Source organism: Enterococcus sp. DIV0561 (genome assembly GCF_050539875.1).
Lineage (GTDB): Bacteria > Bacillota > Bacilli > Lactobacillales > Enterococcaceae > Enterococcus > Enterococcus faecalis.
Genome location: NZ_CP172927.1, coordinates 2,461,959 through 2,692,644 on the forward strand (window position 1 = coordinate 2,461,959; position 230,686 = coordinate 2,692,644).

Consider the following 230,686-nt stretch of genomic DNA (forward strand, 5'->3'; position numbering starts at 1 on the left):
CATTTATTATTACAATCATCACCGAATCAAAGAAAAACTTAACTGGAAAAGCCCAGTAGAATTTCGACAATTCAATCAAAAAACTGCATAAAAAATAGAGTGGAAAAATCCACTCTATAAAAAGTCTAACTTTTTGGGGTCGCTACAACCAACGTTTGGTTTTGTTGTCTTTTCTTTTTTAGATTGAACGTAATTGGGCAATCCGTTCTTTGACAGCCTCTTGTTTTTCAAGGTAGTCTTTTTCTTTTGCACGTTCTGCTTCCACGACCTCATCTGGTGCATTTGACACAAAACGTTCATTTGAAAGCTTGCCTTGCACACGTTTGACTTCTTTTGTCCATTTGTCTAATTCTTTTTCTAAGCGAGCAATTTCTTCCTCGATATTAATCAACCCAGCTAATGGTAGGAATAGTTCTGCGCCTGTTAATACAGCGGACATGGCTAATTCTGGCGCTTCTATTTCACGACTGATGACTAATTCCTCTGGGTTACAGAAGCGTTCTAAGTAGCTAGTATTAGCTGTTAAAAATTCTTCTACTTCTGTATCGTTTGTTTTAATTAACAAGGTAATTGGTTTAGAAAGTGGTGTATTCACTTCTGCTCGAATATTCCGAACCGAACGAATAACTTCTTTCAGAACTTCCATTCCTCGAGCTGCTGCTTCATCGTTAAATTCTTCATGAACAACTGGGTACTCTGCCACAACCAATGACTCACCTTGATGCGGAATTTTTTCCCAAATTTCTTCTGTTACAAACGGCATAATTGGATGCAATAAACGTAAGATTTGATCCAATGTGTACACCAAGATGCTCCGTGTTGTTTGTTTAGCTACTTCATTGTCTCCGTAAAGAATCTCTTTACTCATTTCAATATACCAATCACAGAAATCATCCCAGATGAAGTTGTATAATTGGCGACCTGCTTCACCGAATTCAAAACGATCAAATAATTCTGTCACACGGGCGACTGTTTCGTTTAAGCGCGTTAAAATCCAACGATCAGCGACAGTCTTTTCACCACTAAAGTCAATATCTGCAGCAGTCATACCTTCTACATTCATGATAACGAAGCGACTTGCATTCCAGATCTTATTGATAAAGTTCCAAGAAGCATCCATTTTTTCATAACTAAAACGAACATCTTGGCCTGGAGCTGAACCATTTGATAAGAACCAACGTAACGCATCTGCACCATATTTTTCGATGACATCCATTGGATCAATCCCATTCCCCAATGATTTACTCATTTTGCGTCCTTGCTCATCACGAATTAAGCCGTGAATTAAGACATTTTGGAAGGGACGTTCACCTGTAAACTCTAAACTTTGGAAAATCATACGACTCACCCAGAAGAAGATGATGTCATAGCCAGTAACTAATGTGCTTGTTGGGAAGTAACGTTGATAATCTTCGCTTGCTTCGTCCGGCCAGCCCATCGTTGAAAATGGCCATAATGCAGAACTAAACCATGTATCTAAGACATCACTATCTTGAACCCAGTTTTCACTGTCGGCTGGTGCTTCCATTCCAACATACATCTCGCCCGTTTCTTTGTGATACCAAGCAGGAATTTGATGGCCCCACCATAATTGTCGCGAAATAACCCAATCATGTACATTTTCCATCCAACGTAAAAATGTTTGATTGAAGCGTGGTGGATAAAATTCAACAGCGTCTTCTGTTTCTTGATTTTTCATTGCTTTTTCAGCTAGTGGTCCCATTTTTACAAACCATTGGGTCGATAAACGTGGTTCCACGACAACGCCTGTTCGTTCTGAATGGCCCACGCTGTGATTCATTGTTTCGATCTTAATTAAGCGACCTAGTTCTTTCAAGTCAGAGACAATCGCTTTACGTGCAGCAAAACGATCCATTCCTTCATATTTTCCAGCCAGTTCATTCATCGTGCCGTCTTCGTTCATAACATTTACTCGAGGTAAGTCATGACGATTACCGACTTCAAAGTCATTTGGATCATGGGCAGGTGTGATTTTTACAACCCCTGTTCCAAATTCCATATCTACATAGTCATCTGCAATAATTGGAATTTCTTTATCGACTAATGGCAAGACAACTGTCTTACCAATAAGTTCCTGATACCGTTCATCTTCTGGATGGACCGCAATCGCCGTATCTCCCAACATTGTTTCAGGACGCGTTGTCGCAATTTCAACAACACCAGAACCATCTGATAATGGGTAGCTCATGTGGTAAAAAGCTCCTTCAATATCTTTATGGATTACTTCAATATCAGACAATGCTGTTTTCGCTTTCGGATCCCAGTTAATGATATACTCACCACGGTAAATCAAATCTTTCTCGTAAAGAGAGACAAACACTTTACGAACAGCCTCAGATAGCCCTTCATCTAAAGTGAAACGTTCACGGCTGTAATCTAAAGAAAGACCCATTTTTGCCCACTGTTCACGAATGTGAGAAGCATATTCTTCTTTCCATTCCCACACTTGATCAACAAATTTTTCACGACCTAAGTCGTAACGTGAAACTCCTTGTTGTGCTAGTTTCTCTTCTACTTTTGCTTGCGTGGCAATTCCGGCATGGTCCATTCCTGGTAGCCATAACGTATCAAAGCCTTGCATTCTTTTTTGGCGAATAATCATATCTTGTAATGTTGTATCCCAAGCATGCCCTAAGTGTAGCTTCCCTGTTACATTAGGTGGTGGAATAACAATTGAATAGGGCTTCGCTTTTTTGTCGCCACTTGGTTTAAATAAATCTTGATCTAGCCATTTTTGATAACGGCCAGCTTCGATTTCTGTCGGTTGATATTTCGTTGGTAAGTTTTTTTCTTCTGACATTTTTTCCCCTTCTTTCTTAAAATACGCGATTTGGAGCGGTAATTATTTTACAAATGAGTTTTTTGAGCTAAACACTAAAATACGCCCTAAAATACTTTCGTATTTTAGGGCGTAGATTCATCTTATTTACGCGGTACCACCTAAATTGCATTTGAATTGAATTCATTCAAATGCCACTCATTCGTGAGATAACGTTCACGAAACGAATCGTTCTACTAACGTACTGTGTTCAAACCATTGACTCACAAGCTACCTTCTCACTGGTTGTGTAAAAGTCTTGCACCTGAACGACTTTTTCTCTAAAACGACGCCAATGATACTCCTCTTGTTCGCTGTCTTTGCTTCATTCTACAATGAAGCGCAAGCAAAGTCAATTTGTAATCTAGAGGGATTACACTTTTTTTGCAGCTTCTAACGCTTGTTGATAATCGGGTTCCGACGAAACTTCTGAGACGATTTCTTCATAAACTAACGTTCCTTCTGGGTCAATCACAAAAATAGCACGTGCTAAACGGCCCATTTCTGGAATATACAAACCATAAGCTGCACCAAATGAGTCTTCAGTATCATGAAGCATTTCCATTTCGACACCCTCAGCGGCACACCAATTTGCTTGTTCTTCAACTGTGTTATTGGAAATCGTGATAATCTGAACACCGTCTAATTTCGCCGCTTCTTGATTGAAACGTTTCGTTTGCAGTGAACAAACACGTGTGTCGATATCAGGAACCACACTAATTAAAACCGTTTTACCTTTATAATCTGCCAAGTTGATTTCTTGGTTGTTTAAATTTTTCAAAGAAAAGACGGGGGCTTTTGTGCCAACTTCGGGCTGTTCACCTGTCAATTCTAATACGTGCCCTTTTCTTGTAACATTCATTCTGAAATCCTCCTTTTCCACTTTCAATAATAAGTATAGTAGAGGATTTTTATGAAGACAATTTTATTGCTTTGGGCTATTTGCTAGTGAAAAAGTTTCATTAAAATAAATCAGTGTTTGCAGTTCCGTTGTTAAATCAATATACTGCACACTAACGTTGGCTGGCACACTGACACGGTCTGGCGCAAAATTTAAAATCGCAGTCACACCCGCTTGAACAATTTTGTCGATGGCTTTTTGGGCATGGTGACTTGGCACTGTAGAAATGGCTACCGTGACCCCTTCTTGTCGAACGAATGCTTCTAACTCAGACATATCATGAACTAATAATCCATTAATCGTGGTGCCAACTAAAGCTGAATCATTATCAAAAGCACAAACAATATTCAAATTCTCGTTGCGTCTAAAATTATTTTTTAATAATGCCTTGCCTAAATTGCCACAACCAATCAGAGCAATTCTTTTTTCTTCTTGCGTATTTAAAATATTACTAAATACCTCAATTAAATACGGCACATCGTAACCATAACCGCTTCGGCCCAGTTCACCAACATGGGAAAAATCACGCCGAATCGTTGCAGAAGGAATCTGGATCATTTCACTAAACTCTCGTGATTTAATACGTTTAACACCAGAATCCCCTAACATTTTTAAATAACGTAAATAAACCGGCAAACGTTTTGCCGTTGCTTTAGGCATTTTTTTCTCCATCCTCTGTCCTCCTTGTTACCTACTTCACATATTCAGTTTATCACGGTTCCCCTCTCCGAGCAACTTGTTTGTGAAATAAGTACAAAATAAATACAGTGACGTCTAAGCGACCGTCACTGTATTTATTTCTTATAGGAAATCTGCAAATTCGTCTTCTTGTTTATCTTTCGCTGTTTCTGCTGAAATCTCTGTAATTTTGAGCCCTTCTAAGGCCCGAGCCATTAAACCTTCCAAGTCTAAGCGCGCTTCATAATCTTGCGCTTTATCTAAGCGAGGTCGTGTTTTCGGTTGCGGTGGCGCAAAAATTGTACAACAATCTTCGAAGGGTTGGATGGCTAATTCAAACGTGTCAATTTTTTCGGCAATTTCGATAATTTCTGTCTTATCCATTGAAACAACGGGGCGAATTATCGGTGTTGAGGTAACCTCATTAATTGCTACCATACTTTGAAGTGTTTGCGAAGCCACTTGTCCTAACGATTCACCATTAATAATGACTAAACCTTTCCGCATTTCACGAATTGCATCTGTTAAGCGTAACATTAAACGTCGTGTAATGGTCATTAAGTAGCCTTGGGGAACAACTCGTTTTATTTCTTCTTGAATTTCTGTAAAGGGCACTTCAATAAATTGAATAGTTCCTACATAAGGGACTAATTTTTCAGCTAAATCTTTGGCCTTTTGTAACGCTTGTTCACTTGTATAAGGTGGACTAGCAAAATGGACAGCTTCCACTTCCACGCCACGTTTCATAGCTAAATAACCTGCAACTGGTGAATCAATGCCTCCTGACAACATCAACATACCACGACCACTGGTGCCCACTGGCAATCCACCCGCACCACGAATCGTTTCATAAGATAAATACGCCGCATCTTTACGAATTTCAATTCTTAAGTTGATATCAGGCTTTTTCATTTGTACTTGAATTTCCGGGATGGCTTCAATAACAGCCCCACCTAATTCTTGATTCAAGCCATTTGAATCAAGTTCAAATGAATGGTCCGAACGTTTAGCAGTAATTTTAAACGTCTTACCTGGCGTATAAACTTCCCGAACAACCTCTTGAACCATTGCACGAATCGCTGGCATTTCTTTTTCAATACGAATACTTGGCGAAAAATTTTGAATCCCAAACACTTTACTTAGTTTCGGAATCACTTCTTCACTATCTTCCCCATTTAATAAAATATGCATTCTGTCTCGATCTGCATGGATTTTCAATGCTGGAAAATCAGCTAACGCACGTTTCACATTTTGTGCTAACTGCATGATAAACGTTTTACGATTTTTTCCTTTAGTTGATAATTCGCCATAGCGAACCATAATTTCTGTATATTTCACTCAATTAATTCCTCTCTGTTCCTGTATCTTCACAGGTCAATGTCTTTGCAAATTATACATCAAATAAGGGGCGTTTTTCTAGTGCTTAGTCGAAAAAAAATAGTTGATTCATAAGTTCATTGTCTTATGAATCAACTATTTGATAACTTTCTCTCTTACTTATTGCGCATTCAGGATCCACATGAATCCGACAAAAACAAAGAACAAGCCATACATAATTGGCGAAACTTCTTTCCCGCGTTTTGCCGCAATCATTGTAATTGGATAGAAGATAAAGCCTAAGGCAATCCCATCTGAAATGCTATATGTCAATGGCATTCCTAACAAGATTAAGAAGGAAGGGATTGCAATTTCCATCTCGTTCCATTTAATTTTGCTTAAGGATTGTGCCATCAAAACGCCAACAATAATCAACGCTGGTGCTGTAACTTGCGAAGTGACAACTGCTAACAAAGGAGAAAATAGCAAGCTGAAAATAAATAAAATCCCCGTTGTAATAGCTGTGATTCCTGAACGACCACCCACAGCAATCCCCGCAGATGATTCGACATATGCGCCAACTGGCGATGTCCCTAGTAGAGAACCAGCTAACATCGCTGTTGAATCAGCGGCTAAAGCTTTCCCCACACGCGGCATTTTATTGTCCTTCATAAAACCTGCTTGATTGGCTAAGCCCACCAACGTACCAGCCGTATCAAAGAATGTTACTAATAGGAACGTTAAAACCACGACCCACATTTGAATCGTATTGATATCTTTCACATGTCCTAACGCCACTAAAAATGTTGGCTCTAAACTTGGCGCGCTTGAAATAATCTTATCAGGCATTGGAATAACGCCTGTCGCTAAACCAACAATCGTTGAAATCGCCATCCCAATAAAAATACCACCAGGCACTCGACGAACTAACAGAATTGCAGTTACGACCAAACCGACAATGGTGACCCACGTTGAGCCAACGTTCAAAGGTCCTAAGCCAACGAGTGTCGCATCATTAGCCACAATTAAGCCACCTTGGCTTAAACCAAGAAAAGCAATAAACAACCCGATCCCACCTGAAATGGCAAATTTCAAGTCTGCAGGAATTGCATCAATAATTAGCTCGCGTAATTTAAAAATTGTAATTAAAATAAATATCAATGAAGCCACAAAAACGCCTGCTAATGTCGTTTGCCAAGGAATCCCCATACCAACAGAGACTGAATAAGCAAAGAATGCATTAATTCCTAAAGCTGGTGCTGTCGCAATCGGATATTTCGCCAACACACCCATTAAAATACAACCTAAGGCACTCGCTAAAGCGGTGGCAGTAAAAACAGCGCCTTCGTCCATGCCAGAAGCACCAAGTACGGTTGGATTAACGAACAAAATATACGCCATTGAGATAAATGTGGTGAAACCAGCTAACATTTCTCGTTTCATATTCGTATTCAATTGTTCAAGTTCAAAATATGAACTTATTTTTTCTTTCATGTTCCGTCCTCCTAAAATCTAAATATTTTACAATGTTCGTAAAATATTCAATTTATTAATGAAACAACGTGTTTAATCATATAATAAACCAACAAATAAGTAAATATCAAATTCTAAATTCTGTAAAAAACGAACAATCACGATTAAAAAAAAGTATTCCTTTCTAGGAATACTTTTTAAATTAAATCGTTTGTGTTGTCGGGCGAACAACCATTTCACTGATTGACATACGATCTGGCGTGTTTATGGCAAAGACCACCGCTTGCGCAATGTCTTCCGCCTTTAAGCCCCAACTTAACTGTTCTAGATGTACCGTTTCAGCTACTACTCGATTAGAAATTGTTTGATAAAGTTCTGTTTGTACAGCACCTGGTGAAATAATCGTTGATTTAATGTTATTCTCTCTTTGTTCTTGTCGCAATCCTTCCATAATTGCTCGAACAGCAAACTTTGTTCCACAGTAGACAGCCGAATCTGGATAAACGACATGTCCTGCCACAGAATCAGTAGCAATAATCTGCCCTGATTTTTGTTCAACCATAATTGGAAGAACTGCCGCAATGCCATTTAAAACACCCATAATATTAATATCTAGCATTTGACGCCATTCTCCTTTTGGTGCTTCAATAAGAGGCGCCGTTGGCATAACTCCTGCATTGTTAAAAAGAACATCAATTCGTCCATATTTTTCCATTGTAAGCTTGATTACACGCTGAACTTCCTCTTCTTTCGTTACATCTGCTTGTTGCACGAGAATCGTTGCTTCAGGAAGTTCTTTTTTTATAGCAATTAAACGTTCTTGTCGACGTGCTGCAATGACTAACTTCGCTCCTTTTCTGGCAAGTAAACGGGCTGTTGCCTCACCGATGCCACTGGAAGCGCCCATGATAACAATAACTTTTTCTGATAATGATTTCATTATATTTCCTCCTTATCTTCCTGAATCCAACGAATAATTTTAGCTGGTGTTCCTGCAACAATAGCGTTAGCTGGCACATCTTTAGTTACAGTCGCATTAGCTGCTACGATAGCATTTTCACCAATCGTAATACCTGGTAAAACAGTTACGCCCGCGCCTAACCACGCAAATTTTTTAATGGTAATTGGTGCTAGCAATACACCTCGCCGTTTCATTGGCAGTTCCGGATGATTGACACTTAAGAGATTAACGCGCGGCCCAATTAAAACATTGTCTTCAATTATAATGCCCCCTAAATCAACAAACATAGCTGCCCGATTAATAAAAATATTTTTACCAAAATGTATATTGCGTCCAAAATCTGTATAAAAAGGCAATAAAATCGTAACGGTTTCGTCAATTTTGTCTTGGATAATCGTGGCAAGAAGATTCCTTACTTCATTATGTGTGTAGGCTTGTTGATTTAATTCTATTAAATAGCGACTATTTTCCTCTTGAATCTGATGAATAAGTTGAAATAGTGGTTCATCTTTATCAATGCTACCTGTTGCAATTAGTTCTTGGAGATTTTTTGTAAGCATTCCTAATCGCCTCCTTTTGCTAAATTTATCGTAATACGTGACAACTCCTCTGTCTAATACTTATAATAAATAGATAAGTATGCGTTTTAGTTATAGGAGGGAAAGTAATGGAATTACGAGTGATTCACTATTTCTTAGCAGTGGTCCAAGAAAAAACGATTAGTGGCGCAGCCAAACAATTGCATGTATCACAACCAACATTATCTAAGCAATTAAAAGAATTAGAGGAAGAATTAGGCGTGACATTATTTATACGAGGAAATCGACAAATACAACTAACACCTGAAGGAGAATATTTAGCTAAACAAGGGCAAGATATTTTAAGCTTAGCGAATAAAACAGTCACCAACTTGTCGCAAAATGAATTCATTAATGGCGAAATCACGATTGGTGGCGGCGAAACAAAAGCTATGTCTTTTTTAGCGAATGCACTACAACAAATAACAAGCCAGCACTCAGCTGATATTCACCTTCATTTATACAGTGGGAATGCAGATGATGTAATAGAACGGCTAGACAAAGGATTATTAGATTTTGGTTTAATTATTGAGCCTGCACCTAAACAAAAATATAGCTATTTAACATTACCAATTGTAGATACATGGGGCTTAATTACTGTAAAGGACCATCCCTTAGCCACTAAAAATGTTATTACTGCAGCCGATTTAAAAGAAGAACCTTTATTTATTTCTCGACAAGCACAAGTTCCGAGCCAACTCTCTGATTGGCTCGAAGCAAGTCTAGATCAGTTCCGAATCGTTGGGACCTACAACTTACTTTACAACGCTTCACTGATGGTAGAAGCTGGGCTAGGTAGCGCCCTAAGCATTGATGGTATTCTAGAAACAAAGCAAACAAATTTACGTTTTATCCCGCTATATCCTGCTTTAACAGCCAAAATTAGTTTAATTTGGCGCAAAAATACGGTTCTTTCCACAGCTGCTGCATTATTTTTAGAACAAATAAAAAAAAGTATTCAACGCCCTGAATAATAGGTCGTTGAATACTTTTTTAAATCATCACTGTGATCGTAGCTGCTGCCAAAATCAAAACTAAGCCGATAATCGTTACGGTCATTTCCTTGGCTGTTTTCTTTTGACCTAAGAACCAAATACCTGTCAACGTTGCAAGCACAACTGATGTTTGGGATAGAATAAAGCCCGTTGCCAAGCCGTTCATATCTGGCTGCGCTGAAATTAAATAAGTTAACGCTGCAAAGGCGAAGAAAAAGCCTGAAAAAATTTGTTTGTAAGAAACAGCTTCTATAAATGGAGATGTTTCCCCACCCTTAATAGTGACAACTACTGAATAAATAACTGCGACAATTACCATGCCTATTGCTTGTGGTAAAAAGGCATGCATGCCATCAATTGCCGTCGCTTGGGGTGCTGCAGAGTACGCCCAATAGCCGATTTCACCAACGGCTAATAGAAGAACTGCTTTTTTCATAATCCCAGCACTCTCAGCGGACTCCGTTTCCGACCAGACCGTCATTTTGGCACCAATCATGATTAACACTAAGGCAAATGCGCCTAACAATTTGGCTGTCGCACCTGGCCAGTTTCCTAAGAAAAAGACACCCCAGAGAGAAGCACCTAAAAGTTGGAACGCGGTCGTTACTGGCATAGCACGTGATGACCCAATCATCGTGAAGCATTTAAACGTAATGATTTGCGCACAGGCCCAACCGACACCAGATAAAATTGAAAAGAATAAATCCATGCCCGTTGGAAAAGCTAAACCATTAATCATTGAAAAAATAGCGGCAAAAATTAATGTTCCTAAACTGGTACCAAGAATTTGATTCACTGGACGACCACCAATTTTGGAAGCGATTGTTGGGAAAAGCCCCCAACCTAGAAGCGGTCCTAAACCGATTAATAATGCAGTCGCATTCATCTCTATTTCCCCTCTCTCGTTTAAAAGACAACGTTACTTTCTAATAAAATATTTGCGTAAGGGGTCATTTCCCCTGTCCGAATAAATGCATGGCAGTTGTTTAATTCTTGTTTCATTTCTGTATGAGGAATAAAACTGATGGGAGTTTCTGGTAAACGAGTTTTAATTGCTGTCAACATGTCAGGATTTTCTGTTTTAATTTCTTCTGCTAAATAAATTCGTTGAACTGCCAATTCCTCAAGAACATTGTTTAAAACTTCCATAAAACTAGGGACACCATTAGTAACAGCTAAATCAATTTTTTCTGTAGTCCGAGGCACAGGCATGCCTGCATCACCAATACTTAATTTATCAAAATGACCCATTTGTGCGATGACGCGGGAAATATCTGAATTAATAACTTTTGTTTTTTTCATGTCGCTCGCTCCTTTTTATTTGTCTGCCAATTCGTGTTGATAAGGAATCGAAGGTTGGGCTCCAAAACGTTGAACAGTCAACGAGGACGCCTTGTTTCCATAACGAATAGCTTCTTCCAAATTGCTAAAGTCTTTCTCTAATATACTACTTAATGCGCCAATAAAAGTATCGCCAGCAGCCGTTGTATCAACCGCTTTCACTTTAAAAGCAGGCACAATACCACTTCGTCCATTGACGTCATAAAAGGCGCCTTTACTACCTACTGTAATAATTACTGCTTCAATCCCTAATTGATGAAGTGCTTCTGCGGCTTTACGCATACTCGCTTCATCTGTGATTTTAATGCCTGTTAAAATTTCGGTTTCTGTTTCATTTGGTACAATCATATCTGTCACGTTTAGTAATTCTTCAGGAACTTGTTCTAACGCAGGTGCGGGATTTAAAATCGTTTTGACGCCTGCTTTTTTAGCAATTTTAAACGCTGCAATCGTACTATCAATCGCACTTTCAAATTGGGCAATCACAAAATCACTTTTTTCAATAATTTCTTGATGTTCCTGTACTTGTTTTGGCGTAAAGGCGTTATTGGCTCCTGCGTAAATCATAATGCTATTTTCACCAGCGTTATCTACCATAATAAAGGCTTGGCCAGTAGCTGTTTTCTCTAAAGTGGTGACCCCAGTTAAATTAATTTCATCTTGACTCATTAAATCAGTCATCATAGCTCCAGCGCCATCATTTCCCACAGCACCAATAAAATATGTTTCTGCGCCTGAACGTTTCGCTGCGACTGCTTGGTTTGCTCCTTTACCACCACCTGCTGTAAAATGTTCAATGGCGTGAATTGTTTCGCCTGGTTTTGGCATTTCTTTGACTCTTAATGTTGTGTCTAAATTGATACTTCCGATAATTGTAACCGCGTTCATTTTCATCCACCTCAATAAAATTTATTTTTTCATTCTAATTAAAACGTTTTAGTAAAACGTTTTAATTCCACAACAAAAATATAGCACACCTTGAAAGCTATTTCAAGGGTGCTGTCGAAAATCGTTCAATCAGTTGGACAGGCAAGGTTTGCTCCTCCCAATCTTTTGCAGGCTGATGGATTCTTTCCAATAATAAAGTCGCCGTAGTTTGCCCCAATTGAAAAACAGGTTGAGCAATTGTTGTTAGCGGCGGCGAAACATACTCGCACATATCAACATTGTCATAACCAATAATGCTATAATCCTCAGGAATTTTTTTGCCCGCTTCTGCTAATCCTCGATATAAACCAAAAGCAATTTCATCATTGATAGCAAAAATTCCGGTGCTCTCTGTTTTTAAAATTTCGGGGACAGCTTGGTAGCCGCCGGTTTTTGATAATTCTGTTTCGATTAACTGGACCTTTTCCGTATAAACAGAACAAAAACCTTTTAACCGTTGCTGAATATTGACTGGCGCATGTGGTGGCATTACCACGACGACCTGTTCATGTCGTTGCTCTTGTAAATGCTTTGCTGCTAGTTGCCCACCTCTATAATCGTCTGTCAAAACAGCGTCGCTAAAGCCTTCTGCTTTTTTTTGGTCAAGTACAATAAACGGAATCTTTTTCGCACGTAGCGTTTCATTAATCGTTTGATTGGAAATTTCAGAACTTGCAATCACAAAGCCATCGACACTACGACGAATCAACTCTGTTAAATATTCATGTTCTCTTGTAACATCTTGGTCCGCATTGCATAACATCAGTATAAAATTTTCTTTGTATAAAACACTTTCAATTCCTCGAATCAATTGCGCGAAAAATGGGTTGGTAATATCAGGTACGATTACGCCAATCGTCTTACTTTTTTTCATCACCATACGTTGCGCAAAATAGTCGGGCTGATAGTTTAATCGCTCTTTTGCAGCCAATACTTTTTCGACCGTTTTCCCACTAAACCGTGCCCCATTCCCGTTTAAAATTTGTGAAACGGTAGTAATAGAGACACCTGAGTCATTGGCAACATCTTTAATTGTAACCTTTTTATTTGTCATCCTACTTCTCTCCTTGCCGTGAACGCGCCCATTCACCGGACCTCTTAATCTCATTTAATTTACTACAATCATTTACTTTACGCAACCACAAATAAATACGTACATTCGTTTAAACCGTCCTTTCATCCCTTCAACAAATTTCGTTGTTCTACTTTTAAAATGTTATACTGTAGAAAAAATGATTTACTTTTTGCTGAATGGAGGGCCTTAATTGAAAAAGAAATCAATTGGTTTGTTGTTAGCTAGCGCATATTTGTTCCACGCACGTTCTCGTCAAAAATCCTTAAAAGCCTGTCTTTTTGAAGATTCTTTACGTCTTTCCCAAATTGCTCGACTTGAACGAAATCCGAAAGTCACCAAGGCTTTTTATCATTGGCAACGATCATTAAATGAACAAGTAACTTTGCCAAAACATTTACGTCATCTTTTTCCTCTTCAAGAAATGACTCAATTTCCTACGATGTATCGCATGTCAAACTCCGTTATTGCACCTACCAAGAAAGCTGTACTGTACCTGCATGGTGGGGGCTTTACATTGAATCTCGCCTATAGCCAATTAGACTTTAGTTATAAACTAATTGAAGATCTCTCTTTTGCAACAGATTATTTTATCCCTGTATATCCATTAGCACCAAATAAGTCTTTTGCTGATATTTATAATCATTGCTATGCTGCTTATCAAGAAATTTTACAGCATTATGATCCCGAAGATGTTATTTTATTAGGTGATTCTGCTGGTGGCACATTGGTTTTAAACGTATTGCAGAATTTAGCCATCGATTTCCCTGAACGATTACCAAAAGCTGCTGTTTTAATTTCTCCTTGGTTAGATGGACATTTAGACATTCCTGTTGCCAAAAGTTATCAAAAAAAGGACAAAATGATTGGCATGAACTATTTACAATTAATTGCCCAAGAGATTGATGACACGGCTAATCACTCCACGCTTTCTTTAAATTGCTTGTCCTTTGATTATCAAAAATTTCCGCCACTTTTTTTCGTGGGCGGCACACATGAAGTTTTTTGTCCTTCCTATCACCAATTTTTAAAACAATTAGGGCCACGACCACAAGATACTTGCCGATTGGTGCCTGGCATGCAACACGTTTTCGCAATGAAACAATACTTGCCCGAAGGACGACAAGCGCGGAAACAAATTGCACAGTTTATCCAAGAACAATGGTAAAAGGCAAATGGGACAGAAGTCAAAACGACTTCTGTCCCACTTGCCTTTTTTTAGAACAAAACACTTAGTTTTCTTCGGCGACTTTTTTCTCCCGCATAGTCAAAACAGCGCTAGCCAAAAGAACAACCACTACAAAAGCAATGATTCCTCCTACTAAAAGACTCGGACCTGCCTCACCTAATTTACCTAAAAATAGGCCTGGGATTAAATAATCTGTATCCGCAAACGTTGAGGATGCTAACTGTAGATCACCCAAGACTGGTAAAATAAATAACGGTAACCAACTAATTAATAAGCCATTAAACGCAGCCCCTAAAATCGCTCCCCGACGTCCCCCTGTGGAATTTCCAAAAACGCCTGCCGCGGCACCACAGAAAAAGTGCCCAACAACGCCTGGTATAATCACGGTGGTATTCAGACCAACCATCGCTAACATTGAAATAGTTCCCACAATAAAGCTCACAAAGAACCCAATCAAGACAGCATTTGGCGCATAAGGAAAGATAATTGGAACATCAAGTGCTGGTTTAGAATTAGGCACTAATTTTTTAGCAATTCCTTGGAAAGCTGGTACAATTTCTCCTAAAACCATCCGCACACCTTGTAAAACCACTACGAAACCAGCCGTAAAGGTTCCTGCTTGAATTAATGAAAAGATAATCGCATTTTCGCCATTGCTTAACTCATGCTCGACATAGCCTGTCCCAGCCAGCAAAGCCAAAATCACATAGACAATCGACATCAAAATCATAATTGAGATGGTTGAGTCTCTTAAAAAACCAAAACTTTTAGGAATTTTAATATCTTCCGTTGACTTTTCTTTATTCCCAAAGACTTTTCCAATAAAGCCACTTGCCGCATAACCAATATTCCCTGTATGCCCCATTGCTACTTTATCATTTCCAGTAATTTGTTTCATAAAGGGCTGACAAAGAGCAGGTGTCACTGTTAATAAAGTTCCTTCAAATAAACCACCTAAAAGAATCATTGGCAAACTAACGCTAAAACCGGCCCCAACTAAAATAACGGCTGTCAAACACGAAACGTACATCATCGCTTGACCTGTCAAAAAGATATATTTAAAACGTGTAAAACGCGCCAACAGAATATTAACAACCATGCCCACCAACATAATCAGAGCAGTTGGTGTCCCATATTGTTGCAAGGCAATCGCTACAACCGCTTCATTACTAGGCACCACGCCTTGTGTATTTAATGCGGTTTGGAACATCTCCGCAAAGGGCGTTAATGAGTTCGCCAATAGCCCTGCGCCACCAATTAAAACTAAGAAGCCGACGAATGTTTTCAACGTTCCTTGAACAACATCAGAAAATTTCTTTTTCTGTAAAACTAATCCCAACAAAGCAATTAATGAAACCAGAATCGCTGGCTGACTAACAATTGAAACAAATAAATTCAATAAAGTTTCCATGTTTTTCCTCCTTCTTATTGATGTGCAATGCCATTGTCATCTAAAACTTTCAAGACTTTCTCCTTCGTTTCATCGTAATCAATAATCGCATTTAAAGGAATGATTTTTTCATCAGGAATTGACCCTAAAGCATCTTGCAATGTTTTTTCGACAAAGAAGTAATCAGCCATATCACCACTGGCACTCCCGACATCTGTGTGATCAATTTGAAAATTATCTGTATCAACACCGACTTCCTCTAAAATTTGTTGGATATTCATTTGCACCATAAAACTTGTTCCTAAACCACTTTGACAAACTGTAAAAATCTTCATCTTATTTCTCTCCTTCTTGGATAATTGATAATATTTCTGGGACGGTTTCAGCCGCCACTAAGCGATGTAATGATTCTTTTTTTGATAGAATTTTTGTCAGACTAGATAAGGCCCGTAAATGTGTTTCGTTATCTGAAGCAGCTAAACAAATAAAAAGGTGAATTTCATGCTTAGGATCTTCCAATAAATCGACACTTTTTTGGATTTTTAGTAATGACATGCCTAACTGATTAACGCCATCTTCTGGTCGCGCATGAGGCAATGCTACGTCTGGACAGATATGGATAAATGGCCCAAACGATTCGACTTTTTGAATCATTGCATCAATGTACTTTTCCGTAATACTGCCATTTTTTAATAACGGCTTGGCAGCTTCTGTAATTCCCGCTCGCCAGTCTGCAACTTCAGGCAGGACTTGGACTGTTTCTGTTGTTAATAATTCCGATAACATTGGACGCAGATCCTCCTCTTTTTCTAAAATTTTGTTCATTTTACGATGCAAGACACGATATAACTGCGCTTCTGTGACTCCTTTTTTTAAGGAAATGTAAGGTTTTAACGCATCTAAAATATCTTTAACATCTGGCATGGAAATACCTGGCAATAGCCAATCTGATTGAACTTGGTGCATCAATTGATTTTTCTCCAAAGAGCTCATAATGGGCTTGGTAAGATAAACCTTTTTGGCTGTTTCAATAGGGACCGTTGAGAAAATGATGTCATAGCTTTTTTCAGACACATTCTCTATTTCCCTCACCGCATTTGTTTCTTTAAATTCAATCATTGGAAATAGCCGACGCAATTCCGATTGCAAAATCAACGAAGAACTGATACCACTGGGACAAACAATTAGCGCTTTTAGCTTTTCTTGCCGCTGTTCATTTTTTTGGCCGAAAATTTCTCCACCAAATAATATGGTAAAAAAACCAATTTCCTCTGACGGGATTGAACGTTTCGTTAATTTTTCTAAAGGAGCTAACGCTTGTTCACAAAGATGATAAAGCGACCGATACGATTGTCGAATATCCTTGATTAAAACATTCGGTAAGTAAAAGCCATAGTTAATCCGAAAATAAGCAGGAACCAGATGATAATACACATTCATGAGCAATTCACGAGGCTGTTCAAATTGAACGACGGCCAATAATTCCATTTTCCGAATAATTTCACCAGAAATATCTAATAAAAACTCTAACTTCGTATCTCGCAATTCTCCTTGCAAGGCTGTCATTAAACAAATCGTTAAAAAAAGACTCTCAGTTTCTACATTCGCCACTGGCCCAACTAAATCACTTAAAATACGACGACTGACGGGATAAGCGCGTAAGGACTGAATTAACTGGTTCTCAGGCCAGACGACTGTTTTATATTTGCCTAATCTTTTTTGAGAGAAAGCAAGAAAGTAACTAATTTCATCCAATCTGCTGGGTACCAGTTGAAGCTGTGCTTCCTGGACGGCTAATTGAATGCCGTCACGCATTTTTGCGTATTGGCTCATTTGATGCTGGCTGAGCCAGCAAAATAAAGCGAAGGTGCCCGACTTTTGTTGTAAGAGGCGGGCAAGCCAATTTTTCCCGAAACGACGAATCCGAAATTCATCTCCTTCTAGGTAAAACCCTCGTTTTCGTTCGTAGAATAAAGCAATGTTTTCAGTCGCTAGTTGGTGTCGTACTTTTTTGATGTCCGCTAAAATAGTACCTTTCGAAACATCTAAAAAATTTTGGTAATGATACACCGATAGTTCTTCGATTTCTGAATAAGTGAGTAAAAAAATGAGTGCTTGTCTTTCTGTTTCGCTATAAATCACTTGACGTTGTTGAAAAAGTTGTTTTCCCCATTCATTTGCGGAAAGGTTTGGAATGCTGACGGTATTCTTTTGAACTTCTCCGCCTATTGTCGAAAGTTGTGTCACTAATTCTCGTTGCGAAAGATCGGTTATTTGTTGAGCCAAAGAGAGCGCAATTTTTTGCCCTGCATACTCGTCAAGGAGATAACTTATTTTATAATTCACAGCTGTGTCCTCCTCCTGTAATCATCATATAATGATAGCGCTTTATTTTCTATCTAAGTTGGGTACAAATGTCTACTGTACTTTTTTGATAAATTGTACCGTTCTTTATTTTAAAGTTAACAAAAACCCGTTGCAAGTTTCTCAAAAACTTACAACGGGTTGTCTTTATGTTAATTGTGTTTGTAATGCGATATTCAGCAAGATAGCTATTGCTACCCAGCCACCACACATCACCAGAAGCAGCCAACTAAACATTGATTGTTTTACTAAAGACTGCTTAGGCTTTGCTTGATGAACAAAATTCATGCTACTTACTAAGAACAGTAAAAATAAAGCAAAACAAAGGACGGCCAAGCCAGCACAAATCCAAATCCACATCGTAATCTCCATCTATATTCCTCCTTCTACAATTGACTCTGTTTATAAAAACAGCACATTATTTTTCCTTTTTCCTTTTTTTATTCAAATAATAGAAACTTATTAGTGCTACAAGTAAACAGGCAATACCAAGGCTGTAAAGCCATGTGCTATTTCGTTCACCTGTCCTTGGTAAGGACGTCTGTGCAATAGTCGGATTCGTCTTAGCAGTGTTTTTTCTGATCACTTTGTCTTGTTGTTGTGACGTTTTTTTATCTTTATTAGTGACTGGTTGTTCTGTTGACTTAGTATCACCTTCCGTTTTTAGGGGTGCCTTCCCTCTATAAAGCGTCACACCGATATTCGTTTGTCCCGCTTCTTCTGCAAAGCTCTCAGAAGAAGCGGTCAGACTCGCGTTGGCGATGATTAAAAGCATTCCTAATGTCACCAGAAGTGACCCTTTACTTTTCGCTGTCATCATCGCGCACTCCTTGTCTATTTTTCAAGGCTGCCTGTTTTTCTTGTTGTAAATAGGCTTGTTGTTTTAGTATTGCTTTCTGTTGTGTAAAACGCCAAATAGCTAGAATTAGACTCACAATTGTTGCAGCTAACAATCCATAAAAAGCTTGATTCCACCAAGTCGGTAGGACCAATTTCACTACTGCTTCTTTGTTTAATTTCTTGGCTTCTTGACTACTGATGGTAAATTCTTGCTTAAACGGCCACACTTGTTGTTCATCTTCTTTCAAGACCGCTTTTCCTTCAAAAATATAGGTTCCTGGACGAAGATCTTCTTTCCCGAAATCTAAATGGAAGTTCATCGTCGAATTCGGTGCGAAACGAACACTTGGTAAAATCCGTTTGGCATATTCTTTCGTTTCGCCTTTTTTCGTTACTTTTCCTTCTAAACGTACTTCAGGAAAAATAGCGGATGTCGGATTCTGAATAACCGCTTGGACCGATTTATTTCCTAAAGCAATGGTCGGAACTAATTTAACTAATTGAAGAGTCTCTGCTAGATACATTGGTGTATCTTCTGACGTTCGTAAAGCAATCGCTACGTTAAACCCATATCGACTGGTTAACCCCGTTGATTTTCCTTTTTCTTCCTTTTCATCTTCTGCAAGCGAAGCATAGACACCACCTAAGACTAATCCCTGAAAACCATTTTCTGGAATTTCGACAGTCATTTTGGCTGCTACGGTTTTCTTAGCGGGAACTTTCACATGTTCCTCAGGCAATTTGATCAATGTTGTCAAGGGCACTTTCAAACTTGCATCTGGTTTTTTCTCGAAATCATTGTACACAATTAAACCATTGTCATTCGTCGTAGCATTTGCCAAATTTAAATCAATCGTTAATTCTTCATTTGTTTTATTAATTAATGACAGTTCTACTTCTTGTTTCTGTCCTGGTTTCACAATGAGATCGTAGTAGGATTGCGTATTTTTCGCTTGATTCTCTGGGATATTGGGTTTAACTGTAAATTTTGTATTCATGTTGTCATCCGCTTCTTCTGCTTGTACAGCAGAAGGGATACTTAATGCCATCACACAAATAAAAACTGTGACGATTAGCCAGCGCATTGTCTTCATTATTTGTTCCTCCTATGTATCGAAAAGGAGCCGTGCACCACTGCGCAGCTCCTTTTCTAGTAATGCAGTATTCTCGTTAGTAACTGTTTATGGCGCAGCCACTAATGTCCAAGTTACGTTACCTGTATACGCACCATTTGTAATTTGTGAACTAGGTGTTGTAATGTTTAATTTTACATTTGATAATTCAGAATCCCATGTACCTTGACCTTTACCAACTGCTGCTGTAGCAATTGATACAGCTGCTCCACCTACTGGAATAGTTGTTCCAGCAAATTCAGGGCTTCCTGGGTCTGCTGCAAAGGCAGCCACATCACGTGAGTATGTTTTTGCTGTTTCATTGTATTTAGCTACAGCCCCTGTTTGTGTAAAGGTAATTGAACCTTCTAAAGTAGCAGTACCATTTTTCATTTCAGCAACGCCTGCAGTAACCGACCAACCAGCTTGTGTTCCACGAACATCCCCAACGGCATAACGTTTTGTTTGGGTTCCTTTTGCATCTAATGAAATCGCTGATAAATCAGAACTAACTTCTGTCGCAGCAAATTTGAATTCTGTTGGAACATATAACAAATCAAAGTTAGTATTCGGATTTGCAGGATCTGGATCTTGTGTATCTCCGTCACCATCTCCAGTCCCATCAGGTGGTAATGAACCACTCGTCATTTCTACGTTTGCTGGTGTTGTACCAGTCGTTGTTGCATGTGCTGCTGCAGGAGCGATGCTTGCTCCTAAAATAGCTGTTCCTGCAAATAAAGTTACCAATGTTTTTTTCTTCATTTTACTCTCTCCTTTATTATCTTGGTTGATTAATGAATAAAAAAGTTAAAAACTTTTCTATCTCGGTAGAACGTAAATTAAGTATAGCGAAAAAAAGCCTGCTTGTGATTTCAAATTTTAAACACCTCATGCAAAAAAAATGAATTTACTATAACAGCAAGGTTCCAACGACTTTTCGCGTCTTTGAAAACGTAATTTTCAAAAAAGATATTGTTTTTTTCCATATATAAAGTGGTGATTTTATAAAAAAACAGCGAAAAAACGTCAAAACATTAGTAACAAACACTAACATTTTGACGTTTTCTCGCATTTATTAAATCAAAATTCCCTCGATATTTTTAAAAAAATTAGTGAAAACTAAAATTATATCGTTTTCATAGACAAAACGTACATTTTTTCTTACGAAAATTGATAATCACTCGCTGACTATTCTCTAATCAAAGCTTGCGTTGTACAACGGAAAGAACCACCTAACATTCTAGAAACATGGTAATCAATTGCCTCAACTTTGATACCTTTTTCCTCTATTTGAGGAATTAAGGTTGTAAACGATTGGTCCGTTATATACGTTTCTTCATTAAGTGGTAGACCATTTGTCACTAAATACGCTGCTTCTTGCAAAGTAACATGAATTTTTTCCCAGTTTGCTAATTGCGCAGGAAGACCATCCAAAAAGGCTTCTTCACAAACAATCATCAAGCCATCTCTCAACAAGCTTAACGCACAATCTAAGTGGAGAACATGTGGATGTAACCGAACTGGCACCACCTCATAACCAAAATGACCAATCATATTGGTCAACCACTGAATCCCCGCTAGGTTACTTGCCAAACCGGAGTAGCCCACAAAAATTGTTTTTCCTAAAACTAAAACATCGCCGCCTTCAATAAAGGGACCTGCTTCACTTAAAGCCCCTTCAGAAATGTCAGGTTGTGGCGCAGCAAAATAATAACCTTCTGCTTCTTGTGTCCACTGCTGAATAATCGGACGAATTGGTAAAATTTCTTGTCGACGGTGTTGGAATCTTAAGTTTCCTTCTATTAAGAGATTGCCAATTGTAAAAAAAGGGTCTCGTGAAAAGAAGTTACTATATCCTACACCCAATTCCTTGCCATGTTCTTTTTCATAGGTTGTCAATAAACGCGGACGAAATACTTCTACGCCATAAGATTCTAATACTCCTTGCATGACTTCTTTTTCTTTTTCCCAACGAACTTGTTGTTCTGGTGCAAAGTCTGCTAAATCACGCCCTTCATTATTCTGTGTTAAACGGGCATTTTCCTCTGTTAAAAAAGTCGTATCCGCTTCATCAAATTTATCTGGTAAACAAAATTGCGATTGTGCTAAAACAACTGAACGCAACTGTGCAAATTCACTTTCAACATGCATTTTTTTCATTATTTGACCTCACTTTTATCTGGTTACCTTCATTATAACAGAGATAAAATTTTTATGCCTTTAATGAAGAAAAAGCAGAACGTATAGAAGTTCTGCTTTTTCTTTATTTTGTTATTTGCCAATACCTTTGTCTTTAATCTCAGCTTTTTGCCCGGTGCCATCTACTAAGCCAAAAATAATCTTTGCTTGGTCTGTATTATCAATTTGTCCTGAAAAAGCTTCTACTTGTGGGCCATAAGCATAGACATTTACATCTTCTCCCGTGTGTCCGCCAGTAGTCCAACCAGTATTCGAACGTTCATCAAAAATCTTTCTTAATGCCTGAGCGATTTTTTCAACATCTTTTGACTCCGCCGCTGTTTTCACTGCTTTCAATTCAGCCTCACTTAATTGAAAATCAATATACTCAGTCACTGTTTTTTCCACATTACCATTTTTAATAATTTCTTCTGCCATGAAATCAGGCGTGCGTTTTGCCGCATGTAAAGGCTCCGTCAACCAATTGTATTGATCGCCTTTACCTAAAGACAAACCACCAGTAGAATGATCTGCAGTTGTAACCACCAATGTTTCACCATCTTTTTTGGCAAAATCGATGGCCTTTTCAAACGCCGCTTCGAAGTCTTGCATTTCGCTCATCGCGCCAACAATATCATTGCTATGCCCGGCCCAATCAATTTGGCTACCTTCAACCATTAAAAAGAAGCCTTTTTCATTTTTATCTAACCGTTGAAGAGCCGCTTCTGTCATATCAGCTAATGAAGGAACTTCTTCCGTTCGGTCAATCATTTTAGGTAGCCCGCCTGGTGCAAACAAGCCTAAAATTTTGTCGTCTTGGTTCTCATTTAACGACTTTTTATCTGTGACATGACCATAACCCGCTTGGGAAAATTCTTTGACTAAATCACGATCTTTCCGCGCAAATAATTCGGAGCCGCCGCCAAGTAACACATCGACTTTGTGTTGTCCGTCGATTTGATCATCAAAATAGTCATCGGCGATTTCTGCCATATTTTTGCGTGAAACATTATGTGCGCCATATGCAGCAGGGGTTGCATGTGTTATTTCAGATGTTGCTACAAGCCCCGTTGATTTCCCCACTTTTTTCGCACGTTCCAGCACTGTTTCTGTTTTGGACTTGTCATTATCGAGTGCTATAGCATTATTATAGGTTTTTACTCCGGCAGCCATCGCTGTCGCTGCGGATGCTGAATCGGTGACATTCTCTTCTTCATCTTCTGGATAAGTGGCTTGCTGCCCAACTAAATAGGTATCAAAAGCTGTTTGGGGAACACGCTTGTCTGAGTGATTGGCTTTGAAATAGCGATAGCCCGTTGTATACGGATTCCCCATGCCATCTCCAATCATAAAAATAACATTTTTTACTGGTGCTTTTTCGGATTCACTTGCCTTCGCTTCAGCAACCTCTGTTTGTTTTTCGCCGCTTTTCTGTTCAGATAAATTTGTACAACCCGCTAATGTTGTGAATGTTAATAAGGTAACCCCTAGCAAAGCTCTTTTCTTCATTTCCTTGTTTCCTCCTTCATATCTACCCATACATTGACTATAACAAGTCTTAGTTGATTTCTGATAAATAACAAGTAAACAAAGTGTTAAGTTGTTGTGTTGCTTCTGTTAAGTTCCTTATTTGTCGCGTCTTGCTGCTCTTTTTTCGGCCTCTTTGCGTAATTGTTTCTGCGCTTTTTTTGAGCCGCGTTCAATATCTTTGAGTTTCTTTCGTTCATGGAAATCTGTAAATAAACTTTCTAAATCATAGTCTTGCGGATATAGATCTTGTGCTTTCGCTTGTAATTTCAACCGTCTTCGTGGTACATTTTCAATTTTATCATTCACAAATACTTGGATTTCTTGTTCACCCTCATCTGTAAAAACCAACCCAATTTGTTGTGTTTCTGTCAATAGGACACGATCACCTTTTTGATAACGGTCTGTTTCTTCTACAAACGTAGCAAAGGTCGTTTCTTTTGCTTTCAGGGGTTTAAATAGACTTCGATTAGTAGGGTATTCTTTCCGCTGAATATAATGAGCCGCCTTTTCAATGAGCTGTGGCTCCATCTTCATTTTACGTGCAATCCAAAGCGCCTGACTATCGCCAACTTCACCAATTTTCAATTGATATTTGGGCGTTAATGTTTCACGATCGAAGGCCATTGCGGCGGGCACAAAATCATCATGTTCTTGGGCAAAACGTTTAATTTCACCATAATGGGTCGTCGCAACTACCAAGGCACCCTTTTGATACATCGTTTCCATGATCGCAATCGCTAAGCCAGCTCCTTCGTTTGGCTCGGTGCCACTGCCAATTTCATCTAATAAAACAAGTGTGTGTCGCTTAACGTTACGCAACATTTCCGCAATATTTTTCATGTGCCCAGAAAAAGTGCTTAACGCATTTTCCAGATTTTGCTGATCACCAATATCGACAAAAATTTCATCTAATACTGGAATCTCTGTGCCCGCTTGTGCTGGAATTTGCAACCCAATTGTGTCATGACAGTCAATAAGCCCACCGTTTTTAAGACAACCGTTTTACCACCAGCATTAGCGCCTGTAATGACAAGTCCTCGATACTCTGCTCCTAAAGAAAACGTCAATGGTACTGCGTGTTCTAATAAAAGTGGATGTTTTCCTTGAACAATGCGCAAGCGTTCTTCTTTGTTTACTTTTGGCGTGATCCCACCAATTTCGCGACTATACTTTCCTCGTGCAAAAATAATATCTAAGGTGGTCATTGTATCGACGGCTTGATCGACAAGTCGTTCTTGCTCATTAATTAACCCAGTTAGTTCCGCCAAAATTTGATATTCTTCCGCTGTTTCTTCCGCTTTTAAGAGTGTCAATTGTTCATTTAATTTACTAATTGCTACAGGTTCAATAAAGACCGTTTGTCCTTTATTGGATTGCTCAATGATTGTGCCTGAAACCTTATTTTTATAGCTAGCTTTGATTGGTACCGTGTAATGTTCCCCTTTTTTCACCATCATATTTTCTTGAATATACAGTTGATTATTTTTATTACGTAAAAATTTGGTGACTTTTGTTTCAATGTCTTGTTGGCATTCATTGATTTGACGCCGAATTTTCCGAAGTTGACGGGAAGCATCGGTGGCGACTTTTTGGTTATGGATTTTCGTATAAATTTGTTCTTCGATTGCTCTGAAGTCAGCTAAGTGCTGACTGTAACTAAATAGGCGTGGTGTTTGGTATTGATTTTTTTCAAAAAACTTCTGGATTCGCTGACTACTTCTTAAAAAGTCAGCCACCTCAATCAATTCGTTTGGTGTAAGGATTAAGCCTTTTTTCACTTGTTGAAGCAAGCGGGTAATTTGACTCAAGCCCATGAAAGGGACGTGTTGTCCGCTATCAATAATTAAGCGGGCCTCAGTTGTTTCCGTTAAGCGGGACTGCACTGTTTCTAAACGTGTTGCAGGGACCATTTTCGCCAACCGTTCTTTACTATACTCGCCAATCGCACGTGTTTGAACTTCTTTAAGAATTGTTGTAAATTGTAATTTTTGAATGGTTTCATGATTCATTTGTTTTTTTCTTCCTTTCTATCGCGAAAAGAATACCTGGCGCCTTTAAATAAAAACCAGTTTCTACAGAAAAAGAGGACAGCGTTCTACCGCTGTCCTCTTTATCGTTGGATAAAGGTTACTAAAGAAACCTCTTTTAAATGAGGTATTTAGTAATTGAGATGACTGACAGGTATCACTTTCTAAGCACACCAAATAAACCTTGCTTGGTTCACTGGTTATTCAACTTATCAATTAGATACCTACGACACTCACCAAAATACCCCACATTCGTTTGTTGGTTTTTATTTATTCTCCACTTGAGAGTAGCAAATCTGGTGGAGAAAGTCAACTAAAGATTGGCCCTTTACTTATTCAATGTGTTTTTCATCATGGTTAGTAACGTTTTCACGTCTTCTGTTCTAGTGTCCCCTGTTTCTTGATCGATAATTGAGCTGTAAACATGAGGAATGATTTTTTTAACGCCAGCATCCACCGCAATTTGAACAATTTCTTCAAAGTTTTCTAAATCAATGCCCCCTGTTGGTTCTAAATAAAAGTCATACTTGGCACAAGCTGCTGCTACTGCTTGGTATTCTTCTTTGTGAGCCAAGCCTTTCATTGGGAAATATTTAATAGAACTGCCTCCCATGTCTTTCAACAATTTGATGGCAGTTTCGATAGGTACTTCTGCCGCTGGCGCACCCGAGCTTAACGGACCTGTCGCAATATTAACATAGCCAACTTTGCCTGTGGGTGACACCAAGCCATTAATCACTGTTTCGTCTTGACGAAGTAAGGCCCGCGAAGCGCCGACACCTGTGAAGACTTGGTTCACGTGTTGCGGTTGTAGAACTTCTGATAAGCGAGCCACCATTTGACTTTGATTAGGATCGCCAGCCCCTAAGCCGACAGATAAAGCGTTGTTGGTTGCTGCTTGGTATTTTTTCATATCGTCAATGGCTGCTTCATCGGTTTCATAGTTTTTTGAAAGGACGCCTAGCACAACATGCCCTTCTGCTGCTTCATAACAGGCTTGGGCATTTTCTACTGAATTGGCTAAGACGTTTAAACAAATGCGTTCTTCTAAATAATTAGGTTTTAATGACATGGCTTATTTCTCCTTTGTGTCCATAATTTCTTGTAATCGTTGCACGATTTTGTTCATTTCTTCTTGATTGACAGAACGAATGTCAAATTCAATGATGCCATTGTTGGCTTGATATTCACGCGTATAAATGGCCGGACTTTCTGCTTTTAACGCTTGGATGACTTCCTTGGCGGTTTTTCTGCCGTCCACTTTGACACTGGCGCGATAAATGTCTCGTCCGGCGCCATCTTGGACGATTTTGGCGGTTAAATCTGACAAGTTGTTGATAGCTTCAACAAACGGTTTTAAGCGTTCTTGCATCGAAGCCCCTGATTCACTGCCATGCGCCAAGTATTCTTCCACTGCTTGCGTAAAGCCCAGGATATTGTCTTTGCCAATTTTCATTGCTCGACCAATGCCTTTGCCTTGTAGGCGCACCCAGTCAATGTATTCTTTTTTCCCGACCACTAAACCGGCACTTGGCCCTTCAATGGCTTTGGCGCCGCTGTAAATCACCAAATCAGCGCCTGCTTCAGTGTATTTGAAAAGATCTTCTTCTGCTGCCGCGTCAACAATTAGCGGCACCTTGTGGCGTTGCGCCACTTTGGCCGCTTCGGCCACCGTCAGCATACTTTTTTGCACGGTATGATGGCTTTTGATGTATAGAATGGCCGCTGTTTTTTCGGAAATCATCATTTCCACGTGTTCTGGACTGCACATGTTGGCGTAGCCAGCTTCCACTACTTGGCCTCCGCCTTGCGCTACCATGACTTCTACAGGCGTGCAGTAGTCCACGTTGTGCCCTTTAGGTAAAATAATCTCTCGCTGTTCAATTTTTTCTGTATAGGGATGATACGAGTGGTACAAGCTGCCTTTTCCAATCAGGGCAGCCACCGCTTGGGCAATCCCCGCTGAAGCCGAGGAAACGATTTGGGTATCTTCTACCTTCAACAAGTTGGCTAAAAAGGCCCCTGTTTGCACACTAAGTTCACTCATTTCAAAGAAATGTTCGCCGCCGAATCGTTGAGCTGCTAGGACTGCCTCCGAAACTTTGGAGACACCTAGAATGGTCATTTTCCCAGAAGCATTAATGACTTCTTTTAAGTGGAATTTTTCGTAACTATTCATTATTTTCTCCTTTATAACAAACCAAAGAATGAAGTGACCAAACTAACTAAGACAATCGTGCCGATAATGATACCGTAACGTGGGCCTTTCTTTACCATGAAGAAATAAATAGCCATGACTGCTGCTAAAGGAAGTAACCCTTTCATAATTTGATCTAGAATATCTTGTAAAACAATCGTGGCACCGCCAGTAACTTTAAACGTCATCGGGCTAGCAATTTTAACATAACTCGCACTTAAAGCGCCCATCATCATCATTCCTAAAACATTTGCTGAATAAATGACTTGCTTAATTTTGCCGTCTTTTAACAAACTTAAGATTGAATTACGCCCTAATGTATAGGACTTATTCACTAATGTCCAACTGATGTATAACGTAATGGCTGTGTACAGAACCAACGGACCGATACTTCCAATCACGTTACCTCCTTTAGCCATTGGAATAAAAATGGAAATGATTAACGGCATTAATGCTGCCCAAATAATCGAATCGCCAATCCCAGCCAGCGGACCCATCAACCCAGTTTTAATCGATGTGATCGCCGTATCAGAGATCGCTGCACCATTGGATTTTTCTTCCTCCATAGCAATTGCAATCCCTTGAATTGAAGCCCCTACTGTTCCTTCAGTATTAAAAAAATTCAAATGACGTTTCAGAGCTTCTCTTTGTTGTTCTTCATCGTCTGCGTAAAGTTTTTTAATTGCAGGAATCATCGATGCACAAAAAACTAAACTTTGGAGACGTTCATAAGAATTGGATAACTCACAGCCTAGTTGATAAATCCAAAAGGCTTTGGATAATTCTTTTTTAGTAATTTTTTTCTGTTCCAATTGTTGTTCATTTGCTTGTGTCATTTGTTCCATTATGCTGCCTCCTCACTCAATGCCTTATTTCTAACTAAAAAGGCAATACAGATTCCTAAAATAGCGACGGCCATAACTTCTGCGCCAAAATATACTACTGCAACAAAACCAATTAAAAAATAAGGAATCAAATTTTTCTTGCCAATTACCATAATTGTTAAGGCGAATCCTAACGCTGGTAAAATACCACCCATTACTTCAAAGCCGTGCATCAACCATGCTGGGATAACTTCTAAGACTTTATTCACCACAGATTGACCAAAAAAGTTCGCCGCAAAAACCAACGGAAAGCGAATTAAAAATCCCGCTAAAGCTGGATAAACAAACGCAGCTCGGTAAATCCCCCCATAATTTAACTCTTCTGCATATTTATCAGCCATATGCACCCACGTCGCATTGATGGTCCGCCGTAATTGATCCATAAAGACGCCTAACACACCAAAAGGAACAGCTAGTGCAACAGCCGCCTCGGCATTCATTCCCACACCTAAAGCAATTGGAATCGCAATTGCTGAAGCTAAAGCCGGATCACTAGGCACATTGCCGCCCGGTGTAGAGGTGACTCCGAGATAAACAAGTTGAATCCCCGCCCCCACAACCATTGCTTCACTAAGTTTTCCTGTTGCTAAACCAGCCACCAATGCTGCACCTAATGGCTGAGACAGCATGCCTGAAAATGTGTACCCAAAACGCAAACGTGCAAACCAATAATAAAGTCCCATAATAATTGAAACACCTAAAACGCCCATATGATTCTCTCCTTTTTCTCTGATTATAGTGATTGATATTTTTCAATTAATTTTTGAATTGGTAGGGGATTTTCTTCGGGAATCGCTTGGAAGAAAACATGGATGCCCTTCGTTAAAAGTTCAGTCAAAATTGCAACATCTTCTTCAGATAAATTGATATTTTTTAAAACATTTTTCCGATTTGGTCCGCCACCTAAGCCACCAACTTGAATCTCCTCTTTAATAATTTCTTGGTCCACCATCGCTTTTAAGGTCGTTAAATCTGGCACTAAAAATAACACCTTTTTCTCTTCCTTTTCTTGCGATTCCCAATATTCTTTGGCATTTTCAATCCCTTTAATTACTACAGAAACCCCTGGAGGCGCTGCCATTAAATAAATACTTTGTAAAAATTCATCTTGCTCTAGTTCATCACTCACTACCAAAATTTCATTTGCACCTGATTGTTGTAACCATTTAGTCACTACTTGTCCATGGATTAAACGACTATCGACTCTTGTTAATACGATTTTTGACATTCTGTTCACCTGTACTTTCTTATTTTGGAATTTCTAAAATTTGACAACTGTCTACTGCTGCTTGTTGAATCATTTCTGCGTCTTGTAAACGAAACCCAGGACCACTTTGTTTCATGACGGATTCTAATAATAACGATGTGCATAGTCCGGACACAATCAGGAGGTCATAATCTTTTGATAAACGCAATGCAACGTTACTAGGTGTGCCGCCTTTAACATCTGTTAAAATTAGCAGCTGGTTGTGCCACGTTAATTGTTCAATTTTTTCTGTGACTCGTTCTAAATAATCCCCCAGTGAATCCTCTGCTTGTAATGCAACTTCATGTACATTTGTAACTTCTCCAACAATCATCTGGACGCTTTTGACTAATTCCAAGCCCCAACCATTGTGTGTTAAAAGTAAAATTGGTTCATTTTCCATAAACAAACTCCTTTGCTAATTAATCATTTTATTAAAAGCAATAAGTGTGCCAACTTTCATTTCCGTTTGAATTAAGCCTTTTCAAAGAGCAATTCATAAATATAACGCACTTCCAAAGGTGGAATCAACAAATTATAGGACACTTCAATCGGTCGAAACGCCATTTTTATGACAGATACTGCTTCTGGCAACTCTCGGTATGACACTTCATAAGCTGTCGGGTCATATTCTGGATTTAGCAATTGCCGTTCTAACATACAAGCACAATGAATGATAAAACGAAGTAAAATCTTTTCGTCACTTTTTATTTTGGTTTGCAAGCAAATGTCTGAATAAATCTTAGCTAATTCGATTGAAATGGTTGTCGGATTCAAAACTGTTAGTAAGTCTGTAATAGCTTCGATTGATAATCCTTGAATATATTTAGCTGAAACTTTCTTTAGTAACTCTTGGTTTTGTTTTTCTTCTAAATGATGGCCTAATAATTCGAAAACTAGCTGAATGCCCCGCTTCGATAGTAAATCTTGCAAAGAAATAAACGGAATATCTGGCACTTCTGTCTTTACGGTGCCAATGATGCCAACGATTTTCTCTTCTTTCCGAACAAAAGAATGCAAGCGATCAATGTCTTCCACTTCTCTTTTCTCTAAAGTAATGATGCGTACATTCGTTAGTAATTCATTAGGAAAAGTTTTTAGTAACAACTGTTCAATTTTAATAGCAGTCCCCATACCAGTTAGACAGGAAATAATGAGAACTTTTGCCTCGTTGAAGCGACCTTTACTGCAAATCAAGGCGCGATGATTTTTTTCTTTTAAGACTGGTAATAGATACTCAAACGCCGTCGATTCATAAATGACTTCTCGGGCCACTTCTAGCAATGTTAAGAGATTGATATTGCTAATTAGCAGCACTTCCATTTGAAACGTTTGACTGATAGCATTACCAAAGTAAACCAAGGAACCGATGTCCACCATTAAAATAATTTTTTTATACTGATTTTGCTTTACAATTGTACGGACTTTTTCTAATGTTTCTTCCACTGATTGATTAATCGGCATATCAACTGCACGCATGACAGTTGTTGAGAACAGAAGGTTGGTGTACTCAACCATACTGCTGGCCGTCGCGGTACCATGAGCAACGACGATAACGCCACAGTTTTCTTCGACTGAGTGCGCTCTTTTTTTAGCTGTGACTTTACGAATAAATAGATCGAAAAAGAGGATTTCCGTATCAGCAAAAGAAATCCCAAACAGCGTTTGTAAAAAGTCCACCATGGTCTTAGCAGCTTGATACTGGGTTACTTTGCCAGAATAGATATTTTTGGTATCTGAATAAAATGTTTCATTCATTTGTGCAGAATAAAAAACAGCAGAATAAAGGTGGACAATTAAAATATTCTGGAAATCCTCTGTCAATTTTTCTTGGATTAGTTGTTCAAAAAAGACAATGGCTTCTTGAATTTTTGGCTGCAATGTTTCGTCAATGGCCTCTAAGGCTAGCGGTTCTTGAGCAAAAATGTCCATATCATAAAGTTGCTCGACTTTGTTTTGCATGATTGCTAGCGCATCCTCTGTCGAAAGTGTTAATTTTTTCAAATCCGCATATTCTTTCAATAGAAAATTATAAAAACGATCATTTTTCAGACTTTCCGATTTGAGTAACTCTTGACTGCTTAAATAAAAATGGTTGTATTGAATCGTGAGGCCATCGTTAGGTATCCACTCATTAAAAGCCAGCAGACTTTCTACATCAGGTTGCTCTTTGACTGTCCCCTCGTTTGCTTCAATGCAAATAGTTTCCGTTAATTGATCGAACACCTCTAAATAGGCTTGTGCGCTCATAAATTGAATCGCCGCTTTCAATTCGCCAACGTTGGCTTCAAAATGAGTAAACGTTAATTGTTCCAACGCCTCATAACGAATATGGATATTCTTTTGAATCCGTTGACTTTCTTCTAAGAAAAAGGACAAAATCAATTGAATTTTTTCTTTCATAGAGCGCTCGGCTAAAGCTGGAATAGCTAATGTCACAGGGATCCTTCTTAAAAACGTTTTCAAAAAATGTTGATTGACTGCTTCGGTTGTTGCAAAAATAAATTTTATCGATACATTTCTTTGTTTTTCGGCTTCACCCATCCGTGTAAAATACCCTTTATCCAAAACTGTAAACAATTTTTCTTGACCTTCGCTCGTTAATCGATGGACTTCATCTAAAAATAAAAAACCACCATCTGCCAACTCCACTAAGCCTTTTTGGTCATTGACGGCACCAGTAAAACTGCCTTTTTTATAGCCAAACAGATGAGAAGTTAATAATTCTGGATTGTTGAAATATTCTGCACAATTAAAATAAATGAATGGAACTTCTTGGTTCATTTTAACTTGATAAAATTGGTGTAATTGTTCTGCAATTAAGGTTTTCCCAACTCCAGATTCTCCAGTAAGTAAAATATTCAAGCCATTAGGCGGATATAAAATAGCGGCTTTCAACTTCTTGATGGCGTCTGCTAAGCTCCCATCAAAACCAATTACGTTCGCAAATGGATTCATTTTCAGTAGCTGCTTTTTCTTATGTATCTGTTCTGTCTGTTGATAAATGTCCTCTTGCAGCGAAGCGAGGGAATCGTAACACGTGCTACTTTTAAAAAAAGGAAACTGTTCCTCTAAGTAGTCTTTATCAAAAAATAACACTGGTCTTGATTTAACTTTAACGACTTGGTCTTTTCTCACTAATTCTGAAAGCTCTTCACTAACAGCGGTTCGGGTATAGCCAGAGGCCTGACTTAATTGCGAAGCCGTTGCGGGCAACAAGGTTGCTTTGCTACTTGGATTTTGTACGTGAAACTTTTTTAACGCTTGATGAATATTATCAATTCTCATAGTCTTTTCCCCATTTCTTTTTTGATCCAAAAGTTAATTTATTATACATTAAAACGGAAGCGGTTTCTTATTTACCATAAAAAAATCAAGTCTTTAACCAAAAGATTAAAGACTTGATTTTTATTCTCCGTATTGTACAAGTTGTGTATTTTCACAATGAAAGTCCAAGAAATCTTGGATTTTTTTACCATTGAAGTAGTTATCAATGACTCGCATAACCGCATTGTGGCAAACAAATAGGTAAGTTTCCTCTGAAGCCAAGGCTTCCTCAATCAAGGGATAAATTCGGCCCGCGACATCTAAGACTGATTCCCCTTCTGGAAATGGCAAGGAAATCTCAGAACGATTTTCCTGGAAAGCCGTTGTTTCAATCGGTTCACCATCATAAATGCCAAAATTCATCTCAATTAAACGTGGTTCTGTTTCAATCGTCAATTGATTTCGTTCCGCAATTTTACGTGCTGTTTCTTGCGCCCGTTTTAAAGGCGACGCCAGTAAACGGTCGATTTGAATTCCTTGTTTGGCAATTTTTTCAGCTACCAATTCCGCTTGTTGATAGCCTTTTTCGGTCAATTGCGCTTCCGCATGACCACAAATTCTACGGGCCACATTATAATCTGTTTCACCATGTCTCACTACGTACAGCATTTTTCCACCTCAGTTTTTTGTCTTGTGTCTATTTTATCTGAAATTTGGTCACAATAACACCCTATTTAGCGATAACTTTCTGGTAATTTAAATTTGCCTTCTTGCTCAAACTGTTCGCCTACTTGGAATAAGAGATCTTCACGTCCACGAGCAGCCAGCAATTGAATGCCTAAGGGTAACCCCGTTGCCGTCACATGTGTGGGCAAGCTGATGGCTGGTTGTCCTGTCAAGTTCGCTAGTTGAGTATACGGTGTTAGCTGTAAACTTTTATCAAAATAATCATAGATTAATTCAGCTAATTCTGCTTCTGTTAATTCTGCTGCTTGCGCCATTCGTTGACGAATGTGCTCACTTTGCAAATCTTCGTTAATTTTTGGTGCTGAAAAAGCCGTTGTTGGTGATAAAAACAGATCAAATTTTTGGAAAAGTTCTTCCATCGTTACTGCTGCTTGATCCCACAACTGTAATGAATGAACATAGGTGGCTGCTGGAATCTTTTGGCCAAATTGATGCATGGTCCATGAAAAAGGTTCGATTTCTTCTTTACGAATTGGGCGCCCGAGCCCCTGTTGAATGCTATTCATCATCGCTGTAGTTTCTGCGCCGTTCATTTGATAATAGGAGCGAATCAGCGCTGCACCATCGACTGGATAAGGAATCTCAATGATTTCATGGCCAGCGGCTGCCAGAAAATCAGCCGCTTGTTTCGCCGCTTGTGTTGCTTCTGGCGAAATCAGTGAGCCGATAGGCGAAGCGGTGCACAGAGCAATTTTTAGCCGTTGTTTTTTAGGGTGTGTTTGCCATTCTGCCAAGGGCGCTTGGTAGGGGGCGCCACTGTGGCTACCACGTAGGCCATAAAATAATGCTTTGGTGTCTCTCATAGAAATAGTCAACGCAAAGTCAATCGAGGCACCTTGCCAGCCTCGCCAGCCTTCTGGGCCGACAGGCATGGAGCCACGGCTAGGTTTTAAGCCAATTAAGCCACTAAAAGAGGCGGGAATTCGGATGGAGCCACCGCCATCACTAGCGCCGGCGATAGGAACAATCCCGCTAGCGACAACTGCGGCAGCGCCGCCACTGGAACCGCCTGGCGAATGTTCCAGGTTCCAAGGATTGCGGGCTGGCCCGTAAAGCGCAGGATCCGTAATATTTTTAAAGCCAAACTCTGGGGCGTTGGTTTGTCCTAAGGGCATCAAACCAATCGTTTCTGCTTGTTTGACAAAGTTAGAGGTCGTTGTTGCAGTACTATTTTTAAAAAGTTGCGAGCCGGCCGTTGCTGACCACCCCGCTTTTTCTTGGCCTAACATTTTCAATGGAAATGGCAAACCAGCAAATAGTGTGTCCTGCTGTTTATTTTTTTGATAAGTTGCTTCTGCTTCTTGGCTATCAAAAGTTACAAAGCCATTGATCTTTGGATTTAACTTTTGGACTTTTTTCTCAATATCCTTTAAGAGTTCTGTGCGACTTACTTTCTGTTCTTTTAATTGTTGTACCCAATATAGTCCGTCTTTCATACAGACCCACCTCCTATACTATTCCGTATTAGTATAGCATGGTTTTTAGAGGTCATCCTGTGATGGTGATTTTCATTCGTCAAGTGCTTCTCTATTTTAAGTAAATAATTCGCCAATGTAAGGAAGCAACTGCGGATGCAGTTTGTAGCCTTTATACCGTGTATTTTGGATACCTTGTTTTTTAAAGCCCCCTACTTGAATTTTTTTATTTAATTTTGTCAGCTGTTTGGTCATTTTTTTTCGATTGTTGGCTGTTTCTTCTGTGTCATAAATTAATTTACACAGGCGCTCCATTGGTAAGTGTTCTTTTGGCGTACTGTACAAGACAGCCAGTAGTGCCCGTTCTGTAGCGGTTAGCTTTATCCCTTCTACGTTTAACTTTTCATCTTCTCGTTGGATGGGTTTATTTAATTCTGCCAAGAGGAGATTTTCTCTTAATGTATCCAAAGTCGCATCCAATCGTAGCCAATTGAGAATGCCATATTGATAGCTGATGCTCAATTCTTCCGAGGTAGGAATGTCTTCGGAGCGAAGAAACAACGGCGTTTTAACTCTGGCTAATTCCTTTAGATATAAATATTGTTCTTTGCGAGGAATCGTTTCGCTGAGAATGATGGCATCAAATTTTCGATAAAACAAATGACTTTCCTTAATTTCACCAATCAGACACGTCGTACAAAAAACTTGGTGATCTAAATGCTGTAAGCGGTTTTGAAAAGCAGTTTCTGATAAAATATTTTTTGTGATGACCATTATTTTCATTCTTGATTCCTCCTTAATTCTTTTTTAGTTCAAAATTTTCTCAATTTTCGTGTTTCGATTTGATATATTTAGTATACTGGAAATTTTTCGAATTAAAATTTAGAAATTTACAAGCAAATCAGTCATTAACAGTCATTCCTATAATCCCTGATTTATAAAGGCTTTCTAATAGTCTTATTTAAAAAAATATTTGTTATTTAATCCTCAATATGCTATTTTTTTAATTTTTTCTTTTTTTATTTAGCTAACAAACGTCAAAAGGTTGGTAGCTAATATCAACCTTTTGACGTTTGTTAGCTATTTTCTCTTGAAATCTTTGGATTTTTTTCTACTTTCACTAAAAAAAACAGCCAAAAGTGGCTGTTTTTTTGCTGCTTATATTTATTTCATAATATCGATCAAGTCTTTTTTCGAAGCTGCCGAGGCAGGGAAATAGCTAAATACAACCCCGATAAAGACAGAAATCCCGATGGCTAATGAAACGGTCATTAAATCTGGTCGAACAGAAAACGGTAGTGCCATTGAGGCCAAGTAGGCAATAATCATTCCTAAAAGATAACCAGTAATTCCGCCGATTAAGGTCAAGGCAATTCCTTCTGTTAAGAATTGCTTTTTAATATCACTGGCTGTCCCGCCCAATGCACGTCGGATACCAATTTCCTTAATCCGTTCTGAGACCGAAATGTACATCATATTCATAACGCCGACCCCAGCAATTACCAGTGAAATGGCTGCAATTGCGGAAATAAACAAGGTTAAATTATTTAATAAAGAGCCCATTTCTTTGATGGTATCTTTAACATTATATTCTTGATATGTCCCGCTGTTTTTCATGGTTCCTTGTTGAGAGAGAGCTTTTATTGTTTCTTTCAATACTTGATCTGGTTGGTAGCCAGGTGCCACTGTTAGCTTCAACGTAGATGTATCTTTTAGCTTGCCGAAATAATGTTCATAGGTCTTTTTGGGAAAATAAAGTAATGAGTCATCATTACCTGGACCAATGGCACCGCTGGTATTGGTTGTCACGCCAACAATGGTAAAAAGTTGCTCTTTATATGGAAAAGTTCGATTAACTGCTGCAGTTGGGTCTTGGTAGAGTTCTTTGGCAACCAGTTCATCCACCACCACTGTTTTATCCAGTTTTGCATTGTCTCCATCATTCAGTTGGCGTCCCGCCAACAATTCTTTGGTGGTTTTGTTGGCAAGTTCATAGGTTACGGAAAGATTTTTCGGTCCTGCTTGAAAATTCAGTGTACCTTTTTGGGCGCCATCAACTTCTCTTTGATCAAAATCAATTTTTTCTACGCCAGGAACCATGCGCACGACCCCTAAATCATTGTCGGTAAACATCGCTTGGTCACTAAACATATCCGAAGTGTTGTAGGCCGAAAAAGAAATCTTCTTCACATTTTCTTTTTGTTTTTCAGCGGATAATTTATCGACCATGTCTTCTTTAAAGCCGTTACCGATAGCCACGATGGTAATCACCGAAGCGATCCCGATGACAATCCCTAGCATCGTTAACAAGCTGCGTCGCTTATTTTTCAAAATGGAACGGAAGGCGGTTTTCCAAATAATTGAACGTTTCATGTCAGCACCTCCTCTAAAATCTTTCCATCACGAACTTTAATCAAACGATTGCAGTATTCAATTGTCTCTTCATCATGTGTCACTAAAATAATGGTGACACCTTCATTGTTTAATTGCTGAAAGAGCGTTAAAATTTCTTCCGATGTTTTACTATCTAAAGCCCCAGTTGGTTCATCTGCAATAATAAAACTTGGCCGATTGACAATCGCACGTGCAATGGCCACACGTTGTTGTTGTCCACCCGAAAGTTGTTTTGGATGCTTCTTGCCTTTATCTGGCAAGCCGACTTTTGTCAGAACTTCGTGGACACGATCTTTGGCTTCTTTTGGGGTTAACCCACTATATAAAAGAGGCAATTCAATGTTTTCTTCAACTGTTAGTGTTTCAATTAAACTAAAATTCTGAAAGACAAAGCCGACTGCTTCATTTCTAATTCGGGATAGTTCCTTATCAGAAAAGTCGCCAATTTCACGGTCTTCAAATAAATACGTTCCTTCAAACTTTTTATCAATAAAGCCTAGCAAATTAATCAAAGTCGATTTCCCAGAACCAGAAGGACCCATAATCGCTAAAAATTCTCCAGCGTCTACTTGGAGGTTAATATCATCTAACACATGCAGTGTTTCTTCTTCGGAATAATAATATTTATGAATATGGGCTAGCTTAATCATTGGCAGCTACCTGAACATCTTGATTATCTTTTAATTCTTTATTGGGATTGGCAATCACTTGGTCTTTCCAGTTCAAGCCACTTTTGACAACTTTACGACCTAAATTTGTTTCTGTTTCAATCGGTGTTTTTTTCGCTTTGCCCGCTTTGTAAACATAGACAAATTCTTTTTGGCCTTCTTTTTGGATTGCTGCTGTCGGTATAATCATTTGTTTTTGCGGCACAGCGATGCTAGTAGACAAGCCTTCTGCCCAAGGAAAATCACCTTCTACTGTAAATTGATAACTCACTACTGGATTGCCTTCATTTTTAGCTATTGGGGTTTGCGCAATGGAAACAATTTTGCCTGGCGCTGATTTGCCTGAACCAACGGTCGTCACTGTTACTTCTTCCCCTGTCTGTAATTTATCGTAATCATATTCGGTTACTTTTCCTTGAATATTTTTCTTTTGTGTTGCAATTTTAATGACTGGTTTGTCGGTACTACTCATGGCACTAGCATCGACAGTGACTTGGCCATCAATTGGTGCTGTAACGACTGTGTTGACTTTGCCACGTGTTTGTTCAAGCGTGTTTGCTGCTCCGACAGCATCACTGTTGGCTAATTGAAGGGCTTGGTTAGCTTGGGCGACTTCACTATTCGCAGCACTAACGGCTTCATTCAATTGCTGAATTTCCGCATTTAGTGTTTCTTTCTCTTCAGCCTCTTTTGCGGTGTTTAATTTTTGCTTGGCTGCAGCAACTTTGTTTAACGCTTCATTGTATTTTTGAGTGGCTAAGTTAACGTTCTCTTGTGCTTGTTGAACTTGAAGATTATTCCGATTAACGGCATTCGCTTGTTCTGTTTCTGTGGCTTGGATGTCTGAGTTATTGTACGTTAACAATGGACTATCTTTCTTGACTTCTTTACCATTTTCAACATTTATTTCGGCAATTTTTCCTAAAGAAGGATCAAAGAAAATATCCCGAGTATCTAGAAAACTCACTTGACCATCTAATTTTAATGAGGCCATTTCTGTAATGGTATACGTTGTGTATTCAGGTTCAACTTCTTTTGAAGAAAAAACTGTTTTTGCTCCGATAAATCCGACGACGACCACTGCGGCACCAATACCGAACCACACTTTTTTATTTCGCTTCTTCTGGCCTGACTTTTTCATTTATTTGTTCCTCCTTGATTTCTGTTGACGAGTTTGTCATTTTATTTAGTATATAATGAATAAAAAAACTGGTCCCTTCATCTTCCTATCATTCCTCTTACAGTTTTGACACATCTTTATCTAACAAAAAAACGTTTATCCTGTGTAAAAGGATAAACGTTTTTTGTTATTTTATTGTTCTAATTGACCCAACCAGCCAGATGTACCACCTAGAACATTGGTTACTTGATACCCTTGTTGACTGAGAAACGCACACGCTTGTGCGGAGCGCGATCCCATTTGACAAATCAGATAATAGGGTTGGTTTTTATCTAATTGCTGATAATTTTCGGTTAAAGTACTTAAAGGTAAGTTGATGGCCTGAGGGACATGCCCCAGTTGGTATTCCATTTCTTCTCGTACATCAATAATTGGTAATTTTTTTCGTTTTGCTTCCTGATAAAATTCAGGCATGCCAATCGTGTTATACATTTTCTAGTTCCTCCGGTTTTACCATTCGATATAGCGCAAAAGCACCATCTAAATTTTTGGCTGAGATGCCTGCTTGTTTTAGCATCCGTTCTGCAATATAACTACGCAAACCGCTGTGACAACTAACAATGTACTCCGTTGACTTGTCTAATTCCTCCAAACGTTCTCTTAACTCATTTAAAGGAATAGAGACAGCATTTTTAAATTGACCATTGGCTCGTTCGGCGGGATTACGGACATCTAATAAAACAGCCCCATTAGCTAATTCGTTGGATAACTCATACCATTGAACGTTTTCACTCAATCCTTCTGCAAGGTTCATCGCTGCATAGCCTAACATGTTCACAGGATCTTTCGCTGAACCAAACGGCGGCGCATAGGTAAACTCTAATTCAGGCAAATCAAAAATAGTTAACTGTCCTTTAATAGCGGTCGCAAGAATATCAATCCGCTTATCTACGCCCTTTGCCCCAATTCCTTGTGCGCCATAAATTTCCCCTGTCGTAGGATGGAAAACTAATTTTAACTGAAGATCTGTTGCGCCAGGATAATACCCCGCATGGTCTTTTCCACTGATATGCACAACAGCTGTTGTTAGTCCAGCAGCTTTAGCAGTCCGTTCGCTTAAACCAGTTGAAGCGGCGGTTAAATCAAAGACTCGCACAATAGCGGTCCCAATGCTCCCTTGATTTTTTCTCTCTAACCCAGCAATCACATCCGCTACTTGACGTCCTTGGCGATTGGCGGGGGAAGCTAAAGAAATCAGCGCATCTTCTTGAGTGATTTGTTGTTTCACTACAATAGCATCCCCAACCGCATAAATATCGGGTTGATTCGTTTGATAGTGTTCATCAACAACAATACCGCCACGTAAACCAGTTGCTACACCTGCTTCAACTGCTAAGGTATTTTCTGGTTGGACACCCACCGACAAAATGGTTAAATCAGAAGCTAATGTTTGACCGTCTTCTAAGCGAATCACTTGCCCTTCTTCTTCAAAAGCAACCGCAGATTGTCCCGTAATTACTTGAACATTGTTTTTGCTTAATTCAACTTTGACAAAAGCGGCCATTTCTTCGTCTAATGGCGGTAAAACATGGGGTGCCTTTTCCACGAGAGTGACTTCTAATCCGCGTTTTTGTAAGTTTTCTGCCATTTCCAAGCCAATGAAGCCTGCGCCAATCACGACGGCTCGTTTTGTTTCTGGTGTCAAGGCTGTCATAATTTGATCTAAATCAGGAACATTTCTTAATGAAAAAACATTTTTGGCTTCTGCCAATCCTGTAATTGGTGGCACAAAAGGTTTCGCCCCTGGTGATAAAATTAATTTGTCATAGTGTTCTGTTAAAATTTCTGTTTCATGTTTCACTGTGATCACTTTTTCTATTGGATCAATCGCCACGACTTCATGGTGAGGACGAACATCTAAATTAAACCGTGCCTTTAACGCTTCGGGTGTTTGAACAAGCAGTTGCTCTCTTTCTGCGATTTCGCCAGAAACGTAGTAAGGCAAACCACAGTTTGCAAATGAAACAAAAGGGCCTTTTTCCATGACAACAATTTCAGCATCTTCCATTAAACGACGTAAACGTGTCGCTGCTGACATGCCACCAGCCACGCCTCCAATAATTACAATTTTCATTTATTTTCCTCCTTTAATTTGACCAGACCATTGGGACATCCCGCCACGAACGTTAATCACGTGATAGTTTTTTCTCGCTAAAATTTTGGCCGCATTTTTGCTGCGCATGCCGGACTGGCAAATCACATAGACCTCGTTAGCGGATTTGTTGTAGGCGGGAATTTTGTTAAGTGGGACATTAATCGCTTGTGGAATATGCCCTGCGCGGTATTCGCTAGGTGTCCGGACATCTAATAACGTTATCTCTTTAGATAAACGTGACTGCAATTCTTTTGTTGAAATACTTGGCGTTTTTTTAAACAATTGAAATAACATCTTTTTCTCCTTCTCTTATATACCTTACGGGGTATATTTAACATGAAAAAGTTAGACTTGTCAACTGAAGAGATTTCTGCCATTTTTAGATTCAAAGAAAAGATAGTTGACAAAAATACCTCGTGTAGGTATATTTTAAACCAATCACTACTCTTAAGGAGGGGCAAAATGACTGAAGAAAAAAAGAAAGTTCTGAATCGTTTACGCCGCACAGAAGGTCAAATTCGCGGGATTCAAAAAATGATTGATGAAGAAAAAGAGTGTATCGATGTTATCACTCAGTTGAGTGCGGTCCGTTCTAGTATTGATCGCGTAATGGGGATGATTGTTGCGGAGAATTTAAAGCATTGCTTTGAAAATCCTGAAAAAGATCCTAAAGAACAAGAAGAGCGATTAGCACAAGCGATTAATATGATTGTCAAAAAGTAAAACAACGCAAACTTATTCAACGAAAGATAAGTTTGCGTTGTTTTTTTATTTATTAGACGAATCTGCCCCGCGTTTTTTTAAATTGACAAGCATAAAAAGAATCGTGCCAATTAGTAAAATCACGACGGCGATATAAAAGCCCATGACTTTCGAACCCGTTGTGTCAGAAATTTTCCCAGTTAAAGCTGGGGCGATTACAGATGACATCATGCCGAAAAAGTTAAACACACCCAAAGTAGTGCCAATTCCAATTTTTGGTGCATTTTCACCTAGCCAAGAAATAATAATCGGTTCTACAGCTAATTTCCCTAAGAACCCATACATAATTAAAGCAATTAATAACAACGTTGCATTACTTACTTGTACAGTTAACAAAAGCATGGCTGTTGCTAAAAATTCTAAAACAACGATGAATTGAACTTTTTTATGCATGTACTTATCCGCCAACCGACTAAAAAATAACGCTCCTGGAATAGAGGCAAATGCGACCAGCGAAGAGGACAATCCAATTGCCGCTCCTTGGAAACCACGTTCGGTACTTAAAAAATTAGGTAACCAAGTCACAATCATATAATATGCATAACAAGTGCCAAAATATAAAATATACGCAAATAGCATATGTGGCGCAAACAGTTTTTTAAAGGGCACCTTTTCTTTTACCGCTTCGTTATCTTTTTCATCAACAACGGTTGGCTGAATCAAGGCCATATCTTCTTTATGATTGCGAATAATTACTTGAAAAGCCACTAACATACAAATAATCATAAAGGCGGAAATGTACATCATCACCTGCCAAGGTAATCCTTTTTGGGCAACTAAATAACTAGATAAAATCATTCCTAAACCTGAACCAACTGCTGAACCACTGTTAACAATAGCTGTTGCAAAACTTTTTTTGGCTTGAGGAATGTTTTGCGACGTCAACGAGTAAGCCGAGCCATAGAAAGAACCACATCCTAAGCCTGCCAATAAGCTACCTAAGTAAATTGTTCCAATCGTTTGGGCTTGGGCAATCAGTAATGCTGCCAGCGCAAACAAGATAAAGCCTGGAATTAATACACGTTTTTTCCCAATTTTGTCTACCAAGAAGCCTGCAGGAATCTGCATGACTACGTAACCGAGAAAATAAAAGCTAGAAATGGACCCTAGGGCCGTATCGGAAGCGTTACCATTTAAAGACGCACGAATTTGCGGATAAACAGGAGAAAGCGCGGAACGATAAATCCAGATTGTTACCCAGCCCATACATAGTAAAATAACGATTTTTTTCCAATAAGCCAACGAACTTTTTGTCTTGTCTGTCATTTTCTTTTCCTCCACCAATCATTTTTTTGGTTAACGTTTCATAAGGAACAAAAGCACTACGCTTTTTTACGTAGTGACCTTTGTCCTACCTTCTTTTTTAGTTTAAATACTCAGCCAATGCATGAGTACTACCGCTACCGCCTTCAAATTGATAACCTTGGTGTTTCAATACAGTCTCAAAGGCACTCAAGAAATGCAACACATTGTCTTCGCGACTGCTGTACCCCATATTACCGACCCGCCAAATTTTTCCTTTTAAATCACCGAAGGAAGAGGCAATTTCAACTTTAAAATGATCCAGTAATAAGCTCCGCACCTTTTCACCATCAATTCCTTCTGGAATGACCACAGGAATGACTGTTGGTGTTTTTGTGTCTAACTTCCCGAAAATTTCTAAGCCCATTTTTTGCAGACTTTCAACTAAAATACGATCGTTTTTCCGATGACGTGCGTAGACATTTTCCATGCCTTCTTGAAGTAACAAGCGCAGCCCTTCATGTAGCCCATAAATCATTGTAGTCGCTTCTGTATGGTGATTTAAGCGCTCTGGTCCCCAATATTTTTCTAATTGCGATAAATCCAAGTAGTTACTTTGAATGAACCGTTCATTCCGCGCATCCGCGCCAAGCCCTAACTCTTTTTGGTAACGGCCCGCCAGATAATCGGCTACACGTTGGTTGTAGGTAATCAAAGAAAGGCCTGAAGGTACGCTGACACATTTTTGAGTGCCTGCTACCGCAATATCAATCTTCCAATCATCGACCTTTGTTTCGACACCGCCGTAAGTCGCCACCATATCTACTACGAAGAAAATTTCATTTTCCCGACAAAAGGCGCCAATTTGATCCAGTGGTTGCATTTGTGCATTCGCCGTTTCGCCGTGGACCATCGCAACAATTTTTGGTTGATGTTCTTTAATCGCTTTAATCACCGTTGTTTGTTCAAACGGTGCGAGCCAGTCCTTTTCTAAATAAATGACTTCGGCCCGGGCGCGTTCGCAAATTTCACCTAATAAATAAGCAAACCGGCCATACGCAGGCACAAGCACTTTGTCGCCTGGCTCAATCAATGCAAATAACCCCGCTTCCAAGCCTGAACGTGACGTGCCATCAATGGCAAAGGCTTGTTGATTCTTTGTGGCAAAAGGTACTTTAATCATTTCCCGAACTTCATCCATAATTTGTAGAAATTCTGGATCGAATTGCCCTAAAATTGGTTGACCCATTTGACGAAGTACCGATGGATGGGCTTCGACTGGTCCCGGCGTCATGATTGTTCGCCGTACAAAATTTGGTTGTTGATACATAGTAATCCCTCACTTCATTTTTAATTCTTCTCTTTTATTATCTTTGGAAAAACTCAGAAATTCATTGTTCAATTTGCACTATTTTGACTTTGTTTTTTAGACATATTCAATAACTATCTTTTGTACTCCTTTTTATTCTTCGCTATACTATAAAAAAAGGAGGTTGTTGTGATGAAAATATTAGCTGAGGTCTTGGCTTTACCAAGATTTTCTGATTTACAATTATTATCGTCTCACTCAAACTTAACACAGCCCTTGGAAAGTGTAGAAATCACGGAAACACCTGATGTGGCTGATTTTATCCCTAAAAATGTCATGATTTTAACAACGGCAATGATTTATAAAGATGATCAAGAAAAATTGAAACCTTTTATTGACTCGCTAAAACAAGCAGAGTGTACGGCTTTAGGAATCAAAGTTGGGCGGTTCCTTGACGAAATTTCACCAGAAATTGTTGCCTATGCCAGTGCCGTTGATTTGCCCCTGATTAAAATTCCTAGCACACAGCCACTAGGCGGGTTGTTGCATGAAATTGTAGGCTATCTTCGTGATAGCAAAACCGAACAGATGTCTGCGGCATTTGACATCCAAAAGCGTTTTTCAACATTATTAATGCAAGATGTTGATGCTACGCGTTTCATCGCTGAATTTGCGAAAATTTTAAATGCGCCAATTATTTTATTAAGTCCTTGGCAACAGGTGATTGCTCACTCGAATTATTTTTATGGCAATCAAAAATCAGCGGAGTTTTTTATCGAACAATTATCAAAAGACCACTTTCAACAATTGGCACAAGAAAAGAAAATCTTTCGTTTACAGGATGAGCAACAAGAAAACATTCAAGTAGCTGGCTTTCCAATTCGTGTGAACGATTATTTTCCCTATTATTTATTGGTCTTATCTCCTGAACAGATTCCTTATCCTATTTCTGAATTTGCCATTGATCAGGCCATTTTAGTTTTGACTTTTATGTTATTTAAAAACCAGAAAATTGCTGAATCTTTTGAGCATCTCAAAACAGACTTTTTGGACCGCTTGCTTGATACACATCAAGAAGCGCTGAGTAAACATCAAAATTGGTTGGAACTTTGGAAAAATTATCGTTTAATCAACAGTGATTATTATCAATTAGCGATTGTCTACGGCGTGACTAAACCAGAAAATGAAACCCATATTCGTTATCAGCAAGCGGAAGGGCAACTAATTTTCCAATGGCTCAAAGAACAATTGCCGGAAATCCTGCCAGATGTCGCCTTGTTTAAATTAAAAAATCAAAATAAAAGTATCTTGATTTTTCAATCTAAGAAAAATGACCATTTGATGATTTTGCAAAACCTCGCTGAACGTTTGCAACAGGCTTTGCCTATTACCATTCGCTTTGCTTTAGGCAATGCTTATGAAAACCTAGAAGATTTGCCTAATTCTTATATTGAAGCTTCCTCGACATTAGAGGCTTCTTTACACGCTCAAAAACCAGCGACTGTGCAATTGTTCCATCCCAAAGGCCTAGCTGGACTTTTTGAAAAGATTGGCACTGAAGATGTTGAATACTTTTGCCAGCAACAATTGAAAGAGTTGGCCTATCCGACGGAACCGACGTTACAAGAATTACGAAAAACCTTGAAAGTTTTTTTAGATTTCAATTGCGAAATTACTAAAACGGCCAACGCTCTTTACCTTCACAGAAACACCATTAAATATCGCATGAATCAATGTGAAAAATTATTAGGTACCTCTATTCAAGAGCCTGAGACGAGTTTACTCTTACGGGTAGCGCTGGAACTTTCAGAAAAATAATTAACAGGAAAATAGCCGAATAAAAGTAACGTCTACCAAGAAAAAGGACTCTACCGTTCACCACTGCGTGTTCAAATCCTATTGTTCCGAGGTCATTACTTTACATTCGGCTTTTCGTTATAATTCTGGTTCACGATTGGCATCTTTGGAATAAACGTACATTAACGGTTCTTCACGGCCAACCGCATAGGCTGCTTGTGGCACATAGGCACTCATGAAAATATAGTCCCCTTTTTCCACTGGATACCATTCATTGTCCAAATTGTACATCCCTTGGCCACTAATTAAATACGCGCCATGCTCTTGGACATGCGTTTCAATGTAGGCATGACTAGCACCTGGTTCAAAAGATAAGATATGCATATTCATATCAAAGTCAAACTCTTTCGGCAATAAACTCCAAAGCAAGACGTCTGTCATTCCTTCATATTCTTCGGGTTGTTGGTCATGAATTGACCCAACCACTTTATAAGGTTGATGGTCTGCCAACGGCTGATAGCGTTTTTTATATAAGAAAACTTCTGTGTCTGCTTCCTGTGCATTCGCTAAATACATTTTCATTTCAGGCGTAAAGTAGGCATAGCCCCCGGCTTCAAGCTCATGGGTTTCTTGACCATCTGAAACGCGCAAACGACCGTCAATGACATAAACCAATGTTTGAATCCCGTCGCCACCAAAACCAGTTGTTTGTTGACCATTTTTATGAAACGTAGCAATGTAATCCACAAATGTCGCACCTAATTTAGGCGATCCCAAAATGGAAATATCGACATTTTCAAAACCAGGTACTGCATTTTGCACCAAACCATCATGGGGAATAATGGCGTAATTGTCTTTTTTTATCACAGCTCTTGATGTTAACAATTCTTTTTGGTAACCAACTCGATTATTTTTATAACCCATCACAATTCTTCCTTTTCTATCTTATTTATACGCTAATTCATATAAGGTATCTGCTAAAAGCTTGACGCCTTCAACCAAATCTGGAAATGCCGTTGCTTCTGCTGGATTATGACTAATCCCACCAATACTTGGCACAAATATCATCGCCGTCGGGTAATGGGGCGCAATAATTTGCGAATCATGCCCAGCGCCACTATGCATCATACGATACTGATACTTGCCTTCTTTGGCTTTTTGTTCAATAACTTCTACAATTGCTTGATTCATCGGTACAGGGGCTTCATCCATCCAGCGGTCAATTGCAATCGTTAAGCCTAATTCTTGAGCAATTGTCTTCATCCGTTCTTCTAATTCACCGGTAAAATGTCGTAAAAAAGCAGCGTCGGTATGACGGCAGTCAATTGTAAATTCCACTTCTCCAGGCACCACGTTGACTGTATTGGGTTTCGGAATGACTTTACCGAATGTTAAAACTAACGGATCACCAATTTCATTCGCACGATCAATGGCTTCTGCACAAATTTTAGCAAAACCGTACACCGCATCATGACGATAACTCATTGGCGTAGTGCCTGCATGATTGGCTTGCCCTTTTAAGTTAACCGTGTAGCGACGTTGCCCTACAATACTATGAACAACACCGACTTGGAGTTTTTCATTCTCTAAAATATTGCCTTGTTCAATATGAATTTCGACAAATGCTTCAATGTCCTCACGTCTAGTTTGCTCCTGCCGAAAATCAAAGCCTTGGCGATGCATCTCATCAACAAACTTTTTACCTTCGTTGTCAGAGATATCGACTACTTCTTCACGTTTGGCTTCACCAACAACATTTTTGCTTCCCCAGAAAACCGTTGGAAAACGACTCCCTTCTTCTTCAGCCATGGAAAGCACTTCTAGAGAACGCCGTGGTTTCCCATATTTGTCTAATAAATATTGAACAGCCGTCATGGAAGCAATAACACCATATTGACCATCTAAGGTCCCACCATTAACTACTGTGTCGATATGTGACCCAGTTAAAATCGTTTCCTGAGGAAATTCCGTTCCTGCCACTCGACAAAACAGATTCCCGACTTCGTCAAATTGCGTTTCCAGTCCAAACGCCTCAGTTTGGCTTTGCACATACTTTTGTGCTGCCAACCACGAATCTGTATAAAGTAAGCGTGTCATCCCTCCTGCAGGATCACTCCCAATTGCTGACAACTCTTCGATTCTTTGTTTTAAAACTTTTTCCAAGTCCATCACAAAACCTCCTGACTGATTACACTCTGATTGTAAACGTTTCCCTAGTTATCTTCATTGTACTTATCAAACAAAATTAAGCCTTTTTTTGTGCAAAATAACCAATGAACATCCTCTAACTCGTGGACAGAGGCGCTAATTCAATCACGCTTCTGTCCCTTTTCATTTCTAAAATAGGTGTTTAATTTTTGATAAATACGCCGTTAAACGCCTCGGTTACCCCATTTTCTTGTGCGTAAATTGTTTCGCCTCTTAAAATTGTTTGAATCACTTGGGCCCCAATTTCACGACCAATGTAAGGACTAATTTTATTTCGGTATTCTAAATCTTCTGCTTTTAAGATATACGGCGCATTAGGTTTAATTAGTACAAAATCGGCATCCTTACCAATGCTGATGCGGCCCTTTTGTGCTAAATGATAACGGTCAGCTGGGTTTGCTGCAATCATATCCGCGAATTGTTTCAAGGATAAACCACGTTTTTGGACGGCTTCATCGAATAACACGTCGACGTTATTTTGAACACCAGAAATGCCGCCCCAAGCTTCAAAAGCATTGGTTGTATCTTTTAAGTCTGGCGTACAAGGAGAATGGTCAGAGGTTACAAACGCGATGCCGCCTGTTTGCACGTGGTTCCATAAGGCGGCTTGTTGGTCCGCGTCACGAATCGGCGGCGAACATTTGACAACTGGACCAATGGCATCAAGTTCATCCGTGGTAAAATATAAATAATGCGTACATGTTTCACAAGTCACATCTACCCCTTCTGCTTGGGCTTTTAAAACTTCTTCCACGCCTTCTTGACAAGCCACATGACAAATATGAATCCGACAACCTGTTTCTTTGGCAAATAAAATGGCTTTTTGAATCGCTTCAACTTCGGTAAACACAGGACGTGTAGCTACATATGCCGCTAAAGTCGTTTCGCCATTTTGATAAGCTAACGCGCCTAATTTATCCGTAATTGGCGCATTTTCTGCATGGATTGCTAGCACTTTGCCAGTCTTGGCAACTTGTTTCATTCCTTCATATAGTGAATAATCGTCGACATTTTGAAAATCTCCTTCAATTGAACGATCGCCGCACGTTCCTAAAAAGCATTTATAGCCGGAAACGCCTCCTTCATCAAGTTCCTGAATCCCACCAGCCAAGTTGGTCGGAACCACACCCCCAAATGACCCTACATCTACTTTTAGTTTATTTTCTCCTGCCTTGTATTTGATCTCAAGAGAGGTCTTATCCACGGTTGCTGGAATCTGATTTAAAGGCATTTCCATAAAGGTCGTCACGCCCCCTTTGGCACAAGCGGCCGTTCCTGTGACATACCCTTCCCATTCATCGCGGTAACCACCACCAGGATCGGTAATATGAACATGAGCATCCACCATCCCAGGACTAACGACCAAACCCGTCGCATCAATCACACGTTCTCCCGACAAGTCTTGCCCGATCGCTACGATTTTTCCTCCTTGAACGGCGACATCCGTAATGACTTCTCCAGTTTCTAAAATAACTAACCCGTTTTTAATCACTAACTCTGCTTGCATTTATTTTCCCTCCTGATAAGCTGTTTCTTTCACTTTTTTTGAATCCCAAGTCCATTTTTTTAACACTAAGTACAGCACAAAACCTGTGGCAAAGCCCACAAACCACGAAATATCAGCAATGATTTTAACCTGTGGAATAAATTGACCACTTAAGGAAAGAACCAACGCCAGAATAGTAGCAACATACGCCGGCTTGTTTAATCCGTAAAAAGGATTGGCTTCCTCTTTTTTGTGTTTATCTACGTATAAAGCATTTAAATCAATTTGTTGCTTTTGAACAAAATAATAATTCGCAATCATCACGCCAGCGACTGGTCCTAAAACAGCCCCAATTGCGTTCAGAAAAATAAAAATACTATCGGCGTTTTCCATCAGTTTCCAAGGCATAATGAGAAAGCTGATAACACTGGCAATCATGACGCCTTTTTTATACGTCATTTTTTTAGGAAACAGTGCTGCCAATTGATAACCTGCCGGAATGATGTTCCCTGTTGCATTCGTTGAAATAGTCGTTAATAAGAAAACCGACATGGCTAAGACCACCACTGCCACATTATCTAAACGATCAATAATGTTTAAAATATTCCATTCCTGAATCCCAAAATACAGCGAACCACCTAACAGAATAACCACACTGGAAAAAGCGAAAATCCCATAACCAACAACTAAACCTGCTGTTTGCCCCACAACCTGAGCACGTGTCGAGCGCGCATTCTTAGTAAAATCCGCCACACTCGCACCAGGCGCTGACCAAACGGCCACAACCGAGTTAAAAATAATCAGATACGCCACCAGTGGATTGACTGAACGAATCGCACCAGAAACTTGATAGGACAAAATTGGTGTTAAACCGCCCCCAGCTCGAATGGCCCAAATCGTTAATCCAATAATAACGACATAAATCAACGGACTTAAAATGGCGGTAAACCGGTTCAAAATTTTGCTACCACCGAAACCTATTGCCACATTTAAGAGCCAGAAAAGAGTAAACGCCATTAATTCAGGTAGCCTGAGACCAAAAAACTGGAATGACCCACCAATTTGTAAAAAGTTCGGCCAAAATTTCCCGAGAATAATTAATAAAGCGAGCGATCCTGTAAATGTTTGCAGACCAAACCAAGCAATCGCGGCCACACAACCTCTTAAGAACCCTGGCAGTTTTGCTCCGAGACTTCCGTAAGTAGACTGTAAGTGCATCGCAAAAGGAATCCCATATTTAGAGCCAGCCACGCCATTCAAATTCATGAAGGCTGCTACAATGAATGAGCTTAACACAACTGCCAGCATAACTTGCAGCGGCGATAAGCCTAAGAAAATAAAGCCGCCAACTGCTGCATAATTCGGGATATTATGAATCGAACCCATCCATAATGTAAAAAAATTGCGCGCGCCCATCGTCCGTTGTTTCGGGCTACTTGGCAACAAATCCTCATTGTAGCCACGTGCTTTCATCGCTGTTTCTTCTTGAGCTGTTACTTGAGACACATTTTTCTCCATGACAAACTCTCCTTTTTATTAAAAATTTTTTCTATTAAAACACCCTGCCTTCTCTTTTTTGTCACTTTTGCACAAACATGCGTACTACTCTCATCACACGAATTGTAAGCGCTTTTTATAACAAGAATCATTAGTTACCCCAACTAAATAACAAACGATTCTTTGTTCACTTTGAACGAAAAAATAGCAACCTTTTTTATATCGCCCTCTCACTCTAGAAAATAAGAAACAAATCTTTTTATTCACATATTATGTACAACTTCTCTTTTCAAATGCTAAAATACGCTTATTATTAAAAATTACATAAATAAATTATACATTTAAATGAAATCCAACACAACATTTTTTAATCAAACACACACAAATTAGATAAAATGAAGTGGATTTTCAGGAAGAGACCCATCCTGAAAAAAGACACTGACAAAAGAGTTTTCTCACAAGATTGACAACTTTTCACAGATTTAAAATCTTCTTTTTCAATTTTTACATTTTAAAAAATAACATTTTGAAAATAAAAAAATGCTTAATTTTAATCAAAAAAATAAACAAAGATTTCTGATTTTATCAGAAATCTTTGTTTCTAAATTTTCTTGCTATAATTCCTTTAACAAAATAAAATCCGTCTGTTCATCGTCTCCCATAAAAAATGAATGTTGACTATAATAGCGGTAGCCAATCGTTTTATAAAATGCCCGCGCCGCATCATTGTGTTCCCAGACACCTAACCACAGTGCGTTTTTACCAAATTCACAAGCTTTCTCTTCCGCCAGTTCTAACAATTGTGTTCCCAGCTTCTTTCCTTTAAATGCAGGTAAAATATATAATCGCTCAACCTCGAGCTTTTCTGGCCCCATCGGTTCCGTTTGTGCCGTCTCACGATTTAATTTCATGTAGCCAGCTAATTGATTATCGACAAAGATAAAATAAAAGTCAGAGTGGGGATTAGCCAATTCCTTTTGTAATTTTTCTAAATTGTAAGCTTCTACTAAATAGGCTTGCATATTTTCTGGGGTATTATATGGTCCGAAAGTATCTGTATAAGTTTCAATGCTGATTTCTTGTAACGCTGGTGCATCTTCTATTGTTAATTGTTTTATTTCTCCCATCAATCAGTCGTCCTTTCCTTAATAATTTCGAGTGTTCCCTTTTTTGACAAATTCCCAATCTTCGCTGACATTTTTACGCATCCGGACTAAGTACTCTGCCAATTGTGAAATTTCCACTTCTGACAAGCCTTGCAAAGCAACTTGATTCGAGTGTTGATTTTCGCGCACAATGATTGGATAAACGTTTTTCCCTTTTTCTGTGGCATAAATCCGCTTAATTTTTTTGTTGCTTGCATCTTCTTGACGATAAATAAAGCCTTGTTCTTCCAAACGCTTAATCGCCCGCGCCGCTGTGGTTCGATCAACTTTAATCAGTTCGGCGATCTTTTCTTGGATAATCCCAGGATTTTCACAGACCCTGACCAAATAAAGATATTGTCCTCGTGTTAAAGATAATTCCTTAAATTCAATATTACTGATTGAATCTAAGGCCCGCGCAATCATACCAATTTCTCTTAAAATATCTGTCACTAGGACACTTCCTTTCGCTAATATTTTATGATTGTCATTACTTTAACTTATTTTTGTTGCAAATGCAACAAAAATAAGTATAAAAACTACAGATTTAAACAATTTGAGCATTCGTGAAAATAAAATAATTATTCCTTTTGTTATATTAACAAGTAAGATAAAATTAGTTATAGCGTCTATAGGAGGAATAGTATGAAAAAATTAGTTTGTGTTATTTTAGTTATTTTTTTAACAGGTTGTAGTTCTCAGAAAGCGAATGAGCCTAAAAAACAAGAAAATTCTACCAATCATACAACATCAATGAAAAGCAGTACTAATCATTACAGTTCTAGCATAGAAACAAGCTCTAATAATAAACTAAAAGAAACTTCAGAAAGTGCCAGTACCACTCAGGATTCGGCAAAGTCTAAAAATGAAGTATCCACAAATGTCGAAGAAGCAAATTCTTTAGAAGCAACACCTTATGCTGTCGATCTTAGTAGTTTAAACAACCCACTCGTATTTAATTTTAAAGGAATGAATGTGCCAACTTCAATTACGTTAGAAAACTTAAATTCAACACCAACTGCTACCTTCCAAACTAAATTGTTTGGGGCTGAAAATGGTCAAGTGAAAGAAGCCATTAATAAATATGAGCTATCTATAAATACAATTCCTACAAAAGAGATTAGAATATTTTCGGCGGACGATAACAGTATTCGAACCGTTAAAGTAAATACAGAATTAATTTTAGGAACTAATATTTCTTCAAACGATGAACAAAATAGATCGGGTACTTTATACTTATTCAACAATAAAAATGGTTCGATATCTTTAATCACTCCTAACTACGCAGGCAATGTTACGGATGATCAAAAAGACGTTATGCTAGAAGTACTTCAATAACTAACCTAAAAAAAATAATAAAGAGAAAACTTCTAAGTATGAAGTTTTCTCTTTATTATTTTTTAGGAACTCCTCTAGAAACTCGTTTTAGTCCCCACTTATTTTTCTTATTTCTTCACCCATTAAGCACGCAATAGAAAATAGAACATTTCATTTGAAAATGACTTATTGTTCTGCAACATGCACCGTTTGTAAAAATTCTGCGACTGAGAAATGGTATTCCTTCTCTTGATTTCCTTGAATGGTTCGAATCATTTTTTCAACTTCTGGTTGCAGAGCGGCAAATTGAACTCGTTGTCCACGACCTTCTGCTGCAAGACAAAATTCTTCTAAAATATCTAACGCCGTACTATCAATGCTAGGAACTCCTCGCATTGAAAATACTACACCACTTTTTGTTTCCAATTGTAGTAACGTTTGTTTCAATCGTTCAGAAGACATGAAAAATAACGGGCCACTCAAATAAACCACCACCCAATTTTCCGTACAATCGGTCGGTACTAGCCCCATTCTTGACCAATCAACTTCCTCGACATTAATCGTAATCACGGCACTTTTCGCAATGAAAAACAGGCAACCCGCTAAGACCCCTAAAACAATCGCTAAACTCAAGTCAAAAATAACGGTCGCTACCATCGTTAAGAAGAATAAACACAAGGCTGTGTGGAAACGTTTCTGGAAGAATTCTTTAATCACCGACCATTCATTCATTCGCCACGCTGTCACCACTAAAACACCAGCTAACGCAGGCATGGGAATTTTAGACATGACTGGCGATAAAAGCAACATCGATAACAATAAAAAGACCGCATGAAAAATACCCGCTAAACGTGTTTGCGCACCAGATTTAATCACTACGCTCGTGCGGGCAATCGCTGCCGTTGCAGGTACGCCACCGAAAAATGGCAAAATTAAGTTGCCAATTCCTTGTGCCACTAGTTCCTGATTACTGTCTAATGGTTTCCCTGTCATGCGACCAGCCGAAGCGCCACAAAGCAAACTTTCAATCATACCTAACATAGCAATGCTAATCGAAGGCACCAAAATATCCTGAAACGCACTTAATTGAAGCGAACCAAGTTCCAAACGTGTATCACTAAAAATACTTGTCGGAATTTTCCCTACAGTGGCCACTGGCAGTTGAAAAACCACTGTTGCTAACGTAGCTAAAATAATCATCACCAATGAAGCTGGTATCATCGCATTCCACTTTTTCGGAAAGAACACTAATCCAAGCACCACTAAAATCGACATAACCGTCGTTGGTATACTTAAATCAAAGCCCAATGAACGATAACTGCTGATTTTCTCAATTAAATTGTGGCCTTCTGAACGAACCCCAAAGAAATTATCAAGCTGCCCCAACGCAATAATAATAGCAATTCCTGAAGTAAACCCGGTAATGACCGGTGACGGAATAAAAGAAGTCAAGCTCCCTAAACGCAAAATCCCTGCCAAAAGCAAGAAAATTCCCGCCAAAAAGGTGGCCAACAAAATCCCTTGCATGCCATGCACTGCCGCAATTGACATTAAAATAGCTGCCATCGCACCTGTTGGTCCTGAAATTTGATAAAACCCACCCGAAAGGCTTCCAATCACAATTCCAGCGATAATCGCCGTGATCATGCCAGCTGCTGCAGTGGCGCCGCTGGAGACCCCGAACGCTAACGCTAACGGCAACGCGACGGCTGCGACAGTCAAACCTGCCAAGAAATCTTTTTTCAATTTTTTTTGATTATACCCTTTAAATTCATCCCTTATCATTTGTGTGTACTTTTTAAACATTCGCATCCTCTTTTCATGAAATTTCCATTCTAAAGATATCATATTTTCGGAAAGATAATAAGGTGTTTTGTGAAGGAAATCGCTAAAAAATTTTTTTCACCTCATTTAGACAAAATTGTCTAATATTTTAGGAATTTAGCCACCGCTGTTTCCTAGAGTATGATATGCTTAACTAGTAAACAGGCTTCACAAACTTACATTAATTGGGAGAAACTATTATGTGTACAGGCATCAAGATTATTTCCAAAACAAATGATATTTTTTATGGACGTACGATGGATTTTACGTTTGACTTTTTTGGCAACGAAGATCCAATTGCACCAAAAATCCCTACTCTAATTGCTCAATTTCCAAAAGGTACAGTTCTAAACAGCCAACTAAATCCTTGGACAGCAAAATATGCCTTTATGGGACTAGCAATGTCAGGCACAGATCAACCAGCAAACGATGGTAAAACCGTCAGCCTTGCTATCACAGATGGTATCAACGAAGCCGGCTTATCTGGTGATATTCAATATTTAATGGAATCTTCAACAGCACCTGCTGAAAGTTTAGCAGATCGTGGTTTAACACCTCATATTGCAGAAGAAGTTCTCGCTTATATTTTGAGTAATTTTGAAAGCGTTGACGAAGTAAAAGTAGCTTTTGAAAAAATCGGCCTGTTAGATCAAAAATTCCAACTTGATTCATTGGGGGAAGTTCATTTCACCTTACACTGGACCATTAATGATAAAAATAATAATAGTATCGTTTTGCAACCAACAGATAACGGAGCGTTCGTCATTTATGATTCGATTGGCGTAGTCACAAACAGCCCAGAATACAATTATCATTTAACCAATGCACGAAACTATATCGGGATGCGCAACTATGCTATTAAGGAACCTTACACTTTAAAATCAGGCGCAACACTTGACCCAATTGAAGGTGGGACTTCTTACGGACTATTAGGAATCCCAGGAGACTTCACTTCGCCGTCACGCTTCATTCGTGCGTTATACTATTCTGACAATCTCCAAGAATTTGATAGCTCTGAAGGGATTATGCAACTCTATCGCGCCTTCCAAACAGTGATGATTCCTCGGGGAATTGGCCATTTAGGTCAAAGTAATTCTCTGTCTGATTTCACACATTATTGGTCAGGATATGATGTGACTAATCTAACCATGTATGTCCAACCAGAAAGTACTACCTCATTTACAAAATACACTTTGGATCCAGCTTTAACAGAAGTTACTACTTTTGCTGTTTCTAACGAGCTACTACTAACAGATTTAAATCAATAAAAACACAAACAACGTCTCTGACCAGGTAATTGGTCAGAGACGTTGTTTCGTTCATTTTTCAGATAATGCGTTATACAATGGCGCTAATTCTTGAAGCGCCTGACAACTTTTTTCTTCAATCGTTTCAAGCTTTTCCGTCGCAAACCACAACTTACCGATCTGAAATGAGCGATTGCCTATCCGCTCTTCTATAATTTTCCGTTGTTTTTCATCTGCTAAATAATCTTTTAAAGGCAAATGGTCCACTAGTTCATGCTCCTCCTGCGGCCAAATATAATAGCCTTCACAGTCGATGGTTTGGCTCCAAGCTTCTAAACGATTAAGCAATTGATTGTAAGCGACTACTGAGCCTGCCCGCTCCTCACTTTTGTAATGTTGAAACATCAAATATACTTGAAATTGCTTTTTATTTAATAACAACGCCAGACAAGCATTTTCCGCTTGGCGTTGCTCACTGCGATATGCAGCCCAGAAATGACTGCGTAAATTCCAGCCGTTGGTCCAGCTTTCAATTTTCGGCTTAGTGATGCCGAGTTCAGCTGGTAAACCTTGGGCGATTGCGAGGTTTAAGGCTTTCCACTTTTCCCAATGTTGCTTGTAGGTTTGCTTTAAGGCATCGATTTCTGCTGATGTTTGTTGCTCTTTGAGTTGTTTAAATGTGAAGATTTCTCGGTTGAACAGATTGAAGTCTTGATGGGTTAGGTTCATTTTATTCCCTCTTTTTAGTATCTTCTAGTTACTCTTAATAATTTTATTTTTCAATAGCCATTGTAAAAATAACACAAGGACTACAACTGGCCAAAGCGTGATTGGGAAAAAGAGCCCCACAAAAATGCCTGGTACAAGAATCGTTCCTAAGATTTGGGTTGTTAAACTCGTAGCAAAAATTGCGACAACAAAAAGCGAGTCAATTGTTGGGAAAAATTGTGCGACCGCAAACCCGATTAAAATAGCTGAAAAAACGACGGGAAAAATATCGCCACCTATCCAACCTGTCTGTAAACAAACTTGTAAAAATACTAGTTTCATTATCGCAGCGACCACCAAGATATACCAGGCTTGTTGACTACCAAAACTAGGAACTAAATGCATAAAAGATTGTCCTGAAAATAGTAATCTTGGCATTAAAATAACAAAAAGAAAAATACAGGCTGCACCAAAGCTTACCAGTATGCTTTGCTTTTCTTCAAAAGGTTGGCATAGTTTAGCCAGAGCAGCTTTCAACCATTGATAGGCGTTACCAATCACAAAAGCAGTTAATAAAGCGGGTAAAATCAGCCATAACGAAGCCATTTCAATTTTTCCAGTTCCTAACTTCGTAATAAACGATGGGTGTCCCACCAATTTCATTAAAAAGGTAAACACCACCAACCCGTTCACAATAAATAACCCGTTCATCACTTGTTTCAGTTTCTTTTTATCTACAGGAGCGAGCCTCGTGTCGTAGCGCTGAACAAACTGTTGCGGATGTAGCAAGCGCTGAATTTTTGTCCTAAATGCTTGCTGTTCTTGCTCGTCATAATGAAAATAAAGGTACCGTAACTTATCAGATTGCCAGACTGACAACGAAATAATTGCTCCCAACAATGCGGCTTCAGGACCGACACCAGCCCCGAAAATTAAAATTACCAAGGCGGCCAATAAATTTCTAAACACACCTGAATAATCGACCGATTGTTTCGCCTTCAATTCTGTCAGAGCCTCATGCGCCGTTTGTGGTACTTGTCCGAAGCGTTTCTTCAGATAACTCAATACCAACGCTCCTAGCACACACAAGACAAAATAATAGAGGATTGGCCACTTCATTTGCGCTGGCAATACCTCCCAGAGCAGAGTCGTTAGCTCTCCTTCAATGATTAAAAACGCTCCTGAAATTCCCGCGATGATACTACTTAAAAATAACCCACTGACGATAATTGTCCACATTTTTCTGTTACGCATACTTCCTCCAAATGATAGTTGTTTCTTTTATAGTAGCAGATAGTTAGTGGTTTGTGTTTGAAGATTTTGGGAAGGATTAGTTTTTTTTGAAAAATTGAGGTTATGAAAAGTTATCGTTTTACATTATTATTATTTGAATTTGTTGATTGTATTTACGCTGATAGGTGTTTGGGAACTGTGTAAGTTGGGGGATTGTTCAGAAATTTTGACTGGCGGAACTCCAAAGACCTCAATATCTGAATATTGGGAGCCAAAGAAAATTCCTTGGATGTCTTCTGGTGAAGTAAATAAAAGACGTCTCGATAAAACAGACAATATGATTTCTGAAGAAGGTCTAGATAATTCTAGTGCTCGTTGGATTAAAAAACATTCAGTGTTAATTGCATTAGCTGGTCAAGGGAAAACTCGTGGAACTGTTGCAGTTAATAATATTAACCTTACTACGAACCAATCAATTGCGGCAATAGTTCCAAATGACAACCTTCATTATGAATTTATTTATCAAAATTTAACAAAACGTTATGATGAGCTTCGAATGATTTCCTCAGGTGATGGAACACGGGGAGGATTAAACAAACAAATTGTTTCTGATGTAATTATCCTATCTCCAAGCAAGGAGGAACAGATTAGAATCGGTGCCTTCTTCAAACGTCTCGACTATGCCATCACTCTTCATCAGCGTAAGTCGGATCAGTTGAAAGAGTTGAAGAAAGCGTATCTGCAAGTAATGTTTCCAAAGAAAGATGAGACTGTTCCTCGGGTGAGATTTACTGATTTTGAGGGAGAATGGGAACAGTGTAAGTTAGGGAAGATTGGTAAGACTCAATCTGGGATTGGTTTTCCGGATGTTGAACAAGGGGGGACGGAAGGAATTCCTTTTTACAAAGTGTCAGATATGAATAATCCTGGCAATGAACATGAAATGATAAATGCCAATAATTTTGTAAATAAAGAGCAACTTAAACGAAAAAAATGGAAACCAATTGAAACCGTTCCAGCTATTATGTTTGCAAAAGTTGGGGCGGCTATCATGCTTAACCGCAAGCGTCTTGTTACAAGTTCATTCTTAATTGACAATAATACTATGGCTTATATTTTTGATAATTCTTGGGATACGAATTTTGGTAAGACACTATTTGAAACGATAAATTTACCACGATATGCACAGGTTGGAGCTTTACCAAGTTATAATGGTTTGGATATTGAATCAATTGAAGTAATTTTGCCAAATAAAGATGAACAAGCTAAGATTGGTGAACATTTCTCAAATCTAGAAAACCTCATCACACTTCATCAAAATAAGTTAGAGCAATTAAATGAGTTAAAAAAATCCTACCTCCAAAACATGTTCATCTAAAAAAATAACTCCCCGCAATCCGCGAGGAGTTATTTTGCTTACATCAACATCGCCAAATGGCGCATAATTTTATCATTATCCTGATTCTCTAATTCCTGAATAATATGCAAATAAGTTTCTTGCGTAGTTGTCATACTAGAATGGCCTAATCGAGTCGCCACGCTAGCAATTGAAACACCAGCAAATAATAACAGCGAGGCATGTGTATGACGCAAACTATGGACAGTAATCACTGGAATCTGCGCACGTTTACATAAGACTTTTAAGCGACTATTAATCGTAGAATTAAAGACACGTCCTTTCACAAAAATTGGTTCCATTGGTGGCATATTTCTTATCAATTGAGAAAATTGCATTGCTGTTTGCCAGTCAATTTGTACTTTGCGTTTAGAAGATTCATTTTTTGTTGATTGGAAAAAACCAGTGGGGTTCTTATAATTCCATGTTTTTTCAATAGTTATTTTTTGTTTAGAAAAATCAAAATCTTTTGGCGTTAGTGCCAATGCTTCGGAAAAGCGTAGGCCCGTTTTAACTACCAATAAAATAAACCAATCCCAGTTTAGTTGCTCGCCTAGCTCTAATTCTTTCAAAAGAGCTTGAACTTCAAATTGGTTTAAAAATTTTGATTTTTTAGGACGTGGTGCTTTTCCTTTAATGACAATTTTTCGTGTTGGATTTTTTGAAATAAGTCCTTCATCGACTGCATCTAAAATTGCTCCTTTTAATTGATGATGAAAATCCATGGTTGTCTGCCGTTCGTGGGTTAACGCGTAGTCATTTAATAACTGCTGATACCGTTGCCGATCCAAATGTTTTACTTTTAGACCAGGGGCCAACTCAGCAAGCCGTTGTTCCGCAATATAATATTTTTGCAACGAAATATCCCGAATCGCCCCGACTTTATAAAGCTCCACCCACTCACTGAAATATTCATGAAATAATTGCTCAGTTCTCTTTCTCTTAACCAAAATAAAACCTCCTTGATAATTGTTGATGAACGAATCATCTTTTTTATTATCTCGGAGGTAGGAAAGTGTGTAAATATTCAGTTTTATATGAACATATTTTGTAGATAGGATTTTTTTAGGGATTTTAGTTGGTTCAGTTTATTTTGGTGGAGAGTTATGGTATTGTCAAGTTGTTTTATGAAGTTTCCAATTTTTCTTTGTTCCTCAAACCGTGGCATATTTATATCGAACACGCTATACTTAGAAATCCAATGTCGTTCGTGACCTTGTGGACTATATTTAATATTCTTCAATATTCTATAAACAAAATAAAAGTCATTTCTTTCATGCACTACAGTTAATAATTTTATTGCAGAACTTTTTACTTTAAACGGGAAATCTACATAATGTGAACCTGTTGTAAAATCATCAAAAATAATTACTGGATTTTCTTTACTTACATCTTTCACACCATCTAATTCATTAGTATATCCCAAAATAAAACTTTGTCCAGCTGTCAAAACAGGAATATTAAATTTATCGTCATAGTTTGTTGTTTTCACAATATATTTTGTTGGTTGCTCATAATTAAGAATGTTACCCAACTTACACTGTTCCCATTCTCCCTTAAAGTTAGCAAATCTTAACTTAGGAACTTTATTATTTTTAGTATTCATTGAAACGAACATTACTTGCAGATACGCTTTCTTCAACTCTTTCAACTGATCCGACTTACGCTGATGAAGAGTGATGGTCTTGTTGATTTGTTTAAAAAAATATCCAATTTTCTCTTGTTCTGCTAATAACTTGGGAAGTTTAAATTCTCTTTGTTCCATATTACTTTTTGTAACATGTACCATAGTTGTTCCATTAGTATTCTGCTTAATTCGTTCTTTATCAGTTTCTAGCCATATATTTAGATATTGTTTATCTATATTTGGATCAATAATATCTAATTTCCAAATATGGTAGTGATATATTACTCGTTCGTTATCCCAGATTTCTGGACCAAAACTTGTTGCCCAAAGATACAATAAATCTCCCTTGTTTGCATATTTTTCTTCTGGAAGTTCTAGGTCTGAATAATACCATCTATCATTTGTATTGAAGTTTCCTACTCTAAGGACTCTATATTTTCCAGTATCCAAAAGCTCTTTCTGTTTGTATGCTCTTCCATTTATAAACCTAACTGAATCCCCCAACTTACACAGTTCCCAATCTTCACTAAACCCACGAAACCGGAGCCGAGGGACCTTTTTCATCTCGTCCCTCATCCTCCAAACACCTCTTTCGTGGCATCTATCAGTGCTTGGGTTTCTTCCGTTACCACTAGGTCATCAAGCATAGCTAATAACTCAGCTTCTACTTTTTTTATTTCCTCGTTAGTATTTTTAATGTCGTTGTTTAGCGCCACTAAATCAACAGGTGGCTCTTCTTCGTATGTGTCAACATATCTAGGGATATTCAAATTATAGTCATTTTCTTTAATTTCATCTAACGTTGCGAGATGTGAATATTTCTCTATTTCTTTGCGCTGAACCACAGTATCGACAATTTTATCGACATCTTCTGGGCGCAAATGATTTTGTTTTTTTAATTTTTCAAATTCTCTACTTGCATCAACAAATAAAATATCAGAAGCCGTACGATTTTTTCTTAAAATCAAGACACAAACTGGAATAGATGTATTCAAGAATAATTTATCTGGGAATCCAATCACTGTTTCAATTTGGTGTTTGTCAATTAACGCTTTTCGAATACGACCTTCTGCGGCTCCTCTAAATAATACGCCGTGAGGTAAAATAATCGCCATGCGGCCATTGTCTTCTAAATGGTATAAACAATGGAGTAAAAACGCATAATCCGCTTTGGTTTTCGGCGCAATACCATATTCACGCCAACGAGGATCATCTTCACGATCTTTATTGTTCCAATGAGCTGAGTAGGGCGGATTTGCCATAACCGCATCAAACATTCTTGGATTATCTTTCCCATCTACTACGCCATCTGGCCAGTCACTTTCAAGTGTATCCGCATGATTAATACTAATATCATTGTACTCTACACCATGCATCATTAAGTTCATTCGCGATAAGCGATACGGTGTGGCATCTTTTTCTTGCCCAAAATATTTAATCATACCTCGCTTATGTGAATTTTTCATATAGCTAGCTGTTGTTAGCAACAACGACCCCGAACCAACCGTTGGATCATAAATAGAAAAACTTTCCTCTTCTTCACGACCAGATGTTAAAATTCGTGCCATTACGTTAGAGATTTCTTTCGGTGTATAGTATTGACCCATATCAGAAGCCAAGACTGTTGCAAATTGAGCAACTAAATATTCATAGATATCTGATACTGTATCATCACTACCTGACAAATCAAATTCTGGTGAAGAAAGCAACTCAATCATTGAAATCATGACACTAGCACGAGCTTGTGCATTCGCGCCTAAATCGGCACTATCAAAGCGCATACCATCAAAAATCCCTTCAAAATCGCCTTTTGCTTCAAAGGCAATTTGCTGATTGAAATGACCAAATGTATCAGTCATCATCCCAATATTAAAACGATCTTCATCGATTGCTTTTTTCCAATCATCAAAAAAATCATTTGGTTGAATTGCGTAACCTAAGTTTTTTTGCATATATTCTAATGCTTTTGAGGGATTCTGTGCATAAATGTTTTCCCAAGTTTCTCCACGTGTGACATCATCTAGCCAACGTGTGGCTTTTTCTGATAGGTATTTATAAAATAAAATACCAAAAATATAATCTTTATATGCTGTCAAACCAATTTGTCCACGTGTTTGATTCAACATCGCCCACATCTTCGTTTGTTGTTCTTGTGATAAAGTCATCGTATTCTGTCCTTCTTTCTAATTATAATGAATTGAAAAATTTCATTAGGGCTTCTTCAAACTCGGCGGCACCAAAAAAGTCAATATTTTCTTCTTTTTCGATTTCACGAACTAAATCTGCCAAATTAGGATTATCAATGAGTGTGTGACCAGGTAAAAATAAATCAAATGCCTCAACTACTCGATTTCCATTTACATCTTGGTCAGCCGCCCATCGCCGAATTTTCAATTCTCGAAGATTTGTCCGTCTTTTCTTACGCTCTTGTTGAAGCGTTTCAGTAGTGAAGTGTTCCGTAATTTCACCAGATTCAATATCATCGACAATTTCATTAATTTCTTGACGACTTTCATCATCCATTGGAGTAATATGTTTATCAATCGCTTCTCGATTATGCTCTGTTTTTTCATCCATAAAGTTATTTAACAATTCAACTAACATATCATAGTCAATAATTTCATGGTCAAAAAATTCAATTCCTATTTTAATTTCAGTTAAATCGGGTCGTTCTGATTCAGGTAGTTTTTCTTTAGTATCATATAATCTCGCTTGTAACGCGCCAAATTCGTCAGTATTGGCAATATCTAAGCGAATCATTTCACCAGTTGGTTCATTGTTATCATCTAAAACATCAATCTCGGTTCCTAACTCATATCCTTGCTGAATCAATTGTTGAATCTTACTCTGCGCTGGAAAAGCCAAGTTGACAAATTCTCTGATATCATTAGTTCCACGAGGCACTTGGCTAAAATCATCCCCTGCTAGTTCTTTTAAACGAGCAATTGTTCCTTCTAATTCTTGGATTTGATGACTTTGTGGTTTAGCTAAAATATCATCATCTATTATATTTTCATTTGAATTATTTGTTTCGTCTTCCGCTTCTTGTAATGTGTCGTTTCCGCCTCGTGTATAGATACGCAATGCATTTTCTACATATTCTTTCATGGCATCGCCTTGGCGATAGAAGCGAACTTTTCCATGTGGTTTACTGTCACGGTTCAGCGTTCGATTGGTACGCGACATCGCTTGAATCAGCATACCTTCTTTAAGCATTTTATCCATATAAATCATGTTAATAAATTTTGAATCAAAACCTGTGAGCAGTTGATCTGAAACAATCACTAAATCTAAACGATCTTCTTCTTTTCCTTGATTGTATGGTTTCTTACGAGCTAGTCGTTTAGTAATATCAATCATATACGCACGTGCTGGGTCTTTCGCAGAAAGAATACTTGGTACATTGAATTTTTCGGTGTAAGCTTTAATTGCTTTTTTTAAAGCTTCATTTTGCTCTTTTGTACCATTTTTATTTGATTCATCCGTTGAAAAAGTCATGGTTACATTTAAGTGCGGTGCTTTTTCTTTAAAAATATTGTAATAATGTACTACTGCTTGTTTACCAGAGACTGCTAACATTGCTTGAAAAGTATTTTCTTTTCGGGCCCCACCTATTAACGGTCCGCTAGAGGTTTTTTTCCAATTGTCCAAAATGTCTTGAACGACTTGACGACGGTAAACATCACTTTGATAGACTTCTTTTTCATATTCTTGTTCAGAAAAATCACTTTCTGCATTTTCAACGACCCAATGAGGCTTGAAATAAGTGACGTCAAAGCCTAGAACATTGCCATCACCAATTGCATCTTTAATGGTATAGGTATGCAATCTTTTCCCAAAAATATCATGTGTTGAAATGTCTCTTGTTGTTGTCACATCGTTAATTTCATCACTATAAAAATTGGGCGTTCCAGTAAAGCCAAACCATGTTGTTTTCTTAAATGCTTTTTTTATTAACTGAACAGATTCACCGCTGGCACTTCGATGCGCTTCATCCATGATAATGACATTCCACTCATCATTTGTTAGACCATTTTTCACCGCTTTTGTTAAACCTTGAACAGAAATTAGTAAAATTTGTGAAGCACCTTTATGTTTTAGTTCTCGTTTAAGTTCACGGCCATTAACTTTTTTGATTCGTTTTTTAAAGTGCATATACGCAAAGTCTTTAAAGTTTTCTAATGTCTGGTCAATTAAATCGACACGATCAACAATAAACAAAACGTTGCGAACTCTTGGCGCAGAAGCTAATAATTGAGCAACTTTAAAAGAGGTCACCGTTTTACCTGAACCCGTCGTATGCCAAATATAACCGCCTTCTTTTTCAATTAGGCCACTGGATTCCATTTCTTTCATACGTTGTAAAATGCCTCGTGTTGCTTGAATTTGATAGCTACGCATAACCATCAAATTATCATTTGATGCATCTGGAATCATATTGACAGTGACTAACCGATGTAATGCAGGAATCCCCATGACTTGGTGAGCAAATTCAAAAGCATCTGTAATATCTTTATTTCTTTCATCACGCCAGCCAAAAACAAATGTTTTATTATAATGTTCAAAGGCATTAGGTCGTGCAAAATAATGCGCTGAGTGTTGACTTAAAATAAATTGGACTTGTACAAAAGCAAATAAGCCCTCATATAATCCATCGCCATGATAGCCTTTCAATTGTTCAAATGCATGCCATTGATTTTGTAAATGTTCATCTTTTTCTTCGATATGCGCAACAGGAATTCCATTAATCAATAACGCTAAATCAATAATTCTCTTGGATGTTAAACCTTTAGGTAAATTATTAAACATTACTTGGCTAACAACCTCATAACGTGAACGACCACCAGCCACATCATCTGAATAAAAAATTTCAATTTCTAAACTTGATCCATCATCCCGAACAAGCGGAATTGAGCCAACACCACCTGCTCCAACCAATAATAATTGAGCATCGTAAGGTGTTCGAATACGTTGTAATTCTTGGAGAATCATTTTGAATTCATTATCAGATAACGGTGTACCATTTAATTTATGTGCATTTGTTTCATTTAATACATCGTGCCAATGCTGCTCTAACTTTTTAATACTTACATTCGATAAGTCTTTACGATAAGTCCAACCCTCAGACTCAAGCTTTTTTATTAACGCTTCTTCAAATTTTGCTTCTGCCAATTAAATACTTCCTCTCGCTTTTAATGAGAACAAATTCCGTAAATAAAGCCTTTTCTCTCGCTCTAACAACAAGAACTTACGCTGTCATACAGTGTAAGTGTAATGAATTACCCCAACTTTTTCAATAAAAAATGGAATCTTTATTGAAAAGATTCCATTTTTTATTGATTAAATTATCCTTCTTGTATAATCGTTTCTTTTAGCTTTATATATTCGGCTTCTGTCAAAATCTTTTTCTCAAATAAGGCATGTGCTCGCTCTAGTTTACTAAAAATATCGTCCGCATGTTTGGTGGTCTCTGTTTCAGGTTGTTCTGAAATAACTTCAAAATCGGCTTCTAAAATTTCTAAATCTTTTTCTGCATCTTCTTGAGTATAGCCTATGTTTTTACTTAATTCATCCTTTAACCTCATAGCCATTGGTTTCATAGAGGCATAATTAATGCCGCCGGAAACAACGCCGCCTAAAACGGGAATTGCTTTAGAAACACCTTTCGCAAAAGTTGCTTTTGTTAATTTCGTCCCAAAAACAGCTAATATTTTTTTCAATATTGGGAAGAGAAACGTTTTTGTCAAAGCTTTTTGTGGTAGACGTTTTAGTGCTTGAATAGACAACCTATTAGACAAAATCCGAACGACCGAACCAGCTGACGTTACCCCTAACATGATTCCCAAGTATAAAATCAGTGTATTTTTGGCTTCTTCTGTCAATTCATCTTGATTGTTCCATAAATCATGGTAGCCATAAATATAAGAAATTTCTTGCGCTAATTTTAAAGAATAGCCATAGAATTGCGCAATATCTGCAGGAATGGTAGCTGCCATAGCCAGACCACCTGGAATTCCTGTCGCAAATGAAATTGTGCTCGACTGCATAACTGCTTGGTTAATACATTTTTGGGCGGCTCGGTCTAGTTCTTTTTTTGATAAGACTTTTTCTGGTCCGTCATCAAATAATTCTTGTACATTGTCCACTTTATCTTGAAACATTTTTGTCAAAAAAGCATTTCGATTCACTTTGACACCAGGTAATTTTAACGACTCATTCACTACTTTCAACGCTAATACTTCTTCTTCCAACTGTAGGCCTCCTATTTTTACGCATAAATTCTCTTACAGTGTACTCCTTTTATCTTTCAAAAACAACGCCACTTCCAGCGCCAACAAATCCACTTCCTTATCAAAATCCAACAGAACTAGCTGTTCAATTTTCTCCAATCGTTGTAACAAAGTATTACGATGAATAAAGAGCTTTTTGGCTGTTTGAGACAAGTTTCGTTTTGATTGAAAATAGACATTCAGTGTATGGACAAAGTCGGTATGTTGCTGTTGATCACTTTTCTGCAATGGTTGAAGATATTTTTTTCTGAGGGTTGCTTGTCCTTCTTCTAAAAAATAACGTTGTAGTGTCTGTCTAAAATGAAAATTCGCGTAGGAAGCAATCCTCATTTCAGGTTCTTCTGCAACGAATTGACGTTGAAAGGCTAAAATGTCAATCGCTTGTTGATAAGATTCATGAATCTGGGTCAGACCTTGAATCTTAGGTCCTATTGTTAGGAAAAGTTCCACATCTTCTTGTACTTTCATTAACTGATTTATGCTGCTTTTTGCTAGGCGTTGCATCATTTTCAGATAATCGCCTTCTTTTTCAGGTGGATCTTCAACTAATAAAATAAAGGAACTATCAATTTCAATACAAACAATTTTTTGTTTATCCCCTAAGATAACTTGGTTTAACTGGTTACCTAAAATAGACATTTTTTCTTGCCTTTGGCGTTCATTTAAGGTTAATGAAATTAGCAAAATCGCATAGGGCTTATCTATTGCCAAGCGATAATACTGTTGAAATTGTTGGAAAACAGCTTGATCCCTCTTTTCATACGCAATCAGCTTAAAAAATAATTCGTTTCGTTGTTGGTATTCTTCAAATTTCCGTGAGTATTCCAATTGCAATTGTAAAAGTAAGTAATGAGCTGTGATTTTAAAATGAGCCACGTCGACTGGTCGTAATGGGGCCAAGGTGTTCCAGACGAGTAAATAATATAAAATAACATTTTTCTTTTTAATTGGATAAATTTCAATTGGCACCACTTGGTTCTGGAGTTTCAACTGTAAATGAATCGGTTCTTGATAAAAGCGTAGTAATGGATGACTTTGTTCAAGTAATTGTTTTTGGAACTCTGAGGTTTCTTGTCTATCTTCTAAAATGCTAGAAATACGAATTGGATTTTTAGGCAAGTCAAAAAAATTAACTCCTTCAAAGTGGTCATTCAATAACAAGACAGGATTTTGAATGGTTTCTGCTAGATCCTGCAGCAAATGAAAACTGCTACTTCCCGTTTCTAAGATTTGATAAATTTTATTATGCAATGCGGTTTCTTGCGCATTCATGTCAAATTGTTCTAACGTGACACGACTTTTCAACACGTCAGCAATTTGCGAAAAGGTGTAATTGTAAGGAATTGCTAAAATAGGAACGTTCATTTCATCTGCTAATTTGATTAGGTCTGGTGGAACTTCTTCAAAATAACGTTGGGTTTTAAATCCCAAGGCAGCACAATGGTGTTTGGCTAGTTCTTTCAAAAAATTTTTCTGTAATTTCCGATCATCTTTAAATATGTACCCTGTCGTTAACAGCAGCTCACCTGCTGTTAGCCAATCTAAAATATCAGGATTTTCTAAAATATTGACTTTTAAAATCGGTTGGTCCTGATTTTTATGTCCTGCCACTAAGGTAATGCCAGGTAATTCTTCTAACGTTAATAAATCACTCACTTTTAACATCATTTATCCTCCCAATGTACAAATTGTCCATTCAAACTTGTAAATCAATGTCATTTTTAGCAATTGTTTAGCGTGCTGGATTCTTTTATTATGAAGTCGTGAAAGCGCTATTAAAAAGGAGGTCGTTGGAATGACAAAAATTTTAGCTTATGACCAAACGATTTTATCGAAACTCCCTCATCAAACATTGACTAGTTTGCAATGTTTTACGCACGCTATTAATTATGGTCATGTAGACACCCAAGAAATTCTCTTGACCATTTCAACGCATCCCGAACATATAGCACCTAACACGATTATACTCGATGAAAAAAAACTTAGCCATTTCGCTGATTTACCTGTCCAAATTGAGCCCCTGTTTATCCGGTTAGGCCGACGACAATTAACCCTAGCCGATGCCCAAATTTGGCAACCAACGCCACTTTATTTAACACCCAGTAAAACAAAGATAGCTATTTTTTTAACGTATATTCAGCAAACTCGTTTCAATCCTTGGCAAGCGCTTTTTCCTGCTTCGTCGTCAACCTTTCTTTTTGATTCTTATAGTCGGACCCAGATTCAAAAAGAAATGGTTCATTTTCAACAGGCTTGGGCGCAAAAATCTTTTAAAATAGCTCTTGATTGTTTAACGAAGATTTTAGGATTGGGGATTGGTTTAACCCCCACTGGCGATGATTTTATCACAGGATTACTTGCTAGTTTTTCTGCATTACAGCAACTTCCCTCGAATTTCCAACAGCTGGCTGTGCTAGCCAAGGAACGAACGAATGCGGTCAGTTATGCGGAAATCCATGAAGCAGTGAACGAGCGGTTTTCTCAACTAGTTCAGCGTGTTTTTTTATCAATTGAAAGCGGAAATACAAACGAAATGGCTCAAGCAGTTTCAGCTTTAGAGGAGGTGGGCTCAACTTCAGGAAGCGACATACTTTGCGGCATTATTTTTGGTTTAAAACTATTTTGTGAGGAGAATAATCATGACAATTCAAACAGTAATTAAAGAGAACGCCTATTTTGATTCAGTTACTTTAATGACCATTTCAACACGAGCCAATGAACTGGCTGGAGTTAAAACCGCAATGATTGGGATGGGAACCGACATGAATCTTGAAGTGATTCGGAATGTTGGTTTATATACACCCGCCTTGGAGCATGTTACAACAGGTGATTTATTAATTGTTTTAGATCTTGATGACCAAGCGAACTCAGAAGAAATTTTACAGCAAGTCGACGAGTTATTTACAAAGAAAAAGAAAACCGCTTCTTCTGAAGTAACCTATAAGACGTTAGATTCAGCCCTTCATGAAGAGCCTGATGCCAACTTAGTTGTAATTTCTGTCAATGGAAAATTTGCTGCACGAGAAGCGCATAAAGCTTTAGATCAGCAAAAACATGTCATGCTCTTTAGTGATAACGTGACGGTTGACGAGGAATTAGCGTTAAAACAAAAAGCACACGAAAAAGAACTGTTTGTGATGGGCCCTGATTGTGGAACAGCGATTATTAATGGCGTTGGGTTATGTTTTGCTAACGAGGTACGTTCAGGAGATATTGGAATTGTCGGCGCTTCTGGTACAGGTAGCCAAGAAGTTAGTGTCCAAATCCATAAATATGGTTATGGGATTTCACAATTAATTGGTACTGGTGGCCGTGATTTGTCTGCTGAAATTGGTGGGCTGATGATGCTTGACGGGCTGGATGCTTTAATGGTTGACGAACAAACTAAGGCAATTTTGCTTATTTCTAAACCGCCTGCTCCAGAAGTAATAGAGAAAATTTTAAAAAAATTAGCTGTTTCAACTAAACCAGTTGTTATTTATTTTATCGGCAGTGAACAAACGGAACGAAAAATAGACAACGTCACTTTTGCTACTTCTTCTCTGGATGCAGTTCAAAAGGTGATTCAATTTAGTCAAACACAGGAAGCGGAAACCAGCCTCTATCAAAATCCGACAGGCGCAACGTTAACAACCATCCAACAGCAACAAGCCCCTTCTCAAAAATTTGTTCGTGGGTTGTTCTGTGGTGGCACTCTTTGTGATGAACTTTTATATGCTTTAACAGAAGTCTCTGATGATGTTTATAGTAATATTCATAAAATTCCTGAACGGCAATTAGCAAATCCTGACCACAGCCAAGCACATACATTGATTGATTTCGGTGATGATCGTTTCACAGAAGGCCGCCCACATCCAATGATCGATCCGACTTCTCGGATTACTCGCATTCTTCAAGAAGCCAAAGATCCTGAAGTGGCAGTTTTAGCGTTAGATTTTGAATTAGGTTATGGTTCTCACGAAAATCCTGTTGGCGTGTTAGCGGAGGCGTTAAAGGAAGCCAAAGCAATAGCGAAATCAGATGGTCGTGAGTTAGCCATTATTGGCTATGTTTTAGGGACCGAAGAAGATCCACAAGATATTCATGAACAGCGGAAAATTTTAGAAGATTTAGAGGTTCTCGTTGTCGACAGCAGTCATCAACTTTGCGAAGCCACCAAAACTTTTGTAAAAGGAGCGAACGAACATGAGCAGAAATGATCTTTTTAAACAGCCTTTAGATACGATCAATGTAGGCATTGACTTTATTCATGAAGATATGAAAAAACAAGGGATTCCTTCACATCAAGTAAATTGGGCACCGCCAGCCAATGGTGACCCAGAGCTATTGAAATTATTGGATCAATTAAAAAATCCAACACTTTATGAAAAAATCCAACAAGCCAACGAAGAAGCGGTTACCCGCATTATTCAATCAAAACCTATTTTAGTGGGATTTGATAAAGCAATTAATGTCATGCCCAATATGACTGAAACGACCATTTTACATGCTGGACCACCCATTACTTATGAAAATATGTGCGGACCGATGAAAGGTGCCGTTCAAGGAGCGCTTGTTTTTGAAGGATTAGCAAAAGATCTAGCTGATGCCGATCGGGTTGCTCGTTCTGGCGCGATTACGTTTTCTCCTTGTCATGAACATGATGCCGTTGGTTCTATGGCTGGCGTGACTTCTCCGAATATGTACGTTCATATTATCAAAAATGAAACGTACGGCAACACAGCTTTTACTAATTTAAGTGAACAATTGGCGAAAGTTTTACGATTTGGTGCAAATGATCAATCCGTCGTGGATCGCCTGATTTGGATGCGCGATGTTTTAGGTCCATTACTTCATGATGCCATGACTTTTTGTCCAGAAGGCATTGATTTACGCTTAATGCTTTCGCAAGCCTTGCATATGGGCGATGAGTGCCATAATCGCAATGTAGCCGGAAGTACGTTGTTAGTCCAAGCATTAACACCTTACATGGTTCAAACTGATTTTTCTCGTGAACAATTAAAAGAAGTATTTGAATTTCTTGGCAGTTCTGACTATTTTTCTGGTCCGACTTGGATGGGCGCCGCTAAATGTGCGTTAGATGCTGGGCATAATGTGGAGAATAGTACAATTGTCACCACCATGTGTCGAAACGGGGTCGAATTTGGAATTCGTGTCAGTGGGATTGGTGGAAATCACTGGTTTACGGGGCCTGCCCAACGGGTGATTGGTCCGATGTTTGCTGGTTACACACAAGAAGATGCTGGTTTGGATATGGGCGATAGTGCTATTACAGAAACGTATGGTGTTGGCGGATTTGCCATGGCAGCTGCACCAGCAATTGTCCCATTAGTTGGCGGAACAGTGGCAGAAGCATTGAATTATTCAAAAGAAATGCTGGAAATTACTACGAAAGAAAATCCCAATGTCACGATTCCTGTTTTAGATTTTATGGGGATTCCTTCAGGCATTGATATCTTAAAAGTCTTAGAAACAGGGATGCTGCCTGTCATTAATACTGCTATTGCTCATAAAGAACCGGGGATTGGTATGATTGGCGCTGGATTGACTAATCCGCCAGCAAATGTCTTTAACGAGGCACTAAAAGCTTTAGTAGCTAAAATAAACTAATTTCAAAAACTTAGTAAAATGTCATTTTTTTTGGAGCGATCATATGAAAAATAAATCGATCAATTACGAAGCCGTTTTAGCTCTTGTTGTAAAAATTTTTTTGGGAATGTTCCTGTATTGGATCATGAATGGCTTTCGACATGTGTCTAACTTTTTTCCTTACAATGACGTAGTTACCAAAGTGAATCAGCAGGGATTTTACAAATTTATCTATTTTGTTATGAACTTCACGGAAGGAGAATTTTACGGTGGACTTTTTACAACGCTTTTCTTACTAATCGGCGGTCTGATTGCTTGGCAACTTTATCGAAAAAATTCAAAATGGCAGGGATTTGCAATTGCTGGTGGTTCTGGTGCTTGGCCTTGGGTACTTGCTTCTCAGCTACTTTCCCTCTTTTTAACTATTTATGTTTTTGATTTTACACGCTTTTTTACAAAAGAAGTGTTGTGGTTACCAACGTTTATTGTAGTGGTCGGCACGCCGCCAGCTTTAACACTCGTTTACGGTCCTGGCTGGAAAAAATTAGGAACGATTTCTCTGTTGAGTGCGCTTTTCACTTTTCCGTTTGCCAATTGGCTGAATGCGCAATTGATGCCTCTTTTAAATGTGCCTGGTACAGTTTCCAACGTTACCACAATGGCTTTTGTTGGCTGGATTGTTTCAGCCATCTGTCATCAACTTCCTTGGATGGTTCCTTCTGTTGCACCAATCGCTCAGAAGCGGCAAAAACAACCTAAAATTGAAAATACGCAAACCTTTCAATGGTCAATACGACGCACTTTTGCTGACTTCTCCGAAGCTTGGTTTTATGGAAATGAGTTAGTTGGAGGTTTGGTAATTCTAGGCGTTTTAACAGATTGGTTTGTCAATATTAATCATATTACAAATGGTTCTGGCTTGGTTCCTGACATTTTAATGGGACAAATGATTACTTCGGCTGTTGGTGTTTTTCTTTATCGAAAACATTTCGCTGAAGAAGGTTGGTATCCAACGTTTATGCCACTGGTCAGCATTGTTCCTGGTGTGATTTTAATGATGGGTGGTGGTTTTTGGCTTTCCCTGACCATCGCCGTTTTAGCAGGAATCAGTGCGGCCCCTGTCGGTAACTATATTGCTAAACGATTACCTCCGTTTGTTCCTGATGCTGTCGGCTTTGTATCAGGAATGGCTGTTGTAACTATTTTATTGTCAGCCGTTTTGCATACATTTGATATTTTTGTATAGTGAATAAAAAGAAGCGAATGACGATTCGCTTCTTTTTTTAATTGACCAATCCCCTTTTTATCCGTATTCTTAAGCAAAAGGAGGTTTTGCCATGTACTCCATGTTAAAACGTGTGATAACGGAAAAAGATTTGCTTCGGCAAATTCGTTTGTTGGAACAGTTATTAAATGTTCCTCAGCTGACAGCCAAGCGTTTAGCCACGCAAATCCAGACGACAGAGCGAACCGTTTTTTCGGATTTACAATATATTCGCAGTCAATTACCCGCCGACTGGTCCATTGAAACCGATAGCAGTGGTATTCGGTTACGCAATCAGGGGAATGCGCAAACCAATGAGCTTTGGTCATTATTTTTACCTCAATCCATTAGTATTCAGCTATTAAAAGAACTACTATTTACGAAAGAGTTAGTGACAACTTCTTTTTTGAGCACTAGTGGTGTTTCTTATGAAACTTTGAAGCGACATATCAAAAAAATGAATCAGGCCTTACGTGATTTTCATTTAACGATTCAACTAACCACGACGACCATTCAGCTAATCGGGGCAGAAAGCAATATTCGGATTTTTTATCATCGTTTGTTGGTGCCTTTTACTCATAATAATTATTTTTTTGACGATTATTCGATTCATGAGGAGCATTATTTTCAATTTTTGAAACAAGTTTACAGTAGTGAGTTGACGGTGGAAACGGAAGAAATTTTTGGTGCTTGTTGGTTTTTCATTAACACGATTCGCAACAAAGCCAATTGCCGAGTGAGTCAATTTTCTTTTGACTCAAAAGATGTCTTGTTTCAACTTTATCAACCGTCCTTAGCAAAACTTTATGCTTCTGAAGGCATCTATTTGCAAGGAGAAGAAAGTTTTTTCGCCTTCTTTTGTTTCTTAGAAAGCTGGAATTACGATAATGTCTATGGCGAAACGTTGGCTTCTGCGCTCCACACTCATTACAGTCAGCTGCGAAAGTCGTTACAACAGTTTGTCACTAATTTGTCCACTGAAGAAGCCCGGCCTGATTTAATCCAAACAAATTTATTGGATAATCTGTTATTGTTATTCATTAAATATACCGAGTCCCCAACACTTTCTGAGCAATTTCAATTGGAATATCAAGAATTAATGACCGAACAAGCCGCAGAGGACCTTGCGTTATCAAAGAGCAACCAAGAACTTTTGGAGATTTTATCTCGCTACACCACGATTGAAGAACCAACTTATTTTCTTAGTTTGGCTTCTTTGTTAGAAAAACAAGCCATTTATTCCATTCAGGCGCAAACGATGACTGCCTATTTCCTCTTTCAAGGGGAACCTGCTTGGAAAGCTTTTTTACAACAAGAATTAGCTGCTTATTTAGGTACTCGTGTGAAATTACAAGCTATTGAATATGTGGAACTAAGCCAGTTGACGTTAAATGAAGCCGACATAATTATTTCCAATTTCCCCTTGGATCATCTTGATCTTCCTGTCTTTTATCTCTCTTTAATTCCAACAAAAAATGAACTCCGCCGACTAGCAGAGCTCACTCTTCATTCTTATTTTTAAAGGAACTAGCGAGGACATTCGCTAGTTTTTTGGCTTTCTTTCGTCATGAATCGTTTGGTTATATATTTTTCCCCTTCAACAAGGAAAAACAGACTCACAACATGGACGAAAATCATTGCTAATTGAAGGCCATTTAAAGAAGTTGTGCCAATTAATTGCTGCGCTACTGGCCAGTAAACTACTAGCGCTTGTAGTAAAAAGAGGATTCCTAATGAAGCAAACAACACTTTATTTTGGAAAAATCCTGTGCTTAACGACGGATCAACCAACTTACGACAGTTGATCATATACGCTGCTTGCGCTAAGACGATACTTTGTAAGAGGAACGTTTGCTGTAAGGCTTGTCCCTCAAATTGTAACGCCATGAGGTAACCTGGTACCATAATGAGTACCGACACATAGACGATTCTAAAAATACTGTACTTTGTTAAAATGCCTTCGTTGACATCTCTTGGTGGTCGTTTCATAGTATCAGCACTCGCTTTTTCAAAACCTAATGCATAAGACAAAGTAATCGTAGTTACCATGTTTACCCATAATATCTGGACAGGTGTCAACGGTAGAGGATGATTCATTAAAAGCGCCCAGACAACAATTAAACCTTGTGCTAAAGAGGTTGGCAAGAAGAAGGTAATCGTCTTTTTCAAGTTATCAAAAATGCGGCGTCCTTCTTTCACGGCTTTAGCAATCGTATGGAAATTATCATCTGCCAAAACCATATCTGCGGCTTGTTTGGTTACTTCACTTCCTTTAATTCCCATGGCAATTCCGACATCAGCTTTCTTTAGTGCTGGCGCATCGTTCACGCCATCGCCGGTCATCCCGACAATTTCACTATTGTTTTGTAACGCCGTGACAATTCGTAATTTATGTTCTGGCGTCGTTCGTGCAAATACATCGACTTTTTGAACGTGCTGGGCTAATTCTTCATCTGACATAGCATCAATTTCTAATCCTTCAAGGACTTTTTTCGTATGCTTTAAACCAACTTGCTCGCCAATGGCTTGCGCGGTATCTTTATGGTCTCCAGTAATCATTTTGACTGAGATACCTGCTTCTTGAGATTCTTTGACGGCTTGAATGGCACTTTCTTTTGGCGGATCGATGATGCCTGCCAGTCCAGCAAACGTCAATCCTGACAATGTTTCATGTGTCAGTTCCTGTTGTGACGTAACTGTCTTATAAGCGAAACCTAATACCCGTTGTCCTTTTTGCGCTAATTGCGCAGCTTGTGCTTGCCAAGCACCTTTTTGATTATCAGATAACGTAGAAAGTTGTAACAATACTTCTGGCGCACCTTTGACATAAATAATTGAACCTTCTGCTTGCGGATGGCGAGTGGCCATGTATTTATAACTTGAACTAAACGGAATTTTCTTTTCTACAGGGCGTAAAGACAGTTGATCCTGATCAACATATTGTAGTAAAGCTAACTCGGTAGGATTCCCTTGCAAGTCGGCGATTTTTTGTTGGTCTTGTAATTTCAATTCTTGGCAGTTGGCCATAATCTCTTTGACAATGGCCATTTCTTCAGTCACTACATCCATTACCGTCATTTCATTTTTAGTTAGCGTTCCTGTTTTGTCTGAACAGATAACTGTCATTGAACCTAATGTTTCAACGGAAGGCATGCCTTTAATAATCGCATTTTCTCTAGCCATCTCATGAACACCCATCGATAAAATCATCGTTAACACAGCAGGTAAGCCTTCTGGAATCATTGCTACAATTAATGCAATCATCGCAGAAAATAAGAGGCTCCATTCCATGCCATGACGAAAAGTGGTAAAGAAAATCAGAAACAAGATCAAGACCATAATCCCTTGGAAAATTTGCTTGTTTAATTGGTGCATTTTCCGTACGAGCGGCGTTGTTTTTTGATCTACTGACTGCAACGCGTGATTAATTTTTCCAACTTCAGTGGCATCTCCTGTTTCTACTACAACGCCTAAGGCTGAGCCCGCTTGGACAAGTGTTCCTGAAAAAGCCAAATTCTTTTGATCGCCTGTTGGCAATTCTTCATTCAAGGAACCGGTAATTTTCTCCACGGCTTCTGATTCGCCTGTCAAAATTGATTCTTCAATCATCAGATTATGAACGTCAAATAAGCGCAAATCTGCTGGAACTACATCGCCAGCTTGTAACGTGACTACATCTCCCAGAACCAATGTTTCAGAAGAAACGGTTGTTTTTTGTCCATCAATTAGAACGACTGCCTCTTGGCCCATCATCTGTTTCAGGCCGTCTAATGATTCTTCTGCTTTACGCTCTTGCCAATAACCGACAAAGCCATTGACAAGTACCACTAGAAAAATGATACTTCCTTCGACCACTTCGCCTGTGGCAAATTTTAGAATTGCGGCAGCGAGTAAGACCACCATTAGTAAATCTGTAAAATGTTTGGCTAGCTTTTGCCACGTTTTCAGTTGTTGTTTTTCTTCAATTTTATTTGGACCATTCGTTTGTAAACGTTGCTGACGTTCTTCGCTAGAAAGACCCGTTTGCTTCGTCTTAGTCTGCTCGATTACTTTTGTTGAGGAAAGTTGATACCATTTCATTTCGTGTACCTCCTATTTACTTGATACCTTTATTATAGAGAGGATTTTCTTCACAAAATGGTCGATAATTTCAGTGGCCCCTGAAAAAAATGGGGCCGAGATTATTAAAGAAAAGAACAACCCACATTTTAGCGGATTGTTCCTTTCTTTTAAATATTTTCTTGTTCGACCACCAATTGACTTTTGCCAATTAACGCTTTAACATCAATGATTTCACCATTTTTACGTCGGTCTGCTAACTCAACTGAGGTGGTAAACAACAAGTCACTAGAAGAGTTCAACGCTGTTTCAATGGAATCTTGGACTACGCCGACGATAAAGCCAACGCCGACGACTTGCATGGCAATGTCATTGGAAATGCCAAACAAACTACATGCAAGCGGAATTAACAACAAGGAGCCACCAGCAATTCCTGAAGCCCCACAAGCAGAAACAGCGGCGATGATGCTCAACAATAATGCTAAATAGATTGGCACGGACATCCCTAATGTGTGGACTGCCGCCAATGTCATAATAGTAATCGTAATGGCTGCGCCACCCATATTAATCGTTGCGCCCAGCGGAATAGAGACCGCATAAGATTCTTCATTTAAATCCATTGCTTTCGCCAATTCCATATTAATGGGAATATTGGCCGCAGAACTGCGTGTAAAGAATGCGGGAATCGCACTTTCCTTTAATACAAAAAAGACTAACGGATACGGATTTTGCCGAATATTCCAAAAAACAATCGCTGGATAAACGACTAAAGCAACTACGGCCATCGTACCAATTAACAATAATAGTAACTGACCATACTTGGCTAACCCTGCAATGCCTGTTGTTGCCACCGAATGAAACACCAAACCTAGAATTCCAATTGGCGCAATGCCGATAATCATTTGAACGACCGTGGTAATCCCTGTTGAAAGATTGGCAATCACATCCTTGGTAGCGACCGAACTTTGACGTAGCCCAATGCCGATTAATGAGGACCAAAATAAAACAGATAAATAATTGCCTTCAATCATCGCTTGAATCGGATTTTGGACAACGCTTGTTAACACATTACTTAAAACATCACTAAGTTGCGTTGGGGCTGCTTGCGATTCCTGCGCCGCCTCCAAGACAATCTTAACGGGAAACAGATAGCTTGCTGTCACGGCAACAACAGCTGCCAAAAATGTCGCTAACAGATACACAACTAAAATTGATCCAACATATGTTTTCGCCCCAGCCTTTTGTTGGGCTAGCGACGCAATAATTAAGACAAAAACTAAAATCGGCGCAATTGCTTTTAAGGCGCCCACAAACAATTCACCAAGAACGCTGATGAAGGTCCATTCAGGCACCAAGAAACCCAAGGTGGTTCCAATCACAATCCCTATCATGATTTTTTGAATTAACGATAATTTCCGAATCGCTTTGACCATTCACTTCACGCTCCTTTAAAATAAAATACAGTTTGGGACATACTACCATAATTATTAAGATAAAAAAAGAGTGTTTCTCAAAAAACTTTCATTTTTCGAGAAACACTTGGTCAACTCCTCAATTTCGTCTATTTTTCTGAAGACTTTTCCGCTGAATGTTCTTTGTTTTTATGGTGATGGTGGTGATGACTTTGTTTAGAATACAGGTAGGATTTTGCTACGACCGAAATAAACATAGCCATAATCCCCAAGCCTACTGTAGCATAAACCATGGTGAAAATTTTTCCCAAGTCAGTAACTGGATGCACATCTCCATAACCAATCGTGGTTAACGTCATGAAACTTAAATATAACGAATCTAATGGCGACAATTTTTCCACTGTTGAATAAAAAATAGTCCCACTCAACAACGTGGTTGCCAGTAAAAAGAACAAGGCACGAGTGTCTTCTTTTTTTAAGATACCTAAAAAAGATGAAAATAATTTTTTGACAGAAATAAGTAAAGATAGCAACAAAATGACCTCTTTCTATTGTTAATCTCTTCTTAACGTTAGCACTTTTCAAAAAAAGTTCAACTTTTTAATTGGTGTGGTTAAAGAAAATTTATTTTTTTGTTATTTATAATACACTTCATCTAAAAACAACCCTTGTGCCGGAGCCGTTTCACCTGCGCCTTCTCGGACTTTTGTTGCAAATAATTCGTCAATTATCGCTAATTCTTTGGTGCCTGCACCAATTTCTAAAAGTGTCCCAACGAGGATGCGGACCATTTTATGCAAGAAACCATTGCCCACAAAAGTGAACTGTAACATTTCGCCGTTTCTTTCAATCGTAATCTTTTCAATCGTTCGAGTAGTCGATTTTTTGGTTTTTTTCAATGCTGAAAAACCAATAAAATCATGGGTCCCTATTAATTTTTGGCAAGCTTGTTCCATTTTTTCTTGATCCAACGCTTTGGGAAAGTGAAAACTATGATACCGTTCAAAGGCATTAGGAATTGGGCTATTCCAAACATAGTAGCTGTATTGTTTGCCTGTGGCGTTATACCGTGCATGAAAACGTTCAGGCATTTCTGTAACTTCTTTAACAACAATATCGCCAGGTAAATATCGATTTAAAAAGGATAACATTTCGGTTGTTGTTAGTGAACTAGTCGTTTTAAAATTCGCTACTTGACCACGTGCATGTGTGCCGGCATCTGTTCTGCCTGAGCCAATAATTTCAATCGGTTCACCTGTCATTTGTGTTAAAATACTTTCAATTTTCCCTTGAATCGTTTTCTCTGAATTGCCTAGTCGTTGCCAACCTGAGTATCTTTTACCATCATATTCAATGGTTAATTTTATGTTGCGCATGGGCGAAGCTCCTTCGTATTCTTTTTCTCTCTTATCATAGCAGAAATAGGTGGATTTTTCTTCTTTTCCAAGAATAAAACACCTCTTTTCCATAGAAAAGAGGTGTTTTATTTAGTTTAATCCTTCAATTTTCAATTCTTCAACATTCGCTGCTTTAGCATTTTCAGTCACTACGGCTTTAAATGTCACTTGGTCGCCCTCTTTTAAGAATAGCGCCAGCGGACTGTTATTAGTCGTTACGCTAAAAATGGTTTTTTCATCTTCTAGTAAAAATGAAACTACCGTTTGCGCTTCCCCAGCTACTACTGAGACACGAGCTACTTTACCTTGCATCGTTTTCAAGTTGGCTTTGTCTGTATTTTCATTGTTACTTCCTTTGGTTACTAACTCAATTCGATAAGCGTCTAATGCGCCTTGTGCCGTGTCTGCATCAATCACAATATCATTATCTACGGCGTTTATATAGACATATTTTTTGAAAATCCCTTTACTGTCCATTAACGAAACAATCCACGTTGGCACGCCATCAATGTTATAAAGGACTGGCATACTAGCTTTCCATTTCTTTTCTGGATAAATTTTTGAGGCGATAGAAATGGCGCCATCACTATCCATAATGCCGACTTTAGTATCACGATAATACGTAACTTGACCTGTTCGGGCATTGATTAAGGAGTAACCTAAAGCGGAATCTTGGTCTTTTTCACTACTTGTAAAGTCCGTAAAATAAAGCAACTGGTTCCCTTCCTTGTTCATCATCGGCGTAATTTGTCCTGATGCATAAATACCATTTTCAGTTGGAATTTTAACATCTTTTTTGGCACCAAACATTGTCTGGTTCCACCAGCCTTGACTGTAACGACCAAAGAATTCATTTAAGCTATTCGCCGCTGAGCTAGTAATCGGCGCATCAACGAAACTTGGGGCTTTTTGACTGTCATAAACGTTAACTTCTCCTGTTGTAGCATTCAATACTGCCGTTTTAAATTCATTATAGTGCATGCGACCAGAAACCCCATACTCTTTGTAAAGCGTTTGAATATAGTAAGGATTCCCTTGGTCATCCAGCTCTAAATTGATTGTGCCAGTTGCTGCATAACCTGGATAAGCGGAATAAATTTTTCGTGCGGCATCTTTGCCAAAGTAAGCTGAAGGAGTATAAACAATTGGTTTTTCTACAAATTCTGGCTGTGCGTTGATATCTGTTGCACTAATGATGAAATAGCCAGGTACTTCCCCCAGTTTTAGCCATTTAAAGAAGCCATTAAATTCGACTGTTGCTACATAAACATACTCGCCATTGACAACTTGTGCCGTTATACCATCCAAAGTAAACATATTGGAATTGGGAATGACAGAAAATTTCTGTAACATTTTTCGTTTCGCCGTTTGTGGTGCAATCGCAATGGGTGTTTCTTTCGCCGAAGTTAAAACTTCAGCTTTTTCTTCCGTTTTTAAAGGAATCGTTTGATAAATTTCATCAATAGAAGAGATTCTGGTAATACTACTGACAATGGTCAACAAAATCATTGCCAAAACGGCAACACCCAAAATTTTGCCAGACCAGTCTTTGTTAGCCGTTTTGTTGGTATTCTTCCCTACTTCTTTGCGGCCCTTTTGGATACCAGGAACTTCGACTTTACTAGCTAAGCGTGTACTTAATAACACCCCACTAGCAATCACTGCGCCAATCAGATTAATCCATAACACGGTTGAAAGATTTTTACTTGGCAAAGTCACAAATAAAAAGATACCTAACAAGAGCAATTCAATCGCCATTAATAGAATGGTCCCCTTACTCTTTTTCCCTTTATTCGCTACAATTTTGGCGCCATTCGCAACTAAGATCCCGATACCAAAAAATAACGTTAACCCAATAAAATTAAAAAACATTCACTTGCCCTCCTCATAGATAAGTAAAAAAAGTGCTCCCACGCATTGTAGAAGCACTTCCTGTGATCCATTCTATTATAACGTTTTCTATTTTTACTGACAATATCGTTGAAGCAAAATCAGTCGGAAGGCTTAGAGTTCTGAAGAACGTTTATTTCTCTGGCTGAATATAAGGAACGATAGGTACGGTCACGCCAATTGAAGCACCACGAACAAAAGGTTCATTTTGTAAGGCTTTGAAATTTTTGGTTTGTCCGGTAAGCATGACTCCCCAAATAGGTAATTTTTCGACTTTTTTATTTTTATTTTGTTGGATAAACTTTTGGCCTTCTTGGTTGTCAGCAAACAACGGGGATTTTTCTAAGGTTTCAAAAAAGTGTTGCTTGTCGTTTTCAGGATCAAATATTTCGTTGTGATCGTCCATGCTTAATTGAAAACCATAAGGCAGCGTACCAGAAGGACCTTCTTTTTCATTAACCGTTTTGGAGTAAACATAGAGCCAAACTAAGTTGACATTGCTCGGTAACATTTTGCGGACTTCTTCATATGGATAAGGTTTATCAAAAGAAATCGCCACTTCCGCTACTTGGTTTTCCATTTTATCTAATTCACTTAATTCGTTTTTAACATCACCATAGTAATTGGTAATCGCTGGGTTATAAAAAGATGCTACTTTCTGCTTGGTTTGTCGGTTGTATTCATAAAAATTCTTAGAAGAATAATAGCTACCAGGATAGACTTCATTCCAGTCAATCGAATTTCTGAAAAAGCTATATCTGCTACGTAAATTACTCCACTCCACCGTGTAACCATCAATATTTTTTGAACGATTGGTCACAACTTCGCCCCCAAAAGGCGAACTATTAGCAATTACTTGGGAGTCTAATTGAGTGTTTGGTGAAGCAATCATTTCTTGATCATTTATTACTTCTAGTAAGGCCTGATAGTTTTTCGTCGAAAGTTTATCCATTCCCACAAAAAAACCGACAAACAATACGGCAAAACTAACAACGGTTATGGCACCAATCACGATAAATTGTTTTCTTTTCGCTTTACGAATACTTTTTTTTAAATCCACTTCTATTCCTCCAGTTCTTTTTTTAATTTTTGACGTGTGCGATACAATTTTTTGCGAACATTTTCAACAGATAATTCTAAAATCAACGCAATCTCGGCATACGATAATTGATAATAATATTTCAAAAGTAATAGTTCTTGTTCCTCATCTTTTAAGGAATCGATCAATAATAATAACTCTTGCCCTTCCATTTTTTCTATTGATTGTACAGGATGGCTGTTTGCCACAAAAGTGCGTTCTCGTTTCTTTTTTCGATACATCGTAATGTAGTAATTAAATGTTACTCGGAAAAACCACGGGCGTAGATTTTCTGATGTAATTTCAGGTAATATTGAAAAAATCGTTGTATATGTTTGCGACACTGCATCTTGTGCATCTTCAAGACTTGCTCCTCGGCGAATCAAGACTTGGATGACTTCTTGCCCCAAAGAAAATAGTACTTCGTCAAAATTTGCCTCCTTTTTCATCTGATTGCTCCTTTCACTTATACAACGTTTCAACTAGGGAAAAAGTGGACAGTCCTTCGCTCATTATTTTTATGTATTTTTTCTTTCAATAAAAAATGCTCCTGCTTAAGCAGAAGCATTTTTGTTTTTGCTTATTTATCATTTTCCAATGACTAATCTTCGTGTATAAACGGCTTGCCCAGAATGCATCACTGCATCATCAATCGCTGAAACTAAACGCACTTGTCTAGTCACCGGTGGGGTCCAATTTTTATCAATCACGTCTGACAATTGTTCTTCTTTGATTTGGTCTAAATAGCTTTTGGTAAGTGCCACACTGGCAGCCAAATAGTCACTAAGCAATTGCTTTTCTGCCACCACGACTTTCGCCGCTTCCGCTGGTGTGTGATGCCAGTCTTCTGTTTCATCTGGCAAATCCAAGGCAAATTTTTCTGTCCAGTGTTGGCTAAGCCATAACGGTTCACTATGATTAAGTGCGGAAATTTGTAGGTCTAATTCTCTGGCTGTGTGCCACATCAGCCAAGTAACAGACTTGATTAATGGTGCGGGCATCGTGTTTGCTTCGGCAACGGTCATTTGTGCAAGTGTTTCTTCAAAACGTTCATGTGCTCGGTCAAGGGTTTCACTAGAAAGTTGAGTGACTTTCATAAAAATACCTCCTTTGTGTTGGTGCCTGTTCTTTCGTTTCTATTTTCTATTATACTGCAAAAGAATCCGTTGTAGTTCTTTTTTGGCTGCGGTATCTGCGGAAAGGGTAAAGATCACTTTCTTCAAAAATAACACTTCCCTAAGTAAAAAAGAATTGACAATTCTCTTAGTTTCCCTTAGTATGTGGAAAAGTACCTTTAAGATAGTCCGAGAGGCTAACAAGGCAAAGTTCTGTAAAATTCTGTATTTTTGTATAGTGAATGATACGAGATGTCTTGCCCTTTTTTTGTGTGCAAGGCTTTTTTTGCGCGGTGCTTAATCAATTTATTTGGGAGGCAACAAAGTGGAAAAGAAAAAACGTGAAGTGAAAGGTATCTCATTTACCAAAAAAATGGTGATTTCATTGGTGGGAGGATTAATCGTTGGGCTCGGCTTTTTATTTTTAAGAGAGCACCTTATTCGCAGCAATCAAGGCGCTGTGTGGCAGACAATCAATCAGATTCTTTTCCAAGATATTTCAGATCCTGAAAAAGGACAATCTGCGATTGGGCTTTTCTATATTATTGGTCAACTATTTATCAACGGCCTACAATTAGTGATTGTGCCGATGGTCTTTACTTCAATTACTTTAGCCATTTGTCATATTACCGATACGCAAAAATTAGGACGAATTTCTTATAAAACAATTTTTGGCTTTTTATCGATGTCATTGATTGCTCTATTAACGGCTGGAATTGTGGGCTATAGCGTATATTTAACTGGCGCTTTTAATGTGTCGTTATCTGAAACGCTAGCTCCTGTCGAAGTAAGTACGAGCGGCAACCCATTAATGGTGATTGTCAATGCTGTCACGAAAAATATCGGTTCTGCATTTAGCGACAATGGTGCGATTTTAGCCGTTGTTGTGTTGGCAGTGATTACTGGTTTATGTATTAATGCATTAGGAGATAAAATTCGTGTTTTCAAAAAATTAATTGAAGAAGTCAATGCGATGGTCACGTTATTTTTAACCTTTGTAATTACTAAATTTGCTCCTATTGCCGTCTTTATGTTGTTAGTTCGGACGTTTGCTTCTTACGGGATTGATTATTTAAAACCAGCGTTAGTCTACGTCGTAACCACGACAGCGACGCTCTTAGCCTTTTTGATGATCGGTTACCCATTATTTATCTTATTTGCGACAAAACTAAATCCTGTTCCTTTTATTAAAAAGATTATGAAAGTTGTGGTCTTTGGATTTTCTACTTCTTCTTCGGCAGCCACTTTACCGTTAAATACAAAAACAACGGTTGAAGAGTTAGGTGTCGACAGCGATGTTGCCGCCTTTGTCTTGCCGTTAGGAATGACTATTAATATGAACGGCACAGCGATTATGCAAGTAATTGCGGCTATTTTTGTGGCGGGCGTAGCTGGTTATGAAGTGACACCAGCTAATATTGCCTTGATTGCCATTTTAGCTTTAATGTCATCCATTGGTACACCGGCTGCACCTGGTGCTGGCGGGATTATCCTTTTCACTATTTTAACTGGTTTAAACTATAACAATGAGATTGCGATTGCGACGTATTCATTGATTTTAGCCATTAATCGTCCAATCGAAATGCTCGTTACTAGCCTAAACGTGGTTGGTGATAGCGCCACTGCGATTTATGTTGCACATTCGGAAGATTTGTTGGATGAAGCCACTTATCTGACTGATGTCGCTGACTTGCAAAATGCGGAAGCGGAGTAATTAATGAAAAAGCAGACTTCTTGTATGGAAGTCTGCTTTTTTCGTTATTGTTATTTTGAATATATTCATTAAAAAATAACTTTTTTAAATAAAAATTCTAGTTATTAATATACGCAACAGCACTACCGCTACCAAACTTAATTCCTGGCAAACATTTTTTATACAAATTGAGCTCTTTTAATGTGTCTTTTCTACTTGATAAAGCTTGGAATGCATAACGAGTCAGGCCATTCTCAAATATTTTTGATTCTGAATACTTTGAAGAAACTTTGTATGCAGCAACAACAGCATTATCCGCTCCAGTGTTAACGGCAATAATATAGCGAATACGGTGTATTTTATCACGACCAATTACCCAGTTACCCAAGGTCCGCGATTTCAAGTTATTAACATCACGTAATGTATCATCTAATGGATACTCTTTCGTTTCATCCTTACTAAGGCGAAAAGCATCTCTTACTTTCACCGCTAGAATCAACTCATCTGTCGCTATTTCACTTATTGACATAGGTTGAAAACCAAAACATTCTTCAATGTCTTCCACTAACATAGCTTTAGAACCATGCCCTTTTACTAAGTTTGTCAACGGTAGCCTTTGAATAAGCCGTGCATAATTAATCAACGCATTTTCACTTGCAAAAGCCTCAGCTTCAGATAATCCATAACTAAGTATATAGCTTAGTACTTGCATCCCCAATGCATTTATCTCTTGAATCGTTTTTATTTTTAATGTTCCCGCTGTTTCATCGTTTTTTAATAAATTTGATTGTCGCAACAAATTTAGCGCAGCTTGTCGATGAGCAAAAACACGATTATCTTTCCCTTTACCAATATAAAAAGTTTGGTTGTTTCTTGGATCAACCAAACAGTATACATAATAAATATGCTGATTATCTTTTTGTAACTTATTTAGTGTTGGGGCAGAAAATTTATCTAACATCTATTTTGACTCCTTCTTTCTAAATTTCCGCTTCTTAAACACCGCCCCTACTTATGATAAGGTTCCCCTTTCATAATCCGAAAACCGCGATAAATTTGTTCCACTAATACCAAACGCATTAACTGATGTGGATAAGTCAAGCGGCCAAAAGAAATTTGTTGGTTACTTCGCTGAAGGACTGAATCACTGAGACCTAAGGAGCCACCAATGACAAACGTTAGGTTACTTTTGCCACTAATCCCTAATTGTTCAATTTCTTTTGAAAATTCTTCACTAGATAATTGTTTGCCATTAATGGCTAAAACAAAGACGTATTCGTTGTCATTAATTTTTCCCAAAATACGTTGGCCTTCTTTTTCTTTGACTTGAAGCATTTCAGCGTCACTGAGTTTTTCCGGGGCTTTTTCATCTGGGACTTCAATGATTTCCATCTTGGCATAGCTATTTAAACGTTTTAGATATTCATTAATGCCTTGAATCAGGTATTTTTCTTTCAGTTTTCCGACTGTTACTAGTTTAATTTTCACCTATTCCACTACTTTCTCGTTTTCTCTTCTTTCTTATTTTAGCACGAAGTTTGGCTACTTTCCACAACGTTTCCACATACTTATACACATATACACAGAGTTATCCACAGAAGAAACTAAAAAATTACTTTATTTAACAGCTTTTTCAATACAAACACATATTCGCCACTGATTTGTCCACATTATCCACATTCTGTGGATAACTTTCCTGAAAACTGTACACAGAGTTATTCCCGATTTGTTCACATTTTTCTGTGTATAACTTTTTCATTCGTATTTTTTCTGTAATTTTTCCCTAAGTTGTTCATAAAAAATTCAAAGCTATTCGATAGACTAAAGGAGTAGGAAACAGATATACTTAATATAGAAAATTCAGATGCACTTATTGGGAGGTTATTTTATGCAACGAAAAGATGTTACACCTAATTCAGATAAAAAAAGTTTATTGCAAAAATTTGGGATTGGTTTAGCTGGCGGCTTACTTGGTGGCGCCCTTATTCTAGGAGGCGCTTATTCTGGGATTATTCCCACACCCAACGGCGGAAATAATGCGGCGACGACGACGTCCACTAATCACGGTGATACAAAAGTCAGCAATGTGAGTTACAATGTTTCTAGCGATGTCACAAAAGCCGTGAAAAAAGTTCAAAATTCTGTGGTTTCTGTCATTAATATGCAAAGTGCTAGCAACAATTCTTCGGCTGATGATCCTTTTGGGGGATTGTTCGGTGGGAATGAAGGTACTCAAGACTCTTCCGGCAACAATGGTAACGATTTAGAAGCAGCCAGTGAAGGTAGTGGGGTTATTTATAAGAAAGATGGTAAAACGGCTTATGTCGTGACAAATAACCACGTCGTAGATAAAGCACAAGGATTGGAAGTTGTTTTATCTGATGGTACCAAAGTGAAAGGCGAATTAGTCGGAACCGATGCTTACACGGATTTAGCCGTGATTAAAATTTCTTCCGACAAAGTTGATCAAGTCGCTGAGTTTGGGAATTCTAGTAAAATCACAGTCGGTGAGCCTGCTATTGCAATTGGTTCCCCTCTAGGTTCTGATTATGCTAACTCTGTCACACAAGGAATCATCTCTTCTGTGAATAGAAATATTACCAATAAAAACGAGTCTGGTGAAACCATCAATATTAATGCCATTCAAACCGATGCTGCCATTAATCCAGGAAACTCTGGTGGTCCACTAATCAATATTGAAGGGCAAGTCATTGGCATTAACTCAGTAAAAATTGTGCAATCAACTAGTCAAGTGAGCGTTGAAGGGATGGGCTTTGCCATTCCAAGTAATGACGTAGTCAACATTATCAACCAATTAGAAAAAGATGGTAAAGTGACACGGCCAGCTCTTGGGATTACGATGTCTGATTTAACAGGTATCTCTTCACAACAACAAGAACAAATTTTAAAAATTCCAGCTTCTGTAAAAACTGGCGTAGTGGTTCGTGGTGTTGAAGCAGCGACCCCTGCTGAAAAGGCTGGATTGGAAAAATACGATGTTATCACGAAAGTTGACGGCCAAGACGTAAGCTCTACTACAGATTTACAAAGCGCGCTTTACAAGAAAAAAGTTGGCGACAAAATGGAAGTGACTTATTATCGTGGTTCTAAAGAAATGAAAGCAACCATCGATTTAACCATTGATAAATCAGCTTTAACACAACAAAATAATCGCTAATACAAAATGACCTAATATGTAGAACAACTGTCATTCTGAATGTCCTACATACACTACTAGACCTCACGAAGAAAAAGCACCTACAGAATATCCTGAAAGGGAATTTCTGTAGGTGCTTTTGTCTGTTTTTACTAAGGTCAACTTTTTCAATTCCTGATTAGGATAAAAGATATTCTTACTGACTTTCATCACCTAAAAATCAGCTATCTAAATTGTGACTCTTTTTCCATAACACTTCATTAACTCAGACAGATTATTTGCTAGTAAAACCACTGTCAATACCCCTATTATTGTGAATGCTTCTTTTTATAATTTACTAACATCAATAACATGGTCAACTTTTTCAAAAACTCGTGGATCATGCGTTGCAAAAATAACAATTGTATTTGGCGAAACTAATTCTAAAAGTAATTGAATAATCGACTGACCCGTTACTTCGTCCAACGCACCTGTAGGCTCATCTGCTAATATAATTTGTGCTTTTTTCAGTAAAACCCTTGCAATTGCAACTCTTTGAGCCTGTCCTCCTGAAAGTTCGTAAATTTTCATTTTTAAATAGCTTTCATCAAGTCCAACTTTCTTTAAAGCTTTAATTATACTTAACCGATTATCAATAATTTTTAAATTTTCATACACCGTTGCTTCATCCATTAAAGCATAGTTCTGAAAAACATAGCCCAAATATTGACCAAAATACTTAGATTCTTTCATTTTCCAAATATCTTTACCCTCGAAATAAATCTTACCCTCAGTAGGTTTTTCTAATCGTCCAATCGCATTTAATAGCGTTGTTTTCCCCGAACCTGAAGGTCCAACCAAAGCATAAGAATGATTTTTTTTCAATTGTATATTTAAATCTGTGTAAATCTGCTTTCCCCCATATCGCTTTTCTAAATGTTCTATTTTTATCATAAAATTTCAAAATCTCCTTTTATAATTTGGACTCGTTTCTTCTTAATTAAGTAAAACGCCCAAGATATCATGAGCGAAACTTCTGTCAAACATAAAAAGTTTAGGCTAGCAAAAATAAACCAATTTTTTGTATAAAAAAGAAGACTACTGCTTATACAAATAATCCCTACTACTAAGTAAAACAAACACTTGAAAATCTCAAAAATTGTATTGCCTCCTAGTAAATTTCTTATCACTATTTGTTTCCCACGACTTCTAACTTGTGTAACTACATACTGATAAATCACGAAAAATTGTGCAATAAGTAAAACACTAATAGCGATTAATGTTCCTCTTAACTGACTCATTAGCGTTTCTTTTTTGATAAAAATTGCTTTTGCAGCATTTGTCATTCCACTAAATGACTGATTTAATCCAGAAGATTTCAACGCTAGCAAGACTTTTTCTTGTTTAAATAATCCATCAAAAACCACTTGCGGATACAAAGAATTTAAGACCTCATCTTCTGATGGAAATAATGAAAAATCTAGTTCTACAATAATTTTACCTTCTGCTTCTTGATGAGCAAGAACATCATTATTCTCATGGTAGTTAAATAGAAAAGTTTTTTGTTCGTTAGGAATACTATTAAAGTCACTGTCTTCTATATCTATTGTTGTATATTGGAACCATTCATAATAGATAATTTTTTTGATGTCTTCGATTTGTTCTTGATACTTTTCAGGAACATAGACTGTTATTCGCTTGCATGCCTCTTTAGGCCATTGATTTTCAGGATATTCTTTTCGATTTTTCTGGACAACTGCTGGATTCACATAGTGTATTTGTTGTGCTATTTTCGTATCAATGCCTGTTTCCTTTAATTGATTGGTTAATTCGGGGATGTTCATTTCTTCAGCGGTTCCTAAATCTGAAGATTTTGAATATAACCATTCGTCAGAACTAAAAAATTGAACAAATTGTTTGTTTTCTTCACTTTCTTCGATAATGTCTTCCCATTTCACTTCACCTTTCACATTTTTTTGTTCTGTATTTTTTTCAAACCAGTCAATTTTCACAAAATCTGCTGCTGCTTGCCAATGATCCAACGTTTTTATTTGATTGCAAAGTGTTCGATTTACTTTCAGACTTTCATTAATTGTCAGGCCAAAAATAAACAGAGCCAGTAAAATACCGATTAACCAGACGACCTGAACAAATGTCTTATTTTCTTTATTTTTCAATATTTGAATAGGTTTAAACAACGCTACGTTTAAGAAAAAAAGACTATTAGAAATTAAACTTATCACAATCAAAAGGAGCATATTTACTACATTTAATAAAATAAATGTCTTAACAAAAACACTCGTGATATTTCCCAGGTAACTACAAAAGATCAAGATGATAGACAATGTTGATAAAATTAAGACCAATATATCGCTACTCATTTCCTTTATCATCTGTTTTCTTAACAGTCCCAAACTTCGCTGAATCATTGCTTTTTTCAAATAAAACATTTTGATAGCGAAAAGTAATAATGCGAAAATAAAAAAAACTGTCCATACAGAATATGAGCGTAAGTTTCCGAATAAAAAATCAAGAGGCGCCAACCACCAACCTATATCCCCTGCTTTGTATTTGAAGCCTTTTCCAGTTAACTTGCTTTGCATTGTTTTATTCAAAGGCTTACTACTATAATACATACCTGTCAGTTCTGTATCAGATAATAATTGTTTATCTTGTGTATAATTTCCATCTGAATTGGACAACCATCGAGGTGCATGACCAAAAACAAAGGTCGATTGATGATTATTTGTATAAATTGGTTTAAATAAAACTAAGTCTTGTTCTTTAGCAAATTTCTCTAATTCAGTAATAACGCTAGTCTTGTCCCTTTCTTGACTATAACTAGTAATATTCACTGCACTTTCTGCAGGATATTTAAGATCATTACCAAACTCTTTTATCTCGCTAAAAGAAAGCACTGCTAATAGTCCCGTTATAATCAACAAGACACTGATTCGCCATTTCATATATTACCTCCCTCAATAGACGAATTGAGCGAAACGTTATTCCACAAAGCCAACGTTCCACTCAATTTTTGTTCATTATATTATATCTTAAAAATTATACCAATCATAATATGAATTAGCGACTAGCAAATACCACTGTTTTTGCGCGCCTGCTCTAGCCCATCCATAATTCGATCTTGCTCTACTTTTCACATTTCCATATGCATCTGTAACAGAGGCATAACTTCCTAAGCGAACAGGAGCTTCTAAATAATAATAAGAATATGCGTAGTTTGACTTTGTAACCCCATACTCCCAAGTATCTTTGTAATGGGGATGTGGATAAGCAACTGCGGCTTCTACAGATTTCCCACCAAAAACTACACTACTAAAAAAACCGACACAAACAAGACCAACAAATAATACTTTTTTCATTTTTTCTTCCTCCATTTCATTATTTGAAAACGATTAGAATACGATTTCAAAATAATGGTATCAAAATAATGGTATCAAATATAAAAAAAACTGTCAACTATTGATTTTATTTTTTAAAAAACATTTGAATTATTATATAAATAAAAAAAGAAATATTTTAACATTTGGAACATGTAGCTATTTTTAATATAAAATGTCCCTTTGTTAAACTAGCCGAATTTTTAATTCATTTGAATAATAATTATCTTTAAACATAACAAAAAGCATCGTCCTATTTATTTGGCTAAATAGGATGATGCTTTTTTATTGCACTAGTTTTCTATTGATCGTTTCTTTTATTCTCCTACCGCAAATGCAGAACCAACTTCTGCATCAAAAGGCAATTCTAAGATTCCTTTTTTAGCTGGTGCATTTGGTAAACGTAATTCTTTTGCTGAACAAATCATTCCAAAACTTTCTTCCCCACGTAAAACCCCTGGCCAAATCATTAAACCATCAGGCATCATTGCGCCTGGTTTGGCCACAACTACTTTTTGTCCTGCTTTGATGTTCGGTGCGCCACAAACAATTTGTAAGATTTCGCCGTTGTCTACTTCTGTTTGTGTGATAGATAAATGATCTGAATCTGGGTGTTTTTTACATGATTTGACAAAGCCGACCACAATTTTAGGGGTGTCGACTTTTTCAAGAGTTTCTGAAAATCCCGCATCTTTAATCGCTGTATTGACTTTTTCGATTTGTTCGTCTGTTAAAGTCACTTGGCCGGTACCATTAATGTCACCTAGAAGCGCTGAAGCATTGAAAATATTCCAAGCTACCACTGTTTCTGGTGCCTCAACTAAACTTACACGTGCCACATCGCCGACACGTTTTACTTGGTTTTCCGCACCTTGATCGTCCGCAACGATGACAAGTAAGACATCGCCAACGTGTTCTTTGTTATATGCAAAAATCATTTTTGTTCCTCCTCTGTCGTTTTCCTGTCTTATCTTATCAAAAATTGACCCATTGTGCATACTTTTTTGTCGAAAAACTAAAAGACTTGGAAAATATGTCGCTACGACTTATTCTCCAAGTCCTCAATTTTGAGTGACAAGCCGCTGATCCTTTGAAAAAACAAAAGAAACGTAGGGTCAACTCTCTATTCAATCAATAACTTTTTTTACTTATTTTTCTTCAGAGTGAACAATTAAGACATCGCAAGGGGCTTGGCGAATAATGTAGCTACTGACGCTTCCCATGACCACACGTTCGACTGCGTTTAATCCTGATTGTCCCACCATAATTAAATCAACATTGTATTTTTCAGGTAATTCATGACTCATGACTTCTTTGGGTGAACCAAACATGGTAACTGTTTCAACATTATGAAAATCAACGCTTTCAGCATACTTTTTACAATCGGCCATTAATTCTTCCGCAGCAGCTGTTTCTTGATCAATTAATTGATCATTTAACGTCGAATACCCCATCATTGTATACACTTGATTTTCTAAAATATTTGCAACAATGACTCGGCTTCCGTTTCGACGAGCAACCTCAATTGCACGTTCATAAGCTAAATTAGCTTGATCACTACCGTCTACGCCGACAAGAATATTTTTATACATTTGTTCTTCCATTTTCGTCACCTTCCCGATGGAGGCTGATCTAAAAGGCTTCTTTGACTAAGAAATTAGAGTCAAAAATGAATTTAGGACCCTTGCGCAGAACGCCCTTTTGTCCAGCTGATTCTCTCTTAATTTAATGGTTCCTCTGGTTCATGAAAATTAGCCTAAGCTAGTTAAAAATGCACTGATTTCTTCTTTTGTTTTTCGGTCTTTGTTTACTAAGCGTCCTAATTCTTGACCGTTTTCAATTACGACAAAACTCGGAATACCAAAAATATTCCACTCGGCAGCCACGTCAATAAACTGATCACGGTCAACTTCGATAAATTGAAACGCTGGAAATGCTTCTTCAATTTCAGGCATGACTGGTTTAATGAAACGACAGTCTCCGCACCAATCAGCAGTAAAGAAGAAAACATTTTTACCTTTTTCAACATAAGTTGCTAGTTCTTCTAATGAATTGGGATAAATCATTTAAACATCCTCTACTTTCCGTAAACAATTGTATTAACTGTTGATTTATCCAAGCCACGTAATGCTTGTAACAACATTTCCCGCGCTGCTTCATAATCCGCAATACTAAACATTGTTTGATGCGTATGGATGTAACGACCACAAACGCCGATGACTGTACTTGGTACACCATTATTAGTTGTGTGCGCAGCCCCAGCATCCGTTCCGCCTTTAGAAACAAAATATTGATACGGAATATTGTGTGTCGCTGCTGTATCTAATAAGTATTCACGTAAGCGAGGCAATGTGATCAAACCTGGGTCGAAAATCCGTAATAACGTTCCTTCACCTAAATGACCATATGTCCCTTTTTTCGTGTGAATATCATCTGCCGCTGAACAATCCACCGCAAAGAAGATATCTGGATTAAATTTATGAACAGATGGTTTAGAACCACGTAAACCGACTTCTTCTTGTACGTTTGCTCCAGCAATTAATGTGTGGCCTAATTCTTCATTTTGTAACGTTTCCAATGCATCTAATACCAACGTACAACCATAGCGGTTATCCCATGATTTACTGATAATATTTTTGCCATTGGCTGTTTTAATCGTTTCTGTTTGTGGAACAATGGAATCCCCTGGACGAACGCCAAAGCTTTCAGCTTCTTCTTTTGAAGAGAATCCTGCATCAAATAACACATCAGAAACTTCTAATTGTTTTTGACCACTCGTACCACGCAACAAGTGTGGCGGAATAGATGAAGAAATACATGGATAGTTCCCTTTACTTGTTTTTAACGTAAAACGTTGTGCTGAAACAACATAGGGATTCCAGCCACCTAAAGGAACCACTTGGAATAAACCATTATCGTTAATTTGAGTTAACATGAAGCCAACTTCGTCCATGTGGGCTGCTACCATTACGCGTGGCGCTGCTTCCACTTTTGAACGTTTAATCCCAAAAATACCACCTAAACCATCATATTGAACATCGTCCACTAACGGGGTGATATGTTCTTTCATGTACGCGCGAATGTCGTCTTCAAATCCGCTGGTTCCTTGTAATTCAGTTAATTCCTTGATTCGTTGAAATGTTTTTTCTTCCATAGATGTATGTCCTATTGCTTTTGATTTGTTGGAAATTACGCCAACCAAGCGTCACTTTTTCTCTAAAAAGTCACTTTATCCTGTCGATAAAAATAGGTACTCCTTTCATATGATTTCACTCTTATTATAACGCAAATACTAGAAAATGCACATCGCTTTCTCTTTTTAAACGTGACAATGAGAATGCCCTAAAAGAATGATTGAAAAACTTTTTTTATTTCTCAGCGGCCCCTTCTCTATGGTAAAATAAGAGTGATACTGACAAAAGTAATAGTAAGCAGAAACCGACCAAGGGAGGTCATACAAATGAACGAAGAAAATGAGTTGACATACTTTAAAGGCGGCTTAGCGCTAGGCGTTGGTCTTGGTTTAGTAGGCGGCATTGCCTCAACCTTGTTCTACCATAAGAAAAAAACAATCTCCGCTGATCTCGTCTTAGAAAATGTAAAAGCTGCTTTTTTAAAAGAAGGACCGATTGAAGGTTCGTGGATTGAGTTTGAGAAAAAGCCCTTGCGGAAATTCGCCATCCACTCCAAAACGTATACTGGAGGAATTTGCCGCATTGAAGACGACGGCATTGTTCAATACGAATTCACTGCAGATGCCTACACAGGAACTGTCATTGACATCCAACGATTAAAAGATTAAAAAGATTGTTACAAAAGCACTTATTTGCTTTTGTAACAATCTTTTTTTCTTCTCATTTGTTTTTTGTAAAAGGGATGTTTATTTTATGTCAAAAAAATCAAATCAATGATGAATAAATACTCAAAAATCGAATGTTTTCTGCATGGAAATCACCTTAAATCTCTACTTATCAACGTTTGTCCACTTTTTTCATAAAAAAGATTAGACATTTTTTAAAAATTGATAAAAGAATAATCATTTCTAACGATTTTTTAATTTCTCCTTTTCATTTTTACATTATACTGAGAGTATTGCTAAAAATGAAAAGGAGCGTGTCAAATGAAGAAATCTGTTTTATTTACTTCATTACTTGTATTATCAAGCTTAGCTTTAGCGGCCTGCGGCGGTGGCAGTGACGATAAAGGAGCAAGCAACGGCGGTAGCAACAACCAAGTATACACAATGGTTGAATCCCAAGAAATGCCTAGTGCCGATCCGTCCCTTGCGACAGATGAAGTGAGTTTTACCACTTTAAATAATGTCTACGAAGGAATCTATCGTTTAGATAAAGACAACAAACCCGCGCCTGCTGGTGCAGCCGAAAAAGCGACTGTTTCAGAAGACGGTTTAGTTTACAAAGTTAAATTACGTGAAGAATCAAAATGGTCTGATGGCAAACCAGTTACTGCTGCAGATTACGTTTATGGTTGGCAACGAACAGTGGACCCTGCCACTGCTTCAGAATATGCCTACATGTTTGAACCAGTAAAAAATGCTGAAAAAATTTCTAAAGGGGAACTACCTAAAGAAGAATTGGGCATTAAAGCAATCAATGATCATGAATTGGAAATCACTTTAGAAACAGCAACACCATATTTTGACGATTTATTGGCTTTCCCTTCTTTCTTGCCGCAACGTCAAGATATCGTTGAACGTTTTGGTAAAGATTATACAAAGAGTAGCGATAAAGCAGTCTACAATGGTCCATTTACACTAACTGAGTTTGATGGTCCCGGAACAGATACTAAATGGTCTCTAACTAAAAATGAAGAATATTGGGACAAAGAGACTGTCAAGTTAGATAAAGTCGCTATCAACGTGGTAAAAGAAGCCCCAACTGCCTTAAATCTTTATGAAACTGGTGAAGTGGATGATACGTATTTATCTGGCGAACTGGCCCAACAAATGCAAAACTCGCCTGACTTGGTCCAATTAAAAGCCGCTTCTTCTTTCTATTTAGAAATGAATCAAGCAGATGAAAAATCACCATTGACCAACGCAAACTTACGTCGTGCTATGTCTTATGCCATCGATCGCGATTCATTAGCTAAAAACATTTTAGCCAATGGCTCTCTTCCTTCACAAGGCTTCGTTCCTGTGGATGTCGCGAAATCACCAAAAACGGGTGAAGACTTTGTTAAAGAAGCTGGTAGCGACAAATTAGTCAAATACGACAAGAAAAAAGCTGTGGAATACTGGAACAAAGCGAAACAAGAACTTGGTGTTTCCAACTTAACGGTTGATTTAATGGTAGACGACTCTGAAGGCGCTAAAAAAATGGGCGAATATCTTCAAGGATCACTGTCTGATACTTTGGAAGGCTTAAAAGTAACTGTGACGCCTGTCCCTATGGCTGTTCGCTTAGATCGTACCTTAAAAGGGGATTTCCAAATCGCTGTTCGTGGTTGGAGTGCCGACTATTCAGACCCAATTAACTTCTTAGATTTATTAGAAAGCTCAACTTCTAATAACCGTGGACGTTACAGCAATCCTGAATACGATAAATTCATTGCTGCGTCCAAAACCACAGATGTTAACGACCCTGAAAAACGCTGGGAAGATCTAATCAACGCTGAAAAAACAGTAATTGCTGATATGGGTGTTGTGCCAATTTACCAAAAAGCAGAATCACACTTACGTGCACCAAACGTGAAAGAAATTATTTATCATCCAACCGGTGCTAAATACGACTTCAAGTGGGCGTATAAAGAATAAAGTAAAGGTCTCCTTCAATTTTGGAAGGAGACCTTTATTATTTATACTGACACGTTTCTAAATGATCATTCACCAATCCCGCCGCCTGTAAAAAGGAATAGACTGTCGTGGCACCTAAAAATTTAAATCCTCGTTTCTTTAACGCTCGACTAATCTGTTGCGATAATTCCGTGGAGGCTGGAACCTCTTCTGGGTGCTGCCAGTGATTAACGATTGGTTGCTGATCGACAAAGTTCCAGAGGTAGCGATCAAAGGAGCCAAATTCTGCCTGAACTTCTTGAAAAACTCGCGCATTCGTGATGGTCGCTTGAATTTTTAAACGATGACGAATCACACCAGGATTTGCTAGTAAAGCTAAAATTTTTTCCTCATCATATCGCGCAATTTTCCGATAATCAAACGCATCATAAGCTGCTCTGAGCGTTTCTCGTTTATTCAAAATAATCGCCCAGCTTAAGCCCGCTTGCATACTTTCCAAGGTCAATAACTCAAATAACTGTTGCTCTTCATGAACTGGACGTCCCCATTCATCATCATGATAGGCTTGCATCTCTTCCGTTGTATTCGTTGCCCAAGTACATCGCTCCATTGTACTGCCTCCTTTTATTTGCTAAAAAAGATGCGAACAAAGGGTACTGCCTTTTGTTCCACACCTTTTCTTATTCCTAATAAAATGCCCAGAAGTTTAACGCTTCATTCATCACTTCTTCGGCTGTAAATGTCCGTTTTGAATGGCCCTTTTCTTCTGAATCGTTTGGATCATTAATCCAGAAATCGCCTTTTTCATCCACGCCACTCATCACCATAATGTGACCAGTTGTAGTGAAATAGCCCGGTTTTACAGAAATAATGACTGGATGACCTTCCTTCAAGAAAGCTGCCACTGTTTCAATATCCCCAATTTCTTGACAGTTATAGCCTTTCATTTCAGCATACGCACCAAAAATAGACCACGCCGTCCCTTGTCCTTCCATAAAGAAGTCATTTTTTGCCCAAGCTAACACATCTAGCGGGGTAACTTCTTGGTGATCCATGTATGAACCAACCATTGCAAGCGACACAATCGCACAGCCATTAATTTCGATTGTATTCGGCTTATCTACATTGCCAAATCCGTACGCGGTGTCTTTCCATTTAGCATCTGTCTGCAATTCTAACGGCAAATCCAGATGTCCATCATATTGCTTCTTTTCAATTTCTTGATTGACCTGTTGTCCATAGCTTAAAGGTTTGACTTTTTTCTCAATTTTAACTGGTGCTGGTTCTTTTGTTTTACTTGATTCAGCACTAGCTTTAACATATGAATCATCAAACCAACTTGAAAACCCACCTGATTTCATCGGCGAAAACTGCGCTAACAATCCGCCAAATCCAAACGATACCAACAACACCGTGAGAACTTTTTTTTGGTAACCTGATGGTTTTTTTGACATACTATTCATCCTTTTCTATCTATTGACTACATCCGATAATCTTATGTATTTCTTATATGCTCACACATTATACTACTTTCTTTTTCGAAAAACAGAAACGTTGGTAAATTCTCATAATTATTGAAGGCGAACATATTTTCTTGAATTTTATCACAAAATTAGGTAAAATACAGGTAATTAGTCATTTGAGTTTTATTCTATTTTATTCGTAAAGGAGGCAGAAGAATGGATCAACATAAAGCTACCATCAAGAGCATTTCTAAACTGATTACGCTCTCTTCCCAACATTTCTTTTCGGCATTTTTAGAAGATTCTCAAGATCAAAAGAATAAAGAAAAGGAACGCAGTGCGCTTTTACAAGAGCTCCAAGTCGCTGCCGCCCAAAAATCCTTAGTGGTCTTACAATTGAAAGAAGTCCCTACAGCGCATAAATTCGAAACGGTGATCGGCTGGATTGTCTCAAAAAATATTTCGGACAATATCGTCGTTCGTTTACAAACGGATGAACAACAGTTGCGCATGATTCCTGTTGCTTCTGTCATGAAAGTCAGCACGTTAGCCAATCGTCACCAACGTCAAATTCACTAGAATATTGAAGTCTTTATAAAATAAATGGAAACCACCAACCCTGGCGATTGCAGGTTGGTGGTTTCTTTTATTTTAGGGATGCGCCAAAGCGACCTCAATTAAACGATTTTCTGTTTGTAAAAGATCAAACAGTGTGCCAATTCTTTCTAATTGTTCCAAGTCTATTTGATAAAGTTTCACTCTTGGTTTGGTTAGCCAGGAGCCTTGTGTAAGCTTCATTCGTTCCTTGATTAACACGCCTTGCTCATAGAGCGTTTTTATCTCTAATTCAGAAACTTGGTCTGTCAAAGAGGCCACGCGACCATGGTGAGCCAATTCTGGTAAAAAAGTAGTGCCTTCTTTTTGAGGGAACGCCTTTAATAATTGTTGATTAATCTCCCAAGCTTCTTTCAGGAATTTAGCTTTTTTTGATAACTCATCGTAGTAAAACAAATCAATTTTAACGAGATCGTACCATTCCTCTTCCTCTAATTCCTTAGTTTGTTGCTCCTCGAAGTGTGCCCAACTACTTGCGAACAACCCTTTTTCTAATCTTAATAGCTCTTGTTCTGCTTTTTCTTTCGCTACTTTCATGCGCGCTTTAGCTGCTTTTTCTTGTCGTAAGCTTTCTTGTAGAAATCGAATTTGCTGCTCTTCTTTTGTTTTTATTTCAGATTGGCTGCCCACTTGTTGGGGTAAACTTGCCTGTTGATAATATGTACCCGTTACGGATGCTTGTTCTATTTGTCGTTCGTTATTTAGCCACTCGTTAACAATTTCTACCAATGATTGCGTGGTTGGATAATTCATTTGTTGTAAGCTTGCTTCGAGGTTGCAAGGTTGTGCCGCATTGGAACAGATTGGTATAAATTCACAAAAATAACAATTTTCTGTATCGCTTGTTTCGGCTTGTCCCTTTGTCCAGATAAAGAGAGGAAACAGGTGTTGCAACTTTTCTAGCAAAATCTTCGGGTCTAAGGTCAGTCCTAAACAACGGATGCTTAAATAACTTTTGCTAGCTGATTGCTGTAACAGCTTTTCTGGCATTATTGTTCTTTCGTCCTGTCTAGCAAATGACTGTTTTTGTTGCCATTGCTCAACTAGCTCCTGTTCACTTAACGGACCGAAAATGGTTACTCTTTTTGCCACATGTGGCAAAGCCTTCGGATAAAAAGAGACTTCTAACAATTCACTCAGTGAAACCACCGCCTTTTTTCTTTTTTTATTCATATTATACAGTACTCGACAATGAAATAGCTAGTTGCTTTAAAAAGAAAAATTCCTAAGTCAGAAGTAAAGGAAACTTCTGACTTAGGACTCAACTTATTTCTTAGGAACAAATAATTGCGGTGCTACTTTTGCCAATAAGCCTAGAACTAGACTTACATACAAACAATTGACGACGGTACTCGTACCGTTTAGTACAAAAGAATAGAGGTATGGGCTCATTCCTTCTGGTGCATACATGCCCCAAACCAATACACCCGCCCAAAAATGCCAAAACCAGCGGGCGAAGACTGCGACAACACTTCCTAAAATAATCGTACGAATGGCTGATTTTAAGCGATTCGCTTGAAAATAGAGTTGAATTTTTCTAGCGAATACGCCACCCATTCCTCCAAACGCAAAAGCAAAGGGATATTCAAAAATAATCTGTGGAACGGACAAGAAATTTTTCATGGCTGTACCGAGAATAATATTTAACATGCCCCAAACAAAGCCTGCTGCAACTCCGGGAAGCAACCCACGACGAAACGAATAAAGAACTAATGGGACCATTCCCAACGATAGGTCCAAGCCACTATTGGCAAATTCAATCGGTAAAAAAGAGAGGGCCATTGCCATTGCTGCGACGACTGTTCCTTCTACCCAAATACGTAAATCCATTTTTCTAGCCAAACAAATTTCCTCCTATGTTCTGACGCTCTCAACCACTAATACATCGTTATTTTACCATAGGGACTTTAGAAAAACACGTTTGTCGAACAAGCAAAAAAATAGCTGGACCAACGTTTAAGGGAATCAACTCCTACTCAAACGCATGCCAGCTACTGTTTATCCATTAATCATCCCGCTCAGTTGTCAAAATTTTACCAGAATGAGCATCGATTTTTACCTCTATTTTTTGTTGGCCCTCTTTCACTTTCACTTCCCAATAGGTGATTCCTAATTCTTTCTCTAACTTCCAATCTGTTGCCTGGCCGACTTTTGCTGCTTTTTCAGCCAAGGTTGTGGCTTGTTCTCTGGAAATGATCTTTGTTAAATCAAGTGCCTCTTCTTGCATTTTAACGCCATTTTGTTCATCGGCATCCAAAGTTTCGACTTTTTCTTTTGTGAATTCGCCTGTCTCTGCGTTCACTTCAACTTGATATTCTTTTTGCTGATCCACGCCTTCTATTTCATAAAAATAACGGCCAAAATCTGTATCTAACTGCAGACTTGTTATTTTAGCTTCTGGATATTTTTTCTCAAATGCTGTCGTTACTTTTTCTAAAGAGACAGCTACCGCACTTGTCTTCTCTGATGTCGTCGTTGCTTCTTGTTGTACGGATGAACTTGTTTCACTAGTTGATATTGCTGTTTCTTTTTGTTCATTTGTTGGTGAAACAGCAGTAGGCGTTTTGGGTGTACAGCCAGCTACCAAAAAGAGGGCCAAGCCAGTCAGAGCGCCATAGAGTATTTTTTTCATTAAACAACCTTCTTTCCTTTTTATCATTTTATTATACTTGATTTCTCATTCAAATCATAGCTACAAAAAGAGCCCTACTTTAGTTGATAAAGTTAGAGCTCTCTCAGCCTTCATGGGCCAACATAAAAATTTCACCGAAATCATTCTCTTGTTCAATGTGCCAAATGCGTTTTTCACTATTATAGACAAGCGTTGCCAAAATTTCTTCTTTTTGGTAAGAGGTATTTTTCATCTTGCTAAGTGAATCTTCCACCAAGTAAATAGGAATCCGATATTCTTCTTTATCCACTTCCGTTTGTTGGAAGCAAAAAATAACACCTTCTTGCAAGATACCTTTCATATTTTTAAGTAATTCAGGACTTAATTTTTCGACAGGCGTATTTCGTTTAAAGAAGGCCTTTTTCTGGTTGACTTTCTCTAAAACAACACGTGTAATTTTATCAGCAAAGATTCGATAAAATTCATCAATATAACGATAATAGACACGCGTCATCTGATCTGCAAATTCAAAAAAGACAAAATCATTTTGTAGCTTATAAAAGAAAGGCGAATGCAAACTATTCTTCATGTGTCCAAAATAAAGAAGTTCCGAAATTTCTAATGGCGTTAGCTCTTTTAGCATCGTCACATCGGAAAAGTCAATCCATTTAATCTCTTCAGTCATCCAACGCCGTTGTAGCGATTGAAAATAGCGATTGACGCTTTCTTCTCCACGAATAATTTTCAAGCCTGAATGCATATCGTATTCGCCAGCTTCGGCAGAAGGATCTAATAATAGTAAGTTCTGTGGATGATGCACAATTGAACGAACAAAATCGGAATGGGTAATTCCTTTAGATAAAACCGCGTTGCTGGTTACATCTATATGTACATAAATTAAATCAAGCAAATTCCCATCTCCCCTCTACTAGCCTCCTTACCATTTTACAATATTTTCAAAAGAAAAGCTTGTTTCTTTTACTTTAAAATTCCATTACAAAATGAGGATTTTTTTGAAAAATCAATCGATTCAGTTGTTTTTTATTAAATCAAGGTCCGGTCTGCTTACCTATTCCCCGAAGAAAATAAATAGGTTTTTCAAATAAATTGTGGTAAACTTGATACATTAAAAGGAGGGAGAATATGCGCCCAAAAGAGAAAAAAAGAGGAAAAAATTGGTTAATCAATAGTTTATTAGTTTTACTATTTATCATTGGCTTGGCCTTAATTTTTAACAATCAGATACGCAGTTGGGTGGTTCAACAAAATAGCCGCTCGTACGCCGTTAGCAAGCTGAAACCAGCTGATGTGAAGAAAAATATGGCTCGTGAAACAACGTTTGACTTTGATTCAGTTGAGTCCTTGAGCACAGAAGCGGTGATGAAAGCCCAATTTGAAAACAAAAACTTACCTGTGATTGGTGCCATTGCGATACCAAGTGTCGAAATTAATTTGCCTATTTTTAAAGGATTGTCAAATGTCGCTTTATTAACTGGTGCGGGAACCATGAAAGAAGATCAAGTCATGGGGAAAAACAATTATGCCTTGGCTAGTCATCGAACGGAAGATGGCGTTTCCTTATTTTCACCTTTAGAAAGAACCAAAAAAGACGAACTCATTTATATCACTGATTTATCTACTGTTTATACATACAAAATAACTTCTGTAGAAAAAATCGAACCAACCCGTGTTGAGTTAATTGATGACGTTCCTGGTCAAAATATGATTACCTTAATTACCTGTGGCGATTTACAAGCAACGACGCGAATTGCTGTTCAAGGAACATTGGCAGCAACGACGCCTATTAAAGACGCCAACGACGATATGTTGAAGGCTTTCCAATTGGAGCAAAAAACTTTAGCCGATTGGGTGGCTTAATAAAAAAATCCTTGAAAAGTTTTGACACTTTTCAAGGATTTTTTGCTTTATTTCATCGCTTGACGTTCTTGCTGTTTCAAACGAGCAAAACCATAACGAATACCTGCAAATAATAAAACTAACGGAGATAAGAAAACAGAGATTATTAACCATTCACTTGTATACATACTACTAAAAGATAAATGATACGTGACAGCATACACTAGCGGCAGACTCATTATCAACAATAAATAATACAAACTTAATTCAAAAACATAGGATAAATAACTACTGTTCATCTTACTTCCCTCCTGTCTCTTTTTCCCTGAACAATTTGTTAACACTATTGTACCAAGGGGAAACAGAAAGTACTATCGGACTATAGTCCTAATCTTTCAGCTGTGCTTTTATTTTTTTCAACCATTCTGAGGTACCTGCTTCCACTAAGCGGTAAGTTTCCTCAAAATCTCCAGTATAATAAGGATCAGGTACGTCCATGGTTTCTTTACCAGCCACAACTTCCATAAATAAATGAATCCGCCGTTGCTCTTCTTGAGGAGCTAATGCTTTTAAATCTGCCACATTATTCGCATCCATCCCAATGATATAGTCATATTTTTTAAAATCACTTGGCTGGATTTGTGTTGCCTGCATTCCTTGATAGGAAATTCCTTGTTGCTCCAAAATTTTTCTGGTTCCCTTATGTGGCTGACTGCCAACTTCCCAGTGGCTAGTAGCTGCTGAAAACACTTGAATAGCCGATTCTAAACCAGCTTGTTGGACTTTCTGACGAAAAATCGCTTCTGCCATTGGCGAGCGACAAATATTGCCTAAACAAACAAATAACACAGTTACCACAACGTTTCACTCCTTCATAAAACTTTTTATCCTTCACACATTACTCATTGGCTTCTTGTTCATACAAATGATAAGCCATAAATTCTGTATCTTTCGCTAAACGGAATAATTGCGTCGCCATTTCCAAAGGAGTCTGAGAATATTCCTCAAGAATCCATTTCGTTAAGACGCCACTACATCCATAGGAAAAGAAATTCGCATAAAATTGTTTGTCTTTATCTGTTAAATGATTCTCAACATCGACTTGTTCAAATAATGATATAAATAAGCGATTGGTCGAAGCGGAAAAAACATTAAGAAGAACTTCTGAATCTGAGGTCACCGTTGTATAGTAGAAATGGCTCTTCTCTTTAATCGCTTTTAATAACTTCAGGGCTTGTTCCTCCCAGTTTTCCAAACAAATATCTGTTTCTAAGTAAATCAATGCATCGTGACGATAAATCCAACGTAATAAATCATATTTATCTGTAAAGTGATAATAAAATGTTTGGCGATTCAAGCCCACTTTTTTGGTAATATCTTGGACACTTATTTTACGAAAATCCTTTTGTTCACATAATTCTATTAAAGCTGAAGCGATTGCTTGTTTTGTATCGTGCGTTCCGCTCATGCTGATTCCTCCGCTCCTAATATGTATATACCTCTATAATTGCAAAAAAACGGCCAGATTACAATATTTTCAGATACATTTTATGCATATATTTAAAATTAAATGAATAAAAAAAGCGGCAACTAACGATTTTTGTTAGTTACCACTCCTTGTTATCAATTATTAATAGATGACTATTTAGCCTGGAAAACGCCATACAACAGCGCGGAATCCTGCTGGTGGTGCTGGTGACCAGTTAGAGTTAGAAGAAACATAACCAGAACCTCCTGGGTTGTTCGCTTCAACGATTTGAACACTTCCACCACTTACACCTGTAACTAAGACAGTATGCACGCCACCAATCCAGCTATCTGGACTATAGGCACTTTCATATTGAACAACATCGCCTGGTTGCACGTTACTCCAGCTAACTTGTGTTGCGCCAGAAGCAACATAGCCACTGTTTGGACCACCATAACCGAAGTTAATACCGCCTGCCGCTAACCAGCGACGAACGGATACTAAACATTCGCCTGGCTGATTCCAACCTGTTGCATAAGAATTACCAACATCTGCTAAAGCTGCATTGATTGCGGCTTGTTTTCCTGAAGTCACGCCACCATTCCCTGGTTTTGCTTCATTACCTTTTTCAGGAGTCGTTGGGTTAGTTACAGGAACTTCTTTTTCTTTTTCAGGTGCTGCTGCAGGTGTTGTTACAACACTTTCTGTTTCAGTACTTGAAGTTGTTGTTTCTTGCGTTGTGGTACTTTCAGTAGTTGTTGATGATTCTACTACTGGTGTTGCGGCTTTTTCTTCAGCGGCGGATGCTGCTGCCTCATTGGCTGCTTTTGTTGCTTTCGCTTGCTCTGCTGCCGCTTTTTGTGCTGCGGCTTGTGCTTGCGCTGCCGCTTGTTCTTCTGCTTTTTTAGCAGCTGCACGTTGGCGTGCTTGTTCTTCTGCTAAACGTTTTTCCGCTTCTTTTTTCTGTTTAATGAAGCCGTCTTTTTTCCCTTGTTCTTCAGAACGTTGTGCTTCTAAATCATTTTTAGCCACTTCTTGTTGGATCTTCAATGTTTTTAATGATTCTGTTTTGTCATTTAATTCTTTTGTTGCTGCTTCTAATTCAGCAATTTGTTTTTCAACATTCTTTGTTTTCTTTTCAACAGTCGCTTTGTCTTCTTTTTGTTGTTCTAGTAATTCATTGTTGGCGCTCATCATTGTTGAGACCGCTTGAACGCGACCAATTGCATCTGCTACTGAATCTGCATCTAAGACAGCATCAATAATTGAATCACTTTGACCATTCACTTGGACATCGCGTGCTTGTTTTGTCATCTGTACTTCACGTTTTTGAATACGGACATTCAAATCAGAAATTTCACTATATAATTTAGATACTTCTGATGATAGCTTGTTCTTTTTAGCTGTTAATGTATCGATTTGTTTGGCCGTTTCAACCATATCATTTTCAATCGCGGCAACTTTTGCTTCTGCATCTGACATTTGGCTAGTTAACGCATTAATTTTTTGATCTTGTTGTTGAATCTTTGTATCGTATTCATCTGCAAATGCTGCGGATGGCAACGCTACGCTTGTTAATGTAATGGAACATACCATTAGAGCCGATAATACACTTTTCTTCAATCTGTTGTCCTCCGAAAATCCTTTTTTGTTAAGCTTTTTTATTATTTATTAAAATTTGAATAAATTTCTCTTTTTCAACGATAGAGCAATTGTAGCATAGCTGTATGTCACTGAGATAATATGGATGTTACAGTAATATTTCAATTTTCTTCTTGTAAATGACAAAAAAAAGCTTCACTTTTTTCACAACTTTCTTCAAGGCTCCAGGGTAATCTTCTCATTGTTTTGTTATTTAAAGAAAATAAAAAAAGCGAAAAATGCTAACAAATGAGCATTTTTCGCAAACGAACAAAATTTTCAATTTTTATTTTACGGAAAACAGTTTTTTCAGCGGATAAGATAAAATAACATACCACACCATGTTCAATAGCAATGTAGGGCCCAACACACGCGTAATAAATAAAATCGGGCTGACATCCGCTAAATGAAAGGCCACTTGAATCAGTACCGCAATCAGTTCATACAACGTGGTAAAAATAACGATCCCAAAAAAACCAGTTAGTAAATTTGTTTGAATTACTTCTTTAAATGTATACATCAACATAACCGAAATCGTCAGTGCGACTGTATAAATCCCGATAATGCCAATGTAGTAGCTATCGCAAATAAAGCCTAAAATTAACGAAGTAATTAATAAATAACGTTTAGAAAAATTAGGAACGACGAACATAAACGCAAGTAACAGCAGATGAGAACTGGCGAAGTAAACATTACTTGTCCACGTTTCAAAAGACTTTGTTAAATGAGCATCAATTAACATTAAGAAAAACAAGAGAATAGGTGTGATGTATTTTAAATACTCTTTCCGAATCATTCGCTTTCCCCTGCCGATCTTTTCACGACCGTCACAACGGAGATACCATAGACATCCGCATAAGGTTTCACATAGACTTCACGATCTAAACCAAAACTATCTGGTTTCACTTTAATAACTGTTCCTACCGCTAAATCGGCTGGTGAATTACCCCCTAAGCCAGAAGTCTGAACGACATCGCCTTCTTTCAGAGTGGCATCGCCAGTTAATTGTGACACAATTAATGCATTTGTCTTATTGTCGTAATTTTTAAGTAAACCAAACGATTCGCCATTTGCGGAAGTTACTCGCACAGGGAAATGGTTCGAGTTAACATTTTTAGACGTTAGTAGTTCCACTTTTGCAGTCGTTGCATTGACTTCAATAACACGCCCCACTAACCCTTTTTGCGCCATGACCGCCATGCCCGCTTCAATGCCGTCATTGGTTCCTTTATCGATAATTAATAAGTCTTGCCAAGTATCCGGCGAACGCGTAATGACATTCGCAGTTACTTTTTCATAGTTAGCTAACGTTTCGTTCAGATTCAATTCTTGTTTTAAACTATCAATTTCGCGTTTATAGTTATTGTTTTGGACAGCTAATTCATTATAGCTATCAATTTTTTCTTTTAGACGTTCATTTTCTTTAAACGTGTTAATTAAATTGCCCATTGAAGACAAGCCGTTTTCCACCACACGAGCTGGAAAAGAAATCACACGATCCACCATACTAACGCTATTGTTGACGCCACCTTGAACGACATTGGTTTTGCCTTTTTCAGAACGTTGCGCAGCAGTTAAACTAATAATGGTTACTAAAATAATGACTAAAATTAAGGTAATGATTATATTTTTATTTGGATTAAATTTTTTCACAAAGACACCCCAGATATTCTTCAGACTGATAGTATTAATTTTACCACTAATTGACTATAAACAAAAGAGTTGGCGATCGTCTTTAGCTTTTTTTATCATTTCTTTTTTAGGGCTTATTTTCAACGAAAAAACCAACGAAAAGAAAGGAAACTTCCTTGGTTTTCGTTGGTTTAAAAAGAAATTATTTTTCTTTGTTTTCTTCGTTTAATAATGCTTTTCTTGACACGTTGACACGGCCTTGTTTGTCAATTTCAGTTACTTTGACAAGGACTTCGTCGCCTAATTTCACGACATCTTCAACGTTGTTCACACGTTCGTTTGCTAATTGAGAAATATGGATCAAGCCATCTTTGCCTTTAATTAGGTTAACAAACGCACCAAATTTTTCAATGCGGACAACTTTTGCTAAGTAAACTTGGCCGACTTCGACTTCTTTGGTTAATTCTTCAATAATCTTGATGGCTTTTTTAATCATTTCAGCATCTGATGAAGCAATACTTACGTTACCGTCTTGATCGATATCAATCTTAACACCAGTTTCATCAATGATGCTGTTGATTGTTTCGCCACCTTTACCAATGACATCTTTAATTTTCGCTGGTTTAATTTGAATCATTTCAATTTTCGGTGCATATTGACTTAATTCTTCACGAGGAGCAGCAATCGTTGTTGTTAATTCTTCTAAAATTTCCATCCGGGCTTTCTTCGCTTGGTCTAATGCTTCCGTTAAAATTTGTTCTGTAATTCCTTGGATTTTGATGTCCATTTGTAAAGCAGTGATTCCGTCTTTCGTTCCCGCTACTTTAAAGTCCATATCGCCAAGGTGATCCTCTAAGCCTTGAATATCTGTTAAGATTGTATAGTTTTCACCATCACTAACAAGACCCATTGCAATACCTGCAACTGGCGCTTTAATTGGCACACCCGCATCCATTAATGCTAATGTTCCCGCGCAAATACTTGCTTGTGAAGAAGAACCATTTGATTCTAACACTTCTGCTACTAAGCGGATTGTGTAAGGGAAGTCTTCTTCTGATGGAATAATTTGTGCTAAGGCACGTTCACCTAACGCACCGTGACCGATTTCACGACGACCTGGTGAGCCCGCGCGTCCTGTTGAACCAACAGAGAATTGCGGGAAGTTATAATGATGGATGAAACGTTTGCTATCTTGGACACCCAATCCATCGATAATTTGATGTTCCCCTAAAGGCGCTAATGTACAAACGGATAAAGCTTGTGTTTGACCCCGAGTAAATAAGCCAGAACCATGCACACGTGGTAAAATACTTACTTCTGATGATAAATGACGAATTTCGTCTAATTTACGGCCATCCGGGCGAATCTTATCGATCGTGATTAACTCACGTACGACATCTTTTTCAAGATCTTCCGCAATTTGTTTCACTTCTTTTAGTAATTGCGCTTCTTCTTCGTGTTCCGCAAATTTTTCAGCGTAAACTTCTTTGACTGTATCTTTTACTTTGTCAATTTCAACTTCACGTGCTAATTTTTCTTCCGTCATTACGGCTGTTTTCATTGTATTGTAGTACGCATCAAAAATTTCTTTTTTAAGATCAGCGTCCACTTGTAATAAGTCCACGTCCATTTTTGGTTTACCTACAGCGGCAACGATTTCTTCTTGGAACGCCACTAGTTCTTTAATGGCATCAAAACCGAAAAGTAAGGCACCTAACATATCTTCTTCTGATACTTCTTTAGCACCACTTTCAACCATGTTGATGGCTTCTTTTGTTCCAGCAACAGTTAATTCAATATCTGTTTGTTCCGCTTGTTCTACCGTTGGGTTTAAAACATATTCGCCATTAATACGACCAACGTCAACACCAGCAATTGGTCCATCAAACGGAATATCTGAAATTGCTAACGCTAAGGAAGACCCAAACATTGCAGCCATTTCTGGTGTACAATCTTGATCCACACTCATAACGATGTTTGTGATTTGGACTTCGTTACGGAAGCCTTCTGAGAACATTGGACGAATAGGACGGTCGATTAAACGAGCGGTTAATGTCGCACGTTCACTTGGACGACCTTCACGTTTAATGAAGCCACCAGGAATTTTTCCTACCGCATACATTTTTTCTTCATAGTTTACAGTTAATGGGAAAAAGTCTACATCTTTTGCTTCTTTAGAGGCAACAGCAGCACTTAAAACGACCGTATCGCCGTAACGTACTAAGACAGCTCCATTGGCTTGTTTGGCTAATTGGCCGATTTCTACTTCTAGTGGGCGGCCGCCCCAAGTTGTTTTAAAGACTTGTTTTTCTGTCATAATTCTTCTCCTTTACTCTTGCTCTTTGGAAAAGTCAGACGGCTACTAAACAAATGAAAAAGTAACAAGTCGTTGCTGCTCTTTCATTTGGTTAGTAGTTCCTAAAAACTTTCCAAAGAGGACCTTCAATAGTGACAATAAGATAAAAAGCGAGATTCTGATTGAACCTCGCTTTATACGTAATGATTAACGACGTAATCCTAAACGTTGGATCAATTCGCGGTAACGTTGGATGTCAGTTTTACGTAAGTAAGCTAACAAGTTACGACGGTGACCGATTTTTTTCATTAAACCACGGTAAGAATGGTGATCTTTTTTGTGTGTACGCGCATGTTCGTTCAATTGGTTAATGTCTTCAGTTAAGACAGCAATTTGTACTTCTGGAGAACCAGTATCTCCTTCATGACGTGCGTATTCTTTAATGATTTCGTTTTTTCTTTCTTGTGAAATTGCCATTTGTTCCACCTCTTTCTCTATTATTCGTCTGATCACTGAGTGAAGCGTTGGTGACTCGCTAAACCAAGTGATAGATGGTGTGTTTCCACACAAGCTTACTTTACAGGAAACACCGCTAAAATGCAAGCTTAATCTCTATTATTCGACAGTTTTTTTAAACAATCTAGCCCCTTTTTTGGTGATTTTGTGATACACTAAATGGTGGTAAACAACTGATTATTTCAGCGCATGAATAAATAAAAGAAGAATTTTTTTATGTTTCAAAGGAGGAACCATTGAATGATTACAATGAAAGATATTATTCGTGAAGGGAATCCCACACTTCGTGCTGTGGCAGAAGAAGTGCCTGTCCCTATCACTGAGGAAGACCGACAATTAGGTGAGGACATGTTGACTTTCTTAAAAAATAGTCAAGATCCAGTCAAAGCCGAAGAATTACAATTACGTGGTGGCGTTGGTTTAGCTGCACCACAATTAGATATTTCTAAACGAATTATTGCTGTCCATGTTCCTAGTAACGACCCAGAAAACGAAACGCCTTCATTAAGTACGGTGATGTACAACCCTAAAATTTTGAGCCATTCTGTGCAAGATGTATGTTTAGGTGAAGGGGAAGGCTGTTTATCTGTCGATCGGGATGTGCCTGGGTATGTCGTTCGTCATAACAAAATTACCGTCAGTTATTTTGACATGGCTGGCGAAAAACACAAAGTTCGTTTAAAAAACTACGAAGCGATTGTGGTTCAACATGAAATTGATCATATTAATGGCATCATGTTCTACGATCATATTAACAAAGAAAATCCATTTGCTTTAAAAGAGGGCGTTTTAGTCATCGAATAAAGAAAAAAACTGCGCCGTTTGTCTGAAAACAAACGGCGCAGTTTTTTTAAATGGCCTTCATTTCTTTTAAGGCTTTCCAAATGCCATCATTATCATTGGTATCTGTGACCATTGTGGCCACTTCTTGAATGGAAGGACTCGCGTTGCCCATTGCGACGCCAATCCCTGCATGGCTTAGCATTTCTCGGTCATTTTCGCCGTCCCCAAAGGCAATGATATTTTTTGCATCAATGCCCATACGTTTAGCTAAATACGTTAACGTAGCTGATTTTGAGCCATCTTTAGGCACAACATCTACGCTATGTTGATGCCAGCGAATAAAGCGAAATTCTGGGTATTCTTCTTCAAACGTACACTGATCTTCTGCGTCATAAAAAGCCAGCGCTTGGTAAATATCATTTTGACGATAAAAGTGTTCATCATAAGCAGGTGAATGAAAATGAAAAGAGTTCATCGCAATTTCCATTTTTTCAGCACGGTGTTGGTTGCTCTTCTTAATATCATCTAAGCCCACACAAGCAAATCCTAAGCCGCGTTGATCACTATCTTTTGCCAAACGTTCCAACGCTTCAGCATGCAATAAATTTTGATAATATTGCTCATGATCCACAAAAGCCGCAGCGCCATTACATAATACGTAATTGGTAAAATCTAAATCCCAAATCACCTCTTGCGCCATATAACGACTTCTGCCAGTTGCCAGCGTAACTAAGTGTCCTTGCTCCCGCAATTTTGCTAGCGCTTCTCTCGTGCTATCCAATGCTTTCTTCTCCGAATTTAACAACGTCCCATCAATATCAAATGCAAAAAGTTTTCTTTCCATCATTTCTCCTTATTCGCTCGCTTTCGCTAAATATTTACTGCCTTCTCGTTGTGCTAAAGGACTCAACACTAATTCTTTCATCAATTCCTCGACCCATTGCGGATTCGTTTTACTATATTGGCGTAATGACCAGCCAATCGCTTTTTGAATGAAGAACTCCTCTGTAGTTCTATCATAAATAATCGCCTTTTTCAACAGGTCCTGATTGGTCTTTTCTTTCAACATCAACTGTAAATTCAGCGCAACACGCCGATTCCAGAAATTTTCAGCGCCATAAAAAAGGGCAAAAATCGTTGGCAATTCAGTCAGATGCAACGCCACCCACGACCCAAAAAATTTTCGCCAAGCATCCACACTATCCCACCACGCTTTTTGTGGAACATAGGCTTTAAACGCTACGACCTCTTCTAATGAAAATCTCCGAACATTTTGAAGAGCTAAATCAATAGCGACATACTGATATTCTCGTTCTGTTTTTTGATAGTAAGCCTCAATCTCTTGGCATAATTTTTCCTTTGGCCACGTATGACTTTCTTTTAAAAGTTGTTTACTTAACGCTTGACGTTCTGGGGCGGGGATGCCTGCAAAAACAAATTGGTGTTTCATATAAGCAGACATTTTTGCTGCTGTTTCTGGGTTCTTCTGAAATTGAAGTGTGTCCATTCCTTCGCTCCTTATAATAAAAAAACTATACTAAAACAGTGTACCATGTTTTAGTATAGTTGGTTGATCAATTAATCAAAATACGTTAAGTTTTTGTTGTCTTTATCTAACCAGGCATAGCCGAGACCCATAATTAAGCCACCACCGATAAAGTTACCGATAAAGGCCCAGAATAGATTATGAACAACATTACCAGCTGTGAAAGCTTCAATTGCGCCGTTTGAAGCAAAGTAAGCTAAACTGAAGGCTGGGAAGTTGGCAATCACGTGTTCAAAACCAAGGAAAGCAAAGATAAAGATAATGAAAATAATGGCCGCGACTTTGCCGGCGTCATCTTTCATTCGCATACTCACTAATACGGCTGTATTAACCACAATATTGGCGAACATAGCTTCAACTAAAATTTGCAGGGTGGTTTTTTCTAATTTTCCAGCAATCGACGTAAAGAAGAAACTATCTTTTGGTAAATCTTGGAACGGCACCGTAAGTGATACCAAGAAACCAAATAAGACACCACCAATTAAATTGAATAAGATACAGGTAAATAAAATTTTTGCAGCTAAGGAAAAGTTGACTTTTTTACGATAGACGCCAACAGTCATGTACAACATATTCGAGGTACCAAGTTCGGCATTCATATATAAAATCATCACAAGTGACCAACTGAACATGAAGGCGTAAAGCATTTTCCCTAAACCATGAGAAATTCCTTCTCCTTTAATTGCGATTGCAAAAGCAACGGCTGTTCCCAACGTTAAAAATAGACAAGCAAGCATTGCACGAACAGCGTAGCGGGAAAAGCTGTTTGAGAATAAATTCACTTTCTTGTCGATGGATTTATCAATTTGTTCAAACAATGGTGAACCAGACTTCATTGTAAACTCCCTTTCATTCCGTTTTCAACTTATATTTTCAAAACATCTCCTCTTATTCTAATGAGGAAAAGTGTTTTTGTCTACCTTTTTTTTCAGATTTCACTTTAAAACCTTGACGTTTCCTATCCTATTAAGTATACTAGATTTTGTGTAAAATAATTGCAGCAGAAGAATAATAACTCGTCAACAGTTCATTGCCAAACTTGGTTCAACTGCGTAACCGCGGCTGCAAAGGCGAAGGTTGAAGAATGAACTGAACGAATATGAATTTTTCATCTAATTATTTTACTCCAAAAAAACATTTATTTATTGGAGGAATTTTTAATGTCTCGTTATACTGGACCATCATGGAAAGTATCTCGTCGTCTAGGTATCTCTTTATCAGGTACTGGTAAAGAACTAGCTCGTCGCCCTTACAAACCAGGACAACACGGACCTAACAGCCGTGGTAAAGTTTCTGAATACGGAATGCAATTAACTGAAAAACAAAAATTACGTCATATGTATGGCATGAACGAACGTCAATTCCGTACGTTGTTCATTAAAGCAAGCAAAATCAAAGAAGGTAAACACGGTGTTAACTTCATGGTTTTACTAGAACAACGCTTAGATAACGTTGTTTACCGTTTAGGTCTTGCAACTACTCGTCGTCAAGCACGTCAATTAGTTAACCATGGCCACATCACTGTAGACGGCAAACGTGTTGATATTCCATCATACCACGTTGAAGTTGGTCAAGTGATCGGTGTTCGTGAAAAATCTCAAAACATCTCAACAATTAAAGAAGCAGTTGAAGCAACTGTTGGACGTCCAGCATTCGTAAGCTTTGACACTGAAAAATTAGAAGGTAGCTTCACTCGTTTACCAGAACGTGATGAACTTTACCCAGAAATCGACGAAGCACTTGTCGTTGAATACTACAACCAAAAACTTTAAGATTTCAAAAGGTCGAACTACGGTTCTTACCTTCTTTCAAAACCTTGCCTTTCTTGGCAAGGTTTTTTTCTTTGCCCTCTTTACAAAATTGTTTACTTCCGCTAAACTATTGTTAACCAAATAAAAATAATTGGTTAACAATAGAAAGTGAGGCTTCTTATGAATAAAGCATCGTTACGCTCCTTAATTTTAGCAGCAGAATTCGCTGTGATTATTGCTGTACTTTCACAATTTACAATTCCATTGGGGATTGTCCCCTTAACTGGACAAACGTTTGCCATCGGCTTAACCGCTACCGTTTTGGGCAAGCGAACGGGGACCTACGCTATTTTAATTTACTTCTTATTAGGATTAATTGGTTTACCCGTTTACGCTGGGATGTCCAGCGGGTTCGGTGTACTCTTTGGACCCACTGGCGGCTATTTAATCGGCTTTATCTTTAACGGCTTATTAACTGGTTACATTTTAGAAAAAACAACCTTTAACTATACTTGGGCCATTATCGCAAATATTGCCGGCGCCTTAGTTACCTTAGTTTTCGGTATGATTTGGTTGAAATATTCCGCAAATCTGCCGTGGCCAAATGCTTTCGCGGGCGGGTTTGCTCCGTTTATTATTCCTGGTATCATCAAGGCTGTCGCAGCTGCTTATGTTGGTATTTTAATTCGCCAACGCTTTATGAAACGTTTTTTAGCACACCTTTCTTAAGGGGAAAACTTTTTTCTTTTCCTTGTCTGTAGTACACTAAAAGGACAAAGGAGTGAAGTCCATGTCCTCATTATTAAAACGATTGGTTCAGTTGGTTTTGTTAGTCGGCGCTGTCTTGCTGATTCGACACTATGTGTTCTCCCCTGCTGCGGTGAATGGCTCTTCAATGGAACCAACACTTCATAACAACGACCGTTTATGGGTGACTTCGATTAAAAAGCCACAACGCTTTGATATTATCGCTTTTCCTAGTCCTCGCAACGGCCAACGAGTAGCCAAACGTTTAATTGGTTTACCTGGCGAAACAGTCGAGTATCGTGATGATACCCTTTATATTAATGGTGTATCACTCAGTGAAGATTACTTAGCAAGTGCTAAAAGAAATGTCTCTAAAAATGAAAATTATACCCAAGATTTTACCTTAGAGACCTTAGAAGCCACCCAATCCCTGACCGTTCCAGAAGGCATGTATTTTGTCTTAGGCGATAATCGCCCGCGCTCAGATGACAGTCGTTACTTTGGCTTTGTAAAACAAGAGAGCGTGGAAGGTGTTTTGACTTTTCGTTATTATCCATTAGATAAAATTGGCTTTCCATAAAAATAATAAACCACCCTCAAAAAGTTAGACTTTTTGAGGGTGGTTTATTATTTTTTTAAGGTCCAGTGACTAAGTTCCACGTCACCGTCCCTTGATATTTCTCATTTATTTTCCCTTGATTGGCTGGGACGTCTAATTTCACGCTAGCAAAATCAAAATCTAATTGGTAGACATCATTACCTGTAAATTGGTTATTAAGAACTACTGGTGTAGATGTACCGTCACTCGTCAAAGTTAAAGCTTTCGTAACCCCCACTTTATTCGTTGATTCTGTGACTTGGTTATAGTTTTCGATTGCTGCAACATCCGCATTGCCTAATAATAAGCGCGTACTTGTTGGCAAACTATCGGTAGATGCTTTGAGCTGTGATAATTGTGCTGTCAACTGCCAATTGGGTTGGCTTTTCTTGATCCGCAAGTATGGATTACGCGTACCATTCCCATAATAATCGGCTGCTTTTTTCAGACCGTACTGTTTGGCACTACTGCTAATCGTAATTTTCCCAAAATCAAACGTTGGTGTACTAATGAAACCTTCTTCTACTGGCGCAGGCGTAATCGTTTGATCTTCGCCTTGAATACGCACAAAGTTACTAGCTGTCACTGCAGAAAAGTTCCCGCTAGCTGTCATTTCTGCGGTTAAAAGTTGCCTTGGTTCTCCAGTGATTTTCGCTGTGTTCACTGTCACTAAAGCTTCACCATTCACCGGAATTTCCACACCCAAGTTAACTCCTGTGCGCCATTGTTCTGCCGTCACTGGGATAATTTTTGATGTACTACCAATGCGAACAGCTAATTGAGTCGGCGCCGAAATACCTGCCGCCCATTTGGCCGTTGGTGCTAGTTTAATATTGGTCAACGGAACTTCACTGGTGTTTTTTAGTCTAACTGTCCAAACCATAGAAGATCCGTTGGGAATCACTTCTAGTAACCGACTAACAGTCATTTCTGCCGTTGGTTGGACTTCCTCATAGACTGCTGTCATGTCATCCTTGTCATCGTAAGTCACGGCATAACTTGGCGTTTTCGTGGTTTCCAACGCAGTTTTATCAATACCTTTGTACCAACCTTTGAACTTATAAGATTTGTCTCCTGCGGTATACGTATCTGGCAAGGCATTGGCACTCGTGTAGGTGAAGCTATTGCTTGTCATTGGTATTTGTTTACCTTGCGTAAAACCTGTTGGTGGTGTAATTTTGGCCCCCGTTGCATCGACAAAATTTTCAGTGACTTGTTTTCGTGTAATTTTATAGTTTATCGTTTGCTTGTAGTCACTAGTTCCATCAAAACCAAATAGTCTTGGTTTGGAATTTGCACTGGTTAAAAATAACAGATTAGGCAGGATATCTCTTGATAATCCTGATTGGCCCCACTTTGCCTTAACAGAAAAAGTATTGTTCGTTTCCTTGTTAAGCGTTGTTTCAAAGCTATTTAAACTAGTCGTTGCTGCATCTGACAGAAGATTGGTGCCAATGTCACTAATCGTATCATAGTCGTACAACGTAATGGTTTTCGTTGTTGCTTCCACTTTGTCAACGTACTTCAATTCATTCGTAATACCAAAGTTATTCAACGCAAATCCTCTATTTAAAACACCTGTTGCTGGATCAGGTAAAAGCTCATAATTATTAGGAATCAAGACGTTTTGCTTTGTTTCTACTTTATAGCGATTAGCAACGGTTGCCTCTTTACTTCCCGCCATTGGGTAAAGTGAACCCGTCGCTTCAAAGGGACTAGTAGCGTTTTTTCTAAGAAATTCTGTATAATTTCCAGAAAGCGTAAGAGGGTTCGTGAACGCTTTGCCTTGTTCATCGACAAACTCCGCGTAGAAGCCAGGGTGAACAGTGGTTTCTTGCACTTCTTCATAGATCGCTGTCATGTCGTCTTTGTCATCGTAAGTGACGGCGTAACTTGGTGTTTTCGTGGTTTTCAGGTCTGTTTTATCAGTACCTTTGTACCACCCTTTAAACTTGTAGTTTTTGTCCCCTACTGTGTAAGTGGCTGGCAAAGCTTTGGCACTGGTGTACGTGAAGTTCTCACTATCAATCACTACTTTGTTCCCTTGGGTAAAGCCTGTTGGTGGCGTGATTTTAGCACCAGTGGCGTCAACGAAGTTTTCGGTGACACGGCGGTTTTCTAGATAATAATAGATAGGACTATCATCTTTAGAAATCACCACAATCCCCGCAGCAGGTGATCTAAATGCCATTCCTAAAGCGGTAAATGTTGTTTTCGTTGGACTAACATTATATTGTGTTTCGCCCAATATGAACTGGGTAGGGTCTGTCAAAGCGAATAAATCTCGATATTTCGAATCATTAGGTAGTTCAGTCTCTAAAGCATTGGTGATAAAATTCTTTCTGCGAATACTAGCCACCGGATAAACTTTGGCCGTTTTAGAATAATACGTCCCTGGGCTTTTCGCTAACGATTTATAGTACTTTGGAATCGTAAACACTGAGTTTTTCGCTCCATAAAAACTGAAACGCGTATCAGTCACGCCATAGAATACTTTCTCAGGAATCGTATATTCTTTTACCATGCCATTATCTTTACCAGTAATTTCCCCAATAATTTTTGGTGTTTCATCTGTTACGTATTCTTGAATTTTCCCTTTTAAAGAAATTCCACTTGGATTGACTAAATTTCCTTGCTCGTCAACAAAACTAAATTTAAACGTTTGTGCTGGTAAAGTTGTCGCCTCACCTAAATCCTCATAGACCGCTGTCATGTCGTCTTGGTCATCGTAAGTGACAGCATAACTTGGTGTTTTCGTGGTTTTCAGAGCTGTTTTGTCAGTACCTTTGTACCAGCCTTTGAACTTGTAGGCTTTGCCGCCTGCTGTGTACATGTCTGGCAAGGCTTTGACACTGGTGTACGTGAAGTCATTACTCGTAATACTTGTTTGTTGCCCTTGCGTGAAACCAGTTGGCGGTGTGATTTTAGCGCCCGTGGCATCGACGAAGTTTTCGGTGACTTTTTTATAAGTAGTTGTTAAGTCAATATCTTGTTGCGCAGCAATATACGTTAAACCAGCCTGCTTCTCTTGATAAGTTGCCCTTAATTCTGCTGCAAAGCTTGCTGAATAGACTTTATTCCATACCTGATACAACGGTTGCTGCAGGGTATAGCTATTATTTGTTTTGACTAATTTAACATTATATGGATACCCTGTTATACTATATGGCCAATACTGGTTATATATTCCTGAATTTGCTACTTCAATAGTGTCAATATATTTGGGCACTGTCAGAACAGGATCCTTCAAATAATATACGACCATATCTGACCAATAATGAAGATAATTGACGTTTAGAGTTTGACTAGGTATTAATATATCCAGCCCTGTAGTTGTCGGTACATTTGACACTGGTATTGTTTGATCTCCACGAGAGGCAAAATTAGACAAATTCGTAGATCTCCCCCATGTATCTAATCCCATCTCAGAAGTTAATTGAAAATCTTCCGTATTTAAAGTCGTTTTATCTTTCGAAGCAATATTAATACTAAAGCGATACTCTGGTACTGTATAACTTTGATCTTTTGGTGGAAAAGACTTTGACTCTGATTCGAACCATGTAGAAAGTTCTGATACTTTACCAGCTTCTTTTACCCCAACCGCTCGTTCCGAACGAACGGTTGGCAAAGCTTCTTCTTCCTGCTCCGCTTTCACTGGCGTGTCTTCCTTCTTTTCCGTTGCCACTTCTGCTTGTTTCTCTGTTTCCTGTGTTACTTCTTCCTGACTTGTTTCAGTCGTTGCTTCACTGGTTGTTTGCGTTTCACTATTTGCTTGTGTTTCTTCTTTCACACTACTTTCGGCGGTCGGACTACTTTCAATCGTCACGGTTTCCGCAACTGCCGTCACGCCCGAAAAGGCATTTACTAGCAAAGAACCACATAAGCCAATAGCTGCAAGACGTTGCCATTTATTTTGCTTCATGTCGTCCCCTCTTTCTATGTACTATTGCTACAAGGCCAAGTACGACGAAGCCAAGTATGCTAAGATTGGCCTGACTCTTGCTTCCTGTACGTGGTAGTTGTTTGTCGCCAGTGGTAGGGGTGCTTTGACCGCCTGCTACACCTGCTTGATTAGTTCTCGTCTGTCCCGATACTTGCTCCTTAGGACTTGGCGCGTCTGTTTTCGGTGAGGGCTCTTCTTTCGGAGCTACTTTCGGGGGTGCCTTTTTGTAAAATTCAATCCCCACCGAACTAGAACCACGTTCAGACGCTTCAGCATTTATAAAAAAACTAGGGGAAAATAGTAGGCACGCAAGTACTAAATAACGCTTTTTTTTCATTTAAAAACCTCCTTTAAATCAACAATCACTTTGAGCTTTTATTTCCTCATGCTCAAAGAACCTTTTTTTATACCTCCATGATAACAAAGAAACAGCTTTTCAAAACACCATTATTTTCCATTTGACAATCCTATTTTTCACAAGTCTCTTATATAGCAAGCCTTTCCCGCTTCGTTATTTAAAGATATCCTTTGAAAATGATTGTCAAAACACGTTCATTCTTTGGAAAACGCCTTTAATTTCTTAAAGTTTTACTAGTAAAACTTTAGAAAAGCTCACAATGTTAGTGTTCAACACTAACATTGTGAGCTTTTCTCATTTTTGACGCTTGAACAATTAAATAAAATAACACTAAAACACAAAATAACTGTCTGTTTCTCTTATTGGGCAACAGCCAATTGGTACAATGGCAGGAGTTGTTGGTAGGTTACCAACATATAAGCGCGTGCTTTTTCAGGGCTTTGCCATAAAGCACTATCTTTGGGAATGATGCGCCCGATTTCAAATTCCCCTTTTTTTACATCTCTAAAACGAGTTAAGGCTTTTTCTATATCCGTTTCTGGCAGTGGAGTAATTTGAGGAACCGTATGATCCAAGGAAACATACGTATCTTCTGGTAATGCTTGGAATAATTGCTGATTCTCTAAAAAGGCTTGCGCAATCTGCTTTTCATTTTTAGGATTATCAATAAATGACAACCACATAAACACATAGTCGCCCCAAATGCCTAATTGAAAATGCGGCTGCATTTTATAGCCGCGCTTATTCGGACTGAGTGCGGACCAAGTATTTTCTGGTGGATACACGGTGCGACGGCGATGTTGCGCAATATGGACAAACAACTCCGTTCCTAGTTCAGGCGCTAGTTGTTCGGCAAAATACGTGTCTAATTCTTGAAAAATCGGTTGAATTTGCGCACGGATAACCGCCATTCGTTCATCTAATCCAGCAACTTCAAAGGCTGCGAATTCTTTTTCTGTAAACATCAACATTTCTCTAATTCCTCTCTCAACTTGTCTTACGCTTCTATTTTTGTCGATTTTGCCATGTTTCCAGCGTCATCCCACGATAAACATCTGTGACAATTTTCCCTTTACTAATTCGGGCATTGGGCAGTGTTCCTTCGTAGGTAAAACCAATTTTCTCCATGACACGACCAGAAGCTGGATTGTCTTGATCATGTAAAGCAAAGATTCTCATGAGTTTCATTTTTGCAAAACCCAGTTCAACTAACGCCGTCGCGGCTTCAGGCATGTAGCCTTTGCCCCAAAAGGCACGGTTCAAGACATAGCCTAATTCTCCAATATTATTGGTTTCATTGACCCGCAAATCAATCGTGCCAATCATTTTGCCCGTTTCTTTCACTTCAATCCCATATTTTCCTAAAGGTTCCCCCATAAAATATTTCGCAATACTGGCTCTTGTTTCTTCTTTGGTTTCATTTTTAGGAAACACAAAACGCGTCGTTTCTTCATCTGAAGCATATTCAAATAAATCATCTGTATCTGCTAATGTCACTGGTCGTAAATGCAATCGTTCCGTTTCCAATTGTTGGTTTTCTGCAAAAATCAATGGATAATTCATGAGCAAAACTCCCTACTTTTCTAAATACTTTACCGAAAAACAGCGAAACACGCAAGGAAAGTCGGCATTTTCCTTGCGTGTTTCTTTAATTAGCGTTTAGGCGAATGATGGCAATGATTGTTTGAACAGCTTTGGCCATTGATTCAACGGTAATAAATTCATATTGCCCGTGAAAATTTTCGCCTCCTGTAAATAGATTAGGCGTGGGAATGCCCATGAAAGAAATCTTAGAACCATCTGTCCCGCCACGAAAAGGTGTGATAATTGGTTCAATGTCACAACTTTCCATTGCTTGGACGGCTAATTCCACAGGGGTCCAATCTTTTTCGATGATTTCCTTCATATTATAATATTGGTCTTGGAAAGTAATTGTTAGTCTGGGTTTATCCGCCAGCGCATTTAAACGTTGAACTTGTTTTTCCAAAAATTGCTTTCTCGCTTGAAAGTTTTCTCGATCATGATCCCGAATGATATAGACAAGTTCTGCTTTTTCAATACTTCCTGTAAATTTATTGAGTAAATAAAATCCTTCATTTCCACGTGTTTGTTCTGGCACTTCCTTTTGCGGCAGTGATTGATCAAGTTGTTCGCCTAATTTAATGGCATTTACTAACGAACCATAGGCCGTTCCCGGATGGACACTGGTTCCCTCAATTGTTATCACAGCTTGAGCAGCGTTAAACGTTTCATACTCGAAATGCCCCACGCGGCCACTGTCGATTGTATACGCAAAAGCGACTGGGAAGTTCGGCGCATCAAATTGATCGGCCCCGCGTCCAATTTCTTCATCTGGACCGAAGGCGAGCCAAACATCCCCCCGCGCTACTTCTGGATGTGCCAAAAAATACTCAACAGCAGCTAAAATCTCGACAATTCCCGCTTTGTCATCTGCTCCCAAAAGTGTGGTTCCGTCTGTAGTAATCAACGTTTCCCCTTGATATTCTTTTAAATTGGGAAATTCAGCAACTGATAAAACGATGCCTTGTTCTTGATTCAAAAGGACATCTTGACCATCATAATTAGTGATGACTTGGGGACGGATATTTTCTGCTGAAAAATCCGCCGTATCCAGATGTGCAATCAAGCCGATGCTCTTCGCTGCAGGTTGGTTACCAGGCAACCGTGCCGTTAAAAAACCGTTTTGTTCGTTATAATGCACATCGGCCAAACCTAATTCATGAAGTTCTGTTTCAATCATTTTGGCTAAAACCACTTGACCGACCGTCGTCGGTGTGGTTTTACTGTTGGCATCTGAACGGGTGTTAACTTTCACGTAAGTTAAAAATCGTTCGACTAATTTTTCCATTTTTTACTCCTTCTTCCTGAATCATTCTGTTAAATAAGCATTGCGCAAGTGGAAATAATCCCCATACAAGTGATAACTAATGCCTTTCAATTTAGGATTGATTAGATAATTTGAGGCACTTTGATACAGTGGTACTTGGGCAGCATCTTGGTTCAACAAGATGTCTTCCGCTTCTTTGTATTCTGCAAACTGTTTCTCTGGATTATTGGCATTAATCGTTCGTGCATCTTCTACCAATTGGTCGTATTTGGCATTATGATAATTGCCATAATTGTAACTTGATTCTCCTGCATATAAGTTAAAGTAAGAGTCTAATTCACTACTGCCGGCAATCCAACCTGAAAGAGACAACTCGTAATTTTTTTCACGTCGCGATTGGTTCACATTATTACTTGGTTGCGATGAAATGGTAATTTCTAAACCTGGCAGATTTTCTTGTAACTGACTTTGAATATATTCCGCAATTCGTTTTCCTTGATCTGTATCTGCCGCTAGCAAGGAAAGTTTCACTTTTTTACCGACATCCGCCTGGGCTTTCGTCCATTCAGCTTGAGCTTTTTTGATGTCATTTTTCAAATATTCGCCACTGTAAGCTCGGAAATCTTCATCTGTTTCTGGGTTCGCATAAAGTTTACTTGGAATCAATCCGTTGAGGGGTTTTGACCCATCGTTTAAGACACTTTGTGTTAAGGCTTCTTTATCAATTGCTTGGCCAATCGCTTTTCGTAAATGAACATTCGCTAATGGCGTTCCTTCTTTTTTGTTGAAATCTAAGAAGTAGTTGGCCACATCTGGATGACTGACATAGCCTGGATCCTCTTGATATTGTTGAACATATTGTCCGTTAATGCGAACTAAGTCTAGTTCATTCGCTTGATATAAGTTAATCCCAGTATTATCTTCTTTGATTGTACTAACCGCAACTTCTGCCAGTTTCACTTGATCCGCATCATAGTATTCTGGATTTTTTTTCAATGTCCAAGTATCTGAAGTCGCATCCCAATTGGCTAGCGTAAATGGCCCGCTATAAAGTAAATGTTCACTATCCAAGGCGTAATCTTTACCTTGCGCTTCGACAAATTTTTGATTTTGTGGCGCTAACCAAGCAATCGAAACGACTGCTAAGAAGGAAGGTTGGGCCTGTTTTAATTCAACAATGAATTCTTTGTCATTAGGGGCTGAAATCCCTAATTCATCGACTGACTTTTCACCGTTGCGTATTTCAAAACTATTTTTAACACTATCTAGTAAATAGGCATTCGGTCCAATCGTCGCTGGTGTCACCAGTTTTTTCCAAGAATAAACAAAATCTTGGGCCGTGATTGGCTCGCCGTTGCTCCACTTAATCCCCTCCCGCAAGGTAAAGTGGTACTTGCGCCCATCGTCACTAATCTTGACATCTTTAGCTAGAGCTGGCACCGTGGCACTATCATCATCAAACCGATACAGGCCTTCAAATAAATGTTGTGCCATTGTAAAGGTATTTTTATCTGTTGTTTGTGTTGTATCCAATGTTGAGATTGGTGCAGGTGAACTAATACTGATTTTTTGTTCAGCTGCTAAATTTCCCGAATCTACTTTCTCTGCTGCTTCTTTGGTTCCGCCACATGCGGCTAAAAGAAACCCTGTTGCAATCAAACCTACTACTTTTTTCCCCAATTTCATGTTGTTGCCCCCTCATATTTTTTAAACAAATAAAAAAAGCATTCGTCCTAAAAAGGACGAATGCTTATGCAATCGCGGTACCACCTTTGTTGATCTCTTCGCTAAAAAAGATCCGCTCGTTTCCAGTACAATCATACTGTAGCGCTATAACAGGCGCACCTGAATTGGTTTAAGCAAACGGCTTCAACCAACCTGTTCAAAGGCCATTTTCCCCTTTAACGTCACTACCTCTTCTCACCAAACGAGGCTCTCTGCAAGCTATTTTAAAAAGTACTTTCCTTCTCATCACATTTTGTTCTTTTATTTGTTTCATCAATCATACTGATTTACGGATAGTTTAGCAAACATTTTCGAGGCCGTCAACCACATTTTTAATTTAAAACTTTTTTGTTTTTCATCAAAAAAAGAAAAGAGGCTTCAATCCCTCTTTTCTAAAACAATGTTACTCTAATCCTTTTTTAACGTCTTCTATCATCAAATGCATTGATTCTAATCCACCACCGCTTAGATACCAAACATCTGGTTGAAGCATAATGACTTTATCATTTTTACCAGCATCGGTTTTTTGAATCAATTCGTTTGCAGCGACGTTATCTTTTGAATCGTCGCCACCAATTGCTTTGGTGCGATCTACCACAAAGAGAATCCCAGGATTTTTTTCTAAAACATATTCGTAAGAAACACTTTGCCCATGAGTGGAAGCTTCAATCTTATCGTCTGCTGCTTTGAAGCCAAATGTATCATGAATTAAACCGAAACGAGAGCCTTTTCCGTAAGCGGAAAGTTGTCCTTCGTTAACTAACACAACAAGCGCATTATTCGCGCTAGCTTCTGCTTGTTTTTTCACGTCAGCAATTTCTTTTTCTAAGCCGGTTATTTTTTCTTTAGCTACCTCTTCTTTACCAAAAATAGTGCCTAACGTTTCAATATTTTGTTTCGTTGATGCCCAAGGATTTTTGGCATCTACAGCTAAGTAAATGGTTGGCGCAATGGCTTTTAATTGTTCTTGATAATCTTGTTGACGACCAGAGATAATAATTAAGTCTGGTTTTAGTTGATTGATTTTTTCTAAATCTGGTTCTTTAATACCGCCTGCTGATTCAACTTTTTGGTATTTTTCCAAATACGCAGGGATATTTTTGGTTGGCGCACCTACCACGCGGTCACCAACACCTAGTGCATCCATTGTATCCAAGGAACCATTATCAAAAACAACGACTTTCTTAGGATTTTTGGGAACGGTTAATTGACCATTGGTGTCTTTGACTGTGACTTCCGTTTTAGCTGCTGTTTCTGTTGTTGCAGAATCTGCTGTTTTTTTATTTGTTTGACAAGCACTTAACATTAACAGTCCCATCATTGAAACTGCCATCATTGCTAAAAATTTCTTTTTCATTCTTTTCCTCCAAAAACGTTATTTTTAAATTGCTCGATTTAGTGATAAAGACAAAAGCGTTTTCCTTCAATTTCACAAATCCGGATATTCATTTCATAAAGATCATTTAAAATACTTGTTTGAATAACTTCCTCTGTTGCGCCATGCGCATAGAGCTTTCCGCCTTTCATGGCGACAATTTCATCTGCATAGCTTGCGGCAAAATTAATATCATGTAGAACAATCAGAATTGTTTTTCCTAGTTCATCCACTAAGCGTTTAAGAATCTGCATCATTTGAACCGCATAATTCATGTCGAGGTTATTTAAGGGCTCATCCAATAAAATATAATCGGTATCTTGGGCTAAAATCATGGCAATATACGCCCGTTGTAATTGCCCTCCAGAAAGGGTATCAATGTATTCTTCCGCCATTTCAGTTAAGCCCAATTGTTCCAGTGCTTCTGTTACTTTTTCATGGTCAGCGCTTTTTAAGCGACCTTTGGAATAAGGAAAGCGGCCAAAATTGACCAGTTCTCGCACAGTTAATTTAAGTTGTACACCGTTGGCTTGTTTTAAAAGGGCAATTTTTTGTGAAAAAGCCGATTGCTTCCAGGTTTTTACTTCTTGCTTGTCCAGATAAATTTCCCCGGTATCTTTGGGAATTAAGCGACTCATCATGGCTAGCAGCGTGCTTTTCCCAGCGCCATTCGGCCCAATAAAGGCCGTTAATTTGCCTTCAGAAATAGGTAAATCAATGTCTGAAACGACAAATTTATCGCCATATTTTTTTGATACATCACTCATCTGGATCATGTGCGTTGCTTCCTTTCTGCAATAATTTTCCATATAAAATAAACGCCCCCAACAAATTGAATCACCACACTGAGCGGGGTATTCAAATGAAAGACCTGTTCAACCATCAATTGACCAAACACCAGTAAAAAGACTGCTATTAAACTCCCTGCCACAAACAGTTCTCGGTGGCGATAGGTTTTCATGAATTGATAACTCATATTGGCCACGATAAAACCTAAAAATGTAATCGGTCCCACTAATGCTGTTGATAAGCCGACCAGACTACTGATCAAACACAACAACACTAATTGAAACTGATTCACAGCAATCCCCAAATTCTGGGCTTGATGGTTCCCTAAATGTAAAACGTCTAAACGGTAACTTTCCCGCCAAAGTATCCCACAAATCATGAGTACCGCCACACCAACGAAAACGAGATACTGACTATTGACGTTACCGAAACTGGCAAACAACTTTCCTTGGAGTAAGTCGTATTCGTTAGGATCCATAATCACTTGTAAAAACGTACTGATACTACTGAAAAAAGTACCTAAAATCATGCCAATCATCAACAATAAGAATAGGTCGGATTGATTTTTGCGTAATAGAAAATACGATAAACTAGTGCTTAAAAATACCATTAAAAAGACGTTCATCAAAAACGAGCCAAGACTTACTTGACCTAACGCTTGTGCGCCTCCTAAAAGAAAAAATAACACCGTCTGCACAAAGACGTACAAGGAATCCATCCCTAAAATGTTTGGCGTTAGGAAATGATTTTGCGTGACTGTTTGAAAACTAATAGTTGAAAAAGCCGCAGCGATTCCGACAAAAATAAAAGCCAATAACTTTTTCCCTCGTAACGCCAAAGCAAAGGACCAATTGCCATACGTGTTATAAGTTAAATAACAAAGACTCACAATTACTACGGCAGCTAAAAGCAAAAGTAATGAAAGCCATTTTTTTAAAGGCCGTTTCATCGTTTGCGCCCCCTTAGTAATAATAAAATGAACAAAATGCTCCCTAATGTTCCGACAACCACGCTGACAGGAATTTCATAGGGGGCAATCAATACTCGTGCTAAAATATCACAGATTAACAAGAACAAACTCCCGCAAATCCCAGTTAACCACAAGGTATTTTTCATATGATCGCCATAACGTAAAGACACGAGATTGGGAATCACAACCCCTAAAAACGGAATATTCCCCACCATCAATAAAACGATGGCACTTGCTAAAGCAACCAGCGTCAAACCTAAAAACTGAATTCGCTGGTAATGGACGCCAAGACTATTTGCAAATGCTTCACCCATACCAACGACAGTGAAATGATAAGCAAATAAATAAATAACAAACCACAAAGGAATCATTAAAAATAACCATTCATAATTCCCTTTCATAACTGTGGAAAAATTTCCTTGTAACCAAGCAGACATATTTTGAACCAATTGGTATTGATAGGCAAAAAATGTGGCAATTGAGCCTAGAATGTTACCAAACATCACGCCCACCAAAGGGACCATTACTTGATTCTTACTTGGTAATAATCGAATGAGCGCTAAGAATAATAAGGTCCCGCTTAGCGCAAAAATAAAAGCAATTGCCGTTCGATAGAGAAACGGAGCTGTTGGGAAAAATAACATTGCAACTAAAATACCCAACCTTGCACTATCGGTTGTTCCAGCGACACTAGGAGCGACAAATTTATTTTGTGTGAGTTGCTGCATAATCAATCCAGAAATACTCATCGTACTACCAGCAATGATTAAACTCAACGTGCGGGGAACACGGGTGGTAAATAAAACAAATTGTTGCTGCGCATCTAATTGAAACAACTGAGAAAGTGCAATGTCCTTCACCCCTATCACTAATGACAATAAGCTGAAAAGTAATAGTAGAACAAACAAACCAATCTTTTTCATGAGAAAACTCCATTTTTATTTAATTGAGAATGATTCTCATTCTTAATTACAGTGTATGAGAAAACCATCACAAATGCAACCACTTTTTTTCCTTTCTTAAAAACTTCTTCTCAAGCCGACTGACCAACGACTTATCTAAGATATGCTATAATGGAGGGAAACGTTAGGAAAGGAGTGTTACTGAATGGCGAATGATGACTTACAACAACGTCTGGATAAAGGAATGTACGGTACGCCCCTCGTCAATCCTGAAGAACAACACAAATACATGGGCACATTTCGTGAACGCTGCCGTCTCTCCATGACCGTCGCTGAAATGAAAGATGCACAGAACCAACAACATTTATTAGAAGAATTAGCGAAGCATCCTGAAGTTACAGTACTTTTAAACGGCGAAATCTCTTCTGACCTGCAAAGTACCTATATTAAATTATTAAATCAGCATGGCGCAACCTTTAAGATTGTTAACAATTTTGTGGAGAACAACCCTGACTCTCTCGGCTTACTGTTAGCTGAAAAACATGCAGTCGATGAACCTGTGATTGACGTTACAGAAAAATATCCTCAAGCAACCGAAACGCCAAAAGAAGAGCCAAAAGCTAAAAAAGGCTTCTGGCAAAAACTATTTCACTCATAAAAAGCTCAAGAAAAGTTATGAGTCATTGGATTGTTTAAACATAAGTTATGAGCGCTTCCATTTATAATAGAATTGTGCTATTATAAAGATGAAAAAGAGAGGTATGCGGGTACATACCTCTCCTTTATACCAGCGCCAGTTATAAGAACTGGTGGCTTACTGAGTTAAATTTTTGTTACTATTTAACCGTTCGGCCTGTCAAGCTTATGAACGGTTATTTTTTATTGTTTTTCGTTGCTTCAAGGATACCGAAAATCAGTAACGCAACAAACGCTAATCAGCTGAACAAAAGCAACACTACGCGTTGCTTCGATCTCAACAACTTCTAAGAGCTAAAGCTCTAAGAGTTGAAGGTCCTTCGGAAATAAGCCGAAATTGTTGAGAATCACGAAGAACGTAGTGATTCGATGATGAATAATACCTACTTGGTCTCCAAAAATTGAAGAACTATTTTCGGAAATTCCTTCTTATTGCTGAGAAACACTATTTGCAAAGCAAATAGATGTTAAACAGTACCTACTTGGTTCTCGGAGCTAAACGCTTTCGCCTTAGCCTCAGAGCAAAACTAATCATCAATTCCAATGCCACTTCGATTGACAAAAAAAATGCTCCTTTCGTTAAAGTGCATCGGATACACATAGGTATCACCTGCCTCTCTAACTCAGAGCCACCGTCATACAACTTTCATTGGTAATAGCTTTAGTATAACCTATTGGGTTCACCAAGAAAACGTTTTTATAAAGAATACCGCCAAAAAATCTATTATGACTTTTTGGCGGTATTCTTTTTTATTGAACCACTTCTGGGTATAAAAGTTTTAAAACGTCCATTGTTAAACGGCGTCCTTTTCCAGCGTAAGGATACACATGCATGTGCATGGCTGGATTAAAGTTTGCTTCAATAATCCCGTACGTTAAGCTATCACGTGTGCCTTTTACGTCTTTGTCAGGAATGATTAAATCAATGCCACAAATTTTGGCTCCTAAAGAAGCTACGGCCTCAATGGCGATTTGTTTATAACTATCATCAATGACATCGGTCATATCAATCGAATCCCCGCCCGTGCTAACATTAGAATTTTCTCGCAAGTACACGATTTGCTCTTTTTCTGGCACAGAATAGATAGTTAAACCTTGTTCTTTCAACATTAGTTTTTCTAAATCATTTAACTGGATTAATTCTAGTGGTGCACGGTGATTGGTTCCCCGCAATGGATCACTATTTTTAGCGGCCACCAATTCTTCTACAGTATGTTTGCCATCTCCGGTAACATTGGCTGGCACGCGCAACATGATGGCTTTTACATCATTATCTAACACAAAGAACCGATATTCTGTTCCAGGTAAAAATTCTTCAATTAAAACCGCTGTGTCCTCTTTAAAAGCAATCCGTAACGCTTCCGTAAAGTCTTCCAACGAAGCGCCTTCTTTAAAAATGGTAATTCCTAAACCGTAATTCGTTGATTTTGGTTTCACGACAAACGCTTTATTGGCATAGCGCAAATGTGCTTCTTGTGCCTCAATAAAAGATGAAAATTCTTCACCGCCAGGCACATGGAAACCTGCTGCAGACAAAATTTTCTTTGTCACGGTTTTGTTTTCCATAATCAATGGTACCACGTAGTTATCTTTGCTAGTCATGTTGGCATTTTTGACGTATTCAATGTGCTCGCCATGTTGCAGTTTCAAAAATTGCTCTTGTTCATCTAAAATTTCGATTTCCAGACCTTTTTGAATCGCATCAAATAAGAAAATTTGTGTGGATAATTCCATCTCACGGAAACCAGCTAATTGATAAGGGCGTTCAAAGGCCATACTTTGATATTGGTTTCCAAAAATGTTTCCCAGTTCACTGTTGGAGTTTTCTTGAATAATCGTCCACATTTTGCCAGAAACGGTGTCTTGTGGATTCCGCAGTTGTTGATAATACTTACCGACAACTTCTTTGCCTTTGCGAATGCCTAGAGCATCTAACATATCAATCATTTCTGAAAAAATCCGATCGCCTTCTGCAATTAACTTAATCGTTTCATGAGGATGACCAAGAGCCACTTGTTCATTAAAAATATCCCCAGTTTTCACCCATTCATCCGCTTCTTCTTTTTCATCTGTCCACAATAAATACAACATGAAATAATGTAAGAAATCCACGGTATCTTCCACAATGCCTAAACGCGAAAAAGGATTTAAGTCTAAATTACGCAACTCGATATAGCGAATACCTGTTTTAGGCAGATCAGACATTTGTTTCCCGCCACGTAAGCGCACAGGCGCATAAAATTCTTTTTCTTCAGAAAGTAAACCATTTTCCACCATGCGATGAATATCTTCTAAATAGCGTTCCAATGAGGCATACGATACTTTCACATTGTCATGATTTCTGTAGCCATACGTACTATTCCGAATACTGCGAATAGGTTCTTGCGGTTGGTCGTCATAGACTCTAAAGTAGCCGTCTTCACTAACTGGTGAAGCCCCAAAAAGATACGTAATTAACCAGCGATAACGTAAAAAGTTACGGGCAACTTTCATGTACACTTTCGTTTTAAATTGTTTACAATCTGTCACTTCGGATTGTTCATCATATAATTGCTGAATCAGGGCTTGGTCATATTCAAAATTAAAATGAATTCCGCTGACCATTTGTTTTCGTTTGCCATACTCTTTTGCCAAATAACGGCGATATAACACTGCATCATATTGATCTAATTTAGCAATTTTAATCTCTTCATCTTTTGTTGGTAATTGTGGCGGCATACTTAATGGCCACAGCATTTCATCTTCTGGAATCGAACGACGAGCCACATCGTGAATGGCATCTAAAAAACGAAGCATTTCTGTGCCGCTATTTGCTACAGGCGTGATTAGTTCTAATTGTGTTTCACTAAAATCTGTTTGAATATATGGATGATAAGAACGGTTACCAAAAACCATGGGATGATCAGTTGTCGCTAAAAGCCCTTCTCGTGTACTACGTTGGTTTTCTTTTTCTAAACCAAAACGAGCCATCAATACGTAAGGACGAACATTTTTCTTTTGCATTAATTCTCTATAATTCATCTTGTCGCCTTTCTTTCTACAAACTATCTGTTTCTCTTACTATTATATAGGAAAACGAGTAAATATGCTGTTTTTTTGAACGTTCGCTTGGGAATTTTCGAGACACTTTTAGAGAGCGCCTTTTTCCGTTATACTGAAAACAACTAGTTTATAGAAAGTGGGGATTGCTCATGAAAAATCGTACATTACTTTTAATTGACTTTCAAAAAGGCATCGAAAGTCCGACGCAGCAATTGTACCGTCTACCAGCAGTGTTGGATAAAGTCAATCAGCGTATTGCTGTCTACCGCCAACACCATGCGCCCATTATTTTTGTTCAACATGAAGAAACCGAATTACCTTTTGGCTCAGACTCTTGGCAACTTTTTGAAAAACTGGATGCACAACCTACAGATTTTTTCATCCGCAAAACACATGCGAATGCCTTTTACCAAACAAATTTAAATGATTTATTGACGGAACACGACATTCAAACGTTAGAAATTGCTGGTGTCCAAACCGAGTTTTGTGTGGACACTACAATTCGGATGGCTCATGGTTTAGGCTATACGTGTTTGATGACACCGAAAACCACTTCCACCTTGGATAATGGGCATTTAACCGCGGCACAAATTATCCAACATCATGAAGCTATTTGGGCTGGCCGCTTTTTGACTTTTTTGCCTTCAATAAATTGAGAGCTTTTCCAAAAAATTGTTTGTTCACTATGTTTTCTTGTCGTATTTCATGTTAGTATAAGGAAAAAGTGTTCAGTTGATTAGTTGAAGATTTAGAGTGTGGGACATAAGTCGATTAGGCTTGTCTCTCATGTTCTGTCTTTTTTTATGTCATCATTCACTAAACTAATAAATAATTGGAGGTATTTTATGAACAAATTTTTTACAGCCCAACGTTTAAAAGACACCGCCTATGTAACAGTCGGTGCATTCATTTTGGCCATTTCAATCAATGCGGTCTTATTGCCAAATAAACTTGTGGCAGGCGGAGCCAATGGCATTAGTATTGTTATTAATTATGTTTTCGGGATTAGTCCCGCCATTGTTCTTTACGCCATCAATATTCCTCTTTTAGTGCTTTGTTTCTTACTTCTTGGGAAAGAGGTCGGTGTCAAAACCATTTATGGCAGTCTTATTTATCCATTTTTTGTAGGAATTACTTCAGGGATGCCTGTTTTAACACATAATATTTTTCTAGCAGCATTATTTGGCGGTATTATTACAGGTGCTGGCCTAGGCTTGGTTTTCCGTGGCAATGCCTCAACTGGTGGTACAGCAATCATTTCACAAATTGTCAATAAATACTTCAAAGTTTCCTTAGGTATTGCTATTTTATTCGTCGATGGTTTAGTCATTTTATCAGCAATGTACGCTTTTAATGCAGATATTGTGTTATTCTCTTTAATTTGTTTATTTACAATTGGTCGTGTCGTTGACATGATTCAAGTTGGTCTGGTTCGCTCGAAGAATGTGATGATTATTTCACCAAAATATGTCGCTATTCAAGAACGCTTATTACGTGAACTAGATAAAGGTGTGACCTTGGTGCCAATCGAAGGCGGTTATCGAAGCGCGAAAGGCATGCTCTTAATGACCGTCATTCGTGAAAAAGATTTTCCCCGCTTAAAAGAAGCCATTCTTGAGATTGATGAAGAAGCCTTTTTGATTTCAATGAGTGCAAGTGAAGTTTACGGAAAAGGATTTAGCTTGAAAAAAGTAGCTGATTCTTATGGTGTTGAAGCTACTAATGCCAATAATTTACAATAGTTTTTTGTAGGAGAAGAGCCGCAAAATCTGTAGAAATTTTGCGGCTCTTTTTACATCTTCATCCAGACAGGTTCTAAGCTATTGCCATCCAAATCTTGCACTTCTAAGCCATACATTTGCTCTTCTGGTATTCCCATATCAACTCGGTAACAGTTGCCTCCGTTAGCTTTGGCGATTTCGCCAAACTGTTTTACGGCTTCGGCACTCTCTAAACTAAAGGAAATTAATGCTCCACTGGTTGTTTTCGCATCAATAATTTGCTTTTCTTGGATAAATTTTCCATAAAAGTCATGGTTCAACAACATAATCCAAAATTGATCATCCCACATCATCGAACTAGCTTCCTCTGTTGAAAATTCCTCGTTCTTTTTGAATCCAAGTTTTTCATAAAATGCTGTAGAACGTTGGACATCCGCTACTGGGAAGTTAACAAAAACCATTGTGCCCATGTGATTCATCCCTTTCTTTTAATCATCTACGACAGCTAAGTGTGCGTTGCGACAAAATCAACAAGCTTGTTTGATTTATACTAGCATATTCATAAAAGAAATGTTACTAAAACGTTTTCTTAAGGTAATTCTCGATAAGCCAAGTGCTGAATGATTTCACTATGTTGTGGATAATCGTTTAACAATTCCGCTTGAGTAAATAACTCGAAGTCTTCAAACTCAAAGCCTGGTGTAACCACACAACTGACTAACGCAAATCCTGTCGCTACTGTAGAGCCAAAGATTGTGCCGGCAGGAACTGAGAACGAAAGCTGTTGCCCTTGAACTAAGTCTTTCCCTAACTGAACAGCTTGATATGTTCCATCAGGAAAAATACAGTGAACGGTTAACGGCTGACCATCGTGAAAAAACCATAATTCATCCGCTTTTAAACGATGAAAATGTGACGGACTTTCTGTATTTAATAGAAATAAAATCGCTGTATGCAACGCCCGTTCGCCTCGTTTGGTCGGAATCAATTGTTCACTTTTATTGGTTTGTTTAAAATAACCGCCCTCAGGATGCGCTTCTAATCCTAACTTCTCAATCCACATTTGTTCTGTCATCTTCTCCCTCACTCCTTCATTTTTTCAGAAACGATTTAGGAAGAACTTAGAACATCCGTCCCAATCCTAAAGTAAACGGCGGGACAGGAGTAGCTTCTTCATTCTTGAAGCTAAATACTCCTGTCCCACGTTCTTCCCAAACCTGTTATTTTCTACAACTAAACATCTTTTAATAAGCCTTTAAATAAGCCCATTGCGAAATCGTTGGCATTGAATGGTTCTAAATCGTTAATGCCTTCACCTAGACCAACTAATTTCACTGGCAAGTGTAATTCATTCCGAATAGCAATGACAATACCACCTTTGGCTGTTCCGTCTAGTTTGGTTAAAACTAAGCCAGTGACATCGGTTGTTTCTTTGAACTGTTTAGCTTGTGTCATCGCATTTTGCCCAGTAGTTGCGTCCACGACTAAGAGAACTTCGTGAGGCGCATCTGGAATTTCTCGTTGGATGACTCGTTTGATTTTTTCTAATTCCTTCATTAAGTTGACTTTATTTTGTAAACGACCTGCTGTATCCACTAGCAAAACATCGGCCTGTTCTGCTTTGGCACGTTCCACTGCATCGAAAACGACCGCTGCTGGGTCGCCGCCAGCATTCCCACGCACAACTTCAACGCCAGCCCGTTCGCCCCAAACAACTAATTGATCGATGGCGCCCGCTCGGAACGTATCGGCAGCTGCCATTAAAACTTTCTTTCCTTCCAACTTGTATTGATGGGCTAATTTACCAATGCTGGTTGTTTTACCAACTCCATTAACACCAACAAATAAAATCACGGTTAAGCCATTTGGCTGTAAGTTAATCGCGTTATTTTCATTAATTCCTGCTTCTTCATACAAATCAACCATTTTTTCAATGATGGTATTTTGAACTTGAGCTGGTTTTTTCACATTTCGCAGTTTCACTTCTTGTCGCAAGGCTTCTGTAATTTTTAAGGATGTATCAAAGCCTACGTCTGCACCAATTAACGTTTCTTCTAATTCTTCAAAGAAATCTTCATCGACGCTCCGGAAATTAGCAAACAATTCATTCAACCGTTGACCAAATGTTTTACGCGTTTTTTCCAAGCCTTTTTCATATTTTTCTTGGACCTGCTCTTCTTTCGACTCTTCAATTTCTTCTGAAACCTGCGTGTCTGTTGGTTCTGCCAAAGGGGTTACGACACTACTTTCTTCCTCAGGCACTTCCACAACAACTTCTTGTGTTTCCTCTGTCAGGATTTCTTCTGGCTCTTCATCTAACGCTTCTTCTACGCCAGCTAATTTTTCCATTTCAGCGTTATCTGTTAAATCGGCTGTTTCTGCGACTTCTTCCGCTGCCGTTTCTGGCGTTGTTTGCGCCTCTTCTGCTGCGGTTTCTTTTGATTCAGCAGGCGCTGATTCATCACTAGGTGTTTCGTCTACTGTTTCTTCAATAATCTCTTGTTTTTCTTCTTCCTTTTTTTCAGCGGAAAAAGCTTTTTTAATTTTATCAAAAAATCCCATTCTTATTGGCCTCCTTCCAACGGCGTTAAAATATATTTTTCGACCGCTTTGGCAACGCCATCTTGGTCATTCGTGTCTGTAACGACATCTGCGGCTTCTTTAACTAATGGAATCGCATTTGCCATGGCGACACCTAAGCCAGCGTATTCAATCATCGGTAAATCATTTTCTTCGTCCCCTAGGGTCATGATTTCTTCTGCACGGATTCCTAAATCTTTGGCTAACAAGGAAATACCATAGGCTTTCGTAATCCCTTTTGGCATAAATTCTAATAAGTTATTTCGCGTTTTAATAATTTCAAAACGCTCATAAAAAGAGGCTGGAATTTCCTTGATGCGTTCATTTAAATACGCTTCATCAATCGCAACAACAACTTTATTATAAATTCGATTCGGGGTTAACTCTTCTAATTTGTAGGACTCAAAGGTTAATAATTTGTTTAGAGAACTATAAATTGAAGGATAATTTGGGGCAGAAGGCAGTTGCATCACGACCTCATCGGATAAGACATCAAACGGCATATTGAGTGTGGTTGCTAATTGGTACAGCTCATGAATCGCTTCCAAGGGCATCAATGTTTTCTCAATAATGGCCCCTGTATCATTTTTTTGAACCAACCCGCCGTTAAAAGTAATGCTATAATCGCCTTCATCTTGTAAACCTAATTCTTCTAAGTAAGGACCAATAGCTGCCAAAGGTCGACCTGTGCAGATAACAACTTTCACGCCTGCTTGTTTCGCAGCCATCAGTGCTTGTTTATTCCGTAAAGAAATCTCTTTTTGGCTATTTAATAATGTTCCATCTAAATCAATAGCAACTAATTTTATCAAACGTTCGCTCCTCCTTACTTCTGGCTAATTGCTTTTTTCAATTGCGCCACCTTCTTTGACCTCTTCCAAGCGAACTGAAACGATTTTTGAAACCCCAGATTCTTGCATAGTCACGCCATATAAAACATCTGCGGCTTCCATTGTCCCTTTACGATGCGTCACCACAATAAACTGTGTGCCATCTTCAAATTCGCTTAAATAATGGCCAAAACGAGCAACGTTGGCTTCATCTAAAGCTGCTTCTACTTCATCTAAAATACAGAACGGAACGGGTCGAACACGAATAATTGAAAAGAGTAATGCAATCGCCGTTAATGCCCGTTCGCCTCCAGACAACAAGCTTAAATGTTGTAATTTTTTCCCTGGTGGTTGCGCCTCAATCTCAATCCCTGTATTCAAGAGATCCTCTGGATTGGTTAGCACCAGTTCTGCCCGGCCGCCACCAAACATATTGGGAAATACCACTTTGAACTGGCCACGAATTGCTTCAAAGACTTCTTTAAACCGTTCTTTCACTTCTTGGTCCATTTCATCCATGGTTTCAAATAATTGTTCTTTCGCATTTAATAAATCATCTCGTTGACTGACTAAAAATTGATGGCGTTCATCGACTTGTTCAAATTGCTCGATGGCGCTTAAGTTAACAGGTCCTAACCGCTCAATTTCTTGTTTTAGGCGTTTCACTGTTTGCTGCGCTTGCGCTAAATCATCGATTGGGAAATACGCTTCATAGGCAGCTTCAAAGGTTAAGCTGTATTCTTCCTGTAAGTAACTTAACGAGCTATCTAATTGCATTTCTGCACGATTTTTTAGGACTTCAATTTGTGTTTTATCTGCTAAATACTGTTGTTGGCGTTTGTTTTCTTCCGCTAATTTTGTATCTAACTCGTCTACTTCTTCTTGCAACGCTTGTCGTTGACTGCGTACCGTTTGTAAAGACGTTTGCAACGCTGTTTGTTTCTCCGCTAATTGCGCGACTTGTGCCGCTAAGCCTTCTTCGGTTAACTGGTGATCGCTAGAATGGCTACTTAGTTGTTGTAGCTGTTGACGGATGGCCGTTTCTCGAATCAACAATTCGTCCAATTGTTCTTGTTTGTCTTGCTTTTGACGAGCAAAATGGGCACATTGTTCCGCCGCTACTGCTTGTTCTGCTTGAACTGTCGTCAAGCGTTCTTGCGCTTGGGCTTTAAAGGTTTCCATTTGGCTAGCTTCTTGTTCCACTTGTTTCATTTCAGCATCTAAACGTTCTTTCGTTGCCGTTAAGTTTGCTTGTTGCTCTGTCAATGTGGCTTTTTTCGTTTGATATTCGGTTAAGAATTGATGCAATTCCCGTGATTCATATTCAAACAGACGTTTTTCTTTTGTTAAACGAGTAATCGTTTCTGTTTGATTGGCTAATTTATTGTCAATTTCTTGTTGTTTTAAGCGATTTTGTTCACCAGCAGAGCGCAACATTTCTGCACGTTCCGTGGCTGTTTTCACTTCTTGCGAGAGCGCTTGGACTTCTTGTTCCACACTTCTTAGTTGTGTCTCTAATTGAGTCATTTGTTCAGTAATTGTTTGAAGTTCTTGCGCTTGTGAAAATAGGCTTCCTTGGTTGCCACGTTTATTGGCTCCCCCAGTCATCGAACCGCCAGGATTCATCACATCGCCTTCCAATGAGACAACGCGATATTGGTAATTGACTAATTTTGCTAACTGGTTGGCACTCGTTAAATCTGCCGCTAAAATCGTGACGCCTAAGAGATTTTGAATAACGGTTTGTACTTGTTCTGGATAACGAACTAATTCGCTGGCAATCCCTACGAAGCCCGGTGCACCAGCCAAACGATTCTGAACCATCGCCGATACAGAGCGTGGCTTAATGGTGGTCAATGGTAAAAAGGTTGCTCGACCACTGTGTTGTTGTTTTAAGAAGGTAATGCCTGCTCGACCATCTTTCTCATTTTCCACAACAATATGTTGCGCCGCACCACCTAGGGCCGTTTCAATCGCCAACGTATATTCTTTAGGCACTTCAATTAACTCAGCCACTGCGCCAATAATCCCAGTTAATTGGTTTTTGTGACGCAATACAGCTTTCACGCCTTGATAGAAGCCAGCGTAATTTTCTTGAATTTCTTGCAAACTTTTTTGGCGTGCCTTCGCTTGTTGCACTTGATTCATCGCTTGGTACATATCGTTTTGACGCTGTGCTAATCGTTCACGCTTAGCTTCAAGCGTTGCTTTCAACGCGGTGTATTCTTCCAGTTGTTCTTGTAAGCCTTGTTTTGCGACTTTTTGCTCTTTTTCTAGCGTTTCTTTCATTGCGAGAGCTTCAACCATCTGTTCTTCTAGCGCTTCGTGTTTTGCTAGCGATTGTTGATTTTTAGCTGTTTCTTGTTGATATTGTCGTTCTAAATATTTTAAGTCATTGGCTGTATTGGCTTGTTCTTGCATGACTTCCACATACTGACTGCGCAATTCCTCCATCAATTCTTTAGAAGACTTACTATATTTTTCCACATCTTTCGTTGCCAAAGCCAATGCTTCTTTTAACGTCTGACGTTGTGCCGTTTTTTCTGCGATTGCTGTTTCCAGCGTCTGCAATTCTTCTCGATAACGAACAATTTTTTCGGCCGTTTCTGCCAATGTCTCTTCGTATTCGCTTGCCGTTTGGGAGGTGTGTTTGGAACGTTCAATTAAAACATTTTTTTGTCCTTCTGCTTGTTTCAACGCTTCTGTCACTTGTAATAATTGTTGTTGTTCCGTTTCAATTTGTTCATCTAAACGATTGCGCTTGCTGCGTAAACGTACCAATTTGCCTTCTAAGTCATGGACTTGCTTACTTGCGTCAGCTAACTTTTCTTCAATGGCTGTTAATTCTTGCGTTTTCGTTTCCCAAATAGCTTTTGCTTCTTGAATTTCGGTCACAGTTAAATTGACATCAATTTCGGTAAGTTCTTCTTTCAAAGCTAAATACTTTTTAGCCGTATCTGCTTGGGCGGCTAGAGGAACTAATTGGTCTTCCAACTCGTAAATGATATCTTGGACACGGCTTAAGTTGTCCTCGGTTTCGAAAAGCTTTTGTTCAGCCTTTTTCTTTCGTTGTTTGTATTTTAAAACGCCCGCTGCTTCTTCAAAAATCCCTCGACGGTCTTCAGGTTTACTATTAAAAATCGCTTCAACTTTCCCTTGTGAAATAATTGAAAAAGATTCTTTGCCTAACCCTGAATCCATAAATAAATCTTGAATGTCTTTTAAACGGCACGCTTGTTTATTAATAAAAAAGTCACTTTCGCCCGTTCGTTTTAAACGACGGGTGACACTAATCTCACTATAATCCAATGCTAAATAATGGTCGCTGTTGTCTAACGTCACGGTAACTTCCGCAATATTTAGCGGCTTACGACCTTCCGAACCGGCAAAGATAATGTCGTTCATTTTGCCACCGCGAAGGTTTTTCGCAGATTGTTCACCTAATACCCAGCGAACGGCTTCCGTGATATTACTTTTCCCACTTCCATTCGGACCAACCACTGCTGTCACATCATCTTCAAATTCAATAATGGTTTTATCTGCAAATGATTTAAATCCTGTAATTTCAATTCGTTTTAAATACACGAATATTGCTCCTTCCAGCCTTACTGAGGAATACTTTTCAGTGCCCGCTCAGCGGCATCCTGTTCAGCTAACTTCTTCGATTTTCCTTGGCCTAACCCAATGAGTTCACCATTCATGTAAACTTCAGTGAAAAAGGTGCGGTCATGAGCAGGGCCTTCTTCTTTAATTAAGCGATATTCAATTGAAACATCGCCTTTGCGTTGTAAAACTTCTTGTAATTGTGTTTTGTGATCCATCTCATGTGAAAAAGCACCGGCATCAATTTTCGGAAAAATAACGTCTTCAATAAATTTCTTGGCTGCGCCAACTTTTTGGTCTAAGTAGAGGGCACCTAAGAAGGCTTCAAATAAGTCACATAATAATGATGCACGTGTTCGTCCGCCCGATGCTTCTTCTCCTTTACCTAATAAAATGTAGTTGTCGAAGTGACATTCTTTCGCAAATTTGGCTAAACTATCTTCCCGAACGATGGCTGCGCGCATCTTCGTTAATTTTCCTTCTGGAAGTTCTGGGAATTTTAAATACAAATATTGTGAAACAATTAATTCTAAAACTGCATCTCCTAAAAATTCAAGACGTTCATTATCGGATAATTTTAAATAGCGATGCTCATTCACATAGGATGAATGAGTAAAAGCTTGCTCTAATAGATTGACATCATGGAAAACAATGCCGTAACGTTCTTTTAACTCTGTTGTTAACTGATTGTCCATTCTCCACATTCCTTTACATTTATTTACACCTTGTTTCATTATACTTTTTTTTTCACTTTTTTTAAATGGTTCTATTCAGAAAAAGCCTGTTATTCACTGTGTTCTCATTATTTTTTAGAAAAAAATAAATAAATAGAGCTATGACTGAGATAAAAGCGTTTGTTTACGTAAGAGATAGAAAGAGCGTGGGACAAAAATCACTTTGGATTTTTGCGCCACGCTCAAAAACTGATAAACGGCGGGAACAGAAGCAACTCCTCCTTATTTCTCGGAGTTAAACACTTCTGTCCCGACCTCGTTCTATCTCTATTAAATCAGCGGAACGTTGTTTAACGTTTTTCCGCAGTGACACCCACCGTTGCCCATGGATTATCTTTCGTATCAACTGCCCAAGTAAAGTCAACTACACGGTCGTTGACAGGCAAGACTTCATTTCTGTAAAGCGTTGGGATTACAAATGCTTCATCAATGGCATACTCTTGCCAATCGTAGAAGGCTTTTTTACGTTTTTCTTCATCAAATGATGCTTTTGAATCGATCGCATCAAGTAATTTAGTATTTTCTTCTGACTCAAAACGTGTGTAGTTAAAGGCTGAGTTTGGACCATATAAGCCGGTTGGTGAAGGATCTGAACCTGTGCCCCACGCGCCTTGATAGATATCTACTTCTGGATCATCATTTTTCAATTTATCATAGAATGCTTGGAAATCAATTAAGCGTCCTGTTGTATACGTTACGTTTAAGCCAATTTCTTTCCATTGTTGGACATAGTAATCAGCAAGTGGTTGTGCAGTTTCGCCGCCTGACATTGAAGCAAACTTGATTTCTAGTGGTTTGCCTTCTTTGTCTTCGCGAATGCCATCGCCGTCTACGTCTTTATAACCAGCATCATCTAATAATTTTTTCGCTTTGTCTAAATCAAGCGTATAGCCTTTCGCTTCGCTATCATGCAAGCTCTTGAAGACTGGTGGAATTAACGTTGTTGCCCCTGTTCGTAAGCCGTTGTAGAATTTTTGGCCGACTGCATCATTGTCAATTGCATAGCCCATGGCTTGACGTAAGCTTTTATCTGCCATTTTAGCTTTTGGATTGTATTTCACTGTATTTGTTTCTTTGTCAAACGTACCCATTTTAAAGCCAATATACGTGTAGGCTTGTTCGGGACGTCCTAAGATTTGATACCCTTCAGTATCTTTGTAGGTTGGATACGTATCTGTTGGCATTGATAATGCAATATCGTATTGTTTCGCTTTCATCGCTTCTACAATGCTCGCAGAAGGAACAGATTTGAACACTAATTTATCTAATTTAGGTTTGCCACCGTAGTAATACTCATTTGGTAGGTATTCAACAGATTCACCTGTCACAATATTACTCATGTAGTATGGTCCAATAGTCACAGGGTTTTTACGAACTGCATCGCTTGATTCCATGTCTTTAACAGCAATTCCTTCAAAGGCATGTTTTGGTAAAACTGAACCCCAAACACCGCCACCTAATTGTTGCATTCCTGGGTGAACTTCTTTGTAAGTGATTTTAACTTCTTTATCATTGACTTTTTCTATGCCAGAAATGGTTGGCGATTTACCATCATGGTAGTCTTCCATGCCAACAATATTCGTAAAGTTATCATCATAACGAATCCCTGTATAGTCTTTATGACCAATGACTTCATAAGAGAAAATCACGTCATCGGCTGTCACATCTTTACCATCAGACCATTTCAAATTGTCACGTAATTTAATGGTTGCTGTATTGGCATCTTCATCTAATTTCAGATCCGCAGGACCCCCATCGACAATCTTAAAGTCTGCATCATTGTTAAATAATGGCTGTACCGTTGGAAGCATGTATTGTGCATCATAGTTGTCTTGATAAAATTCTTGCTGGAAAAGTCCTTGGAATTGTGTATCCATAACTACAGCGACATCTAATGTCCCGCCATCAATTGCTTTTTTATCATTTTTAACAGCGATTGGCATTTTTGAAATGTCTTCTGTTTCCGTTGCTTTATTGCCCCCGCCTTTATTACCGCCACCACATGCAGCTAACCCGAATACTAACACAGAAGCTAACGTGATTGCACCTAAAATCCGTTTCTTGTTCATCTCTTTTCCTCCCTCATTTTTTGGCTAATTAGCCTAATCGTTGTCGTGCATCTGCTGAGCGCTTAAATGCTTGTCCAACATAGTTTATACTTAACATCAAGACTAAAATTAGAATTGATGCAGGTAACCAAACCCATTGTTTATTGACTAATACATCCCCACTGCTGGCGTAGCCAATTAAGGTTCCTAAACTTGGGACACTTTGTGGTAACCCGAAGCCTAAGAAAGTTAACGTTGTTTCGATCCCGATATTGGCCGCGAAATTAATCGTTAAGTTCGTAATAATTAATGAACTTAAATTCGGCATAATTTCTCGAAACATAATTTTAAAATCGCTTGTTCCCATTGTCTTAGAGGCACTAACGTAATCTCGGCGCCCTTCAGATAACGTTTTACTGCGGAACAACCGCGCTTTTCCAACCCAATAAAACGCACACATAATCCAAATAAAGGACCAGATACTATATTTAGGAATCACGGAAACGAACACAATAATAATTAACATAATTGGCAAAATCATAATAAAATCCACGATACGCATCAAAATATTATCAATCATGCCTCCATAATAACCGGAAATAATCCCTAAACCGACCCCGATAATAGACGTAATAATCGTAATGGCAAAACCGATTAAAATCGAGTTTCTAGCCCCGATAATCAATTGTCCTAAAACATCACGACCCCCTTCATCGGCACCTAAAATGAACTTGGTGCCATTCATTGTAACGGTACCTGGTTCCGCATATTTATCTAAAATACTTACATGCATAACGGCACTTTGGTCTAACACTAACGAACCGATAAAAACGGCTAATAAGATAATGACCAAGAGGATTAAAGAAAACATCGCCATTTTTTCTTTGACGAATTCTCGCGCAATCATCCGAAAGCCCATTGGTGGAATACTTTCTTGTAAGACTTCTTCTCTTTTTTCTTCTGTCAATTCCATTTTTATCACCCTTTCTTCGTGTTTTTTCTACTGAATTCGAATTCTTGGATCAACAATACTCATTACAATATCAGAAATTAAGGTTCCGATAAGGGTTGCCAATCCCAAAATCAACACGAGAGCGGTAATAACGGAATAGTCACGTTGAATGATACTATCAATAAATAATTTTCCAATTCCTGGGAAAGCAAAAATCTTTTCAATAACGACTGATCCGGCAATCAAAGCAGTAATTTCATAACCTAATTGAGAGGCAATTGGTAATGCTGCATTTCTAAAAATGTGTCGATTAAAAATTTTATTCGTTGGCACTCCTTTTGAACGAGCAGTACGAACAAAGTCCATGTTTTTAACATCAATCACTTCACTGCGCAAATATTGAATAGTGACCGCTGTCCCTAGCAACGCTTGAGTGACCCCTGGTAAAATTAAATGCTTCAGTTTATCTAAATAATACGGCCACGTTCCCTCAGCCAAACCAACAGTCACGGTTCCACTCGTTGGGAACCAGTCTAAGCGATACCCAAAAATAAAGAGCATAATCAAGGCAAAGATGAATAATGGTACGGCAAAACTGAAGAAGTTGTAGATAACCACCATTTTGTCAAACCATGAATTTTGGTAACGGCCAGCAATTAAACCGAAAGGAATGGCGATTAAATACGTGATTATAACTGACACAGCGGCCAATGCAATCGTATTCCCCACCCGACCAGCAATGAGCGTGGACACAGGTAATTTAAAGATAAAACTATGACCAAAATCTCCATGTAAGGCATTGCCAATCCAACGGAAATATTGTTCGTACCAAGGATCATTTAACCCGGCAGCTTCGCGCATGGCTTCAATCACTTTCGGGTCTTGGTTCGGATTAATCAATCCTGTAAACGGATCACCAGGCATCATTTTAGCCAACAGGAAAATCAAGACACTTAAAATAATCACTTGCGGAATCATCAATAACAAACGGCGTAAAATTGTTTTCCACATTATTCAGCACCTCCATTTTTTAACGCTACTTGGTGGGTTGGACTAATCGAATGTAAGTTATAAACCCGCCCATTTTCATCATAATAGTCTTTATGATTTTCCCGATACTCTTGCTCAACTCTTCTTCGTTCTTCTTTATGAGCTTCTCGGTTCGCTACGTCAATTTTAGGAATTGCTGAAAGTAAGCGTTTGGTATAAATGTGTTGTGGATTAGTGTAAATATCTTGGCGTGTACCGATTTCTACAAAACGGCCTTTGTACATAATGGCAATGTTGTCACACATATGTTTAACTACGCCCAAATCATGGGAAATAAATAAGTAACTTAACCCATATTCCTGTTGAATGTTTTTCATAAAATTCAATACCTGTGCTTGCACAGATAAGTCCAGTGCTGAAACAGGTTCATCTGCAATAATTAATTTGGGGCTGGTAGCCACCGCTCGGGCGACGCCTAAACGTTGGCGTTGCCCACCAGAAAATTCATGAGGATATTTGTACAACGCATCTTCTGGCATCCCCACAATGTCCAACAAACTTTTGACTTTTTTCTTTTCTTCTTGGTCACTTAACCGTTCAAAATTTCGAATTGGTTCGGCGATAATATCTAGTACTCGTTTTTTAGGGTTTAAACTTGACATCGAATCTTGGAAAATCATTTGGACATCTTTGTTGTATCCAATCGCTTTTCGACTTCGCGGCTTGGTTACATCTTGTCCTTGATAAATAATTTCACCATTTGTAATTTTTTCTAAACCAATAATTGCTTTTCCTGTTGTTGATTTTCCAGAACCCGATTCACCAACTAACCCATACGTTTTACCTTGTTCAATCATGAAATCCACACCATCAACCGCCAAAACATGATCAGTGATTCGATTGAAGAAGCCGCTGCGAATTGGATAATGAACTTTTAAATCTTTAATTTGAATAATTTCTGTCATTACGCTTCCCCTTCCCCGTCTCTAAAATGAAAATGTTTATAACATGTACAACGAACAAAATGATTCGGTGCAACTTCATGTAATGTTGGATTTTCTTCATGTTCCGATGCATCAATCCAAGGAATTCGTGGGGCAAACCGACAACCTTTTCTAGGTAATTTGGTTAACGAAGGAACAATCCCTTCAATCACATGAAGTTCTTCTTCATCGGAATTCTCTTGGGGAATGGACTGAAGTAAGGAACGTGTATATGGATGTTTCGGATGACTAAACAATTCTTCAGCAGTGGCTACTTCTACAAACTGACCCGCATACATAACCGCTACACGATCAGCCATTTCCGCAACTACACCTAAGTCATGGGTAATTAAAATAATGCCGCTCCCTGTTTCTTCTTGCAAATCTTTTAACAAATCGAGAATTTGTGCCTGAATGGTAACGTCTAAGGCCGTTGTTGGTTCATCTGCAATTAAAATCGGTGGTTTACACGCGATTGCAATGGCAATAATCACCCGTTGGCGCATGCCGCCAGACAATTCATGAGGATACTGTTTCCCGACACGCTCTGGGTTGGGAATCCCCACTTGATCTAACAGTTCAATGGCCCGTGCTTGTTTTTGTTGTGCGGTCATTTTGGTATGATACGTGAGACTTTCTTTAATTTGGTCTTCAATTCGCATGAGCGGATTCAGTGCAGACAACGGATCTTGGAAAATCATCCCAATATCGTTTCCTCTGACTTTGTTGTACAATGTTTCATTAAACGTAGTTAAGTTTAAATTGTTGTATAAAATTTCCCCAGTAATTTTGGTATGATTGGGATCATGTAAACCCATAATCGTTGTTGCTAAGGTACTTTTTCCACAACCAGATTCTCCGACGATTGCCAGAATCTCATTTTTCTTCAATTCAAATGAAACATCATCGACGGCATTATAATAATCATCTTTGATTCTAAATGCTGTTTCTAATCCTGAAACCTCTAGTAATTGTTCATTTCCTTGCATCCATACGCACCCCTTACGTCCTTTCAAAAACATTATATAAATTAACTAATATTTAATGATAGCACTTTCTAATTTTTATTAATGTTAACTTAAAGCTCATTGTTTTTTCATAATTTTATAGAATTATTCCATAAAAAGCAAGATAAAATAACTTTTTTCGCAGTTATTTTTTTACATGTATGATTTTTTTTACAAAAATATGTGTAAAAATAGCCTTATTGCTTAATAAAATAACCATTATGTACGCAAAAAAAGTCGATTAACAGGAATGTTAATCGACTTTGTCTTATTATTTTTTATGAATTACTCACAATATAATCTACAGCGGCACCAACTGTTTCAATTTTTTCTGCATCTTCATCTGAAATCTCTGTTCCAAATTCATCTTCAAGTTCTAAAACAAACTCCATTACGCTAATTGAGTCAGCGTTCAAATCATCTTTAATGTTTAATTGATCTGTTACTTGATCCGCTTCAATATCAAAGTGGTTTGAGATAATCTTCGCTACTTTTTGAAGTACTTCTTCACGAGTCAACTGTATTCACCTCCACTGCTTTTGAAAAAAGGTTCTTTCTTTTACTAAAACGCTAAGATACATTGTACTCACAATTTGGGTATTTGTCCATCTTTTTTTCATTTGAGTAACAAACTGATGTCAAGACAATTGCAAATTACTCTGCTTTGCCTTCATAATATTCCACTAATTGTGGGACAACTTGGGTTTCTAACATTGTATGAATTTGACGAATGGTGTAGCGGACGGCATCAGGACCCGTGGCCCCATGCGTTTTAATGACTGGCGCTTTTAAGCCAAATAAAACCGCCCCCCCATGTTTTGAGTAGTCCATTTCGTCTTTCATGCCACGCAACGCATTCTTTAATAATAAGGCGCCCATTTTTCCTTTGACACCTTCAGAAAGAATCGCTGTTTTCAGCAAGCTCATCATGTTCATAGCTGTGCCTTCGATAGATTTTAAAACGGCATTCCCTGTGAAGCCATCTGTCACCACCACGTCAGCTACGCCATTTAATAATTCTCGTGCTTCAACGTTTCCGACAAAATTAATCGTTTCATCTGCTGCTAACAATTCGAAGGCTTTTTTCGTTAATTCACTGCCTTTTGTTTCCTCAGTTCCGTTATTTAATAGACCGACACGAGGATTCTGAACGTTCCGAACTTTTTCAGCATAGAATGAACCTAAAACGGCATACTGAACCAAATGTTCTGGTTTATTGTCTGCATTGGCTCCTAAATCTAACATGTCAAACCCTTTGTCTGGTTCTCCCATGACAGGTAAAGTTGACATCAAACCGGGACGTTCCACATTTTTGATGCGGCCGACAATGAACAGACCCGCTGCTAATAGCGCTCCGGTGTTGCCTGCAGAAAAAATCGCATCGGCTTCCCCATTTTTAACTGCTTGCGCTGCTAAAACCATGGAAGCAGTTTTCTTACGACGGATTGCCTTCACTGGCTCATCGTCACTAGCAATTTTTTCATCGGTATGAATAATCGTAATGTTTTTTTCATCGGTGATGTATTTTTTTATTTCGGCTTCTTTTCCATATAATTGAAATTCAATGTCTGGGAAGTCTTGTTTGGCTAGCATAACCCCTTCAACAATCGCTTGTGGGGCGTTATCTCCACCCATTGCATCTACAGCAATTTTCATGAGTGATTCCCTCCTACTTTTTTGTTTCCTAACAAGTATAACATATTTTTTTCAAAGAAATACGCATTGGCTTTTACTTTCTGGCTTCAAAAATTACCTCTTCTAATCGAAAAATTGGGCCGCCTCATCTTGGGGTTTCACTCGATTGGCTAAGGCTTGATAAGCAGGATATTGCCACCACTCTTTCACTTGCCATAGGGCACTTGCTTCTTGGCGCGCAACTTCTAAAATATTAAAGTCCGTCACGATATCTCCTACCGCAAATTGAGGCACCCCTGATTGCCGTGCACCGAACACTTCCCCAGGTCCGCGAAGTTCCAAATCACGCTCACTCAAGACAAAACCATTGGTGGTTTCTGTCATGATTTTCATACGCTCAACGCCCATTTCATTTTTCGGATTGGCCACTAAAATACAATAAGATGCACTGGAGCCACGCCCCACACGGCCCCGTAACTGATGTAACTGTGCTAACCCAAACCGGTCCGCATCCATAATTAACATCACCGTGGCATTTGGTACATTCACGCCAACTTCAATAACGGTGGTAGAAACCAGTAATTGTAGCTGATTGTCTTTGAACTCCTGCATAATGTCATCTTTTTCTTGGTTTTTCATTTTACCATGTAGTAATCCCACTTGATATCTTGGGGAATAAAAGCTTTGCATATGTTCAAAAATTTCTGTTGCATTTTTCACATCTAAGGCTTCCGATTCTTCAATCAAGGGACAAATAATATAGGCTTGATGTCCTCGAGCCAACTCTTTTTCCATCCATTCTAAAACAGTATCTAACTGCGGCGGCCGAATCCAACGTGTTTCGATTGGAATCCGTCCAGCTGGCATTTCATCAATGATTGATACATCCATTTCGCCATAGGCTGTAATGGCCAGCGTTCGAGGAATCGGAGTGGCCGTCATAAATAAAACATCTGGTTTTAAGCCTTTTTCTCTTAATATTTTTCTCTGATTCACACCAAAACGATGTTGCTCATCGGTGATTACCAAACCTAATTGATGGAAACTGACATCTTGTTGTATCAAAGCATGGGTTCCTACCACAATGTCAATCTCGCCATTGGCCAGTTCTTCGAGAATTAGACGACGTTCTTTCGTTTTGGTGGAACCTGTTAATAAGGCCGTTCGCACTTCTAATGGATCAAACAACTGCTGTAAGCTTTCCATGTGTTGTTGCGCTAAAATTTCAGTTGGAACCATCAACGCTCCTTGAAAGCCAGCGGTCATGGTGGCGTATAGCGCAATCGCAGCCACTACCGTTTTCCCACTCCCCACGTCACCTTGAAGCAATCGTTGCATATGCTTCGGACTTCGCAAGTCTCGACAAATTTCATTGGTCACTTTTTTTTGGGCGCCTGTCAATTCAAACGGCAGTCCTTGGGTAAACGTTTTTAAGCGATCCACGTCATATTGAATGGCTAAGCCATTTTTTTCCGCTTTTTCTTGTTTCTTCAATCCTTGCATTTTAAGTTGGAAAAGGAAAAACTCTTCAAAGACTACTCGCCGTTTAGCTTGATGGCTTTCTTCTGGATTACTGGGAAAATGCATCGCCCACATTGCTTCTTTTCTAGGCATCAAGCGGTACTTTTCTAATAAATCATTCGGTAAAATCTCTTCAATCAGCGAACCATACTCTTCAAAAGCAGTGCGGATTAACTGAACCAACGTGCTTTGGCGGACTTTTTTATTCACATGATAAATGGGGGCGAAATCTTCATTGTCTCCTTTAGAAGCTAAGATTTTCATGCCATTTAATGATTTTCTCTTGGCGTCCCACTTGCCATAAACAGCAATTTCTTCGGAAAGAACTACTTTGTCTTTTAAAAAAGGTTGATTGAAGAAGGAAACATTAATGACCGCATGTTCTTGCATCATTCGAAACGTTAACCGGCTCTTCTTATAACCGTACCGACTAACGACTGCTTCCGAAACCACTAGCCCCTTTAGCGTAACTTTTTCCTGATCCTGAATCTCACTTAAATCCTTTTCTTGGATATCATCGTAGCGGAAGGGATAATACGTCAATAAGTCTTCAATTGTAGCAATCCCCAGTTCTTGTAAATTTTCAGCACGTTTTGGGCCAACACCGGGCAATACGCTGACTAAATCTGTGATGTCCATAAAATCCCCTCCTCATTAATATACGCAAAAAAATGGATCATTCATTAAATAGGCTGGTTCATTAGCCCTAACTAATGAACCAGCCTATTCGTTTTTATTTTTTCATCACGAAAACCTATTCTGCTGAGAATAAGTATGGATACACAGGTTGTCCACCTTCATGAAGTTCTGTTTCTAGTTCATCGTTTTCAGAAACTAAAATAGCGATTAGCTTTTCAGCTTCTTCAACCGAACCATCTTCGCCGACAATAATTGTCACGATTTCAGTGTCTTCATCAATCATGCGGTTCAACGTGTCTAATGATGCATTAAAACGATCTGCTTCAGAAACGACGATTTTACCATCAATCATTCCTAAGAAGTCATCTTTTTTAATTTCAACGTCATCAATGGTTGTGTCACGAACAGCTGTGGTTACTTGACCACTCACAACGCTGTCTAACATTTCCGTCATACTTGCTTTGTTTTCTTCTAATGATTGTTGATCATTGAAAGCTAACATTGCTGTCATTCCTTGAGAAATGGTTTTAGATGGAACAACCGCTACTGGTACATCGGCAACTTCTGCTGCTTGATCAGCCGCCATAAAGATGTTTTTGTTGTTTGGTAAAATAATGACTTGCTCTGCATTCACTTCTTTGACTGCTTTTAAAATATCTTCCGTACTTGGGTTCATTGTTTGGCCACCACTAATAATGTAGCTTGCACCTAAACTTCGGAATAATTCTTGAACGCCTTCACCGGCTGCAATAGCAATCACAGCAAACGGTACGCGAACTTTTTCAGTCAACGCTTCTTGCTGAGCATCGCGTTCAACTAACGTTTCATGTTGTAAACGCATATTGTCTACTTTTATTTTTACTAACGAACCAAATTTTTGGCCGTAGTTCATCACTTCACCTGGATGCTCAGTGTGTACGTGAACTTTGATAATTTCGTCATCGTTAACGACTAATAGAGAATCGCCTAGTTCATTTAAGTAGTTTCTGAATGTTTCATAATCAAAAGCGCTGTCCACGGTTGGGCCTTCGCCGATACGAACCATAATTTCTGTACAATAGCCAAATTTAATGTCTTCTGTCGCAACGTGGCCACTAACACCACGGTGATGTTCAGCATTAACCATTTCGTCCATTTCGGCAGGACTTGGTTCATACGTCTCAGTTGGTAAAAATTCACCACTAAGCGCTTCTAAAAATCCTTCATAGATAAATAGTAGTCCTTGACCCCCACTATCTACAACGCCGACTTCTTTTAGGACAGGTAATAAATCAGGTGTTTTCGCTAAGGCACGTTTAGCACCTGCTACAACAGCTGTCATGACTTCGATACAGTCATCTGTTTCTTTCGCTTTACGTTCACCAGAACGCGCCGCTTCACGAGAAACAGTTAAGATTGTTCCTTCAACGGGTTTCATCACTGCTTTATACGCTGTTTCTACACCATGTGTAAAGGCAGCGGCCAAGTCTTTGGCGTTTAATGTTGTAACCTCAGGAATTTGTTTTGAGAAGCCACGGAATAATTGAGATAAAATAACCCCAGAGTTTCCACGAGCACCCATTAATAACCCTTTGGATAACGCACCTGCTAATTCTCCTACTTTTTCAGAGCGAGAATCGGCCACAGCCTTTGCACCACTGGTCATTGATAAGTTCATATTTGTTCCTGTATCACCATCGGGTACAGGGAAAACGTTTAATGAGTTGACATATTCTGCATTTGTGTGCAGACGAGTCGCACCTGCCTGGACCATTTCCTGGAACTGACCTGCGCTGATTTCTGTTACATTCACCTAAAAAATCCTCCTTCAGATTTACCGCTAACGGCAACACACGACTTCCTTGTGCAATTGCATCGTTGACAGTACACTACCTCTAATCCGGTAATACACGAACTCCTTGAACAAAAACGTTAACTGAATTCGCAGTGACACCTAATAATGTTTCAAGATTATATTTTACTTTTTCTTGGACGTTACGAGAAACTTCAGAAATTTTTGTACCATAACTAACAATCGTGTAGACATCCACTGCGATTCCGTTGTCTTCTTGACGAACAACGACACCACGTGAGTAATTCTCACGACGTAAAATATCGTTTAAGTTATCTTTAATTTGATTTTTGCTTGCCATTCCGACAATTCCGTAAATATCTGTCGCAGCTCCGCCAACTACTGTAGCGATCACATCATTGGTAATCTCAATGGTACCTGCGGGTGTTTGAATTTTTACAGCCATTGATGAAAGCCTCCTTATAAGAGCACATTCGCCCTATTTTCTTCCATAACATTTTATCATATCCAGCCTTTAATTAAAAGGAAGTTCGTCAGATATTATAGACCCTTCCTCATAATTACCAACATTTGTACAATTTACAACGTTTGTCGTGCATTGTCAATGCAGAAAAAGACAAGATTCGACTTGGTACATTGAATCTTGTCTGCTGATTTTAGAGGTTTTTCATGGCTCTCACTGAGACTAAACATCTTTCTCCATTACTCATTTCGACAATCCGTTCGCTTTTTATAACTTTACTTATATGCTTGCGGTTGATTAAATATGATTTGTGACAACGATAAAAGTCATTAGACTGTTCTTCAATCTCCTTTAAGGAACCATAAAATTCAATTTCTCCGTTTTCAAGATGTAAAACGATTTTATGCGATACGGAAGAAGATTCAAAAAAAATGATTGTTGCCATATCTACAGACCGAATGGTATCGCCGTCCTTAAATTTAAATAATTTTTTTGTATCTCCACGTTCACTAGTTATACGTTCATGAGCCAATTGAATATTTTCACAGATTTTCTGCTGTAGATGTTCTTTGTTGTCTTTAATGATATAATCCAGCGCTTCCACTTTATACGTAAACGTCAGATAGGACAGTTCCCCATGTGTTGTGACAAAAACGATTTTACCTAAATTATCGTAGTCTCTGATTTTAGCTGCTAAGGTTAATCCTGACATTTCATGTTGTAAATCAACATCTAGAAAATATAACCCAATTATTCTAGGCTGACTTTTGACAAATTCAAGTACTTCTAACGGATTTCCTGTTGAAAAAACCAGTTCCATATCAAGACTTTCCATCATTATGTAATTTTTAACATAGGTTTCTAACATTTGTCGTTGTCGCCAATCATCTTCGCAAATAATAATAGAAATCACCTTATTCGCACCTCCTATTGTTTTCAATCGTCAATTTTTGAGTAAACCATCCATCACTGATGGAGGTAGCTAGTTGAACATTATTTAGGGATTGAAGCAATTCTTGAACATTACTCAATCCCATTCCTCTATCAGTGCCTTTTAATGAAAAACCGCGTTGCTTAAGTAGATGGAATTTTGGTAAATTATTCCTACATGAATTCTGGATAATAATATGTACAGCAGAGGCATCTTTATATATAGCGATTACAAGCTTACCTTCACCTAAAAATTCGATTTCTTCTATAGAGTTATCTAAAAAAATACCTAGTATTCTAACCAAAGAAATTGAATCAATGGCTAATTCTTCAATTGGTTCAGTCACTTCTAACTGTACATCCATTCCTTTTTCTTGCGTTGAAATCAACTTAGACACAAGGAGACTTTTAACTTCTCTTACTCGAATGTTTCCAATCGCTTCTAATTTGAATCCATTTTGGTCAATGCATTTTGATGCTTTCTTTATTTTACTAAAATAATAGTCATTAAGACTCTCGTAATCTCCACTTACAATAAAATCTTCTAATGAATTTAGGATATTTTTATAATCATGCCGAAACTTCCGAATCTCTTTGAATTGTTTCTCCATTGCCTCCATATATCTCTGATTTTCTAAATATTCTCTTTCCTTCTGTTGAATATCATATTTATTTTTGAGCGAACTAAGATACACAATAAAAGAAATTAATGAAACAACTAAATAGAGCGTGAGGAAGATTGAATTTACTACAATTATTTCCTTGTTATTCCCCAGATATTTTCCTAAAATCAGGCTGGTATAGTAGATAATCATTGTGCCGATTCCAATCAAATTAAACAGCAGAAGACATTCATTGATAATAGAAAACTTTTTTTCTAGTTTTTTTATCCCCTTTATCATTAATATCGTGAGAATTACTGATAGCGCTAGCCGAAATGTACTATGTAAAAACATAGTTAAATTACTTGAAAAAATTAGTTCTGTGCCAAATATTTTTTCCTTTACAAAGGATACAAACTGACCACTTATAGCTGAAATAATGACGATATAAGAATTTATACCCAAAACTTTAATAAGGCTTTTAGAGATAAAAAAATAACCTAAAATTATTATACTCAAATAAATCCAAGCAAATCCGTACATTCCTATAACAGAAATTATTTTGCCATTCAAAATTGCAATAACCATCAAGCCGAAAATACTATGTAAAGTAATTTTTTTATTAAGCTTTACTACTTTTGACTTTAGATAATTAAAGAACACTTGAAACACTGCCGTGATATTACTTAGAATAAAAACAAATCTCACCAAATTAAAACCTCCTTATATTTCAGTTAATAAAAAAAGTATATACTCTAATAAAAGACAATTCAAGCTTTCTTTACAAGTGAAACTGAGAAAAAGTAGATTTTGGTGCCCGACTATTACGCTATAAACAAAAATTGTACACTCGCTATACTGAGTGTACAATTTCAATTACTTTTTTATTTATCAAAATAAATGTTTTATACATGAGAGTTGCGACAAGATTTTTTATACTCATCTAACATAATATTTCCCAGATTTAAACGCTTTTTTGAAAATATTTATAAGTTTATCTCCACTATAAATAAACACGCCACCTTGATAAACACTCTTCCCTAGAAACGCTAAAATCACAGTAAAAACCAGATTAATTCCCATCGCTACAGCAAAAGCATTTAACGATGTATCCCCCAGCATATAACGTGCATACATGACTATCGGTGATAGATACGGTATATAAGATGAAATGATAGTCGCTTGGTTACTTCCTAATCCAGTTGCAAGAATCATTACCATAAACATCGCAATAAATAAAGGAATAATCAAAATATACATCAACTGTTGAACTTCCTGAACAGAGGAAACAACAGAACCTAAAATAGCAGCCGTAACAGAATATAGCAAATAACCTAAAACGAAACATATGACAGCTAAGATGATTGCTTGACTATTTTTGCCTTCACTCAAAAAGTCAAATACTCCTGTACTATCTCCAAAAATTCCATAAGATGCATACGCAGCCCCAAAAATTGCTACTACTTGTGTTACCCCAACTAGTCCAATGCCAACAATTTTACCAATTAAATGCTGAACTGGTGTAATTGTTGTGAGTAAAATTTCCATAACTCTTGAACTCTTTTCCACCGCAATGTCTTGGGCAACCATTGTAGAAAAGAGCATAACTGCAATGTAGAGAATAAAACCAACAATATAAACTAGTATTAATGTTTGAACCGAATTATCTTGATTTCCAGCTAAATATTCTAAGGATAAACGTGTGCTTTCATTCAAAAACTGTTGTTGCGCCGCATCAATATTTAATTGATTTAATTTAATCGATTGATTTACAGTGGTTACAAGACTTTGTAATTGTTCAGACACATTATATTGGAGAGCTCCTTCGTAATAAATTTTTCCTTCGTATAGACCAGTGCTACTCTTTTCAATTTTTAAAATGGTTTTACTCGCTCTATCTTTCAGCTCTTTCTCAGCATCTGATAACTTTTGACCGCCGTCAACAAAGTTCAGATTGGTACCTTTACCAACTTCTTTCAGCATAGTAACAGTTTCTTGATTATTTGAAACAACAAGGATGGTTTCTTTACTTGGTTCCTCTTTTTTTAGAATCCCTTCATAATTCATTCCCAAAAATGTCCCTACCATCAAAACCAACAGTATAATAACAAACACTTTTGACACGACTTTTTGTTTGTATGTTTCTAAAGCAATCGTCACTATATTTTTCACTTTACTCACCCACTCTTTCTAGAAAAATATCATTTAACGAGATTGGCTCAATTCTGAATTGCTGAATATTTTCTGATTGAAAAATAAATTTTTGAATTTTCTTCGCAGTACATTCATCTTTTACATAAAAAGAAATAACATCATTTTCTTCTTTATACGATTCTATTTCAAAATCTCGCTTTAATATTTCTCTGTCAAAATCAGCCTGAACAATCACTTTTCTTTTATCCGTTTCATCTTTGATTTCTTTTAAATTTCCTTCTAAAAGAACCTCACCCTTTTTTATCATACAAATGTTTTCACAGATTTCTTCTACGTTTGCCATTTGATGAGAGCTGAAAATTATCGTAGCACTATTTTCCTTCAAAAAAAGAATTGCTTCTTTTAGTTGATTCGCATTAATCGGGTCTAATCCAGAGAATGGCTCATCCAAAATGACAAGCTTGGGTCCATGAATGATCGACGCAATAAATTGAATCTTTTGTTGATTTCCTTTTGACAATTCACTAATTTTTCGATCTACGTTCTGTTGTATCATAAAAAAATCTAGCCAAAAGAGGATACTTTTTTCAATTTCTTTCTTTTTCATTTTACGGAGCTTACCAAAGAAAGTTAATTGTTGTCTCACCGTTCTTTTCGGATATAGTCCACGCTCTTCTGGAAGATAACCGACTTCTTTAGCATCAAAGCGATCAACTTTACGTCCCTGCCATGTTATTTCCCCTTCATCAGGAGAGTAGATGCCTAAAATATGGCGGAAAATAGTAGTTTTACCTGCACCGTTTGCGCCTAAGAAGCCATAAATTTCTCCTTCTGGAATAGTCAAATTGATTCCTTTAATAATTTCCTGCTCATTCATTTTCTTTTTCAACTTTTTGATTTCTAAGCTCATATTTTCCTCCTTTTTCATTTATCTAAGTACTTTAATTATATTAATCAAACACGAACCACTACGTTTTTTTCTTGAACTCTTAAATTTTCATCTTTATCGTCTTACGTTTGTACATGAATTTCTTAAGTATTTAATATCAGTCAATGAAAAGCTATCACCTGACAAGCTACTTTTGTCATTAGCCACTAAAAATCTTCTTGCAAATCAGTGCCTAATATGATAAATTAAGTTAGTATGAGCTGAATATTATCGCTCCAAGATCAAGGCAAAGGAGGAAACTTAAAATGGCAAAAGTATGTTACTTCACTGGTCGTAAGACTTCAAGTGGTAATAACCGTTCACATGCGATGAACTCAACAAAACGCACTGTGAAACCTAACTTACAAAAAGTTCGCGTATTAATCGATGGTAAACCTAAAAAAGTTTGGGTGTCAACTCGTGCTTTGAAATCTGGTAAAATCGAACGTGTTTAATAAACTTAAATAAGCAAAGCTGGACGTTCGTTGTTCGGCTTTTTTTATTGCAAAAAAAAGAGGTTGGACCTTCAGCAAAGTGCTGAAGGTCCAACCTCTTTTTACTTGTCTTTACTTTGAATAACTGCAATCATCCCTGCATCGAAGGAAAAAGCAGCGGCTTCTTCGATAAATTCATTACTTGCATACGATGTTGGGTAAGGAACATCTTGATTGGTTAATAAATATTTACTGCGTCGTAGCGTCAAGTTTTCTACAGGCGTCAAACAGCAGTAGGCCAGATATTCTTTATCTGGCTCTTTCGGTACGATATACGAACCAGGGGCGTAATACTGAATGCTATTTTGACGATCGCATAGACGGATTTGGCGAAGTACACCTTGAAATCGTGGTTCAAAGGGTAACCAAAGATTGGCTAACAGGTGGTCAATTCTGCCCCCTGTTGCACCGATAATCGTCATCTCTGCTTGTGGAAATCGTTGTAAAGCTTCTTGAAGTGCTAATTGTGTGTCTGTATCATCTTTTTCAGCAGGTGCTTGGATAAGTGTTTCGGCAGTTTCTTGGACAAAATGGTATTCTTCTCGTGATAATGAATCAAAATCGCCCACCGCTAATTGTAACGGTAAATCGGCCTCTAATAAATGGAGACAGCCGCGATCAATACCTACGAAATAATCATACGTAGCTGGTTCAATGGTTGGCCAATCACTTGGATTGCCGCCAGCTACCAGTAAGACACGACTCATTTGTCTAGCACTGCTCTCAGTGCATCGATTCGTTCTTGAGGATTTTCAGCATTATAAATGTAGGAGCCTGCAACAAACACTTCTGCACCGGCTTCTTTACAACGTGCGGCAGTTTCAGGAACAATCCCGCCATCGACTTCAATTTCATAGGTGTATCCTTTTGTTTCTTTCCATTCTTTTAATTGAGCAATTTTTTCTAGTGAGTTTTCAATAAATGATTGTCCGCCAAAGCCTGGATTGACAGTCATTACCAAGACTTGATCTGCCAAGTCTAATACATTTTCGATCATCGAAAGTGGTGTCCCAGGATTGATGGTTACTCCAGCTTTCACACCCGCATTTTTAATCATTTGTAAGGCACGATGAATATGGGGTGTTGCTTCTTGATGGACAGTAATAATATCCGCACCGGCTTCCGCAAAGGCATTGATATAATTTTCAGGTTGTACAATCATCAAATGAACATCCAATGGTAGTTTTGTCACTGGACGAATCGCTGAAACGATATTCGGTCCTAAGGTAATGTTGGGCACAAATTGACCATCCATGACATCAACATGAATATAATCTGCTCCTAATTCTTCTACTAAACGGATATCTCTTTCTAAATTGGCAAAATCGGCACTTAAAATGGATGGTGCTAGTTTCATTTGGCTCGCTCCCTTTATATTTGCTATGATTTTTTCTTATAAACAGGTCGTCGATTCTCGATTTCCATTAAAAACTGTAAATAATTTTCGTAACGACTCGTCGCAATGGTTCCCGCTTCCACTTGGCGTTTCACTTCACAACCAGGTTCTTTGTGGTGCATACATTCACGAAACTTACAGTGAGAGGCCGCGGCAACAAATTCAGGAAATTGCTTTGGTAATTCCACTGCTTCCATCTCCAAGAAATCGATGGCACTAAATCCTGGTGTATCAGCAACCAAACCGTCGTATAACGGAATCAACTCCACGTGACGGGTCGTATGTTTGCCCCGTCCTAAAGATTGGGAAATTTCCGCAGTTGCTAGTTGTAATTCTGGTGAAATTTGATTCAACAATGTTGATTTTCCAGCGCCTGATTGTCCCATAAAAACAGTCAACCGTTCTGGGAAAAAGCGTTCTAATTCTTTGGTGGCTTCTACGTCTTCCGAAGCGATTACCGCATAACCTAACGCTTCATAAATCTGTTTAATTTCAGTGACTTCTTGACGTTGCGGCTCATCTAATAGATCAACTTTCGTTAAATAAATAACTGGTTCTATATCCTTATACTCTAAGCTGACTAAGAAACGATCCAACAAATTAAACGAAAAATTTGGCGAAACCATACTCATGACAACCACACCTAGATCCACATTTGCAACAGGCGGACGCACTAATTCATTTCGTCTTGGTAAAATTTCCAACACATAACCATCTGTTAAATTATCGCTTTCAAAAAGTACTTCATCTCCCACGAGTGGCGTAATTTTTCGATTACGAAAATTCCCTCGCGCTCTTGTTTGATATGTTTCTCCATCTGCGTATACATAATAAAAACCGCTTAACGCTTTTCTGATTTGACCTTTCAGATAAACCACTCCTAACTACTTTCGAATATACAGGATAGTGGCAGAGAAATCAAGGGAGCCTCTCGATTCTATTAATTAAAAAGAGCCTAGGACATAAGTCGAAATGACTTACCTTCCTAGACTTAAATCTTAAGATAAACGGCGGGACAGGAGCAGCTTCTTCTTATTGCTGAGAAACACTATTTGAAAAGCAAATAGATGTTAAACAGTACCTACTTGGTTCTTGAAGCTAAACACTCCTGTCCCAACCTCTTGTCTTAATTACTCGTACTACTTTCACTAGTGGTGCTTTTTGAATCATTTGCTTTTGAATAATAAACCGTAACAGCGTCGCCTTTTTTGACTTTGCTGCCAGCGGATGGGCTAGTTCGTTCAACGACTTGGCCATCGCCAGAGCCAGATAATCCTTGTTCATTGATTTTAAGGCCAGCGTTATTGATGCTGTCTTCTGCAGCTTTTGGCGAATAACCTGAAATATCAGGAACAGTTACTGAGTCACTGCCTTTGCTGACATGTAAAGTAATCGTGTCATTTTTCGGATCAACAGCGGTACCAGAAGCTGGTTCTTGACTAATCACGGTATCTTTTTCAACTTTGTCGCTTTCTTCGTCCACTCGTTTTATTTGAGATTCTGGGATACCTAAAGCAATTAAGCGACTTACCGCATTATCATAAGAAATTCCGCTATAATCAGAAAGTGTCACTTTGTCGCTACCTTTACTTACATATAATGTCACTTGACCATTTTTAGGTACTACGGTGCCCCCTGGTGCGGGGTCTTGCGTAATGACTAAACCTGGTTCTACCGTATCGCTTGCTTGGTCGACACGCGTAATTTGAGATTCAGAAATACCTAATTGTGCCAGTGCATTTACTGCATTTGTGTAAGAATAACCGGCGTAACTAGGCAAAGTAACCGCTTCTGGTCCTTCACTGACCGTTAAAGTGACGTTGTCTTTTTTCGGATCAACTTTTTTACCTGCAGCTGGTTTTTGTTTAATAATGTTATCTGTAGACACAGAATCACTGTATTCTTTTTTCGTTGTAATTTGGTCTTCTGAAAACCCTAGTTTTTTCAAGGCTTCGACAGCAGATTCATACGATTCCTTTGTATAATCGGCCATCTCAATTTTTTCTGTTCCAGAGCTGATATATAAAGTAACAGATCGGCCTTTTTTCACAGATGATTTTGCTTCGGGGTCTGTTTTGACCACCTTGCCTTCTTCAATCTTATCGTCGGGAATTTTTTTGGTTTCACTATCGACTTTCAGCCCGGCACTTTGTAGCGCTTGTGAAGCGGCCGCTTTCGTTTCATTTGTAACATCAGGAACTTCAACGTCTTTACCGCCCGACATTGCAAAGGCTAAGCCACCTATTGCTAAAGCAATTAATGCCGCAATTGCTAAGCCAATCCACAATTTTTTGCGGTTTTTCTTCGGTGGTTGTTCAGCTAAAATGTCATCTGCGGTATCTTCTGGAACTTCGACAGGCGTTGTCTCTTCCGGTTCAGCGATGTCTTCGGGAATCGGAGTTAATACTTTCGTTTCTCCTAATAAAGCCGTTGGTTCCCACGCAGGTTCGTTTAAACGACTGGCTGACAAGGACGTGTATAAGTCTTCTGCCATCTCATTCGCTGTTTTGTAGCGATCGCTTGGGTCTTTTGCGGTTGCGTGACGAACCACATTTTCCAATGATTGAGGAATCCCTGGATCAAACATTTTGACAGAAGGAATTTCTTCTTGAAAATGTTTTAAGGCAATCGTTACGGCTGATTCACCATCAAACGGTACATTCCCCGTTAACATTTCATAGAGAATAATTCCCACAGCGTAAATATCTGATTGGTTAGTCGCCATGCTTCCGCGCGCTTGTTCTGGCGATAAGTAATGCACCGAACCTAACATTGTGTTCGTTTGCGTAATTGACGTTTCTGACAAAGCAATCGCAATCCCAAAGTCAGTAATTTTGACTGTGCCGTGTTCGTCAATCAGAATGTTTTGCGGTTTTAAATCCCGGTGAATAATTCTATGTTCATGTGCCATTGCGACAGCAGATAAAATTTGTTGCGTAATGTCCACAACTGTGGAATAAGGAATTGGGAAATGCGTTTGGATGTAACGTTTTAAGTCCATTCCTTTCACATATTCCATGACTAAATATTGTAGTCCATCTTCTTCGCCTACATCGTACACACTGACGATATTCGGGTGAACCAGCTCAGTTGCGGCTAGTGCTTCACGCTGAAAACGTCGGATGGCGGCTTGATCGTTTTGGAAGTCAAAGCGCAAGACTTTTACTGCAACGTCTCGGTCTAAAATTAAATCGTGTGCTAAATAGACGTTGGCCATGCCGCCGCTTCCGATGCTGCCAATAATGTGATATCGACCATTCAGCTTCTTGCCGATTTCTATCATTGGTTTTCCTCCTTCTGTTCGTCAAAGTGTATCACTAACACGGTAATGTTATCTAAACCACCCGCTTCATTTGCTTGGGCAACGAGTTGGCTTAATTTGGATTCTAAGGGATCTGATGTCTCTAAAATTTCTAAAATTTTTGTCTCAGGAACCATATTGGTTAAGCCGTCCGAACATAACAGTAAATAGTCATTAGGCAGCCATTCATGATTGGTTACATCGACTTCGACAGTGCCAGGCATTCCCAAAGAACGTGTTAGGACATTTTTTCGTGGATGATTTGCAGCCATCTCACGAGTAATCTCCCCTGATTTTACTAGTTCATTCACTAAAGAATGATCTTCTGTTAATTGTAACATGTGTTGGTCACGAACTAAATAAGCACGACTATCCCCCACATTTGCTAAGACAAATGAATCCGGTAAAAGGATGGCACCAACCACGGTTGTCCCCATTCCTAAATACTCTGGTTTCGATTGTCCGCGTTCATAAATTTTTTCATTTTCCTTTTGAATTGCTTGAATTAACCACTGTGCAGATTTTTCAGCTGAGTCGACAGACGCATTGGACCAACTCTCACCTAAATTATTGACTGCCATTTGGCTAGCGACATCACCTGCTTGGTGGCCACCCATGCCATCTGCTAAAACAGCAAAGGTTATGTGTTGTTGGTTCTCAAAAACGTTGGCATAATCTTGGTTCGTATTTCTTTTGCGACCGACATCTGATTGAACGTTGATTTCCAAATTATTTCACCTCATTTGAACTAACTTTCCGCATACAGCAAATAAAGAAGCCATCTGTCATGTATTGATGGGGATACAGAACCAGTTCTTGCTCTTTTACTACTGCTTGGACGTTTTCATTTGCAACAATTTCAATTTTTTCAAATTCAGGGTGTTTGGCTAAAAAGGCTGCCACTACTTCCTGATTTTCTTCTGGCGTAATAGTACAAGTGCTATAGACCATTATACCCCATTGTTTTAGTGTTGGGGCAACACTTTCTAAGATTTCTAACTGAATTTTAGGTAAATTTTGAAAATCATTGGCCGTTTTATGGTATTTAATGTCTGGTTTACGGCGCATTAGCCCTAAGCCTGAACATGGTGCATCAACTAAAATCCGATCAAAGGTTTCTGCGGGAAATTCTTCGGCCACTTGTCGCGCATCAAGCTTTTCTGCTTGGACGACATCCGCCACATGGAGGCGTTGCGCATTTTCATTAATTAGCTTAATTTTGTGCGCATGAATATCTAAAGAAGTCACACGACCACCTGCTTCAGCCTCTAAAAAAGTTGCGATATGAGTCGTTTTGCCACCAGGAGCCGCACAAGCATCCAAGACACGATGATGCGGTTCAATTTGCATCGCTGGAGCCACGAGCATAGAGCTTTCATCTTGAATGGTTAAACAACCGTTAATAAACAGTTCACTGCCAGCTAAGTAGCCTTTTTCAGCGACAACACCATAAGGGGAAAGTTGACTTTCCTTCGCGGCAATCCCTGTTTCTTGTAATTCTTCCAGCGCTTCTTCTCGTGAAATAAACCGCGTGTTTACTCGACCACTCGCATGACTTTTTTCAAATAATGACAAACCTAACTGCCGTGTTTCTTCTTCGCCTAATTGGGCAAGTAATTTTTCTGTTAACCAACGTGGCATGCTAATTTCCGTGGCTAAACGATCAACTGGATCGCTAATTGCTGCCAAACTAGGTGCTCCATTTCGTTGGAACGCCCGCAGCACGCCATTCACGAATTTACCAATCCCAGGATTGCCACGACGTTTGCCAATTCCAACCGCTTCATTAATGACTGCATGATCGGGCACTTTATCTAAATAAAGTAATTGATATAACGATAAAATCAATAAATTTTTCACCCAATTATCGACTTTTTGCGGTTTCTTAACAAATGGTGTTAAGTAGTATTCCAACAATAATTTGCGACTAATTGTGCCGTAGACAAGTTCTGTAAACAAGCGGCCATCTTTCTCGCTTAGTTCTGATTTTGTCATCATTTCATTAAGTAAAAGATTGGAGTACGCCCCACCTTTATCCACACGTTCGATGGTTTCTAAAGCAACGTATCGAACAGAACGTTTTAATTTCTTGGGGATTTTTTCAGCCATTTTTGTTAGTCCACCTTATCTTTTTCTGCGACATTTTGACCAACGCCATTTAAAAATTCTTGAATCGTTAATTGACCTTTACCTGCTGGTTGCAGGCGATCAATTTGAAGGACTGTCCCTTCACCACAAGCAATCCACAGCGCTTTTTTACTACGTTGGATAATCGTTCCTGGGGCGCTGGTTGTTGTTTCAGTCAGTGGTGTCACTGCCCAAATTTTCCAGTTGGTCCCTTGGTAGGTTGTGAACGCTGTTGGCCAAGGACGCATACCACGCACTTGGTTATCAATTGCCTCAGCGGTTTTTTGCCAGTCAATTCGTTCTTGTTCTCGAGTAATATTTGGTGAAAAAGTAGCCTCTTCTTCCACTTGTGGAATAGGCGTGATTTCGCCAGCAATTAGCTTAGGTAACGTCTCTAATAAAAGTTCTTTTCCTAGAATGCTTAATTTTTCAAACATGGTGCCTACATCATCTTGTTTCGTAATCGGAATTGCACGTTGCGATAAAATCGCGCCAGCATCCATTTTTTTCACCATTTCCATAATCGTGACGCCTGTTTCTTTTTCTCCTTCAATAATCGAGTAATGTACAGGTGCGCCACCACGATATTTTGGTAAAAGTGAGGCATGGACATTAATCGCACCTAGTTTGGGCGCTTTTAAAATTTTCTCTGGTAAAAATTGCCCAAAGGCTGCTGTCACAATTACATCTGGTGCTAAGTCAATCACTTTTTCCATTTCAGGAGAACCTGAAATTTTCTCTGGTTGTAAGACTAATAAGTTATGTTTTAAAGCTGCTTCTTTGACAGGCGTTGGGGTAATCACTTTTTTTCGGCCAACTGGTCGATCTGGTTGCGTGACAACCGCTTGAACGTCATAGCCTGCCTCGATTAAACTTTCTAAAATCGGAACAGAAAAGGCTGGTGTGCCCATAAATACAATTTTAGTCATCAAAATGTTCCTCCATATACGCTTCTAAATCTTCTGGTGCAATTTTCTCAATCATTTTGTCGATAAATAACTCGCCATTCAAATGATCAATTTCGTGTTGAAAAGCTCGAGCTAAATAGCCGTAAGCCGTAACTTCCATTTCTTCACCTTCACGGTCAAAATAACGGACAGTCACTTCATCTGCTCGTTCAACGGTTCCATATGTTTCTGGAATACTTAAACAGCCTTCCACATCAATACTGGTTCCTTTTTTTTCAATAATCACAGGATTAATTAGTTCAAAACGACCAGATTCTTCATCGATTTCAATCACTGCCATTTGCAAATTTTTCCCAATTTGCGGGGCTGCTAAGCCAATCCCATCATGGGCCAGCATTGTTTCATACATGTCCTCTAGTAACTGCACAATTTCATCGGTAATAATCGTCACAGGTTGAGCCTTCATTTTTAAGTGTTCGTTCGGGTGAATCACAACTGGATAGCGCATAAGTGCTCCTTTCAAAGCTGTATTTTTTAAATAAAATTCATGGGTTCTGCATCAATGGAAAGTTTTAAACCACGAGCCGTTGCTCGTTGTGTATCGGTTAAAATTTCTTTCAATAATGGTTGAAGCATTGGTTCTTGTTTATACTTGATAATCACTTGATAAAAGTACCGATTATTGACACGCATAATTGCGTTGGGCGTTGGTCCCAACAAAATAGCTTGCGGCGATAAGCCTTGTTTTAATTTCGTCGCAATTTGAAACATTTGTTTCGCTGCTTCATTTTCTTCAGGATGGCTGGCCGTAATTTGGACCGTAAAATAGTACGGCGGATAATTCCCACGATGACGAATATACATTTCTTTTGTATAAAAATCTTCATAATCTTGGGCTTTTGCCAATTGTATCGCATAATGCTCGGGGTTAAAAGATTGAATGATGACTTCTCCCGGTTTTTCAGCGCGACCAGCGCGGCCGCTGACCTGTGTCAATAATTGGAAGGTCCGTTCACTGGAACGAAAATCGGGTAAATTCAAGGCGGTATCAGCATTTAAGACACCGACTAACGTCACATTTGGAAAGTCCAGTCCTTTGGCAATCATTTGTGTGCCTAATAAGATATCCGCTTGTCCTTCACCAAATGTTCGCAAAATCTTTTCATGCGCACCTTTGCGACGGGTCGTATCAACATCCATTCGGAGAATACGACTGTCTGGTAACAACGTTTGTAATTCTTCTTCTACTTTTTGTGTGCCTGTTCCGTAGTAACGAATTTTATCTTGGCCACAGTTAGGACAGCGATAAGGAATCCGCTCTTCATGCCCACAATAATGACATTTCATTGTTTTGCTATCCATATGCAAAGTTAAGGAAATATCACAATTCGGACACGGCAACACATAGCCACAATCGCGACACATCACAAATGACGAATAGCCACGGCGATTAAGCAGGAGAACACTTTGTTCGTTTTTCTCTAAGCGTTCTTGGAGTTTTTCTTGCAACGACATGGAAAAAGAAGAGACATTGCCATTTTCTACTTCTTGACGCATATCCACTACATCAATCGTGGGCAAGGTTGCCGCTTGATTGGCACGCTGTGTTAATCGTAACCGCTGATAAACGTTTTTTTGCGCACGAGCGCGTGATTCCAAGGATGGCGTGGCACTGCCTAAAACAACAGGGCAATGATGATACTCCGAACGCCAAATCGCTAAATCTCTCGCGTGGTAGCGGGGGGTTTCTTCTTGTTTATAACTTGCCTCGTGTTCTTCATCAATAATGATCACACCGATGTTTTCGATTGGCGCAAAAATGGCAGAACGCGCGCCAACCACCACTTCCGCTTCTCCTCGTTCAATCTTCCGCCACTCATCGTATTTTTCACCTTGCGATAAGCCACTATGCATTACAGCAACATGTTCGCCAAAGCGACTTTTAAAGCGTTGCACCATTTGTGGAGTTAAAGAAATTTCAGGAACAAGCATAATGGCTGTTTTGCCTTGGTTAAGAACTTCTGCAATGACCTGTAGATAAACTTCTGTTTTCCCGCTTCCTGTAATACCTTCCAATAAATAGGTTTGACTTTGCTGTTCTTGGACCGATTGTAAGATTGTTTCCACAGCCACCTGTTGTTCTGCGTTCAAAGATAACGCAGTCGTTTTTTCAAACGTCTGATTAGCAAACGGATCACGATACGCTTCTTTTTCAATGAACGTTAACCAGCCGTTTTTGGCCGCTTCATTTAAAAGCGCGGTACTGAAACCTAATTCTTTCATTTCCTTCACAGCGGTGATTTTTTCAGTGCCCAAGCGTTGTAAATAGTAAAGAAGTTGCTCTTTCTTCTTAGCTCCCTTGCGTAAACCCAAACGAATTTCCTCTAGTTGTTCAAATTCCTTAGCGGCTTGAATGAAGCGGACCATTTTGACTTTATTTCTCGTCGTAACTTCGTAGCGAATATCGACTTTTTGCTGTTTACGCAACGCCATTAGTTGAGGCAAAATCCCACGTTCTTGCGCTTGGTCCCACGAAATTTCCTCTAAACCATAAAATAACTGATCTTGTAATTCTTCAGAAAGCTCATCCGTTAAATAAATATATTTTTGGTAATCGGCACGCATTACGCTAGGCAACATGGTTTGCAAACAAGTGATTTTAAAGGCAAACGTTTTTTCCTTCATATAATCAGCTAAAGCCAACATTTCTGTATTTAAGACAGGTTTTAAATCCAACACCGCCACTAGTTCTTTCAACTGAACGTTGGCTTCGTCAAGAACCGTTGCAGCCATTGGTTCAATGGCTAGAACAAACCCTTGAACATGCCGATTACCGTTACCAAAAGGCACTTCTACACGCATGCCGACAGCCAATTGCTCATTTAAATTTTCAGGAACTAAATAAGTGAATGGTTGATCGGTTTGCATCGTTGGTACATCCACAATAACTTTGGCTACTTTTTGCATGGTGCATCCTCCTTTTTATGTAAATTCTCTTTGCCTATTGTACTAAAGATTGACTGATTTGTCTTGTGTGTCTCGTTGGCACCTTTCAGAATAAACGAAGAGAAAGCCTCTGAAATAGACAGACGGCTTTCTCCATTCGTTGACAATCATTCAATTAATTTTTTTCGTCACGTAAACGGTTTTCTAATTCTTTTTGCTCTTGTTCACGTTGGCGTTTGCGTTCTTCACGTTCAATGCGTAGACGTTCGCGTTTTTCTTCAGGATTTGGATCACTGATCACTGTTCCTGCTTCGATTTCTTCTAACGCACGACCCACACTTTTTACAGAATCAAAGGATTCAACGGTTGGTTGAACGCCTTCATCTAATTCATGCGCACGTTTGCTTGCTAAAATAACCAAAGAATATTTTGAAGGGACTTCTTTTAACAATGAGTCAATTGACGGTTTTAACATCATAAGGCTACATCTCCTCTAACATTTTAATATATTTTCCAATTACACGGTCAACACGGAAGTGCTCACTCGCGATAATGTCTTTAATTCGTTGCACGGCTAAAGGAACTTCATCATTCACTACCGCATAATCATACAGCGCCATCATTTCGATTTCTTCTCTGGCCACAGCCATTCGTTCTTCAATCACAGACATTTCGTCTGTTCCGCGGCCAATAATTCTTGATTTTAATTCCGCTAAATCGGGGGGTGTCAAAAAGATAAATACGCCATCAGGCACTTTGTCTTTGACTTGTTTAGCCCCTTGGACTTCGATTTCTAAAAAGACGTCTTTACCTTCATCTAGCGTCTGGTTAACATACGTTAATGGTGTCCCATAATAGTTACCAACATATTCCGCATATTCCAACATTTCTCCAGCTTCAATCATCGCTTCAAATTCTTCTCTTGAACGGAAATAGTAATCTACTCCATCCACTTCGCCTTCTCGCTGTTTCCGAGTGGTCATTGAGATTGAATATTGAAAATCATTTTCTTCACTGTCGAAAATAGCCTTTCTTACAGTCCCTTTCCCCACTCCTGAAGGACCTGACAATACGATTAATAACCCGCGCTCTGACATAACGACTTCCTTTCAAAACATAATTTCACAGTATTAGTTCTATTTTGCACTTTTTTTCTGCAATTTTCAAGACTTTCTTGGAGATTCACTGAAAAAATAACATTTCTTCTTTAATTTGGCTTTCATAACTTGTTCTTTTTTTAAATAAATTACCTAGAATTCCTATACAGGCAGCCATTTTTTAAGTAAAATGAAGTGATGACTCCTTTAGGATGAAAAAACGTGAATAAGAAAGGACTGAGAAACATCGCACGAATTAAACCATTTACATTGTTTCTGCTAGGCTTAGTTGTCAGTTATGGGGCCTTTTTTGCCCAACCTACTGTGACTCACGCAGAAGAAGATATTACCGCGATTGCTAAAAAAATGGGGACGACTCTGAAAGCGGATGGCATTCCCAAAGCAGCCATCGTTGTTGATGCTGATTCAGGAGAAATTCTCTGGTCGCAGCAACCAGATTTAGCGTGGAATCCTGCCAGTATTGCCAAAGTGATGACCATGTACTTGGCCTTTGAAGCAATGGAGCAAGGAAAATTTACAATGGATACGACTGTGACTGCTACGCAAAAAGATGTCGATATTTCTAAAATATACGCCATTAGTAATAACAAAATTACGTTAGGTGTTGCTTATCCAGTCCGTGAACTGTTAAAAATGATTGCTGTCCCCTCTTCTAATGTGGCGACTCTCATGTTGGCAAACTTAATTTCAGGGAACCAACCTACTGACTTTGTTCATTTAATGAATCAAAAAGCGGCTGAACTAGGGATGACAAATACTACCTATTACAACTGCAGTGGGGCGCAAGCAAGTGCCTTTAACGGCCTGTATCAAATGCAAGGAATTGACCCAAATGGCGATAACGTCTCTACAGCTAGAGATTTAGCTTCACTAACCTATCATTTTCTGAAAAATTATCCAGAAATTTTAGAAATCACCAATAAACCAGTGGTGAAAACAATGGTCGGCACGCCTTACGAGGAAACTTTTGAAGCGTACAATTATTCTTTGCCAGGCGCTAAGTATGGCTACCAAGGCGTGGATGGTTTAAAAACAGGCTCTAGTCCAACAGGTGGCTTTAACTATATTGCGACTGTCAAACAAGGGGATTTCCGTTTAATTGAAGTCATTTTAGGCGTTGGTAATTGGCAAAACCAAGATGGTGAATACGAACGTCATGTGGCTGGGAATGCTTTGCTGGACTATGCCTATACGACATACGAACGCAAAAAACTTTTAGACAAAGGGCCACAAACCATTGATCACAAAAAAGTCACTTTGGCTAACGATTTATACGGTGTCGTTCCCAAAGGCAGTCAACCTACTTTTAAATTAGTAGCAGGGCAAGTGCAAGTCGACACGCCCTTGACCTTGTTAAATAGTACGGTTCAAGCGCCAAAAGTGGCTTACCAAGAAGTTAAGCCAAAACAAACAACAGCGGAAGCTGCGTCAGAATCAAACGAACATTCTGGGGAAACCACCGTTGCAGAACCGAATCATTTTATTCCCAAATCGATTGCCACAAGTGTTTTAGTCCTTTTCGGGCTGATCTTCTCAGTAATTACCCGTCAGCTTCAAAAACGTTTAGAACGTCAGAAAAAGCACGGCAAAGAAAGCAGTAAAACTGCAGCCATGCGGACAATCTTTTTAAGTGCCGCAGTTCTTTCTTTCCTATGCGCCATTGGCTTGTTTCTTTTATTCTAATTAAAAAAATACCACCAAGCGTGAAATGCTTGGTGGTATTTTTTATAAGCCCATATTAGAAAGCGTATTGACCACGTTCATCAATTCATCGCGACGACGAACTTGTTTGTCGACAGGGCCGTCAACTTCTTTCACGTCAATGCGAACAACAAAGTGACGATTTAAAGTTACAAACGTGTCTTCGTTAATTTGGATATTTAATTCTGTTTCAGAATAGCTTGCACAAGCATCTTGCCAGACGTCAAATGGTTCTCTGTCTGAAGCGACTTCTGTTTTTACCACAGAACGACCACTTAATTCTTGAAAGGTTACATCATAAAATTTAGTCATTGCTTTCACCTCTGTCATTTATTCGTTACTTCTATATTATAGCGTTTTCTGGAAAAACACGAAACCCTTTTCTCTATTCGACATTTTGAATTTGTTCACGAATCTTTTCTAAGGTTGTTTTCATTTGAACGACACTATTTTTTATTTCAATTGGACTTGATTTCGAACCAATCGTATTGACTTCACGGTTCATTTCTTGAATTAAGAAATCTAGTTCTCGGCCCACTGGTTCTGTTTCATCAAGCAACTGATGCAACTTATCAATATGGATATCCAAACGATCCAATTCTTCATGAATATCGCCTTTTTCCAATAAAATGGCCATTTCTGTTAATAAGCGTGTTTCATCCACTTGGCTCCCTAACCATTCGTTTAATTTCGCTTCAAAACGTTGACGGTATTCTTGTTCAAAAACGCCCACAAACGCTTGCAGTTCTTGAATTGATTGGGTCAACACTGCTACATAGTCAAGCAGGACTTGTTTAATTTGCGTTCCTTCTTGCACACGGCTTTGGTCAAGACTAGCGATGGCTGCTTCAAATGCTTGAACAAGAAATGGTTCAAATGTCTGATCAGCAATTTCTGCTTCCACTATTTCGACAAAATCATTTTGCTTTAGTAAATGGTTGACCGTGTCCCCTGCATCAAACGTTGCTTCCGGATAGTTTTCCTTTAAATGTTGATCTACCGAAGTTAATAATTGATCAATTAAGTCCCACTGCACGCGCACTTCTTTTTGATTGTTGCCGATTTTTTGGAGATTTACATAGACTTCCACACGTCCACGTTTTAACGTGCGTTTGATTACTTGCCGAATCACCAGTTCATAGGCATTCAGTTCCTTTGGCATACGCAATTGAATATCTAAAAACCGCTGGTTGACACTTTTGACTTCGATATCCAATTGATAATTTTCATTTTGAATGGTCTTTTTTCCAAATCCAGTCATACTTTTCATTGACAGGGTGCTCCTTTTACATGGATTTAATTGTTTTGCTTAATTCAGCAAATTCTTCGTTGGTTAAGGTGATGCCTTTACCCATTTTTTCGTGATCAGGGGCCCATTCACGCAAATCAAATTTTGGTGGACGACCATTCCAACTAATTAAATTCAATTCTTTACGCCAGCCACGAGCATTCTCAGATAACACAGCGACTTCTTCTAAAATTTCATATGAAAATTCTTCTTTCATAACATTCACTCCTTGTTAGTATTCCTTAGGTTATTGTACCATCTTTTCCTCGACACTTAAAATACACATCTCTTTTCTATCACCCTGTCTATATAAACATACGCAACTTTTTCAAAAAATCAGTAAAAAAAGCGACAACTGCTCGTTTCAATCGTGTCAGTCACCGCTTCTCTGTCTATTCTTTTTCTGTATAAAGATCCACTACTTCAAAACTTTGGCAAACTAACAGCATATCGGGATAAAATTGTAACTGATAGGGGGCCAGTTCTTCTTTAAAGAACCGCGCATGCTCTTCATACCAATAATCCAACGTCAAATCTCCTTCACCTTCCGCTTGCGCAAAAGATTCTGAGACCTTATTCATGGGCATAATTTCAACTTTGGTTGTTCGAATAATAGCCAGCGGTTGAGACTGACCATCTAAAATTATGTCGTATTGACCAGCTTTAGGGAGTTGTTCTTCTTCCATCTTATAAATATCTAAAGAAGAACATGTCGCTGTCTTACGACCAGAAACAACCAATTGACCCAAACGATTACCCATCTCAGAAGAGCCATCACCAAACATCCACACATCGGGCATCAACATATCTAATTCATGTTTATCTAAAAAGTTTTGCCAAAACACTTCTACATTTTTTAACATCCTTTGCTCTCCTTTTTATTCTTACTTCACGCAACCTTCTTTCACTAATTATACATAACTGATTGCTTTTCTCCTATACTATTTTTACAAAATGAAAACTAAAATAATGTCAGTAACATTTGGACAGAAAAAAAAGGACTAAGTAACAAAACTTAGCCCATCTTTTTATTTTGCTTGTCGTTCTTTGATTTTCGTGAGTAAAGATTGAACATGCTGGCGTGCCGAAGCTTCATCTTCTTGAAGCATCTTTTCCGATAAAATAAAGGAGCCGCCCACTGCTAATACTTCTTTGGCTTCCACATACTCTATAAAGTTTGTTTCATCAATCCCGCCAGTTGGTAAAAATTGAACATCATAAAACGGACCGCTTAAACTTTTAATGGCTTTTAACCCGCCATAAATATCGGCTGGGAAAAATTTAACCACTCGTAAGCCATACGCCAGCGCTCGCTGAATCTCCCCAGGCGTAGCTGTTCCTGGAAAAATAGGCACCTCATTTGCCAGACAAAAATCAATGACTTCTGGAACAATTGCTGGGGAAACAATGAACTGTGCACCGTTCGCTACTGCCTCTTGGGCTTCTTTCAAGGTTCTAACAGTTCCTGCGCCCACAATTAAATTCCCTGAAGCAGCAAGTTGTTTGATAGCAGGCAAGGCCAGCTGACTCCGAAAAGTGACTTCAATAAACGGTAATTCGTTTTCTACTAAGACTGATTCTACTTGTGGCAAATAGCGTAAATCTGTTGCAGTGTATAGTGGTAAAAGTTTACATGTCGCTAATTGTTGATACAGTTGATTTTTTTCAACTTTTGTTTCCATTCTGTCACTTCCTATTTTGTTTGGCTTTGGTTGCTTCGTACAGTCCTTGAATATAGGTCAACCCCATTGCTCGATCATATAAACCATAACCAGGCATCGCTTTTTCATCCCAAATTGCCCGCCCATGGTCAGGGCGAATAACGCCTTCATACCCTACGTCTACCAGTGCTTGCATTAATTCCGCCATATCTAACGAACCAGCGACACTCGGATGCGCCGTTTCTTCAAAACGATGCTCGCCTAAATACTTCACATTGCGGAAATGAACAAAATTAATTCTGTGACCTATTTCACGAATCATAGTAGGCAAATCATTCGTCGGGTCCGCACCGAGGGAACCTGTACAAAATGTAATCCCATTTGCTGGTGAGTCCACCAAGGAAAGGATCCGTTTTAAATCCGCTAAATTTTTAGTGATTCTTGGCAAACCAAAAATTTCCCAAGGTGGATCATCGGGGTGAATCCCCATTTTGATATTTTCTTCTTCACAGACAGGAATCACACGTTCTAAAAAGTAGCGCAAATTTTCTACCAAATCTTCTTCCGTTACGCCGGCATACATGGCTTTCAATTCTTGAAATTGTTGCAAACGCTCCTCTTCCCAACCTGGTAACCGGAATCCTTTTGACTGACTGTGAATTAATTGATACATGTCTTCTGGCTGCATGTTCTCTACCACAGCTTGATCAAATAACAACGATAAGCTGCCATCTTCATTCTCATACGCCAAGTCCGTTTTAGCCCAACCAAAAATAGGCTTGAAACTGTAGCACACTAAGGAAATTCCACATTTCCCCAAGTTACGTAACGTTTGGCGATAATTATCAATATAGTGGTCTCGTTGATCCGTTCCCGCTTTAATGGCATCATGAATAGCGACACTTTCAATTCCTAAAAGTGCTAATCCTTCTTGTTCCACCGATTGTTTAAGTGCCTGAATTTCGGCTACTGTCCAAACATCACCTGGTAGTTTATTTAACAAGGTACCGACAACGCCAGTAATTCCTGGAATCTGTCGAATGTGTTTTAACGGAATGGCATCGCCTGCCGCTCCGTACCATCTAAATCCCCATTTCATTGCTTTCACCCTTTACTACATTCTTAAAAATCATCGTCCTCATCCTCTTCGTCCTCAAAGGAAGTCATAGAAATATCCCATGCTTGCACACTTTCTTTGCCTTGCGCAACAATCGCTTGCGCCGCTTCAGCAATCGGTGTGCCTAATAATTGATGGTTTATCGCTTCTAAGACCATTGGTAGGTTGGTACCACTCACCACAAAGATTTTCTTTTGTAGTGCTGGTTCGAGTTCGTTAATCACCAAAACTGCCTGATTGTAAGGACTCGCACTTAATAAGTCAACCATGACCAACACGCCATCCCCTTGTTGGACGTTCTCAATCGCTGTTTTAATTTGTCCGCCTAGTGCTTGGACATCGTCTCCACTATTTAGATTAACGGTTTCGATATTTTCGGTTGCGCCCATAATCACGGTAGCTGCGTCTTTCGCACCGTCACTTAGTGCACCGTGTGTAGCAATCACAATCCCTAACATAAAAGTTCCTCCTTCAATTCAGTGGCTTGAGTCATTACTTCAAACAGTCATGCAATGACTCAAGCGACTGGCCTTTTTTATAAATTAAATTTGCCTAAAACCTCTTTTAAACTAGTTTTTGGTGCAGAAGGCGTTGCTTGGAAATAAATATCTTCTACGCCATACACCTCATGTAGTTCTTTTAATTTTTCAGCATCTTCTTTGTTTAAATAAACTGATTTGGTTACTAATAAATCTTTTTCTGGATTCTTCTGTGCAATACCGCCGATGTTTAACTCCTTCATAGGGACTCCGTGTTTTACTAAGTCATAAATTACAGAGACGGTTTTAGCGATTAAAATACAGTTGTACTCTTTGAATTGGTATTCATCCCAATAAAATTTGGCTTTTTCCGGCGTAATGACAATGGTTTTTTGTCCTGTCCGACTGCCTGCACTTTTGTATAAATCACGCATAAATTTATCCTTTGCCACCACTTCATCGACAACGAAAATGGAATTAACGCCACTTTTTTGAGACAAGGTCACCATCACTTGTCCATGAATTAATCGTTCATCTACTCTTGCTAAATTTACTACGCCCATCTGATTCACGTCCTTTTCTTTTTATAAAATACCGACTGTTGCTAAGACAATTAAGATACCTGTTAACCACAATAATGCTTGCGTAACTTTCAAGCCTTTTTTCGTATAGAACCAATACACGCCCATTACGACAGCTAGCGGCAAGAGTCCTGGGACAATCTGATCAAGGATATCTTGGACCACAAACTCACGGCCAGAAAGTTTAAATTGAAGGGTTGAAGAAACTTTGACATAATTACCAGCTAAAATTCCCATCATGAACAACCCTAAAACAGATAACATTTCAATAGCTTTTTGAATCCCAGCACTTTGCATTAAGCCTGTGGCATTCCGCCCCATTTTAAAGGATTGTCTCGCAAAGAACACACCTAACAGTACTTGATAAAGGGCAAACGCGACAAAGGGGAAAATCGCACCTAATGCGCTACCTTGTTGCGCCCACGGCACCGCAATCGCAATAAAAATATATTGAACCGTACCTGAGTCAATCGCATCACCAATTCCAGCTAACGCGCCCATCAAGCCAGCTTTGGTGTTATACATTAAATCATCTTGCATCATGATTTCGCGGCCTTCATGTTCTTCTTTGGCCCGCTCTTGTTCCATAGAAGCCATCAATCCAGTAATGACCCCGCCGCCCCAACTTAATTGCGTATTGAAAAACAGCAGTTGACGCATATAAGCGGCTTTTAATTGTTCATCGTCTTTATATAATTTCTTTAAAAGTGGCATCATTGCGTACAGTAACGAAGGCGCCAAGTAACGTTCAAAGGAATGGGGAATTTCATTGGCAAAATGCCAACGGAGATAGGCTTTTGTAACATCTTTATTGGTAATTTCTTCTGGTGCTAAATTCGTTGTTTTCGGCACGACTTTTTCTGTTGTTTCCGTCATTTCAGTTCCTCCTTTTTCTTTTAAAACCCGTCATCGTAATCGTCATCATCATCAAAATCAGTGGTGGCACTGGCGGAACTAGCACTTTCTGCTACAGGTTTGCCTTTTTGGACTTGCACAAAAATTAACGCAATAATTACGCCAAAGATGGCATACGTTACCATGGTAATTTCCAATGACTTAAAGACGATACTCATGAAGTATGCAAGGAAAAAGAAAACCAAGAAATCTTTTCGACCAATGACATAGACCGTTGTCGCAATCCCAATTGCGGCTAAACCACCACCGACTACTTCTAACACGTGAATCACAACGGTTCCTTCTAATGCTTTAATAATATCGGCAATGACTGGTGCCCCTAGATAAAGAGCAAAAAAGACTAATGGAACGAATAAAATAAATGAGGCAATCGTTGGATACCAGATAATTGAGCGGGCAATTTTTTTAGAATTTAGTTCAGCCACCGCACGATCGGTATACTTCCCTAAAAACGTGTTAATAAAGAAACGGAATTGATATAAATAACTTCCTAAAAGACCGACAGGAACCGCTACGGCGATAGCCGCTTCCGGCTTCAAATTCCCTAGCAACGCAACTGGCACAGCAATCGCTGCCGCAATTGATGGTTCTGCTGGCATAGAGCCACCTGGTGAAAAAACACCCATGTAAATCATTTGTAATGCTGCGGTGACAATCATCGCTTTCGGGACATCGCCCATCACTAAACCTGCTACTAACCCTGTCATTAAGGGCGAGAAACGCAACGTTAACGTTGCTCCTCCTCCAAGCCATCTGGACATAATTGCCGCCACCCAAAGCGCCATTATCAAACTTTGTAAAACACTTAACGTTTCCATAGTTCCTCCTTCTTATCCTTGGTTTTGGATATACTTTTCTAGCTCTTCAATCCCTTGACGTAAACGTTCTTCCGAAATCTCAATAGGAATTAAATGAACCTTTTCTTTTGAATCAATAAATTGAACCATTGCATCGAGTACTGCTTCTTCTGGGTAAAGGCCCATTTCTCGTAACGACATGGGCAAGTTTAGCTCTTGATAAAAAGGGATTAATGCGTCTATGATGGCCCACCTTTTTTCCAATGCTAATTGATAGAAGATGCCGTAAGCTACTTTTTCGCCATGTAAATAGTCATGACTTTTTGGTAAAAATTTACTCATAGCATCATGCATGGCGTGTGCTGCTGCATTGCGGGCGTATTTGTCGCCGAAGCCGCCGACTAATCCGGAAACGGCGAAAACAATTTCTGAAAGATGGACAAATTCAGGCGTGAGTTTGCCCTCGTCCATCGCTGCTAAGGCTGCTTTTGAGTCCCGCATAATCGCTTCTTGCGAAAGCTTGGCGGTCGCTCCCGCTAATTGTAAAAAGGGTTCCCCTTGCAAATGGGCTTGGCGTAAAATGGTCTCTGATTCATACCATTTCGCTAACGTATCAGCTAAACCAGCGACAAAATAATCACGGGGTGCATCAAGAAGCAACTTAGGATCGGTGATTAAAAACGCAGCTTGGCGAAAGAAATGTTCCGTTTTGCCTTCGGCCGCGCCATTTTCTTGATACATCACAGCTAACGGTGTCCACGGCGCACAGTTACTAGCCAAAGTGGGGACCAAGCCAAAATTCAGATTGTTTAAATGGGCGCTGTAGCCCACTAAATCGGCTAACTTACCGCCGCCGACTCCCAGAAGAAAGTCAATCTGGTGTTCCTTTATTTGCTGTGAAATTTGTTCGGCGCCAAAATAACTACATTCTCCTGTGTAAGTGTGATAGAAGAATTGATACTCTGAATCTGCCAAGAATGGTAAAAATGGCTGAGCTTTTTCAAAGGATACGGTGCCATGCACCACCAAAATTCGTTGGGCGTGATATTCCTTGAAAAGTGACGGCACCGAAGCTAAGGCGCCTTCGTGGTAACGATAAAATTGCGGTCCAACTTTCACTTTTAAATCAGTTAACATGCTCCTCCTCCTTCTTAACTAACGTAACGACTGACTTCTTGCACTGCCCGTTGAGGTAAAATACCTTGCACCACGTCTTCCACATCTTGCACGCATTTTTCTCCCATCGCTTGCAGGCATTCCCTGGTATAAGCGGAGGTGTGCGGCGTCATTACTACATTTTCAAACGCAAGATAAGGATGATTTTTCCGACCTGGTTCCTCTTCTAAAACATCTGTCCCAAGCCCAGCAATTTTGCCCGATTGTAAGCCGACAATCATGGCTTCTTCATCAATCAAGGCGCCTCGTGCGCTATTGGAAAGATAGACGCCGTCTTTCATCTTGGCAATTTCCGCCGAGCCAATCATGTGATAACTTTCTTCAGTTAAATTGGCACATAAACAAATGATGTCAGCTGAAGCTAGCAACGTATCTAAGTCTACTTTTTTGGCTCCATAACTTTGCAGATAAGTGGCGGATTTATAGGGATCATACGCTAACACGTCACAGCGAAATCCGTTTCGTAACGTCTCAACGACACAACTTCCTGTGTTCCCAACACCAATGACACCCACAGTTTTGTTAAATAACGTCCGACCGACAAAATTCGCTCGTTTTTCCCATTGATCTGCTTTAACGCTGGCATCTGCAGCCACGGTTTGCCGTAAAACAGCTAGTAAATTTGTGACATTGTTTTCCGCCACGGCATCTCGTTCTACTAAAGCTGGTATGATGGAAACAATTGTGTCATGCTGTTTTGCAGCGTCTAAATCGATGTTGTTATACCCAATACCATGGCGAGAAATCAGCAATAATTCATCTTTATGTTCAAAAAATTCTTTCGTGAAAAATGGCGTCACGCTAGCAATAATAATCGTATATCCTTGTAAACATTCCGCTAACTCTTTGCCACCAATTTCACTGTCGACTGTAAAATGCTTCACGGTGCCTATTTTTTCTAAGCGCGTCAAGTGTTCAGGAAAAATTTGACCAAAACTACTGGAATTCACTATGGCAATTTTTTGTTTTTTTAACATGACTAAACTCCTTTACTGACTTTTTACGACTTCATGCCCGCCAAATCCTTGTCGCAAAGAAGCGACCACTTTGTTTGAAAAATGATTTGCTAGCATACTTTCATTTCGAGTAAATAAGGACAACGCTGTCGTTGGGACGGGCATCTCCAAACGCAATGCTTCTTCAATCATCCATTTGGCTTCGCCATTTGCTGCAACTTTCCCTTCTAAATTGGCTAACGTAGGATTTTCTGCAAAAACCTCTTTCGCTAAGCCCATCAAGCGAGCTTCAATAATCGAGCCGTGATTCCACACATCGGCTACTTTCTCCAACGCAAAATCATATTCGGCGGCTTCTAATAAATTGAATCCTTCGCCCATGGCTTGCATCATGACGTACTCAATCCCGTTATGCACCATTTTCAAATAGTGACCAGCTCCTGATTTCCCAGCATAAAGATATCCTTGTTCACAAGCTAAATCTTCAAAAAATGGGGTTAACACTTTGACAGCTTCAGGCGCACCGCCAACCATTAAACACGCTCCTTCCCGCGCTCCTTTGATGCCACCAGAAGTACCACAATCAATAAAATAAATTCCTTTTTCCTTAGCAAGCTGAGCATTCGCGACACTATCATGAAAATTTGAATTGCCACTATCCACAATGATATCCTCTGGTGCTAATTGCTCTACCAATTCTGCCACTAATTGATTGGTAATCTGACCAGCGGGGGTACTTAAAAAAATCACCTTCCTTTTGTTAAGCGCTTTCAATAATTCTGACAACGAATCTACAACGGAAAGCCCCTGTTCTCTAGCAGTCGCTCTTGCTTCCTTTGTCACATCAAAGCCAATAATGGGCCAGCCTTGTTCGTGAACATTTAATGCCATGTTCAAACCCATTTTCCCAAGTCCAATAAAGCCAATGTCCATTTTTCTTTCACCTGCCTCTTTTGATACTTCAATCATAAAGGATAAAAAAAATAATGTAAACGATTACACTAATTAAAAAATATTTTTTATTTTTTAGCAAAAATCTTGCCTACTCAAAAGGTAAAACGTTTTTATTTTTAAGGAGCTTTCATACAAAAAACACAAGTAAATCTCTTGGTATCACGTTCTTTTTACTGGCTACTTTCTTTAGTTGTGAGAAGTCTTTTCAAGACCCCTTCATTTTTCAGAAAAAAGATTATTTATTTTTTTTGGCTTTTTTTAAAGAATTTCTTTTTTGTGGAGAAAAAGAGAAATTGTATTTGTCCTCTTTTTCCACTATAATCAGTCTATACCAACAATGAAAAGGCATTCATTCTATTTTAAAAAATAAGATTGGAGGAACGTGTTAATGAAAAACCACTATTTGGATCAACGGATTCGGATCAAAAAACCGAATTTGAGCCTCACAGAAAAGAAAATTTCCGATTACTTTGTTCATTCTGAATCATTATTGACACAAATGACGTTAGAAAGTCTGGCCAACGAAATTGGCGTCTCCCAATCTTCCGTGTATCAATTTGTAAAAAAGATTGGCTATTCTGGGTTCCAAGAATTTAAAATTGATATCGCCAGAAATTCTAATTATCAGCCGACTTTTCAAAACGTCAATAGCGTGAATGGCGCCGATGATATTTCACCAGATGATGATAGTATTACGATTGCTAAAAAAGTCTTACAAGCCAATATTTATTCCCTCAGTAACGCCACACAGTTCTTAACAAAAGAGCTGTTAGATAACGTGTTGGCTTTGATGTACTCTGCCAAAACGCTTCATTTTTTTGGGCAAGGCGGCTCCTCGATTGTGGCTTTTGATAGTTTCCATAAATTCATTCGGACTAACTATCGGTGCAACTACATTTTTGATTACCACATGCAGTTAAGTTTTGTCACAAAATTAACCAGTGAAGATTGTGTGTTTATTTTTTCCCATTCAGGCAAAACTAAAGAATCAATCAACCTAGCACGACAAGTTAAAAAAACCAACGCAAAAATGATTACGTTAACTGGTAACAGCGGTTCAGAGTTGGCAGGCTTGTCCGACGAAGCAATTATTGTCGTCACCGAAGAAGGCTTGTTTCGTGCGGAATCCTTGGCTTCACGGATTAGTTACTTAACGGTAATGGATATTTTATACACAAATACGATGTATCACAATTTTGATCAAAATGCCGATTCCTTGAAAAAAATCCGTGATAACATTAGCACGACTAAGACCGATCCGCATTATTTGTCGTAAAGGAAAGTCGGTGACAAAAATTGGCTGCCGCTTAACTAGTATCTCACATTGAAATACTAATTAAGCGGCAGCCAATTGTTAAAATATCTAGTTTCAATTAAAACGGAATTGTATTATATTTGCCCTTTAAAACTTCTGACCATTTTTCTATTTACCACCGAAATCGCCATACACATTTCCTTCTGCATCAGATAGACGTTTTCCTTTATCAACTTTTTTAAACGTTATTGTGTTCGTTTTCTTGTCCAACTGACCAGTAATTTCATAACTATCTCTATTTTCTTTTATTTTAATATTTTGATACACCTCTTTTTCTGTTCTACTTGTTTTTAGTGTGTCTTCATTATTTGGATTAACCAAATATTCTTTTTCAAACGTCATGGTTTTATCCTTATTAAAAAAAATTGAACCTTTTGTTAGGTCTTCTTCCTGTTCAGTGATCGTGGTAAGTATCAATGGAAACGAATTGTTATCTAAAAGATGTCCGCTTTCTTTTTCATTATGACTACACCCCGTTAAAAATATGAACAAAATAATACAACAAAGATACCCGATTTTTTTCATAATTATCTCCTCCTGTTCCATTCCATAGCGCTGAAAAGCTATCGGTCATTAAAGCAGTGTACCCTTCCTTGTTCCCTTTAAACAAGCACAGTTTATTTGTCCATTCAATCATGAATACTAAAAAAACGCTTGGCACAAGCCAAGCGTTTTGATTCTCTCTTTACATCGAACCTTTAAAAACATCTTTATTCTTAGCAAAATAATCAACACCAGAGTAAATGGTGAAAATCAAGCAGGCATATAGCATGATTTGATCTAGTGGTAGATGGAGTGCTGAAAATGGAATGTTGTTAATGAATAGTAAAATAATTGCAACCATTTGGGTAGCTGTTTTTACTTTTCCCGGCCAAGCTGCTGCCATTACTTCGCCATGTTCGACTAATAACAACCGTAAACCAGTTACTGCCAATTCACGACAAACAATAATTGCTACAATCCAAGCGGGTACTTTGCCTTGACCAACTAAGACGATAAAAGCGGTCATCACTAGCATTTTGTCCGCTAATGGGTCCGCAAATTTTCCGAAGTTCGTCACCAAGCCTTGCGCACGGGCAATTTTGCCATCCAACCAGTCTGTAAAACTAGCAACTGCAAAAATAATCGCGCCCACTAATTGGGTAACGGCTAACGTTGTGTCGCCAAAACTAATCGTTCCCCAGTCCATCGGCACCGACACAATAATAATAAAAATCGGAATCATAAATATTCTTAAAACTGTTAATTTATTTGGTAAATTCACTTCAATTGCCCCTTCCTTCTCCTGTTCTATTTTACGTTATCTTGCTGGCAGTGTCACGAAAAAAAGAAAAGAATCTGGAATAATTGCCGTTTGACCGTTTATTCAGAAATATTCTTGCCTTTTTTTAAAAAGAGCTGGTAATAGCCTAAACCGAAATTAATCATTCCAATCAATGTGATACTGTCTAAAAATTTAGAACCATAGATAAAGTAGAAATACAGTTGTAAGCCAACAATCAAGAAGCCTATGACCAAAAGAGCGATTGAAAATATGGTGATAAGATTAAATTTTTTATTAACTATTTTAAGCATTGATATCCCCTTCTCTCTTGAATTATTATTGTCGTCTTTTTTAACTATTCGCTGTTAATTATAAAAAGAAAAGAATCTGGAATAATTGCCGTTTGACGGTTTTTCCAGATTCTTCTTACATCATTTCTAACGATACGTAATCCCTAATGTAACATCCTTACGAATTAAAACTGGCGTTTTTTCCAGTGTTAAATCGGCGCCATCGACTTGGATGGCGACGTTATTTGAGGCGCCTAGAATCAGTGTTGCATTGGCGGCATTTGCAGGTAAAGCTGTTGTTTGGGTCTCTCCTGCTTGCAGGGTGTGTTGGTACGTATAGTTGCCATCGACCATCACGCCAATCCAGCAAGAGCCTTCAGTCCCTTTAAAGGTAATGTTGATTGGACTATTCGCATCTTTAACCGTTGCAGTTACTTGATTGTTGGCATCACTCACCACAGCCACAGCTGTTTTCTTCTCTGGTTCGCTTGAAGAAGACGGCGGTGTACTACTTTGTGTGCTACTTTCTGGGGCTTGACTTGATTCTTTGGTTTTTTCTACACTGGCACTAGTTGCCGGTGTTTGAATAATCGGTTCGGCTTTTTGATCTTGCCACATAATATACAGCACTACGACCGCAATGGCTAAACCAATTAACGAAAAGGCAATGGCTGGTAAGTTCCGCAGTAACCAACTGGATTGCTTTTCTTCGTCATGCAATTGCTTACGTGATCCTTCAAGCTCTTCATACACTGGCTTGGGTTCTTCGACAATTGCTGGCTCTTTGCCATCATAGATATCTACCAATTGATTGCCATCTAAGCCGACCGCACTTGCATATTGGCGGATAAACGCCCGCACATAAAAGGTGCCTGGTAAGGACTCAAAATCGTTTTGTTCAATAATTTCTAAATATCTTTTTTGAATTTTTGTCATTTGTTGCAGTTCATCAATTGAGATGTTCTTCTGCAATCTTGCTTCTTTTAGTGTTTCTCCAATATTTACGCTGGCCACTCGTCCATCTTCTCCAGTCTATTTTGTTAATTTATCGATTGTCTCATCAGTCTTTTTCAATTGCCAAGGAAAACATTCCCGTCCTTTAAGAATACCACAAAAGAAGCCAACTGAGGATAACAAAATTGAAAGATTTCAAAGATTTTTCTTTTTCTTAAACAGTTGGTTTATTGCTCGGTTTCTCCTTTAGGATACATGTAGAAACGGCTCAATCCTTCTTCACGAATAAAGGTCTCTGCTACTTGGCGGACGTCGGCTAATTGAATGCTTTCAATGACTTCAATCTTATCAAACAGCGTGGTTTCCCCAAACAATGATTGTGAAAATTGGTTGGCGATATACTCTAAAGAGTTTAAGGATTGGAAATATTTACCAATCATTTTTTTCTTCAATAAGGACAAATTTTCTTCCGTTAATTCTGGACTTGTTGTGGCAGATAATAAAATAGCTTCAATTCGTTCTGCTAAGATTTCTGGTTGCTCACTATCGCCGCCAATATCCGCGAAATGGAAACTGCGATCTAAATTAAAGTCATAACTAAAACTATCATCTAACAAGCCTTCATCATAAAGAGCCAAATAGTTTTGAGAGGTATTACCAAACAATAATTGTAACAACAAATTCACGGTGACTTGATATTTCATTAAGTCACGACCCGTTGTTGGCACTTCATCTAAGCCTTTCAAACCAACAAGCACTTTTGCCCGTGTGACCGCCATTTCAATGGCGCTCTCTTTGACAATGTCAGCAGCTGTTTCTTCAGGAAAATGCCGACGAATAGGTTGGGCGGCAGGAAACTCTTTCGCCGCTTGGTTTTCACGAATGAAGGCCATTAACGCTTCAGGGTCCATTTTCCCTACCACGAATAAGGTCATATTACTTGGATGATAAAACGTATTGTAACATGTATACAAATCCTCTGCGGTAATCTCCGCAATACTTGCCACTGTGCCGGCAATATCAATGTGCAATGGATGTTTCGGATAAAGGTTGCCTAAAATCCCAAAGAACAAGCGCCAGTTAGGATCATCTAAATACATTTGAATTTCTTGTCCGATGATGCCTTTTTCTTTTTCGACCGTTTCCTTCGTGAAATACGGCGATTGCACAAAATCAAGCAACGTTTCTAGATTTTGTGTCACTTGATCCGTCGTTGAAAACAAATAACTCGTTTTCGTAAAACTGGTAAAGGCATTCGCTGAAGCCCCTTGTTGCCCAAATTTTTGGAAGACATCGCCATCTTCTTTTTCAAACATTTTATGTTCTAAAAAGTGGGCGATTCCGTCAGGCACTTCAATCATTTCCTCTTGACCAATTGGCACGAACGTGTTGTCAATTGAACCATAATCGGTCGTAAACAAGCCATACGTTTTTTGGAAATCATTTTTCGGTAATAGGTAAACCTTTAACCCATTCGCCAGTGTTTCTGTATACAATGTTTCTTTAATTTGTGCATAGTCTTTTTTAATCATTTTCCGTTTCTCCTTCCAAAAAGAAGATCGCTTGAAGTTCCAAGCGCTTGGCTACTTCTTGGATTTCTGAAATGGTCACGGCATTGATCCGCGCAATCCATTCCTCCGCCGTCAGCATCGTCTGCGGCATTAATTCGTTCAAGTATTCTTTTTCCAGCCACGCGCCTGCATTATCTAACGCTAAGATATACTGATTTTTTAACATTGCTTTCGTTTGTTCAATTTCTAATTCGCTAATCTTACCTAAGCGAATATTTTCCAATTCTGTCGAAATCAAACGCAAGACCTGATTCCGATTTTTGCCATCGATTCCTGTTTGAACCGTCATGAAGCCACGGAAGGTGTCGATACTACTAGAAGCATAATACGCTAAATGCTCTTTCTCACGGACATTCATAAATAATTTAGAATGCGGGAAACCGCCAAAAATTCCATTAAACACTTGCAACGCAAAATAATAGCTATCGCCATAATAAATATCCGTGTTGTAAGCCAAGTTTAATTTCGATTGGGCTAGCACCTCACGCTCGGTCCGCTCTTCAATCACATTGCGAATTGGTTGATTGTAGAAAATCGCGGCTTTGCCTTCTTCACGAGGCGTAAATGGTAATTGCTTGAATAACGGCACTAGCTCCGCCTCATTGACATCGCCTAAAACAAAAATATCCACTTGATCTTCCGCCAGCATTTTTTGATAATATGCCGCTAATGACGACGCTGTTTCCTCAGCTAACGCCGCAACGGTCCCGAAACTAGGGATTTTTTGATCCTCCGATTGATTGAAATAGACACTTTGAAGCGCCAAAGAGGCATAGGTTTGCTTATCCTCCACAATACTTTCCAAGTACGCTTTCAAGTTCTCTTTCTCCCGTTGGAAGGTTTCCGCCTCAAATTGGCCCGCTTGAATATTGGGGGCAAAAATAATTTCCTTCAAAAAGTCCACCGCTTCGGCGAGAACCTGACTATCCTGTAAATAATGATCATTGACAATGTTCATAGAAATATTAAACCAATGTTGATTGCCTTTTTTGGAAACGCCAATCCCAAAGCTGGCGCCGTAAAGTTCCGCCAAACGCTCACTTAACTTGACTTGATTCGGGTAATTCAAGCTGTTGGTTTCCATTAAACTGGACAACAGCGTTCTTTTTGTAATGGTTTCATGATTTAATCGTGTATTAAAGCGGACTAAAAGACGCACCGTTTTATATTTTTCTGTAGGAATGACGTGTAAATTCACGCCTTTAACTAATTGAACAGACATTGCCGCATCGCTCCTTCATTTGCTTCATCTTACCTAAAGAATGCTGTGAAATATATGTATCGCGTAAATTCTAAAGCATTTTTTAATGTTTTTTCCAATAGCTCTATTATAACACAGCTTCAGGTGCTTTCTGAATGATAAGAGTTTTTCAGTTCAAATTTTCAAGAAGATTCGGTATACTGTTTTTAAAGTGAGGAGGGAAAAAAGAATGATTAAAGAATTTAAAGAGTTTATCATGCGCGGGAGTGTCTTAGACCTAGCCGTTGGTGTTGTCATTGGTAGTGCGTTTACAGCGATTGTGACACAAGTGGTGGAAGGCTTGATTACCCCGTTAATTAGTCTGATTTTTGTCTTGACGACTGGGAAAAAGAGTGCCGACGATGCATTGGGTGCCCTTGTTTATAAAGTCGAAGGCGTTGAATTCAATATTGGTAGCGTGATTAGTGCACTTATTACATTTTTAATTACGGCCTTCGTCCTCTTCTTGATTGTCAAAGCGGCTAACAAAATGAAAAACCGTGGCAAAAAAGAAGAAGCGGCAGAAGAAGAAGTGGTACCAACGAGCGAAGATTACTTAAAAGAAATTCGCGACTTATTAGCGGCACAAACACCGCCTGCTGAAACTGTCAAAACAGACAGCACTTTCACAGAGAAATAAGCAAAAAGTCATCCTAAAGGGATGACTTTTTTGTTTGGTCTTAGATAGATGGTCCTGCGACGAGGTTCCAAGTAATGTTACCTGTGTAGTTCCCCGCTTTGAGTTGTTGGTAAGGGGTCGTGATGTTTAATGATGCACCAAACATTGAAAAATGCCACAAGCCTTGCCCTTTTCCTGCCGTGGCATTCGCAAAAAGTGCGGCATCTCCGCCTAAAGGAATTGAAAAAGATTTTGCATTCACAATTTCAGGTTTGGACACTGGGTCGACAAGACTAGAGGATTGATAATCATACGTTTTAGTTTCCTCATTATAAATTAATGGATACAAATTAATTCCACTAGTTGTGATACTGCCTTCTAAATTCTCATTACCTAGCTTCATGCCCGTGGATTGAGCAGTCAGGTGCCAACCTTCTTTGGTTCCTCGTATATCGCCTACACCCACGCTTTCTGTATATATGGTTCCGCTACTCTCTTTATCTGCTTTATTAGGAATCGGTTTAGTTAAATCATCCGAAATCGATAATTTGCCAAAATCAAATTCTCTAGGAATAAATAGTAAATCAAAGTTGCTATTTGTAGCATCTGGATCAGGTCTTACTGCATTCGGAATCCCGCCACCATCTGGCAACGTTCCCCCACCAAGCTCCACCTGCACTGGCGTATTCCCAGTCGTCACAGCCTGTGCCGAAAGCGGTGCTAAACTAGCACCAACCACTGCGCTACTTACCAACAAGCTTGCGAGTAATTTCTTTTTCATTTTACATACCTCTCTTTTTTTATTGATTGTTTAATAACGGACGGAAGACCATTTAAACAGCTCCTTCCGCCCGTTATTGTTTACCTGTTTACGTTTAAATTGATGGTCCTGCGACAAGGTTCCAGGTGATATTACCTGTATAGGTACCTGCTTTGAGTTGTTGGTAAGGGGTCGTGATGTTTAAATATTTGCTAGTCATATAAGAAGACCAAATTCCTTGACCTTTTCCACTAACAGCATTCCCCACTAATGCGGCACCACCGCCAATTCTAATACTACTGGTAGCTAGAAAGTCAGGAGCAGCAGGATTATTCGTAAAAACATCCCCTCCCCCTCCTACTACAGAAAATTTATTTGATGCTTCATAATAAGTTAAAACAAAGCCTGATTGAGCAAAAGAGAATTCGCCTGTCAAGGTATCTTCACCGTTAGTCATTTCAGGAATTGTGGCAGTAACATGCCAGCCCTCTTTCGTCCCTCTTAAATCACCTACTCCATAGCGAGTTTCGGAGACAGAATAAATTGCAGATAAATCATCAGATATCATTTTTTTCTGAAACGAAATCATTTCAGGAATATAAAGCAAATCAAAATCAGTGTTTGTAGCACCCGGGTCAGGTCTTACTGTACTATTCCCATCTGATTTCCCATCTGGCAACTTCCCTCCACCAAACTCCACCTGCACTGGCGTATTCCCAGTCGTCACGGCCTGTGCCGAAAGCGGTGCCAAACTAGCACCAACCACTGCGCTACTTACCAACAAACTTGCGAGTAATTTCTTTTTCATTTTACATACCTCTCTTTTTTTATTGATTGTTTAATAACGGACGGAAGACCATTTAAACAGCTCTTCCGTCCGCTATTGTTTACCTCTGTTTACGTTTAAATTGCTGGTCCTGCCACAAGGTTCCAAGTGACATTGCCTGTATACGCGCCTTTTTTCAGTTGTTGCATTGGTGTCGTTACATTTAACGTTAAGTTATCTAAACGACCTGACCAAGTCCCTTGCCCTTTTCCTAGAGGGGCGTTAATTAAAGCCGTAGCGCCGCCACCAATCTTAAGGCTCGCACCGTCAAAGCTAGGGGCCGTTGGATCATTAGCGATATTCATGCCATTCAGAGTGTTGAAGCCCCCGTAAGAACTCGTACTTTCATTGAATATGGCATAGTATGGTGTCATCCCAAAAGTAATCTGTCCATCTAATGTATCTGTGCCATTGCTCATGCTCACTACTTCGCCAGTGACATGCCAACCTTCTTTGGTTCCGCGGACATCACCCACCATGATCGATTTTGGCTTAGTTGAAATGGGCTTAATGGCGGTTAAATCTTCGCCAATTTTTACTGGAGAAAAATCAAAAATTTTCGGAATGGCTAATAAGTCAAAATTCGTATTCGGTTTCGTCGGATCGGGATCTACGATTGCGCCAGTATTATCTCCCTGATCTGCTAATTTCCCCCCATCAAATTCTACTTGGACTGGTGTATTTCCTGTTGTGACAGCCTGTGCCGAAAGAGGCACCAAGTTTGCCCCAACGACTGCACTACCAACGAGTAAGCTTGCAAATAATTTCTTTTTCATCTATGTATGCCTCCTTTGTTCAAGAATTTCCAGAATGCCTTTCTGAAGCTATGGTCTTAATTATACAAGATTCCCCTGTGTCTGTGATTTTAAATATTTAACCGTGCATAGAAAAAATCAACAATTCTTTTGATATCAACGATATTCCTTGGTTTTAAACATAAATTTCAACACTTTTCGACATTCGAAAGTGTTATTTAATGATTTTCACGGCAAAATCGATTAATAAACAGCAAGAAAACGTCAAAAAGTAAGGGTTCGACTCTTACTTTTTGACGTTTTCTTTTAAAATCTTATAAATTTATCCGCGATTTCGGCGAAAAAATCGTCAATTTCCATTTAATGACAGCCATTTTTGCATTTGCTAGTCGCCAAGACTTACAACTTGCGACGACGGGCGAATTCCACAAACTTAAATTTGTTTAAGCGGTGACGGGATTCCGTATAGCCAAAACAGCGCGTATCTTCCAAGTTCATGATACTGCGGACCACCACGACATGATTGCCTTCGACTTCACCAATCAGCTGCTTGTCCATCTCTGTGAGCGGTTCCACGGTAATTTCTTTCTGAGCATAACTAATCGCCAAGCCAAGGTCGTTTTCCAGATAATCGAAAATCGAATCTTCGGCACGGTGCTTCGGCAGTTCTGGGACAATCTCTTTAATCAAGTAGTCAATATCTAAAATATCGACTTCCCCTTCAATCTCCCGTTGCCGGACTAAGCGCCAAACAGGGGCGCCTTCTGTCCAACCAGTTAATTGAGCCAAGTTGCGCTCCACAGGAATTTCTTCTAAGGAAACTACATGAGTATGACTTTCAATATGTTGCGTTTGTTGTAACTCCTTGTAACTGGTCACTCCTGAAATAGGGAAATTAAATTTTTTAAAGTTTAAGACAATCGAGCCTTTGCCTTGTTTTTTCTGAATATAGCCAGCGTTAATCAGTAAATTCAAGGCTTTCCGAATTGTTTCACGGGAAACATTGTAGGTTTCCACTAATTGATTTTCACTAGGTAATAAATCGCCTGGCTGATAGTCGCCTTGGACAATTTGTTGTTCTAATTCTAAAAATATGTCATGAAACTTGTTCATGCCGATCCTCCTCTACCAACAATTTCTTTTCTAAAAGCATAGCATATTCCCTCCGAAAAACCTAGAGCTGGTCAGAAAAATCCCCCGCACTTTCTGCCTTGCTTACGCACTGACTCCCCCAGCTAAACCACTGCTTGACCGCCTTTTTTTCGGAACCAGCGCAGTCTGTTACAGCCCCCTTCTGGAAAACTTTTCCCAAGAATCTAGGGAAAATCCTTGTAATTCTGATTCGTTCATACTATACTGTAGTCAAACACAACATGTCTATACAAGTTTACGAGGAGGCGCCAAACATGACTATTTTAGAATTAACATTCGCAACGAACCAACTAACGACGACTTTTTTTAACCATAAATTGGAACCGCTTCACCAAAAAACGTTCCCTTTCGAAGCCTTGACTATCGAAGAAACGGTTCCTGAACTGTGCCAATTGATTTTGGCAGAGGCGGCGCCGATTCTGGGGGGGATTGTGGCTGATTTCCCAGCGGACTTCTTTTCCCCAGAGGAAACGTTGGCGCTAGTTCCGCAAGCGGTGATTCAAGCGTTCGCAGAACAGTTAAACACGCCACTTTTAACGGCAGCCGAACAAGCGGCGACACCGAATTTGCTGGAAGCATTTGAAGAAAAACGGCAGTATCTGGCTTGGCATTTGGACTATTATGGCTACGTGCCTGGGAAAAATGAATATGCGGTGGAGTCCCTGTTAACTGTCGGCAATGGCTTTTTAGGCTTGCGCGGCACAACCCCTGAGATGACGATTTCTGATGATCATTATCCAGCGACCTACATTGCGGGGCTTTATAATACAGCAGCTTCGGAAGTTGCGGGTCAAGTAGTGGAAAATGAAGATTTCGTCAATGCTCCTGATAACCAACACATCGCTTTAAAAATTGGCGATGCCACTGACTGGTTAACGATTTCTCCAGACACACTACAACAATTACATCGTCAATTGAACTTGAAAACAGGGTTGTTTGTCGCAGAAATGATTTTGAAAGATGCGGACAATCAGCAAATTAAATTAACGACGAAAAAAATCGCCAATATGGCACAGCCGAATGACTATCATCTGCAATATACGTTTGAGCCGGTAAACTTTTCGGCCCCGATTACTTTGAAAACCGTCACGGATGGCAGTGTCTACAACTATAACGTGGCGCGGTATCGTAACTTAACAGCGAAACATTTTCAGGTGACAGCATTAAGCGCGCAGGAAAACAAAACCGTGATTGAGGTTTGTACCAATCAATCCAACTTGAGCGTCCGAGAAACGGCCTTGATAACCGGTGATTTTTTTGAAAAAGAGGCGATTACGATTCAAGAAGAAGCGGAAAAAATCGCCCAAGTGGTGACCGTGATGGCGCACCAAGGAACGCGCTATACGCTAGAAAAACAAGTCTATGTGCAAGCCAGCCACGCCGAACAAAGTTGGCAGGTACCATTTACGCCGAAGGACTCTTTTGCGGCCGCCGCTCAGGAAAGCGCCCGCGCTTGGCAAACCCTTTGGCAACAAGCCAACATTACTGTGACAGGCGATTTGATGTCTCAAAAACTTTTACGGATTCACAGTTATCACTTGCTGGCTTCGGCTTCGCCTTTTAGTAACCAAGCGCAAGCATTGGACGTCTCGATTACCGCCCGAGGCTTGCACGGTGAAGCGTATCGTGGACATATTTTCTGGGATGAAATTTTTATTTTACCTTTTTATATTCAACATTATCCTGACACGGCGAAACAATTGTTGCTGTATCGCTACCATCGATTAGAGAAGGCGAAGGAAAATGCGGCGGCCAGCCAGTATCGTGGCGCAATGTATCCGTGGCAATCAGGACGTGATGGGCGGGAAACCACGCAAAAACTTCACTTAAATCCGTTGAATGGACATTGGGGCGAGGATCATAGTATTTTGCAACGGCATGTGTCCTTGGCGATTGCTTACAATGCTTGGTTGTATTGGCATAGTACACAGGATCATGAATTTATGAAACAATATGGCGGCGAAATGTTGTTAGAAATCGCTCAATTTTGGAACAGCGCTGCGACGTTAGACGACGCAACAGGACGGTTCTTTATTGATAAAGTGATGGGACCTGATGAATTTCACGAGGGCTATCCAGACCAAGCGGAAAGCGGCTTGAAAAACAACGCCTATACGAATTTGATGGTGGTTTGGCTATTCGAAGAATTAACCAACATTTTGGCACTTTTCTCTGAGGAAGAACAGACACAACTTTTTGCCAAAACTCAGACCACTTCGGGTGATCTAGCCCGCATGCAGCAAATTCAAAATTCACTGGAAATTGAAGTTAATTCTGACGGCATTATTGCGCAATATGAAGGGTATTTCGGCTTAAAAGAGATTGACTGGGCAGCGATGAAAGAGAAATACGGCAATATTTACCGCATGGATCGAATTTTAAAAGCCGAAGGAGAATCTCCCGATGATTACAAAGTGGCGAAACAAGCCGACACGTTAATGTTGTTCTACAACTTAGACAAAACTCGGGTGGATCAAATTTTAGAAGATTTAGGGTATCAATTGCCTGCGGATTATTTGGAAAAAAATCTTTTGTATTATCTAAAACGGACGTCTCATGGTTCGACTTTGTCACGAATTGTTCATGCTCAATTGGCAGAAATGGCGCAATTCCATGAGCTATCTTGGCAACTTTATCAAGAAGCGTTGTATTCCGATTATCGTGACATTCAAGGTGGCACGACCGCTGAAGGGATTCATACAGGGGTCATGGCTGCGACGATCCACGTTACTTTAGCGACGTATGCAGGCGTTGACACGCGCCAAAACGAGTTGTCAATTTGTCCAAACTTACCTGAACATTGGCAAGCGCTGGCGTTCCAGTTTATTCATCAAGGCGTGACGTATCAATTTTCATTAACACAAACCAGTGTCACGATTACAGCAGATAAAGACACACAATTATTGGTTCAGGGCGCGTTAATTCCGTTAACCGCCGAACGACCAAAAGAAGTACATTATCAATAAAGGAGCGAACCACAATGACGATTGGATTTATTTTTGATTTGGATGGTGTCATTACTGACACCGCCAAATTTCATTATCAAGCTTGGAAAGCGTTGGCCGATTCGCTAGGTATCCCCATTGACGAAACCTTCAACGAAACATTAAAAGGCATTAGTCGGATGGATTCCTTGGACCGCATTTTAGCCCATGGCCACCGTGAAAATGCGTTTACTCCAGCAGAAAAAGAAGCCTTAGCTCAGCAAAAAAATGACCACTACGTTCAATTATTAGAACATTTAACGACAGAAGATGTTTTACCTGGTGTCGTGCCATTGCTACAGCAAGCCCAAGCACGTCACATTCCCTGTGCCGTGGCTTCAGCTTCAAAAAACGCGCCCCTGATTTTGGAAAAATTAGGCGTGCGCGCGTACTTCGCCACAATTGTCGATCCCGACTCGTTAAGCAAAGGCAAACCTGATCCTGAAATCTTTTTAGCCGCCGCTGACAGTATTGGCGTGCTACCGCAAAACGCCATTGGCTTTGAAGATGCACAATCAGGCATTGACGGCTTGAAAGCCGCAGGCATCTATGCCGTCGGCTTGTCGGCCAACCAATCCTTACTCGGAGCCGACATACAAGTCTCTGAAATGACTGAACTAAGCGTTGATGCTCTGCTCAATCGCTAAAGAAGGACAAGAACCTTTAGCAGCAGACACCTCTTTAGTGTAGAGCCGTTTAAGACGGTGACCGATTTTGTTACAAAAAATAACCGTACTCGATCAAAGTTGACGGTTATTTTTTATTGTCATTTTTAACAGCTTTTAGGATTTCACGGATTAACGATAAATTTATTCGTACTTTTCGGGAAAATGTGCTATAATAAAAATGAAAAGAGAGATATGCTTCAACATACCTCTCTGATGCAGAGCCGTTTAAGACGGTGACCATGTTAATTATTTAAAAATAACCGTGCTTGGTCAAAGTTGACGGTTATTTTTTATTGTCATTTTTAAGCAATTTCACAATCAGCGCAATCAAAGCAATGGTAAACATACCAAACCCTAGGATCGTCTGAATTGTTTCATATGCTGACAACAGGCCTCTCCTTTCCGTAAATTTTGGAAGTACGCTCATACGCACCACCTCACTTTCAGATTAGATGGCCACCGCCATAACTTCTCTACACTTAGATTATACCATGTAAAACTAAAAAATAATTAGTTTCAAATATATTTTTTTAGGAAAATGTGCTATAATGAAAACGAAAAGAGAGATATGCTTCAACATACCTCTCTGATGCAGAGCCGTTTAAGACGGTGACCGATTTTGTTACAAAAAATAACCGTACCGATCAAAGTTGACGGTTATTTTTTATTGTCATTTTTAACAGCTTTTTAGTTTCCAAGGATCAATACTTTACTATTAGCAACGAAGTTCATGGTACTTTGTGCTTGTCTCCACGTTCATTTCTTTTGCTTATTATTTAAATCCTACTAACGGAAAAATGAAATCAACGAATTTTATCCCCGCATAAAAACATAAGGCAAACATCAAAATCTTAATTAAGATTTTGACAATTGGTCGTTCAGTTATCTTTTTCATTTGTATACTCCTTTCCAATATTTTTAAAGCTCCAACCTTTTTAATCTTTTTGACATCTATATTTTATCTAATTATAATAAAAGTCACAATAGAGGAAGCATCATTTTTTCATTTCCTTTTTATTCCTTGATTAGTAGTTCAATTTGTAAACATATCATTCTGACAAAATAGAAAAGGGGGTTGTTATAGTATCGAAACAAAATTATCTACAAAGAAAAAAACACTTCTTTATCTCCTGTTCACTTTTTTGACAGCCCTACCCAGCATAGAAGCATTAACTGGAATGAGCTTAATAGCTATAAAAAATAACGAAAAAACCTTGATTATCTTTGATAGTATACTATCTTTAATTATTATTATCGTGCTGTCAGTTTTCTATAAAAAAATAGTAAAGAAAAAAAGCAAGCTATCTTTAAAAATCTATTACTAGCTATTGGCATGTTCTTATTTTCTATTATTCTAAATTTACTTTTCTCACGCATTCCTACTCCAGAAAATCAACATTATATTAATGAAGTCCGAAATGTAGCACCTGTTTTAATGGCCCTTCATACTAGACTCTTTTCACCTATAATAGAAGAACTCCTGACTCGTGGCATTTTTATGAACTTATTTTTTATAAAAAAACACCTCTCGAAGTGTCTTATGTAAAATATTTTTTTCTGGTCTTTTTTTTGGTCTTAGCCATGGACTATTACCATCAATTTCCATGCTTTTTTATTGTGGAATGGGCTGGGTTTTAGCCTCTACCTATTATTTCTGTAATAACAATCTCACGTATCCTCTTGCGATTCATTTGCTATTAAATAATTTATAATACACAAAAAAAACCGCCCACATCAGAAAAATGATGTGGGCGGTTTTTTTGTAATTATTTATTTTTTGTTTCAAATAACGGACTAACTGGTTTGTTTTCGTGGATACGTTTAATCGCATCTCCGATTAATTCACCAACGCTGACTTCGTCAATTTTAGCAATTTTACGATCATCAGATAGGTAAATAGAGTCTGTTACAACTAAGCGTTCAATTGCTGAATCTTCAATACGTTGTAAGGCTGGTCCTGATAAAACGGGATGTGTACAAGAAGCGTAAACGTCTTTTGCTCCAGCTTCTTTCAATGCGTTTGCAGCAAGAGAAATTGTCCCCGCTGTGTCAATCATGTCATCAATTAAGACACATGTTTTGCCTTCCACATGACCAATGATATTCATTACTTCTGCTACGTTCGCTTTTGGACGACGTTTGTCAATGATCGCAATTGGTGCTTTTAAGAATTCTGCCAATTTACGCGCACGCGTTACACCACCATGGTCAGGGGAAACAACAACGACGTCATCGCCTTGAATGCCGTGTTCGATGAAGTAATCGGCAATTAATGGTGCACCCATCAAATGATCCACTGGAATATCAAAGAATCCTTGAATTTGGACCGCATGTAAGTCCAATGTCAACATTCTTGTTGCGCCAGCTTTTTCAATCATGTTTGCAACAAGTTTAGCAGTGATTGGTTCCCGGGCACGTGCTTTACGGTCTTGACGTGCATACCCATAATAAGGCATAACCACGTTAATTGTTTTAGCACTCGCACGTTTTAACGCATCAATCATGATTAATAGTTCCATTAAGTTATCGTTAACAGGGCTACTTGTTGATTGAATGACGTAAACATGTGCACCACGAATACTTTCTTCAATATTCACTTGAATTTCGCCATCACTAAATTGTGTTACAGAGCACTTTCCTAGCTCCACACCCACAGCATCCGCAATTTTTTCTGCTAAGGGACGATTAGAGTTCAAAGAAAAGATTTTCAATCTTGGATCAAAATAATGTTTCGACATTAGAACCTCCACTTTCTATTTCAGCCAATTCGTTAAAACTGAACAATACTTTCCTTCTAAAATAATAGTAGTCCTAGCCAAATAAATCAAGAGATTTTCTGTATTTCATACAAGATATTCATCAAAAGTCGCTTTCTTCTAACTATTTTATCGTATTTGTCTAAAAAATGAGGATTATTTGAATAAAGAAAGGTACTCGCCATAGCCTTCTTTTTCTAAATCTGCCACTGGCACAAATCTCAAAGCTGCCGCATTAATGCAATAACGTAAGCCGCCTTCTTGGAGTGGGCCATCAGTGAAAACATGCCCTAAATGTGAATCCGCTTCTTGACTGCGAACTTCTACTCGGTGCATGCCGTGACTAAAATCAGCTTTTTCTTTGACGCCACGTTTTTCAATTGGTTTGGTAAAGGATGGCCAGCCGCAACCAGCATCGTATTTGTCCAGGGAGCTAAACAACGGTTCGCCACTAACAACGTCTACATAGATTCCGTCTTGGTAAAAGTCATCATATTCTCCTGAAAAAGGGCGTTCTGTTGCGTTTTCTTGTGTGACGGCATATTGAAGATCCGTCAAGGTTTGTTTTAATTCTTCTTCTGTTGGTTTTGTCATTCTGTCCACTCCTTTTCTTCTGTTCAATTTATTGGGTTCAATGATACCACGTTTGCCAAACAGGCACCTAATAGTTTGCATAGTAAAAGACAGTCCTTTCTCTTTTTGACGAATGAAAAGGACTGTCTTTTATTAGTTGAATTCTTTTAGTAGTCGGGCTACTTTGGCAATTGGTAAGCCCATAATGGCGTAATAATCGCCAGCGATTGCTTCAATTAATAATGCTCCTTGTCCTTGGATACCATAAGCGCCTGCTTTGTCGGCATATTCTGCGGTATCTAAGTAAGCATGGATTTCCGTGTCTGTCAGTGGATAAAACGTCACGGTTGAATGAACTGTCGCGGAGCGCTCTTTTTCCCCTTGTTTCAACGTCACACTTGTATACACGTCATGTGTTTTGCCACTTAGGAGGCGCAACATGCGATAACCGTCTTCCCGAGAAGTGGGTTTGCCGAGGATTTCTCCCGCCAATGCCACAATTGTATCGCAGCCAATGACTAGTGCTTCGGGGGTTTGTTCTGCTATAGCCGCTGCTTTTTGGGCAGCCATTTGCGCCACATATTCTGCTGGTAAGCCGTCTTTGCCAACAGTTTCATCGATATCGGCTGGTGCAATCGTAAAAGTTGGGACCACACGCTTTAATAACTCCTGACGGCGAGGAGATTGGGATGCTAAAATAATTTGCATAAATTGATGACGCCTCGTTTCTTTTTAATGGGGGTCTTGAATGCGTTTAAACATTCGTTCCATATCTGAATTCGTAAAATGAATCAGCACCGGACGTCCATGCGGACAATTAAACGGATTTTCGCACAAAGCTAAATCTTTTAATAGCACGCGTGCTTGTTGCTCATTGAGGTAATGATTGGCTTTGATGGATCGCTTACAGCTCATCATAATGGCAGTTGCTTCACGGAATTTTTTCACGCTGACCGAGCCAGTTGTTAGCAACATATCAATCATCTCGCGAACAATGCTTTCCTCTTCGCCTGCAGGATACCAAGTTGGGTGCGCCCGCACAATGAAACTATTTTGTCCAAAGTCTTCCAAATGGATGCCGACTTCTGCAAGGGTTTCTTTCTGCTCTTTAATTTTCAAGGCATCACTATTTGGATAATCAATAACGATTGGTACCAATAATTCTTGTAAATCATCACTGACTTCGCCAATTTTTTCACGGAAGTACTCGTATTTAATTCGTTCTTGGGCAGCGTGTTGGTCGATAATAAACAGGCCATCTTTGCTTTGTGCGAATAAATAAGTTCCGTGCATTTGACCGAAGTATTCTAGCTCAGGAAAACGTTCTGTCGGTCGTTCTTCTTCCAACTTATTCAGGGCTTGTTTCAGTTCTCTTTGACTCGCAGCGCTATTGGCATCAAATTCTGGGTGAAGTTTCATTTCTTCTTGGAAAACCTCGTCAGCAACCTCTGATGAACGCAGAGAAGGTTCTGAATCAGATACTTCAGTTATTTTCGTTTCTTCGGCTATTATCTGTTGCTCATTACTAGCTGTTTCCCAATGATTTGCGGAATCAACAGCTGCCGAAGAGATTTCGTAAGCTGACGTTTCTTCCGCTACACTCGTTGATTCTGGTACTGGCGGCGCAAATGGATCGTCCATTGGGTCCACTGCTCTTTCTGTCTGGTTGACAGTTTCAGGGGCGCTTGAGACTGGTGTTTCGTCTGTCGCATGTTCCGCATAGAAGCGACCTGTTGCGGGATTATAGCTTAAGCTGCCCGGTCGTTGTTTTACCGCAGGTTGTTCAGTCGATAAAGGAATTTCCATTTGTTCGGCTTTAGGTTCTGGCGGTAGTTTCTTTTTAAACCGCAAATTGTCTGCCGCATTGGGAATCAACTGTTCTTGGCTCAACACTTCTTGAATCGCCTGTTCAATTAATGCCATTAAATCTTTTTCTTTACTTAAACGAACTTCTTGCTTAGTAGGATGGACATTGACATCGACTAACAGCGGATCCATTTCAATTTCTAACACAGCAATTGGAAAACGCCCCACCATTAGTTTCGAACCATAGCCGGCTACAATTGCTTTATTTAACGCGAAATTTTTAATATAGCGACCATTGATAATCGTTGATAAATAGTTGCGGCTGGCCCGTGTGACTTCTGGCAATGAGACATACCCTGTCAAAGTAAAATCAAGGTCTTTTCCTTCAATTTTCAACATTTTCTTTGCGGTGCTAATGCCATAAATCCCCGCAATCGTTTGTTTTAAATCACCATTGCCTGTTGTACTCATCATTTTGTGGCCGTCATGAACTAAGCGAAAAGCGACTTTAGGGTGACTTAACGCCAGACGATTGACAATGTCACCGATATTGGCCAATTCCGTTTGGATCGTTTTGACGTATTTCAAACGAGCAGGCGTATTATAAAATAAATTAGAAACGGTCATTTTTGTGCCTTTACGGAGGGCTGCTGGTCGGTTTTCTTCGACCTTGCCCCCTTTTAGAATCACATAGCTGCCTTCTTCTTCCTCAGCTGTGGCAGTTTCGACAATCATTTCAGAAACTGAGGCAATACTTGGTAAGGCTTCGCCTCGGAACCCCAAGCTGCGAATTCGAAACAAATCATCTCTTGTATGAATTTTGCTTGTGGCATGGCGTTTGAAGGCATTCAGTACATCTTCTTTGGCAATTCCTTCACCATTATCAATAATTTGAATGGTTTTCAAGCCAGCTTCTTCAATAAAAATATCAATTTGGGTGCTTCCTGCATCCAGTGCATTTTCCACCAATTCTTTGACGACAGAAGCGGGACGTTCAACAACTTCACCAGCAGCAATCTGGTTGGCTAGTTGTTCGGATAGTTCTTGAATTTTCCCCATTTCACGACCTCCTAACCGGTTCGGTTCCTAATTAGATACGTTTTTGCAATTGATGAAGCATGTTTAACGCATCTAGTGGTGTCATTTCTAATAGATTCATTTTCTTCAATGTGTCAATGACACTTAATTCTTCTGTTGAAACTTCTTTAAATAATGAAAGTTGCTCGGTTTCTTCATGGACTTCTGAAACTTCTTCATGATGAACTGAACTTGGAATCGTTGTTTCTTCTGCTTCTAAAGCGGATAAAATGGTGGCTGCTCGTTCTAAAAGCGGGCTTGGTAAACCAGCGATTTTAGCAACATGTATCCCATAGCTCTTATCAGCAGGTCCTTCCATCATTTTATGAAGAAAGACCACTTCGCCATCTTTTTCAACAGCGCCCACGTGAATATTCTTCAAGCCTTTTAAGGTTTCATCTAGAACAGTTAGTTCATGATAATGTGTAGAGAATAGCGTTTTGGCTTGTACTTCACGATGGATATATTCAATGATGGCTTGCGCTAGCGCCATTCCATCATAGGTTGCCGTGCCGCGTCCTAATTCATCAAATAAAATTAGGCTGTTAGGCGTGGCGTGCCGCAGTGCTTGGTTGGCTTCCATCATTTCTACCATAAAGGTACTTTGCCCTGCAATTAGATCATCAGAGGCCCCAATCCGTGTAAAAATTTGATCGAAAATTGGCATTTCAGCACTTTCCGCTGGTACAAAACAGCCAATTTGCGCCATGACCACCGTCAAAGCCAATTGACGCATGTAGGTACTTTTCCCTGACATGTTTGGTCCAGTAATCAAGAGAATATCTGTTTCTGGGTTCATGCGGATACTGTTTGGAATGTATTCTTGATGCCCTAAAACTTTTTCCACGACTGGGTGTCGTCCTTCGACAATCGCCAAATTTTTCGTGTTACTTCTTAACGTTGGTCGAACGTATTGATACCGTTCACTAATTGTTGCAAAAGATTGTAAAACATCAACCGCACTAATGGTTTTAGCCAGTGTTTGCAATCGATCAATATTCGTTTTCACTTGTTCTCTCACGGCCAAGAATAATTGATATTCTAGTTCAACTGATTTTTCTTCGGCTTCTAAGATTAAACGCTCTAGTTCTTTTAGTTCTGGCGTAATAAAGCGCTCCGCATTAGCTAATGTTTGCTTACGCTCGTATTTTCCTTCTTCTAAATTCGCTAAATTTGACTTAGTGATTTCAATGAAATAACCAAAGACACGATTGTAGCCAATCTTCAAGTTTTTAATGCCTGTTTCTTGGCGTTCTTTCGCTTCTAACTCCGCTAACCATTGCTTACCATTACGCATGGCATCACGGTATTCATCTAATTGGTCGTTATAGCCGTCTTTAATAACATTTCCTTCAGTAATTTGTAAAGGGGCTTCTTCATTAATCGCCGTCGCAATCAATGCCACTAAATCTTCAACAGGGTTTAAGTCGACTAATAAATCATCCCATTCCCCTTGATTGATCCCGACAATTAACTGTCGAATCGTTGGTACTTGTTCTAAAGAGATCCGTAATTGAATTAAATCACGCCCATTCACACTGCCGAATGCCACGCGTCCTGCTAACCGCTCTAAATCATAAACGTTCGTCAATGCTGCTTGCAAATCTAAGCGTTCAAAATAGGCATTTAATAAGGATTGCACCATTTCTTGACGCGCCTTAATTTGACGTTCCTGAATTAGCGGACGATCCAACCATTGTTTCAACAAACGGCCGCCCATAGCTGTTTTCGTTTCATCTAATAGCCACAAAAGAGTCCCTTTTTTCTGTCCTGTTCGAATCGACTGACTCAATTCTAAATTGAATTTAGAATAATGATCCATTTTTAAGAAATGATCTGGCTGATATTCCACAGCTTTCTGAATATGGGACAAGCTCCGCTTTTGGGTAACAGATAAATAAGATAATAACTTGCCTGTAATTTCAATTTCTAATGGATTAATCAGTTCATTGGTTAAAAAACTAAACTCGGCATTTTCTTCCACCGTTTCTTGTGTCGAAAAGATAATATTTAAACGTAAACTTAAGTTCTCTTTTAACGATTCAGGGATCCCTGAACCTAGGACCATTTCTTTTGTTTGCAACGCAGAAGCTTCGTTCAAAACGCCCTCTTCATCAGCCAAGACTGCTGTTTTTAATTCGCCTGTACTCAAATCTACATAGGCAAAACCGAACTGATTACCATCTGTTAGCACAGCGGTTAAGTAATTATTGTCTTTGGCTTCCAAGCCTTTACTATTCATCACCGTTCCTGGCGTTACCAACTGGACCACTTCTCGTTTGACCATACCCTTGGTAGTCTTTGGATCTTCCACTTGCTCACAAATCGCTACTTTATAGCCTTGCTCAATCAACGTATCAATGTAACCTTGCGCGGCATGATAAGGAACGCCACACATAGGAATCGGATCATCCGCATTGCGGTTACGACTGGTTAACGTCAATTCTAAGATTTGCGCTGCATTGATAGCATCTTCATAAAATAACTCATAAAAATCACCTAAGCGATAAAATAAAAACGCATCCTTGTATTGGTCCTTAATGGATAAATATTGTTCCATCATGGGTGTATTTTTTGTCTTTTGTGGCATTTAATTCCCTTCCTTCTCTAGCTCTTCGTTCACGCGGTATTGAATGAGCGCCGTGACATGTTGGACTAAGTCATTGGCTTCGATCAGTTGTTCGCGGTAGGCTACAACGAGTGGGTGCTCATCAAATTCTTTTGTTTTCGCATCGGCTCGTTGAATGGCTTCTTTTTCAGCAGTTGGTTTGCCATAGTGAGCAAATTGAACCGCATCTTTTTGTGCAGCTTTAATTTCTTCCACTAATTCTGTCAGCTTTTTGTTTTTCTTTACCTTTTCTTCAATCGCTTGGTAGCGCTGAATGACTTCATCTTGTCCAATTAAATGTAACAATTTTTCTAATTCTTTATTACTTTGTGCATCTAAATTCAACGGCTCCATTTTTTTCACCTTCATCTTTCACCGGCACTTTTTCTATAAGAGCAGAAAAAGTTAACCTCTTAATGATCCGAGATTAACTTTTCTTCTATTATTCTTGAAACGGGCGATCTTCACTAATCTGAATCGGCTCAATCATCTTCGCTTGGCCCGTTTGGTCATCAATCTCTAAAATACAGGCAGATAAAATTGTCCGCCCTGTTTCGACTACCTCAAAGCGCTTCGGCAATGCTGTCATAAACTTCTCAATAATCGGTTCACGCTTCATTCCTAAAATCCCATCATAAGGACCGGTCATACCGACATCACTTAAGAAGGCTGTCCCTTTCGGTAAAATCCGAGCATCATTTGTTTGAACATGCGTATGTGTTCCAACAACGGCTGAAACTTGGCCATCTAAAAACCAGCTCATGGCTTGTTTTTCGCTCGTCGTTTCGCCATGAAAATCCACAAAAATGAGCGGTGTCCGTTTGCGAGCGATAGCCACTAGCTCGGCGGCTTTCTTGAAAGGATCTTCCAATGGCACCATAAATGTGCGGGCCTGTAAATTAATCACCGCTAGTTCCAATTGATTGACTTTCACAAAAACCATTCCTTGACCAGGCACATCTTCTGGAAAGTTCGCTGGACGAACCATTTTCTTCGCATCATCAATGAATTCAAAGATATCCTTGTTGTCCCACGTATGGTTACCCATCGTAACAACATCGACACCATCTTGCAAAAATTTCTTATAAATCTTGCCAGTAATTCCCCGACCAGATGCCGCATTTTCACCATTGGCAATGGTCACTTGTGGACGATATTTCTTCTTTAATTTAGGGACATACGTTGCTAAGGCTTCTCTTCCTAAAGAACCGACAACATCTCCTATAAATAATATACGCAAAAAGGTTCCTCTTCTCTTTTTAACATCTCTTGTTTATTATAGTTGTTTTCGCTTTGAAAAGAAAGTTTTGGTTTTAAAAGATTAAAAAAAGTGTCTCAACGAACAATCCTTGCAATTGTTCGTTGAGACACTACACGCGATACTTATTCGCTTTTTATTTTATTTCGCATAGTCAACGGCACGTGTTTCACGGATAACCGTTACTTTGATATGTCCTGGATAATCCAAGTCATCTTCAATTTTCTTCCGAATGTCTCGAACTAAACGAACAGATTCTAAATCAGAAATTTCTTCTGGTTTCACCATGACACGAACTTCACGTCCTGCTTGAACAGCAAAACTTGAATCCACGCCTTCAAAACTATTAGAAATATTTTCTAAGTTTTCTAAGCGGCGAATGTAGTTTTCTAACGATTCACTACGTGCACCTGGACGGGCTGCAGATAACGCATCTGCGGCTGCCACTAAAACAGAAATAACTGAGGTTGCTTCCACATCACCATGATGCGAGGCAATGGCATTAATAACTACTGAATTTTCTTTATATTTCGCAGCTAATTCTGCGCCAATCTCAACGTGAGAACCTTCAATTTCATGATCTAATGCTTTCCCAATATCATGTAGTAAACCTGCACGTTTGGCTAATTGAACATCTTCGCCTAATTCGGCGGCTAAAACGCCAGCCAGTTTTGCTACTTCGATTGAGTGGTTCAAGACATTTTGACCATAACTTGTTCTGAAACGTAAACGGCCTAAAATTTTAATTAAATCAGGATGTAACGTATGAGCACCTACTTCAAAGGCTGCTTGTTCTCCGTATTCACGAATCCGTTCATCCATTTCTTTACGTGATTTTTCTACCATTTCTTCGATACGAGCGGGATGAATCCGACCATCTTGGATTAATTTTTCCAAGGTCATTCGAGCGATTTCTCGTCTGATTGGATCAAATCCGGATAACACAACCGCTTCTGGCGTATCATCAATGATTAAGTCAATCCCTGTTAATGTTTCCAATGTACGAATATTACGTCCTTCACGACCAATAATGCGACCTTTCATCTCATCATTTGGTAAAGTGACCACGGAAACAGTTGTTTCAGAAACAGAATCAGCGGCGCAACGTTGAATTGCTAGGGAAAGCAAGTTCTTCGCTTTGCGATCAGATTCTTCTTTGGCACGTTGTTCTGACTCCTTGACCATCAAGGTTAGTTCATGATTCAACTCTTCTTCTGTTGACTTCATAATAATCGATTTTGCTTCTTCTTTTGAAAGGGAAGCAATTCGTTCTAATTCTTGATGTTGCTGATTAATTAAGTTTTCTACTTCTTTTTCTCGCTCATCAATTAATTGCTGTCTAGCACCAAGTTTCTCTTCTTTTTCTTCCAGTGAGCCTTCACGTTTTTCAAGAGAGTCATCTTTACGATCCAACGTTTGTTCCCGTTGAATTAAACGATTTTCTTGAGATTTAAGTTCTAATCTGCTTTCTTTCAACTCACTTTCAATTTCTGAACGATACTTCTGGTTCTCTTCCTTAGCTTCTAGCAATGCTTCTTTTTTCAGTGTTTCTGATTCTTTCCGAGCGTTCTCGAGAATACTGGACGCTGAAATTTTTGCACCATTTATTGCTTTATCATGACGTGACTTTGCAATAACAAATCCTAAACCAAGACCGACAATCAAACCGACGATAGCGAGGAGAATATTTAAAACCATATTTCCACCTCCATACTATCTTTTTGTTAATTCATATCTTGTAGTTTTTTGATAAACTAAAATCAATTATCAATATGCCTACTTGCATATTTGTGCATACACACAATTTTATTCTAATGTTTGTCGCGAAAGGTGTCAACTTAAAAAAGCCCTTTCTTTTGGAAAGGGCAGCAAATATTAGACAACGTCACATTTTTAGGTTTCCGCCGTCACGAATTGTTTAAATTTTAGAACAAACGCCGCATAGTCTGCCGTTTGACTAAGCTGCTTGATGTGGATGGGTTCGGACATGATTTCAATAAATTTTTCAAAAAAGTCATCAAAGATTGGTGCGTCTTCTTGACGAATTGCTACTAAAGCCACCAACTTCACCTCATAATTGGCCCACCGAATCGGCTCTTGTAAGGTCATGATTGAAATACCACTTTTCTCTGCTGTCCGATCAATAGCATGGGGGACAGCGATACCTGATGGAAAACTTGTTGGAGAAAGCTGTTCTCGTTTTTTCACACTTTTTTTAAAATCACTCGAACAATATTTTTGTATTCTCATTCGTTGAATCATTTGATCAAGTAACATTTCAGGGGTTAAATCTGCTGGATCAATCTGGCTAAAATATAACTCCTTAGCAATGAACTGATCTGTTCTTATCTCCATCTGCCGCTTTCGCTTTTGTCCTTTTAAAAGATACATTCGATTTTCAATTTTCCGCAGTTCTTTTGTTGTAATAAAGGGATGAATAAAGATTGCTCCTTCATATTTTGTGGCTAACCTACGATTAGTAGTGACTAGCAAATCAAATTTTTTCTGATCAATATTGGTCTGACGAACGACTTTTATATTTATTTGGTTCCCAAAATGTTCTTGAAGTTTTTTCTGAAGCACTTCACGCATATTATGATAATCTTCCACCACTAGTAAAAGGAGAAATGGTTGCTGTTCTGTTCGCTGACTTTCCAAAAATGAGCCAAGATGTAAAGCGATAAAAGAAATCTCATCTTCTGTAAACCAAATATTTAAACGTTCTTGAATAAAGGAGGAAATGTAAACAGAAATGTCATAAATCAAAGGATAGCCTGTCTTTAAGTCCCATAAACGACTATTCCTTGTAAAAGCTTCAACATTTGAACGATCATATAGTCCCTGTAAATGAATTGCTAATTTATTGAAAAACTCTTTGTTTTTCAATTGAATAAAATAGATTTGCTCAACCTTTTGTAAAACTTCTTCTAACACTTCAATAATTTTCGGATTCACAATCTGTTGTAATTGTGTTTTTTCACTATTCACTGTGTGTTCTTTTTGAATTCCTACAAATAATAACGAAAGTTGCGCTAACTCTTCTTTCGAGAATAGAATGTCGTAAGTTTCTTCTAAACGTAGGGCAATTTCTTTGGCCATTTGATATTCTTCTGAGTGATTTTCTGCTAATTTTGGTTTCGTTAACAAGGTGTGGCCTTGTCGGATACGCTCAATGCTAATCGCATAATGTAAAACAATATTGTTCAAGACATACTGGTTTAACCTTCTTTCATAATTAAAAAAAGTTTGTTGAATCATTTCCTCTAACTCTTCTAACGAAATATAGCCAATCATTTCCCGTACACTACGGGTCAATTTTTCTTGAAAATCACTTTCTGCATATAATAATGAAACCATGTATTGCCGTTTAGCGCGTTCTGTTCCTGTTAACCAAATATTCGCTCCTTTAAAACAAATCGTTGTTTGTTGATTTGCTAACTCTTCTTTTAATTGTTGAAGGTCATTTTTGGCGGTTGATTCAGAAATGTATAAACAATCAGCTAAATCGTACAGGTTCACTCCTTCAGAGGAATGTTTTAATAGTTCAAGAAAAATTCTAGCTTTTCGTTCCTTACTGGGCGTTTCCTGTAAAATCGAAATTTGATCATTTCTACGATAGCCCCGTTGACTAGACAAAATAGCTTCTGGGTAGGCTTCATTGATTTTTGCGACACGGTTGCGAATCGTTCTTGTTGTACAACCACAAAATTCTGCTAACTCTTTGGCTGTCACCCAATGATGTTGCTGACTTTCTAAAAAAAGTATTATCTCTCTTTGCTTACTTTCCAACCTTCCCACATCCCTTTAAAAGAAAAGAAGAAGACGATTGCTTTTTATTAAAACAATAATCAACTTCTTCAATTAATCTAGATTTCTTCACCATTGGTTGCAATCACTTTTTGATACCAAGTAAAGCTATCTTTTTTCATACGTTTTCCTGTTCCCTTCCCTTCATTATCTAAATCAACATAAACAAACCCATATCGTTTTTCCATTTGCGCTGAAGAACAACTAATGATATCAATCGGTCCCCAAGCACAATAAGCAATCACATCTACGCCATCATACATGGCTTTTTTCATTTGTTGGATGTGTTCAGATAAATAAGAAATTCGATAATCATCATGGATTTGACCATCTGTCACTTTATCATACATACCAAACCCATTTTCCGCTATAATTATCGGTTTCCCATAACGATCCCAATATTGAGAAAGTGAGTTGTATAATCCCTGAGGGTCTACTGCCCAGCCCCAAGGATTGACTTTCAGTGTTGGATTTGGCGTGACAGATGCTGGATTCATTGAATTTTTTTCTGAATCAACCATCTGTGAATAATAATAAGAAATTGCTAAATAATCCATCGTATTTTCTTTTAGCATTTGTTGATCTTCAAGTGTAATATCTATCTCAATTCCGTGTTCTTCAAAATAGTTCAACGCATATTGCGGGTACTCACCACGAAATTGAACATCTGTATAAAAGTATTCCATTCGATTTCGCTTCATGGCTAAAATGACGTCATCTGGCTTACACGAAAAAGGGTAGACAGTACAGTAGGCAACCATTGTTCCCATTTGCATTTGAGGATTAATTTTTTTAGCGTACGCAACTAATTGTGCACTTGCGATAAACTGATGGTGAATCGCTTGAAAACTTGCTTCTTCATAATTATCCACTGTATCATAAGGAATTGCTGTTGAGTTAAACGGTTCAAATTGAATCAGATTAATTTGATTAATGACAATCCAATATTTTACTTTTTCTTTGTAACGTTCCAAAAGGACTTTGCCATATTTTACAAATAAATCAATAACTTTTCGATTGTTCCAACCACCATATTTCAATGAAATTTCAATCGGAGTTTCATAATGTAGAATAGTGATGATTGGTTCCATCCCTAATTCAATGATTTTGTCGATTAATCGATCATAATAAGCCAAGCCCGCTTCGTTTGGTGTTTCTTCTTCCCCTGTTGGAAAAATCCGCGTCCAATCAATAGAAGTTCGGAATGTTTTGAAACCTAATTCTTTAAGCAATGCTAAATCTTCTGGATAAGTATGATAAAAATCAATCCCATGACGTTTAGGATAGTAGCCATCAGTATCTGCTAGATTCGCTTGAATGTCTGCTACAGACATGCCTTTTATTTGTTCTTGGCTGATTTCTGCATTTGTTTTATCTGGATAGTATTTGTGTACATCCGCTAAACTGATGCCTTTACAATCTACTTGAAACGCTCCTTCTGCTTGATTTGCGGCAATTGCGCCACCCCATAAAAAATCCTTTGGCATCTGATAATCTTTAAACATTATTTTTCCTCCTGACATAATTGTTGACTAAACTTTTTAAAAAGCTTCACTAAATGCTCACCAATTAAAATTTCACTTTGAGCCGTCATTAAGGTATCTTGTGCATGACAAAACAGCGTCGAGTAACGAATTTGTTCTCCTGAAGCTTCTAATTGTAACGTATCTGTCTGTATGCCATGTGCTAAAACGACTTCTTTCCGTGCCTCTATTAACTCCTTTTGTGCCTGCTCATACGAAGTCTCTTCTAATTTTTCTAACGCTTGAACTAGATGGTCTCTCGCATTTCCTGCATGAATTAAAATATTCATTGATAACTGATTTAACTGCTCATTTTCTTCCATAATAACCTCTCCTTTAACCTTAAATAATTACTTCTTTTTGCACTTCTTTTTCTTGCTTAAGCAGTGATTGATCATATGCTTTGAAAAATGGCAAGAATACCAGCCATGTAATGACAAAAATAAGCACGCAAACAACAACCGCTCGAATATCTTGTGTCGCTAAATAAGAGGTAAATGGATATGGCATATACCATAATAAAAAGCTTTGCGTAGGAATATTGACGAATCCCCAATACATCGTAGCGTAGGCAATTGATGGAACAACGAGTGCATTAATCCACATAGGAATCATCAAGTATGGATTAAAGGCAATTGGCGCACCGAAAACTAGTGGCTCGTTGATATTAAAAATTGAAGGAATCAACACGGCTTTGCCAATTGCTTTTAGTTGTGCAGATTTGCTAAGTAAAACCATCATGACAGACAAGGACAATGTTGCACCAATCCCGCCCATCGATGAAAAAGCGTAACACGTTTCTTGTGTCGCAATATTCACTGCATGACCACCATTCGCTACAGCTTCCGCATTTGCAGCTAAACCAGCCATATAAACAGGATAGATTACAGGCATCATCACCCAACCAGAGATTCCAAATGTATAAAGAAAGACTGGAATAAACACAGATAAAACAAACCCCGGATATGATTGCACAATATTTGCTAATGGACTGAAAATTAGAATAACGATATCAAAAAAATCAATCCTAAATTGAATAGTGATCAACCAACCGACAAACAAGATAAAGGTAATTGGCAGCAGACTATTAAACCAACCAACCACAAAATCGGGAATTGGTGTATCTTCATCAAAAAAAGATTTTTTGGCAGCCAAATGCATCACAAGACTAACAAAAAGGCCTGTAATCATCGCTAAAAACATCCCTGTTGCACCAAACCTTGAAAGAATAAAGGTAATTTCACCTTTCTCAGATAACGTTGGAAAGAGCAACATCATAAACAAAACAATGCTAGTAGCACCTGCTATTAATTTTTGTCCGCTATGACCTTTCTTCTCCATCAAATAATAAGGAATCATAAACGAAACGATTAACCCAAACATTCCAAAAGAAAAATTACTAATCATTGAAAAATCTGGCATGCTTGGAAAGAGATTTTTTAACAAAGAGACCACTGTAACTAACGAACCTACAAAAACCAATGGAAGAGCCGCCATAATTGCATCCTGTATAGCAGAAATCCAAGGATTTTTAACTACTTTATTCACTTTCGGCGCGAAAGAGTTCGTCATAAAATCCATAATTTTTTTCATTCACTCATTCCTCCATTGTCATTATTAGGTCTAAGGCTTTTTCTCCATCTAAGGTTCCATAAATAGCTTGTGGAATAATCATAGCCTTCACTTTTTTCTCAGTCATTTGCTCTTGAATATCATTTAACATATAAGCTAAATGTGGTCCAATTAACAAACAATCAATTTCATTTATACGTTCATCCAGTTGAGATTCACTTGTCGCTTTAACTGTCACTTCAATCTGTCTTTTTTTAGCAGCTTTTCTAATCGCTGCAGCCATGAATCCACTTGATGCACCCGAACCACAAATTAGTAAAATATTTTTCATTTTCTCCACCACTTTCTTTTTTGTGTCTTAATTATAGAAAAAACTTGTATTCGCTTACAAATAAATATTTTTCCTATCCTTAGGAAACAAAAAAAGACAACACCTGTCCTGTTCAGTAAGTGTTGTCTTTCTTCTTAACGAGTCGTATTCACTCGTTATTTATTCATCTAAAGGTAGTTCTTCTTGACCTTCTGCTTCTTCTGTAATGGTTGAACCGTCACCGATGCCATATGCATCACGGACCAATTTAGACACTTCTGCCATCATTTCAGGATGATCCGCCATGTATTGTTTGGCATTTTCACGGCCTTGGCCAATTCGTTCTTCTTTGTAGCCATACCAAGCACCACTTTTACTGATAAGGTCTTTTTCCACAGCCATATCTAGTAATTCGCCTTCTTGGGAAATCCCTTGGCCATACATGATATCAACTTCTGCCACTTTAAATGGTGGCGCCACTTTGTTTTTAACGACTTTAATTTTTGTGCGGTTACCGACGATGTCTGTTCCTTGTTTTAACTGTTCTGCACGACGGACTTCTAGACGAACCGTTGCGTAGAATTTCAATGCACGTCCACCAGGAGTTGTTTCAGGATTTCCGAACATCACGCCAACTTTTTCACGAATTTGGTTAATGAAAATAGCAATTGTTTTTGTCTTATTAATTGAGCCTGATAATTTACGTAGTGCTTGAGACATTAGTCGAGCTTGTAAGCCGACATGGCTCGCTCCCATCTCACCATCAATCTCTGCACGAGGAACTAACGCAGCAACCGAGTCGATGACAACAATGTCAATCGCACCACTTGAAACTAAGGCATCGGCAATCTCTAAGCCTTGCTCACCCGTATCTGGTTGAGATAAAAGTAATTCATCAATGTTAACGCCTAGTTTCTCCGCATATTGAGGATCCAATGCATGCTCAGCATCGATAAAAGCGGCTGTTCCACCATTTCGTTGCACTTCTGCAATTGCGTGTAAAGAAACAGTTGTTTTACCTGAACTCTCAGGACCATATACTTCAATAATTCGGCCACGTGGATACCCACCTACGCCCAATGCAACATCTAACGCTAAAGAACCACTAGGGATAGTTGAAATTTTTTGATCAGCTTTTTCGCCTAATTTCATAATAGAACCTTTCCCAAAGTTCTTTTCAATTTTTTTCAGTGCGGCATCTAAAGCCACTTTACGATCATCTGCCAATGGATAATCCTCCTTTAATTTATATAAACTTATTTTTCATTTCCTGTTAGTAGGTCTATCATATCTCTTTTGTACCAAAAAAGCAAGAAAAAACCGAACAAACATTCGCATATTTATTTTTTATTAATGATTCGGCGTCGCAAAAGATCTAACCCTCGCATAACCGCGCTCTGTCTAATATAATTTCGGTCACGGTTAAAATGGAAACATTCTGCAACGGTTGGTTGGCCTTCTTCCGCCAGCCCAATCCAAACAGTGCCTGTCGGTTGACCTTCGAGTGGGTCACCAGCGACCCCAGTAAATGATAAACCATAGTTAGATTTAGCTAACTGACGCGCTTTCTCTGCCATTTCTTTGGCACACGCTTCACTTACCGTGCCATGCTCTTCTAAAAGTTCATGAGAAATTCCTAAAAAGTTCTCTTTTGTTTCTTGCGAATACGTCACGAAGCCTCCCTTAAAAATCTTCGAAGCACCCGCAATTTCCCCCAGTGTACTTTGGAATAGGCCAGCGGTGAGGCTCTCAGCAGCCGTGACGGTTTGTCCGTTTTGTAATAACAAATCCACTGTTACCTTGGCTAAACTATTGTCATCCCCATACCCATAAAAATAGTCCCCCACTTTAGCTAAAATCTTTTCTTCCGTCGCTGTTAATAATTCTTCGCCAGCTACTAAGTCTTTTGTTTTAACTGTTAAACGAAGTGTCACTTCATTAGGCTTAGCATAAGGCGCAATGGTTGGATTCGTTTGGTGCGCAATCAACGATTGAATCTCGGTCACCAGCTGTGATTCACCAATGCCATAAAAACGCAAGACTCTTGAAATCAATTGTTCTTCTTGTGGAAACGCATCAATCAATAAAGGTCGTGCCGCTTGTTGGAACATCGGAATTAATTCATTGGGCGGCCCTGGTAAGAGCAAATAGCTTGTTGCGCCTTCTGTTACGAAAGAACCAACCGCTAATCCTGTCGGGTTTTGAAGAACTTGTCCACCTTCAATGGCTAACACTTGTCGTAGATTATTTTCCGTCATTGGTCGCTTAGACTGTTGGAAAAACTGGTGCAAGCGGTTCAATCCTTCTTGATCTTCTACTAATGATTTATGGAGATGTTGTGCAACAACTTGCTTGGTTAAATCGTCTTCTGTTGGTCCTAGTCCTCCACAAAGGACAATTAAATCACTTCTTTGTTCTGCTTCTGTTAGTAACGTTTCTAAGCGGCCGCCGTTATCGCCAACAACGGTCTGATAGTAAACATCGATGCCTAGCGCAGCTAACTCTTCTGATAAAAAGGTGGCGTTGGTATTCACTACTTGTCCCAGTAATAACTCTGTTCCGACTGCAATGATTTCTGCTTTCATTGATTTCCCCTTCTCTAATAACATACGTAGTTAAACTCACTTTCCATTTTAGCACAACAAAATTTTTACAAAAGAATTTGAGCTTCAAGAAATAATTTTTTTATCAGGAAATTTATTAATTATTACGAAAAAAATGTTCATTTTCTCACAATACATTGTATAATAACGTTATATCGAAAGGAGAGAAATGAATGAGTGTAGTATTAGTACTTTTGGGTCTATTAGGGTTACTTGTCAGCGGGGGACTGACTATCAAAGCATTAATTAAGAAACAACCGAAAAAACAATATGGCTATGCCGCATTAGCAAGTGCCGCTCTATTTATTGGTGGGGTTGCCACGACAGATTCTTCCCCAACGCTTTCACTTGATGCAGAGAGTGTTGAAACCGATGCCAATGGCTCAGCCACCATCAAAGGCGAATACGACGGCAACAGCAAATTAACGGCCAATGGCAAGGAAGTAAAAACGAAAGACAAAACGTTTGCTTACAAAGTAAAACTGTCCGATGAAAAAACGCAAAAAATCACCTTTGTGGCTGAGAAGAAAGATACCAAAGTTGAAAAATCAGTCGAAGTCACACCGTCAAAAGAATTTATTGCGAGCATCACAGATTCTGAGCAAGAATTGGCCAAAACAGAAAAAGCCTTAGCTTACGCTGAAAAACAACCTTCTCAGAAAAACTATGATGAAGCCGCAACCTTAGTATCTTCATTAAGTCAAGAATACGAGGAATACAATGATCGCCTTGAAAAAATCAAAGAAGCAGTACCTGTTGATGAAGCAGTTACAACTGCTGAAAAATCTAAAAGTAAAAGCGATTATCAAGCAGCTGAAAAATTAGTAGCTGCTGCCCCAGTTGGCAAAGAAGGCTTTCAACAACGTTTAGCGACTGTTCAAACTGCTATCGCTGAAAAAGAAAAAAATGAACAATTAGTCGCCAGTGCGACAGCCGCTGTTGAAAAAGCTGAACAAGAACCAACTAATGAAGCTTACTATAATGAAGCGATCAAACAAATTGACGCTTTAAACTCCCCAAATCAAGCTTTAACCAAACGAGTAGCCGTTGTTAAAACTCAGTTAGATACCCACAAAGAAAAACAACGAAAAGAAGCAGAAGCTCAGAAACTAGCCGCTGAAAAAGCGCAAAAAGAACAAGCCGAAGCGGCAGCAAAAGCGCAAGCTGAAGCAGAGACGCAACAAGCCGCACAGGCGCCGGCGGAAGTCGAGACGGCTGCTGCAGAAGCGCCAAGCGGCAACGCCTTAATTAAAGGGTCACGTAATGGAATTTATCATGTGCCTGGAAGTAGATATTATAATAAAACTACGAATCCAGTAGCTTGGTTCTCTACTGTTGAAGAAGCAGAAGCAGCAGGATACCGAGCACCCAAACAGTAAATACATTAGCAATAATTAATCAAACAAGAAAAATGGGGCCTCCGTTAAAACAACGGATGCCCCATTTTCTTGTTTCTTTTATTGATACACACTGATTCGTTGATTTGGGTGTGCATTACTTTCCACTTCATCTAACATGGCAACGGCGTAATCTGCGTAACTAATGTAGCTGTCACCTTGGCTATTGGTTGTTAATTCTTCGCCAGCGACTTCATAATGACCTGTCGCAGGACCTTCAGCATCAAACATGGCTGCAGGACTAATATAGGTCCAGTGGATGTTTTGAGCTTCTTTCAATAAATTTAAAGCTTCGCCCATCGCCGAAGCTAATGGCTGAATCTCTGCTGGGAATGATGGGGTATCTTTTAATTGAGTTGTGTGTTCTGGGTCCACATATAAGGTTCCAGCGCCCCCAACGACAAACAAGCGCGTTTTTTGATTGGTTAAAATCTCAATCAAATGCTGGGTAGATTTGGGGAAATCTTGCACATTAGGGAATCCTAAGGCACTAATTAATACATCAAACGCTTGAATATCTTCTGTTGTTAATTGATAAACATCTTTTTCAATGGTCGGTGTGCCATCTGTTATTTTTGAGGCATTACGAACGATGGCTGTCACGTCCATCCCGCGACGTTTAGCTTCTGCTAAAAGTAATTGTCCTTCTTTTCCTGTTGCTCCTAATACTGCTACTTTCATGTAAATCATCCTTTCATTTTTAAATAGAACTAAAATAGTTACATTTGACACTTTAAAAGTAGAGAGATTACTTATCTCTCTTAACTTCTATTTCATGAATCACATCTGCTAAGGTGATGCTTTTCAATTCTTCTTCCATTTTTTGTTGCACTTTAGTAAATTCAGTTTCTAGTACCGATTGGATATTTGCCCCAACGGAACAGTTTGGATTAGGATTTTGATGAATATTGAAAATCTCTCGTTCCAATTCAACCGCTGTATAAATTTCATACAGTGAGATCTCTTCTGGTTTCTTTAATAAGGTATTTTTATTGGCTCCACGCATGGAATGAATCAAGCCGGCTTTTTTTAACTGACTCATTAGTCGTCGAACAACGACTGGATTCGTATTCACGCTCGAAGCAATGTATTCAGAAGTCACTTGTTCTTGAGGACCTGTTTCAATCAAACTTAAAATATGAATCGCAACACTTAATTTCGTTGACATGGCCATGTCTAATCACTCCAAACTAAATGTAACGTTATTTGTTACATTTACAGAATACGCTGTTTCGTTTTATTTGTCAATGAGAAACCTCTGACTATTCAAAATAAAAATCATTTGTTGAAACCACACGGGCCCCAAACGGCATTAATGCTAATTTCGCCAATTTAAAGGACTGTTGCCCAAACGGAATACCGATGATTGTCAGACAAAGCAACAAGCCACTAATACAATGCCCAATTGCTAATGGTAGTCCACTGATAATCAGCCAAATAATGTTTACCACCAAAGATACGCCGCTATCACTATACACGACTCGCTTTTTAAACGGCCAAAAGCTCAACCCCGCTAATTTGAAGCATTGTAAACCAATCGGAATACCGATAATTGTAATACACCAAATCACGCCTGCGAATAGCCAAGATAAGCCACCAAAAAAGCCGCCAAAGATAAACCATAAAATATTGCCAAGTGTTTTCATTCTTGTTCCTCTACTTTCCTCATTAAAAATTATGCATGTGAGTAAGTATATCATGAAAGCTTCTTTTTGTTTCAAACAATATTGTAAGGTTGCTGACTCGTTAAAAGACGAAGACACTGTTTCATGATACAATGAAGAAACTAACGATAAAGGAGCAGACTTCATGGACTTACATTTAACCGTTGATCTAAAAAAAACAAAGACACTCATTGACTTAGCCGATCAGGCCCACTTAATCATTGAACAAACAACTAAATTACCGAAAAAAGAGGCAGCGATTCTTTTCTTGCTAAGAGATAACCAACTAGTTGCTTTAGGACTTGCTGAAGAAAAAGCTACATATAAAGAAGTTTCTTTTGATCACTCGATTTTGTTGAAACCGACTTGGGACACAGAACTTGCCTATTTAGCGCAAGCTTTCCTAGATGATGCGAAAGAAAGTGGTTTAACATTGGAAGCAACCCCAACGACAGTCAAAATTCCGAAAAGTGCGGTAGCGACAGTGACTAACTATAAAGAAACGGTCACCTTTATCTTGGAACGTTTTGGCTACTCTCTGTTTAAAAAACCGGCGCCGAAAAAAGCCAGACCAGCCAAAGCACGCCACAAATGGACAAAAGAAGTTAGCCAAATTCCTTTTTATATTGATACTCGACAAAGCAAAGCAACTGTTTTTTGGCAAAAGCGCAATGAAATGCTTATTAAAGCTGGCGCGACAATGATGCCAGAAGCCCCTTTAAATAAAGACGGCTCTGTCGGTTTCTCCGCCAGATTTGGTGAAAAACTTCGTGATGAACGCAAGGGCCAATTTAAAGACTTTGTCACAACGGAAGATATCGTCTTAAAAAGCGTTAATGAAGTCGGCTTGTTTCTCTATTTTGCTGGAACAAACAGCTGGTTAGAGCTAGTTGATGAGAACGGCAAAACCTTAAATGAATGGACTGTGGTGGAATAACCCTTATAAAAAATGTCACGCCTGAACTTTACGATTCAGACGTGACATTTTTTTAATTTAAATAACTTTTTGCTATCGCTTGATACTTATCAATCATATCTAAATAATTATCAATTTCGACATATTCGTCGATTTGGTGTGGCAAAGTTGGAACGCCCGGTCCAAAGACAACGCAATCAAATTTATTTTTTGATTTAGTGAATTCAGCTAAATCTGTGGTTCCTGCTGCTGTTATCAATGGCAACGGTTGGTCAAATTGGGCTTGAATGGCTTGAATTAACGCAGAATCTTTCTCAGCTTTTACAGGAATTTTATTGTAATCAATCGTTAATTCTAACTGATGTTTTTCTTTTTTGTTCAATTCATCAACAATTTTTTGTAATAACGCAATAACTTGGTCGTTGCTGAATTCTGGAATTGAACGGATATTCCCTTGCAAGGTAGCTTGACCTGGAATACTGTTCACTTGTGTACCACCTTTAATGACGGTTACATTGTGAATCGTTCGACCCAATTCAGGATTTTCATAGTTTGCTGTGACTTCCGCCATTTGTTGGTTCGCTTCTGTAATAAATTCGTTCAAATTATTAATCGCATTAATGCCTTCTTCTGGCATGGAACTGTGGGCTTCTTTTCCGTGTGACACAACAGAATAGTTAATTGAACCCATGTGCGCATACATCAAGTTATAATTGGTTGGTTCTCCAATGACTAAGGCACTTAAATCATCCGCATAGCCTTTTTCAGTTAATTGTTCGGCTCCTAGTTCGCCTACTTCTTCGCCGACTGTACCTAAAAATTTAACCGCTCCATTTAATGGGACTTTCTTTTCTTTTAATTCAATCATTGCTAAAACCATTGCGACTAAGCCGCTTTTCATGTCTGTTGCGCCACGTCCATACAATTTATTTCCTTCAATATGGGCCGCAAATGGCGGGAAAGTCCATTGACTTTCGTCCCCTTCAGAAACCACGTCCATGTGGCCACTAAACCCTAAGACTTTTTCTCGGTTTTCACCTAAATAAGCAACCAAACTACTACGATTTGGTGCATAAGAAACAAGTTCAGAAGGGATCTCATATTTTTTCAAAAGATTTTGTAAATAGATTGCCACTTCTTCTTCGTTTCCATTTACAGATTTAATTTTAACCACATCTTGTAAAATACTAATTTTTTCTGATTTTTCCATTGCCATTCGCCCTTTCTTGTTATGCTTAATTCTAGTGTACGCTTCTCTCAGTAAAACCGCAACTGACTTGGTTAGGTCAGCAAAAAACACGCGACAGTTTTAAGAAATGTCGCGTGTTTTTTGCTGAGTTTATTTTAAATAATTAGGCGCTGCCAATTCATTCTCAATGACTTGATTAGGGATCACAAATTCAGGGGTGCCCATATAGTAAGGCGCAATTTCTCCTTGAGGAAACACAATCACTAATTGGTGTTTTTCATTGATATAGAAAGGTTGGTCCTTTTTAATTTTTTTGAAGGGTTGAACATCACTGGGGGCATCCTCTTTTTCGGACCAGTATATTTTATTGCTATCGTTCTTCATTTGGTCTGCTATTTGTTGTTTAATTTCACTACTAATGACATCAATGTAAAAATCATTTTTAAAAATTAAGGGGAGTGAAACGACAACATTGGCTCGTTTGTCGATGGTGTCATATTTCGTTGTCGTCGCAGAGCTGCCTTTAATTTCTGTGAAGGTTCGTTTGACCACTAGGAAGCGACGGTCGTCCACGACTTTTTCATAATCTCCAGTGACTGAAACACGAGAACCATCAAACAATTGCCCTTTGACTTGTTGAAATTCTGTTTGGGCTTCTTTCAAGTATTTTTTGTTGAGCGTGTCAGCTACTGAAGATTCTTGGGATGTTTGGATTTTAGGGACATCGATGTTTACTTCACTTTCCTGTTTTTTCGCTGTCAACGTTTTGATGGTGACTAATTGAACAATTTTATCTAACACAGGGATGTTGCGGGCTGCTTCACTAAAACCTGGAAACAAATTGACTGATAAGACAAAGCCACAAGCTACTACTAGACTACTTTGCAGTGAGCGGTTTCTAAAACGAAGCCAGGTGTACCGCTTTTTCTCTTTATGAAAACGCGCTTTGACTTCCGCTTGTAGATCCGTTGGTAACGGTTGTTGGCGGTATTCTTTTGAAAAGTTTTTAACAACGCTTTTTACAAAATCTTCCATTATTTTTTCGCTTCCTTTCTTTTACTAATTCAATAGACTTCGGAGTTCATTCAAACTGCGGTACATCTTCGTTTTAATCGTATTTTCGTTAATATCCAGGATCAAGGCGATTTCTTTTAGCGTAAATCCTTCAAAAAATTTTAATAGAATAATTTCACGATTGGGACTATCTAATTGATTAATAATTTCTTCAATTTCTAAAAAACTGCGTTGGGGATTATTTAAAAGGGCTAACACATGTTCATCTTTTTCAATATGAACAGCTTCTCGTTTCTTTTTACGCCAATAATCTGTCGCTACAGAAAGCAGAATTCGAAAGAACCACGCTTCAAAATCCTTAATATCGGGTCCTTTTTGGATGGCCTTCAGTGCCTTTTCAAAGCTTTCTTGAATCACATCCAAGGCATCTTCTTTCGAATGTGTATAGTTAAAGGCAATGCGATACATTTTTTCATACTTGGTATCTACAAGCGTTTCTAACGCGCGAATTTGTTTTTTTCTTTTCCAACCATCGAAAACCATCGATTTCTGGAACCTCCTTTCCTGTACACTTATATAGACGAATCACAAGCATAAAAAGTTTCAACTTTTTTATTATTTTTAATTTTTATATTCTAAAAGAAAAAGCGTGGTACAAAAATCATTTTGGATTTTTGCTTCACGCTCAAAATCTGATAAACGGCGGGAACAGAACCAGCTCCTTCGGAAATAAGCCGAAATTGTTGAGAATCACGAAGAACGTAGTGATTCGATGATGAACAATACCTACTTGGTCTCCAAAAATTAAAGAACAATTTCCGGAAATTTCTTCTTATTTCTCGGAGCTAAGCGGTGCTGTCCCGACCTTGTTTTCTTCTCCCGAGTGCGGTCTTAGTGCACTCAGCGTTTTAATAAAATGCGACCAATCAACAGGACGTGGTGGTGCTAGCCAAATAATTTGGGTAATCTCAGGCCAATCGACAAAATGAATATCCGATAAAATTAATTGTACACTTTCATCTACATGTGCTTTGAAAATGATATTCCATTCCGTAATTTTTTCAATATTTTTTTGTATCATACGATTATAGGCTTCACCAAAGGAAAAGTCGACACACAATGTAATCGGAGCCAAAACTTTTTTCAATGGTAACGCATCCACCATTAACAACAGATACCGATAAAATAAAAACTGTCTGGCATCCCAAACAACGGGATTCGTTTTTTGTTCTTGAATAAATTGTCGACTAGCAGAAAAATACTCTGTATACGTTTCTGCAAAGTAGGTTATATCCATTTTGCGATAACTATAGTTTGCTTCTATTGGAAAATGGAACAATTTAAAATGAACGATTGTTACTTTTTGTTCAAAACCTCGCAGGACTTCCTCGGAAAGCTGAAATTGTAATTTTAAATAACTTAACAAGTCACGATTCAATTGTTGAATTTCTGCAAATCTTTGGCAAAGTGCTGCTGAAGCTACTTGAAGCCACTCTTCAGCAATTAAAAATAAGAGTAAATAATTGCCTTCGTTTGTTCGTTGTGGTTCTGGGATTTGAAGACTCTCTAACCAATTGAAAACATTCTGCTGATTGTCACCGGCTAATTGTTTTAACACCTGCGAATCTACTTTTTTCTCTACATAAAATTGTTGCTGCGTTCGTACTAAAGAAACCGCCAAAAAATGAAAACATTTAGCTTGTGCATAGCCCGCACGCTGATTAAGATGAACCTTCTCAGAAAAAAATAGCTCAAAGTTCCGAATCTGCTCTAAAACTTTTTTACCGTACAATGAAAAATCACGTTGGTATAATTGTAAAAAAACCAGTGTTGTTACTTCGCGTAAATTGGTTTCATTTCCCACTAAGTGAAATTCTTTATTAATTGTAATTTGATAATTTTCCAGCATTTTCTTTAATTCCTTGAACTCCTTATAAGCCAATGTGTGACTAACAAAGTGTTCTAAAGCAAACTCATTTACAGAATCAAAACGCTGAAAAAAGAAATCTTGAAACATAGCAAAACGTAACGACTCTTTAATATAGCAATCAATCAAAGTAGCGGAAGTTTCCGTTCCTGATTCATTAAGCGTTAAGAAAATACCATCGCTCACAATTTGAAAATCCTCTGATAAACCAAATTCAATAAAATCGGCATTTAATTCAGCGACCGTTTTGTTCACGATAAATTCAGATAATTCTAACTCCTGCATTACGGTTTCTTTTGACTCTGTTAACATCGGTGCATTTTCCAGTAACTGAAATAAGGCGATTTTTCTTTTATCCACTTTATTTAAAAACATCATCAATATCATAGACTTCTCTCACATCCATTTTTTTCCCATACAATCCATTTCCTGAAAGAAAGTACCCAACCGCTGCTAAATAGCTTTCAGATTCTTCATCGCCGCCTGCACCAAGTCCGTTAGGAAAGACAAAATCTTTATTCACTTGTAGGGGATGAGCCGTTGTTTCTTTTGTTTGTTTCTTTTTTTCTTTTGACATTGCCGGTTTCTCCACAGGTTTGTCTTTTTTCTTGGGTGAAGGCTTTTTTTCTTCAGAAGGAACCGTTGTTTTTTGATCTTCCGGAGGGGTTGGCGCAGGTTGTTCCGGTTCTGACTTTTCCTGAGGGGTGATTGATTCTGGTTTTGGTTGAATTTCTTCCGTTGGTTCTAAGGGATTATAAATAGGTGTCGCCAATGTTTGAATTGGTTCTATTTCGACAGCCGTAAAAATTAGCAAAGAACTAAATAAAAAAAGATACTTTTTTCTCATGGCTTCTCACTCTCTCTACCTCTACTTTATGGGAAGCAATTCCTTGTAAAAGTACCTTTACTTTTACAAGGAAAACCCTTTTTGTCAATAGATAGCTCTTTTTATTGCTCAGATTGTTGTTCTTCCTCTTTTTTCTTTTTACGATACAAGAAGAAAATCAATAAGAGCAGCGCTAGAATGATGAATGCAATCAGTAGATACAACCACCAATTGGTTCCTTTAATGGTTACGTCTTTTTCATTTAATTCTTTAGCAACGTCCCCAGAAATAGTAAATTCTTTTGTAAATTCCCATTTGTACAGGTACCGTTCTTCACCATTGGCACCTTTGACTTGATAGGTGCCCTTTTCATCTTTTACACCATAGGCCGTTGATTTCAAGACATATTTCCCTGGCGTTAATCGTTCTCCTTTTAAAGAAATTGGGTAACTAAAGTTAGAGTTTGGCGCCACTTGCATATCCTCAGTATCGGATTGGTAAAGCGTTTCGCCTCCTTTTGAAACAGTGTTGATTAAATGTAATTGGTTTAAATAGGCCGCTTGTGGGTTTTGTAAAGAAACATT

General features: G+C 38.7%; 212 protein-coding genes, 2 pseudogenes and 2 other annotated features (2 of these 216 only partly in view). Of the genes and pseudogenes, 35 read left to right on the top strand and 179 right to left on the bottom strand.

Features of this window, described 5'->3' with window-relative positions; translation table 11 throughout:
- Positions 1–91 (top strand): annotated as a pseudogene (locus tag IGM13_RS11800) (IS3 family transposase) (it extends 1,312 nt beyond the left edge of the window).
- Positions 92–178: 87 nt separating this feature from the next.
- On the opposite strand, the gene IGM13_RS11805 reads toward IGM13_RS11800, so the two are convergent.
- The 7 genes from IGM13_RS11805 to IGM13_RS11835 form a co-directional block, all read right to left on the bottom strand.
- Complete coding sequence (locus IGM13_RS11805) at positions 179–2,821, bottom strand: valine--tRNA ligase (RefSeq protein ID WP_002415875.1); 2,643 nt, start codon at positions 2,819–2,821, stop codon at positions 179–181.
- A gap of 102 nt (positions 2,822–2,923) precedes the next feature.
- Positions 2,924–3,163: a binding site (T-box leader), on the bottom strand.
- A 49-nt stretch (positions 3,164–3,212) separates the two neighbouring features.
- On the bottom strand, positions 3,213–3,701 hold the full coding sequence (gene tpx / locus IGM13_RS11810; RefSeq protein ID WP_002367321.1) for a thiol peroxidase: 489 nt from the start codon (positions 3,699–3,701) through the stop codon (positions 3,213–3,215).
- 63 nt (positions 3,702–3,764) lie between these two features.
- Entirely contained in the window at positions 3,765–4,412 is a 648-nt protein-coding gene (locus tag IGM13_RS11815) for a redox-sensing transcriptional repressor Rex (protein WP_002365189.1), read from the bottom strand.
- Between the two features lie 129 nt (positions 4,413–4,541).
- Positions 4,542–5,756, bottom strand: a complete 1,215-nt coding sequence (gene thiI / locus IGM13_RS11820; protein ID WP_002359156.1) for a tRNA uracil 4-sulfurtransferase ThiI — start codon at positions 5,754–5,756, stop codon at positions 4,542–4,544.
- 159 nt (positions 5,757–5,915) lie between these two features.
- Positions 5,916–7,229, bottom strand: coding sequence for an NCS2 family permease (locus tag IGM13_RS11825; RefSeq protein ID WP_002355107.1), 1,314 nt, complete (start codon positions 7,227–7,229; stop codon positions 5,916–5,918).
- Between the two features lie 181 nt (positions 7,230–7,410).
- The gene (locus IGM13_RS11830; protein ID WP_002419326.1) at positions 7,411–8,148 is read right to left on the bottom strand and encodes an SDR family oxidoreductase; all 738 of its coding nucleotides are present in this window, start codon (positions 8,146–8,148) and stop codon (positions 7,411–7,413) included.
- Positions 8,148–8,729, bottom strand: a complete 582-nt coding sequence (locus IGM13_RS11835; protein WP_002355105.1) for a DapH/DapD/GlmU-related protein — start codon at positions 8,727–8,729, stop codon at positions 8,148–8,150. Before IGM13_RS11835 ends, IGM13_RS11830 begins: the two co-directional genes overlap by 1 nt.
- Before the next feature lie 107 nt (positions 8,730–8,836).
- On the opposite strand from IGM13_RS11835, the gene IGM13_RS11840 reads away from it, so the two are divergent.
- Positions 8,837–9,721, top strand: a complete 885-nt coding sequence (locus IGM13_RS11840) for a LysR family transcriptional regulator (RefSeq protein WP_002365269.1) — start codon at positions 8,837–8,839, stop codon at positions 9,719–9,721.
- 19 nt (positions 9,722–9,740) lie between these two features.
- On the opposite strand, the gene rbsU is transcribed toward IGM13_RS11840, so the two are convergent.
- From rbsU to rbsR, 4 genes are all read right to left on the bottom strand, one after another.
- Positions 9,741–10,628: a ribose/proton symporter RbsU gene (rbsU, locus tag IGM13_RS11845; protein WP_002419327.1), complete on the bottom strand. Its 888-nt coding sequence runs from the start codon at positions 10,626–10,628 to the stop codon at positions 9,741–9,743.
- A gap of 20 nt (positions 10,629–10,648) precedes the next feature.
- The gene (gene rbsD / locus IGM13_RS11850) at positions 10,649–11,044 is read right to left on the bottom strand and encodes a D-ribose pyranase (RefSeq protein ID WP_002355102.1); all 396 of its coding nucleotides are present in this window, start codon (positions 11,042–11,044) and stop codon (positions 10,649–10,651) included.
- A gap of 15 nt (positions 11,045–11,059) precedes the next feature.
- Positions 11,060–11,977 carry a ribokinase gene (gene rbsK / locus IGM13_RS11855; protein WP_002381157.1) on the bottom strand — a complete coding sequence of 306 codons (918 nt, stop codon included), beginning with the start codon at positions 11,975–11,977 and terminating at the stop codon, positions 11,060–11,062.
- 91 nt (positions 11,978–12,068) lie between these two features.
- Positions 12,069–13,064, bottom strand: coding sequence for a ribose utilization transcriptional repressor RbsR (gene rbsR, locus IGM13_RS11860; RefSeq protein WP_002359151.1), 996 nt, complete (start codon positions 13,062–13,064; stop codon positions 12,069–12,071).
- A gap of 211 nt (positions 13,065–13,275) precedes the next feature.
- Here rbsR and IGM13_RS11865 point away from each other — a divergent pair, with 211 nt between their 5' ends.
- A complete protein-coding gene (locus IGM13_RS11865; protein WP_002419328.1) occupies positions 13,276–14,250 on the top strand; it encodes an alpha/beta hydrolase in 975 nt (324 codons plus the stop codon).
- Positions 14,251–14,314: 64 nt separating this feature from the next.
- Here the strand turns inward: IGM13_RS11865 and IGM13_RS11870 are convergent, their stop codons facing one another.
- From IGM13_RS11870 to IGM13_RS11995, 26 genes and pseudogenes are all read right to left on the bottom strand, one after another.
- Positions 14,315–15,682: a PTS ascorbate transporter subunit IIC gene (locus IGM13_RS11870; RefSeq protein ID WP_002355097.1), complete on the bottom strand. Its 1,368-nt coding sequence runs from the start codon at positions 15,680–15,682 to the stop codon at positions 14,315–14,317.
- 14 nt (positions 15,683–15,696) lie between these two features.
- Positions 15,697–15,996 carry a PTS sugar transporter subunit IIB gene (locus IGM13_RS11875; protein WP_002355095.1) on the bottom strand — a complete coding sequence of 100 codons (300 nt, stop codon included), beginning with the start codon at positions 15,994–15,996 and terminating at the stop codon, positions 15,697–15,699.
- Position 15,997: 1 nt separating this feature from the next.
- Positions 15,998–18,007 carry a BglG family transcription antiterminator gene (locus tag IGM13_RS11880; RefSeq protein ID WP_002419329.1) on the bottom strand — a complete coding sequence of 670 codons (2,010 nt, stop codon included), beginning with the start codon at positions 18,005–18,007 and terminating at the stop codon, positions 15,998–16,000.
- A gap of 165 nt (positions 18,008–18,172) precedes the next feature.
- Positions 18,173–18,397: a hypothetical protein gene (locus IGM13_RS11885; protein ID WP_002415869.1), complete on the bottom strand. Its 225-nt coding sequence runs from the start codon at positions 18,395–18,397 to the stop codon at positions 18,173–18,175.
- Between the two features lie 46 nt (positions 18,398–18,443).
- A complete protein-coding gene (locus IGM13_RS11890) occupies positions 18,444–18,845 on the bottom strand; it encodes an LPXTG cell wall anchor domain-containing protein (protein WP_002419330.1) in 402 nt (133 codons plus the stop codon).
- A complete protein-coding gene (locus IGM13_RS11895) occupies positions 18,826–19,959 on the bottom strand; it encodes a DUF916 and DUF3324 domain-containing protein (RefSeq protein ID WP_002419331.1) in 1,134 nt (377 codons plus the stop codon). Before IGM13_RS11895 ends, IGM13_RS11890 begins: the two co-directional genes overlap by 20 nt.
- An 87-nt stretch (positions 19,960–20,046) precedes the next feature.
- On the bottom strand, positions 20,047–20,739 hold the full coding sequence (locus IGM13_RS11900; protein ID WP_002415866.1) for a WxL domain-containing protein: 693 nt from the start codon (positions 20,737–20,739) through the stop codon (positions 20,047–20,049).
- Between the two features lie 426 nt (positions 20,740–21,165).
- Complete coding sequence (locus IGM13_RS11905; RefSeq protein WP_002419332.1) at positions 21,166–22,137, bottom strand: dimethylarginine dimethylaminohydrolase family protein; 972 nt, start codon at positions 22,135–22,137, stop codon at positions 21,166–21,168.
- Between the two features lie 111 nt (positions 22,138–22,248).
- Complete coding sequence (locus tag IGM13_RS11910) at positions 22,249–23,694, bottom strand: alkaline phosphatase (protein WP_179188574.1); 1,446 nt, start codon at positions 23,692–23,694, stop codon at positions 22,249–22,251.
- An 87-nt stretch (positions 23,695–23,781) separates the two neighbouring features.
- A pseudogene (locus tag IGM13_RS11915) lies at positions 23,782–25,694 on the bottom strand (endonuclease MutS2).
- A 346-nt stretch (positions 25,695–26,040) separates the two neighbouring features.
- Entirely contained in the window at positions 26,041–26,784 is a 744-nt protein-coding gene (gene dagF / locus IGM13_RS11920) for a 2-dehydro-3-deoxy-phosphogluconate aldolase (protein WP_002361094.1), read from the bottom strand.
- Positions 26,785–26,787: 3 nt separating this feature from the next.
- A complete protein-coding gene (locus IGM13_RS11925) occupies positions 26,788–27,891 on the bottom strand; it encodes a DgaE family pyridoxal phosphate-dependent ammonia lyase (RefSeq protein ID WP_086269746.1) in 1,104 nt (367 codons plus the stop codon).
- A gap of 11 nt (positions 27,892–27,902) precedes the next feature.
- Complete coding sequence (locus IGM13_RS11930; RefSeq protein WP_002359140.1) at positions 27,903–28,754, bottom strand: PTS system mannose/fructose/sorbose family transporter subunit IID; 852 nt, start codon at positions 28,752–28,754, stop codon at positions 27,903–27,905.
- Positions 28,754–29,503: a PTS mannose/fructose/sorbose/N-acetylgalactosamine transporter subunit IIC gene (locus IGM13_RS11935; protein WP_002355079.1), complete on the bottom strand. Its 750-nt coding sequence runs from the start codon at positions 29,501–29,503 to the stop codon at positions 28,754–28,756. Before IGM13_RS11935 ends, IGM13_RS11930 begins: the two co-directional genes overlap by 1 nt.
- Positions 29,504–29,526: 23 nt before the next feature.
- Positions 29,527–30,021: a PTS system mannose/fructose/N-acetylgalactosamine-transporter subunit IIB gene (locus tag IGM13_RS11940; protein ID WP_002368351.1), complete on the bottom strand. Its 495-nt coding sequence runs from the start codon at positions 30,019–30,021 to the stop codon at positions 29,527–29,529.
- A 19-nt stretch (positions 30,022–30,040) separates the two neighbouring features.
- Positions 30,041–30,442, bottom strand: coding sequence for a PTS sugar transporter subunit IIA (locus tag IGM13_RS11945; RefSeq protein WP_002367343.1), 402 nt, complete (start codon positions 30,440–30,442; stop codon positions 30,041–30,043).
- Between the two features lie 71 nt (positions 30,443–30,513).
- On the bottom strand, positions 30,514–33,327 hold the full coding sequence (locus tag IGM13_RS11950; protein WP_025188645.1) for a sigma 54-interacting transcriptional regulator: 2,814 nt from the start codon (positions 33,325–33,327) through the stop codon (positions 30,514–30,516).
- Between the two features lie 120 nt (positions 33,328–33,447).
- Positions 33,448–33,975, bottom strand: coding sequence for a histidine phosphatase family protein (locus IGM13_RS11955; protein WP_002359138.1), 528 nt, complete (start codon positions 33,973–33,975; stop codon positions 33,448–33,450).
- Positions 33,976–34,040: 65 nt separating this feature from the next.
- Complete coding sequence (locus tag IGM13_RS11960; protein WP_002409223.1) at positions 34,041–35,489, bottom strand: amidase; 1,449 nt, start codon at positions 35,487–35,489, stop codon at positions 34,041–34,043.
- A gap of 96 nt (positions 35,490–35,585) precedes the next feature.
- Positions 35,586–36,251, bottom strand: coding sequence for a helix-turn-helix domain-containing protein (locus tag IGM13_RS11965; RefSeq protein WP_002383329.1), 666 nt, complete (start codon positions 36,249–36,251; stop codon positions 35,586–35,588).
- Between the two features lie 381 nt (positions 36,252–36,632).
- Positions 36,633–37,841: an ABC transporter permease gene (locus IGM13_RS11970; RefSeq protein ID WP_002419550.1), complete on the bottom strand. Its 1,209-nt coding sequence runs from the start codon at positions 37,839–37,841 to the stop codon at positions 36,633–36,635.
- Complete coding sequence (locus IGM13_RS11975; protein ID WP_002365285.1) at positions 37,838–38,512, bottom strand: ABC transporter ATP-binding protein; 675 nt, start codon at positions 38,510–38,512, stop codon at positions 37,838–37,840. The genes IGM13_RS11970 and IGM13_RS11975 overlap by 4 nt, the downstream gene beginning before the upstream one ends.
- A complete protein-coding gene (locus IGM13_RS11980; RefSeq protein ID WP_002359132.1) occupies positions 38,505–39,671 on the bottom strand; it encodes an efflux RND transporter periplasmic adaptor subunit in 1,167 nt (388 codons plus the stop codon). The genes IGM13_RS11975 and IGM13_RS11980 overlap by 8 nt, the downstream gene beginning before the upstream one ends.
- A gap of 171 nt (positions 39,672–39,842) precedes the next feature.
- Positions 39,843–40,142 carry a rhodanese-like domain-containing protein gene (locus IGM13_RS11985; RefSeq protein WP_002355066.1) on the bottom strand — a complete coding sequence of 100 codons (300 nt, stop codon included), beginning with the start codon at positions 40,140–40,142 and terminating at the stop codon, positions 39,843–39,845.
- A complete protein-coding gene (locus tag IGM13_RS11990; RefSeq protein WP_002419551.1) occupies positions 40,135–41,784 on the bottom strand; it encodes an FAD-dependent oxidoreductase in 1,650 nt (549 codons plus the stop codon). The genes IGM13_RS11985 and IGM13_RS11990 overlap by 8 nt, the downstream gene beginning before the upstream one ends.
- A complete protein-coding gene (locus IGM13_RS11995) occupies positions 41,785–42,099 on the bottom strand; it encodes a rhodanese-like domain-containing protein (protein WP_002365287.1) in 315 nt (104 codons plus the stop codon). It lies immediately after the preceding gene.
- Positions 42,100–42,267: 168 nt separating this feature from the next.
- Here IGM13_RS11995 and IGM13_RS12000 point away from each other — a divergent pair, with 168 nt between their 5' ends.
- Positions 42,268–42,528: a metal-sensitive transcriptional regulator gene (locus tag IGM13_RS12000; protein WP_002355063.1), complete on the top strand. Its 261-nt coding sequence runs from the start codon at positions 42,268–42,270 to the stop codon at positions 42,526–42,528.
- 45 nt (positions 42,529–42,573) lie between these two features.
- Here IGM13_RS12000 and IGM13_RS12005 read toward each other — a convergent pair whose 3' ends face one another.
- A complete protein-coding gene (locus IGM13_RS12005; RefSeq protein ID WP_002370048.1) occupies positions 42,574–43,833 on the bottom strand; it encodes an MFS transporter in 1,260 nt (419 codons plus the stop codon).
- A gap of 97 nt (positions 43,834–43,930) precedes the next feature.
- Complete coding sequence (locus IGM13_RS12010) at positions 43,931–45,139, bottom strand: pyridoxal-phosphate-dependent aminotransferase family protein (protein WP_002419553.1); 1,209 nt, start codon at positions 45,137–45,139, stop codon at positions 43,931–43,933.
- A gap of 171 nt (positions 45,140–45,310) precedes the next feature.
- Between IGM13_RS12010 and IGM13_RS12015 the strand changes: the two genes are divergently transcribed.
- Positions 45,311–46,936, top strand: coding sequence for a PucR family transcriptional regulator (locus IGM13_RS12015; protein ID WP_002419554.1), 1,626 nt, complete (start codon positions 45,311–45,313; stop codon positions 46,934–46,936).
- A 117-nt stretch (positions 46,937–47,053) separates the two neighbouring features.
- Here IGM13_RS12015 and allE read toward each other — a convergent pair whose 3' ends face one another.
- From allE to sylA, 6 genes are all read right to left on the bottom strand, one after another.
- Positions 47,054–47,839 (bottom strand): (S)-ureidoglycine aminohydrolase, encoded by a 786-nt coding sequence (gene allE / locus IGM13_RS12020; protein ID WP_002404331.1) that lies wholly within the window; start codon positions 47,837–47,839, stop codon positions 47,054–47,056.
- A gap of 21 nt (positions 47,840–47,860) precedes the next feature.
- A complete protein-coding gene (allC, locus tag IGM13_RS12025) occupies positions 47,861–49,084 on the bottom strand; it encodes an allantoate deiminase (protein ID WP_002383320.1) in 1,224 nt (407 codons plus the stop codon).
- Positions 49,085–49,265: 181 nt separating this feature from the next.
- Positions 49,266–50,630 (bottom strand): allantoinase AllB, encoded by a 1,365-nt coding sequence (gene allB, locus IGM13_RS12030; RefSeq protein WP_002419555.1) that lies wholly within the window; start codon positions 50,628–50,630, stop codon positions 49,266–49,268.
- The gene (gene allW, locus IGM13_RS12035) at positions 50,631–52,127 is read right to left on the bottom strand and encodes an allantoin permease (protein WP_002419556.1); all 1,497 of its coding nucleotides are present in this window, start codon (positions 52,125–52,127) and stop codon (positions 50,631–50,633) included.
- A gap of 593 nt (positions 52,128–52,720) precedes the next feature.
- Positions 52,721–53,233 (bottom strand): GNAT family N-acetyltransferase, encoded by a 513-nt coding sequence (locus tag IGM13_RS12040; protein WP_002419557.1) that lies wholly within the window; start codon positions 53,231–53,233, stop codon positions 52,721–52,723.
- Between the two features lie 18 nt (positions 53,234–53,251).
- Positions 53,252–53,704 (bottom strand): transcriptional regulator SylA, encoded by a 453-nt coding sequence (gene sylA, locus IGM13_RS12045; RefSeq protein WP_002383314.1) that lies wholly within the window; start codon positions 53,702–53,704, stop codon positions 53,252–53,254.
- Positions 53,705–53,896: 192 nt separating this feature from the next.
- Between sylA and IGM13_RS12050 the strand changes: the two genes are divergently transcribed.
- Positions 53,897–54,589 carry a hypothetical protein gene (locus IGM13_RS12050; RefSeq protein WP_002419558.1) on the top strand — a complete coding sequence of 231 codons (693 nt, stop codon included), beginning with the start codon at positions 53,897–53,899 and terminating at the stop codon, positions 54,587–54,589.
- Between the two features lie 165 nt (positions 54,590–54,754).
- Here IGM13_RS12050 and IGM13_RS12055 read toward each other — a convergent pair whose 3' ends face one another.
- Positions 54,755–56,416 (bottom strand): SulP family inorganic anion transporter, encoded by a 1,662-nt coding sequence (locus IGM13_RS12055; protein ID WP_002419559.1) that lies wholly within the window; start codon positions 56,414–56,416, stop codon positions 54,755–54,757.
- Between the two features lie 176 nt (positions 56,417–56,592).
- Between IGM13_RS12055 and IGM13_RS12060 the strand changes: the two genes are divergently transcribed.
- Positions 56,593–57,660: a choloylglycine hydrolase family protein gene (locus tag IGM13_RS12060; RefSeq protein WP_002367364.1), complete on the top strand. Its 1,068-nt coding sequence runs from the start codon at positions 56,593–56,595 to the stop codon at positions 57,658–57,660.
- Positions 57,661–57,711: 51 nt separating this feature from the next.
- Here the strand turns inward: IGM13_RS12060 and IGM13_RS12065 are convergent, their stop codons facing one another.
- Positions 57,712–58,368 (bottom strand): glucose-6-phosphate 1-dehydrogenase family protein, encoded by a 657-nt coding sequence (locus IGM13_RS12065; protein ID WP_002419560.1) that lies wholly within the window; start codon positions 58,366–58,368, stop codon positions 57,712–57,714.
- A 24-nt stretch (positions 58,369–58,392) separates the two neighbouring features.
- Entirely contained in the window at positions 58,393–59,601 is a 1,209-nt protein-coding gene (locus tag IGM13_RS12070; protein ID WP_002396649.1) for a hypothetical protein, read from the bottom strand.
- Positions 59,602–59,785: 184 nt separating this feature from the next.
- On the opposite strand from IGM13_RS12070, the gene IGM13_RS12075 reads away from it, so the two are divergent.
- A complete protein-coding gene (locus IGM13_RS12075) occupies positions 59,786–60,958 on the top strand; it encodes a restriction endonuclease subunit S (RefSeq protein ID WP_430598712.1) in 1,173 nt (390 codons plus the stop codon).
- A gap of 38 nt (positions 60,959–60,996) precedes the next feature.
- Here IGM13_RS12075 and IGM13_RS12080 read toward each other — a convergent pair whose 3' ends face one another.
- From IGM13_RS12080 to IGM13_RS12105, 6 genes are all read right to left on the bottom strand, one after another.
- Complete coding sequence (locus IGM13_RS12080; protein ID WP_002365301.1) at positions 60,997–61,926, bottom strand: site-specific integrase; 930 nt, start codon at positions 61,924–61,926, stop codon at positions 60,997–60,999.
- Positions 61,927–62,009: 83 nt separating this feature from the next.
- Positions 62,010–63,179 carry a restriction endonuclease subunit S gene (locus IGM13_RS12085; RefSeq protein WP_256927221.1) on the bottom strand — a complete coding sequence of 390 codons (1,170 nt, stop codon included), beginning with the start codon at positions 63,177–63,179 and terminating at the stop codon, positions 62,010–62,012.
- Positions 63,176–64,768, bottom strand: a complete 1,593-nt coding sequence (locus tag IGM13_RS12090) for a type I restriction-modification system subunit M (protein ID WP_002419564.1) — start codon at positions 64,766–64,768, stop codon at positions 63,176–63,178. Before IGM13_RS12090 ends, IGM13_RS12085 begins: the two co-directional genes overlap by 4 nt.
- 22 nt (positions 64,769–64,790) lie before the next feature.
- Complete coding sequence (locus IGM13_RS12095; protein WP_002419565.1) at positions 64,791–67,775, bottom strand: DEAD/DEAH box helicase family protein; 2,985 nt, start codon at positions 67,773–67,775, stop codon at positions 64,791–64,793.
- A gap of 173 nt (positions 67,776–67,948) precedes the next feature.
- The gene (locus tag IGM13_RS12100) at positions 67,949–68,854 is read right to left on the bottom strand and encodes an EcsC family protein (protein ID WP_002419566.1); all 906 of its coding nucleotides are present in this window, start codon (positions 68,852–68,854) and stop codon (positions 67,949–67,951) included.
- Positions 68,855–68,887: 33 nt separating this feature from the next.
- Complete coding sequence (locus IGM13_RS12105; protein WP_002419567.1) at positions 68,888–70,561, bottom strand: PucR family transcriptional regulator; 1,674 nt, start codon at positions 70,559–70,561, stop codon at positions 68,888–68,890.
- 127 nt (positions 70,562–70,688) lie between these two features.
- On the opposite strand from IGM13_RS12105, the gene IGM13_RS12110 reads away from it, so the two are divergent.
- The 5 genes from IGM13_RS12110 (at position 70,689) to IGM13_RS12130 (ending at position 77,268) form a co-directional block, all read left to right on the top strand.
- Complete coding sequence (locus IGM13_RS12110) at positions 70,689–71,555, top strand: DUF2877 domain-containing protein (RefSeq protein ID WP_002380923.1); 867 nt, start codon at positions 70,689–70,691, stop codon at positions 71,553–71,555.
- A complete protein-coding gene (gene fdrA, locus IGM13_RS12115; RefSeq protein ID WP_002419569.1) occupies positions 71,533–73,092 on the top strand; it encodes an acyl-CoA synthetase FdrA in 1,560 nt (519 codons plus the stop codon). The genes IGM13_RS12110 and fdrA overlap by 23 nt, the downstream gene beginning before the upstream one ends.
- Entirely contained in the window at positions 73,079–74,503 is a 1,425-nt protein-coding gene (locus tag IGM13_RS12120; protein WP_002383302.1) for a DUF1116 domain-containing protein, read from the top strand. The genes fdrA and IGM13_RS12120 overlap by 14 nt, the downstream gene beginning before the upstream one ends.
- A gap of 43 nt (positions 74,504–74,546) precedes the next feature.
- On the top strand, positions 74,547–75,728 hold the full coding sequence (locus tag IGM13_RS12125; RefSeq protein WP_002419571.1) for a hypothetical protein: 1,182 nt from the start codon (positions 74,547–74,549) through the stop codon (positions 75,726–75,728).
- 100 nt (positions 75,729–75,828) lie between these two features.
- Positions 75,829–77,268: a helix-turn-helix domain-containing protein gene (locus IGM13_RS12130; RefSeq protein ID WP_002419572.1), complete on the top strand. Its 1,440-nt coding sequence runs from the start codon at positions 75,829–75,831 to the stop codon at positions 77,266–77,268.
- Between the two features lie 5 nt (positions 77,269–77,273).
- On the opposite strand, the gene IGM13_RS12135 is transcribed toward IGM13_RS12130, so the two are convergent.
- The 8 genes from IGM13_RS12135 to gst form a co-directional block, all read right to left on the bottom strand.
- Positions 77,274–79,826, bottom strand: coding sequence for a cation-transporting P-type ATPase (locus IGM13_RS12135; protein WP_002419573.1), 2,553 nt, complete (start codon positions 79,824–79,826; stop codon positions 77,274–77,276).
- 149 nt (positions 79,827–79,975) lie between these two features.
- Positions 79,976–81,238 (bottom strand): serine/threonine transporter SstT, encoded by a 1,263-nt coding sequence (gene sstT / locus IGM13_RS12140; RefSeq protein ID WP_002383297.1) that lies wholly within the window; start codon positions 81,236–81,238, stop codon positions 79,976–79,978.
- A gap of 128 nt (positions 81,239–81,366) precedes the next feature.
- Positions 81,367–81,750 (bottom strand): potassium channel family protein, encoded by a 384-nt coding sequence (locus tag IGM13_RS12145; protein ID WP_002355036.1) that lies wholly within the window; start codon positions 81,748–81,750, stop codon positions 81,367–81,369.
- A gap of 102 nt (positions 81,751–81,852) precedes the next feature.
- Complete coding sequence (gene truA / locus IGM13_RS12150) at positions 81,853–82,593, bottom strand: tRNA pseudouridine(38-40) synthase TruA (protein WP_002355033.1); 741 nt, start codon at positions 82,591–82,593, stop codon at positions 81,853–81,855.
- Between the two features lie 111 nt (positions 82,594–82,704).
- The gene (locus IGM13_RS12155) at positions 82,705–84,486 is read right to left on the bottom strand and encodes a hypothetical protein (RefSeq protein WP_002419576.1); all 1,782 of its coding nucleotides are present in this window, start codon (positions 84,484–84,486) and stop codon (positions 82,705–82,707) included.
- Positions 84,487–84,637: 151 nt separating this feature from the next.
- Positions 84,638–85,564, bottom strand: a complete 927-nt coding sequence (locus IGM13_RS12160) for an anti-sigma factor (RefSeq protein ID WP_002419578.1) — start codon at positions 85,562–85,564, stop codon at positions 84,638–84,640.
- Between the two features lie 2 nt (positions 85,565–85,566).
- Positions 85,567–86,031 (bottom strand): RNA polymerase sigma factor, encoded by a 465-nt coding sequence (locus IGM13_RS12165; protein WP_002383292.1) that lies wholly within the window; start codon positions 86,029–86,031, stop codon positions 85,567–85,569.
- 138 nt (positions 86,032–86,169) lie between these two features.
- The gene (gene gst, locus IGM13_RS12170) at positions 86,170–86,679 is read right to left on the bottom strand and encodes a DinB family glutathione transferase (RefSeq protein ID WP_002419580.1); all 510 of its coding nucleotides are present in this window, start codon (positions 86,677–86,679) and stop codon (positions 86,170–86,172) included.
- 328 nt (positions 86,680–87,007) lie between these two features.
- Between gst and IGM13_RS12175 the strand changes: the two genes are divergently transcribed.
- The gene (locus IGM13_RS12175; RefSeq protein WP_002387350.1) at positions 87,008–88,411 is read left to right on the top strand and encodes a dicarboxylate/amino acid:cation symporter; all 1,404 of its coding nucleotides are present in this window, start codon (positions 87,008–87,010) and stop codon (positions 88,409–88,411) included.
- A 97-nt stretch (positions 88,412–88,508) separates the two neighbouring features.
- Here the strand turns inward: IGM13_RS12175 and IGM13_RS12180 are convergent, their stop codons facing one another.
- A complete protein-coding gene (locus tag IGM13_RS12180) occupies positions 88,509–89,351 on the bottom strand; it encodes an LEM-3-like GIY-YIG domain-containing protein (RefSeq protein WP_002419582.1) in 843 nt (280 codons plus the stop codon).
- 47 nt (positions 89,352–89,398) lie between these two features.
- Positions 89,399–89,878, bottom strand: a complete 480-nt coding sequence (gene rlmH, locus IGM13_RS12185) for a 23S rRNA (pseudouridine(1915)-N(3))-methyltransferase RlmH (protein ID WP_002355021.1) — start codon at positions 89,876–89,878, stop codon at positions 89,399–89,401.
- A 400-nt stretch (positions 89,879–90,278) separates the two neighbouring features.
- Between rlmH and IGM13_RS12190 the strand changes: the two genes are divergently transcribed.
- Positions 90,279–91,568 (top strand): S1C family serine protease, encoded by a 1,290-nt coding sequence (locus IGM13_RS12190; protein WP_002419583.1) that lies wholly within the window; start codon positions 90,279–90,281, stop codon positions 91,566–91,568.
- A 306-nt stretch (positions 91,569–91,874) separates the two neighbouring features.
- Here IGM13_RS12190 and IGM13_RS12195 read toward each other — a convergent pair whose 3' ends face one another.
- From IGM13_RS12195 to pepA, 7 genes are all read right to left on the bottom strand, one after another.
- Positions 91,875–92,480: an ABC transporter ATP-binding protein gene (locus tag IGM13_RS12195; protein ID WP_086269748.1), complete on the bottom strand. Its 606-nt coding sequence runs from the start codon at positions 92,478–92,480 to the stop codon at positions 91,875–91,877.
- A complete protein-coding gene (locus IGM13_RS12200; protein WP_002419585.1) occupies positions 92,477–94,492 on the bottom strand; it encodes a hypothetical protein in 2,016 nt (671 codons plus the stop codon). Before IGM13_RS12200 ends, IGM13_RS12195 begins: the two co-directional genes overlap by 4 nt.
- Before the next feature lie 87 nt (positions 94,493–94,579).
- On the bottom strand, positions 94,580–94,906 hold the full coding sequence (locus IGM13_RS12205) for a bacteriocin, lactococcin 972 family protein (RefSeq protein WP_230080121.1): 327 nt from the start codon (positions 94,904–94,906) through the stop codon (positions 94,580–94,582).
- A 335-nt stretch (positions 94,907–95,241) separates the two neighbouring features.
- On the bottom strand, positions 95,242–95,862 hold the full coding sequence (ytpR, locus tag IGM13_RS12210) for a YtpR family tRNA-binding protein (protein ID WP_010816809.1): 621 nt from the start codon (positions 95,860–95,862) through the stop codon (positions 95,242–95,244).
- A 210-nt stretch (positions 95,863–96,072) separates the two neighbouring features.
- Positions 96,073–96,528 (bottom strand): universal stress protein, encoded by a 456-nt coding sequence (locus IGM13_RS12215; RefSeq protein ID WP_002385249.1) that lies wholly within the window; start codon positions 96,526–96,528, stop codon positions 96,073–96,075.
- 147 nt (positions 96,529–96,675) lie between these two features.
- On the bottom strand, positions 96,676–96,990 hold the full coding sequence (locus IGM13_RS12220; RefSeq protein ID WP_002355015.1) for a thioredoxin family protein: 315 nt from the start codon (positions 96,988–96,990) through the stop codon (positions 96,676–96,678).
- Between the two features lie 11 nt (positions 96,991–97,001).
- Complete coding sequence (gene pepA / locus IGM13_RS12225; protein ID WP_002355013.1) at positions 97,002–98,078, bottom strand: glutamyl aminopeptidase; 1,077 nt, start codon at positions 98,076–98,078, stop codon at positions 97,002–97,004.
- A 306-nt stretch (positions 98,079–98,384) separates the two neighbouring features.
- Between pepA and IGM13_RS12230 the strand changes: the two genes are divergently transcribed.
- Positions 98,385–98,726, top strand: a complete 342-nt coding sequence (locus IGM13_RS12230) for a PepSY domain-containing protein (RefSeq protein WP_002355012.1) — start codon at positions 98,385–98,387, stop codon at positions 98,724–98,726.
- 318 nt (positions 98,727–99,044) lie between these two features.
- Positions 99,045–100,700 (top strand): peptide ABC transporter substrate-binding protein, encoded by a 1,656-nt coding sequence (locus IGM13_RS12235; protein ID WP_002389392.1) that lies wholly within the window; start codon positions 99,045–99,047, stop codon positions 100,698–100,700.
- A 37-nt stretch (positions 100,701–100,737) separates the two neighbouring features.
- Here the strand turns inward: IGM13_RS12235 and IGM13_RS12240 are convergent, their stop codons facing one another.
- Positions 100,738–101,289: a DNA-3-methyladenine glycosylase I gene (locus IGM13_RS12240; RefSeq protein ID WP_002419588.1), complete on the bottom strand. Its 552-nt coding sequence runs from the start codon at positions 101,287–101,289 to the stop codon at positions 100,738–100,740.
- Positions 101,290–101,365: 76 nt separating this feature from the next.
- Complete coding sequence (locus tag IGM13_RS12245) at positions 101,366–102,142, bottom strand: peptidase C39 family protein (protein ID WP_002419589.1); 777 nt, start codon at positions 102,140–102,142, stop codon at positions 101,366–101,368.
- Between the two features lie 216 nt (positions 102,143–102,358).
- On the opposite strand from IGM13_RS12245, the gene IGM13_RS12250 reads away from it, so the two are divergent.
- Complete coding sequence (locus tag IGM13_RS12250) at positions 102,359–102,721, top strand: hypothetical protein (RefSeq protein ID WP_002354999.1); 363 nt, start codon at positions 102,359–102,361, stop codon at positions 102,719–102,721.
- Positions 102,722–102,793: 72 nt separating this feature from the next.
- Here IGM13_RS12250 and IGM13_RS12255 read toward each other — a convergent pair whose 3' ends face one another.
- The 4 genes from IGM13_RS12255 to IGM13_RS12270 all read right to left on the bottom strand — a co-directional run bounded on the left by IGM13_RS12255 (position 102,794) and on the right by IGM13_RS12270 (position 106,278).
- Positions 102,794–103,930 carry a hypothetical protein gene (locus IGM13_RS12255; RefSeq protein WP_002419590.1) on the bottom strand — a complete coding sequence of 379 codons (1,137 nt, stop codon included), beginning with the start codon at positions 103,928–103,930 and terminating at the stop codon, positions 102,794–102,796.
- A 93-nt stretch (positions 103,931–104,023) separates the two neighbouring features.
- Complete coding sequence (thiT, locus tag IGM13_RS12260; RefSeq protein WP_002354998.1) at positions 104,024–104,599, bottom strand: energy-coupled thiamine transporter ThiT; 576 nt, start codon at positions 104,597–104,599, stop codon at positions 104,024–104,026.
- A gap of 163 nt (positions 104,600–104,762) precedes the next feature.
- Positions 104,763–105,416 (bottom strand): PepSY domain-containing protein, encoded by a 654-nt coding sequence (locus tag IGM13_RS12265; RefSeq protein WP_002383278.1) that lies wholly within the window; start codon positions 105,414–105,416, stop codon positions 104,763–104,765.
- A gap of 76 nt (positions 105,417–105,492) precedes the next feature.
- Entirely contained in the window at positions 105,493–106,278 is a 786-nt protein-coding gene (locus IGM13_RS12270; protein WP_002354996.1) for a hypothetical protein, read from the bottom strand.
- 233 nt (positions 106,279–106,511) lie between these two features.
- On the opposite strand from IGM13_RS12270, the gene IGM13_RS12275 reads away from it, so the two are divergent.
- Positions 106,512–107,246, top strand: a complete 735-nt coding sequence (locus tag IGM13_RS12275; protein WP_002354994.1) for a class A sortase — start codon at positions 106,512–106,514, stop codon at positions 107,244–107,246.
- Between the two features lie 47 nt (positions 107,247–107,293).
- Here IGM13_RS12275 and IGM13_RS12280 read toward each other — a convergent pair whose 3' ends face one another.
- The 8 genes from IGM13_RS12280 to rpsO form a co-directional block, all read right to left on the bottom strand.
- On the bottom strand, positions 107,294–107,524 hold the full coding sequence (locus IGM13_RS12280) for a hypothetical protein (protein WP_002419591.1): 231 nt from the start codon (positions 107,522–107,524) through the stop codon (positions 107,294–107,296).
- Positions 107,525–107,612: 88 nt separating this feature from the next.
- Entirely contained in the window at positions 107,613–108,083 is a 471-nt protein-coding gene (locus IGM13_RS12285; protein WP_010715461.1) for a low molecular weight protein-tyrosine-phosphatase, read from the bottom strand.
- 40 nt (positions 108,084–108,123) lie between these two features.
- A complete protein-coding gene (locus IGM13_RS12290; RefSeq protein ID WP_002383275.1) occupies positions 108,124–108,693 on the bottom strand; it encodes a TetR/AcrR family transcriptional regulator in 570 nt (189 codons plus the stop codon).
- A 177-nt stretch (positions 108,694–108,870) separates the two neighbouring features.
- Positions 108,871–110,289 carry a CHAP domain-containing protein gene (locus IGM13_RS12295; RefSeq protein WP_002383274.1) on the bottom strand — a complete coding sequence of 473 codons (1,419 nt, stop codon included), beginning with the start codon at positions 110,287–110,289 and terminating at the stop codon, positions 108,871–108,873.
- 331 nt (positions 110,290–110,620) lie between these two features.
- The gene (gene mreD, locus IGM13_RS12300; RefSeq protein WP_002381106.1) at positions 110,621–111,130 is read right to left on the bottom strand and encodes a rod shape-determining protein MreD; all 510 of its coding nucleotides are present in this window, start codon (positions 111,128–111,130) and stop codon (positions 110,621–110,623) included.
- Positions 111,127–111,987: a rod shape-determining protein MreC gene (mreC, locus tag IGM13_RS12305; protein ID WP_002383273.1), complete on the bottom strand. Its 861-nt coding sequence runs from the start codon at positions 111,985–111,987 to the stop codon at positions 111,127–111,129. Before mreC ends, mreD begins: the two co-directional genes overlap by 4 nt.
- Positions 111,988–112,168: 181 nt before the next feature.
- Entirely contained in the window at positions 112,169–114,283 is a 2,115-nt protein-coding gene (pnp, locus tag IGM13_RS12310; protein WP_002367402.1) for a polyribonucleotide nucleotidyltransferase, read from the bottom strand.
- Between the two features lie 186 nt (positions 114,284–114,469).
- Positions 114,470–114,739 (bottom strand): 30S ribosomal protein S15, encoded by a 270-nt coding sequence (rpsO, locus tag IGM13_RS12315; RefSeq protein ID WP_002354983.1) that lies wholly within the window; start codon positions 114,737–114,739, stop codon positions 114,470–114,472.
- Positions 114,740–115,018: 279 nt separating this feature from the next.
- Here rpsO and def (IGM13_RS12320) point away from each other — a divergent pair, with 279 nt between their 5' ends.
- A complete protein-coding gene (gene def, locus IGM13_RS12320) occupies positions 115,019–115,582 on the top strand; it encodes a peptide deformylase (RefSeq protein ID WP_002354981.1) in 564 nt (187 codons plus the stop codon).
- A gap of 46 nt (positions 115,583–115,628) precedes the next feature.
- Here the strand turns inward: def (IGM13_RS12320) and IGM13_RS12325 are convergent, their stop codons facing one another.
- The 3 genes from IGM13_RS12325 to IGM13_RS12335 form a co-directional block, all read right to left on the bottom strand.
- Positions 115,629–116,405 (bottom strand): Cof-type HAD-IIB family hydrolase, encoded by a 777-nt coding sequence (locus tag IGM13_RS12325; protein WP_016614269.1) that lies wholly within the window; start codon positions 116,403–116,405, stop codon positions 115,629–115,631.
- Between the two features lie 9 nt (positions 116,406–116,414).
- Positions 116,415–117,068, bottom strand: coding sequence for a DNA alkylation repair protein (locus IGM13_RS12330; RefSeq protein ID WP_002354978.1), 654 nt, complete (start codon positions 117,066–117,068; stop codon positions 116,415–116,417).
- Positions 117,069–117,139: 71 nt separating this feature from the next.
- Positions 117,140–117,943, bottom strand: a complete 804-nt coding sequence (locus tag IGM13_RS12335; protein ID WP_002365340.1) for a formate/nitrite transporter family protein — start codon at positions 117,941–117,943, stop codon at positions 117,140–117,142.
- Between the two features lie 324 nt (positions 117,944–118,267).
- On the opposite strand from IGM13_RS12335, the gene rpsD reads away from it, so the two are divergent.
- The 3 genes from rpsD (at position 118,268) to lepB (ending at position 120,185) form a co-directional block, all read left to right on the top strand.
- Entirely contained in the window at positions 118,268–118,879 is a 612-nt protein-coding gene (rpsD, locus tag IGM13_RS12340; protein WP_002365342.1) for a 30S ribosomal protein S4, read from the top strand.
- Positions 118,880–119,038: 159 nt separating this feature from the next.
- Entirely contained in the window at positions 119,039–119,587 is a 549-nt protein-coding gene (locus tag IGM13_RS12345) for a biotin transporter BioY (protein ID WP_002354975.1), read from the top strand.
- A 61-nt stretch (positions 119,588–119,648) separates the two neighbouring features.
- Positions 119,649–120,185, top strand: a complete 537-nt coding sequence (gene lepB / locus IGM13_RS12350; protein ID WP_002383266.1) for a signal peptidase I — start codon at positions 119,649–119,651, stop codon at positions 120,183–120,185.
- A gap of 55 nt (positions 120,186–120,240) precedes the next feature.
- Here the strand turns inward: lepB and IGM13_RS12355 are convergent, their stop codons facing one another.
- From IGM13_RS12355 to IGM13_RS12400, 10 genes are all read right to left on the bottom strand, one after another.
- Entirely contained in the window at positions 120,241–124,125 is a 3,885-nt protein-coding gene (locus IGM13_RS12355; RefSeq protein WP_086269749.1) for a WxL domain-containing protein, read from the bottom strand.
- Positions 124,112–124,483 carry an LPXTG cell wall anchor domain-containing protein gene (locus tag IGM13_RS12360; RefSeq protein WP_002419595.1) on the bottom strand — a complete coding sequence of 124 codons (372 nt, stop codon included), beginning with the start codon at positions 124,481–124,483 and terminating at the stop codon, positions 124,112–124,114. Before IGM13_RS12360 ends, IGM13_RS12355 begins: the two co-directional genes overlap by 14 nt.
- Positions 124,484–124,863: 380 nt before the next feature.
- Positions 124,864–125,475: a YktB family protein gene (locus IGM13_RS12365; protein WP_002419596.1), complete on the bottom strand. Its 612-nt coding sequence runs from the start codon at positions 125,473–125,475 to the stop codon at positions 124,864–124,866.
- 34 nt (positions 125,476–125,509) lie between these two features.
- Entirely contained in the window at positions 125,510–126,067 is a 558-nt protein-coding gene (locus tag IGM13_RS12370; protein WP_002419597.1) for a GNAT family N-acetyltransferase, read from the bottom strand.
- Positions 126,068–126,152: 85 nt separating this feature from the next.
- Positions 126,153–127,373 (bottom strand): peptidase T, encoded by a 1,221-nt coding sequence (gene pepT, locus IGM13_RS12375; RefSeq protein ID WP_002419598.1) that lies wholly within the window; start codon positions 127,371–127,373, stop codon positions 126,153–126,155.
- A gap of 21 nt (positions 127,374–127,394) precedes the next feature.
- Entirely contained in the window at positions 127,395–129,038 is a 1,644-nt protein-coding gene (locus IGM13_RS12380) for a peptide ABC transporter substrate-binding protein (protein WP_002419599.1), read from the bottom strand.
- A 49-nt stretch (positions 129,039–129,087) separates the two neighbouring features.
- Positions 129,088–129,333, bottom strand: a binding site (T-box leader).
- Between the two features lie 147 nt (positions 129,334–129,480).
- A complete protein-coding gene (locus IGM13_RS12385) occupies positions 129,481–130,434 on the bottom strand; it encodes a siderophore ABC transporter substrate-binding protein (protein ID WP_002419600.1) in 954 nt (317 codons plus the stop codon).
- A gap of 38 nt (positions 130,435–130,472) precedes the next feature.
- Positions 130,473–131,228: an ABC transporter ATP-binding protein gene (locus tag IGM13_RS12390; protein WP_002354962.1), complete on the bottom strand. Its 756-nt coding sequence runs from the start codon at positions 131,226–131,228 to the stop codon at positions 130,473–130,475.
- Complete coding sequence (locus IGM13_RS12395) at positions 131,225–132,190, bottom strand: iron chelate uptake ABC transporter family permease subunit (protein ID WP_002371665.1); 966 nt, start codon at positions 132,188–132,190, stop codon at positions 131,225–131,227. Before IGM13_RS12395 ends, IGM13_RS12390 begins: the two co-directional genes overlap by 4 nt.
- Complete coding sequence (locus tag IGM13_RS12400) at positions 132,187–133,134, bottom strand: ABC transporter permease (protein WP_002394759.1); 948 nt, start codon at positions 133,132–133,134, stop codon at positions 132,187–132,189. Before IGM13_RS12400 ends, IGM13_RS12395 begins: the two co-directional genes overlap by 4 nt.
- Before the next feature lie 184 nt (positions 133,135–133,318).
- On the opposite strand from IGM13_RS12400, the gene IGM13_RS12405 reads away from it, so the two are divergent.
- Positions 133,319–133,771 (top strand): YueI family protein, encoded by a 453-nt coding sequence (locus IGM13_RS12405; RefSeq protein WP_002383256.1) that lies wholly within the window; start codon positions 133,319–133,321, stop codon positions 133,769–133,771.
- Positions 133,772–134,559: 788 nt separating this feature from the next.
- Here the strand turns inward: IGM13_RS12405 and gshAB are convergent.
- A complete protein-coding gene (gshAB, locus tag IGM13_RS12410; RefSeq protein WP_002419601.1) occupies positions 134,560–136,830 on the bottom strand; it encodes a bifunctional glutamate--cysteine ligase/glutathione synthetase in 2,271 nt (756 codons plus the stop codon).
- A 170-nt stretch (positions 136,831–137,000) separates the two neighbouring features.
- Between gshAB and IGM13_RS12415 the strand changes: the two genes are divergently transcribed.
- Together IGM13_RS12415 and IGM13_RS12420 are read left to right on the top strand one after the other, a co-directional pair.
- On the top strand, positions 137,001–137,507 hold the full coding sequence (locus IGM13_RS12415) for a cysteine hydrolase family protein (RefSeq protein WP_002419602.1): 507 nt from the start codon (positions 137,001–137,003) through the stop codon (positions 137,505–137,507).
- 189 nt (positions 137,508–137,696) lie between these two features.
- On the top strand, positions 137,697–138,593 hold the full coding sequence (locus tag IGM13_RS12420; protein ID WP_002365354.1) for a YitT family protein: 897 nt from the start codon (positions 137,697–137,699) through the stop codon (positions 138,591–138,593).
- A 50-nt stretch (positions 138,594–138,643) separates the two neighbouring features.
- Here the strand turns inward: IGM13_RS12420 and IGM13_RS12425 are convergent, their stop codons facing one another.
- From IGM13_RS12425 to IGM13_RS12520, 20 genes are all read right to left on the bottom strand, one after another.
- Entirely contained in the window at positions 138,644–139,042 is a 399-nt protein-coding gene (locus IGM13_RS12425) for a VOC family protein (protein ID WP_010816824.1), read from the bottom strand.
- Positions 139,043–139,161: 119 nt separating this feature from the next.
- Positions 139,162–139,647 carry a cupin domain-containing protein gene (locus IGM13_RS12430; RefSeq protein WP_002381091.1) on the bottom strand — a complete coding sequence of 162 codons (486 nt, stop codon included), beginning with the start codon at positions 139,645–139,647 and terminating at the stop codon, positions 139,162–139,164.
- Positions 139,648–139,805: 158 nt separating this feature from the next.
- Positions 139,806–141,134, bottom strand: a complete 1,329-nt coding sequence (gene ftsY, locus IGM13_RS12435; protein WP_002419604.1) for a signal recognition particle-docking protein FtsY — start codon at positions 141,132–141,134, stop codon at positions 139,806–139,808.
- Between the two features lie 2 nt (positions 141,135–141,136).
- Positions 141,137–141,964, bottom strand: coding sequence for a Cof-type HAD-IIB family hydrolase (locus tag IGM13_RS12440; RefSeq protein ID WP_002359053.1), 828 nt, complete (start codon positions 141,962–141,964; stop codon positions 141,137–141,139).
- Between the two features lie 24 nt (positions 141,965–141,988).
- On the bottom strand, positions 141,989–145,567 hold the full coding sequence (gene smc / locus IGM13_RS12445; RefSeq protein ID WP_002419605.1) for a chromosome segregation protein SMC: 3,579 nt from the start codon (positions 145,565–145,567) through the stop codon (positions 141,989–141,991).
- A 20-nt stretch (positions 145,568–145,587) separates the two neighbouring features.
- Positions 145,588–146,280 (bottom strand): ribonuclease III, encoded by a 693-nt coding sequence (gene rnc, locus IGM13_RS12450; protein WP_002354946.1) that lies wholly within the window; start codon positions 146,278–146,280, stop codon positions 145,588–145,590.
- Positions 146,281–146,609: 329 nt separating this feature from the next.
- Entirely contained in the window at positions 146,610–148,388 is a 1,779-nt protein-coding gene (gene opp2A, locus IGM13_RS12455; RefSeq protein WP_002408275.1) for an oligopeptide ABC transporter substrate-binding protein Opp2A, read from the bottom strand.
- A gap of 28 nt (positions 148,389–148,416) precedes the next feature.
- Positions 148,417–149,340, bottom strand: coding sequence for an oligopeptide ABC transporter permease Opp2C (opp2C, locus tag IGM13_RS12460; protein ID WP_002365358.1), 924 nt, complete (start codon positions 149,338–149,340; stop codon positions 148,417–148,419).
- 27 nt (positions 149,341–149,367) lie between these two features.
- The gene (opp2B, locus tag IGM13_RS12465; protein WP_002354943.1) at positions 149,368–150,330 is read right to left on the bottom strand and encodes an oligopeptide ABC transporter permease Opp2B; all 963 of its coding nucleotides are present in this window, start codon (positions 150,328–150,330) and stop codon (positions 149,368–149,370) included.
- The gene (gene opp2F, locus IGM13_RS12470) at positions 150,330–151,274 is read right to left on the bottom strand and encodes an oligopeptide ABC transporter ATP-binding protein Opp2F (RefSeq protein WP_002415658.1); all 945 of its coding nucleotides are present in this window, start codon (positions 151,272–151,274) and stop codon (positions 150,330–150,332) included. The genes opp2B and opp2F overlap by 1 nt, the downstream gene beginning before the upstream one ends.
- Positions 151,274–152,314: an oligopeptide ABC transporter ATP-binding protein Opp2D gene (gene opp2D / locus IGM13_RS12475; RefSeq protein WP_002365359.1), complete on the bottom strand. Its 1,041-nt coding sequence runs from the start codon at positions 152,312–152,314 to the stop codon at positions 151,274–151,276. Before opp2D ends, opp2F begins: the two co-directional genes overlap by 1 nt.
- A 263-nt stretch (positions 152,315–152,577) precedes the next feature.
- Positions 152,578–152,817 (bottom strand): acyl carrier protein, encoded by a 240-nt coding sequence (gene acpP, locus IGM13_RS12480; RefSeq protein ID WP_002354939.1) that lies wholly within the window; start codon positions 152,815–152,817, stop codon positions 152,578–152,580.
- 136 nt (positions 152,818–152,953) lie between these two features.
- Positions 152,954–153,955 carry a phosphate acyltransferase PlsX gene (gene plsX / locus IGM13_RS12485; protein WP_002354938.1) on the bottom strand — a complete coding sequence of 334 codons (1,002 nt, stop codon included), beginning with the start codon at positions 153,953–153,955 and terminating at the stop codon, positions 152,954–152,956.
- 102 nt (positions 153,956–154,057) lie between these two features.
- Complete coding sequence (recG, locus tag IGM13_RS12490) at positions 154,058–156,094, bottom strand: ATP-dependent DNA helicase RecG (RefSeq protein WP_002419606.1); 2,037 nt, start codon at positions 156,092–156,094, stop codon at positions 154,058–154,060.
- Between the two features lie 115 nt (positions 156,095–156,209).
- Positions 156,210–157,886 carry a DAK2 domain-containing protein gene (locus IGM13_RS12495; protein WP_002354936.1) on the bottom strand — a complete coding sequence of 559 codons (1,677 nt, stop codon included), beginning with the start codon at positions 157,884–157,886 and terminating at the stop codon, positions 156,210–156,212.
- Between the two features lie 82 nt (positions 157,887–157,968).
- Complete coding sequence (locus tag IGM13_RS12500; protein ID WP_002354933.1) at positions 157,969–158,331, bottom strand: Asp23/Gls24 family envelope stress response protein; 363 nt, start codon at positions 158,329–158,331, stop codon at positions 157,969–157,971.
- A 211-nt stretch (positions 158,332–158,542) separates the two neighbouring features.
- Positions 158,543–159,262: a LytR/AlgR family response regulator transcription factor gene (locus tag IGM13_RS12505; protein ID WP_010816828.1), complete on the bottom strand. Its 720-nt coding sequence runs from the start codon at positions 159,260–159,262 to the stop codon at positions 158,543–158,545.
- A gap of 1 nt (position 159,263) precedes the next feature.
- Positions 159,264–160,592, bottom strand: coding sequence for a sensor histidine kinase (locus IGM13_RS12510; RefSeq protein ID WP_025188647.1), 1,329 nt, complete (start codon positions 160,590–160,592; stop codon positions 159,264–159,266).
- A 228-nt stretch (positions 160,593–160,820) separates the two neighbouring features.
- Positions 160,821–162,062 (bottom strand): ABC transporter permease, encoded by a 1,242-nt coding sequence (locus IGM13_RS12515; RefSeq protein ID WP_002419609.1) that lies wholly within the window; start codon positions 162,060–162,062, stop codon positions 160,821–160,823.
- The gene (locus IGM13_RS12520) at positions 162,055–162,945 is read right to left on the bottom strand and encodes an ABC transporter ATP-binding protein (RefSeq protein WP_010816830.1); all 891 of its coding nucleotides are present in this window, start codon (positions 162,943–162,945) and stop codon (positions 162,055–162,057) included. Before IGM13_RS12520 ends, IGM13_RS12515 begins: the two co-directional genes overlap by 8 nt.
- Positions 162,946–163,229: 284 nt before the next feature.
- On the opposite strand from IGM13_RS12520, the gene rpmB reads away from it, so the two are divergent.
- Positions 163,230–163,418 (top strand): 50S ribosomal protein L28, encoded by a 189-nt coding sequence (rpmB, locus tag IGM13_RS12525; protein ID WP_002354928.1) that lies wholly within the window; start codon positions 163,230–163,232, stop codon positions 163,416–163,418.
- A 101-nt stretch (positions 163,419–163,519) separates the two neighbouring features.
- Here the strand turns inward: rpmB and IGM13_RS12530 are convergent, their stop codons facing one another.
- The 11 genes from IGM13_RS12530 to gmk form a co-directional block, all read right to left on the bottom strand.
- Complete coding sequence (locus tag IGM13_RS12530; RefSeq protein WP_002361010.1) at positions 163,520–164,164, bottom strand: thiamine diphosphokinase; 645 nt, start codon at positions 164,162–164,164, stop codon at positions 163,520–163,522.
- Positions 164,161–164,814: a ribulose-phosphate 3-epimerase gene (gene rpe, locus IGM13_RS12535; RefSeq protein ID WP_002354925.1), complete on the bottom strand. Its 654-nt coding sequence runs from the start codon at positions 164,812–164,814 to the stop codon at positions 164,161–164,163. The genes IGM13_RS12530 and rpe overlap by 4 nt, the downstream gene beginning before the upstream one ends.
- Positions 164,815–164,837: 23 nt before the next feature.
- A complete protein-coding gene (rsgA, locus tag IGM13_RS12540) occupies positions 164,838–165,731 on the bottom strand; it encodes a ribosome small subunit-dependent GTPase A (protein WP_002359046.1) in 894 nt (297 codons plus the stop codon).
- A 248-nt stretch (positions 165,732–165,979) separates the two neighbouring features.
- Positions 165,980–168,136 (bottom strand): serine/threonine protein kinase IreK, encoded by a 2,157-nt coding sequence (gene ireK / locus IGM13_RS12545; protein ID WP_002419611.1) that lies wholly within the window; start codon positions 168,134–168,136, stop codon positions 165,980–165,982.
- The gene (locus IGM13_RS12550) at positions 168,133–168,882 is read right to left on the bottom strand and encodes a Stp1/IreP family PP2C-type Ser/Thr phosphatase (protein WP_002354922.1); all 750 of its coding nucleotides are present in this window, start codon (positions 168,880–168,882) and stop codon (positions 168,133–168,135) included. The genes ireK and IGM13_RS12550 overlap by 4 nt, the downstream gene beginning before the upstream one ends.
- A 1-nt stretch (position 168,883) precedes the next feature.
- Positions 168,884–170,263 (bottom strand): 16S rRNA (cytosine(967)-C(5))-methyltransferase RsmB, encoded by a 1,380-nt coding sequence (gene rsmB / locus IGM13_RS12555; RefSeq protein ID WP_048945237.1) that lies wholly within the window; start codon positions 170,261–170,263, stop codon positions 168,884–168,886.
- Positions 170,264–170,268: 5 nt separating this feature from the next.
- Positions 170,269–171,210, bottom strand: a complete 942-nt coding sequence (gene fmt, locus IGM13_RS12560) for a methionyl-tRNA formyltransferase (RefSeq protein WP_002383238.1) — start codon at positions 171,208–171,210, stop codon at positions 170,269–170,271.
- A complete protein-coding gene (def, locus tag IGM13_RS12565) occupies positions 171,203–171,697 on the bottom strand; it encodes a peptide deformylase (protein WP_002371656.1) in 495 nt (164 codons plus the stop codon). The genes fmt and def (IGM13_RS12565) overlap by 8 nt, the downstream gene beginning before the upstream one ends.
- A 26-nt stretch (positions 171,698–171,723) precedes the next feature.
- Entirely contained in the window at positions 171,724–174,156 is a 2,433-nt protein-coding gene (gene priA / locus IGM13_RS12570; RefSeq protein ID WP_002419612.1) for a primosomal protein N', read from the bottom strand.
- Between the two features lie 154 nt (positions 174,157–174,310).
- Positions 174,311–174,613 carry a DNA-directed RNA polymerase subunit omega gene (rpoZ, locus tag IGM13_RS12575; protein WP_002354916.1) on the bottom strand — a complete coding sequence of 101 codons (303 nt, stop codon included), beginning with the start codon at positions 174,611–174,613 and terminating at the stop codon, positions 174,311–174,313.
- Positions 174,614–174,617: 4 nt separating this feature from the next.
- Positions 174,618–175,232: a guanylate kinase gene (gene gmk, locus IGM13_RS12580; protein WP_002354915.1), complete on the bottom strand. Its 615-nt coding sequence runs from the start codon at positions 175,230–175,232 to the stop codon at positions 174,618–174,620.
- 222 nt (positions 175,233–175,454) lie between these two features.
- On the opposite strand from gmk, the gene IGM13_RS12585 reads away from it, so the two are divergent.
- The gene (locus tag IGM13_RS12585) at positions 175,455–176,936 is read left to right on the top strand and encodes a DUF1958 domain-containing protein (protein WP_002419613.1); all 1,482 of its coding nucleotides are present in this window, start codon (positions 175,455–175,457) and stop codon (positions 176,934–176,936) included.
- Positions 176,937–176,978: 42 nt separating this feature from the next.
- On the opposite strand, the gene IGM13_RS12590 is transcribed toward IGM13_RS12585, so the two are convergent.
- The 13 genes from IGM13_RS12590 to gnd all read right to left on the bottom strand — a co-directional run bounded on the left by IGM13_RS12590 (position 176,979) and on the right by gnd (position 186,893).
- A complete protein-coding gene (locus IGM13_RS12590) occupies positions 176,979–177,284 on the bottom strand; it encodes a hypothetical protein (RefSeq protein ID WP_002383233.1) in 306 nt (101 codons plus the stop codon).
- A gap of 55 nt (positions 177,285–177,339) precedes the next feature.
- Complete coding sequence (locus tag IGM13_RS12595) at positions 177,340–178,224, bottom strand: YicC/YloC family endoribonuclease (RefSeq protein ID WP_002383232.1); 885 nt, start codon at positions 178,222–178,224, stop codon at positions 177,340–177,342.
- Between the two features lie 16 nt (positions 178,225–178,240).
- Positions 178,241–178,459, bottom strand: coding sequence for a YdbC family protein (locus tag IGM13_RS12600; protein ID WP_002381076.1), 219 nt, complete (start codon positions 178,457–178,459; stop codon positions 178,241–178,243).
- A gap of 175 nt (positions 178,460–178,634) precedes the next feature.
- Positions 178,635–179,105 carry an ASCH domain-containing protein gene (locus tag IGM13_RS12605; protein ID WP_002354908.1) on the bottom strand — a complete coding sequence of 157 codons (471 nt, stop codon included), beginning with the start codon at positions 179,103–179,105 and terminating at the stop codon, positions 178,635–178,637.
- Positions 179,106–179,270: 165 nt separating this feature from the next.
- Positions 179,271–179,924, bottom strand: coding sequence for a bifunctional 4-hydroxy-2-oxoglutarate aldolase/2-dehydro-3-deoxy-phosphogluconate aldolase (locus IGM13_RS12610; protein WP_002354907.1), 654 nt, complete (start codon positions 179,922–179,924; stop codon positions 179,271–179,273).
- Between the two features lie 4 nt (positions 179,925–179,928).
- Positions 179,929–181,002 (bottom strand): mannonate dehydratase, encoded by a 1,074-nt coding sequence (uxuA, locus tag IGM13_RS12615; protein ID WP_002388613.1) that lies wholly within the window; start codon positions 181,000–181,002, stop codon positions 179,929–179,931.
- 23 nt (positions 181,003–181,025) lie between these two features.
- Positions 181,026–181,478, bottom strand: coding sequence for a PTS sugar transporter subunit IIA (locus IGM13_RS12620; protein ID WP_002354905.1), 453 nt, complete (start codon positions 181,476–181,478; stop codon positions 181,026–181,028).
- Positions 181,479–181,555: 77 nt separating this feature from the next.
- Positions 181,556–182,062, bottom strand: a complete 507-nt coding sequence (locus IGM13_RS12625; RefSeq protein WP_002354904.1) for a PTS system mannose/fructose/N-acetylgalactosamine-transporter subunit IIB — start codon at positions 182,060–182,062, stop codon at positions 181,556–181,558.
- A gap of 21 nt (positions 182,063–182,083) precedes the next feature.
- Positions 182,084–182,956, bottom strand: a complete 873-nt coding sequence (locus IGM13_RS12630) for a PTS system mannose/fructose/sorbose family transporter subunit IID (protein ID WP_002354903.1) — start codon at positions 182,954–182,956, stop codon at positions 182,084–182,086.
- Positions 182,957–182,976: 20 nt separating this feature from the next.
- Positions 182,977–183,813 carry a PTS mannose/fructose/sorbose/N-acetylgalactosamine transporter subunit IIC gene (locus IGM13_RS12635; RefSeq protein ID WP_002372794.1) on the bottom strand — a complete coding sequence of 279 codons (837 nt, stop codon included), beginning with the start codon at positions 183,811–183,813 and terminating at the stop codon, positions 182,977–182,979.
- 12 nt (positions 183,814–183,825) lie between these two features.
- Positions 183,826–184,929 (bottom strand): iron-containing alcohol dehydrogenase family protein, encoded by a 1,104-nt coding sequence (locus tag IGM13_RS12640; RefSeq protein WP_002419614.1) that lies wholly within the window; start codon positions 184,927–184,929, stop codon positions 183,826–183,828.
- Between the two features lie 14 nt (positions 184,930–184,943).
- Entirely contained in the window at positions 184,944–185,945 is a 1,002-nt protein-coding gene (locus tag IGM13_RS12645; protein ID WP_002383226.1) for a D-isomer specific 2-hydroxyacid dehydrogenase family protein, read from the bottom strand.
- A 12-nt stretch (positions 185,946–185,957) separates the two neighbouring features.
- Positions 185,958–186,893, bottom strand: a complete 936-nt coding sequence (gene gnd, locus IGM13_RS12650) for a phosphogluconate dehydrogenase (NAD(+)-dependent, decarboxylating) (RefSeq protein ID WP_002378821.1) — start codon at positions 186,891–186,893, stop codon at positions 185,958–185,960.
- A gap of 373 nt (positions 186,894–187,266) precedes the next feature.
- Between gnd and IGM13_RS12655 the strand changes: the two genes are divergently transcribed.
- Positions 187,267–188,154, top strand: coding sequence for a MurR/RpiR family transcriptional regulator (locus IGM13_RS12655; protein ID WP_002383224.1), 888 nt, complete (start codon positions 187,267–187,269; stop codon positions 188,152–188,154).
- Positions 188,155–188,301: 147 nt separating this feature from the next.
- Here the strand turns inward: IGM13_RS12655 and IGM13_RS12660 are convergent, their stop codons facing one another.
- From IGM13_RS12660 to yfmF, 6 genes are all read right to left on the bottom strand, one after another.
- A complete protein-coding gene (locus IGM13_RS12660) occupies positions 188,302–188,718 on the bottom strand; it encodes a hypothetical protein (protein WP_025188648.1) in 417 nt (138 codons plus the stop codon).
- A gap of 160 nt (positions 188,719–188,878) precedes the next feature.
- Complete coding sequence (pgsA, locus tag IGM13_RS12665; RefSeq protein WP_002365382.1) at positions 188,879–189,457, bottom strand: CDP-diacylglycerol--glycerol-3-phosphate 3-phosphatidyltransferase; 579 nt, start codon at positions 189,455–189,457, stop codon at positions 188,879–188,881.
- A 98-nt stretch (positions 189,458–189,555) separates the two neighbouring features.
- The gene (locus IGM13_RS12670; protein WP_002383222.1) at positions 189,556–189,768 is read right to left on the bottom strand and encodes a hypothetical protein; all 213 of its coding nucleotides are present in this window, start codon (positions 189,766–189,768) and stop codon (positions 189,556–189,558) included.
- Positions 189,769–189,894: 126 nt separating this feature from the next.
- On the bottom strand, positions 189,895–190,761 hold the full coding sequence (locus tag IGM13_RS12675; RefSeq protein WP_002419616.1) for a RodZ domain-containing protein: 867 nt from the start codon (positions 190,759–190,761) through the stop codon (positions 189,895–189,897).
- A gap of 167 nt (positions 190,762–190,928) precedes the next feature.
- Positions 190,929–192,233, bottom strand: coding sequence for an EF-P 5-aminopentanol modification-associated protein YfmH (gene yfmH, locus IGM13_RS12680; RefSeq protein ID WP_002419618.1), 1,305 nt, complete (start codon positions 192,231–192,233; stop codon positions 190,929–190,931).
- The gene (gene yfmF / locus IGM13_RS12685; RefSeq protein WP_002419619.1) at positions 192,226–193,494 is read right to left on the bottom strand and encodes an EF-P 5-aminopentanol modification-associated protein YfmF; all 1,269 of its coding nucleotides are present in this window, start codon (positions 193,492–193,494) and stop codon (positions 192,226–192,228) included. The genes yfmH and yfmF overlap by 8 nt, the downstream gene beginning before the upstream one ends.
- 208 nt (positions 193,495–193,702) lie before the next feature.
- On the opposite strand from yfmF, the gene mscL reads away from it, so the two are divergent.
- A complete protein-coding gene (gene mscL, locus IGM13_RS12690) occupies positions 193,703–194,152 on the top strand; it encodes a large conductance mechanosensitive channel protein MscL (RefSeq protein WP_002354883.1) in 450 nt (149 codons plus the stop codon).
- 40 nt (positions 194,153–194,192) lie between these two features.
- Here mscL and IGM13_RS12695 read toward each other — a convergent pair whose 3' ends face one another.
- The 4 genes from IGM13_RS12695 to treR all read right to left on the bottom strand — a co-directional run bounded on the left by IGM13_RS12695 (position 194,193) and on the right by treR (position 197,585).
- Positions 194,193–194,912: a WxL domain-containing protein gene (locus IGM13_RS12695; protein WP_002419622.1), complete on the bottom strand. Its 720-nt coding sequence runs from the start codon at positions 194,910–194,912 to the stop codon at positions 194,193–194,195.
- 94 nt (positions 194,913–195,006) lie between these two features.
- Positions 195,007–195,699 carry a WxL domain-containing protein gene (locus tag IGM13_RS12700; protein WP_002419623.1) on the bottom strand — a complete coding sequence of 231 codons (693 nt, stop codon included), beginning with the start codon at positions 195,697–195,699 and terminating at the stop codon, positions 195,007–195,009.
- 95 nt (positions 195,700–195,794) lie between these two features.
- Positions 195,795–196,493: a WxL domain-containing protein gene (locus IGM13_RS12705; RefSeq protein ID WP_002419624.1), complete on the bottom strand. Its 699-nt coding sequence runs from the start codon at positions 196,491–196,493 to the stop codon at positions 195,795–195,797.
- A gap of 378 nt (positions 196,494–196,871) precedes the next feature.
- Complete coding sequence (treR, locus tag IGM13_RS12710; protein ID WP_002354877.1) at positions 196,872–197,585, bottom strand: trehalose operon repressor; 714 nt, start codon at positions 197,583–197,585, stop codon at positions 196,872–196,874.
- A gap of 260 nt (positions 197,586–197,845) precedes the next feature.
- Between treR and IGM13_RS12715 the strand changes: the two genes are divergently transcribed.
- Positions 197,846–200,590, top strand: coding sequence for a glycoside hydrolase family 65 protein (locus IGM13_RS12715; protein ID WP_002419626.1), 2,745 nt, complete (start codon positions 197,846–197,848; stop codon positions 200,588–200,590).
- Between the two features lie 14 nt (positions 200,591–200,604).
- Complete coding sequence (gene pgmB, locus IGM13_RS12720; RefSeq protein ID WP_002419627.1) at positions 200,605–201,255, top strand: beta-phosphoglucomutase; 651 nt, start codon at positions 200,605–200,607, stop codon at positions 201,253–201,255.
- A 304-nt stretch (positions 201,256–201,559) separates the two neighbouring features.
- Here pgmB and pepG1 read toward each other — a convergent pair whose 3' ends face one another.
- Both pepG1 and IGM13_RS12730 read right to left on the bottom strand, forming a co-directional pair.
- Positions 201,560–201,703, bottom strand: a complete 144-nt coding sequence (gene pepG1 / locus IGM13_RS12725; RefSeq protein WP_002392696.1) for a type I toxin-antitoxin system toxin PepG1 — start codon at positions 201,701–201,703, stop codon at positions 201,560–201,562.
- Positions 201,704–202,048: 345 nt separating this feature from the next.
- Complete coding sequence (locus IGM13_RS12730) at positions 202,049–202,171, bottom strand: hypothetical protein (protein ID WP_002419628.1); 123 nt, start codon at positions 202,169–202,171, stop codon at positions 202,049–202,051.
- 652 nt (positions 202,172–202,823) lie between these two features.
- Here IGM13_RS12730 and IGM13_RS12735 point away from each other — a divergent pair.
- On the top strand, positions 202,824–202,988 hold the full coding sequence (locus tag IGM13_RS12735) for a CPBP family glutamic-type intramembrane protease (RefSeq protein ID WP_224567316.1): 165 nt from the start codon (positions 202,824–202,826) through the stop codon (positions 202,986–202,988).
- A gap of 54 nt (positions 202,989–203,042) precedes the next feature.
- Here IGM13_RS12735 and IGM13_RS12740 read toward each other — a convergent pair whose 3' ends face one another.
- The 15 genes from IGM13_RS12740 to IGM13_RS12810 all read right to left on the bottom strand — a co-directional run bounded on the left by IGM13_RS12740 (position 203,043) and on the right by IGM13_RS12810 (position 221,151).
- Complete coding sequence (locus IGM13_RS12740; protein WP_002381060.1) at positions 203,043–204,014, bottom strand: ribose-phosphate diphosphokinase; 972 nt, start codon at positions 204,012–204,014, stop codon at positions 203,043–203,045.
- A gap of 174 nt (positions 204,015–204,188) precedes the next feature.
- Positions 204,189–204,626: a peptide-methionine (R)-S-oxide reductase MsrB gene (gene msrB, locus IGM13_RS12745; RefSeq protein WP_010715474.1), complete on the bottom strand. Its 438-nt coding sequence runs from the start codon at positions 204,624–204,626 to the stop codon at positions 204,189–204,191.
- A gap of 132 nt (positions 204,627–204,758) precedes the next feature.
- Positions 204,759–205,313: a Maf family protein gene (locus IGM13_RS12750; protein ID WP_002419630.1), complete on the bottom strand. Its 555-nt coding sequence runs from the start codon at positions 205,311–205,313 to the stop codon at positions 204,759–204,761.
- A 24-nt stretch (positions 205,314–205,337) separates the two neighbouring features.
- Positions 205,338–207,470, bottom strand: a complete 2,133-nt coding sequence (gene mutL, locus IGM13_RS12755) for a DNA mismatch repair endonuclease MutL (RefSeq protein WP_002419631.1) — start codon at positions 207,468–207,470, stop codon at positions 205,338–205,340.
- A gap of 31 nt (positions 207,471–207,501) precedes the next feature.
- A complete protein-coding gene (gene mutS, locus IGM13_RS12760) occupies positions 207,502–210,078 on the bottom strand; it encodes a DNA mismatch repair protein MutS (RefSeq protein WP_048945183.1) in 2,577 nt (858 codons plus the stop codon).
- The gene (locus IGM13_RS12765) at positions 210,079–210,465 is read right to left on the bottom strand and encodes a RicAFT regulatory complex protein RicA family protein (RefSeq protein ID WP_002359008.1); all 387 of its coding nucleotides are present in this window, start codon (positions 210,463–210,465) and stop codon (positions 210,079–210,081) included.
- 73 nt (positions 210,466–210,538) lie between these two features.
- Positions 210,539–211,336, bottom strand: a complete 798-nt coding sequence (locus IGM13_RS12770; protein ID WP_002354864.1) for a TIGR00282 family metallophosphoesterase — start codon at positions 211,334–211,336, stop codon at positions 210,539–210,541.
- A 159-nt stretch (positions 211,337–211,495) separates the two neighbouring features.
- Positions 211,496–213,052, bottom strand: a complete 1,557-nt coding sequence (rny, locus tag IGM13_RS12775) for a ribonuclease Y (protein WP_002354863.1) — start codon at positions 213,050–213,052, stop codon at positions 211,496–211,498.
- 195 nt (positions 213,053–213,247) lie between these two features.
- A complete protein-coding gene (locus IGM13_RS12780) occupies positions 213,248–215,152 on the bottom strand; it encodes a BglG family transcription antiterminator (RefSeq protein WP_002383208.1) in 1,905 nt (634 codons plus the stop codon).
- A gap of 68 nt (positions 215,153–215,220) precedes the next feature.
- A complete protein-coding gene (locus tag IGM13_RS12785; RefSeq protein ID WP_218776098.1) occupies positions 215,221–216,684 on the bottom strand; it encodes a glycoside hydrolase family 1 protein in 1,464 nt (487 codons plus the stop codon).
- On the bottom strand, positions 216,666–217,007 hold the full coding sequence (locus IGM13_RS12790; protein WP_002359005.1) for a PTS lactose/cellobiose transporter subunit IIA: 342 nt from the start codon (positions 217,005–217,007) through the stop codon (positions 216,666–216,668). The genes IGM13_RS12785 and IGM13_RS12790 overlap by 19 nt, the downstream gene beginning before the upstream one ends.
- 19 nt (positions 217,008–217,026) lie before the next feature.
- The gene (locus IGM13_RS12795; RefSeq protein WP_002383206.1) at positions 217,027–218,277 is read right to left on the bottom strand and encodes a PTS sugar transporter subunit IIC; all 1,251 of its coding nucleotides are present in this window, start codon (positions 218,275–218,277) and stop codon (positions 217,027–217,029) included.
- A gap of 4 nt (positions 218,278–218,281) precedes the next feature.
- A complete protein-coding gene (locus IGM13_RS12800) occupies positions 218,282–218,587 on the bottom strand; it encodes a PTS sugar transporter subunit IIB (protein ID WP_048945184.1) in 306 nt (101 codons plus the stop codon).
- Between the two features lie 159 nt (positions 218,588–218,746).
- Positions 218,747–219,793, bottom strand: a complete 1,047-nt coding sequence (gene recA / locus IGM13_RS12805) for a recombinase RecA (RefSeq protein ID WP_002354860.1) — start codon at positions 219,791–219,793, stop codon at positions 218,747–218,749.
- Positions 219,794–219,906: 113 nt separating this feature from the next.
- Positions 219,907–221,151, bottom strand: coding sequence for a competence/damage-inducible protein A (locus tag IGM13_RS12810; protein WP_010715478.1), 1,245 nt, complete (start codon positions 221,149–221,151; stop codon positions 219,907–219,909).
- 191 nt (positions 221,152–221,342) lie between these two features.
- Here IGM13_RS12810 and IGM13_RS12815 point away from each other — a divergent pair, with 191 nt between their 5' ends.
- Positions 221,343–222,548 (top strand): hypothetical protein, encoded by a 1,206-nt coding sequence (locus IGM13_RS12815; RefSeq protein WP_002383203.1) that lies wholly within the window; start codon positions 221,343–221,345, stop codon positions 222,546–222,548.
- A 78-nt stretch (positions 222,549–222,626) separates the two neighbouring features.
- Here the strand turns inward: IGM13_RS12815 and IGM13_RS12820 are convergent, their stop codons facing one another.
- The 3 genes from IGM13_RS12820 to IGM13_RS12830 all read right to left on the bottom strand — a co-directional run bounded on the left by IGM13_RS12820 (position 222,627) and on the right by IGM13_RS12830 (position 224,212).
- On the bottom strand, positions 222,627–223,256 hold the full coding sequence (locus IGM13_RS12820; protein WP_016614229.1) for an NAD(P)-dependent oxidoreductase: 630 nt from the start codon (positions 223,254–223,256) through the stop codon (positions 222,627–222,629).
- Between the two features lie 58 nt (positions 223,257–223,314).
- Entirely contained in the window at positions 223,315–223,740 is a 426-nt protein-coding gene (locus IGM13_RS12825) for an Rrf2 family transcriptional regulator (protein ID WP_002383201.1), read from the bottom strand.
- A gap of 88 nt (positions 223,741–223,828) precedes the next feature.
- The gene (locus IGM13_RS12830; RefSeq protein WP_002358999.1) at positions 223,829–224,212 is read right to left on the bottom strand and encodes a YccF domain-containing protein; all 384 of its coding nucleotides are present in this window, start codon (positions 224,210–224,212) and stop codon (positions 223,829–223,831) included.
- Between the two features lie 163 nt (positions 224,213–224,375).
- On the opposite strand from IGM13_RS12830, the gene IGM13_RS12835 reads away from it, so the two are divergent.
- On the top strand, positions 224,376–225,167 hold the full coding sequence (locus IGM13_RS12835) for a hypothetical protein (protein WP_002367471.1): 792 nt from the start codon (positions 224,376–224,378) through the stop codon (positions 225,165–225,167).
- Between the two features lie 52 nt (positions 225,168–225,219).
- On the opposite strand, the gene IGM13_RS12840 is transcribed toward IGM13_RS12835, so the two are convergent.
- From IGM13_RS12840 to IGM13_RS12865, 6 genes are all read right to left on the bottom strand, one after another.
- A complete protein-coding gene (locus tag IGM13_RS12840; RefSeq protein WP_033591618.1) occupies positions 225,220–226,356 on the bottom strand; it encodes an ArgE/DapE family deacylase in 1,137 nt (378 codons plus the stop codon).
- 129 nt (positions 226,357–226,485) lie between these two features.
- Positions 226,486–227,370, bottom strand: coding sequence for an RsiV family protein (locus IGM13_RS12845; protein WP_002365402.1), 885 nt, complete (start codon positions 227,368–227,370; stop codon positions 226,486–226,488).
- 24 nt (positions 227,371–227,394) lie between these two features.
- The gene (locus IGM13_RS12850) at positions 227,395–227,892 is read right to left on the bottom strand and encodes an RNA polymerase sigma factor (protein ID WP_002354845.1); all 498 of its coding nucleotides are present in this window, start codon (positions 227,890–227,892) and stop codon (positions 227,395–227,397) included.
- Positions 227,893–228,181: 289 nt separating this feature from the next.
- Positions 228,182–229,663, bottom strand: a complete 1,482-nt coding sequence (locus IGM13_RS12855; RefSeq protein ID WP_002416005.1) for a helix-turn-helix domain-containing protein — start codon at positions 229,661–229,663, stop codon at positions 228,182–228,184.
- Positions 229,638–230,123, bottom strand: coding sequence for a hypothetical protein (locus tag IGM13_RS12860; RefSeq protein WP_002354843.1), 486 nt, complete (start codon positions 230,121–230,123; stop codon positions 229,638–229,640). Before IGM13_RS12860 ends, IGM13_RS12855 begins: the two co-directional genes overlap by 26 nt.
- Before the next feature lie 101 nt (positions 230,124–230,224).
- Positions 230,225–230,686, bottom strand: partial view of a DUF916 and DUF3324 domain-containing protein gene (locus IGM13_RS12865; protein WP_002372747.1) — the 3' portion only. It continues 621 nt past the right edge of the window; only the last 462 of its 1,083 coding nucleotides appear in the window; the start codon falls outside the window, past its right edge; it ends in the stop codon at positions 230,225–230,227.

Coding starts and splice junctions, on each gene's coding strand:
- IGM13_RS12130 (WP_002419572.1), top strand. CDS start 75,829: ATGTTAAAACGTGTGATAACGGAAAAAGATTTGCTTCGGCAAATTCGT.
- IGM13_RS12180 (WP_002419582.1), bottom strand. CDS start 89,351: ATGTTAGATAAATTTTCTGCCCCAACACTAAATAAGTTACAAAAAGAT.
- pnp (WP_002367402.1), bottom strand. CDS start 114,283: ATGACAGAAAAACAAGTCTTTAAAACAACTTGGGGCGGCCGCCCACTA.
- IGM13_RS11885 (WP_002415869.1), bottom strand. CDS start 18,397: ATGGAGATTACGATGTGGATTTGGATTTGTGCTGGCTTGGCCGTCCTT.
- IGM13_RS12750 (WP_002419630.1), bottom strand. CDS start 205,313: ATGCAAATTATTTTAGCATCCCAATCTCCTCGCCGTCAGGAGTTATTA.
- IGM13_RS11980 (WP_002359132.1), bottom strand. CDS start 39,671: ATGAAAAAGTCAGGCCAGAAGAAGCGAAATAAAAAAGTGTGGTTCGGT.
- IGM13_RS12640 (WP_002419614.1), bottom strand. CDS start 184,929: ATGTTAACTGATTTAAAAGTGAAAGTTGGACCGCAATTTTATCGTTAC.
- IGM13_RS12815 (WP_002383203.1), top strand. CDS start 221,343: ATGAGTGTAGTATTAGTACTTTTGGGTCTATTAGGGTTACTTGTCAGC.
- IGM13_RS12265 (WP_002383278.1), bottom strand. CDS start 105,416: ATGATAAAAAGGAAAGAAGGTTGTTTAATGAAAAAAATACTCTATGGC.
- IGM13_RS12220 (WP_002355015.1), bottom strand. CDS start 96,990: ATGATTTATCCCAATTCATTAGAAGAACTAGCAACTTATGTTGAAAAA.
- IGM13_RS12420 (WP_002365354.1), top strand. CDS start 137,697: ATGAACAAATTTTTTACAGCCCAACGTTTAAAAGACACCGCCTATGTA.
- IGM13_RS12325 (WP_016614269.1), bottom strand. CDS start 116,405: ATGGAAAGAAAACTTTTTGCATTTGATATTGATGGGACGTTGTTAAAT.
- gmk (WP_002354915.1), bottom strand. CDS start 175,232: ATGTCAGAGCGCGGGTTATTAATCGTATTGTCAGGTCCTTCAGGAGTG.
- allE (WP_002404331.1), bottom strand. CDS start 47,839: ATGGGTTATAAAAATAATCGAGTTGGTTACCAAAAAGAATTGTTAACA.
- gnd (WP_002378821.1), bottom strand. CDS start 186,893: ATGATTGAAGTATCAAAAGAGGCAGGTGAAAGAAAAATGGACATTGGC.
- IGM13_RS12155 (WP_002419576.1), bottom strand. CDS start 84,486: ATGTTTTTTAATTTTATTGGGTTAACGTTATTTTTTGGTATCGGGATC.
- gshAB (WP_002419601.1), bottom strand. CDS start 136,830: ATGAATTATAGAGAATTAATGCAAAAGAAAAATGTTCGTCCTTACGTA.
- IGM13_RS11985 (WP_002355066.1), bottom strand. CDS start 40,142: ATGTATAACACGATTGGCATGCCTGAATTTTATCAGGAAGCAAAACGA.
- IGM13_RS12290 (WP_002383275.1), bottom strand. CDS start 108,693: ATGAGCGGAACGCACGATACAAAACAAGCAATCGCTTCAGCTTTAATA.
- fmt (WP_002383238.1), bottom strand. CDS start 171,210: ATGACTAAAATTGTATTTATGGGCACACCAGCCTTTTCTGTTCCGATT.
- priA (WP_002419612.1), bottom strand. CDS start 174,156: ATGCAAAAAGTAGCCAAAGTTATTGTGGATGTACCAACGATGCAAACC.
- rpoZ (WP_002354916.1), bottom strand. CDS start 174,613: ATGATGTTAAAACCGTCAATTGACTCATTGTTAAAAGAAGTCCCTTCA.
- IGM13_RS12365 (WP_002419596.1), bottom strand. CDS start 125,475: ATGTTGATGTTTACAGAAAAAGAATTCGCAGCCTTTGAAGTTGCTGGA.
- IGM13_RS12395 (WP_002371665.1), bottom strand. CDS start 132,190: ATGAAACGGCCTTTAAAAAAATGGCTTTCATTACTTTTGCTTTTAGCT.
- IGM13_RS12110 (WP_002380923.1), top strand. CDS start 70,689: ATGACAAAAATTTTAGCTTATGACCAAACGATTTTATCGAAACTCCCT.
- IGM13_RS11960 (WP_002409223.1), bottom strand. CDS start 35,489: ATGAAAGACGGACTATATTGGGTACAACAATTAAAAGAACAGAAAGTA.
- IGM13_RS12820 (WP_016614229.1), bottom strand. CDS start 223,256: ATGATTTACATGAAAGTAGCAGTATTAGGAGCAACAGGAAAAGAAGGA.
- rpsO (WP_002354983.1), bottom strand. CDS start 114,739: ATGGCAATTTCACAAGAAAGAAAAAACGAAATCATTAAAGAATACGCA.
- IGM13_RS12230 (WP_002355012.1), top strand. CDS start 98,385: ATGAACGAAGAAAATGAGTTGACATACTTTAAAGGCGGCTTAGCGCTA.
- IGM13_RS12620 (WP_002354905.1), bottom strand. CDS start 181,478: ATGTTAGGGATTGTGATTGCTACACACGGTGCACTAAGTGACGGTGCG.
- mutS (WP_048945183.1), bottom strand. CDS start 210,078: ATGCCACAAAAGACAAAAAATACACCCATGATGGAACAATATTTATCC.
- pepA (WP_002355013.1), bottom strand. CDS start 98,078: ATGGAAGAAAAAACATTTCAACGAATCAAGGAATTAACTGAATTACAA.
- IGM13_RS12255 (WP_002419590.1), bottom strand. CDS start 103,930: ATGAATAAAAAAAGAAAAAAGGCGGTGGTTTCACTGAGTGAATTGTTA.
- IGM13_RS11925 (WP_086269746.1), bottom strand. CDS start 27,891: ATGAATAGTTACGAAAAATTCCACTTAAAAGAAGTCATTAATGCTTCT.
- IGM13_RS12645 (WP_002383226.1), bottom strand. CDS start 185,945: ATGTTAAAAAAACAAAAAATTGCCATAGTGAATTCCAGTAGTTTTGGT.
- IGM13_RS12840 (WP_033591618.1), bottom strand. CDS start 226,356: ATGGAAAAATCAGAAAAAATTAGTATTTTACAAGATGTGGTTAAAATT.
- pgmB (WP_002419627.1), top strand. CDS start 200,605: ATGACGATTGGATTTATTTTTGATTTGGATGGTGTCATTACTGACACC.
- IGM13_RS12700 (WP_002419623.1), bottom strand. CDS start 195,699: ATGAAAAAGAAATTACTCGCAAGTTTGTTGGTAAGTAGCGCAGTGGTT.
- IGM13_RS12360 (WP_002419595.1), bottom strand. CDS start 124,483: ATGAAAAAAAAGCGTTATTTAGTACTTGCGTGCCTACTATTTTCCCCT.
- yfmH (WP_002419618.1), bottom strand. CDS start 192,233: ATGATTAAAAAAGACTATGCACAAATTAAAGAAACATTGTATACAGAA.
- IGM13_RS12625 (WP_002354904.1), bottom strand. CDS start 182,062: ATGGGCGTAGTAAATTTAGCAAGAGTAGATGAACGATTAATTCATGGA.
- IGM13_RS11995 (WP_002365287.1), bottom strand. CDS start 42,099: ATGTTATTTCAATTGTTTAAAAAAACGCCAAGTATTTCAACAAAAGAA.
- IGM13_RS12705 (WP_002419624.1), bottom strand. CDS start 196,493: ATGAAAAAGAAATTATTTGCAAGCTTACTCGTTGGTAGTGCAGTCGTT.
- IGM13_RS11930 (WP_002359140.1), bottom strand. CDS start 28,754: ATGGAACAAATGACACAAGCAAATGAACAACAATTGGAACAGAAAAAA.
- IGM13_RS11835 (WP_002355105.1), bottom strand. CDS start 8,729: ATGCTTACAAAAAATCTCCAAGAACTAATTGCAACAGGTAGCATTGAT.
- IGM13_RS12795 (WP_002383206.1), bottom strand. CDS start 218,277: ATGAAAAAAATTATGGATTTTATGACGAACTCTTTCGCGCCGAAAGTG.
- uxuA (WP_002388613.1), bottom strand. CDS start 181,002: ATGAAATGGGGATTTAGATGGTACGGAGCGGCAGGCGATGCCATTCCG.
- allC (WP_002383320.1), bottom strand. CDS start 49,084: ATGGACTTGGAAAAAGTTTTAAAACAAAGAATCGAAGAGTTGTCAGCA.
- IGM13_RS12245 (WP_002419589.1), bottom strand. CDS start 102,142: ATGAATAGTATGTCAAAAAAACCATCAGGTTACCAAAAAAAAGTTCTC.
- ytpR (WP_010816809.1), bottom strand. CDS start 95,862: ATGATTTTTGCATATAACAAAGAACACGTTGGCGATGTCTTACTTGTC.
- IGM13_RS12530 (WP_002361010.1), bottom strand. CDS start 164,164: ATGAGTCGTGTCTTACTGGTAGCTGGCGGCAATCCAAGTGATTGGCCA.
- IGM13_RS12055 (WP_002419559.1), bottom strand. CDS start 56,416: ATGATATCTTTAGAATGGAAATTTCATGAAAAGAGGATGCGAATGTTT.
- IGM13_RS12385 (WP_002419600.1), bottom strand. CDS start 130,434: ATGAAAAAGAAATTTTTAGCAATGATGGCAGTTTCAATGATGGGACTG.
- treR (WP_002354877.1), bottom strand. CDS start 197,585: ATGAACAAGTTTCATGACATATTTTTAGAATTAGAACAACAAATTGTC.
- IGM13_RS11945 (WP_002367343.1), bottom strand. CDS start 30,442: ATGGAAAATGAACCAATTTTACTTTTAACACACAATGGTTGGGGCTTG.
- IGM13_RS12015 (WP_002419554.1), top strand. CDS start 45,311: ATGAAAATATTAGCTGAGGTCTTGGCTTTACCAAGATTTTCTGATTTA.
- IGM13_RS12335 (WP_002365340.1), bottom strand. CDS start 117,943: ATGAAGTCTGGTTCACCATTGTTTGAACAAATTGATAAATCCATCGAC.
- IGM13_RS11940 (WP_002368351.1), bottom strand. CDS start 30,021: ATGTCAAAAATCGTATTAACAAGAGTCGATAGTCGTTTAATCCATGGA.
- IGM13_RS11955 (WP_002359138.1), bottom strand. CDS start 33,975: ATGCTGTACGTAGTGAGACATGGTGAAACAGATTATAATGTGGCCCGT.
- IGM13_RS12275 (WP_002354994.1), top strand. CDS start 106,512: ATGCGCCCAAAAGAGAAAAAAAGAGGAAAAAATTGGTTAATCAATAGT.
- fdrA (WP_002419569.1), top strand. CDS start 71,533: ATGACAATTCAAACAGTAATTAAAGAGAACGCCTATTTTGATTCAGTT.
- IGM13_RS12635 (WP_002372794.1), bottom strand. CDS start 183,813: ATGGAAACGTTAAGTGTTTTACAAAGTTTGATAATGGCGCTTTGGGTG.
- IGM13_RS12010 (WP_002419553.1), bottom strand. CDS start 45,139: ATGTATCAACAACCAAATTTTGTACGGCGAACAATCATGACGCCGGGA.
- opp2A (WP_002408275.1), bottom strand. CDS start 148,388: ATGAACAAGAAACGGATTTTAGGTGCAATCACGTTAGCTTCTGTGTTA.
- IGM13_RS12810 (WP_010715478.1), bottom strand. CDS start 221,151: ATGAAAGCAGAAATCATTGCAGTCGGAACAGAGTTATTACTGGGACAA.
- IGM13_RS12845 (WP_002365402.1), bottom strand. CDS start 227,370: ATGGAAGATTTTGTAAAAAGCGTTGTTAAAAACTTTTCAAAAGAATAC.
- plsX (WP_002354938.1), bottom strand. CDS start 153,955: ATGAAAATTGCTGTAGATGCAATGGGTGGAGATAACGCCCCACAAGCG.
- msrB (WP_010715474.1), bottom strand. CDS start 204,626: ATGACAAAACCAACAGAAGAAGAATTAAAACAAACCTTGACGGATCTT.
- IGM13_RS12850 (WP_002354845.1), bottom strand. CDS start 227,892: ATGGTTTTCGATGGTTGGAAAAGAAAAAAACAAATTCGCGCGTTAGAA.
- IGM13_RS12235 (WP_002389392.1), top strand. CDS start 99,045: ATGAAGAAATCTGTTTTATTTACTTCATTACTTGTATTATCAAGCTTA.
- IGM13_RS12240 (WP_002419588.1), bottom strand. CDS start 101,289: ATGGAGCGATGTACTTGGGCAACGAATACAACGGAAGAGATGCAAGCC.
- pepG1 (WP_002392696.1), bottom strand. CDS start 201,703: ATGAGCGTACTTCCAAAATTTACGGAAAGGAGAGGCCTGTTGTCAGCA.
- IGM13_RS11805 (WP_002415875.1), bottom strand. CDS start 2,821: ATGTCAGAAGAAAAAAACTTACCAACGAAATATCAACCGACAGAAATC.
- IGM13_RS12670 (WP_002383222.1), bottom strand. CDS start 189,768: ATGCTTAAAATAGTTAATAAAAAATTTAATCTTATCACCATATTTTCA.
- recG (WP_002419606.1), bottom strand. CDS start 156,094: ATGGACATCACAGATTTAGTCAGCGTATTGCCCGGTGTTGGCCCAAAA.
- rny (WP_002354863.1), bottom strand. CDS start 213,052: ATGGTTTTAAATATTCTCCTCGCTATCGTCGGTTTGATTGTCGGTCTT.
- opp2B (WP_002354943.1), bottom strand. CDS start 150,330: ATGTGGAAAACAATTTTACGCCGTTTGTTATTGATGATTCCGCAAGTG.
- IGM13_RS11975 (WP_002365285.1), bottom strand. CDS start 38,512: ATGATTAAGCTAGCCCATATTCATAAATATTATTATTCCGAAGAAGAA.
- allB (WP_002419555.1), bottom strand. CDS start 50,630: ATGCAAGCAGAGTTAGTGATTAAAAACGGGTTAGTTATTTTAGAAACT.
- IGM13_RS12345 (WP_002354975.1), top strand. CDS start 119,039: ATGAATAAAGCATCGTTACGCTCCTTAATTTTAGCAGCAGAATTCGCT.
- IGM13_RS12070 (WP_002396649.1), bottom strand. CDS start 59,601: ATGCGTAACAGAAAAATGTGGACAATTATCGTCAGTGGGTTATTTTTA.
- rbsR (WP_002359151.1), bottom strand. CDS start 13,064: ATGACAAATAAAAAGGTTACAATTAAAGATGTTGCCAATGACTCAGGT.
- IGM13_RS11815 (WP_002365189.1), bottom strand. CDS start 4,412: ATGGAGAAAAAAATGCCTAAAGCAACGGCAAAACGTTTGCCGGTTTAT.
- IGM13_RS12050 (WP_002419558.1), top strand. CDS start 53,897: ATGAAAAAATTAGTTTGTGTTATTTTAGTTATTTTTTTAACAGGTTGT.
- rbsU (WP_002419327.1), bottom strand. CDS start 10,628: ATGAATGCGACTGCATTATTAATCGGTTTAGGACCGCTTCTAGGTTGG.
- IGM13_RS12085 (WP_256927221.1), bottom strand. CDS start 63,179: ATGAGGGACGAGATGAAAAAGGTCCCTCGGCTCCGGTTTCGTGGGTTT.
- IGM13_RS11875 (WP_002355095.1), bottom strand. CDS start 15,996: ATGAAGATTTTTACAGTTTGTCAAAGTGGTTTAGGAACAAGTTTTATG.
- ireK (WP_002419611.1), bottom strand. CDS start 168,136: ATGATAGAAATCGGCAAGAAGCTGAATGGTCGATATCACATTATTGGC.
- IGM13_RS12000 (WP_002355063.1), top strand. CDS start 42,268: ATGACTGAAGAAAAAAAGAAAGTTCTGAATCGTTTACGCCGCACAGAA.
- IGM13_RS12860 (WP_002354843.1), bottom strand. CDS start 230,123: ATGAGAAAAAAGTATCTTTTTTTATTTAGTTCTTTGCTAATTTTTACG.
- pepT (WP_002419598.1), bottom strand. CDS start 127,373: ATGGAAAAATTAGTCGAACGATTTTTAACTTACGTGAAAGTTAACACC.
- def (WP_002371656.1), bottom strand. CDS start 171,697: ATGCGCTATCCAGTTGTGATTCACCCGAACGAACACTTAAAAATGAAG.
- rbsD (WP_002355102.1), bottom strand. CDS start 11,044: ATGAAAAAAACAAAAGTTATTAATTCAGATATTTCCCGCGTCATCGCA.
- IGM13_RS12715 (WP_002419626.1), top strand. CDS start 197,846: ATGTCTATACAAGTTTACGAGGAGGCGCCAAACATGACTATTTTAGAA.
- IGM13_RS12825 (WP_002383201.1), bottom strand. CDS start 223,740: ATGGCCATGTCAACGAAATTAAGTGTTGCGATTCATATTTTAAGTTTG.
- IGM13_RS12740 (WP_002381060.1), bottom strand. CDS start 204,014: ATGTCGAAACATTATTTTGATCCAAGATTGAAAATCTTTTCTTTGAAC.
- IGM13_RS12630 (WP_002354903.1), bottom strand. CDS start 182,956: ATGACGGAAACAACAGAAAAAGTCGTGCCGAAAACAACGAATTTAGCA.
- IGM13_RS11905 (WP_002419332.1), bottom strand. CDS start 22,137: ATGAAAAAAATGCATGTTGAAAGTGAATTTGCACAGTTGCGTTCAGTT.
- tpx (WP_002367321.1), bottom strand. CDS start 3,701: ATGAATGTTACAAGAAAAGGGCACGTATTAGAATTGACAGGTGAACAG.
- IGM13_RS11895 (WP_002419331.1), bottom strand. CDS start 19,959: ATGAAGACAATGCGCTGGCTAATCGTCACAGTTTTTATTTGTGTGATG.
- IGM13_RS11840 (WP_002365269.1), top strand. CDS start 8,837: ATGGAATTACGAGTGATTCACTATTTCTTAGCAGTGGTCCAAGAAAAA.
- IGM13_RS12855 (WP_002416005.1), bottom strand. CDS start 229,663: ATGATATTGATGATGTTTTTAAATAAAGTGGATAAAAGAAAAATCGCC.
- IGM13_RS12610 (WP_002354907.1), bottom strand. CDS start 179,924: ATGGAAACAAAAGTTGAAAAAAATCAACTGTATCAACAATTAGCGACA.
- IGM13_RS12520 (WP_010816830.1), bottom strand. CDS start 162,945: ATGAGCTTAGAAATCAAAAAGTTGAAAAAGAAAATGAATGAGCAGGAA.
- sstT (WP_002383297.1), bottom strand. CDS start 81,238: ATGGTCAAAGCGATTCGGAAATTATCGTTAATTCAAAAAATCATGATA.
- IGM13_RS12590 (WP_002383233.1), bottom strand. CDS start 177,284: ATGACAGAGGTGAAAGCAATGACTAAATTTTATGATGTAACCTTTCAA.
- rpe (WP_002354925.1), bottom strand. CDS start 164,814: ATGAAACTAGCACCATCCATTTTAAGTGCCGATTTTGCCAATTTAGAA.
- IGM13_RS12355 (WP_086269749.1), bottom strand. CDS start 124,125: ATGAAGCAAAATAAATGGCAACGTCTTGCAGCTATTGGCTTATGTGGT.
- IGM13_RS12405 (WP_002383256.1), top strand. CDS start 133,319: ATGGCGAATGATGACTTACAACAACGTCTGGATAAAGGAATGTACGGT.
- IGM13_RS11825 (WP_002355107.1), bottom strand. CDS start 7,229: ATGAAAGAAAAAATAAGTTCATATTTTGAACTTGAACAATTGAATACG.
- rnc (WP_002354946.1), bottom strand. CDS start 146,280: ATGGACAATCAGTTAACAACAGAGTTAAAAGAACGTTACGGCATTGTT.
- ftsY (WP_002419604.1), bottom strand. CDS start 141,134: ATGGGATTTTTTGATAAAATTAAAAAAGCTTTTTCCGCTGAAAAAAAG.
- IGM13_RS12200 (WP_002419585.1), bottom strand. CDS start 94,492: ATGAAATGGCGAATCAGTGTCTTGTTGATTATAACGGGACTATTAGCA.
- IGM13_RS12125 (WP_002419571.1), top strand. CDS start 74,547: ATGAAAAATAAATCGATCAATTACGAAGCCGTTTTAGCTCTTGTTGTA.
- IGM13_RS12215 (WP_002385249.1), bottom strand. CDS start 96,528: ATGGAAGAACAAATGTATAAAAATATTCTTGTCGGCGTAGACGGTAGT.
- IGM13_RS12195 (WP_086269748.1), bottom strand. CDS start 92,480: ATGATAAAAATAGAACATTTAGAAAAGCGATATGGGGGAAAGCAGATT.
- IGM13_RS12785 (WP_218776098.1), bottom strand. CDS start 216,684: ATGTCAGGAGGAAAAATAATGTTTAAAGATTATCAGATGCCAAAGGAT.
- opp2F (WP_002415658.1), bottom strand. CDS start 151,274: ATGACAGAAATTATTCAAATTAAAGATTTAAAAGTTCATTATCCAATT.
- IGM13_RS11970 (WP_002419550.1), bottom strand. CDS start 37,841: ATGAAACGTTCAATTATTTGGAAAACCGCCTTCCGTTCCATTTTGAAA.
- lepB (WP_002383266.1), top strand. CDS start 119,649: ATGTCCTCATTATTAAAACGATTGGTTCAGTTGGTTTTGTTAGTCGGC.
- IGM13_RS11900 (WP_002415866.1), bottom strand. CDS start 20,739: ATGAAGAAAAAAACATTGGTAACTTTATTTGCAGGAACAGCTATTTTA.
- IGM13_RS12370 (WP_002419597.1), bottom strand. CDS start 126,067: ATGAATTATCCATTGATTTTTGCAGAAAACCAACAATTGGAAACGGAA.
- IGM13_RS12190 (WP_002419583.1), top strand. CDS start 90,279: ATGCAACGAAAAGATGTTACACCTAATTCAGATAAAAAAAGTTTATTG.
- IGM13_RS12595 (WP_002383232.1), bottom strand. CDS start 178,224: ATGAAAAGTATGACTGGATTTGGAAAAAAGACCATTCAAAATGAAAAT.
- IGM13_RS12005 (WP_002370048.1), bottom strand. CDS start 43,833: ATGACAGACAAGACAAAAAGTTCGTTGGCTTATTGGAAAAAAATCGTT.
- IGM13_RS12695 (WP_002419622.1), bottom strand. CDS start 194,912: ATGAAAAAGAAATTACTCGCAAGCTTGTTGGTAAGTAGCGCAGTGGTT.
- IGM13_RS12250 (WP_002354999.1), top strand. CDS start 102,359: ATGGATCAACATAAAGCTACCATCAAGAGCATTTCTAAACTGATTACG.
- IGM13_RS12065 (WP_002419560.1), bottom strand. CDS start 58,368: ATGAACCTAACCCATCAAGACTTCAATCTGTTCAACCGAGAAATCTTC.
- IGM13_RS12390 (WP_002354962.1), bottom strand. CDS start 131,228: ATGATCCAGATGAGTGATGTATCAAAAAAATATGGCGATAAATTTGTC.
- IGM13_RS12655 (WP_002383224.1), top strand. CDS start 187,267: ATGAAAAACCACTATTTGGATCAACGGATTCGGATCAAAAAACCGAAT.
- rpmB (WP_002354928.1), top strand. CDS start 163,230: ATGGCAAAAGTATGTTACTTCACTGGTCGTAAGACTTCAAGTGGTAAT.
- IGM13_RS12430 (WP_002381091.1), bottom strand. CDS start 139,647: ATGACAGAACAAATGTGGATTGAGAAGTTAGGATTAGAAGCGCATCCT.
- IGM13_RS12425 (WP_010816824.1), bottom strand. CDS start 139,042: ATGGGCACAATGGTTTTTGTTAACTTCCCAGTAGCGGATGTCCAACGT.
- IGM13_RS12660 (WP_025188648.1), bottom strand. CDS start 188,718: ATGAAAAAAATCGGGTATCTTTGTTGTATTATTTTGTTCATATTTTTA.
- truA (WP_002355033.1), bottom strand. CDS start 82,593: ATGCGCAACATAAAATTAACCATTGAATATGATGGTAAAAGATACTCA.
- rsmB (WP_048945237.1), bottom strand. CDS start 170,263: ATGGCTGAAAAAATCCCCAAGAAATTAAAACGTTCTGTTCGATACGTT.
- IGM13_RS12730 (WP_002419628.1), bottom strand. CDS start 202,171: ATGAAAAAGATAACTGAACGACCAATTGTCAAAATCTTAATTAAGATT.
- mutL (WP_002419631.1), bottom strand. CDS start 207,470: ATGGGGAAAATTCAAGAACTATCCGAACAACTAGCCAACCAGATTGCT.
- IGM13_RS12040 (WP_002419557.1), bottom strand. CDS start 53,233: ATGGGAGAAATAAAACAATTAACAATAGAAGATGCACCAGCGTTACAA.
- IGM13_RS12205 (WP_230080121.1), bottom strand. CDS start 94,906: ATGAAAAAAGTATTATTTGTTGGTCTTGTTTGTGTCGGTTTTTTTAGT.
- IGM13_RS11950 (WP_025188645.1), bottom strand. CDS start 33,327: ATGAGAATTGATAATATTCATCAAGCGTTAAAAAAGTTTCACGTACAA.
- gst (WP_002419580.1), bottom strand. CDS start 86,679: ATGAAAGTCACTCAACTTTCTAGTGAAACCCTTGACCGAGCACATGAA.
- IGM13_RS12280 (WP_002419591.1), bottom strand. CDS start 107,524: ATGAACAGTAGTTATTTATCCTATGTTTTTGAATTAAGTTTGTATTAT.
- IGM13_RS12295 (WP_002383274.1), bottom strand. CDS start 110,289: ATGGTATGTTCCATTACATTAACAAGCGTAGCGTTGCCATCCGCAGCA.
- IGM13_RS11890 (WP_002419330.1), bottom strand. CDS start 18,845: ATGATGACAGCGAAAAGTAAAGGGTCACTTCTGGTGACATTAGGAATG.
- IGM13_RS12600 (WP_002381076.1), bottom strand. CDS start 178,459: ATGAAAGAAGAATTTTCATATGAAATTTTAGAAGAAGTCGCTGTGTTA.
- IGM13_RS12790 (WP_002359005.1), bottom strand. CDS start 217,007: ATGGAAGAAAATGAGCAGTTAAATCAGTTATCAATGAATATTTTAATT.
- rbsK (WP_002381157.1), bottom strand. CDS start 11,977: ATGAAAATGAACGCGGTTACAATTATCGGAAGTATCAATTTAGACACA.
- opp2C (WP_002365358.1), bottom strand. CDS start 149,340: ATGGAATTGACAGAAGAAAAAAGAGAAGAAGTCTTACAAGAAAGTATT.
- yfmF (WP_002419619.1), bottom strand. CDS start 193,494: ATGTCTGTTCAATTAGTTAAAGGCGTGAATTTACACGTCATTCCTACA.
- dagF (WP_002361094.1), bottom strand. CDS start 26,784: ATGTCATTAAAACCTAATTATTTAGAAGAACGCATTTGTTTAAACGTC.
- def (WP_002354981.1), top strand. CDS start 115,019: ATGATTACAATGAAAGATATTATTCGTGAAGGGAATCCCACACTTCGT.
- IGM13_RS12500 (WP_002354933.1), bottom strand. CDS start 158,331: ATGGCTGTAAAAATTCAAACACCCGCAGGTACCATTGAGATTACCAAT.
- rpsD (WP_002365342.1), top strand. CDS start 118,268: ATGTCTCGTTATACTGGACCATCATGGAAAGTATCTCGTCGTCTAGGT.
- IGM13_RS11935 (WP_002355079.1), bottom strand. CDS start 29,503: ATGGGCGTTTTAGGTGTTTCAATTATTATGGGACTTTATTATTGGTTT.
- IGM13_RS11830 (WP_002419326.1), bottom strand. CDS start 8,148: ATGAAATCATTATCAGAAAAAGTTATTGTTATCATGGGCGCTTCCAGT.
- IGM13_RS12605 (WP_002354908.1), bottom strand. CDS start 179,105: ATGTTAAAAAATGTAGAAGTGTTTTGGCAAAACTTTTTAGATAAACAT.
- IGM13_RS12105 (WP_002419567.1), bottom strand. CDS start 70,561: ATGATGTTAAAAGTGAGTGATTTATTAACGTTAGAAGAATTACCTGGC.
- IGM13_RS12800 (WP_048945184.1), bottom strand. CDS start 218,587: ATGAAAAATATTTTACTAATTTGTGGTTCGGGTGCATCAAGTGGATTC.
- IGM13_RS12120 (WP_002383302.1), top strand. CDS start 73,079: ATGAGCAGAAATGATCTTTTTAAACAGCCTTTAGATACGATCAATGTA.
- IGM13_RS12165 (WP_002383292.1), bottom strand. CDS start 86,031: ATGAAAAAGGAGGCAAATTTTGACGAAGTACTATTTTCTTTGGGGCAA.
- IGM13_RS12135 (WP_002419573.1), bottom strand. CDS start 79,826: ATGAAATGGTATCAACTTTCCTCAACAAAAGTAATCGAGCAGACTAAG.
- IGM13_RS12380 (WP_002419599.1), bottom strand. CDS start 129,038: ATGAAATTGGGGAAAAAAGTAGTAGGTTTGATTGCAACAGGGTTTCTT.
- mscL (WP_002354883.1), top strand. CDS start 193,703: ATGATTAAAGAATTTAAAGAGTTTATCATGCGCGGGAGTGTCTTAGAC.
- IGM13_RS11870 (WP_002355097.1), bottom strand. CDS start 15,682: ATGGAAACTTTATTGAATTTATTTGTTTCAATTGTTAGTCAGCCAGCG.
- allW (WP_002419556.1), bottom strand. CDS start 52,127: ATGGAGAAAAATGTGTCTCAAGTAACAGCTCAAGAAGAAACAGCGATG.
- IGM13_RS12830 (WP_002358999.1), bottom strand. CDS start 224,212: ATGAAAACACTTGGCAATATTTTATGGTTTATCTTTGGCGGCTTTTTT.
- IGM13_RS12415 (WP_002419602.1), top strand. CDS start 137,001: ATGAAAAATCGTACATTACTTTTAATTGACTTTCAAAAAGGCATCGAA.
- IGM13_RS12765 (WP_002359008.1), bottom strand. CDS start 210,465: ATGAAGGTGAAAAAAATGGAGCCGTTGAATTTAGATGCACAAAGTAAT.
- IGM13_RS12060 (WP_002367364.1), top strand. CDS start 56,593: ATGTGTACAGGCATCAAGATTATTTCCAAAACAAATGATATTTTTTAT.
- IGM13_RS11990 (WP_002419551.1), bottom strand. CDS start 41,784: ATGAAAATTGTAATTATTGGAGGCGTGGCTGGTGGCATGTCAGCAGCG.
- IGM13_RS12090 (WP_002419564.1), bottom strand. CDS start 64,768: ATGACTTTATCACAAGAACAACAAACGAAGATGTGGGCGATGTTGAAT.
- opp2D (WP_002365359.1), bottom strand. CDS start 152,314: ATGTTTTTGAAAGGACGTAAGGGGTGCGTATGGATGCAAGGAAATGAA.
- IGM13_RS12330 (WP_002354978.1), bottom strand. CDS start 117,068: ATGGACACACTTCAATTTCAGAAGAACCCAGAAACAGCAGCAAAAATG.
- mreD (WP_002381106.1), bottom strand. CDS start 111,130: ATGATTCGGAAAGAGTATTTAAAATACATCACACCTATTCTCTTGTTT.
- IGM13_RS12400 (WP_002394759.1), bottom strand. CDS start 133,134: ATGAAAAAGATTGGTTTGTTTGTTCTACTATTACTTTTCAGCTTATTG.
- IGM13_RS12835 (WP_002367471.1), top strand. CDS start 224,376: ATGGACTTACATTTAACCGTTGATCTAAAAAAAACAAAGACACTCATT.
- IGM13_RS11910 (WP_179188574.1), bottom strand. CDS start 23,694: ATGGGTAGATATGAAGGAGGAAACAAGGAAATGAAGAAAAGAGCTTTG.
- IGM13_RS11965 (WP_002383329.1), bottom strand. CDS start 36,251: ATGAAAATAATGGTCATCACAAAAAATATTTTATCAGAAACTGCTTTT.